The sequence below is a fragment of the Clostridium felsineum DSM 794 genome, assembly GCF_002006355.2.
In the GTDB taxonomy this organism is placed as follows: Bacteria; Bacillota; Clostridia; order Clostridiales; family Clostridiaceae; genus Clostridium_S; species Clostridium_S felsineum.
Genome location: NZ_CP096981.1, coordinates 57,672 through 288,357, shown reverse-complemented (window position 1 = coordinate 288,357; position 230,686 = coordinate 57,672). Strand labels below are relative to the sequence as shown.

220 protein-coding genes, 3 pseudogenes and 2 riboswitches (1 of these 225 running past the window's edge) are annotated in these 230,686 nt (G+C 29.9%); of the genes and pseudogenes, 118 read left to right on the top strand and 105 right to left on the bottom strand.

Annotation, left to right across the window (positions count from 1 at the left end):
- Window positions 1-91: 91 nt before the first annotated feature.
- Complete coding sequence (locus CLFE_RS23920) at window positions 92-2,677, top strand: Ig-like domain-containing protein (RefSeq protein ID WP_077892992.1); 2,586 nt, start codon at window positions 92-94, stop codon at window positions 2,675-2,677.
- Window positions 2,678-3,182: 505 nt separating this feature from the next.
- Window positions 3,183-4,037 (top strand): C1 family peptidase, encoded by an 855-nt coding sequence (locus CLFE_RS23915; RefSeq protein ID WP_077892993.1) that lies wholly within the window; start codon window positions 3,183-3,185, stop codon window positions 4,035-4,037.
- A gap of 129 nt (window positions 4,038-4,166) precedes the next feature.
- Here CLFE_RS23915 and CLFE_RS23910 read toward each other — a convergent pair whose 3' ends face one another.
- The 6 genes from CLFE_RS23910 to CLFE_RS23885 form a co-directional block, all read right to left on the bottom strand.
- The gene (locus CLFE_RS23910; protein ID WP_077834784.1) at window positions 4,167-4,880 is read right to left on the bottom strand and encodes a GntR family transcriptional regulator; all 714 of its coding nucleotides are present in this window, start codon (window positions 4,878-4,880) and stop codon (window positions 4,167-4,169) included.
- Between the two features lie 129 nt (window positions 4,881-5,009).
- Window positions 5,010-6,431: a glycoside hydrolase family 1 protein gene (locus CLFE_RS23905; protein ID WP_077892994.1), complete on the bottom strand. Its 1,422-nt coding sequence runs from the start codon at window positions 6,429-6,431 to the stop codon at window positions 5,010-5,012.
- Window positions 6,432-6,450: 19 nt separating this feature from the next.
- The gene (locus CLFE_RS23900) at window positions 6,451-6,987 is read right to left on the bottom strand and encodes an RDD family protein (RefSeq protein ID WP_077892995.1); all 537 of its coding nucleotides are present in this window, start codon (window positions 6,985-6,987) and stop codon (window positions 6,451-6,453) included.
- Window positions 6,977-7,300 carry a PTS lactose/cellobiose transporter subunit IIA gene (locus CLFE_RS23895; protein ID WP_077834781.1) on the bottom strand — a complete coding sequence of 108 codons (324 nt, stop codon included), beginning with the start codon at window positions 7,298-7,300 and terminating at the stop codon, window positions 6,977-6,979. Before CLFE_RS23895 ends, CLFE_RS23900 begins: the two co-directional genes overlap by 11 nt.
- A 49-nt stretch (window positions 7,301-7,349) precedes the next feature.
- On the bottom strand, window positions 7,350-8,687 hold the full coding sequence (locus CLFE_RS23890; protein WP_077892996.1) for a PTS sugar transporter subunit IIC: 1,338 nt from the start codon (window positions 8,685-8,687) through the stop codon (window positions 7,350-7,352).
- A gap of 137 nt (window positions 8,688-8,824) precedes the next feature.
- Window positions 8,825-9,127 carry a PTS sugar transporter subunit IIB gene (locus CLFE_RS23885; RefSeq protein ID WP_077834779.1) on the bottom strand — a complete coding sequence of 101 codons (303 nt, stop codon included), beginning with the start codon at window positions 9,125-9,127 and terminating at the stop codon, window positions 8,825-8,827.
- A 572-nt stretch (window positions 9,128-9,699) separates the two neighbouring features.
- Between CLFE_RS23885 and CLFE_RS23880 the strand changes: the two genes are divergently transcribed.
- The 4 genes from CLFE_RS23880 to CLFE_RS23865 all read left to right on the top strand — a co-directional run bounded on the left by CLFE_RS23880 (window position 9,700) and on the right by CLFE_RS23865 (window position 14,823).
- A complete protein-coding gene (locus CLFE_RS23880; protein ID WP_250944828.1) occupies window positions 9,700-11,805 on the top strand; it encodes an FN3 associated domain-containing protein in 2,106 nt (701 codons plus the stop codon).
- Window positions 11,806-12,024: 219 nt separating this feature from the next.
- The gene (locus CLFE_RS23875) at window positions 12,025-13,101 is read left to right on the top strand and encodes a BTAD domain-containing putative transcriptional regulator (protein WP_077892998.1); all 1,077 of its coding nucleotides are present in this window, start codon (window positions 12,025-12,027) and stop codon (window positions 13,099-13,101) included.
- 41 nt (window positions 13,102-13,142) lie between these two features.
- On the top strand, window positions 13,143-14,555 hold the full coding sequence (locus tag CLFE_RS23870) for a glycoside hydrolase family 1 protein (RefSeq protein ID WP_077892999.1): 1,413 nt from the start codon (window positions 13,143-13,145) through the stop codon (window positions 14,553-14,555).
- Between the two features lie 82 nt (window positions 14,556-14,637).
- A complete protein-coding gene (locus CLFE_RS23865) occupies window positions 14,638-14,823 on the top strand; it encodes a hypothetical protein (RefSeq protein ID WP_077836170.1) in 186 nt (61 codons plus the stop codon).
- A gap of 51 nt (window positions 14,824-14,874) precedes the next feature.
- Here the strand turns inward: CLFE_RS23865 and CLFE_RS23860 are convergent, their stop codons facing one another.
- A complete protein-coding gene (locus CLFE_RS23860; protein WP_077893000.1) occupies window positions 14,875-15,837 on the bottom strand; it encodes a phosphatase domain-containing putative toxin in 963 nt (320 codons plus the stop codon).
- 190 nt (window positions 15,838-16,027) lie between these two features.
- Here CLFE_RS23860 and CLFE_RS23855 point away from each other — a divergent pair, with 190 nt between their 5' ends.
- Window positions 16,028-16,876 carry a glycerophosphodiester phosphodiesterase gene (locus CLFE_RS23855; protein WP_077893001.1) on the top strand — a complete coding sequence of 283 codons (849 nt, stop codon included), beginning with the start codon at window positions 16,028-16,030 and terminating at the stop codon, window positions 16,874-16,876.
- Between the two features lie 42 nt (window positions 16,877-16,918).
- Here the strand turns inward: CLFE_RS23855 and CLFE_RS23850 are convergent, their stop codons facing one another.
- Complete coding sequence (locus CLFE_RS23850; RefSeq protein WP_077893002.1) at window positions 16,919-17,428, bottom strand: DUF2127 domain-containing protein; 510 nt, start codon at window positions 17,426-17,428, stop codon at window positions 16,919-16,921.
- 310 nt (window positions 17,429-17,738) lie between these two features.
- Here CLFE_RS23850 and CLFE_RS23845 point away from each other — a divergent pair, with 310 nt between their 5' ends.
- Window positions 17,739-17,840 (top strand): putative holin-like toxin, encoded by a 102-nt coding sequence (locus CLFE_RS23845; RefSeq protein WP_077852557.1) that lies wholly within the window; start codon window positions 17,739-17,741, stop codon window positions 17,838-17,840.
- Between the two features lie 181 nt (window positions 17,841-18,021).
- Here CLFE_RS23845 and CLFE_RS23840 read toward each other — a convergent pair whose 3' ends face one another.
- From CLFE_RS23840 to CLFE_RS23800, 9 genes are all read right to left on the bottom strand, one after another.
- Window positions 18,022-19,131 carry a DUF4179 domain-containing protein gene (locus CLFE_RS23840; protein WP_077893003.1) on the bottom strand — a complete coding sequence of 370 codons (1,110 nt, stop codon included), beginning with the start codon at window positions 19,129-19,131 and terminating at the stop codon, window positions 18,022-18,024.
- A complete protein-coding gene (locus tag CLFE_RS23835) occupies window positions 19,128-19,655 on the bottom strand; it encodes a sigma-70 family RNA polymerase sigma factor (RefSeq protein ID WP_077893004.1) in 528 nt (175 codons plus the stop codon). The genes CLFE_RS23840 and CLFE_RS23835 overlap by 4 nt, the downstream gene beginning before the upstream one ends.
- A 436-nt stretch (window positions 19,656-20,091) precedes the next feature.
- The gene (locus CLFE_RS23830; protein WP_077893005.1) at window positions 20,092-21,183 is read right to left on the bottom strand and encodes a GerAB/ArcD/ProY family transporter; all 1,092 of its coding nucleotides are present in this window, start codon (window positions 21,181-21,183) and stop codon (window positions 20,092-20,094) included.
- Window positions 21,184-21,221: 38 nt separating this feature from the next.
- Window positions 21,222-22,313: a GerAB/ArcD/ProY family transporter gene (locus CLFE_RS23825; RefSeq protein ID WP_077893006.1), complete on the bottom strand. Its 1,092-nt coding sequence runs from the start codon at window positions 22,311-22,313 to the stop codon at window positions 21,222-21,224.
- Between the two features lie 15 nt (window positions 22,314-22,328).
- A complete protein-coding gene (locus tag CLFE_RS23820) occupies window positions 22,329-22,547 on the bottom strand; it encodes a hypothetical protein (RefSeq protein ID WP_077893007.1) in 219 nt (72 codons plus the stop codon).
- A 17-nt stretch (window positions 22,548-22,564) separates the two neighbouring features.
- Window positions 22,565-23,746: a Ger(x)C family spore germination protein gene (locus tag CLFE_RS23815; protein ID WP_077893008.1), complete on the bottom strand. Its 1,182-nt coding sequence runs from the start codon at window positions 23,744-23,746 to the stop codon at window positions 22,565-22,567.
- Complete coding sequence (locus tag CLFE_RS23810; protein ID WP_077893009.1) at window positions 23,736-25,361, bottom strand: spore germination protein; 1,626 nt, start codon at window positions 25,359-25,361, stop codon at window positions 23,736-23,738. The genes CLFE_RS23815 and CLFE_RS23810 overlap by 11 nt, the downstream gene beginning before the upstream one ends.
- Window positions 25,362-25,606: 245 nt before the next feature.
- Window positions 25,607-26,692, bottom strand: a complete 1,086-nt coding sequence (locus tag CLFE_RS23805; RefSeq protein ID WP_077893010.1) for a GerAB/ArcD/ProY family transporter — start codon at window positions 26,690-26,692, stop codon at window positions 25,607-25,609.
- 111 nt (window positions 26,693-26,803) lie between these two features.
- Window positions 26,804-27,889, bottom strand: coding sequence for a GerAB/ArcD/ProY family transporter (locus tag CLFE_RS23800; RefSeq protein WP_077893011.1), 1,086 nt, complete (start codon window positions 27,887-27,889; stop codon window positions 26,804-26,806).
- Between the two features lie 316 nt (window positions 27,890-28,205).
- Here CLFE_RS23800 and CLFE_RS23795 point away from each other — a divergent pair, with 316 nt between their 5' ends.
- Complete coding sequence (locus tag CLFE_RS23795; RefSeq protein WP_077893012.1) at window positions 28,206-28,781, top strand: hypothetical protein; 576 nt, start codon at window positions 28,206-28,208, stop codon at window positions 28,779-28,781.
- 111 nt (window positions 28,782-28,892) lie between these two features.
- Window positions 28,893-30,743, top strand: coding sequence for an APC family permease (locus CLFE_RS23790; RefSeq protein ID WP_077893013.1), 1,851 nt, complete (start codon window positions 28,893-28,895; stop codon window positions 30,741-30,743).
- A 14-nt stretch (window positions 30,744-30,757) separates the two neighbouring features.
- Here the strand turns inward: CLFE_RS23790 and CLFE_RS23785 are convergent, their stop codons facing one another.
- Entirely contained in the window at window positions 30,758-31,324 is a 567-nt protein-coding gene (locus tag CLFE_RS23785; RefSeq protein ID WP_077834754.1) for a TetR/AcrR family transcriptional regulator, read from the bottom strand.
- 134 nt (window positions 31,325-31,458) lie between these two features.
- Here CLFE_RS23785 and CLFE_RS23780 point away from each other — a divergent pair, with 134 nt between their 5' ends.
- From CLFE_RS23780 to CLFE_RS23745, 8 genes are all read left to right on the top strand, one after another.
- A complete protein-coding gene (locus CLFE_RS23780; protein ID WP_077834755.1) occupies window positions 31,459-32,655 on the top strand; it encodes a multidrug efflux MFS transporter in 1,197 nt (398 codons plus the stop codon).
- 12 nt (window positions 32,656-32,667) lie between these two features.
- Window positions 32,668-33,234, top strand: a complete 567-nt coding sequence (locus CLFE_RS23775) for a hydrolase (protein ID WP_077893014.1) — start codon at window positions 32,668-32,670, stop codon at window positions 33,232-33,234.
- 17 nt (window positions 33,235-33,251) lie between these two features.
- Window positions 33,252-33,590, top strand: coding sequence for a NifB/NifX family molybdenum-iron cluster-binding protein (locus CLFE_RS23770; protein WP_077893015.1), 339 nt, complete (start codon window positions 33,252-33,254; stop codon window positions 33,588-33,590).
- Window positions 33,591-33,776: 186 nt separating this feature from the next.
- The gene (locus CLFE_RS23765) at window positions 33,777-34,109 is read left to right on the top strand and encodes a bacteriocin immunity protein (RefSeq protein ID WP_077893016.1); all 333 of its coding nucleotides are present in this window, start codon (window positions 33,777-33,779) and stop codon (window positions 34,107-34,109) included.
- Between the two features lie 48 nt (window positions 34,110-34,157).
- Window positions 34,158-34,442, top strand: a complete 285-nt coding sequence (locus CLFE_RS23760; RefSeq protein WP_077834759.1) for an ArsR/SmtB family transcription factor — start codon at window positions 34,158-34,160, stop codon at window positions 34,440-34,442.
- A gap of 148 nt (window positions 34,443-34,590) precedes the next feature.
- Entirely contained in the window at window positions 34,591-34,911 is a 321-nt protein-coding gene (locus tag CLFE_RS23755; protein WP_077834760.1) for a rhodanese-like domain-containing protein, read from the top strand.
- Between the two features lie 11 nt (window positions 34,912-34,922).
- Entirely contained in the window at window positions 34,923-35,279 is a 357-nt protein-coding gene (locus CLFE_RS23750; RefSeq protein ID WP_077834761.1) for a C-GCAxxG-C-C family (seleno)protein, read from the top strand.
- Window positions 35,280-35,299: 20 nt separating this feature from the next.
- Window positions 35,300-35,620, top strand: a complete 321-nt coding sequence (locus CLFE_RS23745) for a rhodanese-like domain-containing protein (protein ID WP_077834762.1) — start codon at window positions 35,300-35,302, stop codon at window positions 35,618-35,620.
- Between the two features lie 57 nt (window positions 35,621-35,677).
- On the opposite strand, the gene CLFE_RS23740 is transcribed toward CLFE_RS23745, so the two are convergent.
- The 3 genes from CLFE_RS23740 to CLFE_RS23730 form a co-directional block, all read right to left on the bottom strand.
- Window positions 35,678-36,400 carry a polymer-forming cytoskeletal protein gene (locus CLFE_RS23740; RefSeq protein WP_077893017.1) on the bottom strand — a complete coding sequence of 241 codons (723 nt, stop codon included), beginning with the start codon at window positions 36,398-36,400 and terminating at the stop codon, window positions 35,678-35,680.
- 17 nt (window positions 36,401-36,417) lie between these two features.
- A complete protein-coding gene (gene cap37, locus CLFE_RS23735; protein ID WP_077893018.1) occupies window positions 36,418-37,047 on the bottom strand; it encodes a transcriptional regulator Cap37 in 630 nt (209 codons plus the stop codon).
- A 133-nt stretch (window positions 37,048-37,180) separates the two neighbouring features.
- Window positions 37,181-38,536, bottom strand: coding sequence for a helix-turn-helix domain-containing protein (locus CLFE_RS23730; protein WP_077893019.1), 1,356 nt, complete (start codon window positions 38,534-38,536; stop codon window positions 37,181-37,183).
- Window positions 38,537-39,145: 609 nt separating this feature from the next.
- On the opposite strand from CLFE_RS23730, the gene CLFE_RS23725 reads away from it, so the two are divergent.
- The gene (locus CLFE_RS23725; protein WP_077852541.1) at window positions 39,146-40,108 is read left to right on the top strand and encodes a flavodoxin family protein; all 963 of its coding nucleotides are present in this window, start codon (window positions 39,146-39,148) and stop codon (window positions 40,106-40,108) included.
- Between the two features lie 35 nt (window positions 40,109-40,143).
- Here CLFE_RS23725 and CLFE_RS23720 read toward each other — a convergent pair whose 3' ends face one another.
- From CLFE_RS23720 to CLFE_RS23710, 3 genes are all read right to left on the bottom strand, one after another.
- Window positions 40,144-41,442 carry a ferredoxin reductase family protein gene (locus CLFE_RS23720; RefSeq protein ID WP_077893020.1) on the bottom strand — a complete coding sequence of 433 codons (1,299 nt, stop codon included), beginning with the start codon at window positions 41,440-41,442 and terminating at the stop codon, window positions 40,144-40,146.
- A gap of 105 nt (window positions 41,443-41,547) precedes the next feature.
- On the bottom strand, window positions 41,548-42,549 hold the full coding sequence (locus CLFE_RS23715; protein WP_077834768.1) for a hypothetical protein: 1,002 nt from the start codon (window positions 42,547-42,549) through the stop codon (window positions 41,548-41,550).
- 78 nt (window positions 42,550-42,627) lie between these two features.
- On the bottom strand, window positions 42,628-43,842 hold the full coding sequence (locus CLFE_RS23710; protein WP_077893021.1) for a macrolide family glycosyltransferase: 1,215 nt from the start codon (window positions 43,840-43,842) through the stop codon (window positions 42,628-42,630).
- Between the two features lie 210 nt (window positions 43,843-44,052).
- Here CLFE_RS23710 and CLFE_RS23705 point away from each other — a divergent pair, with 210 nt between their 5' ends.
- Window positions 44,053-44,607 (top strand): TetR/AcrR family transcriptional regulator, encoded by a 555-nt coding sequence (locus tag CLFE_RS23705; RefSeq protein WP_077834770.1) that lies wholly within the window; start codon window positions 44,053-44,055, stop codon window positions 44,605-44,607.
- 3 nt (window positions 44,608-44,610) lie between these two features.
- Here the strand turns inward: CLFE_RS23705 and CLFE_RS23700 are convergent, their stop codons facing one another.
- Window positions 44,611-45,357 carry an MBL fold metallo-hydrolase gene (locus CLFE_RS23700; protein WP_077893022.1) on the bottom strand — a complete coding sequence of 249 codons (747 nt, stop codon included), beginning with the start codon at window positions 45,355-45,357 and terminating at the stop codon, window positions 44,611-44,613.
- Window positions 45,358-45,570: 213 nt separating this feature from the next.
- Here CLFE_RS23700 and CLFE_RS24350 point away from each other — a divergent pair, with 213 nt between their 5' ends.
- Window positions 45,571-46,716, top strand: a complete 1,146-nt coding sequence (locus tag CLFE_RS24350; RefSeq protein WP_077893023.1) for a methyl-accepting chemotaxis protein — start codon at window positions 45,571-45,573, stop codon at window positions 46,714-46,716.
- A gap of 98 nt (window positions 46,717-46,814) precedes the next feature.
- Here CLFE_RS24350 and CLFE_RS23690 read toward each other — a convergent pair whose 3' ends face one another.
- Window positions 46,815-47,141 (bottom strand): winged helix-turn-helix transcriptional regulator, encoded by a 327-nt coding sequence (locus CLFE_RS23690; RefSeq protein WP_077893024.1) that lies wholly within the window; start codon window positions 47,139-47,141, stop codon window positions 46,815-46,817.
- Window positions 47,142-47,370: 229 nt separating this feature from the next.
- On the opposite strand from CLFE_RS23690, the gene CLFE_RS23685 reads away from it, so the two are divergent.
- Window positions 47,371-48,636: an MFS transporter gene (locus CLFE_RS23685; RefSeq protein WP_077893025.1), complete on the top strand. Its 1,266-nt coding sequence runs from the start codon at window positions 47,371-47,373 to the stop codon at window positions 48,634-48,636.
- Between the two features lie 16 nt (window positions 48,637-48,652).
- Window positions 48,653-50,140: a carboxylesterase/lipase family protein gene (locus CLFE_RS23680; protein ID WP_077893026.1), complete on the top strand. Its 1,488-nt coding sequence runs from the start codon at window positions 48,653-48,655 to the stop codon at window positions 50,138-50,140.
- A 41-nt stretch (window positions 50,141-50,181) separates the two neighbouring features.
- Here the strand turns inward: CLFE_RS23680 and CLFE_RS23675 are convergent, their stop codons facing one another.
- The 7 genes from CLFE_RS23675 to CLFE_RS23645 form a co-directional block, all read right to left on the bottom strand.
- The gene (locus CLFE_RS23675) at window positions 50,182-51,015 is read right to left on the bottom strand and encodes an alpha/beta fold hydrolase (protein WP_077834776.1); all 834 of its coding nucleotides are present in this window, start codon (window positions 51,013-51,015) and stop codon (window positions 50,182-50,184) included.
- A gap of 75 nt (window positions 51,016-51,090) precedes the next feature.
- Entirely contained in the window at window positions 51,091-51,513 is a 423-nt protein-coding gene (locus tag CLFE_RS23670) for a MarR family winged helix-turn-helix transcriptional regulator (RefSeq protein WP_077893027.1), read from the bottom strand.
- 222 nt (window positions 51,514-51,735) lie between these two features.
- Window positions 51,736-52,767 (bottom strand): DUF1648 domain-containing protein, encoded by a 1,032-nt coding sequence (locus CLFE_RS23665; protein WP_169850917.1) that lies wholly within the window; start codon window positions 52,765-52,767, stop codon window positions 51,736-51,738.
- A complete protein-coding gene (locus CLFE_RS23660) occupies window positions 52,757-53,161 on the bottom strand; it encodes a GntR family transcriptional regulator (protein ID WP_169850918.1) in 405 nt (134 codons plus the stop codon). Before CLFE_RS23660 ends, CLFE_RS23665 begins: the two co-directional genes overlap by 11 nt.
- A gap of 132 nt (window positions 53,162-53,293) precedes the next feature.
- The gene (locus tag CLFE_RS23655) at window positions 53,294-53,917 is read right to left on the bottom strand and encodes an ATP-binding cassette domain-containing protein (RefSeq protein WP_169850919.1); all 624 of its coding nucleotides are present in this window, start codon (window positions 53,915-53,917) and stop codon (window positions 53,294-53,296) included.
- A gap of 37 nt (window positions 53,918-53,954) precedes the next feature.
- Complete coding sequence (locus tag CLFE_RS23650) at window positions 53,955-54,179, bottom strand: hypothetical protein (protein ID WP_250944827.1); 225 nt, start codon at window positions 54,177-54,179, stop codon at window positions 53,955-53,957.
- A gap of 21 nt (window positions 54,180-54,200) precedes the next feature.
- Window positions 54,201-54,530 carry an ABC transporter transmembrane domain-containing protein gene (locus CLFE_RS23645; protein ID WP_139356119.1) on the bottom strand — a complete coding sequence of 110 codons (330 nt, stop codon included), beginning with the start codon at window positions 54,528-54,530 and terminating at the stop codon, window positions 54,201-54,203.
- Window positions 54,531-54,894: 364 nt separating this feature from the next.
- Here CLFE_RS23645 and CLFE_RS23640 point away from each other — a divergent pair, with 364 nt between their 5' ends.
- Both CLFE_RS23640 and CLFE_RS23635 read left to right on the top strand, forming a co-directional pair.
- On the top strand, window positions 54,895-55,422 hold the full coding sequence (locus CLFE_RS23640; protein ID WP_077893032.1) for a hypothetical protein: 528 nt from the start codon (window positions 54,895-54,897) through the stop codon (window positions 55,420-55,422).
- Window positions 55,403-56,443 carry a radical SAM protein gene (locus tag CLFE_RS23635; protein ID WP_077893033.1) on the top strand — a complete coding sequence of 347 codons (1,041 nt, stop codon included), beginning with the start codon at window positions 55,403-55,405 and terminating at the stop codon, window positions 56,441-56,443. Before CLFE_RS23640 ends, CLFE_RS23635 begins: the two co-directional genes overlap by 20 nt.
- Before the next feature lie 130 nt (window positions 56,444-56,573).
- Here CLFE_RS23635 and CLFE_RS24525 read toward each other — a convergent pair whose 3' ends face one another.
- The 7 genes from CLFE_RS24525 to CLFE_RS23610 form a co-directional block, all read right to left on the bottom strand.
- The gene (locus CLFE_RS24525) at window positions 56,574-56,678 is read right to left on the bottom strand and encodes an IS3 family transposase (RefSeq protein ID WP_139356121.1); all 105 of its coding nucleotides are present in this window, start codon (window positions 56,676-56,678) and stop codon (window positions 56,574-56,576) included.
- Between the two features lie 151 nt (window positions 56,679-56,829).
- Window positions 56,830-57,195 (bottom strand): DDE-type integrase/transposase/recombinase, encoded by a 366-nt coding sequence (locus CLFE_RS23630; protein WP_250944825.1) that lies wholly within the window; start codon window positions 57,193-57,195, stop codon window positions 56,830-56,832.
- Window positions 57,196-57,258: 63 nt separating this feature from the next.
- Complete coding sequence (locus tag CLFE_RS23625; protein WP_139356124.1) at window positions 57,259-57,447, bottom strand: hypothetical protein; 189 nt, start codon at window positions 57,445-57,447, stop codon at window positions 57,259-57,261.
- 19 nt (window positions 57,448-57,466) lie between these two features.
- Window positions 57,467-57,712, bottom strand: a complete 246-nt coding sequence (locus CLFE_RS24520; protein ID WP_432706072.1) for a helix-turn-helix domain-containing protein — start codon at window positions 57,710-57,712, stop codon at window positions 57,467-57,469.
- 11 nt (window positions 57,713-57,723) lie between these two features.
- Window positions 57,724-58,014 (bottom strand): helix-turn-helix domain-containing protein, encoded by a 291-nt coding sequence (locus CLFE_RS23620; RefSeq protein ID WP_077893034.1) that lies wholly within the window; start codon window positions 58,012-58,014, stop codon window positions 57,724-57,726.
- A gap of 105 nt (window positions 58,015-58,119) precedes the next feature.
- Window positions 58,120-59,076, bottom strand: coding sequence for an endo-1,4-beta-xylanase (locus CLFE_RS23615; RefSeq protein WP_077893035.1), 957 nt, complete (start codon window positions 59,074-59,076; stop codon window positions 58,120-58,122).
- Window positions 59,077-59,097: 21 nt separating this feature from the next.
- Window positions 59,098-59,838, bottom strand: a complete 741-nt coding sequence (locus CLFE_RS23610; RefSeq protein ID WP_077893036.1) for a polysaccharide deacetylase family protein — start codon at window positions 59,836-59,838, stop codon at window positions 59,098-59,100.
- 260 nt (window positions 59,839-60,098) lie between these two features.
- Here CLFE_RS23610 and CLFE_RS23605 point away from each other — a divergent pair, with 260 nt between their 5' ends.
- Both CLFE_RS23605 and CLFE_RS23600 read left to right on the top strand, forming a co-directional pair.
- A complete protein-coding gene (locus CLFE_RS23605; RefSeq protein WP_077893037.1) occupies window positions 60,099-60,992 on the top strand; it encodes a cation diffusion facilitator family transporter in 894 nt (297 codons plus the stop codon).
- Between the two features lie 101 nt (window positions 60,993-61,093).
- Window positions 61,094-61,903: a CPBP family intramembrane glutamic endopeptidase gene (locus tag CLFE_RS23600; protein WP_077893038.1), complete on the top strand. Its 810-nt coding sequence runs from the start codon at window positions 61,094-61,096 to the stop codon at window positions 61,901-61,903.
- A gap of 33 nt (window positions 61,904-61,936) precedes the next feature.
- Here CLFE_RS23600 and CLFE_RS23595 read toward each other — a convergent pair whose 3' ends face one another.
- The gene (locus tag CLFE_RS23595) at window positions 61,937-62,809 is read right to left on the bottom strand and encodes an MBL fold metallo-hydrolase (RefSeq protein WP_077893039.1); all 873 of its coding nucleotides are present in this window, start codon (window positions 62,807-62,809) and stop codon (window positions 61,937-61,939) included.
- 27 nt (window positions 62,810-62,836) lie between these two features.
- A complete protein-coding gene (locus CLFE_RS23590; RefSeq protein ID WP_077893040.1) occupies window positions 62,837-63,934 on the bottom strand; it encodes an alpha/beta hydrolase in 1,098 nt (365 codons plus the stop codon).
- Window positions 63,935-64,322: 388 nt separating this feature from the next.
- Between CLFE_RS23590 and CLFE_RS23585 the strand changes: the two genes are divergently transcribed.
- From CLFE_RS23585 to CLFE_RS23575, 3 genes are all read left to right on the top strand, one after another.
- Window positions 64,323-65,477 carry a right-handed parallel beta-helix repeat-containing protein gene (locus CLFE_RS23585; protein ID WP_077893041.1) on the top strand — a complete coding sequence of 385 codons (1,155 nt, stop codon included), beginning with the start codon at window positions 64,323-64,325 and terminating at the stop codon, window positions 65,475-65,477.
- A gap of 328 nt (window positions 65,478-65,805) precedes the next feature.
- Window positions 65,806-66,942: a right-handed parallel beta-helix repeat-containing protein gene (locus CLFE_RS23580; RefSeq protein ID WP_077893042.1), complete on the top strand. Its 1,137-nt coding sequence runs from the start codon at window positions 65,806-65,808 to the stop codon at window positions 66,940-66,942.
- Between the two features lie 156 nt (window positions 66,943-67,098).
- Window positions 67,099-68,820 (top strand): methyl-accepting chemotaxis protein, encoded by a 1,722-nt coding sequence (locus CLFE_RS23575; protein ID WP_242951587.1) that lies wholly within the window; start codon window positions 67,099-67,101, stop codon window positions 68,818-68,820.
- Window positions 68,821-68,882: 62 nt separating this feature from the next.
- Here CLFE_RS23575 and CLFE_RS23570 read toward each other — a convergent pair whose 3' ends face one another.
- Complete coding sequence (locus CLFE_RS23570; RefSeq protein WP_077893228.1) at window positions 68,883-69,314, bottom strand: EamA family transporter; 432 nt, start codon at window positions 69,312-69,314, stop codon at window positions 68,883-68,885.
- Window positions 69,315-69,330: 16 nt separating this feature from the next.
- Window positions 69,331-69,777 carry a helix-turn-helix domain-containing protein gene (locus tag CLFE_RS23565; RefSeq protein ID WP_077893043.1) on the bottom strand — a complete coding sequence of 149 codons (447 nt, stop codon included), beginning with the start codon at window positions 69,775-69,777 and terminating at the stop codon, window positions 69,331-69,333.
- Window positions 69,778-70,010: 233 nt separating this feature from the next.
- Here CLFE_RS23565 and CLFE_RS23560 point away from each other — a divergent pair, with 233 nt between their 5' ends.
- The 5 genes from CLFE_RS23560 to CLFE_RS23540 all read left to right on the top strand — a co-directional run bounded on the left by CLFE_RS23560 (window position 70,011) and on the right by CLFE_RS23540 (window position 76,748).
- A complete protein-coding gene (locus CLFE_RS23560) occupies window positions 70,011-70,337 on the top strand; it encodes a hypothetical protein (protein WP_077893044.1) in 327 nt (108 codons plus the stop codon).
- 29 nt (window positions 70,338-70,366) lie between these two features.
- Window positions 70,367-71,050, top strand: a complete 684-nt coding sequence (locus tag CLFE_RS23555; protein ID WP_077893045.1) for a phage tail protein — start codon at window positions 70,367-70,369, stop codon at window positions 71,048-71,050.
- Between the two features lie 47 nt (window positions 71,051-71,097).
- Window positions 71,098-74,853, top strand: a complete 3,756-nt coding sequence (locus CLFE_RS23550) for a chitobiase/beta-hexosaminidase C-terminal domain-containing protein (protein ID WP_077893047.1) — start codon at window positions 71,098-71,100, stop codon at window positions 74,851-74,853.
- Window positions 74,854-75,182: 329 nt separating this feature from the next.
- A riboswitch (guanidine-I (ykkC/yxkD leader) is annotated at window positions 75,183-75,276 on the top strand.
- Window positions 75,277-75,332: 56 nt separating this feature from the next.
- The gene (locus tag CLFE_RS23545; RefSeq protein WP_077893048.1) at window positions 75,333-76,040 is read left to right on the top strand and encodes a B3/B4 domain-containing protein; all 708 of its coding nucleotides are present in this window, start codon (window positions 75,333-75,335) and stop codon (window positions 76,038-76,040) included.
- An 18-nt stretch (window positions 76,041-76,058) separates the two neighbouring features.
- Window positions 76,059-76,748 carry a radical SAM protein gene (locus CLFE_RS23540; RefSeq protein ID WP_077893049.1) on the top strand — a complete coding sequence of 230 codons (690 nt, stop codon included), beginning with the start codon at window positions 76,059-76,061 and terminating at the stop codon, window positions 76,746-76,748.
- A 241-nt stretch (window positions 76,749-76,989) separates the two neighbouring features.
- On the opposite strand, the gene CLFE_RS23535 is transcribed toward CLFE_RS23540, so the two are convergent.
- On the bottom strand, window positions 76,990-78,288 hold the full coding sequence (locus CLFE_RS23535; RefSeq protein ID WP_077835699.1) for a hypothetical protein: 1,299 nt from the start codon (window positions 78,286-78,288) through the stop codon (window positions 76,990-76,992).
- A gap of 333 nt (window positions 78,289-78,621) precedes the next feature.
- Between CLFE_RS23535 and CLFE_RS23530 the strand changes: the two genes are divergently transcribed.
- From CLFE_RS23530 to CLFE_RS23515, 4 genes are all read left to right on the top strand, one after another.
- On the top strand, window positions 78,622-79,737 hold the full coding sequence (locus CLFE_RS23530; protein ID WP_077893050.1) for an NAD(P)/FAD-dependent oxidoreductase: 1,116 nt from the start codon (window positions 78,622-78,624) through the stop codon (window positions 79,735-79,737).
- Between the two features lie 538 nt (window positions 79,738-80,275).
- Window positions 80,276-80,485: a hypothetical protein gene (locus CLFE_RS23525; protein WP_139356128.1), complete on the top strand. Its 210-nt coding sequence runs from the start codon at window positions 80,276-80,278 to the stop codon at window positions 80,483-80,485.
- Between the two features lie 180 nt (window positions 80,486-80,665).
- Window positions 80,666-80,995 (top strand): ArsR/SmtB family transcription factor, encoded by a 330-nt coding sequence (locus CLFE_RS23520; protein WP_242950918.1) that lies wholly within the window; start codon window positions 80,666-80,668, stop codon window positions 80,993-80,995.
- 36 nt (window positions 80,996-81,031) lie between these two features.
- Window positions 81,032-82,219 (top strand): iron-containing alcohol dehydrogenase, encoded by a 1,188-nt coding sequence (locus CLFE_RS23515; RefSeq protein ID WP_139356143.1) that lies wholly within the window; start codon window positions 81,032-81,034, stop codon window positions 82,217-82,219.
- Window positions 82,220-82,284: 65 nt separating this feature from the next.
- Here CLFE_RS23515 and pssA read toward each other — a convergent pair whose 3' ends face one another.
- The gene (pssA, locus tag CLFE_RS23510; RefSeq protein ID WP_077893052.1) at window positions 82,285-82,791 is read right to left on the bottom strand and encodes a CDP-diacylglycerol--serine O-phosphatidyltransferase; all 507 of its coding nucleotides are present in this window, start codon (window positions 82,789-82,791) and stop codon (window positions 82,285-82,287) included.
- 161 nt (window positions 82,792-82,952) lie between these two features.
- Between pssA and CLFE_RS23505 the strand changes: the two genes are divergently transcribed.
- Both CLFE_RS23505 and CLFE_RS23500 read left to right on the top strand, forming a co-directional pair.
- A complete protein-coding gene (locus CLFE_RS23505; RefSeq protein WP_077893053.1) occupies window positions 82,953-83,642 on the top strand; it encodes a response regulator transcription factor in 690 nt (229 codons plus the stop codon).
- Window positions 83,635-84,945 (top strand): sensor histidine kinase, encoded by a 1,311-nt coding sequence (locus CLFE_RS23500; RefSeq protein WP_077893054.1) that lies wholly within the window; start codon window positions 83,635-83,637, stop codon window positions 84,943-84,945. Before CLFE_RS23505 ends, CLFE_RS23500 begins: the two co-directional genes overlap by 8 nt.
- Here CLFE_RS23500 and CLFE_RS23495 read toward each other — a convergent pair.
- The 3 genes from CLFE_RS23495 to CLFE_RS23485 form a co-directional block, all read right to left on the bottom strand.
- A complete protein-coding gene (locus CLFE_RS23495) occupies window positions 84,935-85,549 on the bottom strand; it encodes a LysE family translocator (RefSeq protein ID WP_169850920.1) in 615 nt (204 codons plus the stop codon). The genes CLFE_RS23500 and CLFE_RS23495 overlap by 11 nt on opposite strands.
- 79 nt (window positions 85,550-85,628) lie before the next feature.
- The gene (locus CLFE_RS23490; RefSeq protein WP_077893056.1) at window positions 85,629-86,477 is read right to left on the bottom strand and encodes a glycerophosphodiester phosphodiesterase family protein; all 849 of its coding nucleotides are present in this window, start codon (window positions 86,475-86,477) and stop codon (window positions 85,629-85,631) included.
- Between the two features lie 168 nt (window positions 86,478-86,645).
- The gene (locus CLFE_RS23485; protein WP_077893230.1) at window positions 86,646-88,985 is read right to left on the bottom strand and encodes a heavy metal translocating P-type ATPase; all 2,340 of its coding nucleotides are present in this window, start codon (window positions 88,983-88,985) and stop codon (window positions 86,646-86,648) included.
- A gap of 292 nt (window positions 88,986-89,277) precedes the next feature.
- On the opposite strand from CLFE_RS23485, the gene CLFE_RS23480 reads away from it, so the two are divergent.
- Window positions 89,278-90,033: a ZIP family metal transporter gene (locus CLFE_RS23480; protein ID WP_077893057.1), complete on the top strand. Its 756-nt coding sequence runs from the start codon at window positions 89,278-89,280 to the stop codon at window positions 90,031-90,033.
- Window positions 90,034-90,093: 60 nt separating this feature from the next.
- Here the strand turns inward: CLFE_RS23480 and CLFE_RS23475 are convergent, their stop codons facing one another.
- Complete coding sequence (locus tag CLFE_RS23475; RefSeq protein ID WP_207651370.1) at window positions 90,094-90,651, bottom strand: helix-turn-helix domain-containing protein; 558 nt, start codon at window positions 90,649-90,651, stop codon at window positions 90,094-90,096.
- 122 nt (window positions 90,652-90,773) lie between these two features.
- On the opposite strand from CLFE_RS23475, the gene CLFE_RS23470 reads away from it, so the two are divergent.
- Window positions 90,774-91,679 carry an AEC family transporter gene (locus tag CLFE_RS23470; RefSeq protein ID WP_077851281.1) on the top strand — a complete coding sequence of 302 codons (906 nt, stop codon included), beginning with the start codon at window positions 90,774-90,776 and terminating at the stop codon, window positions 91,677-91,679.
- A gap of 5 nt (window positions 91,680-91,684) precedes the next feature.
- On the opposite strand, the gene CLFE_RS23465 is transcribed toward CLFE_RS23470, so the two are convergent.
- From CLFE_RS23465 to CLFE_RS23455, 3 genes are all read right to left on the bottom strand, one after another.
- Window positions 91,685-92,626: an AEC family transporter gene (locus CLFE_RS23465; RefSeq protein WP_077893059.1), complete on the bottom strand. Its 942-nt coding sequence runs from the start codon at window positions 92,624-92,626 to the stop codon at window positions 91,685-91,687.
- A 226-nt stretch (window positions 92,627-92,852) separates the two neighbouring features.
- Window positions 92,853-93,623, bottom strand: a complete 771-nt coding sequence (locus tag CLFE_RS23460) for a glycosyltransferase family 2 protein (protein WP_077893231.1) — start codon at window positions 93,621-93,623, stop codon at window positions 92,853-92,855.
- A 23-nt stretch (window positions 93,624-93,646) separates the two neighbouring features.
- Window positions 93,647-95,197, bottom strand: a complete 1,551-nt coding sequence (locus CLFE_RS23455) for a glycosyltransferase family 2 protein (RefSeq protein ID WP_242951588.1) — start codon at window positions 95,195-95,197, stop codon at window positions 93,647-93,649.
- 133 nt (window positions 95,198-95,330) lie between these two features.
- Between CLFE_RS23455 and CLFE_RS23450 the strand changes: the two genes are divergently transcribed.
- Window positions 95,331-96,278 (top strand): NAD-dependent epimerase/dehydratase family protein, encoded by a 948-nt coding sequence (locus CLFE_RS23450; RefSeq protein WP_077893060.1) that lies wholly within the window; start codon window positions 95,331-95,333, stop codon window positions 96,276-96,278.
- 56 nt (window positions 96,279-96,334) lie between these two features.
- On the opposite strand, the gene CLFE_RS23445 is transcribed toward CLFE_RS23450, so the two are convergent.
- Complete coding sequence (locus CLFE_RS23445) at window positions 96,335-97,666, bottom strand: Vps62-related protein (protein ID WP_077893061.1); 1,332 nt, start codon at window positions 97,664-97,666, stop codon at window positions 96,335-96,337.
- Window positions 97,667-97,856: 190 nt separating this feature from the next.
- Here CLFE_RS23445 and CLFE_RS23440 point away from each other — a divergent pair, with 190 nt between their 5' ends.
- Together CLFE_RS23440 and CLFE_RS23435 are read left to right on the top strand one after the other, a co-directional pair.
- On the top strand, window positions 97,857-99,143 hold the full coding sequence (locus CLFE_RS23440; protein WP_077893062.1) for a lactate racemase domain-containing protein: 1,287 nt from the start codon (window positions 97,857-97,859) through the stop codon (window positions 99,141-99,143).
- A gap of 209 nt (window positions 99,144-99,352) precedes the next feature.
- The gene (locus CLFE_RS23435; protein WP_077893063.1) at window positions 99,353-100,354 is read left to right on the top strand and encodes a sodium:calcium antiporter; all 1,002 of its coding nucleotides are present in this window, start codon (window positions 99,353-99,355) and stop codon (window positions 100,352-100,354) included.
- Between the two features lie 191 nt (window positions 100,355-100,545).
- Here CLFE_RS23435 and CLFE_RS23430 read toward each other — a convergent pair whose 3' ends face one another.
- The 3 genes from CLFE_RS23430 to CLFE_RS23420 form a co-directional block, all read right to left on the bottom strand.
- Complete coding sequence (locus tag CLFE_RS23430; protein WP_077893064.1) at window positions 100,546-101,598, bottom strand: G1 family glutamic endopeptidase; 1,053 nt, start codon at window positions 101,596-101,598, stop codon at window positions 100,546-100,548.
- Window positions 101,599-101,821: 223 nt separating this feature from the next.
- Window positions 101,822-102,250, bottom strand: a complete 429-nt coding sequence (locus tag CLFE_RS23425) for a hypothetical protein (protein ID WP_077893065.1) — start codon at window positions 102,248-102,250, stop codon at window positions 101,822-101,824.
- Window positions 102,251-102,387: 137 nt separating this feature from the next.
- Window positions 102,388-102,963: a TetR/AcrR family transcriptional regulator gene (locus CLFE_RS23420; protein ID WP_077834613.1), complete on the bottom strand. Its 576-nt coding sequence runs from the start codon at window positions 102,961-102,963 to the stop codon at window positions 102,388-102,390.
- A gap of 274 nt (window positions 102,964-103,237) precedes the next feature.
- Here CLFE_RS23420 and CLFE_RS23415 point away from each other — a divergent pair, with 274 nt between their 5' ends.
- Both CLFE_RS23415 and CLFE_RS23410 read left to right on the top strand, forming a co-directional pair.
- Entirely contained in the window at window positions 103,238-106,318 is a 3,081-nt protein-coding gene (locus tag CLFE_RS23415) for an MMPL family transporter (RefSeq protein ID WP_250944823.1), read from the top strand.
- Between the two features lie 522 nt (window positions 106,319-106,840).
- Window positions 106,841-108,337 (top strand): radical SAM/SPASM domain-containing protein, encoded by a 1,497-nt coding sequence (locus CLFE_RS23410; protein WP_077893067.1) that lies wholly within the window; start codon window positions 106,841-106,843, stop codon window positions 108,335-108,337.
- Window positions 108,338-108,366: 29 nt separating this feature from the next.
- Here the strand turns inward: CLFE_RS23410 and CLFE_RS23405 are convergent, their stop codons facing one another.
- The 4 genes from CLFE_RS23405 to CLFE_RS23390 form a co-directional block, all read right to left on the bottom strand.
- Window positions 108,367-109,623 carry an MFS transporter gene (locus CLFE_RS23405; RefSeq protein ID WP_077893068.1) on the bottom strand — a complete coding sequence of 419 codons (1,257 nt, stop codon included), beginning with the start codon at window positions 109,621-109,623 and terminating at the stop codon, window positions 108,367-108,369.
- A gap of 148 nt (window positions 109,624-109,771) precedes the next feature.
- Window positions 109,772-112,576 carry an RICIN domain-containing protein gene (locus tag CLFE_RS23400; protein ID WP_169850921.1) on the bottom strand — a complete coding sequence of 935 codons (2,805 nt, stop codon included), beginning with the start codon at window positions 112,574-112,576 and terminating at the stop codon, window positions 109,772-109,774.
- A gap of 15 nt (window positions 112,577-112,591) precedes the next feature.
- A complete protein-coding gene (locus tag CLFE_RS23395) occupies window positions 112,592-113,659 on the bottom strand; it encodes a hypothetical protein (RefSeq protein WP_077893070.1) in 1,068 nt (355 codons plus the stop codon).
- A 255-nt stretch (window positions 113,660-113,914) separates the two neighbouring features.
- Window positions 113,915-114,262, bottom strand: a complete 348-nt coding sequence (locus tag CLFE_RS23390) for a four-helix bundle copper-binding protein (protein ID WP_077893071.1) — start codon at window positions 114,260-114,262, stop codon at window positions 113,915-113,917.
- 211 nt (window positions 114,263-114,473) lie between these two features.
- On the opposite strand from CLFE_RS23390, the gene CLFE_RS23385 reads away from it, so the two are divergent.
- The 3 genes from CLFE_RS23385 (at window position 114,474) to CLFE_RS23375 (ending at window position 116,189) form a co-directional block, all read left to right on the top strand.
- Entirely contained in the window at window positions 114,474-114,674 is a 201-nt protein-coding gene (locus CLFE_RS23385; RefSeq protein WP_077834620.1) for a hypothetical protein, read from the top strand.
- Window positions 114,671-115,387, top strand: a complete 717-nt coding sequence (locus CLFE_RS23380; protein ID WP_207651371.1) for a protein kinase domain-containing protein — start codon at window positions 114,671-114,673, stop codon at window positions 115,385-115,387. The genes CLFE_RS23385 and CLFE_RS23380 overlap by 4 nt, the downstream gene beginning before the upstream one ends.
- 124 nt (window positions 115,388-115,511) lie before the next feature.
- On the top strand, window positions 115,512-116,189 hold the full coding sequence (locus CLFE_RS23375) for a manganese catalase family protein (RefSeq protein ID WP_077893073.1): 678 nt from the start codon (window positions 115,512-115,514) through the stop codon (window positions 116,187-116,189).
- Between the two features lie 51 nt (window positions 116,190-116,240).
- On the opposite strand, the gene CLFE_RS23370 is transcribed toward CLFE_RS23375, so the two are convergent.
- Window positions 116,241-117,272 (bottom strand): alpha/beta hydrolase, encoded by a 1,032-nt coding sequence (locus CLFE_RS23370; RefSeq protein ID WP_077893074.1) that lies wholly within the window; start codon window positions 117,270-117,272, stop codon window positions 116,241-116,243.
- A 118-nt stretch (window positions 117,273-117,390) separates the two neighbouring features.
- Here CLFE_RS23370 and CLFE_RS23365 point away from each other — a divergent pair, with 118 nt between their 5' ends.
- From CLFE_RS23365 to CLFE_RS23345, 5 genes are all read left to right on the top strand, one after another.
- The gene (locus CLFE_RS23365; protein ID WP_077893075.1) at window positions 117,391-117,672 is read left to right on the top strand and encodes a hypothetical protein; all 282 of its coding nucleotides are present in this window, start codon (window positions 117,391-117,393) and stop codon (window positions 117,670-117,672) included.
- Window positions 117,673-117,887: 215 nt separating this feature from the next.
- Window positions 117,888-118,112 carry a hypothetical protein gene (locus CLFE_RS23360; protein WP_077893076.1) on the top strand — a complete coding sequence of 75 codons (225 nt, stop codon included), beginning with the start codon at window positions 117,888-117,890 and terminating at the stop codon, window positions 118,110-118,112.
- A 109-nt stretch (window positions 118,113-118,221) separates the two neighbouring features.
- Window positions 118,222-118,833, top strand: a complete 612-nt coding sequence (locus tag CLFE_RS23355) for an immunity protein Imm33 domain-containing protein (protein ID WP_077893077.1) — start codon at window positions 118,222-118,224, stop codon at window positions 118,831-118,833.
- A 331-nt stretch (window positions 118,834-119,164) separates the two neighbouring features.
- The gene (locus CLFE_RS23350; RefSeq protein WP_077893078.1) at window positions 119,165-119,665 is read left to right on the top strand and encodes an NUDIX hydrolase; all 501 of its coding nucleotides are present in this window, start codon (window positions 119,165-119,167) and stop codon (window positions 119,663-119,665) included.
- A 93-nt stretch (window positions 119,666-119,758) separates the two neighbouring features.
- The gene (locus CLFE_RS23345; protein WP_077893079.1) at window positions 119,759-120,229 is read left to right on the top strand and encodes a GNAT family N-acetyltransferase; all 471 of its coding nucleotides are present in this window, start codon (window positions 119,759-119,761) and stop codon (window positions 120,227-120,229) included.
- Between the two features lie 76 nt (window positions 120,230-120,305).
- Here CLFE_RS23345 and CLFE_RS23340 read toward each other — a convergent pair whose 3' ends face one another.
- Together CLFE_RS23340 and CLFE_RS23335 are read right to left on the bottom strand one after the other, a co-directional pair.
- Window positions 120,306-121,634, bottom strand: coding sequence for a glycosyl hydrolase family 18 protein (locus CLFE_RS23340; protein WP_077893080.1), 1,329 nt, complete (start codon window positions 121,632-121,634; stop codon window positions 120,306-120,308).
- A 116-nt stretch (window positions 121,635-121,750) separates the two neighbouring features.
- Window positions 121,751-122,638, bottom strand: coding sequence for a fructose bisphosphate aldolase (locus CLFE_RS23335; protein ID WP_077893081.1), 888 nt, complete (start codon window positions 122,636-122,638; stop codon window positions 121,751-121,753).
- Window positions 122,639-122,923: 285 nt separating this feature from the next.
- On the opposite strand from CLFE_RS23335, the gene CLFE_RS23330 reads away from it, so the two are divergent.
- Window positions 122,924-124,180, top strand: a complete 1,257-nt coding sequence (locus CLFE_RS23330; protein ID WP_077893082.1) for a glycosyltransferase family 39 protein — start codon at window positions 122,924-122,926, stop codon at window positions 124,178-124,180.
- 421 nt (window positions 124,181-124,601) lie between these two features.
- A complete protein-coding gene (locus CLFE_RS23325; RefSeq protein WP_077834634.1) occupies window positions 124,602-126,674 on the top strand; it encodes a M6 family metalloprotease domain-containing protein in 2,073 nt (690 codons plus the stop codon).
- A gap of 27 nt (window positions 126,675-126,701) precedes the next feature.
- Here CLFE_RS23325 and CLFE_RS23320 read toward each other — a convergent pair whose 3' ends face one another.
- Both CLFE_RS23320 and CLFE_RS23315 read right to left on the bottom strand, forming a co-directional pair.
- On the bottom strand, window positions 126,702-127,814 hold the full coding sequence (locus CLFE_RS23320) for a 5-methyltetrahydropteroyltriglutamate--homocysteine S-methyltransferase (RefSeq protein ID WP_077893083.1): 1,113 nt from the start codon (window positions 127,812-127,814) through the stop codon (window positions 126,702-126,704).
- 97 nt (window positions 127,815-127,911) lie between these two features.
- A complete protein-coding gene (locus CLFE_RS23315; protein WP_077893084.1) occupies window positions 127,912-128,814 on the bottom strand; it encodes a LysR family transcriptional regulator in 903 nt (300 codons plus the stop codon).
- Between the two features lie 155 nt (window positions 128,815-128,969).
- Here CLFE_RS23315 and CLFE_RS23310 point away from each other — a divergent pair, with 155 nt between their 5' ends.
- The 3 genes from CLFE_RS23310 (at window position 128,970) to CLFE_RS23300 (ending at window position 130,868) form a co-directional block, all read left to right on the top strand.
- Window positions 128,970-129,638: a hypothetical protein gene (locus tag CLFE_RS23310; RefSeq protein ID WP_077893085.1), complete on the top strand. Its 669-nt coding sequence runs from the start codon at window positions 128,970-128,972 to the stop codon at window positions 129,636-129,638.
- Window positions 129,639-129,742: 104 nt separating this feature from the next.
- Window positions 129,743-130,489, top strand: a complete 747-nt coding sequence (locus tag CLFE_RS23305; RefSeq protein WP_077893086.1) for an EFR1 family ferrodoxin — start codon at window positions 129,743-129,745, stop codon at window positions 130,487-130,489.
- Window positions 130,490-130,559: 70 nt separating this feature from the next.
- On the top strand, window positions 130,560-130,868 hold the full coding sequence (locus CLFE_RS23300; protein WP_077834639.1) for a YciI family protein: 309 nt from the start codon (window positions 130,560-130,562) through the stop codon (window positions 130,866-130,868).
- A gap of 74 nt (window positions 130,869-130,942) precedes the next feature.
- Here the strand turns inward: CLFE_RS23300 and CLFE_RS23295 are convergent, their stop codons facing one another.
- Window positions 130,943-131,344 carry a ferritin family protein gene (locus CLFE_RS23295; RefSeq protein ID WP_077893087.1) on the bottom strand — a complete coding sequence of 134 codons (402 nt, stop codon included), beginning with the start codon at window positions 131,342-131,344 and terminating at the stop codon, window positions 130,943-130,945.
- Window positions 131,345-131,459: 115 nt separating this feature from the next.
- Window positions 131,460-131,819, bottom strand: coding sequence for a cytochrome b5 domain-containing protein (locus tag CLFE_RS24415; protein WP_207651372.1), 360 nt, complete (start codon window positions 131,817-131,819; stop codon window positions 131,460-131,462).
- A gap of 131 nt (window positions 131,820-131,950) precedes the next feature.
- On the opposite strand from CLFE_RS24415, the gene CLFE_RS23285 reads away from it, so the two are divergent.
- Entirely contained in the window at window positions 131,951-132,652 is a 702-nt protein-coding gene (locus tag CLFE_RS23285; RefSeq protein ID WP_077893088.1) for a stage II sporulation protein P, read from the top strand.
- Window positions 132,653-132,672: 20 nt separating this feature from the next.
- Here the strand turns inward: CLFE_RS23285 and CLFE_RS23280 are convergent, their stop codons facing one another.
- Window positions 132,673-133,230, bottom strand: coding sequence for a MarR family winged helix-turn-helix transcriptional regulator (locus CLFE_RS23280; RefSeq protein ID WP_077893089.1), 558 nt, complete (start codon window positions 133,228-133,230; stop codon window positions 132,673-132,675).
- A gap of 92 nt (window positions 133,231-133,322) precedes the next feature.
- Window positions 133,323-134,593 (bottom strand): annotated as a pseudogene (locus CLFE_RS23275) (acyl-CoA thioesterase/bile acid-CoA:amino acid N-acyltransferase family protein).
- Between the two features lie 210 nt (window positions 134,594-134,803).
- Between CLFE_RS23275 and CLFE_RS23270 the strand changes: the two are divergent.
- The 8 genes from CLFE_RS23270 (at window position 134,804) to arsA (ending at window position 140,377) form a co-directional block, all read left to right on the top strand.
- Window positions 134,804-135,241, top strand: a complete 438-nt coding sequence (locus CLFE_RS23270) for a MarR family winged helix-turn-helix transcriptional regulator (protein ID WP_077893090.1) — start codon at window positions 134,804-134,806, stop codon at window positions 135,239-135,241.
- A 17-nt stretch (window positions 135,242-135,258) separates the two neighbouring features.
- The gene (locus CLFE_RS23265) at window positions 135,259-135,759 is read left to right on the top strand and encodes a GNAT family N-acetyltransferase (protein ID WP_077893091.1); all 501 of its coding nucleotides are present in this window, start codon (window positions 135,259-135,261) and stop codon (window positions 135,757-135,759) included.
- A gap of 29 nt (window positions 135,760-135,788) precedes the next feature.
- The gene (locus CLFE_RS23260) at window positions 135,789-136,220 is read left to right on the top strand and encodes a C-GCAxxG-C-C family protein (RefSeq protein ID WP_077893092.1); all 432 of its coding nucleotides are present in this window, start codon (window positions 135,789-135,791) and stop codon (window positions 136,218-136,220) included.
- A 142-nt stretch (window positions 136,221-136,362) separates the two neighbouring features.
- Window positions 136,363-136,743 (top strand): ArsR/SmtB family transcription factor, encoded by a 381-nt coding sequence (locus tag CLFE_RS23255; protein WP_242950790.1) that lies wholly within the window; start codon window positions 136,363-136,365, stop codon window positions 136,741-136,743.
- A 12-nt stretch (window positions 136,744-136,755) separates the two neighbouring features.
- Window positions 136,756-137,805, top strand: a complete 1,050-nt coding sequence (gene arsB, locus CLFE_RS23250) for an ACR3 family arsenite efflux transporter (protein ID WP_077832583.1) — start codon at window positions 136,756-136,758, stop codon at window positions 137,803-137,805.
- A 2-nt stretch (window positions 137,806-137,807) separates the two neighbouring features.
- A complete protein-coding gene (locus CLFE_RS23245; RefSeq protein ID WP_077893093.1) occupies window positions 137,808-138,218 on the top strand; it encodes an arsenate reductase ArsC in 411 nt (136 codons plus the stop codon).
- Between the two features lie 12 nt (window positions 138,219-138,230).
- Complete coding sequence (arsD, locus tag CLFE_RS23240; RefSeq protein ID WP_077893094.1) at window positions 138,231-138,611, top strand: arsenite efflux transporter metallochaperone ArsD; 381 nt, start codon at window positions 138,231-138,233, stop codon at window positions 138,609-138,611.
- Window positions 138,612-138,625: 14 nt separating this feature from the next.
- Entirely contained in the window at window positions 138,626-140,377 is a 1,752-nt protein-coding gene (gene arsA / locus CLFE_RS23235) for an arsenical pump-driving ATPase (protein ID WP_077893095.1), read from the top strand.
- Window positions 140,378-140,429: 52 nt separating this feature from the next.
- Here arsA and CLFE_RS23230 read toward each other — a convergent pair whose 3' ends face one another.
- The 6 genes and pseudogenes from CLFE_RS23230 to CLFE_RS23205 all read right to left on the bottom strand — a co-directional run.
- On the bottom strand, window positions 140,430-140,873 hold the full coding sequence (locus tag CLFE_RS23230; RefSeq protein WP_077851090.1) for a GNAT family N-acetyltransferase: 444 nt from the start codon (window positions 140,871-140,873) through the stop codon (window positions 140,430-140,432).
- A gap of 260 nt (window positions 140,874-141,133) precedes the next feature.
- Window positions 141,134-141,781 carry an ABC-2 transporter permease gene (locus CLFE_RS23225; RefSeq protein ID WP_077893096.1) on the bottom strand — a complete coding sequence of 216 codons (648 nt, stop codon included), beginning with the start codon at window positions 141,779-141,781 and terminating at the stop codon, window positions 141,134-141,136.
- The gene (locus tag CLFE_RS23220) at window positions 141,781-142,623 is read right to left on the bottom strand and encodes an ABC transporter ATP-binding protein (protein ID WP_077893097.1); all 843 of its coding nucleotides are present in this window, start codon (window positions 142,621-142,623) and stop codon (window positions 141,781-141,783) included. Before CLFE_RS23220 ends, CLFE_RS23225 begins: the two co-directional genes overlap by 1 nt.
- On the bottom strand, window positions 142,620-142,838 hold the full coding sequence (locus tag CLFE_RS23215) for an AbrB/MazE/SpoVT family DNA-binding domain-containing protein (RefSeq protein ID WP_077893098.1): 219 nt from the start codon (window positions 142,836-142,838) through the stop codon (window positions 142,620-142,622). Before CLFE_RS23215 ends, CLFE_RS23220 begins: the two co-directional genes overlap by 4 nt.
- A 181-nt stretch (window positions 142,839-143,019) precedes the next feature.
- Window positions 143,020-143,484: a pyridoxamine 5'-phosphate oxidase family protein gene (locus tag CLFE_RS23210; RefSeq protein ID WP_077893099.1), complete on the bottom strand. Its 465-nt coding sequence runs from the start codon at window positions 143,482-143,484 to the stop codon at window positions 143,020-143,022.
- Between the two features lie 118 nt (window positions 143,485-143,602).
- A pseudogene (locus tag CLFE_RS23205) lies at window positions 143,603-144,469 on the bottom strand (HAD-IC family P-type ATPase); the annotation flags it as partial.
- Window positions 144,470-144,776: 307 nt separating this feature from the next.
- Between CLFE_RS23205 and CLFE_RS23200 the strand changes: the two are divergent.
- The 8 genes from CLFE_RS23200 (at window position 144,777) to CLFE_RS23165 (ending at window position 149,203) form a co-directional block, all read left to right on the top strand.
- On the top strand, window positions 144,777-145,079 hold the full coding sequence (locus CLFE_RS23200) for a hypothetical protein (protein ID WP_077893100.1): 303 nt from the start codon (window positions 144,777-144,779) through the stop codon (window positions 145,077-145,079).
- A gap of 162 nt (window positions 145,080-145,241) precedes the next feature.
- Window positions 145,242-145,508 carry a hypothetical protein gene (locus CLFE_RS23195; RefSeq protein ID WP_139356130.1) on the top strand — a complete coding sequence of 89 codons (267 nt, stop codon included), beginning with the start codon at window positions 145,242-145,244 and terminating at the stop codon, window positions 145,506-145,508.
- A gap of 164 nt (window positions 145,509-145,672) precedes the next feature.
- Window positions 145,673-146,047 (top strand): hypothetical protein, encoded by a 375-nt coding sequence (locus CLFE_RS23190; RefSeq protein ID WP_077893102.1) that lies wholly within the window; start codon window positions 145,673-145,675, stop codon window positions 146,045-146,047.
- 107 nt (window positions 146,048-146,154) lie between these two features.
- The gene (locus tag CLFE_RS23185; protein WP_077893103.1) at window positions 146,155-146,886 is read left to right on the top strand and encodes a hypothetical protein; all 732 of its coding nucleotides are present in this window, start codon (window positions 146,155-146,157) and stop codon (window positions 146,884-146,886) included.
- Window positions 146,887-147,284: 398 nt separating this feature from the next.
- On the top strand, window positions 147,285-147,482 hold the full coding sequence (locus CLFE_RS23180; RefSeq protein WP_139356132.1) for a hypothetical protein: 198 nt from the start codon (window positions 147,285-147,287) through the stop codon (window positions 147,480-147,482).
- A gap of 39 nt (window positions 147,483-147,521) precedes the next feature.
- On the top strand, window positions 147,522-147,671 hold the full coding sequence (locus CLFE_RS23175; RefSeq protein ID WP_250944834.1) for a hypothetical protein: 150 nt from the start codon (window positions 147,522-147,524) through the stop codon (window positions 147,669-147,671).
- Window positions 147,641-148,390, top strand: a complete 750-nt coding sequence (locus CLFE_RS23170; protein ID WP_077893104.1) for a hypothetical protein — start codon at window positions 147,641-147,643, stop codon at window positions 148,388-148,390. Before CLFE_RS23175 ends, CLFE_RS23170 begins: the two co-directional genes overlap by 31 nt.
- 6 nt (window positions 148,391-148,396) lie before the next feature.
- Entirely contained in the window at window positions 148,397-149,203 is an 807-nt protein-coding gene (locus tag CLFE_RS23165) for a Tn3 family transposase (protein WP_077893105.1), read from the top strand.
- Window positions 149,204-149,301: 98 nt separating this feature from the next.
- On the opposite strand, the gene eamB is transcribed toward CLFE_RS23165, so the two are convergent.
- On the bottom strand, window positions 149,302-149,886 hold the full coding sequence (gene eamB / locus CLFE_RS23160) for a cysteine/O-acetylserine transporter (RefSeq protein WP_077893106.1): 585 nt from the start codon (window positions 149,884-149,886) through the stop codon (window positions 149,302-149,304).
- 40 nt (window positions 149,887-149,926) lie between these two features.
- Window positions 149,927-150,958, bottom strand: coding sequence for an epoxyqueuosine reductase (locus CLFE_RS23155; RefSeq protein WP_077893107.1), 1,032 nt, complete (start codon window positions 150,956-150,958; stop codon window positions 149,927-149,929).
- 124 nt (window positions 150,959-151,082) lie between these two features.
- On the opposite strand from CLFE_RS23155, the gene CLFE_RS23150 reads away from it, so the two are divergent.
- Both CLFE_RS23150 and CLFE_RS24410 read left to right on the top strand, forming a co-directional pair.
- Window positions 151,083-151,973, top strand: a complete 891-nt coding sequence (locus CLFE_RS23150) for a LysR family transcriptional regulator (RefSeq protein ID WP_077893108.1) — start codon at window positions 151,083-151,085, stop codon at window positions 151,971-151,973.
- Window positions 151,974-152,120: 147 nt separating this feature from the next.
- Window positions 152,121-152,579: pseudogene (locus tag CLFE_RS24410) on the top strand (Tn3 family transposase); the annotation flags it as partial.
- 67 nt (window positions 152,580-152,646) lie between these two features.
- On the opposite strand, the gene CLFE_RS24515 reads toward CLFE_RS24410, so the two are convergent.
- From CLFE_RS24515 to CLFE_RS23125, 4 genes are all read right to left on the bottom strand, one after another.
- Window positions 152,647-152,802, bottom strand: coding sequence for a cation-transporting P-type ATPase (locus CLFE_RS24515; protein WP_077893111.1), 156 nt, complete (start codon window positions 152,800-152,802; stop codon window positions 152,647-152,649).
- Between the two features lie 185 nt (window positions 152,803-152,987).
- A riboswitch (M-box (ykoK) riboswitch) is annotated at window positions 152,988-153,175 on the bottom strand.
- A 148-nt stretch (window positions 153,176-153,323) separates the two neighbouring features.
- Window positions 153,324-153,737, bottom strand: coding sequence for a GNAT family N-acetyltransferase (locus CLFE_RS23135; RefSeq protein WP_077893112.1), 414 nt, complete (start codon window positions 153,735-153,737; stop codon window positions 153,324-153,326).
- Window positions 153,738-153,755: 18 nt separating this feature from the next.
- Complete coding sequence (locus CLFE_RS23130) at window positions 153,756-154,130, bottom strand: winged helix-turn-helix transcriptional regulator (RefSeq protein ID WP_077893113.1); 375 nt, start codon at window positions 154,128-154,130, stop codon at window positions 153,756-153,758.
- 5 nt (window positions 154,131-154,135) lie between these two features.
- Window positions 154,136-154,723, bottom strand: a complete 588-nt coding sequence (locus tag CLFE_RS23125) for a LysE family transporter (protein WP_077893114.1) — start codon at window positions 154,721-154,723, stop codon at window positions 154,136-154,138.
- 189 nt (window positions 154,724-154,912) lie between these two features.
- Between CLFE_RS23125 and CLFE_RS23120 the strand changes: the two genes are divergently transcribed.
- Complete coding sequence (locus CLFE_RS23120) at window positions 154,913-155,203, top strand: hypothetical protein (protein ID WP_077853488.1); 291 nt, start codon at window positions 154,913-154,915, stop codon at window positions 155,201-155,203.
- 137 nt (window positions 155,204-155,340) lie between these two features.
- Here the strand turns inward: CLFE_RS23120 and CLFE_RS23115 are convergent, their stop codons facing one another.
- From CLFE_RS23115 to CLFE_RS23105, 3 genes are all read right to left on the bottom strand, one after another.
- Window positions 155,341-156,513 carry a MerR family transcriptional regulator gene (locus tag CLFE_RS23115; protein ID WP_077893115.1) on the bottom strand — a complete coding sequence of 391 codons (1,173 nt, stop codon included), beginning with the start codon at window positions 156,511-156,513 and terminating at the stop codon, window positions 155,341-155,343.
- 228 nt (window positions 156,514-156,741) lie between these two features.
- Window positions 156,742-156,999, bottom strand: a complete 258-nt coding sequence (locus CLFE_RS23110; RefSeq protein WP_077893116.1) for a hypothetical protein — start codon at window positions 156,997-156,999, stop codon at window positions 156,742-156,744.
- Between the two features lie 142 nt (window positions 157,000-157,141).
- Window positions 157,142-158,026, bottom strand: a complete 885-nt coding sequence (locus tag CLFE_RS23105; RefSeq protein WP_077893117.1) for an EamA family transporter — start codon at window positions 158,024-158,026, stop codon at window positions 157,142-157,144.
- A gap of 640 nt (window positions 158,027-158,666) precedes the next feature.
- Between CLFE_RS23105 and adhE the strand changes: the two genes are divergently transcribed.
- From adhE to CLFE_RS23075, 6 genes are all read left to right on the top strand, one after another.
- On the top strand, window positions 158,667-161,243 hold the full coding sequence (gene adhE / locus CLFE_RS23100; RefSeq protein WP_077893118.1) for a bifunctional acetaldehyde-CoA/alcohol dehydrogenase: 2,577 nt from the start codon (window positions 158,667-158,669) through the stop codon (window positions 161,241-161,243).
- Between the two features lie 174 nt (window positions 161,244-161,417).
- On the top strand, window positions 161,418-161,651 hold the full coding sequence (locus CLFE_RS23095) for a hypothetical protein (RefSeq protein WP_077893119.1): 234 nt from the start codon (window positions 161,418-161,420) through the stop codon (window positions 161,649-161,651).
- Between the two features lie 4 nt (window positions 161,652-161,655).
- Window positions 161,656-162,054: a hypothetical protein gene (locus CLFE_RS23090; protein ID WP_077893120.1), complete on the top strand. Its 399-nt coding sequence runs from the start codon at window positions 161,656-161,658 to the stop codon at window positions 162,052-162,054.
- A 179-nt stretch (window positions 162,055-162,233) separates the two neighbouring features.
- Window positions 162,234-163,463 (top strand): Alp7A family actin-like protein, encoded by a 1,230-nt coding sequence (locus CLFE_RS23085; RefSeq protein WP_077893121.1) that lies wholly within the window; start codon window positions 162,234-162,236, stop codon window positions 163,461-163,463.
- Window positions 163,456-163,794 carry a hypothetical protein gene (locus CLFE_RS23080; protein WP_077893122.1) on the top strand — a complete coding sequence of 113 codons (339 nt, stop codon included), beginning with the start codon at window positions 163,456-163,458 and terminating at the stop codon, window positions 163,792-163,794. The genes CLFE_RS23085 and CLFE_RS23080 overlap by 8 nt, the downstream gene beginning before the upstream one ends.
- Before the next feature lie 278 nt (window positions 163,795-164,072).
- The gene (locus tag CLFE_RS23075; RefSeq protein WP_077893123.1) at window positions 164,073-165,458 is read left to right on the top strand and encodes an RICIN domain-containing protein; all 1,386 of its coding nucleotides are present in this window, start codon (window positions 164,073-164,075) and stop codon (window positions 165,456-165,458) included.
- 169 nt (window positions 165,459-165,627) lie between these two features.
- Here the strand turns inward: CLFE_RS23075 and CLFE_RS23070 are convergent, their stop codons facing one another.
- From CLFE_RS23070 to CLFE_RS22980, 19 genes are all read right to left on the bottom strand, one after another.
- The gene (locus CLFE_RS23070) at window positions 165,628-166,395 is read right to left on the bottom strand and encodes a sigma-70 family RNA polymerase sigma factor (protein ID WP_250944830.1); all 768 of its coding nucleotides are present in this window, start codon (window positions 166,393-166,395) and stop codon (window positions 165,628-165,630) included.
- A gap of 97 nt (window positions 166,396-166,492) precedes the next feature.
- Complete coding sequence (locus tag CLFE_RS23065) at window positions 166,493-167,722, bottom strand: hypothetical protein (protein ID WP_077893125.1); 1,230 nt, start codon at window positions 167,720-167,722, stop codon at window positions 166,493-166,495.
- Window positions 167,706-167,954: a hypothetical protein gene (locus tag CLFE_RS23060; protein WP_077893126.1), complete on the bottom strand. Its 249-nt coding sequence runs from the start codon at window positions 167,952-167,954 to the stop codon at window positions 167,706-167,708. Before CLFE_RS23060 ends, CLFE_RS23065 begins: the two co-directional genes overlap by 17 nt.
- A gap of 2 nt (window positions 167,955-167,956) precedes the next feature.
- The gene (locus CLFE_RS23055) at window positions 167,957-169,477 is read right to left on the bottom strand and encodes a hypothetical protein (protein ID WP_077893127.1); all 1,521 of its coding nucleotides are present in this window, start codon (window positions 169,475-169,477) and stop codon (window positions 167,957-167,959) included.
- Window positions 169,467-171,092, bottom strand: a complete 1,626-nt coding sequence (locus CLFE_RS23050) for a hypothetical protein (protein ID WP_077893128.1) — start codon at window positions 171,090-171,092, stop codon at window positions 169,467-169,469. Before CLFE_RS23050 ends, CLFE_RS23055 begins: the two co-directional genes overlap by 11 nt.
- 26 nt (window positions 171,093-171,118) lie before the next feature.
- Window positions 171,119-172,654, bottom strand: a complete 1,536-nt coding sequence (locus CLFE_RS23045) for a hypothetical protein (protein WP_077893129.1) — start codon at window positions 172,652-172,654, stop codon at window positions 171,119-171,121.
- The gene (locus CLFE_RS23040; protein ID WP_077832553.1) at window positions 172,651-172,884 is read right to left on the bottom strand and encodes a hypothetical protein; all 234 of its coding nucleotides are present in this window, start codon (window positions 172,882-172,884) and stop codon (window positions 172,651-172,653) included. The genes CLFE_RS23045 and CLFE_RS23040 overlap by 4 nt, the downstream gene beginning before the upstream one ends.
- A 9-nt stretch (window positions 172,885-172,893) precedes the next feature.
- Window positions 172,894-173,760, bottom strand: coding sequence for a hypothetical protein (locus tag CLFE_RS23035; RefSeq protein WP_077893130.1), 867 nt, complete (start codon window positions 173,758-173,760; stop codon window positions 172,894-172,896).
- Window positions 173,761-173,768: 8 nt separating this feature from the next.
- The gene (locus CLFE_RS23030; RefSeq protein ID WP_077893131.1) at window positions 173,769-174,236 is read right to left on the bottom strand and encodes a hypothetical protein; all 468 of its coding nucleotides are present in this window, start codon (window positions 174,234-174,236) and stop codon (window positions 173,769-173,771) included.
- 9 nt (window positions 174,237-174,245) lie between these two features.
- A complete protein-coding gene (locus tag CLFE_RS23025; RefSeq protein WP_077893132.1) occupies window positions 174,246-175,739 on the bottom strand; it encodes a hypothetical protein in 1,494 nt (497 codons plus the stop codon).
- 23 nt (window positions 175,740-175,762) lie between these two features.
- The gene (locus tag CLFE_RS23020; RefSeq protein ID WP_077893133.1) at window positions 175,763-177,319 is read right to left on the bottom strand and encodes a hypothetical protein; all 1,557 of its coding nucleotides are present in this window, start codon (window positions 177,317-177,319) and stop codon (window positions 175,763-175,765) included.
- Window positions 177,320-177,331: 12 nt separating this feature from the next.
- Complete coding sequence (locus CLFE_RS23015; RefSeq protein WP_077893134.1) at window positions 177,332-180,766, bottom strand: hypothetical protein; 3,435 nt, start codon at window positions 180,764-180,766, stop codon at window positions 177,332-177,334.
- A complete protein-coding gene (locus CLFE_RS23010; protein WP_077893135.1) occupies window positions 180,759-181,880 on the bottom strand; it encodes a hypothetical protein in 1,122 nt (373 codons plus the stop codon). The genes CLFE_RS23015 and CLFE_RS23010 overlap by 8 nt, the downstream gene beginning before the upstream one ends.
- Before the next feature lie 19 nt (window positions 181,881-181,899).
- Complete coding sequence (locus tag CLFE_RS23005; protein ID WP_077893136.1) at window positions 181,900-182,556, bottom strand: hypothetical protein; 657 nt, start codon at window positions 182,554-182,556, stop codon at window positions 181,900-181,902.
- A gap of 112 nt (window positions 182,557-182,668) precedes the next feature.
- On the bottom strand, window positions 182,669-183,484 hold the full coding sequence (locus CLFE_RS23000) for a baseplate J/gp47 family protein (protein WP_077893137.1): 816 nt from the start codon (window positions 183,482-183,484) through the stop codon (window positions 182,669-182,671).
- Entirely contained in the window at window positions 183,481-183,891 is a 411-nt protein-coding gene (locus CLFE_RS22995) for a hypothetical protein (RefSeq protein ID WP_077832544.1), read from the bottom strand. The genes CLFE_RS23000 and CLFE_RS22995 overlap by 4 nt, the downstream gene beginning before the upstream one ends.
- 29 nt (window positions 183,892-183,920) lie before the next feature.
- Window positions 183,921-184,991 carry a transglycosylase SLT domain-containing protein gene (locus tag CLFE_RS22990; RefSeq protein ID WP_077893138.1) on the bottom strand — a complete coding sequence of 357 codons (1,071 nt, stop codon included), beginning with the start codon at window positions 184,989-184,991 and terminating at the stop codon, window positions 183,921-183,923.
- A gap of 106 nt (window positions 184,992-185,097) precedes the next feature.
- On the bottom strand, window positions 185,098-185,523 hold the full coding sequence (locus CLFE_RS22985; protein ID WP_077893139.1) for a hypothetical protein: 426 nt from the start codon (window positions 185,521-185,523) through the stop codon (window positions 185,098-185,100).
- A gap of 360 nt (window positions 185,524-185,883) precedes the next feature.
- The gene (locus tag CLFE_RS22980) at window positions 185,884-186,378 is read right to left on the bottom strand and encodes a hypothetical protein (RefSeq protein ID WP_077832541.1); all 495 of its coding nucleotides are present in this window, start codon (window positions 186,376-186,378) and stop codon (window positions 185,884-185,886) included.
- Window positions 186,379-186,896: 518 nt separating this feature from the next.
- Here CLFE_RS22980 and CLFE_RS22975 point away from each other — a divergent pair.
- The 31 genes from CLFE_RS22975 (at window position 186,897) to CLFE_RS22830 (ending at window position 224,780) form a co-directional block, all read left to right on the top strand.
- The gene (locus CLFE_RS22975) at window positions 186,897-187,106 is read left to right on the top strand and encodes a hypothetical protein (protein WP_077832540.1); all 210 of its coding nucleotides are present in this window, start codon (window positions 186,897-186,899) and stop codon (window positions 187,104-187,106) included.
- Window positions 187,107-187,200: 94 nt separating this feature from the next.
- A complete protein-coding gene (locus tag CLFE_RS22970; protein WP_077893140.1) occupies window positions 187,201-187,581 on the top strand; it encodes a hypothetical protein in 381 nt (126 codons plus the stop codon).
- 3 nt (window positions 187,582-187,584) lie between these two features.
- Window positions 187,585-188,040, top strand: coding sequence for a DUF8551 domain-containing protein (locus CLFE_RS22965; protein ID WP_077832538.1), 456 nt, complete (start codon window positions 187,585-187,587; stop codon window positions 188,038-188,040).
- A gap of 18 nt (window positions 188,041-188,058) precedes the next feature.
- Window positions 188,059-190,602 carry a hypothetical protein gene (locus tag CLFE_RS22960; protein WP_077893141.1) on the top strand — a complete coding sequence of 848 codons (2,544 nt, stop codon included), beginning with the start codon at window positions 188,059-188,061 and terminating at the stop codon, window positions 190,600-190,602.
- Between the two features lie 13 nt (window positions 190,603-190,615).
- Window positions 190,616-191,698 carry an immunoglobulin-like domain-containing protein gene (locus tag CLFE_RS22955; protein ID WP_077893142.1) on the top strand — a complete coding sequence of 361 codons (1,083 nt, stop codon included), beginning with the start codon at window positions 190,616-190,618 and terminating at the stop codon, window positions 191,696-191,698.
- A 26-nt stretch (window positions 191,699-191,724) separates the two neighbouring features.
- Window positions 191,725-195,507, top strand: a complete 3,783-nt coding sequence (locus CLFE_RS22950) for a hypothetical protein (RefSeq protein WP_077893143.1) — start codon at window positions 191,725-191,727, stop codon at window positions 195,505-195,507.
- A gap of 19 nt (window positions 195,508-195,526) precedes the next feature.
- Window positions 195,527-195,970: a hypothetical protein gene (locus CLFE_RS22945; protein ID WP_077893144.1), complete on the top strand. Its 444-nt coding sequence runs from the start codon at window positions 195,527-195,529 to the stop codon at window positions 195,968-195,970.
- A gap of 1 nt (window position 195,971) precedes the next feature.
- Complete coding sequence (locus CLFE_RS22940) at window positions 195,972-197,108, top strand: hypothetical protein (protein WP_077893145.1); 1,137 nt, start codon at window positions 195,972-195,974, stop codon at window positions 197,106-197,108.
- Between the two features lie 11 nt (window positions 197,109-197,119).
- Entirely contained in the window at window positions 197,120-198,403 is a 1,284-nt protein-coding gene (locus CLFE_RS22935) for a hypothetical protein (RefSeq protein ID WP_077893146.1), read from the top strand.
- A gap of 5 nt (window positions 198,404-198,408) precedes the next feature.
- Window positions 198,409-199,410, top strand: coding sequence for a hypothetical protein (locus tag CLFE_RS22930; protein ID WP_077893147.1), 1,002 nt, complete (start codon window positions 198,409-198,411; stop codon window positions 199,408-199,410).
- Between the two features lie 3 nt (window positions 199,411-199,413).
- Window positions 199,414-202,407, top strand: a complete 2,994-nt coding sequence (locus CLFE_RS22925; protein WP_077893148.1) for a hypothetical protein — start codon at window positions 199,414-199,416, stop codon at window positions 202,405-202,407.
- Between the two features lie 12 nt (window positions 202,408-202,419).
- On the top strand, window positions 202,420-202,554 hold the full coding sequence (locus CLFE_RS24345; protein WP_265855759.1) for a hypothetical protein: 135 nt from the start codon (window positions 202,420-202,422) through the stop codon (window positions 202,552-202,554).
- Between the two features lie 9 nt (window positions 202,555-202,563).
- Window positions 202,564-203,520, top strand: a complete 957-nt coding sequence (locus CLFE_RS22920) for a hypothetical protein (protein ID WP_077893149.1) — start codon at window positions 202,564-202,566, stop codon at window positions 203,518-203,520.
- Window positions 203,521-203,538: 18 nt separating this feature from the next.
- The gene (locus tag CLFE_RS22915; RefSeq protein WP_077893150.1) at window positions 203,539-207,636 is read left to right on the top strand and encodes a hypothetical protein; all 4,098 of its coding nucleotides are present in this window, start codon (window positions 203,539-203,541) and stop codon (window positions 207,634-207,636) included.
- Between the two features lie 26 nt (window positions 207,637-207,662).
- Window positions 207,663-211,829 (top strand): hypothetical protein, encoded by a 4,167-nt coding sequence (locus CLFE_RS22910; protein WP_077893151.1) that lies wholly within the window; start codon window positions 207,663-207,665, stop codon window positions 211,827-211,829.
- A 12-nt stretch (window positions 211,830-211,841) separates the two neighbouring features.
- Window positions 211,842-212,912 carry a hypothetical protein gene (locus tag CLFE_RS22905; RefSeq protein WP_077893152.1) on the top strand — a complete coding sequence of 357 codons (1,071 nt, stop codon included), beginning with the start codon at window positions 211,842-211,844 and terminating at the stop codon, window positions 212,910-212,912.
- A 38-nt stretch (window positions 212,913-212,950) separates the two neighbouring features.
- Complete coding sequence (locus CLFE_RS22900) at window positions 212,951-214,570, top strand: hypothetical protein (protein ID WP_077893153.1); 1,620 nt, start codon at window positions 212,951-212,953, stop codon at window positions 214,568-214,570.
- A 15-nt stretch (window positions 214,571-214,585) separates the two neighbouring features.
- On the top strand, window positions 214,586-214,855 hold the full coding sequence (locus CLFE_RS22895; RefSeq protein WP_077893154.1) for a hypothetical protein: 270 nt from the start codon (window positions 214,586-214,588) through the stop codon (window positions 214,853-214,855).
- Between the two features lie 35 nt (window positions 214,856-214,890).
- Complete coding sequence (locus CLFE_RS22890) at window positions 214,891-215,394, top strand: hypothetical protein (RefSeq protein WP_077893155.1); 504 nt, start codon at window positions 214,891-214,893, stop codon at window positions 215,392-215,394.
- Between the two features lie 27 nt (window positions 215,395-215,421).
- A complete protein-coding gene (locus CLFE_RS22885) occupies window positions 215,422-216,327 on the top strand; it encodes a hypothetical protein (RefSeq protein ID WP_077893156.1) in 906 nt (301 codons plus the stop codon).
- 57 nt (window positions 216,328-216,384) lie between these two features.
- The gene (locus CLFE_RS22880; protein ID WP_077893157.1) at window positions 216,385-216,870 is read left to right on the top strand and encodes a hypothetical protein; all 486 of its coding nucleotides are present in this window, start codon (window positions 216,385-216,387) and stop codon (window positions 216,868-216,870) included.
- A gap of 11 nt (window positions 216,871-216,881) precedes the next feature.
- Window positions 216,882-217,679 (top strand): hypothetical protein, encoded by a 798-nt coding sequence (locus CLFE_RS22875; RefSeq protein WP_077893158.1) that lies wholly within the window; start codon window positions 216,882-216,884, stop codon window positions 217,677-217,679.
- Window positions 217,680-217,696: 17 nt separating this feature from the next.
- Window positions 217,697-218,224 (top strand): hypothetical protein, encoded by a 528-nt coding sequence (locus tag CLFE_RS22870; protein WP_077893159.1) that lies wholly within the window; start codon window positions 217,697-217,699, stop codon window positions 218,222-218,224.
- Window positions 218,218-219,726, top strand: coding sequence for a hypothetical protein (locus CLFE_RS22865; RefSeq protein ID WP_077893160.1), 1,509 nt, complete (start codon window positions 218,218-218,220; stop codon window positions 219,724-219,726). The genes CLFE_RS22870 and CLFE_RS22865 overlap by 7 nt, the downstream gene beginning before the upstream one ends.
- A gap of 12 nt (window positions 219,727-219,738) precedes the next feature.
- Window positions 219,739-220,317, top strand: a complete 579-nt coding sequence (locus CLFE_RS22860) for a hypothetical protein (protein WP_077893161.1) — start codon at window positions 219,739-219,741, stop codon at window positions 220,315-220,317.
- Complete coding sequence (locus tag CLFE_RS22855) at window positions 220,317-221,393, top strand: hypothetical protein (RefSeq protein WP_077893162.1); 1,077 nt, start codon at window positions 220,317-220,319, stop codon at window positions 221,391-221,393. The genes CLFE_RS22860 and CLFE_RS22855 overlap by 1 nt, the downstream gene beginning before the upstream one ends.
- Before the next feature lie 10 nt (window positions 221,394-221,403).
- Complete coding sequence (locus tag CLFE_RS22850) at window positions 221,404-221,901, top strand: hypothetical protein (RefSeq protein WP_077832515.1); 498 nt, start codon at window positions 221,404-221,406, stop codon at window positions 221,899-221,901.
- A gap of 429 nt (window positions 221,902-222,330) precedes the next feature.
- Window positions 222,331-222,597 carry a hypothetical protein gene (locus CLFE_RS22845; RefSeq protein ID WP_077832514.1) on the top strand — a complete coding sequence of 89 codons (267 nt, stop codon included), beginning with the start codon at window positions 222,331-222,333 and terminating at the stop codon, window positions 222,595-222,597.
- A gap of 77 nt (window positions 222,598-222,674) precedes the next feature.
- Window positions 222,675-223,133 (top strand): PadR family transcriptional regulator, encoded by a 459-nt coding sequence (locus tag CLFE_RS22840; protein ID WP_077832513.1) that lies wholly within the window; start codon window positions 222,675-222,677, stop codon window positions 223,131-223,133.
- 500 nt (window positions 223,134-223,633) lie between these two features.
- On the top strand, window positions 223,634-224,095 hold the full coding sequence (locus CLFE_RS22835) for a matrixin family metalloprotease (protein WP_077893163.1): 462 nt from the start codon (window positions 223,634-223,636) through the stop codon (window positions 224,093-224,095).
- 7 nt (window positions 224,096-224,102) lie between these two features.
- On the top strand, window positions 224,103-224,780 hold the full coding sequence (locus CLFE_RS22830; protein ID WP_077893164.1) for a hypothetical protein: 678 nt from the start codon (window positions 224,103-224,105) through the stop codon (window positions 224,778-224,780).
- A gap of 266 nt (window positions 224,781-225,046) precedes the next feature.
- Here the strand turns inward: CLFE_RS22830 and CLFE_RS22825 are convergent, their stop codons facing one another.
- On the bottom strand, window positions 225,047-230,686 hold the 3' portion of the coding sequence (locus tag CLFE_RS22825; RefSeq protein ID WP_077893165.1) for a non-ribosomal peptide synthetase. Its footprint extends 4,878 nt past the window's final position; only the last 5,640 of its 10,518 coding nucleotides appear in the window; its start codon lies beyond the right edge, outside the window; the stop codon is at window positions 225,047-225,049.

The window sequence follows — 230,686 nt, the reverse complement described above, 5'->3', positions numbered from 1 at the left end:
TGGGTTAGCCCAATCTTTTTTTGCTTTCTAGTGTACAGTAAACCAGTAAAAAAATCGATATAAAAAGAAATACGTTTCATGGAGGACTAAGATGAAAAGAAAAAATGTAGTATTAATAATTGTCCTTTCCTTTATTTTTACAATGTTCTATTTAAGTAATAATTTTAAAGCAGATACAAATGAAGTAGGAGTTTCCTATGAAGCGCACGTTCAAAATGTAGGTTGGCAAGCTCCTGTTCAGGATGGTTCTGAGGTAGGAACAGATGGACGTGGACTTAGAGTTGAAGCACTGAAAATTAAACTTAATAATGCACCAAATGGAGCGCAAATAAGCTATAGAACGCATGTACAAAATATAGGCTGGCAGGCTTGGACTCAAGATGGAATAGAGGCAGGAACAGATGGACAAGGTCTTAGAATTGAAGCCTTAGAGATAAAGCTTATAAACATGCCAGATTATATAGTACAGTATCAAGCGCATGTACAAAATATAGGCTGGCAAGCTTGGGTACAAGACGGAGCTGAAGCAGGAACAAATGGACAATCTCTTAGAGTTGAAGCTTTGAAAATAAGAATAGTTAAAAAGACATCGGTTCAGTCCATAACCTTAAACAAGACTTCAGATGAATTAAAAGCAGGACAAGTAGATCAGTTAAGTGCTGTATTTAATCCAGTGGATGCTACCAATAAAAATTTAAATTGGACTTCTTCAGATTCTACGGTAGCAGCTGTTGATGCTAATGGCAAAATTACAGCTCTTAAACAAGGAACTGCAACAGTTACAGCAGCATCAATTGATGGGAATAAAACAGCCTCATGTGCTGTTACTGTAGATCCTGGAGATTTGGGTGTAAGCTATAGTGCACACGTACAGAATATAGGTTGGCAAGATTTTGTACAAGATGGAGGCGAGGTAGGAACAGATGGACAGTCTCTTCGAGTTGAAGCTTTAAAAATTAAGCTTTTAAATGCACCAGCTGGAGCTCAAATAACCTATAGAACGCATGTGCAGAATGTAGGCTGGCAACCTTGGGTTTCTGACGGGGTTGAGGCAGGAACAGATGGACGAGGACTTAGAATCGAGGCAATGGAAATTAAGCTTGTAAATATGCCAGATTATACAGTACAGTATCAGGCACATGTGCAGAATGTAGGTTGGCAAGCTTGGACACAAGATGGAGCCGAAGCTGGAACAAATGGCAAAGGACTTAGGGTTGAAGCATTAAGAATAAGGATAGTAAAAAAAGTAGATGTACAATCTATAACCTTAAATAAAGCTTCAAGTAGTTTAAAGGTAGGTGATACAGATAATTTAGTAGCATCAATATTACCTACAAGCGCAACAAATAAAAATATAAAATGGACATCTTCCAATGAATATGTGGCAACTGTAGATTACAGTGGTAAAGTTACAGCTATTTCTGTGGGAAATGCAGTGATTACAGCTACAACTGAAGATGGAAACAAAACAGCTGCGGTATCAGTTTCTGTTGGGACTAATAATTTGAAGGAAGCTCAGGCACTTCAAAGTGCAAATACTATTTTAAGTAGTATAATTAATCCAAATATGACACAGGTTCAAAAGGAACTTGCTATACATGATTATATAGTTGCCAATACTCAGTATGAAACAGCTGTATTTACAACTAATAACGTATCTTATGATATTTATACCGCTTATGGAGCCCTTATTAATCATAGAGCAGTGTGTCAGGGGTATGCGGAAGCTTTTAAAATTATGTGTAATTTAGTAGGAATACCAACAGGTATGATAACAGACTACGCACTTGATCATGCTTGGAATATTGTAAAATTAGATGATGGAAACTATTATCAAGTAGATGCTACCTGGGATGATCCTGTAGCACAAAACAACACATCCTTAGATTTAAATCATAAGTATTTTAATTTATCTGATAAACAAATGCTTGCAGATCATACCATTGATAAAGCAGAGTGGGACGCAGATAATTATCCTAAAGCTAATGTTGATAATAGTGAGTTTTATAGAACAGCTGATGACTCAACAGATTCGAATGTGGTTTATACTAACTATAATAATAAGCTTACAAGTGTAGATTCAAATGGTACCATGAAAACACTTACTACTGATGATGCTACAAGTATTAATTACTACAACGGAGCAGTTTATTATATAAGTGGTAGATCAGCCTATAAGGTAGATACTAATGGTCAAAATAGAGTTCAAATATTGAGTGGAAATATATATAAGATGTATCTATACAATGGAGCTATTTATTATTTAGATCTTAATAATTGGTCTATTAATAAATTAGTTTTAGATGGAAGTTATCAAAATAACACATTAATAGGATATACCTGGAATACTAACTATTTTATAAGTAGTGGAAGTTTATATTATGAGGCCTATGATGATGATTATCTTCATAAGGTTGATTTAAACACATTAATAGATACTAAAATATTAACCGTTACTGACTACTATGTAACTGGCTATAATAATTTTATATACTATAAGGATGCAACAAAGCTTTATAGAACAGATTTAAACGGCTCAAATTCTCTTTTAATTTCAAATAGCATAACAAATAAATTTATAAATATATTTGAAAATTATATATACTATGAGGATAGCAATAGTGTTTGGTATAAAATGAATTTAGACGGAAGTAATTTGGTTAAATTAATGTATTGATATATAAGCTTAGAAAGTTCTAATACCTTTTGACTTTAAAAACATCTTAGAGTTGAACCTATTAAGAAGTGATATTTTAGAAGCCACAAATTAAAAACTTCATTGCAACATATATATGTAGGACTACAAAATTATAAAATAGTTTTGTGGTCCTATATTTTTAATAAAAAAGTAAATGCTAAATTTACTTTTTTATTTGATTTAGCAGTAGTTTTATTTAAGTTATTATTTTAAATAAAAAGAATAGAGTTATGAGAAATAGCTTAAATCAAGGGATTGAATAATGTAAACGCTTTAAGTTTCGTTAAGAAAAGACAAAAAATATAAAAAAATGTAAAATGTTAATTTAATAAGAAAAACCACAAAAATACAAGCAAACTAGTAAAAAAACCGTATTTTTTATGTAAAATAGAAATTGCGTTTATTTATAATTGTAAGTATACTTATTTACATAAAAGTATTGCAATTCTAGAAATGTAAAAAAATAAAAGAGAGGGTGTATTTTATGAAATTTAAAACAATTACTACTAAAGCATTAGTTAGCTCATTTACTATAGGAGCATTATTATTAACAAGTGTGACTTTTGGAGCACATGTTAATGCGCAAACTTTGCATCCATTAGGTCTTAGAACTCGTCATCAAACTATTAAAGGAATGAAGAAGGCTCCAAGAACATTTGCCGCAGTTAGAAAAGCTGCAACATCAGTTGATTTATCAGCTAATTTTCCAACTGTTAAAGATCAAGGTTCATTAGGAAGCTGCGTTACTTTCGCTTCAACTTATGCTAAGAGTTATGAAGAAAACCAAAAAAGAAATTGGGGAGTAAAAACTCTTAACCATTTCTTCAGCCCTTCATACATCTACAGCCAAATACATGCTGATGATTCAGCTGATGGTGGTGGAAGTCAGTTTAGTGATGCTTTCAACCTTCTTGTAGATCAAGGAGATACAACAATAACTGATATGCCATATGATGGTGATGATTATGGTTGGGAAACTCAACCAACATCATTACAAAAAAGACATGCAGCTCAATACAAAGCTACTGATTGGCAACAACTTGATAGTGGAGATTATACAGAAATAAAGGATGAATTAGCTCAAGGAAATCCTGTTGTTATAGGAATAGATGTTTATCCTGATTTTGATAATATCTCACCAAGCAATCCTATATTTGATGTAATATCAGGTAAAGACAGAGGTGGACATGCTCTTTGTGTAGTTGGTTATGATGATAGCAAACAAGCTGTTAAGTTCATCAACTCTTGGGGTACAAACTGGGGTATTAACGGATATGGTTGGATTAGCTATAAAGTACTTCAACAAGAAAATTCAGATGCATATGTTTTACAAGACTAATTTGAATATAAGTTTTTAAAATTAAGGAGATACACTGCATAGGCAGTATATCTCCTTTTTAATAAGAAAAATTAAAACTTAATATTAATACATAGGGTTAAAGTATAATATCAACCCTATGTATTAATATTATACAAGCTCTATAACTATACTATATTCATCAGCAATATAGGTTCCATAAGTTATTTCTACTGGAACACCATCAGAATATCCATACTTAGTCTTTAAAAGCATTGCTTTATCTGAACTAAAACCAAATATTTCTTTATCTTTATCTGTAGATATTTTTGCTGATATTACTTCTTTAGCGGAGGTTATATAAAAGCCCTTCATTTCTAGATATTTGTAGAAAGAGCCTGTAAAATCATCTTTTAGTGATGCTCCAACCTTAGGACTTATATAATTGTGATATATTGTTATTACTTTGCCTTTAGATTCCACTGAACGTTCTAACATTATAACATTATCACCAGTATCAATGTCAAACACTTCTGCTACATTCTCAGGTGCTTTAACGTTGTTTACACTTATAAGGATTTTCGTGGTTTTATTGTATTCATCTTGGAGCTGCTTAAAAGAGGACTGCATTCTTGTAGAAAAACCAGTTCTATCTCTTTTTACGATAGTACCCTTACCCCTTTGTCTAAGTATATACCCATCTGTCATAAGTCTATTAAGAGCTTGTCTTACAGTTATTCTAGAAACGTTAAATTCATCTGCAAAACTCATTTCGGAAGGAAGAGTGCAGCCAATTTCATACTCTCCATCTTCTATTCTAGTTTTTATTATGTTTGCCATTTGACTCCAAAGAGGTTTTGCACCACTACTGAAATCAAGTTTCATTGTTATCACCTCCATCTATATTACTTTAGTATACTTATTATAACTTGTTTACGTTAAACATGCAAAAAGGTTTATTATAAGAGACAATAAGAGGAGTTTTTATTCTTAAAATAAAAACTCCTCGATATACTATTTATATTCCTGATCTATAGTTTTATAATGGAAAGTTTTTTCATTTTCAAGTTTATTAAACCAATAGCCTGATTTTTTAATTCTTCTTTTCCTATTGTTTTTTAAATCAAGTTCTACTAGACCATACCTGTTTTTTAGAGAATTTACAGGTGAAATATTATCTAGCCAATTCCAAACCATATAGCCTTTGCAGTTCGAACCTTCAGCCATTGCTTTTAAAAGCCAAACAAGATGTTCTTTGTAAAAATCTATTCTGTAATCATCTTGTATTACTCCATCTTCATTTTTATATTTTTCTTCACCTTCTACCCCCATGCCGCTTTCGGTTACCATCCATTCGATGTTATTGTATTCATTTTTAATTCTCATAGCTGCATCGTAAAGAGCCTTAGGGTATATTTCCCACCCTCTGTACGGATTTATCTTCTTTCCAGGCATATCATATTCCTCAAAGTATTTAGTTGGATGGAAAGACATGTTTTCAGCAGGTTTAAATCTCTGACCCATAACCCTCATAGGTTGATAGTAGTTAAATCCTAAAATATCTATTGTATTATTTTTTATTATTGCTAAATCTTCTTCTTTATATTCAAACATACAGTTTTCTTTTTTTAGAAGATCTATAAGTTCTTTTGGAAATTGTCCCTTTATACATGGATCCATAAAGCTCTTCCAATAAAAAAGATCAGCTACTTCTTTGGCTTTTTTATCATTTTCATTAAGTTCACTTCTGGAATATATAACAGAAGGGTTTAATATTATACCTATTTTTCCTGTAATATTCATTTCTTTAAAGGCAGCTACAACCTTAGCATTTGCAAGTACCTTTCCGTATATCCACTGCATTGCAAGCTTTGTATCTGTTTTATAAGGGTACCAAAAGCCATCCATAAAGCAAAGTTGAGGAATTACTATAGGTTCATTAAAGGTCCAAAAGTATTTTACTTTCCCGTTATATCTTTCGAAAACCTTTTTTGCATATTTTACATACAAATCTACAATTTTAAGAGAATCATAGCCACCGTATTTATCATAAAGAACCTTAGGAAGCTCCCAGTGTTCAAGGCATATCATTGGCATTATTCCAATATTATTAAGTTTATTTATTACATTATCGTAGAATTGTGCTCCTTTTTCATTAATTGTAGCATTTTCATAATCATCTATAAATCTACTCCAATCTATGGAAATTCTTATAGCTGACAAACCTGTTTTTTTCATTAAATCAATATCCTCGCTCCATTTATTGTAGAAGTCGTCTGCAATAGTAGGACCTATTCCATTATTCCATCTTTCTGGGGCAGCTTTATACATCATATCTACGAAATTATCTCTTCCGTTTTTGTCAGTCCATCCTTCAGCTTGCCAAGCAGATGTAGCTGCACCAAGTATAAAATTTTGTGGTAATTTATATTCCATTATATTTCACTCCTCATATTTATTCTAAAGTTACATGTGTTTTTGCAATTATATCGTGAATAGGTCTTTTATCTATAACTACAAGAATTATGCATATAAAGGCAATTAAGGTTAAAGTATTGGAAATCATATTTGTACTTGTAATATTTATTGCCCTAGAGATTACATAAGCAATTACACCATAAGGATTTAGTATTAATATTTTAATAAAGCCTCTAACAATTAAGTTTAAATTTGTATTTCCAACTATTTTAAGGTGCATTTTTTGTTTGAAATAGCTTTGACCATCAGTTAATATTGGAATTACTATCTCCCATAACAAAATTAAAGCTAGAAAAATTAATATAAATGCTTTAGATTTTATTATTGTGTCAAATTCCATTTTATAGACTGTAAGCTTTACCTTTGATTTTGGAAGATCATACTTTAAGCTAAAGAATATCAACAATATAGCTACATAAGAAACATACCACACTAATAAATCCAATATAGTTGAAAGCGCTCTTTTCAAAAGAAGTGTCTCATCTTTTGGAACTAAAAGAGTATTACTTTTCATTTGATAACCTCTCATACATATCAATCATTAAGGAAACCATATCTCTTATGGTTAAAGCATTCATAAAGTGATCTTGAGCGTGAATTAAAAGTATGGATTTTTCAAAGTTCTCTCCTGACATTTCTTTTTGAAGTAGGCTAGTTTGTGTATCATGAGCCTTTCCTATTTCAATTCCTGCCTGTTTTAATTTTTCTCTTGCTAAATCAACATTACCATTAGTTAATAGCTCCTTAAAGGCCTCTATTGCAAGGGATTTTCCATTACCAGCATTAAGTATTAGTTCCATAGATTGATTAACTATTTTTTCATCCATATTACGATTCCTCCGATTTAATTTGTTTTGGGATTTTAGATTTGAAAAATTATTCAGCCTGAATTTTAGCTGTTTTATTGGCAGCTATAACAAATGGTGCATATATTAAAGTATCAACTATAAGCCATACTACCTGAAGAAGTCCTCCAGCTAGAGAACCTGTGCCAATCAATGCACCGAAAAATAAAGGCATAGTCCAAGGTACTACATATCTGAATACTGGTACAATGCCTAAGGAAATGGCGATAGCACCTATAATTACATTTACGAGTGGAGCTACAATATAAGGGACTAGTATAAGTGGGTTCAATACAATTGGTAAACCAAATGCCATAGGTTCTTGTATATTAAAAAGCATTGATGGACCAGCAACCTTTACAACTGCTTTCCAATCTTCTTTTTTTGAAAAGATAAGTATTGCTATTACTAAGCCCATTACATGCATTAAGCCTGCTTCAAAGAAGCCATTAGTAAAGATGTAATGTGTAGCACCGGTTTGATTAGAAAGTTGTGCAGGAAAATAAACTGAGTTTTGAATCACTGCAGTAACGTTATGTCCATGAATACCAAACCACCAGAAAATCCAAACTAAAAATTGATATGCTATAGCAAAGCCAAAACCTTGAGAGAAGCCCATAAGAGGAGCACCTATAGCAGTATAAATTAAATCGTTTAAAGCAGGTTGATTTATCCAATGAAGTCCAGCAGCAATTAAGGCTACAATAAATAAAATTATTCCTGTAGGTAAAAGTGATTCAAAAGATTGAACAACAGCTGGTGGAACTCCATCAGGCATTTTTATCTTTAGTTTATCGTTTTTAGTAAGTTTAGCAAAGAGAAAAGCAACAAAGGTAGTTACAAGAATTGCTGTTAAAACTGCATTAGAACCAAAGTATTTAATAGCAAAGGCGCTGTCTATAGTTACGCTTTTTTTGTTTATTATAGATTGAACACTTTGAGGAGTTAGTATTAAGTAAGAAACAAGACATAACATTGCAGATAAGAATTTATCGCTTCCCCATATTTTTCCAAGTCTATAACCAAAGGAAATAACTAAAAGTAATGAGAAAACATTAAATGCACCATTTAAAACTAAATTGCACATGTATTGTATACTAGTTAAGGTTGTAACAAAATTTGAAGCATCATAGGCCTTTCCGTTTAATCCTGTTATTTTATGGCCTAAATTCAAACCACTAGGCCCCATTATAGTTCCGTTTGGATCAAGAATAACCCAATTAAAAATTCCAAATAGTGAACCAACTATAATAAAAGGAAGAAGAGTTGAAAAAGCATCTCTCATTGCTAGTAGGTATTTATTACTTGATACTTTATTAGCAATAGGCATCATGATACCTTCTAATTTGTTAATAAATTTGCTATTCATGATTTATACCCCCGTATGGTTTTACTATATATTATAATAATGTTGTAATGTTTGTTTTTTTCGTATAAAATAATAAATGAGTTTTAGGTTTATGCTGAATTCCTTTTATAAAGATAGAGAAGGAGTTCAGTGTTTTTTTATTTTTGTAAAAGGTTTAGAGCTGTAGTTAATACATTTTCACCATTGATCATTCCATAGTCTCTCATAGCAATGACTTCTACCGGACATTTATCTCCAACAGTTTTTTTGATTTCTGGGAGCATGTGTCTAACTTGAGGACCTACAAGTATTACATCAGCTTCCTCCATTTTATCTTGAAGAATTTCTACAGAAAAGGCAGCTATATTTGCGTCTACGTTTCTTTTTGCTGCAGCCTCCTGCATTTTTTTTACAAGTACTGAGGTTGACATTCCTGCGTTACAGAAAAGGTAAATGTTCATAGTGTATCTCCTTTCAATTAAAATGATATTGTTTACATTTATTATTTTATACGACAGTTTATAGCTTGTCAATATAATGTTATAACATTATACCTTTAATATTTTAAAAGGTTAGCATTAGGGTAGGTGAAAGTGTTGAATATTGAACTTTATAAAACACAATAATGTTATAACATTATTATGTTAAGAAATTTGAGTTAATTTTAAATTCTTATTAATGGGGAATATAACACTTGAAAAACATTTGAAAATTACGCTATTTAAATAGTATATAAGGTTATATTGCGAAGTTATATTATTATATCATATAAAATATTAGTATTAATATTAATATATAACCCTAATACTTAATATTAAATTGTGATTTGTATTTATAGATAAAATAGGCTTTTATTAGTTATGTAAGTTTTAATTTATATAACTAGTAAAAGCTTATTTTGTTGAAAAACTGCATGGTAAGGGGAATTATAGAAATATTGTTCAGATTTTGTTCACCACAGGATTGTATAATAATTATATAGAAAGTTATGTTAAAAGAAATTAAATATGATATATGAAAAGAGGCGTGTAGATTGAAACTAAAGAAAATTTTTGATTTTTTTGTCTTAATAGTGGTTATTTTTGCTGCATATGTTTTTATTACGCCTACTAATAGCTATGCAGCCGTTAATCCTTCTGATAAAGTGGCAACTCCATATGTGGATAATAATAAATTAATGATAGAACCCGGAACAATAATACATTTATATTGCAGTACAAGTGGGGCCACTATTTATTATTCTATTGATGGAGAAGAACCACTTTTGAATGGAATTAAGTATAGTGGAGAAGATATTGCTATAAATAAAAGAACTGTTTTAAGAGCTGTAGCTATTAAGGAGGGATGGATCAATAGTAGTATGTTTGATAAGGTTTATGCTATTGATGTTAAAAGTCCAATAATAAGCTTCAATGAAAACAAAATAAGCTTAAACTGCAAAACTGAGGGTGTAAAAATTTACTACACAATAGACGGAACAGAGCCAACAGAAACAGGAGGAAAACTTTACGATGGAAATCCAATTGAGATAAATAGTGGGGTAACAGTAAAAGCAGCAGCCTATGGATATGGTACTGAAAGTAGTACCGTAGAACAAAGTATAAGTAAAACTTTAACTCCAAGTAGTGACAACACTAATGTATCAGTAAAACCAGGAACGATAGTACATTTAAGGGGTGAAGACGGAGCTTTAATTTACTACACCTTAGACGGAAGTAATCCAGATAAAAATAGCATAAGATACGATGACAATAAAGGAATTGAGATAGATAGTAAAACGAATATAAAAGCAGTAGCAGTTAAGGATGGGCAAGTGGACAGTGATATTTTTGTAGAAAGTTATGAGGTTGCAATAGAAAAGCCAGTAATAAGTTTCAGCCAAAACAAAATAAGCTTAAGCTGCAAAACTGAGGGTGTAAAAATTTACTACACAATAGACGGAACAAAGCCAACAGAAACAGGCGGAAAACTTTACGATGGAAATCCAATCCTTATAAATAGTGGGGTAACAGTAAAAGCAGCAGCCTATGGATATGGCACTGAAAGCAGTATCGTAGAGCAAAGCATAAGTAAAACCTTAACTCCAAGTAGTGACAACAGTAATACAGCAGTAAAACCAGGAACGATAGTACATTTAAGGGGTGAAGACGGAGCTTTAATTTACTACACCTTAGACGGAAGTAATCCAGATAGAAACAGTATAAAATACGATGATAGTAAAGGGATTGAGATAAATAGTAAGACAAATATAAAAGCAGTAGCAGTTAAGGAAGGGCAAGTGGACAGTGATATTTTTACAGAAAGTTATGAGGTTGCAATAGAAAAGCCAATAATAAGTTTCAATGAAAACAAAATAAGCTTAAGCTGTAAAACTGAGGGTGTAAAAATTTACTACACAATAGACGGAACAGAGCCAACGGAAACAGGCGGAAAACTTTACGATGGAAATCCAATCCTTATAAATAGTGGGGTAACAGTAAAAGCAGCAGCCTATGGATATGGCACTGAAAGCAGTATCGTAGAGCAAAGCATAAGTAAAACCTTAACTCCAAGTAGTGACAACAGTAATACAGCAGTAAAACCAGGAACGATAGTACATTTAAGGGGGGAAGACGGAGCTTTAATTTACTACACCTTAGACGGAAGTAATCCAGATAGAAACAGTATAAAATACGATGACAATAAAGGAATTGAGATAAATAGTAAGACAAATATAAAAGCAGTAGCAGTTAAGGAAGGGCAAGTGGACAGTGATATTTTTACAGAAAGCTATGAGGTTATTAGAAAAAAAATCATTATAGATAATGATACTAGCAACATAAATATTATTGAAAAAAAAGTATCTAATGAGACCATTAAAGCCTTTAAAGTAGAGAATGTAATGGTATATAAGCCTTCTTTTATTAGCAAAAAGCCAATTAAAAGTTCTAATAAAACATTTCCGTCAGTAGCAAAAAAAATAGAACCTTATGAAAAGGTAATACATAAAACAAGGGTACAAAATAAAAGATTAAGGATAATTCACAAAACAGTAAAGAGTACGAGTAAAAATATGCTTAAGGTTATATTATTAATACTTAGTTTAAGTGTTATTGCTGTAATATTATTATTGCTTAAAATTAAAAAACAAAATAAATAATTTATTATAAAGGATATTTTTTAAATTATATATCTCGAAAAACACTAAATTTTAAGTTTTTTTGAAGATAATTGAAGAAAGAATGTCCTTTTTATTTTTAGAAAGAAAAAAGCAGGTTTTTTATTATGTAAGGAGCATAATAAAGCAGTGCTTTAAATTGTTATATATTGGGACATTTGCTATAATTAATAATATCTAAATGGTAAGGGGATATTAAGAATGATTAGTGCGGTTATACTTGAAGACGAAACTTCAGCTGTAGGTAATTTATATAATATACTTAAAGAAAGCAGCGAAATTAATTTAAAATTAAGATTTAATGATGAGAAAGAAGTATTTTTGATACTTAAGAAATTAAAGGTAGATGTTATATTTGTAAATATGGAAATACAGACAATGGATTTTGCATTTAAAGTACGAAAAGTAAATAGTAAGGTAAAAATAATTTTTCTTACAGACTATACTAAATACTCAGAAGATCCTTCAATAACTTATATAAATAAATCAGTAACACGAGAAAATCTTCAGAAGGTTATAGATGGTTTTAAACTGAAAAATGAAAAGAATAATGATAGCAGGACTTGGGATATAAGAGTTAATTGTTTTGGTAAATTTACTGTGAAAAATAGAGAAGGGATATGTGCTAAATGGAGAACTAAAAAGGCAGAAGAATTATTTGCTTTATTAATAGATCGAAAAGGAAGAGCTGTAAATAGAGATAAAATAATATATATTCTTTGGAAAAATTTTAGCGAAACCAAAGCAGCTGTAAATCTTCATACAACAGTATATAACGTTAAAAAGGCACTCTTAGCAATAGGTGCAAGAGATATTTTAATTTATAATAATGGCTTTTATAGAATTAATGAAAATAAAATAAAATGTGATGCTTGGGATGTAGTTGGAAAAATAAAGAAGGTAAACAAGCAAAGATTTAGTATAGAAGAAATTGGTGAAAGCATAAAAATTATTGAAGAAGGGTATTTTAAAGAAAACTATTTTGATTGGGCAGAAGATAAAAATAAATATTTTGAAACAATGTATTTGAAGCTTATTTTTCTTAGGGCAATGGAATATAAACAAAATAGCTATTTTGAAGAAGCTATTGAACTTTTAAAAAAGGGACTTAAGGTTGATGGTTTAAATGAAAATCTTAATAAGGAGTTAATAAAATTATTTATAATGAGTGGTGAAGAAATTGAAGCTGTAAAGTGCTATAATCATTATAAGAAAGAGCTTAGAAAAGAACTTGGTATAAAAATAAACAGTGAAGTTCAGGAATGGATAAGAAATTAAAATAGTAATATTAGATATTATGTGATAGGGAGGAATTGTAAGTGAGACATAGTAATTTAAAAGGTTTTCCAAAAGATTTTCTTTGGAGTGCATCAACTAGTGCATATCAGGTAGAAGGCGCATGGAATGAAGCTGGTAAAGGAAGGTCAGTGCAAGATGTGAAAACATCTTATCCAGAAGGAACAAGTGATTTTAAGGTAGCCAGTGATCACTATCATCATATGGAAAAAGATATTACTCTTTTAGCAGAAATGGGTCTTAAAGCCTATAGATTTTCGATTGCATGGACCCGAATAATTCCAGATGGTGACGGAGAAATAAATAAAGAGGGTGTGAAGTTTTACCACAAGCTTATTGATGAATGCTTAAAACATAATATAGAACCGATAGTAACCATGTATCACTTTGATTTGCCTTTTGAATTGGAGAAAAAAGGAGGTTGGAGTAGTCGTGCTACTATTGATGCTTTTTTAAAGTTTAGTAAAGTTTTATTTGAGGAATATGGATCAAAGGTAAAGTATTTTTTAACTATTAACGAACAAAATATGATGATTCTTCATGGTTCAGTGATAGGAACTACGGCAGAAGAAAATGACAATAGGTGGAAAATAGCGTATCAACAAAATCATCATATGCTAGTGGCACAAGCAAAGGCTATGGAGTTATGTCATACAATTTGTCCTAATTCTAAAATAGGTCCTGCTCCTAATATATCTTCAGTATATCCAGCTTCTTCAAAGCCAGAGGATTATCTTGCAGCACAAAATTTTACAGCTATAAGAAATTGGCTTTATCTTGATATGGCTGTTTTTGGAAGATATAATGCTACAGCGTGGTCATATTTTGAAGAAATAGATGCAGTACCTAAAATAGAAGAAGGTGACATGGAATCTTTAAAAAATGCAAAACCGGATTTTATAGCCTTCAATTATTACAGTACAGCTACAGTTAAAGCAAATAACTATGATAAAAATGCAAAAGATTTAAGCGGTGATCAGCAGTTAGCACTTGGTGAAGCTGGGGTATTTGAAGGAGCTAAGAACCCTAATCTTGAAAAGACACAATTTGGTTGGGAGATAGATCCCATTGGTTTTAGAATAACTTTAAGAGAAGTTTATGATAGATACCAGCTTCCTATAATAATAACTGAAAATGGACTTGGAGCTTTTGATAAATTAGAAGACGGTACGGTACATGATGCTTATAGAATTGAATATTATAAAAAGCATTTACATGAAATAAAAGAGGCACTTACAGATGGTGTCAAGGTATTTGGATATTCACCTTGGAGTGCAATAGACCTTGTTTCAACTCATCAAGGAGTTACTAAAAGATATGGTTTTATATATGTAAATCGTGATGAATTTGACTTAAAGGACTTAAAAAGATACAAGAAGGATAGCTTTCATTGGTATAAGAAAACAATAGAGGAAAATGGGAGAAACATAGAATAATTTTTTTAAAAGATAGGATTTGTGTACTTAAGATTAAAACAGGTTACTTAAGGTTATACAATATTTTAAGGAGAGAAGTCTTATGAAAAGAAAGTTAAAACTATCTCTAATTTCAAGCTTTGTTTCAACCATTGTTTTTATTATAGTAATGAATATATTTGGAAACATAAAAAGCTTAAGCTCGGCAATTATAGTGGCTATTATTTTTTTTATAGCATTTTTTATTTTTCATTTTATTTTTACGGGAATATTTATTAGAAAGGCTTGATTTTATTATAAAAGAGTAAGCAAAAAATAAAGCTTACTCTTTTTGTTTAAACTAGTTTGAGGTATATCTTTGAAGCCATTGACTAAAGGTGGTTTTAAAGTTATCAGTATTATCATGACAGTAGGTATAAAAATATGTTAAAAGCTTTGATCTTTTTTCTGCATCGGCTTTACCACCAGCATCACTGCCGCTTAATAAATCTTCTCCACCAATTAATTTTTGACGCTTCATAATATCATTAAAGGTAACTTTCTTTGCGTTTAAGAGCATATCATACATTGAGAGAAAGGTTGTTGTTCTACCTTTACCACCGCGGCAATGAAAATGAAGCCAAGTTCCCTTTGGAAGAGTTTCTATGAAATTAACAAATGAATCTACCTGATCATTGGTTGGAATTTTATGATCAGGAACAGTTATTCTTAAATATTGAAGACCTAGAGAATTAGCTAACTCTTTTTCAGTTTGAACTGTTTTTACATCATTAATTTCAGAAATATCACTTACCGATTTCTTTTTAGAAAGTTTATCAAAAGTCACTTTTTTATTTTTAGCTATGGTATTTAATTTATTATTTTCATCTGATATCACCTCATCACTTGTTAGGTTTAGATTAGCATCATCTTTTTTTCCATAATAACTTATGCCAATTCCATTTACAAAGCCATGAGATTCTTGACGCAAATCCACATCGATAATAGGCTTATTTCCAATGGTATTTTTAATTTGAACAAGTTCATTTTTAGAAAAAGCACCACTACCAGAAGCATTTAAATCAGACAATCCTAAAAGATTTACTTCTTTTTTATCATTCAATTTAATAGTATCATTTGTAGTTCTAAATTTTGCTGGTAAAATATTTTTGTTTTCAGCATCAATTACTAATTTTACTTTAGAATATTTTTTGTGGGATTTAACTATTTTATTTTTAGAAGTATTTAAATAATAAGCAAACCCGATGACAATAAGTATACATAAGATAATACCAACATAAATAAATTTATTTTTCTTAAACAAAGTTTTTCCTCCTAATTTATATATAGAATATCAATATTAGCAACAATCTTTATAATACACTAATAATTCGCATAGGAAGTTAATATATGGTTAAATTACAATAAATTTATTCTGAATTAATTGAAGCTTTATAGACAAACTAATGTTAAAATATATTTATAAAATAAAATAAAAAGTGAAGGGATAGTTTATGAAAAAAAGAATTTATAAAAAGTTAATATTAATGACTATAATAATATTTTTTTGCGGATTCCTTTCTTTTAATAGTACTGATTTGAAAGCAGATACCAATAATAATAAAAATGATACAAATATAACTGTAATAGCACACAGGGGAATTTATTTTAATGAACCTGAAAACTCTCTTAAGGCTATTGAAGACTCTATAAAACATAAGGTTGATTATGTTGAAATTGATGTTCAAGAGACAAGTGATGGCGTTGTGGTTTTGATGCATGATAAAAGCCTAAGGAGATTAACTGGAGTAAATAAGACAGTTGATGAATTGAGTTACAGACAAGTTGAAGAATTAAATATATCTAGAAATATTTTCAATAAAAAAGAAATAACTAGAATTCCAACCTTAAATGATGTTATACAAAAATGTAACAACAAAGTTAAATTAATTATAGAAATTAAGCCCTACGGAAATACCGAAGATTTAACAAATAAGGTTGTAGAAATTATAAGACAAAATAATTTTGAAAAGAAGTGTTTAGTACATTCATTAAGTTATAATATTTTATGTAATGTAAAGAGAATAGATCCTGAAATAAGGATAGGCTATATAATGTGTAGACCAGTAAGAGATATATCATTATTTGATGTGGATTTTTATAGTGTTAGAAGCACATGTGCAACAAAAGGATTAGTAAATATAATTCATAGAGAAAACAAGCAGATATTTGTGTGGACGGTAGATAATCAATATGGAATGCAGAGAGTAATAAAGTTGAAGGCAGATGGTATAATAACAGATCGTCCTAGTATTCTTATAAACAAAAGAATCTCTAGTCATTCAAAGGTAAAAAAGCTTTAATTGAACTAACGTATATATTCTATTATATACGTTAGTTTTATTTTAATTTATATTATGCTTCATAACTCTGTACTCTGTTAAAGTTAATATAATCATTATAATGTCAAATGCACTTAAAATTATTAGAGGAATAGAGTATTTAATAGCACATCTATACAGCTGATAAAATATGAACAGCATAAGAAAAAATATAGTGATTGGATAAGCCCAAAGCTTTTTCTTCCAAAGCATTACTACTAAAAATACTTTTAATACACCGTGGAAAATTAAATAGAATACTCCAAAGACTTTGACGTTTAGTGAAAAGTTTGCTGCAAAGGTTATAGCGTAATTTGCAATATAGTCCTTTGGATCTTCTGATAGTTCATGCTGGGTTAATATAGCTATTATTTTATTTAAGCTAATTGGTGTTAAAAATATTAAAAATATGCTGCCTAGTAGTTCTAAAAGTCCATCAGCTCCCTTAATTAATAAACCCAATTTAAAGCCTTTATGGAGCATACTAAATTTCTTTTTTTTAAGAAAAGAATTATTTATATTATTATAGAACATTATAGTTTTCTCCTTGATAGATATAACGCACTAAAATTTTTATATTGTAGAGTTAAAGTGTTTTGGCTAAAGAAGATTAAATGCAGAATTTTTTATGAGTTAGAATGCAATTGAATTTATGCGTTATATATATGGTATTTAGTTAGTATTACACTGTTTCAATATTTATATTACAAATTAAACTATCAATATGTTCATTAATTAAACCATAGCATCATAATGACTTATATGGTATAATTTGTTAGTACAATTGTATAAAGTTGAATGTGGGCTACTGGTATCACCTATCCCTTAAAGGGAGGTGATGCGTATGAGTAATGATGTTTTAGCATTGCTATTTCAAGGCGGATTGTTCTTAATATCACTGCTAACTTTAATAGTGTTACTTATAGAAAAAATCTCAAAAAAATAGTAGCCCCACCGCAATTGGTTGCTACTATTTTTTATTTACTATTAAATAGTGATATCTGTTGCCTAAACAACTGAATTGTACACAAAAGGGTGTTACAGCACCCTTTTGTTATTTTTTGTATTTCTTATTTATATTATATCAAACTTCAAGTAAAATAAACACACATTTCTTAAAATTTAATTTATTTGATATAAACTTTAACTGGAGAAAAATTTACATATGGTATATTTTCGTAATTAAGCTGACTTATAACGAAATATAGTTTTTTGACTTTTTTATAATAACAGCTTTGGAAGGAGACGGTTACTGTTTTATTTTTATAATCATAAGAAAAGTTTGCAGGAGAAAGCTTGTATATATTGCCAATATCATCTTTAAAAAAAGGTAGAGTTTTATAGTTTGTAGTATTAGTTCCTATTCCCCAAGCTTGTGATTTACTGATTTTATTTATACCTAGTTTAATGTTCATATCCATGTGTGTAGGATATATTCTTAGGTAATTTATGATGCAATCTGTATTGTTAGCAGAAAATTTAATGTTATTATATTCCTTTGGCTTTTCACTATTTTTTTGTAGAGTCAAGGGTATATTCCAAGCACCATCTATACTACTAGTGTTATTTTTTATAGTTGAAACCTTTAAGATTATATTTTTAGGAATTCTTTTGTTAGTGTTGTTTAAAGAAATTAATTCCATAGATCCGTAGGTTTCACTTTTTGCTTTAGAATAATTTAGGGAAGTTACTACTGCTTTATAGCCATTATCAGAACTCACAAAAGAAATTTCTTTATTATTTTCTAAAATAGTAGGTTTAATTTTAGATTTGAAGTTTTTACTATCAAAAATCACTTTTCCTTTGGGAGCCTCTAAAGTAAAATTAGATAACAGAAGTTTCTTATTATTGCTTTTTAAGGTATAAAGTATGAAGACATCTTTATTATCACCAATTGTTTTATTAATAGTTAAGGTTATATTTTTATCTGAAGATGATAAATTAACAGAGGGGGAGGTATTTTCTTTTATTTTGGTCATGAGGTTTTTATCATAATGAAAATTAAGAGCTTTTTCTAAGGAGGATAATAGGGGTAAGTTATTTAAGCTGTTGGCAAAAAAGGTGTTAAAATTAATTCCCAATGTAAACAAAATAAATAAGACAGATATGCTGGATAAAAGCTTACTTAAATGAACTAATTTTTTATGTTTCTTTGCTTTTATTATAGCATTATCAATGGTGAAGTCTAGTTTACTTGAAGATGGTATGTTTTCAAAATCTTTTTTATAAGTATTCATATCAAATCCTCCTTTAATTCAATTTTTAGCTTTTTAAGGGCTCTAGAAAGATATACCTTTATAGTGCCTTCAGGTCTCTTTAATACTGTTGAAATTTCCTTTATGGTCATATCTTCAAAGAATTTTAAAATGATTATATTCTTGTAATTTATGTTAAGACAGTCTATAGCTTTATATAAATCTACTCTTTCCGCTATAGTGGAGCAAAATTTTTCATCTACAATTTTAAATTTTTCGTAATCGTCAATATAACGAAGCCTTTTTTTCTTCTTTAAAGTATCCGAAGCAGTATTAATTAAAATTCTCATTATCCAAGTATTAAAAAATTCAGGTTCTTTAAGTTTTTTTATATTTAAATAGGCTTTATAAACCGTATCACTTAAAATATCTAGTGCTTCTTCTTCATTTTTTACGTACAAATAGGCTGTTTTATATAATTTTTCTTTATTAAGCTTTATTAAAGTAGAGAAGGCAGAATCATCACCACTTTGAGCATTTTTTATTGTTTTTTTTAAATCAAGCATTTTTTCACCTCGCATATATAATATAAAGTTTACATTAAATTAGACGGTTAAAATATCAATATAGTTACAAAAAAGTAAAAAGACTAGAGCATATATTGAAAATATACTCTAGTTTTTAACTAATAGCTTATATTGCAATTAATTAAAGTGTTTTTTAAATCACCTGTAGGTTTTTTGATAGTATTTCGCACTATATTTTCTAGATTCTTATCTTTAAAAATAATAGTACTATCATTTTTCAGGAGGTGTTTTGCCATTTTGCATTGGATTCTTGACTTTCATATTGTTTGGGCTGTTTTTCGCAGTCATTTTTTAGCATAATAATTTTTTTAAGTTTTCACTTTGATTTCTCCACTTCCTTTGTTACATATTTTACGGTATGAGGGTATGAGATAAATATGTGTAGAAAGTGTTAAAAAATGTAAAACATATTAAGTTAGTTTGGGGTAGTAGAGTTTTTTACAGAAGCTATAATAAAAGAAATAATAGGAATTATGACTATAAATAATAGAGCGTATATGGGATAAATGTTTAAACCAACATTTGCTTCATCCGAGGAAGAGTCAAATATGGTTATTGATAATATAGAGCTTATTATAGTAACAGGGATTACTAAAGGTTTATAGCTAGTTAATTTAAAGCATTTAGTTATGGAAATTACGGTAGCATAAGTGAAAAAACATATTTTTAAGAAAAGGGTAGCTAGTAAAAATATGGCTGTAAGTATTTCAACCCTACTAAAAACATTTCCAACATTTATGAGGCTTGCAATTTGATAGGCTGGTTGAACTTGTATGTGGCCTATATTCCCTAAAACAAGTGTATTTCTAATTAAAATAAATAGAAGGTATATATATGCTAGAGAAAAACCCATTAAAGCACTTTTTTTTAGTTTTGTTTGGTCATTAAGATTTGGAAAGATCATCATAAATACAAAAACTTCACCAAGAAGAGTACAAATCATAGAATTAGTACCTTGAATAAGCTGACCCCAATTTAACTGAAAAGCAGGGAGGATATTGTAAAAATGTATCTGATCTACAAGAAAAATGGTTACAATTAAAGCCATTAAGAAGGTTAATATTGAAAAAATGCAGGATATCCTTGCAATTACTTCTATTCCTTTTCCTAAAGTATATATACATAAAATGGATAGTGGTATAATAAAAGGAGTAATATTAGAGTTTCTTCCCATGTAAGTTGAGAAGAAATCTCCTACAGATCTATAGTTTGAAGGAATAATAAACCAGAAATAAAATATGTATGATAAAGATATTACGGTACCTAAAAATCTTCCATAAAGCTTGAAAAATATTTCTATTACAGTTTTTTTAGGAAATTTATTATATAGCGATATATAGATAATCAATAAAAAAAATACAATTATAAAACTAGAGAGTGAGACTACCCAAATATCCTGTTTTGTGGATTCAATCATAAAAGCTGTATTAAAGGTAGAAGCTTGAATAAGAGAAACAAAAAGAAACATTAATTGCTTACTAGAAAGCATACTTTTTTCATTAAACATATATATCACTGCCTTTAGTTTATAATTTAATTAAAAAATTAGTTTGAACTAAAATTTTTCTTTACAGAAGCTATAATAAAAGAAATAATAGGAATTATCACTATAAATAAAAGAGCAAATATAGGGTAAGTAGTTAGACCAGCCATAGATTCTTCTGAGGGTGATTTAAACATTGTTATTGATAGTATAGAGCTTAGTATGGTAATAGGAATTACTAAAGGTTTATAGCTAGTTAGTTTAAAACACTGAGCTATAGAAACTACTGCTGCATAGGTAAAAAAACAAATTTTCAAAAAAAGATTAGCTAATAAAAACATAGCTGTAAATATTTCAACCCTGTTCAAGGCTTCACCAATATTTATAAGTCCTGCAATTTGATAAGCGGGTTGAACTTGTATATTACCTATATTTCCTAAAACAAGTACGTTTCTTATTAAAATAAATACAAAGTATAAATAGGCTATACTAAAGCCCAATAAAGCACTTTTTTTTAATTTTGTTTGATCATTAAGGTTTGGAAAGATTAAAAGAAATACGACAATCTCCCCAATAGGAATAGAAACCATAACATTAGTACCCTGAATAAACTGACCCCAATTCAATTGAAAGACTGGAAAAAAGTTGGAAAAATTTATTTTATCCATAACAAGAATAGTTATAAGTAAAGCTGTTAATAAGGTTATTATGGAAAAGATGCAGGATATTTTTACAAGTACTTCTATTCCTTTTCTTAAGGTATATATACATAAAATCGCAGTGGGAATAATAAAAGGGGTAATATCAGAGTTTTGCATCATATAAGTTGAAAAAAAGTCAGCTATAAATCTATAATTTGAAGGGATAATAAACCAAAAATAAAATATATACAAAAATGAAATTATGAAGCCTAAAATATTTCCATACAGCTTAGGAAATATTTCAATTATAGTTTTTCCGGGGAATCTATTACATAATGATACATAAATAGTCAGTAAAAAAAATATGATTATAAAGCCAGATAAAGAAACTATCCAGGTGTCTTGTTTTGTAGTTGTACTTATATATACTACTGTAAAAGTAGAAGCTTGAATAAGAGAAAAAAATAGAAGCATTAATTGTTTACTAGAAATCATACTTTTTTCATTAAACATGGGTATCACTGCCTTTTATTTGTAATTTAAGTGTAGAACATCTTTTACTAAAAAGTTAATTAAAGCTAAAGGATTAGGAACTGGTAAATCAAAAAAGTATAGTATGCCAAAAACTAAAGCTATAAGCATTAAACTTAAAAAAACAATAAGATCCTTGTAGTAAGCATTTTTATATAGAGTTGGTGCTTCATATATTGTTATGACAATACAAACAGCCGAAAATAAAATAACCATAATATTTCCTCACTTTATTATTTAGACATAATAGGCTTACTAATTCTACCATTTCTCCTTAATTTACAATTAACATCTACGTCAACCTTAAGTTCCTTAAAAGTCTTATTCCAATGAGGCTCTATTTCTTTAAAGTATTTAGGATATTTTCTGTAGATGGTATCACCAAAGCCAAATATATCTGAATTTAAATCTTTTGATTTTAAAATAGCAGTTTCTATTTGATTTTTTATAGTTTCTTCTTCTTTTTTTTCAATAATTGTATATGTATCAGGTGTTGCTAAATTTTCAGATGAATTTTGTTCTAGTAAATTACCTTCCTGCTTTACTTTGATTTGCATAGTTATTTTATTATCTTTAAGTTTAGCACTAATCTTTCCTTTTGCTTTTATAGTTTCTATATCAATTGTTCCTTTAGAGTTAGGTAAATTTACAGTTACAATACCGGTTTTTACCTTATTAAGCGCCCAAAGTAGTCCCCTAGTCTCCTGACTATTTAAAGAACCAATCATTTGATCTTTTTTAAAAACTGCAGTTTTAGAAAGACGTAAAGTTGGTTTAGCTTTATTACCATTTGTAGAAATTTCAATTATAGGTATAATAGGAGATGTGGTTTTACTCATAATCCTTTCTGTAAAATCTTTTAAATTAATATTTGGAATATCAGAAACTTCTTTTTGCTCAGCTAATAATTCTGATATATTTCTTCCTTGAGTATCCTCCATGTTTGGCGGCACATTTAGTATATTTTTTACATCTCCTTTAGCAATTAAAAGCCAAACAAGTAAACGGGTTTCTCTAAATCTCATAAAAAAGTCTAAATACTTTGCTATGCCATCTTTAGCAGCACTTTCACCAAATACTATTACTTGATTATGAGAAAAAAATAATTGTCTATCCAATTTACGATTAAAGGTGCTTATAATTCTTCCTAGACTATTACCAGTCTCAGTTAAAATAAGAGTAGATACACTAGAGGAAGGTGTACCTCCACCGCCTGAAGGACTACTTTTGCCGCTTGATAATTTTGCTGTTTCAATACTCATCTCTATGTCATTACAATCCTTTACCTTATCAATTCCAACACAGAGAACTATACCTAATTTATTTAATTCTCTAGAATCTATGCAAGAAGCTAAATTTAAAACAAGCAATATACATGAAATTAATTTGAAAAATTTTTTTGTACTATTTTTCATAATTTTCACCTCCTGAATTTTGCTTAGAAGGTTTTTCTGGTTTATTGCCATTTTTTCTTCTTTTTAAGTTATGCCAACCTATAACTCTTGGTCGTGTTATCATAGACCATAAAGGAAATCTTACAAAGGTATCCTTTAAGTCTCTAGGAGTGACTGGTGCAAATGGGGATAGATAAGGAGCACCAAAGGATCTTAAGGAAACAAGGTGTACTAAAATAGCTAAAATACCAATACCAACTCCATATATACCTAAGAATGCGCCTAAAAAAAGTAATAGTAATCTTAATATAGAAGTAACATCTATATAAGAAGGCACAACGAAACTAGCTATAGCGGTAAGAGCTACAACAACAACCATAATACCACCGACAAGACCAGCAGCTACAGCAGCTTCGCCTATAACTAAGGCACCTACAATGCTGACCGCCTGACCTACGTTACGAGGAAGTCTTACACCTGCTTCTCTTAATATTTCAAAAGCAATCATCATAAGTAGGGCTTCTAAAAAAGCAGGAAAAGGAACTCCTTCGTGACTTGAAGCCATGGTAAATAGTAGAGTAGTTGGAATAAGTTCTTGATGAAAGGTAGATAAAACAACATAGGTTACTGGAGCAAGTATACTAAGTGAAAAAGAAATGAATCTTAAAAGTCTTATAAAGCTAGCATAAAAAGGTCTAGAATAATAATCTTCAGAGCTTTGGAAGCCTTCTAGAAATAGCAAAGGTACAGTAAGAACAAAGGGAGTTCCATCAATTAAAATTGCAATTCTTCCTTCAAGTATTTTTGCAGCAATTATATCTGGTTTTTCAGAGTTACCAACAGTAGGGAAAATAGAGAAAGGCTCATCTTCTATAAATTGTTCAATGTATCCTGATTCTAGTATACTGTCAGTATTTATTCTATTAAGCCGAGTATGTACTTCATCTATGAGTTTTTGGTTTACAACCCCCTTTAAATATACTATACATATATCAGTATCAGTTTGTTTACCAATTCTCATGTTCTCAAAGGTGAGATTTGGATTTTTGATTTTTCGTCTTATCAAAGTCATATTCGTACTTAAGGTTTCACAGAAGGCTTCTCTTGGCCCTCTAACAACAGCATCTGTCTTTGCTTCTTGTATTCCTCTAGATTCCCAGCCCTGAGTTTCTACTATGAGTGCTTTAGTTGATCCATCTAAAAGAAAAATTGTATTTCCAGATAGACAAGAGGCTATTAACTCATTTATGTTATCATTTTCTTTCACATCTCCTACAGATATTAATCTATCCTTCAATATGTCTAAAATTTTGTTTGATATATTGTTTTCTAAAGAGTTTATTTTGTCACTGTACATAAAAGAATTCATAATGGTTTCATTTATAGTCTTTTTTTCAGTCATTCCCTTTAAAAAGATTAAAGCTGCATTAAAGTGCATTTTTGAACCAAATGAAAATTCACGGTAAATTATATCACTGCTTAACCCCATAATGTTTTTAAGTGTATTTATATTTTTTGTAAGATTTGAGGAGAGTTTAAGTTCATTTTTCTCAAAAGTTGGATTAGAATTGTTGTTATTCTTTTTATAGTTTTTATTTTGTAGAAATCTAAATTTTTTATTTAAGTAACTAAACAAAGTTATTTCACCAACCTTTATTTATACTATTTATCCTTTTTAGTATTTAATTTCTTTGAGGCTTTTTTAAATTCTGGATTATCATATTTAACTTTAAAAAGGTAGAGAAAAATTTCATATATTAAAACTAAAAATAAAATTATAGAAAAAGACCAAGTGACTATTACCATTAAAGTGGGGTAAAAACCACGTCCTTTAATGAAAGCTTTAAAAATTTTTATTAAATGAATAAAGGTAAACCACATTTAAAATTCCGCTCTTTTCTTTTTAATAATGTAAATAAGTAACAACATAGGAGGAAAAACACAAGGATACATCACCTGAAAGTATCTCGAATCAAAAGGAAACATCCATTGGTGGTAAGCAAAGCTAGGTTCAAAATAAATTGAAAAAAACAGCATAAATATTCCAGTAGGAATTAATAGCATTTTAGAATTTTTCATATTAAATAATGAACTTATAACTACTGTAATTGAGTTTAAAAATACAGACATCTTAAAAAAACCTCCTATAAAAATAATAATTACACCTATAACATCCAGATGTGTTATTATACCGCCTATATTAATTACTCTTATAGTTTCAAGTAACGGAATGGTGGAGGAAGAAGTATAATTTACACCAAGTACAGCAATATTAAGAATAGTTGATGAACAAAGTAAAAGTCCAGATAAAAGTACTGCTTCAAGTGTAACTTTTCTTACAATTTTTTTATCATTCATATAGTGCCAATAAAGCAAAAATACAGCTATTTCTCCGGAAGGAAACCACATTAATTGGGGCAATGTACCAATTATGGGTTTAAACCCATTAGCAAGTATTGGAGTTATATTTTTTAAGTTGAATTGATGAGATATAGATACAAGTACTATAAGTGAAACCAAAAAAAATATAATTAATGGGAGCACTAACTGAGAAGTACGAGCTAAAACTTCAAAGCCTTTTGAGAGAGTATATACACTAAGGGCTAAGAAGGAAATTAAAATAATCCATAATGAGGCATGTGGCAAAGCTTGAATTATTATTAGTTCTGCGAATTCTCTTAAATTACGACCGCAAACCCATATGTAACTCATTAAATAAAGAGTACAAAGAATAAAGCCTAATTTTTTCCCTAATATAATAAGTATTATTTCTACAAGGTTTTTGGTCGGAAATACACTTTGAAGTTCAGTAATAATCCAGATGGTTACTGTACCAACTAAAAGTGATAATAAAATAGCAATCCAAGCATCTTCCTTGGCTTCAATACCTAATTCAAAAAGTGGAGTGCTTCCAACTTCAAATATAAACATAAGTGCGAAAAATTCTCTTTTACTTAGTTGAATCATAACACATACCTCTTTTACTTATATTACATAAGTGTTTTATAATTATTAAGTAATAAAAATAGATTAACCTATATGAAGAAAATTATTCTAAAGGATATAAAAGTTAAGAAGTTATATCTTAGATCTTTTACTTTTTATAAAATAAATAAGTAAAAGCAGTGTAGGATAAATAGTACAATAAGGTAGACAAAAATATCTTGCATCAAATGGAAATAGCCATTGATGATAAGCATAACTTGGTTCAAAATATATAGAAAAGAACAACATAAATATACCAGATAGTACTAAAGTTAACTTAAAGTTATTTATTTTAAACACTGAATTTACAGTTAAAGCAAGTGAATTTAAGTAAATGCATATTTTGAAAAATCCACCCAAAATAAGAAAAGGTATACCAAGAATATCAATACGGCTTAATACTTCAACCACATTAATAACCCTAAGAGTTTCTACTAAGGGGATTGTTGCAAGGGAGGTGTATTTAACGCCAAGTTCTGATATGGTCACAATAGTTGAGATACAGAGGAGAAAACCGGAGGAAATAAGAGCTTTGAAGGTAGTTATTCTTACGGCTTGCTTATCATTTAAATAATGCCAGTATAATAAGAGAACAAATACTTCACCAAATGGAAACCACATAACTCCAGGTAAGGATTTAAGTATGGGGGTGATGCCGTTACCTAAAATAGGCAATAAATTTTTCATATGTGTATCACTGAAAAAAATAATTATTATAAACATTGAAATTAAAAAAATTATAGTAATTGGAACTATTAACTCAGATAATCGTGATAAGGTTTCAAAGCCTTTAAATAGAGTGTATAAGGTAAGTAATATATATGAAAGTATTATAATCCACAAATGAACATGTGGTAGAGAAATTAGTACTATTAATTCACTAAATTCTCTAAGATTACGACCACATGCCCAAATAAAAACCATAGCATATGATATACAAAGGGGTATACCTATTTTTTTCCCAAGTATAATATTGATTATTTCAATAAGGTTCTTATCAGGAAATATATAAAAAAGCTCTGTTGATATATATGCCATAACTAAACCAATTAATAGCGAAAGGAGGATTACTATCCATGCATCTTGCTCAGCCTCTATACCTAAAGCAAATAGTGGAGTGCTTCCAACTTGGAATATAAAGGTTAAGGTGAAAAGCTGATGTTTAGTTAAACGTACCATAGTATCTACTCCTTTTTTTATTTATATGAAGCTAGATATATTGTAACCTGTTAATTTTAAATTTATTATTTTCAAGTATTAACATAAAATATTTATTATTGTAACAGTATTGTCATATAATAAAAGTACAATATTTAGTGTAGTAATTGTTTTAAATTTTTTAAATATAAATCAGCCCATTATATAGTAGTGTGATGGCTGATTTTTTTTGTATAGTTTTATAAAGTTAACAAGCCTGTTATATTTTTCATATAAATTACGATTATGTATACTAGGAAAATACATAATTAAAGTTTATAGAGAAGAAGGTGAAATTATGGGCATAAATTCTATAAAAAAGGTAGAACCATGTAATAGAGCGTTTAATTCTAAGAAAAAAAACAAATCAAGAGATGAATTCATTAAAAAGCTAAAAAATAGTGTTACTGGGGTAGATGATCATATAGTAATGGAAATAGATAATGAACCCTTTGAAGATAGAGAAGAAGATCTTAAATTGTACAATGCATTAAAAAAGTATGATTTTAATTTTAAGGATCATTCCTTTAGGTGGGCAAAGGAAAATTGTAAGTTAATAGCATTTCCACCTATTACAGTACCAGGTCATTTAAGAGGTAAATTTAAAGATTATATAAATGATTTAGATATAAAAGAAAAGGAAAAAAGAGATGTTGGTTTTTCAATAACCGTCAAGTATGCCTTATATATTAAAGAAAATCCAAAGGATATTATAAAAAGTTATACTGTGAGAGGTATGAAAAATTTAGTTGCTAATTTATTAATATATAATGAAAAGTATAAAAAATTTAATGAAAAGCTTTCTATAATAAAGTATGAGAATACAAAGCTGGTATTAAATAAGCTGCTGAAATATATTAATACTAAGTACTAATTATATATTAACTCTTATAAACTCATTTTTTAACATGATAGTCCAAAAGAGAGTATAAATAAAACTAATTTACAAATAATATTTTTATACTTTAATTTTGGAGGAAGCGTTATGATAGATGAATTCCTAGACATTTTATTAGGGAAACCTTTGGCAAACGAGCAAAGTTCTAATGAGAAGTTTAATATTCCCTTCGGGCTAGCAATAATGGCAAGTGATGCTATTTCATCAGTAGCCTATGCAGCAGAAGAAATTTTAATAGTTTTAATAGCGGTAGTTGGTATTAAGGCATATACTTGGCTTAGTATAACAGCATTAATGATAATTGGTTTGCTTACAATTTTAACTATATCATATTTGCAGATAATAAAGGCTTATCCCCATGGTGGAGGAGCTTATGTAGTTGCAAAAGAAAATATAGGTACCTCAGCAGGACTTGTAGCTGGTGCAGCTCTTTTAATCGATTATATTTTAACAGTAGCAGTTAGTGCAAGTGCAGGTGGGGCAGCTATTTTGTCTGCTTTTCCAGAGTTCATAAGATATAAAGTACCAATAGTTATAATATTTATTATAGTGTTAACTATTTTAAATTTAAGAGGAATAAGTGAATCCTCAAAGATTTTTAGTTTGCCTACATACGTTTTTATAATAAGTATGATTTTTATGATTATTTTGGGTATATTTAAATACGTATTTTTAAAGGAAGCAGCACCTCCAGTAAATGCAGCTGTTTTAAAGCAAACAGGAGACATTACAATTTTACTTATTTTAAGGGCATTTTCACAAGGCTGTTCTGCCTTAACTGGAATAGAGGCTGTAAGTAACTCTGTTCCAAATTTTAAAGAACCAAGTCAAAGAAATGCCAAGATTGTTATGATTTTATTGTCTGTTACAATCTTTTTTATATTTGGAGGCTCAACAATTTTGGCTAATATTTACCGTGCAGTACCCGGGGAGAATGTAACGGTACTTGCACAAATTGCTCAAGGGGTTTTTGGAAAAAGCTTTATGTTTTACTTGATTCAAGTTGTAACTGCTATAATACTTTTAATGGCATGCAATACTGCATTTACTGGTTTTCCTATGCTTATGTTTGTGGTGGCAAATGATGGTTTTGCACCAAGACAATTTACCCACAGAGGAAAAAGGCTTAGTTTATCTATAGGTATTGGTTCTTTATCACTAATTGCAGGACTTTTGGTTATAGTATTTAATGCAAATACACATCATCTTTTGCCACTTTATTCTGTAGGTGTTTTTATGTCATTTACCTTGGCACAAACGGGCATGGTAATTTGTTGGAGAAGAAACAGCAGTGAAAAGAACTGGAGGATAAGGGCCTTAATAAATGGTTTAGGAGCAGTTGTTACAACTATAACCACAGCCATAATAGCATATGAAAAGTTTAAAGAGGGAGCTTGGATAGTAATAGTTTTAATTCCTATTTTAGTATTTATAATGCTTTCAATTAAAAGACATTACAATATTGTAGCTGAGCAGCTGCGGGTACAACTAGAGAATTATAAAGATACCTTTAAAAAGGGAAAGTTCAAACATATCGCAGTAGTACCTATAGCAAGTTTAAATAAAGCATCCTTAGGTGCACTTCAATATGCAAAGGGAATAACAGATGATGTAATTGCATTAAACATATCTATAAATAAAGAACAAATGGAGAAATTAAAGATTGCTTGGCAAGAATTAGATACAGACATAGTTTTGGTAAGTAAATATTCGCAGTATAGGCATGTGGTAACGCCATTATTAGAATATATAGATCAGATTTCTGCTAAGGCCAAGGCAGATGAAAAGATAACAGTAGTACTTCCTCAATTTATAACGCACAAATGGTGGGGAAAGTTACTTCACAATAATACAGGATTTTTTTTAAGAGAGAGTATGCTTGGAAATAAAAACGTAATTGTATCAACCTATCCATATCATTTAGAGGATGATGAGTGAGATTTTAATATTTCTCACTCATTTTTTTGTGAAAGTGACAAAATAAAATCATTTATCATTAAATTAAAGCTATCTTCTAAATCTACTTTGTTTTGAAAGTATCCAAGAGAACTTAAGGAAACAAAACCATGCAGCAGACTTCTTAAAAATCGGCTCTTATGTATTAGGGTTTCTTCGTCTTTTATGTAAAAGGATAAAATTTGAAGAATGAAATTATTAGTTTCTTTAGCTAAATGAGTAACTTTCTCATTTTCTGTACTTTTAGTACTTAAGAAAAGTCTATAGCCTGTTTTATTTTCCATAGCGAAGTTTCTATAAGTATAGGCGAAGGTTTTGACTGCTGTTTCACCACTTTTTCCAACCAAGCACTGCATAAGCTTAAGGTTTAGCGAATTTAAAAGAGATATAGTCATTTCAGATTTAAGTTCAGTAACGTTAGCGAAATGATTATATAAAGAAGGATATTTTATATCTAATTTTTCTGCCAGCTTTTGAAAGGTAACATTATTAAGGCCAATTTCATCAGCTAATGAAAAAGTAACTTGAATGATTTTTTCTTTGGTTAAATTTCGTTTTTTCACTTTTAGCCTCACTCCTTGTAATTCAATAAAAATATCTTAACATTATAAATGAAATTTTACAAACTATAGTCTATAGTTTACAAACTATAAAATGTAGTTTATACTATGATATGTTGAGAAAGAAGGATTAATATATGAAAATGTGGAAAAGAAATTTAATAGTATGCTGGTTTGGAATGTTTATAACAAATATAGGGATGAGCCAAATTGCACCAGTACTGCCACTTTATATAAGGCATCTTGGAGTTCATAATTCTGCTCTTGTTGAAGAGTTTTCAGGAATTGCTTTTGGCATTACTTTTATAATATCGGCTATTTTTTCTCCAATTTGGGGACAAGCTGCTGATAAATTTGGTAGAAAACCTATGCTGCTTAGGGCAAGCCTTGGTATGGGTATTGTTATATTTAGTATGGGTTTCGCATCGAATGTATATGTACTTATAGGCTTAAGGCTTTTACAGGGTGTTATAACAGGCTACAGTACAGCCTGCACTACATTAATAGCCACACAAACAGATAAAGAACACGCAGGGTTTGCATTGGGTACACTTTCAACAGCAAGTATTGCAGGCTCATTACTTGGACCAACTATTGGTGGCTTTATTGAGGAAGTTTTTGGAACACAAAATGTATTTTACATAACGGGGATGCTGCTTATAATTGTATTTATTGCAACTATGATATTTGTAAAGGAAAAATTTGTTCGTTCAAATGAAAAAATTTCTACAACTAAGGAGGTATGGAATAGTGTTCCAGAAAAGAGCTTAACAATAACTGTACTTGTAACGTTTTTTATATTGACCTTAGCCTTATATTCTATAGAACCAATAATGACAGAGTATGTTTCTAAAATATCAACAAATAATAATCATGTTGCATTAATGGCAGGTATTGTATTTTCTGCATCAGGTTTAGCTAATATAATTGCCGCACCTAAATTAGGGAAGATATCTGATAAAATTGGTCCACATAAGGTTATATTAGTGGCACTAATTATTGCAGGTTTAGTATTTATACCTCAAGCTTTTGTTAAGAATCCTTGGCAATTGATGTTTCTTAGATTTTTATTAGGATTAGCATCTGGAGGGTTAACACCATCAGTTAATATATTGGTTAAAAAGATTACACCTAATGCTATAACAGGAAGGATATTTGGTTTTAGTATGTCAGCAGGGTATCTTGGTGTATTTGGGGGTTCAGTTTTAGGTGGTCAAGTGTCAGCACATTTAGGAATTAGGTATGTATTTTTTATTACAAGTGCATTACTTATTGTAAATGCAGTGTGGGTATATTTTAAAGTATATAAAAAGCTTAATTTAAAAAGTATATAAGGAGAGATAATTGTGAAAAATTTAAATATAGAGAAAACAGCTCTTGTAGTTATAGATTTACAGAAGGGAATTGTGGCAGGAGAGCATGAACCTTATACAGGTGAAAAAGTAGTTGAAAATGCAAGTAAGCTAATAGATGCGTTTATAGACAAAGGAGCTTTTGTAGTGCTTGTAAGGGTTTCCTCTGTAGATGGTAATGATATTTTAAAACCAAAGACGGATATAAAAGCTACACAAACTAATTTTGTAGAAGGCTGGGATAGCTATGTACCGGAAATAATGAATAATAAAAAGGTTCATACAATTACTAAAAGACAGTGGGGAGCATTTTTCGGTACTGATTTGGATTTGCAATTAAGGCGCCGAGATATAGAAACCATTGTGCTTTGTGGTATTTCTACAGGTATAGGTGTAGATACTACAGCAAGAGAGGCATTTCAGCTAGGCTATAATCAAATTTTTGTTTACGATGCAATGACTGCAAGATCAAAAGAGGAACATAATTATGTTTGTAAGCATATATTCCCTAGAATAGGAAAGATAAGAAGCTGTGAAGAAGTATTAGGCAAAATTATTTAAGGATTGGAGTAGTTAAAATGAAAATAGCAGTACCTAATAATGGAGATTTAGTAAATCAGCATTTTGGAAAAAGCAAAAGCTTTATTATTGCAACGATAGAAAATAATAAAATTGTAAGTACTGAACAGATCTCGTCAGAGCAATTTGTACATAATCATGAGGGATTAACTTGCCTTTTAACTAAATATAAAACAGATGTGGTTATAATAGGAGGTATAGGCTTAGGAGCATTGGAGTCACTTAAGCAAAATGGGCTTAAGGTAGTAAGAGGTGCTACTGGAAATTATATAAAAGCCATTGAAGAATATATTGATGAAAAGCTTCAGGATAAAAATATAGAATGCAAATATAATTAGGAGCCGATAATTATCTAAAAAAGTTTTAGTTATGAGTTGACCTTTGATTAATATTGAGCTATAATTTTTGTCAAATAAGAAGTTAATAATGGAAAAGTTTATAGAAGTTACTTTAATATTTTGTATTAGTAATGGATTAGAGGATTAGCTTCTATCCTTTATTAATTTATAAGGGGACTGGGTATAATGAAAAATAAAAAAGATGAACAGGTAGCAATTAACTTATTTGATACTTTTAAAAATTTGATTTCAGAAAAGAGTTTACAAGACGATAGATACTTAAGAATCCTAGAAATTTTAAATCGTGCAATTGAACGTGTTGCAAAAGGGAGTCAAACGCCACACTTAGAGGCACGATCAGTATTTCAAAATATTAGTACAATATGTTTTGTAGACAAAATAAAATTAACGTTAGAAGAAGCTGAGGACTTTAAGAAAATAGATAAGTTTTCACACTCAAAAGGAATTTGGGGAGAAATGAATACTTTAAATATTTCAAATATGTGGACTAGTAACTAATCTTAAGTATATACTAGAGAAATATTATGGCATTTTAGGAGGAGTTTCATGATAGATAATGCTAGGGAAATAGCAGAATTATTAAAGGTTTTGTCTAACGAAAATAGATTGATGATAGTTTGTCATCTTATTGATACATCAATGACGGTGTCTGAGCTTCATGAAAAAGTAAATACATTAACCCAATCAGCTTTATCACAGCATTTAGCATTGTTAAAAGCCCATGGAATACTAAAATCAGATAAGAAAGGGCTTTCAATAACTTATTCAATAAAAGATGCTAGAATAACAAAAGTCATTAAGGTTTTAAAAGAAAATTATTGTGATTTATAATGAATTTAAAGTACACAAACAGGGCAAACTGTGAGTGTGCTTTTTTATATATATTATCTAAATGAAAAAAATATTGACATGGGGAAGAAGTGATAGTATATTAGTATATAAGAAAATTCTAATATACTAATGAAAAGGGAGCGATTTTATGTTTTCTATTTTTAAAAAAAATAATTTTACCTCTGTAAGTGTCCATGATTTAGATGATAAGCTTGGAAAAGTAAATTTAATAGATATAAGAGAACCATATGAGTATAAGTCTGGACATATACCAACAGCTAAAAATGTGCCAATGGAGACTATTTTAATTCATCCAGAGAAATATATGAATAAAGATAAGGAATATTATGTAGTTTGTCAGTCAGGTGGAAGAAGCTCAAGAGCATGTAGAGAATTAAGTAATAAAGGATATAAGGTGGTTAATATTTCTGGGGGAACAGGAAGCTACATAAAACCATTATCAAGATAGGAGGCAGCAAGATGAAAAAGGTTGTTCAATTTAAAAGGCAAGGTTATAATTGTGCAGAATCTATTATAAAGACTATAGATGAAGAAAAAGGAATGAATATTCCAGTGTGTATGGCAACACCCTTTGGAAGTGGTATGTCAGTAGGAGGAACCTGTGGAGCTATTACAGGAGCGCTGATGGTAATAGGTGCTGCTAAGGGTAGAAAGTCAGGTGAGGAAGAAATTAGAACGAGAAAATTAAGCAGAGAAATAATAAATCAGATTAAAGAAAAGTATGGAACCACCCAGTGTATAGAATTAAAAAAGAAGGGTGTAACCTGCGACGAAATAATAGAATTTAGTTACGATATTTTAGATAAGAATATATAATGTAATTGGGGGTAGTTTTTATGAGTTCAATTTTGAACAAAAAAAATTTTGAAGCTATAAGTGCCCATGATCTTCAGGATAAATTGGGTAATATTCATATAATAGATGTAAGAGAAAATGAAGAATTTGAAGAAGGGCATATACCAACAGCAAAAAATATACCCATGGATTCTCTTTTAGCAGCTCCAAAAAAATATATCAGTAAAGATGATAAATATTATATAGTTTGTGAGCTTGGAGTAAAAAGTAAAGAGACCTGTGAAAAGCTAAGTAGTGAAGGGTATAATGTAGTGAATATTTATGATGGCTTTGATAATTATGAAGATCCGGTTCAAAGATAGAAATATTAAGGTAAGCTACTAGGCTAAAAATGGTAGCTTACCTTTTAATTATATAGGCTAATCTATCTTCTTTAAAGTGGCTTTACAATTATTTCCACCATTAAGTTCATTTCTATATTCTATAGTTTCGATATCGCAATCAGGTCCTATGGTGATATTATTACCTCTAACTATTTTTGCAGATGTATGCTCAAGATAAATATTATCACCTTCTATTATGCTAACCATTAACTTTGATTGAGAGAAAAAGAGATTCATTAATTCGTGTATAAAATGTCCACTACCTAATTTTACTTTTATATTTTCTCCGCCTATATCCTTTGCACTACATCTCCCATACATTTCTATATCTACATCACCAGCATTCAAAAGACCTCCTATTTTAAAGCTTCCTCGTGCGTGAAAGTGTTCTGCTTCACAGTCCTGATCTATAGAACTTGAACCTGATATTTCAATACTATCGGTGTTAACACTTCCATCTATATGAGTTGAACCGCTAATATTAGTTCTCTTAGCAGAAAGGTTTCCAAGTACATGAGAAGAGCCACTTATAATGAAATCTTCAGTAGCGATATCTCCATAAACTTTAGTTGAGCCGCTAATTTTAAATTCTTTTGTATTGATATTTCCGTTAGCAGTAGAAGAACCAGAACATCTATAGGAGTTACATTCTATATTCCCATCTATTTTAGCAGAACCGCTAATTTTTACATTATCGTATTTTCCTCCACCAATTGTTCCACTTCCGGATATTTTTGCATCAGATAAATTTTGTTCCATTTTAAAAATCTCCTTTATTATAATGATAATTTTGATTTTAAATCTTCTGTGCATTCACCTGCATTAACCTTTAATACTAGTGAAGCTTTTGATTCAATGTAAAGTTCGTTTGGTATTAGCATTAAAAAACACATTGCAACTCCAAGTTTTCTTATTAATACAACATCGCAGTATCTACCATCAAAATTTTTATAGTTTTCTTCTAAAGTATTTAATATGAGAGAGCCTTCCTCAAGGCTTATTAACCCTGAAATTAAGAACTTATCTACTATAGTCATAAAAAGTAATTCATTAAAAGAGAACTTTTCTATTTTAGGGTAAATATTATTATATAAATTCAAGATACTTTGTGAAACAATGTTTTGTTGCAGTACATCTTTTTTTTCCAAAGAAATATTCGAAAGATTAGGTGAAAATATATTTGCAAGCTCATCTAAGGATATATCATCCTTAAAGGTTTTAATTTTCTCTATTCGAGACAAGATTTCTTCTTTAGGAAAAAAGGTTTCTTGACCAGTAAAACTAGATTTTTTTATAAACCATTGTTCTGGTATAAGTTTTTTTCTTTTCCACCTGTAAAGTTGACCATAAGATATACCGGTTATTTCAAGAAGTTCCTTTTTAGAAATTAAGTTAGTTTCCTCCATAAAAATTTCCTCCAGTTGTACGTTTATGTATAAAGTATAACATAACATTGTTACGTTTGCAAGAGGGCAAAAAAATACTCCTTAAACTCTATATATAATTCAAAGAGTATTTTTTATAAATTATAGGAACAAACTATTTGGCAAAGTTTCTCCAAAAATATTTACTAGTAACACTAGTCCTTGTTTGTATGAAATCTTTACTAAAATCGTATATTTCTTTAAGTGATTTTAAATCCTTAATATCAAAGTAAAAGTCTAATAGTTTAAACATGAGTTTAGAGTTCAAATTATTATCTTTAGTGGTAGTTATAAAAAATTCTTTTTTTATAGTTTCGACTTTATTAGGCGCTTTTAACATAGTATAAATGTCTAATAATTCTTCATAAATATCATTTACAAGATAATAAGAGGTATTACGTTTAGCTATATTTAGAGATTTTAGGCCATATACTTCTGCATCCTTTGTATATCCTAACTTTTTTAAAACTTTGCTTATTTCAAGATATGTGGAGGGCAGCAAAGTAGAATTTTCACTTAAATTATTTATATTTTCAAATATAGTATTTAAAATTATTTTTACTGTCTCAAAGTCTAAATTTTCCACGTAAATATCGGCAGAATTAACTAATATAAATAAATATTTTTCATAATCTGTTTTGTCTATTAGGGTAAGAAGCTTATTATATACATCCAAACTTTTTTGATATTCCTTCATCCATTGATAACAAATAGCTTTTTGAATAAGAACCTCATAGTACTTATTCTGATCTATATTTTTTATTATGCCTTCTACTTTATTGAGTCTATTAAGGGCTACGTCATATTTCTCCAATTGGCCATAACATAAAGAACTGTTAAAAAGAAAAATACATTTGTAATCATCATCCATATCTTTAAATTGCTTTAATGCAAATTCACAACAATCTATATCGTCTTGGTATTTTCTCATATAATAGTAGGTCATGGATAATTTTCTTAGTATGTGAATAAAGTTGTCAGTGTATATATTCACATCAATTAAAGCCTTCGCCTTCTCATAATAGAGTGAAGCGTTATAAAAGTCATTTATTCCAGAAAAATAGTCACCAGCAAGTTCGAAGATAGAAATTTTTTTTTCTTTAAAATCCCAAGTAACTAGAAAAGCTTCTATTTCCTTTAACTTATTTATAAAGGTAGGATCCTTATAAACGCTTAAATCTTTTAAATCACTTATGTATTTATTAAGAATCTTTTTTGCTTGGGAACTTTCATCCTCTAATAAATAATCTATATTTTCATCAACCTTAATTTTCTTTTTGTTACAAATTTTCATTAGATTTTTAAGCATTATTTCAGCTGAACTTCTGGTTAAATTTGCTTTATTATGTTCTATTTGACTTATTAAATTTCTGGTTATTTCATTTCCAGCTAAGTCTTCCTGACTTAATCCATATTTGTCTCTTATATTTTTCAGTTTATTAGCTACTGACATTATTTTGTAACTTACCATAAAAAATCTCCTTAGTGTAAAAAAAATTTATTACATTGATTATAGCACTAAAACCGCTAAAGTACTACTATTGCAGTTATAAAAGAGTACAACTTTTTTATATAAAAAATCTTGTAAATATACATAAATCGTCTGATAGGATAAAGGTGTTAAAGAGTTTATAGTCATATAATGTCACATTTAATCCTGTGCATAATTTAGGCAATATTATAGTTATATTGGTTGCTAAATAATTCATTAAAATTGAAAAGAAAATGAGTTGAAATTTTAATAAAAAAATAAAAGTTTACAAATTGTTAAATTGACTATTTAAATTAAAAAGTTATATACTATATTAGATACATGGATGGCCAATGTTTTCCAGTAAAGTATGTAAAAATAGTTTCTGGTACATAAGCTACCGATGCTTTGGTAGGTATATAGTGCTATAGAATCCTAGCATTGTATATATAAAATGTGAAAATTAATAGCTTTTTGATTTTTTTAATAGGCTATGGTTACGGAAAAATATATAGACTGGTCTAAATAAAGTGCGATTTAAAAATTTTGTACTGCATTAGCCGAACATAAAGTATTAAAAAATTTTATACGCTGAAGGGAGAAAAAATCATGAAAGTTTTAGGTATAAGCTGTGGTAGAAAAATGGGTAACAGTGAGGTGCTTTTAAAAGAGGCACTTATGGGAGCTGAAGAGTTAGGTGCTGAGGTAGAATTAGTAAGACTTGGAGATTTAAATTTAAAGCCTTGTACTGGATGTAATGCCTGTGTTGTAAGTATGTTTGAAAAAGGTGGCGCAGGAGAATGTGTAATGAAAAATGATGATTTTTCATTTATTGATGAAAAGATAATGGAATGTGATGGATTAATCGTTTCTTCACCAATATATGAAAAGAGTCCAAGCGGTCAATTAAAAATACTTAATGATAGAATGGGGCCTTCTCATGATACTGCATTTAGAACTATAGCGAAAAAAATCAGAGAAGAAAAAAATATAACCACAGGAAAGGGACCAGATGAAAGATCCTTTAAGAGAAGAACTGCGGCTTTAATAGCTGTTGGAGGCAGTGAATGGGATACGTTAGCTCTTCCAATGATGCATCTTTTTACGCTTTCTATGCAAATTAGTGTTGTAAACAAAATGTTAGTTAATTGGACTGGACTTCCAGGTTCTGTAGCATTTAAGGAAGATGAGCTTAAAAAAGCAAGAGAAGCTGGACGTAATGTTGTAGAAAATCTTAATAGACCAGTTGATGAAGAGACATATGTAGGCGATGAGGGTGTTTGCCCAATGTGTCATTCTAAATTAATTGAAATAAGAGATAAAGATAAAAACTATCCAGCAGTTTGTGGTATTTGTGGAGTAAGAGGAACATTAAATGTAGTAAATGGAAGGGTAAAATTTGAAATAGCAGAGAAGGATAAAGCTCATTCACATGTGCTTATGTCAGGAAAATTTGAGCACGTAGATGAATTAAAGAACGTATCTTTAAAACCTAATCCAAAAGCACAGGAGCTTCCAGGGATGTTAAAGAAGTATAGAGAATACTTAACATATTCAAAGCCAGAAAGATAAGGTTATGGTAAAAAGTGGGGATAATTCCTCACTTTTTATTTAAATTGAAAATGTTCATAATTAAAGCCTTTGATTTTAAAATTGCTCTTTTTAAATTCCTTCTTTAGTTTTTTTCTCATTGGTTTAGGTCCACAAAAATATATGGTGTACTCCTCATTTTTATTTGTAATATATTTATCAAAGTCTTGAATACCTAAAAAACCAGTTTTAGAGCTATTAAACAAATGAACTTTTAAATTAGATTGATTTATAGCTTCAAATTCATCAGTGTAGGCACCTTCACTTTTATTATTGTAAGCATAAAATAAGTCAACGGTGTAATCAGAAGGAATTTGTGACTGAATAAAGCTTCTAAAAGGAGTTATTCCTATACCACCAGCAATCCATATTTGATGTTTCTTGCCGGATTTATAGTCGAACCTTCCGTTAGGGCCAGCCAAAGATAAAATATCACCTGTCTTTAAATTATTATCCTTTAAGATCTTTGTATGATCACCTAAAACTTTTATAGAAAATTGAATTTCATTAGAACTGTAATTACTTATAGTAAAAGGGTGGGACGGAAAAAGCCCACTTTTATTAAGTACTTTAAGAAAAGCAAATTGTCCTGGCTTATAATTCAATTTATTGTGAATTGCAGCAGCAGTAATCTCTAAAGTATCTATAGCAACCTCTCTAAGGTTTGTGATTTTATACTTATGTCTAAAAGCAATAAATTCATATAAGAAGATACTGTATATACCAGAAAGCACTCCTATTAAGTTAAATAAATTCATCCATAAGCTAAAGGTGGTTAAAGCAAAAACAGAATAGCTAGAGGACAAGTAGTAATGAACTACACCAAGAGCATAAGGAATTATTATTATTGTATGAAAGAGCTTCCATTTCTCGTATTCCATTTTATAAAGAATGAGAAAAAGTATTACTAAGGCCGTAAAAAGATACAAGCTTAGGGTTCCCAGCTGTTTTGCAGAAAAAAACATACCACCAGAGGGTCTTCCTTTAGGTTCAAAAGCCATAAAGACAAAGGCTTCTGGTCTGCCATAGCCTCCTTTTAAGGTGAAATTGTGTAACCAAATAAGAACTATGCCTAAGATACTAAGATATTTGTGATATATGTAGGCAGTATCCAGTCCGGCAAAAATAAAATCTACACAGCGATTTCTTGTACTAATGAAGTTTATTATGGCAAAAGCTATTAAAGCTAAAGAACTTATAAGTTCAGAGTATTGCCTTAAAGAAAGAGTAGTTCCAGTTGGCTTTTGAAAAAACCACCACATACAGGTTAAAAGAAAACTTATTAAAACGAAAATCAATCCGCTATATTTTTTCATACCTATTTTTCCTTTCTGCGTATAAGTCTTAAATTAGGTATTTGCAAAAAGGAGACAATTTATGTAGGTAAAAAAATAGCAGCTCACATTATGAACTGCTATTTTTTATATATGCACTATATTGCTAGAGTTTTCAAAAATATTCATTATTTGATTTTCAAATTCTGCCTCGGAGTTTTTTATTATTTTCCTATAATTATTAAAATTCATGCTTTCAGTTGAGAAATTTTGGGTGCAGCTATTTATTTTGTTTAATATAGCAGGGATATTTTCTTCACTGTCTTCAAATTTAAAGGAAGCATCAATAGGAACATCCTCAAAATAATTTGCAGAGCCTCTTTTGTCAGTTATAACACAGCAGCCACAAATGGCAGCTTCTCTTGGAATTCTATCCTTTCCAGGATGATTTCCAAAATCTATATAAACCTTTGCTTTTCTTAATAGAGTAATTACTTCATCTCTAGTCATGTTTATAATAGGCTTCCAGTTTATGGAGTTCCCTGCCTTTATAAGTTTTTCAGTAAATTCCAGTCCCTTTTTAGGGTTATAAACTACAATATTTTCTCTATTTTTAAGGTTAAGGCTGGAGTTTTTTTCAATAAAATCTCTATTTAAATAATCGGATAAATAATATATATTTGTAATACCTTCCTTTTTTAAAGTATCAATAATATATTGACACTGTGCAAGGTGTAGTACATCCTTATCTTTAAAGTCAAAATATTTAAAATCCTGAATAAAAGCTTTAAGTTTGGGATTGTCTCTATTTTTTTCTAAGAGTTCTATTGAAGCATAATAATTATCTATACTTAACCACCATATGGCTTTTCTAATGTTTTTATATTTGTACAAAAACATAGTCATAACTTCGGGGACTATAAGTAGGTTATTTGGATCATCTTCAATTTCAGTAACACAGCTTATATTATATTTTTTATACTCATCGGGTACTGGATCTTCTGTAGTTTCTCCCACATAAAACATATATGCGTTTAATCCTAATTTATTAAGCTTGTATACAAATTGATGCAAGAGTTCAATACCTCCAGTTGTATATTTTGCTATACAAACAACAAAGATTTTTGAATCCCTAAACATTTCTATCATAGAAAGACCCCCCACATATAGGTTATAGTGTAAGTATTTTTTGCACTATATAAATGCATATAATACTTACACTTTATTTTATATATAACTATATTCGGATTTTAAATTTAATATTTCCTCACAAGCTTTTTTATAACCGCCACTTTCTCTAAAGGAATTATTTATTTTTCTTATATTCTCAAGGTAGTTTTGGTCATTCATAACTTTAAATACGGAGTCTCTTAAAAGTTCTGGAGTAAGCTTGTCATTATCAAGGCTAATACAAGCGTTTAGTTCGCTGCATCTTGATGCCATGTAAGGTTGATCTGCACCTAAAGGAATTGCCACAAAAGGAATAGAGTTAAATAATAAATCGTTTGTGCTATTCATTCCTGAATGAGTTACAGCAGCATTAGCATATTTTAAAATTTCCGTTTGAGATATATAATTTCTGATTACAAAGTTTTTTGGTATATCAAATTTTGATAAATCTACCTTATAAGCAGTCATAACTACTACTACATCTTCGTCCTTAAAGGCATTAAAAAATATATCGTATAGAGAGACATCATAATTACTGAAAACTGTTCCTAAAGAGATATAAATTACTTTTTTATTTTTAATTTCAGCATAAGGGAAATCAGATAAATCTTCAGTTCGGTCGTATATAGGAGGACCTATAAATTTAAAGCTGTCATCATAATACTCAGGGTGCTTAATGAAATATTTAGAGGTATATGCAAAGTTTATATCCCCCCTATTAAAGAATAACTCTATAAGATCTGGAAGATTAATATCATATTTTTCTTTTAGTTTATATTTAAGTTCAGTGTGAGATTTAACTGCTGGAGAATTTTTAAGGTCTTCAAGATTTATTCCATTGAGGTTTTTTGGAAGCATTTCCTTTGGGGTAGCAAAAATAGCAAAGGATGAAAATGAAGGTATTTTGAGAATTTGAGCTATCAAATTACCAAAAGGGCAAGCTGCCGCATAACCTATATAATCAAATTGAATGCCTTCTATTTCTTTTAGTACAATTTCTATTGCATTTTCACAAGTGCGAAGGGTTTCCATAAATATTTTTGTTAGAGATTCCAAGGTCATACTTAAATTGGTTTTAGTACGATTCTTTGAATAGTCCATTACTTTGCCGTAATCTTTAAAAGTGGCACCTGTTTTTTCTATTCTTTCTTTAAATTCTTCCGTACAGAAGTAGGTTACTTCTTGTCCATTTTTAACTAATTCACTTATTATGCCTAAACTTGGGTTTACATGTCCATAAGCGGGGATACCCAAAAATAGTATTTTTCCCATATTAATCACGTCCTTTTAAATTTTACATTGATATAATTATACTAGTGGGTTCAAAAAATGTTCATATTTTATATTTTTAGCATTTGTTGCTTTTAAAATATATTTAAATTATAATTTCTTATAAATGAGTATTCAATCATTAAAATTAAAAAAAATGCTTAATAACCAACAAATTATAATAAATATGTTGGTTATTTTGGAGGAAATTCAATGAAGAGTAAAAGAGAAGACAGAAGAATTAAGTATACAAAGAGGGTTATAAAGCAAAGTTTGATTGACCTCTTAAAAAATAGACCGATTGATAAGGTTACTGTTACAGATATATGTAAAACGGCAGATATAAATAGAAGTACTTTTTATACCCATTATTCCAATCCATATAATTTACTTGAATCAATAGAAAATGAATTGTTTGAGAAAGTTAAGAAATCAATAGGAACTAATGAAATAGAAACAACTGTAAATGAAATATTTAATGCCATTGCTAATAATAAGGAGCTTTTTAAGGTGCTGTTTAGTTCACATAAGGACTATAGATTCTTAATTAAATTTTTTGGTACTCTATATAATAATTCAATAGAAACTTTCAAATCATATTTTAATGTTGAATGCGGAATAGATTTAGAGTATTTATATAGATATATAATAACTGGTAGTGCAGCCATAAGTTATACGTGGATTAAAAATGGACTAAAAGAAAGCCCAGATGAAATGGGCTCTCTTGTCAATAAATTAATAAGGCATACTATGGACTTTAAAGAATAATGACTAAAGCTTTATTTCTAAGCCATCATAACCAGCTAAAGTATTGTTAAAAATAGCGTTTGAGGCGAGTGCAGCCTCAATTCTTTCTTCCATAGACGAATATCTATTAGCATCAAAATGCGTCAAAATTAATTTAGTTGCACAAGCTTCTTTTGCGATTTTAGCTGCTAGCTCTGGGTTTAAGTGAATAGAAGCATCAGTGGTTTCTTGTGATTTCATACTACATTCAGAGATTAGTAAATCAGCATTTTTGGCTAGTTTTACGGCATTAAAACAATAACTTGTATCCGTAGAGTAAGTTATAATTTTATCTCCTATTTCAAGTCGTATTCCCAAGGTATAAGAACTGTGAGATAAAGGCAAAAAAGTTACGTTAAAGGGAAAGGGATAAGATAAATTAGGAACTTCAATTATTTCTGTATTAAAAGGAAGCTTTTTTAAAGGAACGGTAAAGGGAGCGTTCATAAAGTTTTTAAGTATTTCTTCTCCTCCCTTTTGTAGCATAATATATAATCCTTTAGAAAAATTATTTAAAAGTAAGGTATGTAAACCTGATATGTGATCAATATGAAAATGACTTAAAAAAAGATATACGGGCTTGTCACAATTAGTGTATTTTTTTAATTTTGAAATACCATTTCCCGCATCTAAAACTATGTAGTAATCATTATGTTCAATTAGTATAGAGGGAGTACTTCCTGTAATTGAATCGAACCATCCATTTGTACCTAAAAGAGTTATTTTTAACATCCCAAAGACCTCCTTAGTGTTATTAACTTAATAAGTATATTATACCAATAATGTAATAGTATACAATATACCTCTTAAAATGAATTAAAAAAACAATAGAAGTCAAACTATAAATAAAAATGTAAAATAAACGATAATATTGTAGAAGAAATAGACTTTTAACATTAGAAGAAATAGATTAAACTAATAGATAACGCAGGAGGAACATTTTAAATGATATCAATACAGGGTATAGAGTATATAAAGAGTATTTGTGAATCACAGGCAGATGAAATACCTGGTGGAGTCATATATTTAATTAGTGATGGTGATACCTTTACTTGGAGAAAGGCATCTAAAAGTTTTAGAGCAGACATATTTAAGATTGGAGAGAAACTAAATCCTAAAAGTGTTACTCTTAGAGCTATACATGAAAATAGAAAATTAACGGAAAATATTCCTCGTTCATTATATGGTGTTAGGCTTAAGGCAGTAGCTGAGCCAATAGTAGATGAAGAAGGAAGGGCTGTAGGAGCATTTTCTATTGCGTTTCCTGTTGAGCATGCAATGATAAAGGCCTTTAAAGATTTTGCACCAGTATTATCTGAGATGTTTTCTGATGGGGTAGTGCTATTTACAACGGATTTAGACAAATTTATATCAGTACAAACTTCTAATAATTTTAAATTGCCATTAGTACCAGGAGAAAAATTTAAGAGTAATACTACACCGGATAAGGTTGTAATGACAAAATCAGCAGTTGCAATTGAGTATGATGCTTCTATTTATGGTACTCCCGTATTTGCTGTATGTCATCCTGTGTTTGAGGAAGGTACAGGAGAGCTTGTAGGAACTTTTGGACTTATGATACCTAAAACTGCAGCAAATATGTTAAAAGATTCTTCAAAAAACCTGGAGGATAGTATAACTGAAATAGTAGCGACTATTGAAGAATTGGCAGCTTCATCAGCAAGTATACATTCGAATGAAAAGGAACTAAATAATACTATTGGAGATATAGCAGAATTATCCTCTGAAATTAATAATGTTACAACATTTATAAAAGAAATAGCAGATCAAACAAAGATGCTTGGATTAAATGCATCCATTGAGGCAGCAAGAGCAGGAGAATTAGGAAAGGGCTTTGGAGTTGTAGCTGCTGAAATAAGAAAATTATCCGAGGAATCAAAAAGTACTGTTCCTAAAATAAAGGAATTGACAGATAAAATAATATCAAAAGTAGATGAGTGTAATGAAAAGAGTAAAAATTCTTTATCATCAAGCAAGGAACAAGCTGCTGCCACGGAAGAAATTACAGCAAGTGTACAAGAAATTAATTCTATGGCAGAGACATTAAATGAGATTGCCAATAAACTGTAATTCTTAAAAATTATATTATATAAAGCTACCTTAAAATTAAATGATTTTGAGGCGGCTTTTTTGTCATTGGCTCCCTAGTGTTAAGGGATTTATAAATTTCAAGCTTGATTAATTTTATCTTTATAACTGTTTCCCCAAGACCACATAGAATCAAGAATTGGTTTAAGACTTTTACCAAGGCTTGTAAGGGAATATTCAACTCTTGGAGGAACTTCAGCATAAGCTTTTCTCAGTACAAGACCATCTTTTTCCATGGCTTTTAGCTGCTGAGTTAAAACCTTTTGGCTTATAGAGCCAATAGATTTTTTTAGTTCACCAAATCTTTTAGTTCCCTCCATAAGATCTCTCAATATTAAAACTTTCCATTTTTCACCGATAAGAAGAAGTGTGGTTTCAACTGGACATGCAGGTAATTCTTTTTGCATAAAAATCATCTCCAATTCAATAGTTACTTTTAGTTATCTACAGTCTATTAGATACTAATAAGGTAATTATATATTATTTATTATAATAAAACAAATACATACGGTGGGAAGCTAAATTAAAATTATAGCAATGGCTTAGGAAAATGATTATTGTGGAGATTGGCTTTATAACCTCAAATTGTAATATATGGTATAATATCATTAATACTTTGTTAGGAGTAAACAGTAGATGAAAAAAAACAAAAATTTAATAAGTTACTTATTAGGCAGACTTATATCACTTCTAGGTAGTGGTATACAAACTGTAGCACTACCACTATATATATTAGATGCAACAGGTTCAGGGACCTTAATGGGAGTATTTTCAGTATTTACTTTTTTACCAGCGATTATAGCTTCTACTTTTTCTGGAATTGTTGGAGATAGAAAAAACAGAAAAAATGTAATGATAGCAATGGACCTTGGACGAGGTATCATGATATGCTTTCTTGCAATGCTTGCAACCTATAAAGTATTTAATATATACATATTATTTATAATGCAAGTATTTATATCTATAATGGATAATATGTTTAATAGCTCTTCAAGTGCTATATTACCAGAGTTAATAGATAAAAATGAATTAATAGAAGCCAATTCTTCAAAGGGAGGACTTGATGCAATTGCTAATATTCTGGGACCAGCTTTAGGGGGCATAATCTATGGAATATGGGGAATAAAAATGGTGTTTTATATAAATGCAGCATCCTTCCTACTTTCTGCCTTAAGTTCTTTGTTTATTAAGTATAAAAAGAAAATGATAAAAAAAGAGAAGATAAATGCAAAAATATTTTTTAAAGAAAATTACGAGGTCATAGAATTTATAAAGGAAAGAAAAGGACTACTTCAATTGTGCAGCCTTGCTATGCTGTCAAACTTTTTCTTAAGTCCTATGTTTGATATAGTTGTACCCTATGCATTAAAAAGAGGAATTCATTTTAGCTCACAGCATTACGGATACATAGTTGCTGCATATACTGTGGGGATTCTTTTAGGTAATTTGGCTATTTCTGCTTATTTTAAAAGGTTTAGCTTAAAGTGGCTTATGAAGTTTGGGTTAATACTTGAAAGTAGTATAGGTATAATTAGTTGCTTGTTCTTTTATCCTCAAATAGTTAGTAGGTTTAATGGTTCGAGTTTTATATTATTTATATCTATAGCAGCAAGTTTTATTATAGAAGGATTTTCAAATGCTTTTGTAAATACACCAATTATGACAAATATGCAAAATTTAGTTCCTGATAAAATGTTATCTAGATTTTTTTCTTTTCTTTATATTTTTACTCAGAGTGCTATACCAATAGGAGCAATTTTATATGGTGTGTTACTTGATAGAATGAAATACTTCTATATTTTAACTTTAGGAAATATTTTGGCTGCGTTAATTGCCATAATATTTTTAACAAAAGCCTGCGATGAAGCTTATGAGGCAAAGGAAAACAGTGTGAATTTTTAATTAAGGAGAGATAAGTATGGGTGTTATTGTAGAAACAAAATATGGTAAAGTAGAAGGCTTTGAAGAAAATGGTATAAATAAATGGTTTGGAGTGCCCTATGCAAAGGCTCCAGTAGGCGAACTTAGATTTAAAAGAGCGGTTGAAAGCACACCTTGGACGGGGATTTGCCAAGCGAAAAAACAAGGAAATATACCCTATCAATTTAATAATTTAGAGATAAAGGATTACGAAAGTGAAGATTGCTTATACATGAATATTTGGGCAAAAGCTGCCGGTAAAAATATGCCAGTGTTTGTCTGGATCTATGGAGGAAGCTATGCTTTTGGTTCTTGTTCTGATCCTACTTATGATGGAACGAATTTTGCAAAGGAAGGCGTAGTTTATGTTGCATTCAATTATAGGTTGGGGGCTTTTGGCTTTTATGATTTTACTATGTATGATAAAAGTTTTCATTCCAACTGTGGTTTATCAGATCAAATAATGGCGCTAAGATGGATAAAAGAGAACATAGAAGCTTTTGGTGGAGATAAAGATAATATTACAATTGCAGGAGAATCAGCTGGTGGAGCAGCTATTATAAATTTACTAGCATCACCAAAGACTAAAGGGTTATTTAATAAAGCTATAGCTGAAAGTCCTTCTGTAGGTTGTGTTCTAAGCCATAATACGGCTAAATTAAATACAGATATATGCCTAGAGAAATTGGGTATAAAAGCAAATGAAGTATATAAGTTAAAAACAATAGAACCTTTAGATATGAAAAAAGGTATTCTCATTGTAAGAGATGAAATTGTAAAGAGATATCCCGGAATGTATGTACAGGGTGTTGTAATTGATGACTTACTGCCGGATTTTCCGTGGAAGCTTATGGAAAAGGGCAGCGCAGAAGGTGTTAAACTTATAATAGGAACTAATCATAACGAAGGGACTTTATTTGTTAATAGTGGTTACTCTATGTTTCCTAAAGGTTTTAAAGATATAGAAGAGATGCTTAGAAATAATGATTATATTGATAAATTACCTGAAATATATAAGTTATATGATAAATTTGAAGGTGAGATGTCTAAGCTTCAAGAAATACTTAAGGATAAAGCTTTTTTAGTAGATTCTATAAAGGTTGCAGAGATTCAGAGTGTAAAAAATGATACTTATATGTATCGCTTTGACTATGTACCTAAAGGAGCAGAAATAGGTGGTTATGGTGCAGCACATGCAATCGAAGTTCCAATAGCTTTAAATACTAAAATAGAAGGTTTTCTTGCAGTTTTTTGGAAAGGCGTACCTGAAAATATTATTGAAAAGCTTAAAAATAATATTAATGGAGCTTGGCTTAATTTCGTGAAAACAGGAAATCCTAATGGTAATCTCCCCGTTGAGTGGAAGAAATATGATTCGAAAAATAGAAGTACTTTTATTTTTGATGAGATAAATAGTATAGAAAATAATCCAGCAAAAGAAGTTTATGATTTTTGGAAGGACATGGAGTTTTACAGAAATTTATAGAAAGTTAAGCTGCAAAGATTATTTTCTCTGCAGCTTTTTGTCTATATAGAACTTAAAAATTTATCAAAGCATGTATAAAATTCTTCTTTATTTGATAGATGAACATTGTGATCCTTATTAGACATTTCAAAAGCTAAATGATTTTTAAGACAAGCTTCCATTCTTTTAAAATCTTCGTTAGGTATACCTTCATGACTACTGGAGCGAACTATCATAGTTAAACATTTTATTCTTGAAAGGATATCCCAAAAATCCAAGCTATTTAAGAAAATACTAGCCATAGCTTTAGAATCAAACATCATTTTATAGCCAGAGGAAGTTTCCATTAGGCTATTCATGAAATAGGTATATTCCAAATCTGAACATGAAGCACTTTTGATAAAGGAAGTAGCTTCGGTTAAAGTAGCAAAGGGTAGTGGCCAATTTCCTGTTAATGGATCTATTAAAGTATTTCTATCTATGGATAGTTTATTTGTAGCATTAAGATTTGTGGGAGATTTATCAAGTATTGCTAGTGCTTTTATATATTCAGGATAGTTTGCCGCTAAGTAGGCAGCAATACCTCCACCCATAGAGTGCCCTACTAAAATTGCAGCTTGAAGCTTTAAGGCTTTTAAAAGTTCAACTATATCTTCAGCCATAATTTTTATAGTGTAAGGTTCCTTTGGTTTACTAGTTAATCCATGGCCTCTTTGATCTGGTGAAATAATCCTATATTTTGTTCCATAATTTTGGATAAAAGCTTGCCAGGTTTCAGCACGCCCATACATACCATGAAGACAAATTATAGCTGTTTTTTCAGTTCTAGTATCAAGGTAGAACATATCAATATTTCTTAGCTTTAAGGTGTTTCTAAAAATCTTTATTTTTTCCATAAGTAAATCTCCTTTTGCTAAATTAGTTTTATATCAAACAATTCGAATAAAATTATATAACAGTCAGGTAACTAATTAAAAATTGTTATAAAGCTTAACTAAAGTTTTTAAAAGCTCTTCACTTTCTTCTTCGTTAATATGTTTATAAGCAGTGGACAGTAAGTTATGGGATATAGCTTCGAATAAGGGCTTTAGCTCTCTGCCTTTTTTAGTTAAGGTCACAAAAACTACTCTATTGTCTTTAAAATCTCTTGTTTTTTCAACATAACCATGCTTTATTAATTTATCGATTAAAGCAGTTACTGTTGATTTATCCTTATTAATTTTTTCTGAAATCTCCTTCATAGTTAATTTTTCGTTTTTCAAAAGGACAAAGAGAATATCTCCATGAGAGGGTGCAAGGTCTTTTATACCGAAGCTTTTCATTTCATTTATAATAAATTTATTTGTTTTTTCAGATATTTTTGAAATTAATGATATTATATCTCCTGTATTCATAATTTAATTATAGTTTTATATCAAACTATTGTCAAGATCAATAATAATTTCCTCTTTTTGTGCATAGGAATATTTGTGTTTAAATGCCATAAAAATATGCGCCCTCCTAAGTGACAAGTTTTTAATTTTTTCACTTGTCTACTTAGAAGGAAGCATATCAAAGCAGTTCATTTTAGTTTTGCAACAGCACCTTTTATCTAGAGTATGAACCAATGATATTTATTAAAATATTATTGGTATTAATAAAATAATTATTATAATCCAAGAATAAGGACTTCCTAAATTCAAAGTATATCCAAATCCTGTTCTCTTAGGGATTAACAACGCTGGATTATTTTTATTAAAATAAATTAAACCTAAAACCCAATTATTTTCATCATACTCTAATGATATGTCCTCTATGTTATATTCTTTAAGAAACTTATTTTCATCTAATACAGATTTCTTTATATATATAAGATAAGTAATTATACAAACTATAAAAAGCAGCCAAACAAGTTCTTTGGGAATTACTATATTTTTATATAATAGTGGTAATTCGCATACAATAAAAACTGAAGTTAAAAATAAAGATAATATGCATAACAATAAGCTATGATATCTTCTGGAGTTTAATTTCATTTTTATATATTTTTCTTTATATTCAATTATAGTAGTTTGAGATTTTTTACTTAATGATAAATTAAATATAAGCAATATAATAATTAATATTAACATTATAAGAGGCTCTTGTGAAACATTCCATAATGTTTTTGGTAAAAATCTGTTAGCAACAAAATTAAGATTCCAGTGTATTGGTATTTTATATGGTAGTTTATCATAATTTTTTAAAAGCAAAATAAACATTCCTAAAATAATGCAAATAGGAAAAGCAAAAAATAACATAGGTACATTGGGAATAACATCGTTAATTAACAATTCAATATTTTTTTTGCTTTCTTTATTTTTAAGTGAATTATTGGCCTGATTTAATAGAAGATTATGAAAAATTCCAAACAGAATTATTAAAATTAAAGTACTTAATAAGAAAAAAATTAATAAAAGTGTTTGATTAATAAAGCTACAGGATATATTAATTAAAGTTAAAATTAATCCAACTACTATATAAATTTTTTTATATAAATTAGCTAATCCAATATTATATAGCAAACTTTTCGAAACCGAAAACACCATATTTTTGCTTGAAAATATAGGCATAAGTGTTTGATAAATTAAAATTACAGTAAATAATATAATTAAATCATTATTCATCATTCCCATTATCTCCTTTAATAAAATTATTATAGGTATAAATTAAAGAGTTGAGTACAATCTGCAAATCTATTTTATATTCATAAGATGTTAGAACTAAATTGTTTATTTCATATTGTAATTTTTGATTAATATAATCTTGAGAATAAATTTGTTTTTTAGATATATTAACAAAACTCCCTTTTTTGGGGTATATATCAATCAACCCCTCATCTCTCAGTTTTTTATAAGTCTTATTAATCGTTAAAACATTTAGCTCTAATTGTTTTGCAAGAGAACGAGCAGATGGCAGTTTTTCACCATCTTTTAGGATACCATTGATTATAAACGAAAGAAACTGATTATAAATTTGAATATAAATAGGTATATTGCTATTAAAATCAATTGATATTAACAATCGAACCACTCCCTTCTGATATATGTGAAGTATATCAGAAGGCAACGGTAATGTCAATTTCAATTTATTAAATACTAAAAATTCTAAGTTACTAAAGTAATGAATCAAACGTATAAATAAAAATAATTTATTTTATGAGTTGGCTATATCCTTAATATCAATTATTTCAGGATCTAAATGATTGATAATTAAATTAGTTTGGTGAGAAACAATTATTAGAGTTTTATCATAATTGTCTCTCAAAAAATTTAATATTGATATAAGTGAATCATTATTTAAATTAGAAAGAGCTTCATCAATCATTAATATACGTTTATTTGATAAAAAGCCACGAATTAGCTTGATTTTTTGAATTTGACCACTGCTTAAAGATTTTGTTGAATTATTAACTTTTGTATTTAAACCATCTGGTAATTTTTTCATGTAATGATATAATTTCATTATTTTTAATAATTCATGTAAATAATCAGAATCATAGTAATCTAAGCTCTTTATTAAGTTATTTTTTATAGTCTCATTAAATAAATAATTACATTGAGGTACATATGCTACTAATTTAGTTATGCTATCCGAATAAAGTATATTACCTTTATAATTTCTATAAAGACCGTAAATTATATTTAAAAGAGTTGTTTTACCACAACCATTATCACCAATAATTAAGTACTTTTTGCCTAATCTAAAATTTATATTTAAATTTTTAAAAATAACATGATTATAAGAATTAAGGCAAGTTATATTATTTAATTTAATCAAAATATATTTGCTATCAATCAAATTTTTTCTAATTTTATTAATTTTTTTTTCTTTTTAACATAAAGTTAATTCTATCTAATGAAATACTCATTTGTTTTAATTGAGGAACTAAATTTATAAGTCTATAAATAGGACTAAATAGTAATGAGGTATATGTAAAATAAGAAATTAAAGTTCCTGCTGTTATTTCAGAAGATTTAACCATTAAACAGCCATAAAATAAAACTATAAAAGGTGTAGTTGTTGCTATTAAAGATATCAAGTTATTAACAAGTGTAGAAAATTAAGTTAATTTTATGTTGCTTCTTTTTAAGTCATCGTTATAATTACAAGAAGTTTTATATTGCTCACTTAATATTCTATATATTTGAATAAAAAATTTTCTAATTACATTTTCAATGACATAATCTTGTAGTCTATCTTTTGAATCCTGTACATTTTTAGAGTAAACTTTTAATTTATTACCAAATTTACATGAAAGTATTATAAACAAAGGGATCATAATTAAAATTATAATTAATAAAGAATTTGAAGTAATTGATAGTATAATATTTTGTATTCCGTAACCTACAATTACACAATATTTGTACCTTACCATTTTCTTGTTCTTCATTATATTCTATTTCTAAAAGAACTGAGAATATAGCACTTCTTAATTTAAATATTTGTTTTTGTACCCAATAAGAACATTTATAACTGATTAAAAGATTTAATATAATTTGAATGATAATTATCAAAATAGTTATATTTATTATAAGTAATAAAATATGGAAATGGAACATTGGATAAAGATACAAAAAAGTTATGAAAATAATAAAAAAAGGTCTTTTTTTGTCAGAAAACAAAAGACCCTTTAAAGTCATCATACATAAATATATCTCAAAATATTGTAAATTTGCATTAATATAGATTATATTCTATAATGTATATTAATGCAAATTTACAATATTTTTAAAAATTTAAAAGGAGTGGTATAAATGTATAGAAATGAAAAGGAAAGAATATTTGGAGAACCAATGAGTTTGGTTGAAAACCACAAAAAAAATCAAAGCGAATTCATTATTAATATCAATAATTACGACAAAAAATTATTGAACAATAAAACACAAAAAAGTAATGAAACAATTCTTGTTAATATTGTGAAAGAAGATTCTATAAAAAAATTTGTAGAATCCAATGATTATGAAGGTTTTTTGGAGTATGTTGGATCAAAATTAAAATTAAATAGGGAGTATTCTGTTGTAGAGAAACCTCATGGTGACGCTAAAACAATCACTAATATTTGGTATGTTTTAGAAGCTGCTGCTGTAGCAATAGTCGGTGCATTACTTGTAATAGATGTAACTGCAAAATCTATTTTCTCAAAAGAAGAAAAAGTAATAGTTGATATTATTAGCGCTGCTAATTTAGCTGGTGGTAAGGAATTTTGTATGGGGGTAGCTAAAGTTATAAAAAAAGAAATTATGAAAAGAGGGACAAGTATAAATGCTGTTGAAGCCTATTAGACCATCAAATATTGCAATTTTAGGTACATTTAAATGCTCAGCAGCTTGTCAAGAGTGTTGTTTTGAATGTAGTCCTAATTTGTCACAGGAATTGTCCTTACATGAAATTAAATCTTTTATAAATCAAGCTACTAAAATTAATACAGTTAAATTCATTGTATGGTCTGGTGGTGAATGTTTTTTACTTGGTAAAAAATTACTTGACGGTATTTCATATGCTTATGAACATAATTTGGTTTCAAGATGTGTAACAAATGGATTTTGGGCGTCATCATTAGATGAGGCGAAATTAATATTAGAACCAATGGCAAAATCAGGATTAAAGGAGCTTAGTTTATCAACTGGTGATGATCATCAACAATTTGTTAAAATTGAAAACATACTAAATGCAACTATTGTAGCACTTAATTTAGGAATAATTGTAGCTATTGCTATTGAAACCACCAAAAATTCTAAGTTCAAAAAAGAAGACTTAGTAAATCATCAATTATATAAAAAATATATTAAGGATAAGGATATTGAAAAAAATCTTAAAATTATAAGTACTATATGGATGTCTTTTCATACTGATAGAACTTTTAAATACGAGGATATTCTTAATGTTGAAAAAGAATATAGTGGATGTGATAGTCTTTTTGATTCAATTGTATTGACACCGGATAAATCTATTGCTAGCTGCTGTGGATTAACATTAGAACATATTCCTGAAATGCATATTGGAGAACTTAATGAAAATAATGTTAATGAATTGTACGAAAAACAGTTTTTGGATTTTATAAAGATATGGATATATGTTGATGGTGCTGCAAAAATATTAACCAAAGTAAAACAATGGAATACAAATATTGAATATCCAAAATTCGTTCATGTTTGTCAGTCCTGTGCTTATTTATATCATAATACAGAAGTTATGAATACAATAAAAAATAATTTTCAAAAAATAATTGAAGAAGTATTAGAAAAATATGAGTCAAAAAGAGTTTTGAGGGAATCTTTACAAGAATTACAAGTATCTCGCTAATAATTCTGAAATACAGTCAAAAAGAGAGTGTAACAAAATGTGAACTGCTTCCCGTCAAGTAGACAGTTAAAAAAATAAAATCTTTTTACATTCTCCATTTTCGTCAGTAGGTATATCCTGCTGGCTGTTTTTATGATGCATGTAAATACATATTATGTTTCTCAATTGGTGTTAATACACCAAGATTTCTTTGTAGTCGTTTATTGTTGTAATACTCAATATATTCTTCGATCATTTTTACTACCGATTTCTATAGTAATGTTCTTTTTTAAGTATGCCTCAGAAGCCTTCCATTGGACCATTGTCAATGCATTTTGATACTCTTGACATACTATGGGTCATTCCTGCAGCTTCTAATTTAGTATGGAAAACTCGGCTTGTATATTTCATCTATCACTATGAAAGAGTGGGTGTGCATCTTGAGTTGACTTAATAGCAGCATCAAATGTTTCAAAGACTAATGCATTATTATTTGAATCACGAACAATATAGGAAACGATTCTCCTATCATACAAATCCAAGATGGCACTTAGATATACCTTTCTTTTTTCTGCCCCAATGTAATACTTAAATTCAGTTACATCAGTAAGCTGCTTTTTATTCGGTGCATAGGCAGTAAATTCGCGGTTTAGTAGATTTTTAGCTATGTATTGTGGATTTGCTGCTTGCCTAGTACAACCATTGTTTGCATATTTGATTGTTGATTTTATATTTAGATTATGACATATGCGTAAAACATGTTTATCATTCACTTTAATATAATGATATTGTTCTAAGTCATCTCGTATTATTCTATATCCTTTATCAGGGCTTTCTTAATGAATATTTTCAATTTCATCAGCAATTAGGCGGTTTATACTCTCGTTTTTGGTAATTTCTCTATGCAACCATTTATAATAAGCTCCTCGTGATACTTCCACAAGTTTACAAAGTGCAACAATCGAATAACCATGTTCTTGATTTTCTTCTTTAATTGCCTGATAAATGTATTGGTGTCGTACCAAGCTTAGTCCCGCCTTGTCTCTATTTCCTCGAGTTTTTTAAGAAAGAAACCTCCATTTGAGAACGTTCTTTCTCAGCCATTAAAATCTTATTTTCAGCACGCAGCTTTTCTAATTCGCTCATTTCATTTTCGGATTTTCTTTTTCCACGGTTATTGTTTAAAGTTTCCACGCTACCCTTTTCATATTTAACAGTATAGTTCCGTACTTGTTGATAGGATACCTGATACTGCTTTGCAGTATAAGAATAATTATTATCATGTGAAATACAATACTTTATTATTTTCTGAGTTGAGTTTCTGACCGTATTTTATATTTTATCAGTAGTTCAGGAGCTGTATACTTTCCATTGAGATAATCATTGACAGCTGACTGTTTTAATACTGAAGAATATCTAATTGCTTTACTATTTGTTCTTAACCCTCCAAATCCAAAAGCATTATATAGACGAATCCAACCCTTTAGTGCTCCATATATACAACATAATTCTTTAAATCCATAATTGTTATTAAGATATTCAATAATAATTTTCTCTTTTTGTGCATAGGAATATTTGTGTTTAAATGCCATAAAAATATGCTCCCTCCTAAGTGACAAGTTTTTAATTTTTTCACTTGTCTACCTAGAAGGAAGCATATCAAAACTAAAAATTAGTTTTTGCAACAGCTCCTATGATTAACGATTAGCTAAATAAGATTTTAACCATTTAAGCGCAGGACGTTCAGAACCATCTGAATTAACTAAATAAGTACCATCCTTCCAAGTTTGTCCTTGAATATATCCCCATAAGGTTATGCCTTTTACATTAGGGTTTTCATATAAAACAGGGAATTTTTGCTGGTATCTAGCCAGTTGAGTAGCATCATCACCAGTAATATCAAGCTCTGATACGTATATTGGTAGTCCAGTTTTTGATAAGATATTTAAAACTGTATTCATAGTATTTACAGAAACATTGTCCATATTGAATTGATGACACTGTATGCCTATTCCGTCTATTAAACCTTTGCTCTTAAGCAGGTTTATGATTTTAACGTAATTATTAGCTGCGTTAGGATCACTAATTATGCCATATTCATTAATTAAAAGCTTTGAATTTGGGAAAGCTTTTCTTGCCTGCTGATAGGACCATACAATCCAATCGTAGCCAGTTGAGCCATCTCCACCAAGAGCATTTTTATAAGCAGGTTGAGTGTGTAGTGGTTCATTTACAACATCAACAAAAGCTGAACCTGAATACCTTTGACCTGCGGCTGTAATCCACTTTGAAACTTCTGTTTTTTGGTCTTGTGGTGAAAGATTTGACATCCAACTAGGCTGTTGACTTCCCCATACTAAATTATGAAATTTAAAGGGCATATTATTGCTTTTTGCATAATTATAAATAAGATCAGCATTTGACCAGTTGTAATTACCACGGCTGTATTCAATTGAACCCCATTTAGTTGCATTTTCTGGTGTAACTTGATTCCAGTAAGTACCAAAATTAGATGGAATACTTCCTGCTATTATATTTCCTACGAATTTGCTGTGAGACATTGCTGCCTTAGCAGTTCCCACACCTGAAATTGAAATGGCAAGTCCTAATGCCAAGACTCCTGTACATATTTTGGCTAATTTTGATTTTAACATAGTATCACTCCTTTAAATTTTTTAGTGTCCTATTGAAACTTTGCTTTTGAAGGTATCAAAGCTATCACCATTTAAAATGCATATACGAGGTAAACCATATTTATTGTCCGAATCAGTACTTAAGGTATTTGATACAGAAAAACCAGCTTTGTAACCTAAATTTTTAAGAATTGAAACAGTAGCTGCATCATATGTTCCATAAGGATAAGCACAATAAACTGGAGCTTTTTTAGTTATAGCTTGAATTTTTGCAGTTGCATCATTGATAGCTGAAAATTTTTGATTATAGTTTAAAGTAGTTAAATCTAAATGGTGAGTAGTATGATTTTCTATGTCTATGCCATTGTTAAATACAGTTCTAATTTCATTACTAGTTAAATGCCAGCTTGTATCAATAAAATCTGTAATGACAAATTCAGTTGCTTTCATGTTGTATTGTCTTAAAACAGGGTATACATTTGTGTAAAAATCTTCTGTACAATCGTCAAAAGTAAGTAAAATCGGTTTATTTGGCATTGGAATCGTTTTATTTAAAATGTTGTAATATTGGTCGATAGATAGTGTAGTGTAACCATTGGCATTTAAGTAAGCCATATCTTTTTTGAATTCTGTAAGATTATATTGATATAGATTTGATGGATCAGGATTTGTAGAAACTACATGATATAGCAGCACTGGAACCTTTACATTTGTTGCTGCCTTTGCTGCACATGGGATAGATAAAAGTAGACAAGTAAGAGCCATAAGTAAAAATTTTTTCATAAAAATCTCCTCCTTAAAATACATAAAAAGTAAAAAAATATATTTACATATAGTATAACATTAATTTCAATATTTTACCATAATGTTTGCATTTAAAAATAATTAAAATGATTATACTAACTATATATAAATGTATATTGTTATCAATTGATAATTAGATACGATTATGATTATAGGTTGATTTCAAGTTGATATGCATGGTATATTTATATATAATTTGTTTATCAAGTGATAATATAATTTTATAAATGGAGGATTGTATGGATAATAAAGTTTCAATAGCACGGCTTTCTATAATATCTAATTTTGTACTTATAGTATTAAAGTTATTAGTTGGTTTTTTTACAGGGTCTGTTAGTATAATTTCAGAGGCTGTTCATTCTATAACAGATTTGGCAGCTTCTATCATTACTTTTTTTTCAGTGAAAATATCTGGAAAACCAGCAGATGAAGAACATCCTTATGGGCATGGGAAAATTGAAAATATATCGGGTGTAATAGAAGCCCTTCTTATTTTTATTGCTTCAGCACTGATAATTTATAAGGCAGTTTTAAAGATAATTGAGCCATCAGAGGTTGAGTCTGTGGGCATTGGATTTTTAGTGATGATTGTATCTTCAATAGTTAATATGGTAGTATCTAAAAAATTATATAAAGTTGCAGAGAAGGAGGATTCTATAGCCTTAAAGGCGGATGCACTTCATCTTAAAGCTGATGTTTATACTGCATTAGGTGTGGCAATTGGTTTACTACTTATATGGATTACGAAAATTTACTTCTTAGATCCTATATTTGCAATTATAGTTGCGGTATTTATTCTACGTGAGGCATTTCACATATTAAGAGAAGCTTTTAATCCTTTAATGGATACAAAACTATCCAATGAGGAGATCAATATAATTAAGTCAGCTATAAGTAAGCATGGAAACTTATTTTGTGATTTGGAAAAATTAAAAACGAGAAAATCAGGTGCTACTAGATATGTAGATTTAACTATAGTATTTCCAGGGGATATATCTTTAAAGGAGGCTCATGGTATCTGTGATATTTTAGAGGAAGAAATAACAAAATCACTAAAGAGAACAGAAGTTATGATACATTCAGAAGCTTGCGGGAAGAGCTGTAATGGTTGTAAGAATTCAGAGAGAAGATAAATTGTAAATTTTATGATTTTATTTTTCTCTTGTGCATTTATTAATATTAATGGTATAGTTATTGAATAAAATATAACACTAATATATTAAAGGAGAATTCTATGAAGTCAAATGAAGAAACTAATTTTTTACAAAGAAGGTTTCAAATATTACTATCTATATTAATAGCTGCTGCATTTCTATTTGTACTAAGAGGTGGACGTTTAATTTATATATTTAAAGCAAGACCTTCTGATTATGATGCAATTCTTATGTCAGATTCATTAGGAATTATATTCGCAATAATTGTTATGTTTTTACTAAGAAAGATAAATGTGCTTAGAGAAAAAAAGGATGGAATATTAAAGGGACTTTTCGTTGGAGGCTTTTTAACCTTCATATGTTTTTTTTCTTTGCTTGCAACGCTCACTACAGTTCAGGAAAAAAAACTTTTACCTATTTCAAGTATTATAGTTTTTACTCTATCCATGATAGCAGTAGGAATGGCTGAAGAGTTCATTTTCAGAGGAATTATACTTAATCTTTTAGTTGATAAATTCGGTAAAACTACAAAGGGCATTTGGGCTGCAGTTATTGTATCTAGCGTGATTTTTGGTTGTGCACATATAAGTAATGTACTTTCTGGTGTTCATCTTAAAGCTGCATTTATACAAGCAATGGGTACTATAGCAGTAGGAGCACTGCTTGCAGCAATCTATTTGAGGACAAGGAATATTTGGGTAGTTATTTTTCTGCATGCGTTTATGGATTTTAGTTCCTTAATAGGTGCTGGATTTTTTGGAGTTAGTTCTTTTACAGGCCAAGTAAATCAGTATGGATATATTAAACTTGTAAGTGTTGCTATCTATTTTATTCCAGTATTTATTTTGCTTAGAGGAAGTAAGATGAAGGAAATAATTGAAAATGTATAGTTAAAAGCGGTCAGTTTATGACCGCTTTTATGTTTATATAATTGTTTTTTTGTAACGAAGAGAAAGGGGAAAGTCACCTTCCCATTGTAAACTGTCCTTTAAGATTTTTGCACTCATTTCTAAACATATAGGAACTGCAAGGTTTGGATATATTTTTTTAATTCTTTCTATTAAATCCGTTGAGTCTTTGGCAGCTTTAAGCTCTTTTATAAAGTCTTTTATATATTTACGTGAAAAGTCAATACAGTTTGGATTTATAGGTTTATTATTTGGAGCATGTCCTGGAATAATAACTTTAGGATTTAAAGCTTCAAGTTTATCTAAGTTATCTAACCATTCTTGCCTTTCTTGTGGTGTTCTAGCGTCTGCAATCCACAAATATGCGTCTGAAAATACCAAATCACCAGCAACTAAGGTTCTTGTGGAAGGAATCCATAGGCAAGTTAAATTTTCGCTATCGCCTCTCATTATACCGAGAATTTCAATTTTAATACCATCTACAGAAAGATAAGATTCTTCTATACGTTCAATATTTACAGCAGTTTTACAACCGTTAGTACCTAATAGTTCAGTATTCCAATACTCAATTTTATGGCTAAAAGCTGAATTTGCTTCGTCAGCAGTTTCTTTATAAGCAATAACGCGGGCATTTGGAAAGGCTTCCTTTAATACTCCGAGTCCAAAATAGTGATCAGGATGAAGATGGCTTATAAAGATTTGTTTTAATTCTCTGCCAGTTTCAAGTATTTCAGCAACCAAACGATGAGCATTGGAGCAAGTAAATTGAGCATCAAATAAAAGAGCTTCAGTTGGCCCGTAAATTATAGTTGATGATACACCAAAACCACCATGCTTGTCTGAACTTATAAATACTTTTGTTTTTAATTCTTCATTCAATTTACTCATGTCTCCTTTTATAAAAAATACAATATTTTATTTAGTTAATTGTGTGGTTATCCATTTTATAGCAGCAGTATTTATATCTTCAACCTGGCTTCCATGTGGGTCCTTAGAGTAGGTCATGAAAATATTTTTAACTCCAGCATGAGTAAGTGCTAAACTTAAATTTAAGCTTTCTTTAATTGGTACTAAGGTATCGCTGCCGCCATGTGCAATAAACATTGGTGGATTAGTAGAATTCACATGATTTATAGGACTGCCTAGTTCTGCTAATTTTACTTTTGACCAATAAGGTGAACTTGTATCATTTTTGTCACGAATAGCTCGAAGTACGCCTATTCCTTGATCCGCGCCTGTAAAACCAAGAAGTTTAGCTTCAGCAGCATCTGGAGCATCATGAGTTTTTGCTGCATCAGCAGGAGATTGGATAGCAGAATCCATTTCAGGAGCCATATTAAGAAGGTTTGTTGGTCCAAAGTAATCGATAGCTGCCATTAATTTGCTTGAATAATTAGTATTTCCACCAACATCACCTTCAAGATCTTTTTCATCTCCAGTAGTTGCAGCTAAGGCAGCTAAATGTCCACCAGCAGATTCACCGCAAATTGCTATTTTATTTGGATCAATTCCATATTTTTTAGCGTTTGCACGTAAGTATCTAATACTACCTTTTACATCGTATATTTGAGCAGGGAAAACAGCTTCTGAACTTAAGCGATAGTCTACAGATACAAAGGTTATTCCGTTTTTAGTGACTCTTTTAAAAACATCATATCCAGAAGGACCCTTATGCATAGGAATTTTGTTGTTTCTAGACGTCTTTGCAGCTAGCTTAGTGTTGACATTTTCATTACATCTGTAATCTCCCATTGCCCAAGCACCACCATGTACGTATACAAGAACAGGTGTTGCTTTCTTTGTTTTCTTAGTAGGTTTAAAGATATTCATTTTTAGTTTTTTTGTTTTTCCATCATCATTTTTTACAGTAGCGAAAACTACATCCTTATAAGTCGGAGAAGTAGAAGCAGCTTCTACCTTTTGATTTTGCATACATGTACCTAAAGGAAAAGATAGGGTAAAACACATAGTTGATACTAGTAAAATAGTTTTCAATTTTGATTTTTTTTTCATTGACGTACCTCCAAATAAATTTAAGTTTGTTTAGTAATAATGTGGCTTTTAAGTAATATATGAGTGATTTTTTTATGTATATTAAAACATGTAATAAACTACATATTTTGATATAAGTATCATCATATACTTGCAAAATAAAAATGTCAATAAAAAATGTGTAAAGTAAATATTAAATATTACTTATAATTGTTTCAAGACTCTTTTTTTAAGGGGCTATAGCACATATTGTTAATATTTTAATAAAAATTAAATAAAAAAGTTTACAATTTTTTATTGACTATGTTAACCTTAACAGCTATAATATTTAATATAAAGGCCAATTTTACAACTTTTAATGTTAACGTTAACAATAACATTAGATTTTTTAGTGAAGGAGTTTTTAATTATGAAAAAAGTAGTATGTTTAGTAGCTTCTGCGATGATTGCAATTTCTTTAGCTTCTGCTGGACAATTAACAGGTAAGGTGCAAGCAGCTAGTGTGCCACAAACAATACAGGTTGCAAGTACCGGTACAGGCGATGATTCAGCTGTTTTAGCAGCAGCAATAGCTAAAGCTCAACCAGGTGATACAATTTCTCTTACTAGTAAGGCTTATCAATTTAAATCACCTATTTTATTAAACAAAGATGGTGCAGTAGGAAATACTATAAAATTAAAATCGGCTACAACAGATAAGGTTAAACTTGATTTCTCTGCTGAAAAAGACGGTGACAGCTCTTATGGAATTAACATAAAGAATGCGTATTGGGAATTAGAAAATATTGAAGTTTACAGTGCTGGTGATAATGGTATCATAATGAAAGGTGCAGCATCTAACCACAATACTATTACAAATTGTGTAGTAGACAACAATAACGATGCAGGTCTTCAAATCACAGGTGGAGCACATGACAATACAGTTCAAGGCAGTGAATCTTTTGATAACTATGATATTGGAACAAAGGGTTCAAATGCGGATGGTTTTGCATGTAAGCTTCAAGCTGGAGCAGGCAATAAATTTATAAACTGTAATTCTCATGACAACTCAGATGATGGATGGGATTTACTTGGAACTGATGAGACAGTTACATTAATTAATTGTACAGCTACAAAAAATGGATATTATCATGGAGATCCAAATAGTACACTTAATAACGCAGGCATGAATGGTGATGGTATTAAACTTGGAGGAAATCAAAAACCACCAAAAGGAACACATAGATCACTAGGTTCACATGATGTAGAAGGTTGCAAATCTTATGATAATAAGGCAGCAGGTTTTTCACAAAACAATAGTGCTGCGAACCTTTATCTTAAAGATTGTGATGCAGACAGAAATGGTGCAGATAATGTACTTAATGCTAATCAAAAGACTACTAAGTCAAACTTTAATTTCCCTTTTAATCCTAACAATGGAAATGTATTTACTTTTGAAAATTGTACAACAACAGGAAAATGCACTATATACTCTGGAGCAAAGGTTATAGGTGGTAATGTATATGCTACTGCACCTAATAATCCACTTCCTCCAGTATCAGCTAAAAGTAAAGGGAAAAAATAGGACATAAGATTTTAATATAGGGTTTCTAAATATAAAGCTAATTTAATTTTGTTATTTAAGTGATGGCTAGTACTTTTAGGCAAATTAAAGTATGTTTAAATAGTAGAAACCCTATAACTCTAAGCCGTAGTGAAATTATGACATTAAAGGATAGAATATATACTTGTAATATACTAATATAAATATATTTTGTAATTATAGGAATATTTTTTATCAAAAATTATTTACTTTTGTTGAAAAATAGGTTATTATTAGGGAAGTAACCAGTTGTTACATCACCAAATGATAACGTTAACAAAAGAATATTTATAAAAAGGAGTTTTTAATTATGAAAAAAGTAGTATGTTTAGTAGCCTCAGCTGCACTTTCACTTTCATTATCCTCACTTCCTCAATTAGCAGGTAGTGTACAAGCAGCAAGTACACCACAAACAATTCAGGTTGCAAGTACAGGAGCTGCTGATGATTCAGCGGTATTAAAGTCAGCAATAGCTAAAGCTCAACCAGGAGATACTATATTACTTACTAGTGGGGCTTATAAATTTAAATCACCGATTTTATTAAATAAAGATGGTGCTGTAGGAAAAACTATAAAATTACAAGGCTCAGGCAAAACAAGAGTTAGACTTGATTTTTCTGCTGAACCAGATGGAGATAGTTCTTACGGAATTAATGTACAAAATGCATATTGGGAACTTACTAATTTAGATGTTTATAGCGCTGGTGATAACGGTATCATAATGAAAGGGGCTGCAGCTAACCATAATACTGTTACTAATTGTGCAACAGAAAACAATAATGATGCTGGACTTCAAATTACAGCTGGAGCACATGATAACACAGTTCAAAATAGTGATTCCTTTAACAATTATGATATTGGAACAAAAGGTTCAAATGCGGATGGTTTTGCATGTAAGCTTCAAGCTGGAGCAGGAAACAAATTTATAAGCTGTAATTCATACGGAAATGCAGATGATGGATGGGACTTACTTGGAACCGATGAATCAGTTACAATAACTAATTGTACAGCTACAAAAAATGGATTTTATCATGGAGATCCTAAAAATGCTCTTAACAATGCAGGCATGAATGGTGATGGAATTAAACTTGGAGGAAATCAAAAACCGCCAAAGGGAACACATAGGTCATTAGGTGCACATGTTGTAACAGGCTGTAAATCTTATGATAATAAGGCAGCAGGTTTTTCTCAAAACAACAGTGCAGCAAACTTATATTTAGAAAATTGTGATGCAGATAGAAATGGAGCAGATAATATTCTTAATGCTAATCAAAAAACTACTAAGTCTAATTTTAACTTCCCATACAATCCAGGAAATGGACATGTGTTTACATTTAAAAACTGTACAACTAAGGGAAAATGTACTATATACTCTGCGGCAAAGGTTATAGGTGGTAATGTATATGCAACAGCTCCTAATACACCACTTCCTGATATAAATAACTAATTTGTAATTCATTAACTTAAATATAAAAGAAAGGCACTGCTTAAGCAGTGTCTTTCTTTTTAGTTATTGGTAATTTATAATGTCGAAATATCTATAAATATTATTTGATTAATACCGATTAAATAAGTACTTAAATTTATTTAGGAGGAGATAGTTGTGATAGGAAAATTTAAAAATGTTAAGATTTTTAAAAATTTAAAGGTTAGTCATAGTATAATAGTACTCTTTATTTTATCAGTACTTTCTACTGTCTCTATTTGTTCAATAGGATTTATCAAATTAAAAAGTTTAAATGAGAATATGAAAACGATGTCAAACGTACAATTACAAGGTATGTACAGAGTAGGTGAAACATATGGTGCTATTGGAGCTCTCCGTAATAATTTAACAAAGCTTACAGATAGAAAATTTGACATTAAGTATGTAAATGACATAAACGCATTAACAAGCACCATAAACAAAAATATAAATGAAGAAATAGCTACAATCAAAGATTCAGAAGGAAATAAAAAAGCAAAGGATTTAAAAAACAAATTTACTGAATATTCTTATTTTATTGACGACTTAAAAAAGATGAGAGTTGTTGGTCAAATTCCAACTCAAGCATTTATTGATGCTAATACTAAAGCTGGTACTAAGCTTCAAAAGGCTATAGAGGAACTTTCTAGTTATCATAGAAATGAAGCTAAACTTTTACTTTCACAATCAGATAGGGCTTTTAAGAATGCTTCTATTATGCTTTTTATAATAACTATTATTTTAGTATTAATAGGTTCGACTTTATCACTTATAATATTGGTTTTGATAAAATCCTTTATCAAGGATTTTACAGTAGCAATAAATGAAGTAGCAGACGGAAATTTTTCTATTGAAGTAAATAAGGATGGAAATAATGAATTTTCAACTCTAAGCAAATTATTAGATAGGACAATTGATTCAATGTCTATGCTTATGAATGAAATAAGTAATAAGTCAAAAGAAATAAATGATCAAGTGGTATCATTATCGGCAGTATCAGAAGAAATGTCTGCAACATCTCAAGAAGTAAGTAATGCAATTATGGAGGTATCTAATGGTTCTGTTAAACAAGCAGATGAGCTTGTTGATATGAGTAATTCATTTAATAATTTTGGGAAGGAAATTGATAACATTAAAAAAATTGTAAATGATGTAAATGGTACAGCAAAGGAAGTTACCTCAAAGGCTAATGTTAGTAATGACCAATTAAAAAATTTAGTTTCATCTGTTCAAAGAATGAATGGTTCCTTTGAAGTTGTTATAGAGAAAATTAATAAACTTGTATTAAGCGTAGATCAAATAAATACTATAACTTCTTTAATTAATAGTATAGCAGATCAAACTAATTTACTTGCTCTTAATGCCGCTATTGAAGCATCTAGAGCTGGAGAAGCAGGTAAAGGATTTGCAGTTGTTGCTGATGAAATAAGAAAATTAGCAGAGCAAAGTAAAAATTCATCTACGAAGATATCAATTTTGGCGGATGATATAAAGGATGAAACCAATGGAGTACTATCTACAACACAAGAAGTAAGTGGAACTTTGAATTCACAAGTTACAGTTATTGATAATTCAATTGTATCTTTTAAAGATATTATGGATGCTATTGAAAAAATAATACCTCAAATAAACAAAGTAAATGGAGCTATGGATAATGTTATTAGGCAGAAAGGTTCTATCATAGAAAGAATAGAGGATGCATCGGCTGTTGCAGAAGAAAACTCAGCTTCGTCAGAAGAAATAAATGCATCTACAGAACAAATGACAAGTTCATCCATTGAAGTAGCAAATTCAGCTGAAAGGTTGTCTGAAAATGCCAATATGATGGTAGAAGCAATAAAACAATTTAAATTAAAATAAGGCATAAAATCATATAGAAATCCTATATATTAATATTTTAGGATTTTTATATGATTTTAAAATTAACTCAAAGCAACAATTATAGAACCAATTGCTATAATTGCTACTCCTATGACATTGAGTTTGCTTATTTTTTCTCCAAGCAAGGTTACGGATAATACAGTAGCAAGTACAACACTTAGTTTATCTATTGGGGCAACCTTTGCTACGGTTCCATATTTTAAGGCGAGAAAATAAAATAGCCAGGAAAGTGCACCAGCTATGCCACTTAATATAATAAATAAAAAGATTTTTCTATCAGAAATTATTGCTGGAATTTTAGTTAAATTACATTGAAAAGCAATTACTAGTACAAGGAATATGGCCATAATTATAGATCTTACAGCGGTGGCGGTATTAGCATCAGCAGATTTAAGACCTATTTTTCCAAAGATAGCAACTAAAGCAGCAGTTACAGCTGATAGTAAAGCGAAGATAAGCCATAAGTTATTCATAAAAATACACCTCTTGTTATTTTTTTGTGTTTCGTTCAAGTTTACATTCCTCCCGCTGATTCCAAAATATTTTAAATTCAAGTTTTTCAATTTCCCTTTGTTGTTTATAGCTTATTCTTAAATTAGCAGTATCAGGTAATATAATGTCTTCATTTAAGTCTGGTAATACATTTGTAATATTTCCGTCCTTTAAAAGCATGGATAGGTCATTAACTATGGAGTCAATTAAGTCTTTAGAATGTCCAGCTTTATCTTTACTAATCTGATATAGTTCATTTTTATTAATGTAATCGCAAGAATCACCTTTTGCAAGCCAATCGATTAAAGCTTGTTTACTAAATCTCCATTCTCTGCCGATTTTCCTAGCAGGAATATGTTCTTCCCTTAGAAGTTTGATTAAAGTCTTTTCACTAACTCCTAAAAACTCAACAGCTTGTGTAATGTTTAGTATATTTGATTCCATTATTTCAGCTCCTTAAAATAAAAAATATTATATATTATGTAAATATAGTAGCATGTGGAAAATAAAAAAACAAGATTTAGGAGAATATAATATGAATATAAAAGTATTTGATATGAAAATAAAAGAAATTAATGCTGTAATAATTATTTGTTCAGATAATGTTCAGAACGTAAATATATACTAAAAAGACTAATATGGCAATATTTATTAATAAGAATAGGGTGGTGATATTTGTGAAAAACATCTCGTTAATGCCAATAACTTCAGTAGATAAAAGTTTTATATTTAAAATATTTAAGAAAAGTAGAGAATATTTAAATTTAAGTGAGGATATGCTTTTAAGGCAATTTAAGCTTGAAGAAAATCAGCTTATAGAAAATAATCCAAAGGCTCAGTTTAATATAATATTTTTTGAAAATATGCCTGTAGGTAGGATGTACATAAAATGTGATAAAGAGTATCACATTTTAGAATTAGGAATTTTAAAGTCTTATAGAAATCTTGGTTTTCAAATGATTAAAAACGAGGGTATTTTATTTAAAATGCAATATACAGGTTAAAATTTTAAAAATGAAAGGATGCTTTTATTATGGATATTTATATTGGTACAATTCTTCCTTGGGCAGGATATTACGAACCGCAGGGTTTTTTGTTTTGTAATGGACAAATACTTCAAATTAGTCAGTACAATGCTTTATACGCAGTCATTGGAAATTATTATGGTGGTAGTTCTGGGCAACAAACTTTTGCACTTCCTGATCTCAGAGGATGTTTTCCTATTGGTGCAGGACAGGATAAACTTAAAAACACTTGGACAATAGGTCAAACTGCAGCTAAATCAACTAAAGTAGTGCTTCAGCAGCAAAATCTGCCAGCGCATACTCACAATATTTCTAATTCAATAGTGGACAATGGAACTTCTATGAACTTAAATTTAAACATTGCAATTCCAGTAAATACAAGTGCTGGTACAGACGATAACCCGGGACCAGATCCTATTACACAAAATAAGAAGATACTTGCAGCAAGTAAAATGAAAACAACCGCCGCAGCAATTGCTACATATTCTCAAGGTTCTCCTACATCTGGTGCAACACTTCAGCCATTTTCAGTACAGCAAAATGTGAATTTACCTACTCCAAATATAAATGTAAATTCAACCGCAGCACAAGTGGGAGGCAATGTACCTTTAGATGTAACACCACCGTTTACTTGTATTAATTTTATAATAGCTTTTGAAGGTTTGTTTCCTCCAAGAAATAATCAAGCTTAAAGGTAAATATAATAACATGTGTTGTAAATTGGAAAGGGGGTGACAAATTGAAGAGATATTTTAAAAAAGTAATATTTGTAGGTTTGATTTGGATTATATTTGCTATGGTTTGTGTGGGCAAGACTTATGCTATAGCTCCTAATATTATTGATTTTAATGCGCATAGTACTATGAATTCAGATAACGAAGTAAATCTTGGAAAAGTACTTCACGATGGTTCATTTAATTCTTTTAATATAAATGATATAGATTTAGATATTTTTAATGCGAATAATGAAAGTGACTCTGTTAAGGATGCAGTTGGAAGTTTTGTTTACTCAGAACAATATTTAAGTAATCCTAATGATCAACAAAGTAGTATATGCTTTGGTTATCCTAAAGATACAGGAACAATGTTAGATAGTACTATAATTCCACCTAAATATGAAATTATACAGAGTGAATATGGACAGGAATTTAGTATTAAAAGTATTAATTTGCAAGATATATCAATGTATAACGGTGCTACTGTAAATAATATTTATTTTAGAGCTTATGATGGAGATTATTTAGTTGGAACTCAGATTATACCTGAGGATGGCACTTATGCTAATAGTGTAAAGGTTGATATGTCAAATCTTTCAAATAAGGATATTTTTAATCACATAACAAAATTAGTAATATATAGTGATGCTTCAGATGGATCAAATTATATAGGCTTTAATAATATACAAATTGCTGATCCAACTGTGAATTCTACTTTAGAACCAAGTGGTGTTTTAGATGGTATGAAAAACACAATAAGTTACAAGGTAGAAGCTGGCGAGGCTATTTATTACACTACTGATGGTACAACTCCTACTACAGACAGTACTTTATATACAGGAACATTTTCTATAAAAAGTGATGCTACTTTAAAATCAATTGCAGTTAAAAATGGAATTAGGAGTTCTATTAAGGTTCAGTCTTTTGAAAAAGCTGTGCAGCCTACAGTAAGTCAGGATGAAGGAAGCGTTAGTAAGGGAACTAAGATAAAATTACAGACATCTGAGGCTGACGGGATTATTTATTATACTACAAATGGAGATGATCCAGCGGTTAGTGGAATTGAATATGATAAAAACAGTGATGGTATTGAAATAGATTCTACAACTACAATTAAAGCAATCTCTAGAGTTGCTGGAAAATTTCAAAGTGATCCTATCAGTAAGACCTACAGCATTAAAAAAGCAGATGAACCTACAGTAAATGTACCAGCAGGCGAAATTTTTAAGAACACAGTTATAGATTTTTCAGCTCCTAGTGGTTACTCTATATATTATACAATAGATGGAACAACACCAACAAAGGATAGTATTTCTTATAACAATTCTGGAATTGAAATTTATGATGATATTATAATAAAAGCAATAGCAGTTAAAGACGGTGAGGAAGCTAGTGATGTATTAGTTTTAAATTACACCGTAAAAAAAGCGGCAAGCCCAGTTTCAGATACACCGGAAGGTACTGTAGACAAAGAGAAAATAGTGCATTTAAATTCTTCAACCTCTGGGCATATATACTATACAATAGACGAAACAGATCCAAGGTATTCAAGTACAAAATATACTTATGACGATAAGGTAGGTATTAAAATAGATAAGCCATCTGTAAAAATTGAGGCTTATTCTCAATGTGATAATACGAAAGATAGTGATGTAGTCCAATTTAACTACAAGGTACAAACAACAAGTACTCCAACTTTAAGTCAGGTAAGTGGAGATGTTTTGCTTGGAACAAAAGTTAGTATTACAGGAGATGTGGGGGATACATTTATTTATACTACGGATGGATCAGATCCAACAGAAGGTAATGGAACTGTATATAGTGAACCAATTACCATTAATAAAGATACAATTTTAAAAGTAGCAGCAGTAAATCCTGGTAAGTTTAACAGCAGCATAGTTACAGCTAGCTATACAATAGAGAAGGCAAAAGCTCCAACAGCTAATATTCCATCTGAAAAAGTAGATAAAAATACAATAATAAAGTTATCCTCAACACCATCAGCCACTATATATTATACCTTGGATGGAACAGAGCCTTTAAAGTCTAGCACAGCCCTTGTTTATAATGATGCTGCAGGTATTAAGATAGATCAGAAAAACGTTGAAATTAAAACGGCGGCTGTAGGAACAGGAATGCTTGAAAGTGAAGTTACAACGTACGATTATTCTGTAGATTCTTGTAATACACCTAGTATAAATATATCAGATGATTATGTAACCTCGGGAGCACAGGTTACGCTTACAGCAGATACAGGCGATACAATTATCTATACCTTAGACGGAACAGATCCAACAGAGACAAATGGATATTATTATACTGCACCTATAATTATAAATAATAAGACCACAATAAAGGCAATTGCAGTTAGTAAAAATAAATTATCCAGTAGTATTATAGCGAAGGATTATAAAATACGTTTAGAGAATCCTAGTGCGGTTGTTAATGAAAATAAAATAACAATAAATGAAGCGTCAGAAAATGCCATAATTTATTATACAACGGATGGGTCAGAGCCTACCACTTTGAGTAATGTATACGATAGTAGTAAAGGAATTGTAGTCAGTGATAGAATAACATTAAAGTTTTTTGCTGTAAATTCTGATGGAGAAAGTAGTGTTATTACAAAAGTCTTTGATAAGGTTAAAACTCCTTATGTAGATGGAAATATAAGTGAAGTTGAACCAGGTGGCAAAATATATATTGTAGGTGAAGAAGGTGCAGATATTTACTATACTACAAATGGAACTATTCCAGATAAAGGAGCTAATTTATATGATTCTAAGAAAGGGATAGATATATCCTCGACTACTAAAATACAAGCAATAGCATATAAAGCTGGTGAAATTCAGAGTGAGGTTTTTTCGGAATTCTGTAGTGTAAAAATAGAACAGCCTGTTGTAACTATTAATAATAATAAAATAGTTTTAAACGATTCCACTTCAGGAACTCAGATTTACTATACCACAGATGGAAGTACTCCAACTACAGCTAGCAATATATACGAAGATACTGGAATTTCAATAAAAGGAGATATCACACTAAAAGCAATAGCTGTAGGTTATGGCACAGAAAGTGAAGTTGTTACTAAAGTTTTTTCAACCCCGAAAGAGCCTATAGTAGATGTTTTAGGAAGTAAATTGACTTCAAAGCGAGTAATACATTTATTTTCGGCTCCAGGTAGAAAAATTTATTATACAGCTAATGGTGATACACCTACTATGTTTAGCATGCTATATGATGATTCAAAGGGAATTTTAGTAGATAAATCCATGATTATAAAAGCAATAGCAGTTTCAGACGACATGTTAACTAGTGAGGTTCTTACATTACAGTATATACTTGATATATCAAATTCAGATATAGTATCAAGTGAAAAAGTTCAACCTAAAGAAGAAATTACACCAGGTATTGAAACAACGTTTTATACTGAACCTATTGACAGTGGTAATGAAGATAATAATGAAATGGTCAATAATAATTTTAGTAGTGAAGGAGATTTAAATTATAATTTAGCTGAAGTTGATACAGAAAATAGTGAAAATTCTCCGGTAGCAGATGAAGGTAATGATCAAAAGAATACGGATTCATCTGCTTCTGCAAATAAAGCTAGGAATAATAAAGAAGAGTATAAGAAAAAAGAATCCTCTAAAAAAAGCAGTATAAAAAAAGAGAGCAAAAATAGTTTTGCCTTGCCAGGGATTATAGCTATTGTAGTAGTTTTAGGGGGATTTTTTATAATTCTCTTTAAGAGAAGAAAAAAGGATGAAGAAGAGTAAATAAATTAAAGAGTAATGGGAATATCTCATTACTCTTTCTACATATATATTAAATTATTAATAATTAGTAGGGAGTTTATCCTCAATGATATTATAGTGGACGATGAAATTTTAGATGGAAATAATTATTAACCCTAATGCATAATATTAGAATTAATACTGAGGTTAATATTAGGGTTAAATATCAATATCATTTAGTGATATTAGCTTAGAAAAATTAAAATAATGCAGTAAAAAGAGCAGGTGGAAACTACTAAGAAGTATTATATAAATAGTTGATTTAGGATTAATATTGTGCTAAAATTGGTCTATAATTTTAAACTTGAATAATTAGAGTTTTCTAGGGTTCCGCAGTACTGCTGGCAGGTCCGAGAGAAAACCCACAGTTTACTGTGTACACGGAAGGATAAAAGCCTGGGAGATATTTAAATAATATTTCCTAGGCTTTTTTATTTTTTATATATTGAGGAGGGCTTTTGATGAAAAAGTTTGTAATTGAGGATAGTTTTTGGAATATATTTCCTAGAGCAAGAATTGGAGTTGTTGTTTGCAGAGATATAGACAACACTATAAAAGCTGAAGAGAAGTATGAAAAAATGCTTTTTGAAGCAGAAAAGGAAGCTTTAAAATATTTAGGGAATGAAGAATTTAGTAAAAATGAAGTAATAAAAGTATGGAGAGAAGCTTTTAAGAAATTTAAAACAAAGAAAGGCGCAAGATCATCTATTGAAGCATTATTAAAGAGAGCTTACAATGGAAATCATATAAGAAGTATTAATCCTTTAGTTGATATATACAATTCCATTTCTCTAAGGTACGCTTTGCCTTGTGGTGGTGAGGATACTGATACATTTTCTAAAGATATAAGATTGACAAAAGCAGTTGGAGATGAGAATTTTATTACCTTAGGAACAGATAAAAGTGAACCTCCCAATGAAGGTGAAATAGTATATAGAGATGATAAAGGAGCTATTTGTAGATGCTTAAATTGGCGTGAAGCAGTAAGAACCATGCTCACAGAAGGAACAGAGAATGCTTTTTTATGTATGGAATTAATTGATGAAAACAGAGTAAAACAATTTGAAATGGCTTTAGAGGATTTATCAAATTTGGTACAGAGTAATTTAGGAGGAACGTGTAAAGTTTCAATTCTCGATGTTAACAATAAAGAAGTAATTATAGAGTAATTTTAGGAGGATAAGTGTGTGGGTAATTTTAGTTATAAAGATGTTTATATTGAAGAAGGAAAAAGGGTACTAGAGATTAATATACTTAAAGAAAAGTACTGCAACTTTGACTGTATATTTTGTGCTATTGGAAGATCAAAAAATAAGGTGGATACTCAAAGATCCTTTGATAATATAGATGGTTCATTGATTGAACTAGGAAAAACTATGGAAAGTACAAAGGCGGAATTAGTTTTTATTAACTCAAAGGGAGAAGCTTTAGTAAATGATAGGATTGGAGATATTGTTGATTTTATAAAAGGCAAGGGGGCAGCTGTGAGATTACTTTCCAATGGATATATATTAGGTAGGGATGAATATAGAAAAATTGCGAATAAATGTGATGAAATTGTTGGAGAGATAAAATTAATTACAGAAGAAGCCTTCCAAAAAGTACAAAGGCCTATTGAAGGATATACCTTAGAAAAATACATTTCCAATATGGCAGCTTTTAATAAACAATACGAAGGGAAATTTATATTTGAAATTACTATAATTAAAGGGTATAACGATGATGAAGAATCAATAAATAAGATAAAGAAGGTTATCAGAAAAATATCACCTGACAAAATAATTATAGCAAGAATGGAGGATGAAAGATTTAAGAAAAAGCTTGGCATAAGCGACGAAAGATTTGAGGAGATTTCAAAGCTCCTATTAAATAATTAATACATAGTGTTTTTAAAAGAAAAAGTACTTACTACAAATAAAATGCAGTAAGTACTTTTTTTGTAAGTTAAGATAACGTTATCAAACCGTAAGATAACACCAAGAAGCTTTTACCAAGGAAAAGCTGGTGAATATGATAAAAGATCTGCAGCGTTAAATTTTACTGTAAAGAATAAAACTCCTAGAAATAATACTAAAAACATCATTTTCGTTTTTTTTGTAAACATAATAACCACTCCCATTAATTAAATTTATGACTATAAGAATACACATCTTCTATAGAGTGTAAATCTTGTAATTTTGCATAACAATATACTAGTTTTACTAAGATTTTTGGATTCATTTTATTTTCTTGAGCGGAAAGTATAAAAAATTCATTTTTCATTTCTGTAATTTTTTCAGCATTTCCATCTTCAAAGTATATATCGATTAATTCAAGAATTATATCGCTTATCAAAAATTGGTGTGTGTATTTTTTTGCGATTTCTAGTGATTGAAGACAGTATTTTTCTGCATTTGTAGAATCCTTTAACCATTTGTACTGCTTTCCCATATCAAAATATATAGTAGAAAGATGCTTTGAAGTACTTGATATTTTATTCACGTTAGTTCTTATAATGTTAAGGTATTCTTCAACTTTTTTAGCATCATTTAATTTTTGATATGTTTCAGACATATTTATTAAAACTAATATACGCTGCTCACTAACATCATCATTTAAAAGTTCTAAAAGCTTACTATTTATTTCAAGGCTTTTTTTATAGTCTCCTAAACAATGAAAGCAAATAGCTTTTTGTAAAAGTATATCACAATATTTGCTTTTATTTGTATCCTTTAACATTGGTTCGATTTTTGTGAAATTTTCAATAGCTCTTTCATAGTCTTTTAATTCTGTATAGCATAAAGCACTATTGAATAAGAAAATACAGCGATATTCATCACTTATATCTGTAAACCAATTTAATACAAATTCGCAGCACTTCACATTTTGATTAAAGTTGCCCATGTAAAAGTAAACCATTGATAATTTTCTGAAAAGACCAATAGAGTCTTTGCTGTACATATCTATCAGAGCTCTAGCTTTTTCATAGTATAAAGAGCTTTTATAATAATCACTTATGCTGACAAAGTAATCTCCAGCTAACTCAAAGATATATGTTTTTTTATCATTTAAGTTCCATTTTATTAGGAAATTTTCTATTTCTGCTAATTTGTTATTGAAACTATCATCTTTATAAACACTTAAAACTTTAAGCTCCTCTATGTATTTTTCAAGGATTTTATTTGCCTGAGACTGTTCGTCCTCCAGTAGATATTCGATATTTTCATCAATTTCTATATTTTTTTCTGAGCAAATTTCTTTTAAGTTTTTGAACATTATTTCAGCAGCGTGCTTTGTAAGCCTTGCTTTGCCATGCTCAATTTGACTTATGAGGTTTCTTGTGATTTCGTTTCCTGCAAGATCGTCTTGGTTTAGTCTATATTTTCGTCTTAAATTTTTAAGTTTGGTTCCTACTGATATTATCTCATAAGTACTCATGTTCAAACTCTCCTTAGTGTAAGTAATTTCCTTTACTAAATTATAACATAAAACAGAATTAATGTTAAGTAAAATAATAATTTTCATTTAATAAAATTTTTAAAAGTTATAGACGTGTCTTTAGTAGGCGTATGTAACTTTTATATTATATATTAGGGTTAGTATTAGGGTTAAATACTAGTATATGGGGTGTTAGTAAAAGATATCACCACAAGCTATTTTACTATACATTGGGATTTTCTAGTTAAGAATAAGATTTTTATAAATATATTTAATTATAGTCGTATAAAAAGCTTGTAAAGATAAAAACTACATGATATGGAGGTGTTTTATGTGGAAGTTGCTATTATGGGCGCAGGAATGTCTGGTCTATCTTGTGCTATAACATTAGAAAGGCATGGAATTAAACCAACTATTTTCGAAAAGCGAAATCGTGTGGGAGATAGATTTGTTAATGGAGAAGCTACCTTTAGCATATTAAATAGACCTATTAAAGATGATTTACAGTACCTTAAAGAAAATTATGATATAAAATTAACTCCTACAGATATGATTAGAAAGCTAGTTTTTCATTCTAAAAATGAAATTGGAAGCATTGATGGACCTATAGGTTATGTTAATATTAGGGGTCGACATGAAAATTCTTATGAATGTCAATTAGAAGAACAATTAGAAGCTGAAATAAACTTTAATTCTACTTATGAGTATGAACAATTATGTAAGGAATTTGAATGTGTAGTCTTAGCAACAGGAGATGGAGCTTATGCTACTAAACTAGGTAATTATAGATGCGACCTTACCACTACTATAAAAGGGGTTACGGTTGAAGGCGAATTTCTTACGAATATTACTCATGTCTGGTTTAATTATGATGTAATACCCAAAGGCTACGCTTGGCTAATACCTTTTACAGAAAAAGAAGCTAATTTGGTTATCGCTTATCCTGATTATCCAAACAATATAAAGTTAGATATAAATACTGTATGGGAAACCTTTTATAGTATAGCTTGCAAGGATTTAGATCAAAATTTTAGAATAACTGATAAATTTGAGATTACAAATTATATGATGGGAATATGTGATAGGCCAATAATTGATAATACATATTTCGTTGGAAATTGCTTTGGTACAATTTCACCTGGGCTTGGCTTTGGGCAATTTGCATCAGTATTAACAGGTGTTTATTCAGCCTATGATTTATGTAATTTAGGTAAATATGATGAGTTTGTAAAACCTTTATTTGAGAACTACAACAATTCAATTGTTTTGAGAAGACTTTTAGAGAACTTAAATAATGATAATATAGATCTAATAGTCAGAAATTTGGATAACAAATTGATGGATAGATTAATTAATGAAATAGCAAGTAATAAAAGCCATCTTGAGATACTTAAAGCCTTAACGCCAACCATGAAACTTTGGAACAATTATAAGAAGTCAAAAGTTTAATATGGACTTTTGGTAATCTTTTTTTATAGTGATTTCTTATTTGATATTTAGATAGCTCAAATAAGAAATCTTTTTTTGAATAATAGTTATCCTTTTGTCTATGTATGAATTTTTTATTTCCCACATTTTCGTCTTAAATTTATCGTATAAGTACTCATGCACAAACGCTTATTAATGTAAACAATGCATTTTACTAAATTAAAGCATAATAGTTAATTAATGCTAAATGAAATTTTTAAAAGCATTAAGTGTGATTATTAAAAGTATATACATAACCTTAATATTGTATATCAGGGTTAAATATTAATATTTAGATTGGTACTAAAAAATCTCACTACTAGCTATTTTACTAGGTGGTGAGATTTTTTAATTGAGAATTAGATTGTATAAATACTATGTTAGATTTAGTTATTATTATTTTCAAATATATCCTATATAATCAATAAACTTGAAAAATATGAATAATGTGTTATGATATAAATGATATCGGAAAGGGATGTTTTGAATGAAAAAAATTAAAATATTATCATTAATTTCATTGGCATTAGTTGTACAAGCATTGCCTAATACTCAATTTAAGGCGGCATATGTACACTCAGCAAATGCAACAGTAACAAGTGTAGCTGGAGATTTTGATGGAGATAGAAAAACTGATTTATTGGAGAAGACGAGTGATGGCAGAGTTTTAATAGACTATGCAAAAAACGGCTTTGGTTCATGGGATCAGATTTATAATAGATACTTATAAATAAAAGATTTATAGGATATAAATTTTAAATAAGGATAGGAATAAGATATAATTCCTATCCTTATTTAAAATGTTTAATAATTGAAATGAAGTTTTTATATTAGGAAATATTGACAATAAAAAAATGCTGAGGTAGTATATGTTTATAAGATTAAACTAATAAACATAAGGAGATTTGATATGGCTTTAAATAAAGAATCAAATTTAGAGATTATGTCTGTATTTAAAGAATGTCTTCCTATATTTTCTGTATTAAATGATGAAAACAGACAGAAAATCATACTTATATTATCAGAATTTCCTGAAGGTATAATTGTAAATGATATAACAGGAAGACTTAACTTATCTAGACCAGCAGTGTCACATCATCTTAAAGTTTTAAAAGGAGCAGGAATAGTTGACAATGTAAACAAGGGCGTAGAAAGTTATTATTTTTTAACTCTTAAAAGGGCAGTAGAAAATTTAAAAAAGTTAACAAGCTCCATTGAAAAAAAATGCACGTTAAGGTGATTTTGTATGTAGAGAAAGGGGATTTTCAGAGTGGAAATTAAAAATATGTATTACCGCACTAATCAATTTATATTTAGTAAGGCTCAAAAGCTGCTTCCTTGGCGTATGCCAAAGCTTATATCTGGTGAGGGTAGTCTGCTAAAGCTTCCGGAGCAGGTGAAAAAGGATGGACTTAAAAAGGTTATGATAGTTACTAGCGCTGGCTTTATTAAACGTGGAAGCTTAAAAGAATTGTTTAGTACAATGGAAAAGGAAGGAATACTTTATTTTATATATAGTAATGTACAGCCAGATCCAACTATTGAATGTATTGAAGATGCAGTTAAAGCATATAAAAGAGAAAATTGTGAAGGAATAATAGCCGTAGGTGGAGGTTCTGTTATGGACTGTGCTAAGGTTGTTGGTGCCAGAATAGTAAGGCCAAATAAAAGTGTAAGTGACATGGCTGGACTTTTAAAAATTAGAAAGAAATTGCCTCCTCTTTATACTGTACCAACTACGGCAGGTACAGGCTCAGAAACTACAGTAGCAGCAGTTGTAACAGATAGCAAGGATCATAGAAAATATGCAGTGGCTGATTTGTGCTTAATGCCAGAATATGCAGTGCTTGATCCAGTGTTAACGGTAGCACTTCCTAAACATATGACTGCAATAACAGGTATGGATGCCCTTACACATGCAGTAGAAGCTTATATTAATAAGTATGGTTCTAAGGAATCTAAAGAGTATGCTCTTCGTGCTGTAAAAATGATATTAGAAAACCTTACAAAGGCATATGATGATGGAAGTAATTTAAAGGTTCGTGATGAAATGTTAAAAGCTTCTTATTATGCTGGAGTGGCTTTTACTAGAGCGTATGTGGGTTATGTTCATGCAATTGCTCATGCTATAGGAGGACTTTATAAAGTAGCTCATGGTATGGCAAATTCTGTTATATTACCTGTTGTGCTTGAAGCTTATGGCACTGCTATTTATAAGGAATTGTCAGAGCTTGGTGAGGCTGTTAATATTACTGGAGGAACAGAAAAAGAAAAAGCCCAAAATTTTATTCTTAAAATTAGAGAAATCAATAAACACATGGAAATACCTGAAACCTTAAATGTTGTAAAAAAGAAAGATATTCCGGAGATTATAAGTAGAGCCATAAAAGAAGCAAATCCAGCTTACCCTGTGCCAGTTATATGGGATAAAGAGGATTTTAAAAAGGTTATAGAACGTTTATAAATTAAGTAAAAGCCTTCTTGTTTTAAATTGCAAGTAAGGCTTTTACTTTTATATGTGATATGCAGTTATATTTTTTTGAATTTAAACTCCGAAATCATAAGATACGCAAAAATAAGTGTTAAGATATTTGAAAGAATAAAAGAAGCATGATTACTAGGTACAGCTAAGGTAAATAAGGTAATAACTAAACCTGAAATTGTTATTGGAATTCCATTAAAAACTCCATTAAACTTACTCAAATTATATTTTGCCAATCTATAACTTCCACTTATTATATATATAAGAGAAATACAAATACCAATTGTACTAATATACTGATATTTAGTAAATATTAATAAAGCAGGAGCTATGCCAAAGGAAATTAAATCTGATAGCGAATCCAATTCTTTTCCAAGTTCACTAGAGGCATTTAACAATCTAGCAACTTTACCATCGTATCTATCTATTATAGCTGCTATAATTACTAATGCAGCAGCCACAAAATAATTTTTATGGAAGGTTTCAACTATTGAGATAATCCCTAAGGATAAATTAATAAAGGTAAGCAAGTTGGGTATGTAGACTTTTAACATGTAAGCACTCCTCTAATTAGTTCTTTATGATAGTTAATATTGTATTGGTTACATCTTAAGATTTTTCTATTGTAAATCTTAATAAATCTTAAGTAAGCTGAAAGCATATAGATTTTGGTTATATTGCATTATATACTAATAGTGAAATGGAGGAAGGATATATGCAGAATATTTTGATAGCTGATGATAATAAAGAGATAAGAGAAATAGTATGTGTGCTATTAAACAGTGAAGGTTATAACGTAATAGAAGCAGTGGACGGTGAAGATGCTGTAATTAAAGTGGATGATACTATAGATTTGATTATACTTGATGTAATGATGCCTATAAAATCCGGTTTTAAGGCATGTGTGGAAATTCGAGAAAAAACAAAAGCACCTATTTTACTCTTAACGGCTAAAACACAGGATTCAGATAAATACATAGGCTTTTCTTCTGGCTGTGATGATTATTTATCAAAACCATTTTCTTATACAGAACTTGTATCAAGAGTTAAAGCACTTTTAAGAAGGTACTACGTATATAAAGGAAAAGAGACAGTTTCCTTTAGTGAGGATATTAATATAGATGGATTAATAATAAAAACAACTTCCAATGAGGTATTAGTGGATGATAAAGAAATTGTACTTACAGAAACTGAATATAAAATATTGCTTTTGATGGCACATAACCCTAAAAAGGTATTTTCGGCACAGAATTTATATGAAAGTGTATGGGAAGAACCTTATTTTTATTCTTGTAATAATACCATTATGGTGCACATAAGAAATTTAAGACGTAAGCTAGAAAAAAATCCTCAAGAGCCTAAATATATAAAAACAGTTTGGGGAAAGGGGTATAGGATTGAATAGAAAACATTTATGTAGCAGGTTGGAGATAAAGTTGATTATTAGTATAATATTTTCACTTGTAGTAGCTTTAAGTATATTCGTTTTGCTAGAGAATATAGGTGATAATATACTTGATAATTATTTTGATAAAAATTATTTTGTAGAGAATCAAAAAAAGAAAACCTTAACCGATTTTAAAGAATATATATCAGAAAATCACATTAAGATAGGTGATACAAAAAAGATAAGTCAATGGGCTAATAAAAAGAAATACGTAAATTTATATATATATAAAGACAATAAATTAATTTATGACCATAACATGGACGATGTAGATGAGTACACTCCTTCACAAAGTCCAGTGGTTGTTTTAGACAAGGAACTTTATAATATTAAATTTAGTGATGAAGTGGGGAAAGTTTATTTAGAATGTTTTTTTCAGTATAAATATTATTCAATTACTAGTTTAATTAATGTTACTGTTTCATTCTTATGTTTTGTTGTAATTATGGTGTTTTTCATAAGAAGAAAGACAAGGTACATAAAAAAACTTGAAAGGGAATTGAAAATATTAGAGGGTGGTAATTTAGATTATGAGATTACCATTAAAGGAAATGACGAGCTTTTTTCTTTAGCACAAGGCATTAACGAAATGAGAAAATCCTTTGTTGAAAAATTAGAGAGTGAAGAAAAGGCAAGGTTAGCTAACACAGAGTTAATAACGGCAATGTCACATGATTTGAGAACTCCGCTTACAGCTTTAGTGGGATATTTGGATATTATAGAATATAAAAAATATAAGACTGAGGAAAATCTAAAGCAGTATATTCACAATAGTAGAGAAAAAGCATACCAAATTAAGTGTCTTTCTGATAAGTTATTTGAATACTTTATAGTTTTTAATACTGCTGATGATAATATAGAGCTGGAAAGCTTTAATGGAAATGAACTTTTAGATCAGCTTCTAAGTGAACAGATTTTTATACTAGAAGATGCTGGCTTTAATTTTAAATTTAAGGCTTGCAATGAACCTTTCAAGTTAAGAGTGAATTTAATTTCTATACGTAGAGTTTTTGATAATATTTTTTCTAATATATCAAAATACGCAGATAAATCAGAGTCTATTAAAGTTCTATATTATATAGAGGCTAGCAAACTATTTATTTGTATTGAAAACAAAATAAATAGCAATTTAAAAGGTGTAAATAGCACAGGTATAGGACTAAAAACCTGCAAGAAGATTATTAAGCAGCATAATGGAAAGGTTATAAGTAAAAGTGTGGAGAATATTTTTTTAGTTAAGATTAGTTTACCTATAACTTGAAGCTGCTAATAACAAAGACTATACCAAAGCCCATAATTAGTATGCCTACAGCTTTGTTTATAATAGAAATCTTATGAGAAGTCATACTTTTGTTGAATTTTTTAGTGGACATAATTATCATAATAATCCATAAAAGGCTGCCACAAAAAACTCCTAAGATTAAAGTGAGTTTTGAAAATATAGTATTAAGGTGTTTAGTGCCGAAGCTAGTAAATATAAAAATAGTTGAAAATATTGCTGTTGGGTTTGCTAATGCAATTATAAAGGTAGATAGAAATGATTTTAAAAGGGTTTTACCATTTGAAATTTTTGTGCTAGCTTCCTTTTTGGATAAAATGAATTTGACTCCAAACATTAATAGCAGTATGCCGCCAAATAGCTTAAAGGAGTGCCTATGTAGATTGAAAAATTTGTAGACAAAAGTAATGCCTGTACTGCCTACTAATACGTAAACTGAATCTACAAGGCAGGAGCCTAAGCCTGCGGCGAAACCAAAGGAAACCCCTCTTGTAAGTGCTAGTTTTAAACATATAGCACCAATTGGACCCAGCGGCATTCCAATTATTAAGCCTGTAATGAGTCCTTTAAAAAATATGTGTAACATTAACTTCACTCCCCGATAAATTAAGAACATATTATTGTGAAATTTAAAAAATATACTATAAATAGCTTTTAAAATATTGTTATATAAATTCCTTATCTGGTTTTTTGAGAGTATCTTTTAGTAAATCAGGAGTATCAGTTATAATACCATCTACATGGAGACTAGAAGCTTTTATCATAGCTTTTTTATTATCTAAAGTCCAAACAAAAATTTGTTTTTTAGATTTATGAAGAATTTTCACTAATCTAGGACTGAGTAAGTTTTTTCTTACGCTAAAAAAATTCACGTTCATATAAGATATATTTGTAAAAGGAGAACTTAATATGTAACCTGTTGATATATTAGGATCTAATTTTCTTACCTTTTCTAAAATACTATAATCGCAAGAATGAATCATAGAGCCCTTGGTTATATGATTTTTTTCCATGATTATAACTACTTTTTTAAGCAAGTCGTCAGTATTACCATAGGGTTTAATCTCTATTATTAAATTTAATTTTCCCCTGGATTGATTTATAGCCTGTTGCAAGGTTGGAATTTTTTCTGTTGTAGATCTGAAAAAATGACGACGCAAGTTTAAGCTTTTAAGTTTTTTATAGGTTAATTCATCTACATTTTTATTTAAACCAGTAAGTCTTCTTAAATTCTTATCATGCATTAATACAACTACGCCATCCTTAGTTTCTTGAACATCAATTTCAGCATAGTCAACCTTGTAATTAATACAGTCCTTTATGCCTAATATAGAATTTTCAGGTTCATTAAAATAGTTTGCTCTATGTGCAATTATCTTTGTAGCATGTACATTTGAAGTTAAATAAATATTATTATAAGAGGTGTTTTCATGGGAACAAATCTTATTGTATAAAGAAAGCAAAACAATTATTGATATAATTACAGATATAAATTTAAATTTTTTAGAGAACATCTTGTACCACCTTTTGCATTAAATAATTTCATTAATAATATTTTAATGCATATATCTTAAAATAATCTTACGTCAAATCTTAAAATATCTTAAGATTTGACGTAAGGCTATTTATGATAAATAAAATAGAACTCCATTTTTAAAATAGAGTTCTATCTTTAACTTATTTTATTCACTTTTCATAGCCCGCATGGAGTTTAACACAGCAATTAGGGTTACTCCAACATCACCAAATACTGCTTCCCACATAGTTCCTACACCGATAGCTACAAGAACTAATAATACAGCTTTTATAGCTAGTGCAAAGATTATATTTTGCATAACAATGCTTCTTGTTCTCTTAGCTATTTTTATAGCAGAAGCAATTTTTGAAGGTTCATCAGTCATTATAACTACATCAGCAGCTTCAATTGCAGCATCAGAGCCTACACCGCCCATGGCTATACCAATGTCTGCACGGGCTAAAACAGGAGCATCATTTATTCCATCACCCACAAAGACTAATTTGCCTTTTTTTGATTTTTCCTTGAATAGACGTTCTATTTCATAAACCTTTTGATCTGGAAGTAATTCAGCGTGAACTTCGTCCAAATCTAACATTTGTGACACTTTATTTCCAACAGCCTTATTGTCACCTGTTAGCATTACTGTTTTCTTAATTCCAAGACTTTTTAATTTTTTTATTGCATCCTTTGAATCTTCTTTAATCTCATCAGAGATAACTATATATCCAGCATATTTATTTTCCACAGCCACATGAACTACACTGCCAATAGTATCTACATTATTGTAGGCTACATTTTCTTTTGTCATGAGCTTTGAGTTACCTACTAAAACTTTTTTGCCATTTAAGCTTACTTTAATACCGTAACCGGATATTTCTTCATAATCTGAAACCATATTCTTAGATACTTCTTTTCCGTACGCATTTAATATAGAAGTAGCTATTGGATGATTAGAATAACTTTCTGCAAAAGCTGCATAGGTTAAAAGTTCATCATTTTTAATATTATTTTCTGGCTTAATTTCAGTAACCTTAAATACTCCACGTGTTAGGGTACCTGTTTTATCAAATACTACTATATCAACATTATTCAAGGCTTCAAGATAATTACCGCCCTTAACAAGTATTCCTTTTTTTGAAGCTCCACCTATTCCGCCAAAGAAGCCGAGAGGAATAGATACTACTAATGCACAAGGACAAGAGACTACCAAGAAGGATAGTGCTCTATAAATCCATATTGAGAAGCTATCTCCTGTAACAAGAGGTGGTATAACAGATAAAGCGAGAGCACCAAAAACAACAACAGGAGTATAGTATTTAGCAAATTTTGTTATGAAGTTTTCTGTAGGAGCTTTTTTATTGCTTGCATTTTGAACTAAATTGAGAATCTTTGAAATAGTTGATTGTCCAAAGCTTTTTTCTACTTCTATGGTAAGTAGCCCATTTTTATTAATAACTCCGCTTAAAATGCTAGAACCTTCTTCTATTTTTCTTGGTACTGCTTCTCCTGTTAAAGCGGAAGTATCTATCATTGAAGTTCCTTCGATTACCTTTCCATCTAGGGGAACTTTTTCACCAGGCTTTACTACAATAATATCTCCTATAGATACTTTTTCAGGTGATACTTTTTTTAGCTCACTGTTTATTTTTAAGTTAGCAAAGTCAGGTCTTATATCCATAAGTGAGGTTATAGATTTCCTTGAGCGATTTACAGCTATTCCTTGAAGTATTTCACCTACCTGATAAAATAGCATAACTGCTGCAGCTTCAGGATATTGATGAATAGCAAAGGCGCCTATTGTTGCAATACTCATAAGAAAATTTTCATCGAAGACTTCACCGCGTTTAATGTTTTTAAGAGATTTTAATACTACCTCATAACCCACAATGACATAACTTATTATATATAGTGCTAATTTTATATAATCTGAAAAATTTATGAGACCTGCTAGTGCAAAAATGGCTGCACCAATGCCAAACCTTATTATTTCTTTTTTAGTATTTTCACCATGTGTATGATTATGGACATGAATATCTTCTTTTATTTCAGTAATAGTAACATCTGGCTCTAATTTTTTTATTATATCAGTAACTTTAGCTACTAATGCTGATACATTATTTGTTTTATCAATTTCAATAGTAAGGGTTTTTGTTACAAAGTTTACATTAGCATAACTTATGCCATTAGTTTCATTTAATTTGTTTTCTATTTTAGCAGCGCAATTAGCACAGTCAAGACCTTCTATTGAGAATTCTTTTTTTGTATTTTTGCTGCTAGTTTTTTCTGATATTGTAACATCAGGTTCTATTTTTTTTATCAAAGCAGTAGCTTCGGATATTACATTATGAGTACTGCTTGCATTGTTTATTTCAAGAGTTAAAGTTTTTGTGACAAAATTCACATTAGCATGACCTATATCCTTAACTTTGTTTAATCTATTTTCTATTTTAGCAGCACAATTAGCACAATCTAGCCCTTCAATTGAAAACTCTTTTTTTATCATATTATTACTATCATTATTTGATTTAGTAGACTTTTTTATAGGTTTTACATGATCTTTGCTGGGGTTTTTAATTATCTTTTCCACTCAAATACCTCCCTTTAGTGTTTGAATAAGTTTATCCGTAGATTTATATTTTTCAATTTTATATTTTTATTCAAACATATGAACATATGAATACTTGTTCATATGTTCATTATATGCCCGAAGAAGCCAATGTGTCAATAAATATTTTAGTCTTATTTAGAGATTTATATAATACATATTATATAAATCGATTATAAAAGGAGTTAACATGGAAAGTTTTTTTCTTTTAGAAGGAATTATAGGAGCATTAGGATTACTTACTGGGGCTATTGGCATATTTATGGGAATATTCTTTTCTTTTTTAATTAAGAAAAGTGGTAACAGGTCTAAAGGTACTATTATTGGCTTTGTAGGAGGGTTGATGCTTGCTATAGTATGTTTTGATTTACTTCCAGAAGCTTTTGAAATAGGATCTATTTATATATCCATAATAGGAATTTTACTTGGACTTACTTTGTCAGTATTTTTAGACGGAACCCTAGCTCATAATAGTAAACTAAGTACTAAGGATAATAAAACTAGATTTCTCAAGGCAGCTATTTTGATGGCAATAGGTATTGGAATACATAATATACCTAGTGGAGTTGCTTTAGGTTCTTTACTTGCAACTAACACTGTAAAAGGTCTTCATTTAGGTGTGGCTTTAATAATTCATGGAATACCTGAAGGGCTTGCAATTGGAATTTTTCTTAGAGAAGGAAACGTGAAAACAATTTTAACTATAATAATAGCTATGCTTACTTCAATTCCTATGGGACTAGGTTCAGCACTTGGAGGAGTGGTGAGTAAAATATCTGAGGGGATGGTATGTATGAGTCTTACCTTTGCGGCGGGCATGATACTATACATAATATATAGAGAAACCCTTCCAAGTGCAAGGGATACCTGGAAGGGAAGGCTGTCAACTATAGGCAATGTATTAGGAATGGTAGCTGGTATGCTCATAGTAGCATGTACCCATTAGAATTATTTGCACTTGTGGAAGTATGAATTCACAGGTGTTAAATTATGTAAAATATTAAAATTAAGGGTGTCTGTAAACTATTAGGTTTGCTTTAGTAAGTACATCACCTAAGTTATAATAAGTATGTGGTTTATCAGCCTTGAATCTAATAGAATTATCTTTTTTTACTGTATATTTTTTATCATTATCTATTTCTATAGTAATTTCACCTTGAAATACGGTTATAAATTCTTCGGTACCTTCTATATGACCATCAGTACTTAAAGATCCTCCTTTTTCAAATTCTAAGGTATAAAGTTCGAAATCTCTCCCATCTTCGTAAGGGAAAAAAGGATATAATCTATATTTCCCATTGTCCTCCAATAGAGGGGAAATACTACTTTTATCCATGAGTATAGTGTCAGTTTTTGCTGTGGTTATAAGAGTAGTAATTTGAATTTTTAAGCCATATGCAATTTTGCTTAGTGTGGTAATAGTTGGATTTGACTCGCCTCTTTCAATTTGACCAAGCATGCTTTTACTTATACCCGTTAATTCTGATAACTTATCTAAGCTTAATTTTTTCTCTTTACGAATTTTTTTTAGGTTGTTTGCAACTAATAAATTTAGATCCTCCAAAAAAATCCCCTCTCTTTGTGCGGTATATTGTACAAAATGTACGTTATATACTATAATATATTTATGAAAGTATTATAACATATTAAATAATAAGGTCAATATTATATAGGGAGGAAAGTATTTTGAATACGAACATTATAAATCAAATAATTATATTAACACTGATGATGATAGTAGGAGTTGTTTTACGAAAAAGAAAAATAATTACCGATGAAGTGAATAAGGGAATCTCAAATATTCTAATGAGTCTTACTCTGCCATGTATGATAATTTATTCCTTTAATTTTGATTTTTCAATGGACATGTTAAAGAAGGCTATTATGATATTTTTTTATTCTGTAGGAATACATATCTTTCTTATAATTTTAAGTGAGCCTCTATATTTTAAGTTTGGCAAGTCAAAGAAAAATGTATTTAAATTTGCAACTATATTTTCAAATTGTGGATTTGTAGGTTTTCCCATAGTTCAAGGTATATTTGGAAATATTGGAGTGTTCTATACAGCAGTTTTTACAATTCCCTTTAATATTTTTATGTTTACTTATGGAATTATGCTTTTTACAGGAGAAAGTAATTTAAAAAGCATAAAAAAAAGCCTATTAAATCCACCACTTATCTGCACTCTTATAGGTGTTATAATATTTCTTTTTTCAATTAAACTTCCAATACCATTACTTAAAACCTTGGGCAGTATAGGTAATATGACAACTCCAATTTCTATGTTTATAGTGGGGTCTATGCTTGCAGATGTTAAATTAAAAGAAGTATTTAAAGGACTAGATGTTTATTATTTGAATCTTATAAAGCTTATAGTTGCACCAATTTTAGTTTATTTTATATTAAAGTTATTAGGTTGTGATAAAACTCTTTTGTATATATGTGTGGTTATGGTAGCAATGCCAACAGCTAGTTTAATAGGGGTGTTTGCAGAGAGGTACAATGGTGACAAAACTTCTGCTTCAAAATGTGCTTTTTTAACTACTATTCTTTCTGTAGTTACTATACCCATTATTATGTCTTTAATCTAGAGCACTTAAAATAGTGCACATAAAATAGGTATAGTAATAATTGAAAATAAAGTTGAGGTAAAAATAATGGTAGATGCAAAAACAGCATCACAACCATATTTATCAGCAAGTATGGCAGTGGTAGTTCCAGCAGGCATTCCAGTTAGAAGTGTAGCCACACCGGTAATAAGAGGATCTATTTTTAAAAGCTTTAATACAAAAAAAATAAGCAAAGGAAAGGCTAGCAGACGAATAAAAGTAAAATAAAAGGTTGCTTTATCAAAAAGCTGGTTTATTTTACACTCTGCTAAAATACATCCAATCACAATCATAGAGATTGGAATTGTACACTGGCTCATAAAAGCAATACTTTTGTTAATAAATTTTGGTAAGGGAATATTAAAAACCATAATAGCAAGTCCCAAAAATACAGCTACAATACATGGGTGAAGCATCAAATTTTTAATTGTTTTCTTTGTGAAAATAGGCTGAACCGTGCCATTTTCATCAACCTTTCTGCCAGTAAACTCGGCTAAACCAGAAGTCCACATAGTAATACGTATAGGTATTTGAAAAATGGAAGCGTAGAGTACTCCAATGGAATTATAAACATTATTTATAACAGGAAGTCCAATAAAGCTGGAGTTAGAACATATAAGTCCATATTTCATCACAGGCTTCATTTTATCTGAAAAGCGAAAAAATAGTACTCGTCCTAAAACAATAGAGAGAACCTGGATAATCAGTGAAATTACAAGGGAAATAAGAGAATTAGCCATTAAATTATGTGTGAGTTTTCCCTGAAAGGATTCAATAATATTGCAGGGAAGTATAAAATAAATTAATAAATCCGATAGACTTTTTTGTGCTGAAGCACTTACAATTTTAATTTTCTTTGCAATAATGCCAATTAAAATTAAAACAAACATAGCAAACTGCAAGTTTAGCATCTGTAAAAACAATTTCATTATAGAACTCCTTAGAAAATAGTTTATATTAAAATAGGAAAAGCTTACTTTCCTAAGAATTTTTGAATTTATATAGTATAAAAGAAAAAACTATAATTAAGGATATACCTTGATATTTTATATGTCAAATTTATAATCAGTATGATTTATAAAAAGCTTCATTTCAAAGATTATCTTTGAAATGAAGCTTTTTTATAAATATCATAACTCCTATTTCTCTAGAATTTTATATGGATACTAAGGAATGGTAACTACCGGTAGTAGTAATATATTTACTTTTAGATATTAAATCAGAGTTATTAATTTTCCAGCTGTGATTTTGAATATCTATATGTCTATTGTATACATAGTTAAATATATCACCAGAATAGATTCTAAAGCCTAAGGAATTGCACTTACGTAGAAGATCTAAATCTTCACCATTATTTAAATTATGAAATTTAACCTTTTTAAATATATATTTTTTCATTACAAAGGTTGCACCAGCTATGGCTTTAGCATATTGATTGTCATGATCAGAATGCCAAAGATTTAAAAATTTGTTTTTTTCAAAATATATAAAGTGTGAAGACTTTCCTACTATATCAGCATTTGTATAATTAAAAATATTCATAGCGTCTTCAATATAGTTTTTTCCGTAATAATCGTCATCATCTAATTTGGCAACATAATTATAATTTGAATGTTCTATTCCAAAATTAAGGCTTTCTCCAAGAGAAGTATTTTTACCTAATTTATATATTTTTATATTTGGTATGCCAGAAAAATAGCGCTTATACATTTCTATATTTAATAAATCAGAGTTTAAAATAATTATAAATTCTACTTTAGGATAGCTGCATCTTGTGAAATTTTTTCTTATATTCTTCATGAAATCAGGTTTATTGGTAGGAGTTATTATAGTTATTCCTGGCTTAAAGTGAGATGAAAAAGTTTTTCTAATAGTCAAAGTTTGAAGTTTTTTTTGATAATATAATTCATCTAAATGCAAATTCATTTTACACCTCTTACTTGTATTTTTTATTTTGGAATAATACTTTCTATATATTTCCAACCACCCTCATCTATTTTAAATATAGGCTCGTATTTATCACCCCAACGTTTTAGTACGTATCTATCTTCCCATTCAATTATATAATTATAAGCTTCTAGATTGTTAGTACTGTTAGAGTTATGTCTTCTATGGACATAAAGGGTCTCATCAATCCAATAGAAATTATAATATTCTGCTAAACGCAAAAGTATTAATCTGTCTTCCATGTGACGACCTTCATATGGAACATCTGTGGGCCAGCCACCAACTTTTTTTAAAGCGTTTGTACGATAGCAGCGAGGACATAAAGTAGTATTGGAGGCCAAAAAATCATACTTATCTTTAAAAAATCGTCCTTTACGTTTACGAATACTAAACTCTTTTTTTTCATCATAAGCCCGTTTTAAATCTTCAGAATTTGTATTTACGATTATAAAATTACCACTAACAACTGCAACGTCTTCTGGCTGAGTGCTAAAAGTATTTAATAATTTTTCTAAAGTATCTGGGAAAAGCCAATCATCACTATCTAATTGAACACAGTAGGGTGTTGTTATTAGTTCTAGTGCTGCATTTTGAGCTTTAGATTGGCCCATATTATTAGGATTTTTGATCAATGTAATTCTAGGATCTTCAAGTAAATCTTTAACTGTTTCTAAGCTGTTATCTGTAGAGCAGTCATCTACTAAAATTAGTCGCCAGTTTTGATGGGTCTGCCAAAAGATACTTTTTAGAGCTGTTCTTAAAAATTTGCCTGGATTAAATGAGGGCATAAAAATTGTAAGTTCACTATTTCTTTTCTTTATATTTTTAATCTTTTCTGAATTTATTTTGTTGTAAAAAGTAGCTACTTTTTTTTCATGATCAAAATTATCACCATCTATTAAAATATCTAAAGCGTGCCCAAAATCAATGGCAATCTTGCCGGTTTTTTCAGCAATATCAGGACACATTATTGTAGCTGGAACACCTGCTGAAACTAAAGCAATATCAAAATCATCTATATTAGAAATCTTATCTATAGTATTTGATATCTCGCTGAAGCCTTCATGGCCCATAGTAGTCACTACATCAATTCCTAAAGCTTTAAATTTTTCTGCGCCTTCTCTTGCTCGCCTTCCTATAATAATAATTTTTAGGGGTTTTAGTAAATCGAAGAATTTTTTTGATTTAATCATTTCTTGGGCAATCCAAGCACTACATACAGAAGGTAAGTGTAAATTGTAATAAGCTATAACTTTATCAAATAACTCTTTATTATAAGAGATATGTCCCTCTGATCCAACTAAAGTAGCCTTTTTTAAAGCATTAAGTAACTTTAGTGAAATGTCATCGCTTAAATCTGTTATACCAGCATATTTATAATAATAACCAAAATAAATGCTATTTCTGTGCTTAGGAAAAATTTTATGAGCTACTACATGCATTTCTCCATGTCCAAAACGTACAAGAGAATAAGGCGATTTTTTTTCTATGGAAGACTTTATTTGTTTTAAAATTTCATCTAGCTGTAGGTAATTATCATAATATTCATTCATTTAAGAGCCTCCTGATTAATTTTAAACTTACTCTGCAACAGATAACTTCAAATTTCATATAATTTAATATATGCTAAATAACTTTAGTGTTTGTATTTAATAACAAAATGAAGAATAAGGAGATTTAATTAAAATGCATTATTTAATTACAGGTGGTGCAGGATTTATTGGAACTAATTTAACACTTAGATTATTAGAAAAAGGTCATAAGGTTACTGTCTTGGATAACTTTTCATCAACTTCAAAGGATAGGCTTAAAAATACTAAAGCAGAAGTTATAGAAGGTAGTGTTTTAGATAAAGCTTTAGTCTTTTCTTTGGTAAAGGAATGTGATTATGTAATTCATCTGGCGGCTGTAGTTGGTGTAAGACTTGCCATGTTAAAAGGAATAGATTGCTTAAGAGTTAGCTACTTAGGAACAGAAAATGTACTTGAGGCAGCATATAAATATAACAAAGAAATTTTTGCGGCTTCATCTTCAGCTATTTATGGAAAGATAAAAAGTAGTCTGGTAAATGAAAAAGATGATTATGTTTTAGGTTCAAGTAAGAAGCCAAGTTGGCTTTATTCAGTAGCAAAGCTCACAGAGGAACACTTAACGCTTGCCTACAATCGTGAACTAGGAGTAAAGGTTAAAATAGGACGTTTTTTTAATGTTATTGGTCCTTATCAGGTTGGCAATTTTGGTATGGTAGTACCTACATTTATTAATAGGGCTTTAAAAGACGAACCTTTAAAAGTTTATGGTGATGGTCAGCAAACTCGCACCTTTGGATATATAGAAGACGTTTTAAATGGATTAGAATTAGTTTTAGAAAAAGGTAAAATAGGTGAAGTCTACAATATTGGAGGTACTGAAGAAATAACCATTTTACAGTTAGCAAATAAAATTAAGCTGCTAACTAATTCAAATTCTGTTATTGAACTAGTGCCATATAAAAAAGCCTTTGATGACAATTTTGAAGAGACACTTCAACGTGTACCTGATATAAGTAAGTTAAGAAAGTTAGGATATAGTCCTAGTTATACCTTAGATACAGCAATAAGAAATACTATAAATTATCAAAAATACTTGAATTAATGTATGTTTTTTACCTACTTATACCTTAGAAAAGTATAAATAGGTATTTGTATATTTTAATAATTAATTTTATATTTAATTCCATTTGGGCCGTTAAGGTCTTTTTTATTGTAAGGAATAAAACTCCATATAAGATTATTCAGTATTTTTCCGCCATAAGGAAGGGTGGAGATTTTATCTAATAACTCCAAATCCTTTTCATTTAAATCGTAAGCGCTTCCCCATCGGCCATTGAATTTTAACCATTTAGGTTCTTTTACCTCCATACTTCTAATATTAGTAGTAATAATATTAGACGAAAGAGAAGTATCCCATCTTATGCCTTGAGAAGTATTGTTATTATATAATTCAAACAGAACTTTATCTTTTGAGGTTTTTAGTAAGCCTAATTCTTCTGAGGTATATTTAGCTGAAGTTCCACCGATTTCGTTGTAAAAAGTATGAGATTTAAGTGCGGAATAAATAACTACATGATTATTTTCATAGGCTAATTGTTCAGGTTTAAATTGTTTAGTTTTTCCATATTGATTTAAATCTATATGTTCTATTGCAGCCGTATTAGTATTTATTACAATAGTTATATATTGCCAAACACCTTCATTTTCTCCTATTTTAAGAATTGAGGCATCATTAAATTTAACGTTAAGCATACCATCATTATAACCATAAAGAATGAAATAGTTTATTTCTAAGTGTAGACCGTTGTGTCTATTATTTAAAGAAACATAGCATTTTGAATTTGAAATATCTCCATATTTTATATTTGAATCTGTGAGTTTTAAGTAGATATTTTTTTCTAATAATTTATCAGGTAAAACTTCTGTTTCTGATAATAGGTCGGTTCCATTAGCTACTATTTCACCTTTTTCATTTATAATGCTAGAACCATTTAAAAAAGCTTCAACGTTAACTGGAAAATATTCTTCATTTGGATTAAAGTAAATTATAGGAGCATATGTTTTTACCATTTCTTTTAGTTCATCCGGATTTGAGTTAAGCTCAATGATTTCGAAGGTTGCACAAGGATCTATATTATCCCTATTGGAAGTGAGCATACCATGTCCGCGATTTTCAGCACATACAAATTTTCCATTACAAGCTTTTAAGGCTATTTTGTTTTCTTTAAGATCAATAATTTCAAAGGTTTCCCAAGAACCAATAGTATTTCTTAGGGAGGTAAGTACACCATAACCACAATTTTTAGTACATACAAAATTACCACTGCAAGTTTTTAAGGCTATCTTATTTTCTTTAAGATTAATAACTTCAAAGGTTTCCCAAAGATCAATATTAACTCTATTTGAAATAATTACTCCATGCCCACCATCTTCAGCGCATACAAAGTTACCACTGCAAGTTTTTAAAGCTATTAAATGTGTAGTGTTCATAATAAATATCCTCCAAATTTTAAATGATAAATAATAATATAATATGCTTGTAGTTTTTATTTAGTCATAAGAATACATTGCCAAAATGTCAAATAAGTAAAAAAATGATTATAGAATTTATACTTATGTGTAAAAATTATATTTAATATGATAAAATTGTATATATGTTTTATTAAAAGGGGGCTAAACAATGGACAAAAAAATGAAGTATGGAGATTTAAAATTAGAAATTGATGTAGATGAAAAAAACGTAATAGGGGTAATAAAAAGTAACAAATTTGGAACTACAAAATCTGAAGAAGAAGTTATTAAAGATGCTATAGAAAATCCTATAGATAGTGCTAGATTGAAGGAATTAGTACATGAGGGTGAGACTGTTTGTATAGTTGTACCAGATGTGACAAGGGCATGGCAGAGAACAGATAAGTATCTTCCGAAACTTGTAGAAGAAATAAATGCTGGTGGTGTCAAAGATGAGGATATAATATTTCTATCAGCTACAGGTACTCATAGAAGCCAAACAGAAGAAGAGCATGAAAAGATTTTGGGAAAAGAGCTTTCAAAAAGGTTCAAAATAATTGATCATGATTGTCTTGATAAAAATAACTTAGTATATTTGGGAAAAACCACTTATGGTACACCTGTTTCAATAAATAAAATAGCATTAGATTGTGATCATATAGTTATAACTGGAGGAATAGTATATCATTTTTTAGTAGGCTTTAGCGGAGGAAAGAAGACCATACTTCCAGGAATAGCTTCATATGAATCAGTAATGGCAAATCACGCTATGTCCTTAAGCAAAAATTTTGGTGGTGGAACTTATGAAACCGTACGCTGTGGAAATATAGAGAATAATCCAATACATATAGATATGTTAGAGGCAGCAAGCTTTGTAAAACCTGATTTTATGTTTAATGTAGTGGTAGACAAGGATGGTGCTATTGTAGGTGCAGTAGCTGGAAATTACATATCTGCACATGCTAAGGGAAGAAAAATGATAGATGAAAAGGATGGAGTTAATATATCTAGAAAATCTGATATTACTATTGCGTCAGCTGGAGGCTATCCAAAAGATATTAACTTATACCAATCTATAAAAATAATGATAAATGCCAGAGAAGCTACTAAAGACAATGGAACAATTGTAATTTTAGCTGAATGTAGAGATGGACTTGGTGGAGACGCTGAGATGCAGTCTATGTTTTTAAACTTTGATACTTCAGAGGAAAGGGAAAGAGATCTTAGAGAAAAGTATAGTATTTCTAAGTATGCTGGCTATTATTTTTGTGAAGGTGCAGATAAATTTAATGTAATTTTAGTTTCTTCTTTAGACCATAAATTAGTTAAAAGAACAAATATAAAGCTTGTTAAAACCATAGAGGAGGCGTTAGAGTTAGTTTATAAAACAAATTCCAAGGATGCTACAATTACCCTTATGCCTGAGGCAGCTAATACGCTTCCTAAACTAATTTGATAATTATTGACATATTAAAAGAGTTTTAGTATACTACTTAAGTAAAATTAAAGTTATTTAGCTTCAAAAGGGAGTAGTTTGATAGATATTGTCAACATAGTGGTTTGAAAAACCTGGCAATATCCGCTAAAAATGCGAAACGAGACTTTTGGTGTATTTTATGTACACTGAAGGTCTTTTTTATTTTTTTGTTTAAGGAGAGAAAGAGTATGATATTAACAATTTTAATTATGCTGTTTTCAGCGCTTTTGATTTACTTTAGCTGTGAATTCTTTGTAAACGGGATTGAATGGGTGGGTAAAGCTTTTAAAATTTCTCAAAGTGCTGTAGGTTCAGTTTTAGCTGCCTTTGGTACAGCACTTCCTGAAAGTATTGTAACCTTTATAGCTGTAGTCTTTGGAACTAACTTAAAGCAGAAGGACATAGGTATAGGTGCTGCATTAGGCGGACCACTTGTATTAAGTACAATTGCATATGCTGTTGTTGGTATAGGAATATTTGTCTTTTGCAATAAAAGAAAATTTGGTGAGTGTATTAAGTGTGATGGTAAAAAGTTAGCAAGGGATCAAGCTTGGTTTATGTGGATTTTTGTATTTAAAATTGCACTAGGACTTATAGCTTTTACGGTAAAGCCGTTGCTTGGAATCTTATTTTTAATAGCCTATGGTATTTATTTCTATAGGGAAATGAGTGCTGATAATAATGAAATTGCTGAGGATTTGGAGCCATTAAAAATTAGTCCTAAAAATGTACAACCTAAGAAGTTATTGATTTTAACTCAAACAATAGGGGCACTTATTCTTATTTTTATAGGCTCTCAACTGTTTGTAAATAATTTAGGTACACTTAGTATTTCACTTGGAATGGCCCCTCATATGGTTTCTCTATTATTGAGTCCCGTAGCAACAGAATTACCGGAAACCTTAAATGCAATTATATGGGTAAGGCAAGGAAAAGAGAAGTTGGCTCTTTCTAACATTAGTGGTTCTATGATGATACAGGCTACTGTTCCCAGTTCTTTAGGAATTATGTTTACACCTTGGTTGCTTGATAAATACCTTATTATTTCAGCTATTGTAACCTTTGTAGCAATTTTTTCATTATGGGTATGTTTAAAAAGAAACCGTTTATCGGATAAAAGATTAGCCTTTAATGGCATATTCTATATTGTTTTTATTATAGCAATAATCGGTGAAAAGGCTTTAATATAGCTAAATATGTACATATATGATTTGATTATGGAATATCAAACTAGAAAGAGCTTGTTAAATCTTGGTGTTAGTGTAGTTGAATATTTTTTATTAAAAATACACTACAAGTATTAGTAAGTAAGCTAATATTTGTAGTGCGTTTCAGTTAGGTTATTATTATGGTTATACATAGATAAGTTGATGTTTTTAAATTAATAAGTATTTATCATAAATCCACCAAGTTTGCTGGTAATACTGGATGGGACAGCTTCTGTATAATTGCCTGATTGTAAATTTATTGTATCGTAATTAAGTAATGGTAGATAAGAACTATCACCTTTTCCAGTTGATTCATTATAATTATAATATGCCATATTTCCTACAAAGTTTATGCTTGGCCAATTACCATGATATTGAGAGCCAGTAGCTTCACATACGAAGTCTGCGCTTGAACCATCATAATATGTACCGTCAAAATTTACACTTCCATATTGTGATGTTGTATCATTTTCAAAGTAAGCAGTTGATTGATGGGTGGTTGGAGAATATTTTACATTTACAAATACCTCATCTCCTGGTTTTATTGGAATACCTGATGCATATGATACATTTTCTGGAAAATCCTCAATCCAAAATTCATATTGTGTAGTTCCACCATATGTAGTACCAGAATAAGGACTTCCTGTAGCATTTAAATCAGCCCCCGCTTGTACAATAGAATAGCTACCATTATAGCCACCTATACCTGTCCAAATTGCTGGGTCATCATTGGTACTGCCATTGTATTGAGGTATAAAAAACTCAGTACAAGATTGATAAAATTTAGTATTATTATTACTTGAACCTTGGCACACGTATCCAGTCCAATTAGGGCTTTGAGATGTTCCATGAGTTGTATTTGAATTCTTAATTTTTAGTGAAACGTGTTTTTTAGCATGACGCATAGCATTTTCCCACTGAGCTAATTGTTTTTTATCTGTAGGTCTTGAAGGAAAGCCATATTTATCTAATTCAGTATCAGTAGCTGTTAAAGGGTTAAATGTGCTAGGTGGTGTATTTTTTGTATTAGGGTAGGTTTTAGTATATTGTTTAGTAGTTATTATTGGATTTGTTTTAAGCTTTTTTGTATTAAAAATAACAGGACCTTTATTTTTTAGGCTTGGACCATTTGTAGAATTTATTATTTGCTTGGCAAAAGTTGTTGATGATGCCAACATAGCAAATATGATTGAAGACATAATTACTTTAAAATGTTTGTTTATCAATGATAAACGCCTCCTAATTAGTTACATTTTTAATATATTATAGTTCTTAATAAATAATATGTCAATAAATTACAAAAACTAATACTTATAATTTTAGCTTTTATAATATTTATATAATATGTTTTGTAATTGGATGTAATAAAATAAAGTATCTAAACTACATCAAGTGTAGAGTTTAGATACTTTGTAATGTATATATTTTAAGTACTATACCAGAAATATATTAATGATCTTGTGTTATATTTATAAAAAGGCTATATGAGCCCCATTGTCTTCTGGCTGGGTCGATAGCAAAGCTCTTAACTGCTAAATCACAGGAATCACCTTGATTTAAGTGCTTTCTTATAAGAAAATTTTTACCCTGACCACTACTAACGTCAATATAGGTTTGTTTAGTTGTTAAGTCGTTAAGTATTCCCTTACTCCCAAAGGATGCAGCTGTAGTGAAGGTATATGTTCCTGATACTGGAGCAGTGAAATCATAGTTGTCTGTGTCATTTCTTTCTAATACTGCACTTACTGTGTAAGTATCATTCTGCCATCCTGATAAGTCTATTTGCCTTGTTGCAGCACTGGCTGATGCGTATGGAGCAATTATTGCTGATACAGCAATTAATCCACCTAAAACCAAACTTGTTAATCTTTTTTTCATTTTTTATCTTCCAATTGTAAGTTTTGTGATATTATTTACTTTATCTATAATATTACATTAGAGGAAACAAAGTGTAAACTGTTTTTTTAAAATATAAGTTTTATAACAAAAATTGTAAAATGGTAGTATGAAAAACTCTAAAAAAATGGTTCAGAAGCACAAGAGATAATGTCACTCACTTCTTGTGAGAGTTCATCAAAGGAATACTCAAGATCACCGTTAAACCACACTTGAAATATATTAAGAATTCCACCTGCAAAGAAATTTACACGTATACGAAAGGTAGGTGTTTTTTTTATGCTATCGGGAACAGCACTATCGAATTCCATGTAATTAACAAATATGGTTTTTAGCTCTTCAAGGAATTGTTCAGCCCCATTGGCATTTATTAGAGTTTTATAAAATTCAAAGTCATCTTCAAGCCATTTTGACACTTTCAAAAGAATAGGCTTGGGATTTTGAAAAAAACATTTAGAATTAAATTCACCTAAAAATTCTAACATTTTTTCAATTATTTCATTTCCGATTTGGTCAGAAACTGCCTGTACATCTTGATAATGTGCATAAAAGGTTCCACGATTAATGTCTGCACGTTTAACTATATCAGTAACGGTTATTTTCCCTAAATCCTTTTCCTTTATTAAATCAGCGAAAGCTGCGCGTATTAGCTTTCTTGAACGTATTGCACTTTTATATTCTGCTTTTTTATTCATAAAATCTCCTTAAATATATATTAAAATCGAACAAAAATACTTTAATTTATATAATTTTAAACATAACTTTAAAAATTGATTATTGTTTATAGCATTCAAAATTATTATAATACATGTATAATCAAAGTTCAACACATGTATTATTTTAACTTAAGTTATAATTTTGATGAAAATAATGTTTTTGAAGGGATTGATGAAGTTGAATAAATTGATTAATAAAAGTTATTTATCAATTATTTTTTGGGCCATTGTGATCACAATCATTTTATTCACTATGCCAGACATGGGTAGGCTTGTAAGGGATAAAGGACAGATAACTATTGGTAAGGAATATTCATATTCAGTTGCACAGAACATACTCAACAAGTTAGATGATGTTAAGGGCAATGACAAAGTTCTAGATGTAATAATGGTATATCACAGCGATAAGAAACTTACGGACAGTGCTTTAAATGAAATAAAAGGAAAGGTAACCAAATTAGAAGAGAATAAAAATAAATACAACGTAAAAACAGTGCTCAATGTATTTACAAATAAGGATATTGAAGATCAGGTGATTTCTAAGGATAAAACCACATTGCTTGTACCTATAAGTGTAAAACAAAAGGGACGTACAACAGAAGCTATTAGAAATGAAATCACAAAGGTTATGAAAACGGATAAAGTAGAAAGCTATTCTACAGGTTCGGATTTTATAACAGAGGATTTTTCAAAAACTATAGAAGCTGGGGTTAAAAAAACAGAGTTAATAACTATTTTTTTAATTGTAGCTATACTAATTGTAGTTTTTAAATCACCGGTAACTCCCTTTGCTACACTTGCAACAGTTGGTTTAAGTTATTTAACCTCTTTAGGTATTGTATTACAGCTAGTTGATAAATTCAATTTTTCTATATCGAATTTTACAAATGTATTTTTAGTAATTGTTTTATTTGGAATAGGAACAGATTACACTATGCTGCTTTTGACAAGGTTTAAAGAGGAGCTTAATAATGGACTTGATAAAAATTCTGCTATAATCTCAACTTACAAGACGGCAGGGAAAACCGTAATTTTAAGTTCACTTACAATACTTATTGGTTTTACTTGTCTTATGGCTTCGCAATTTAAGATATATCAGTCAGCATCAGCCGTGGCAGTTGGTGTGGCAGTTTTAATAGTTATGATTTTTACATTTTTACCAACACTTATGAAGTTGTTTGGAAGACATCTTTTTTGGTCGCCTTTTAAATCAGCTGGACATTCTAATAGTAAGATATGGGAAAAAGCAGCTACCGTTTCAACCAGATATCCATATTTAGCTTTGATTCTTGTACTAGCAGTATGTGGTTTGAGTTATTTTTACACATCAAGTCTTTCTTATAACAATTTGAAGGAAATAGCTTCAGATTATCCATCTGTAAAAGGCTTTAATATTGTATCAGAGCATTTTGGTGTTGGAAAAGCACTACCTGTAAATATAGCTATAGAAAATAACTACAGGTTAGATAATCAGTATACTTTATCTGAAATAGACGGAATTACAGAAGCAATTAAATCGGTTAAAGGAGTTAAGGAAGTATGTAGTGTAACCCAGCCTAAAGGAGAAAAGATAAAGGATTTATATGTTAAAGATCAGGCTTCTTCTTTAAATAGTGGATTAAAAGATGCAAATGGTGGTGTTAATAAAATAAATAATGGTTTAGGAGATGCTGCCTCTAAGTTAAAAGGAGCGAAGGTAGATACATCATCACTTGAAAAGCTTCAAAAGGGTGCAAGTGATTTGACATCAAATATGGACTTAATAAATAAAGCTACTAATGAACTAAAGAATGGTATGAATAGTGGAGCTGAAGGCTCAAAGGATTTATCTAGTGGTATTCAAACTCTTGATGATTCTATAGGAAAGCTTCAAAGCTCTGTTAATGATTTGCAAAATGCATATGCAGCTATAGGCAAAGGATATAATCAAGTCGGAGCAGGGTTAGAGGGTCTCCTTCCACAGGTTAAAACTTTCCAAGCTGCATTTGGCAATGTTGTTTATATGCAAAATCAGCTTGCAGTAAAATATCCTGAACTAAAGTCAGATTCAACCTTTCTTACTATGCAGGGAACTTCCCTTCAATTAAACTCAAAATTACAAGATATGGTTGATGCTATTACAAAATTAAAGGCAGGCTTAGATGAAGCTAATGGTTCTTTAGAAAAGGCTAACAATGGACTTAGCCAAGCGCAAAAGGGTATTGCAGCTATGAAATCAGGTTCAAGTACCTTAAGAGCAGGAAGCTTGACTATGGCAGATAAATTAGCTCAGGCAGCAGATGGTCAAAATAAGATAGCTAATGCAATGGTACAATTAGATGCAGGTTCTAAACAGCTTCAGGATGGTCAAAATCAACTTATAAATGGAATAAGTGGAATTTCCGATAAGACAAAACAATTGACAGATGGACTTTCAACAGCACAAAAAGGTTTAACAGATATTTCAACAGGTTTAAATGATGCAAATTCGTATATTGATAAATTACAAAAGTCTAAGAGCTCAGAAACCTTCTTTATTCCTCAGGACAAAATTAATAGCTCAGACTTTAGTAAATCAATGGATATGTATATGTCAAAGAATAGAAAAATAACAGAAATAAATGTTACTTTAAGTATAGATCCATATTCACAAGATGCTATGAAAATAACGGATAAAATAAATAGTGTAGTTGCAGCCAAAATGAAAACTTCAACCTTAAAGAACTCTAAGTGGGGAATATCTGGAATATCACAGATGAATAATGATCTTAAAACTATGTCTCAAAAGGACTTTAATAAGTCAAGTATAATCATGATTTGTGGTATATTTATTGTTCTTTTAATTGTTACAAGAGATTCGTGGATGTCTGTATTTATAATGGCTTCTTTGGTAGTATCCTATTATATTGCTATTTCAATATCAGGTTTACTATTTAATAATGTTTTAGGAAAAGGAGAATTAAGCTGGAATGTACCATTTTTCTCGTTTATTATGATTATTTCACTGGGAGTAGATTACAGCATATTTCTTGTAATGAGATATAGAGAAAATTCTGATTTGACATTAACGGAAGCTATAGTGAGTGCTGCTAAAAGCGTGGGTGGAGTTATTTCTTCAGCAGGAATTATTTTATCTGGAACCTTTGCAGCTATGTACCCTTCAGGCGTTCCTACATTAATGGAATTATCATTGACAGTTATACTGGGAATTATACTACTTTGCACAGTATTTTTACCAATATTTATACCTGCTATGATTTCTATAAAGTCAAGTATAATGAAAAGATTTAGTAAGGAAAAGGATGATATGGAGTCGGACATAGATTCTAATCGAAAGGTAAGTAATTTTAATTAGAAGCTAATACAGATGTGTTTTATATGCAGTAAAAACTAAAACGGGAAATAGGTTGATAAAATTGTGATGTTTAACGATTTTATTAATTTATTTCCTATTTTAGTTTTAAGCTTTATATTTATTATTTACATTTAATGATAACGGGTCCTCTCATACGTGAGTTTTCTTCTGCTGCCTCTAAAGCAATTATTTCCTCACAAGATATGTTTAAATTTTTAATTTCATTTTCTATCATTTCATTCTCCTCCTTATTTTTACAATTGAGTAAAAAATTAAATTTTATACATTTATTTTATTTGATATTGTAGCAAAAGTAAAATGCTGAAAATAAGCTTTTGCATTAATATTATAATAATAAATTTGGATTTTATTTAAAGAACTACCAATTTTAAAAGATATCTCTTGATATATTATCAAATCAGGTTTTTGGCAATTTGTAAATTGACTTGAAAAAATTGTTGTGATAATATATAAAAAATGTAATAAAATTCAATAAAATTTCAGTCATAAGGGGTAGATTACATGATTAATTATAATAATACATTCTATGAGGTTAATGATGGCATTGTATTTAATAAAATTGATGAGAGAATATTAGTTTATAAAAACAAATTTTATGAATTAAAAGGTGATAACCTTGAAATATTTAAATTACTAATATCAAGAGGTAAATTTAATTTAGAGGATAGATTTAAAAGGAAATTTTTAATACTCTATAAAATAGGTTTAATAAAAGAATGTACTTATGGAATCAAAGAGCTAATAATCTCTAAAGATACAAATATATTTAAATATGAAAATAAGTTTTACATAGTAAATTTTAAATATGGAAACATAAATGAATTAAGTGAAAATGATTATAAAAAATTAAAAGCTAAAGACTTAAGTTTATCAGAGAGTAGTATAACAGATTTATTAATTAAAAATTACTTGCAATACAAAACAAATAAGGAATCCATTAATAATAAGGAAATTAAAGATAAACGTGTTTATATAATTTTTTCATATAACTGCAATATGCAGTGTGTATATTGTTTTGAAAGTCATGTGAATAAAAATCATATAAGCCAAGATACTTTCAATAAGATTTTGAATTTAGTAAAGGATATAGATAGTCGGTATAATCAAACTATTGTTCTATATGGGGGGGAGCCACTCTTAGATGAAAACTATAATTGTATTCAGGCTTTATTTAATAATGAGTTAAAGAGAACTAAGTTTGATATTATAACTAATGGTACAAATATTGATAGATACAAGGAATTATTTTTGGAATTTAGAGAAAAAATTAATGATTTCATAATTACTTTAGATGGTACAGAAGATATACATAATAAAAGAAGAAGGTTTGGTTCAAATTCCTTTACAATTATTATAAAAAATATTGAAACATTAATTAAGAATAATTTTACCGTTAAAATCAGGATAAATTTAGATGATAAAAATATATCTTGCCAAGCAGATTTAATAAAATATTTAAATGAAATTTTCAGGGAAAATACGCAAAAGTTAGTTATAGAATATCACAGAGTTGAAGAAAAGAAGAATCCACTTTATGAACCAATAAGTTTTAAAAAGTTGTATGAATTAGCAAAGAACAATAAGAGTAGTAATATTTTAGTTCTTTATAATGATGAAATTATAAATAGATTTATAAATCCTAGTTTTTATTGTAAAAATGAATATTACAGTGATAACTACTGTGATTATTATAATAATATAGTAATAGACTTCAATGGAAGCATATACCACTGTAATGAAGCAATGGGAAATAAAGATATGATTATTGAACATATAGACAGGTTTAAGCTTGATAGTTTATATGAAAATAAAACTAATGATTTAACAGAAAAATGTAAGTGGTGCAGATATTTTGTAATATGCAAAGGAAATTGTTTTATGGAAAACAAAATAAAAAAAGATTTAATAAATAGGCCTGTTTGCAGAAGAAAACAATATGATGATTTAATAAATTTTATAATTGAAAATAATAGTGTTAAGGGTATAGGTAATATTTGAAGTGAGTAAATTACAACAGTAGTACTAGCTTATTTTGTAATAATTTCAGCTTCATATGCTTCATCACAAGCTTTTATTAAAAATATTAATGAAATTATAGCTATAATTAAGCTTATAGCAATTAGCAAATCATAGTATTTGATTTTATCAAGAGTAAAGCCAAGGATAAAAGAACCTATGGGTATAGCTACTTGAGTTAATAAGCCAAATATTGAGAAAAATCTAGAACGTAGGTCATTAGAAACTAATTTTTGAAGATTTGTTGAAATAGGAGTATTTAAAATAGCATTAAAAAATCCAATTAACATATAAGATATGCACATAACTATAAATAAATAGATTATTGAACCTTTAAAAAAAAGTGTTATTATAGGTAAAAAAAGTAGACACATAACAATTGTTATAAAGCTTTCGAAAATTAGTCCAATCTTCATAAGAAGCTTTAATCTGAATTTTTTTAAATAAAGAGAAATTGCCACATTTCCCAAAAGGAGCCCTACTGTAAAGAAACATGTAATATATCCGTATTGTTGAGAACTAAAATGTATTCCTTTTTTTAGTGCATAAGGCATAATTAAATCAAATAATGGAACAAGTAAAAAGTTAGACAGCATAGCAAAAAGTGACAGCTGAAATAATCCTTTCTTTCTAAATAAAAATTTTAGGACTTCTGAGATTTCTCTTAAAAATATTTTTGTACTTAATTTTTCTTTTTTAACTAAATTACTTTTATAGATTATAAAATAAGATAATATGGCAGAAAGCATAAATGAAACACTATTGATGTAAAATATTATTTTTATTCCAAATAATCCATAAAGAACTCCACCTAGTGCAGGTCCTATAATTGTAGCCACTGCATCAAAGCCTTCTTTAAGGGAATTTGCTTGTAATAACACAGTATTGTCTATAAGTTCGGGCATTAATCCTATTGAAGATCCACTGAAGGTTTCGTCCATTATAGATAAAAATATTTGCATGATGAACAGTATGTATATATTAAAATAATTAATTGTGGCAAGTAAAGCTAGAATAAATATTAGCATTCCTCTGGCTAAGTCCATAGCTATCATTACATATTTCCTATTTTTTCTATCTCCAATAATTCCTGATAAGACAGCTGTAAAAATTGCTGGTAAGATTGTCAATACAGAAAAAATACCCATTGCAGTACCTGAGCCTGTTAAATCTAATATAAAAAGTGGTACAGCTATTGTTTGAATTCCTGTGCCTATTAAGGAAATGAATCGTGCTAATACATATAATTGTATATTTCTATTATTCATAATATAGTGTCCTTTTTGTAATTTTAAAATAAATATTATTATATATTATACCATTTTTGTATTATTAAGTAAATTGTGACAAAACCACTATTTTAAAGTTTTATTATAGTGGTTTTGTTTTTTAAATCTTAGATATTTACTTGTACTACTAATTTATTTTTTGAAAAATCCATTTCTGATTTGCTTCTCCATTGTAATTATATTGAATTATACTAGCTCCTTCAGCAGTACTATGTCCATTTACGTCAAAGCCTTTAGTACCGCCTGAAGATTTAGTCAAAATTCCAAAGGTGCCATCCTTGTTGTCTTTAAGCTGGAATTCTTCATAGGGTACAAAGCTAGAAGCACTGTTCCATATTTGAAGCTGCACACCATTGTCATTTGAAGCGCCAGGTACATCGATCACTTTTCCGTCAATGCCAGCCTGTGATATAAGCTTTACGCAGCCATTATCCGCTTGTATAACCTGCCATATTGAATTTGATGAATCAACATTTCCTGTTTGAACAATTTTACTTCCACAAGTATTATTGGGTACACTTAAATACTTACCACTATTAACATTTTTAATCCTGTAGTAGGAACCCATGCTAATTGCTGAAGTATCACTGGTTTGAGTGCTTTTATATTTAACATTGTCACCAGCAAGTTCATCTAAATACATTTCAAGATTAGTATATCCGTCAGCTGAAAGATTAAGTTTATTTGCGTCCGATGGATCATTTGGATTTAAACCATGTTTAATTTCCCACTCATCACTCATGCCATCATGATCTGAGTCAACTGGAGCATTTCCTCCTTTAAGCTTTGGATAACCACCTACATCATCTTGAGAATCAATAATTCCTTTTAAATGATCCACGCTTCCGGTGTAAGTATAGGTTCCTTTTTTAACTTCATTAATGTATCTGGTGTCAAGATAATCTCTCTTAGGCTTTGTTGCACCAGCATTGTTAAGCACTGTTTCATAAGCCGCATCAGCACTTTCTATTGTAACATAGGATAGAAAGAAAGGTACATTACTTCTAACCTGACTAACAGTTGAATAAGCTGAACCTGCTTTAGTCCAATTGTCAGTATTAGGATCTAATATAGTTTTTCCATCAATGGTTACCATTTTATTGCCAGAAAGATAAGCCATTTGCATGTCACCTGTATGAAGCTGATCTCCATCAATAGAGAAGAAATTCATATTATTGCTTACAGGTCCTTGTTTATAGTAATTGCCTACAAAATTAACTCTGCGTGCACCACCATCCGTTGTACGATCCTTGTAATTGTAAACTACATTGTTTGTAATATCTAGGTAACCTCCATAGTGCTTACCATCCTGCTCAAAGCCTCCTGCAAGTGACCAGTTTCTGCCTGTACAGTTTGTAAGTAAATTGTGATGAAAGCTTCCTATATTACCGCTAATAGAACCTGCAAAAGAGTGTCTTTGAGTTCCAGTGTGATTTGGATCTGAGTCATTATAATGCTTTGAATTATTTAAGGCTTCTGCAATAATATTGTTTTGAAAACTTATATTATGTGCACCTCTAGAACTTGTACCTTCATCAATGGACCAGGATATAGAGCAGTGATCTATAATACTATTATTTGAACCAGCCATGCCCATTCCATCCATAGCTTGACCGCACACATCACCAACTCTAAGTCTTACATCCCTTATAATAACGTCATCGGCGGATGCTAGACCAAAAGCGTATTGAGTTAAGGTAATACCATCACCTGGAGCTGTTTGTCCTGCAACGTAAACATCTCCACCGTCTGCTGGAACTGCAAGCCTGCTTTTTAAAGCAATAACTCCTCCAACTCGAAATATTATTGTTCTAGGTCCTTTTTGATTTTCTATAGCATCACGAAGACTTCCAGAGCCTGAATCATTTAGATTTGTAACCTCAATAACACGTCCGCCACGTCCACCTCTTGCAAAGCGTCCATAACCTTCAGCACTTGGGAAGGCTAAATGTACAGTTCTAAAGGACATCACAGCACCCTTTGTAACAGTTCCATTTTTATCTCTTTCATCAATACGCCAATAGTAAGTATTCATAGGTGAAAGTTCAGAGGCTAAATAGCTTGTACCTTTTTGATTACCCTTAAAAAGTGAAGAATTAGTATTAGCATTATTTACAGAATTAAAGTCAGTACCTAAATATACATCATGACTTACAGCACCTTGGCCAGCCATCCAAGATAGTGTATTTCCTTGAAGATGTTCATCGCCATCTTGAGGCTTTGGTTTTGATATACCTTGAAATGGGTTTGCTCCGTCAATTTCAAAGGCATTCAATACAGCATTGTTGTAATTACCGTTATTATCTGGTTTTATAAGTACAGTAACAGTTTTTCCCACAGCTGCATTAAAGGAAACATATGCCTTACCAGCAGCATCGTCATCTGTAACTCTGGTAGGTCCTTTTATACCACTTGCCTTAAGGTTTCCATCAACATATAGAGACATGCTTCCGGCTTTTACATCATCATAAAAGCTGTGCCAGGTAGTTAGAGTATGATTACCGGCTGGGAGACCTGATATTTCAAGCTTTATTACTCCTCCTAAGGTGGCATTAGAAGTTACACCATCAAGAGTAAGGGTTGGACTATTTAAGGAAGATTGGATAAGGCCTTTGCACCAACCGGATTGTATACCATTTCCTGTATTTCCTCCATTACTTAATTTAAAGGTAACACCATTATAGGTTTGAGAGGCAGAAGTACCACTATTAACCACCCAATTATTCCACCCTTTAGTAAACATGTCAGTACGTCCAGAGGTAAAGGGTGCAAGGTCTACTCTAATTCTTTTGTCATTATTAGAAACTTTATTCAAAGTAGCTGCATAAACTGAGTTAGCTTTAGATACATTATTTCTTAAGCTAAAGGTAGAAGAAGCTGTAACTACCATAGATAATACTAGAATACTACTTAATATTTTTTTCTTTCTCATAAAAAATTCCTCCATTTATTTTCCGAGAGATTTTAGTTTACCTATAACGCTTAAATCTTCGCTGTCTCGATTTAAGGAATCACCAGCTTCATTTAAAACTGTATTATAAGCCTGAGCTGGATCTTGAAGTGTAATAGGAACTATAGGGCTAACATATGGAGAAGCTTGAACAGTAGCCTGTGCTTTTGAAATATCGTTATTAGTAATCAATCTTCCGTTTAAAACACCATCCTTATTACTATCAAAATAGTTATTTGAGTTATATATATGGTCAGAGGATGTACATTCACCTATAAAGGTGCTGCTTGATTTATTCCCGCTTATAAAATAGTTACTCAGTAGATCTTGATAGTGATCTTCAGAGGAATGACCTCCTACGAAACCGCATACCTCCCAATTATAGATAATGTTGTTTGCAAATTGAAGATTTGATTTTGCTTTTGGATTTCTAGTTCTATTATCTGCCCATAAACAATGGTGGATAGATAGATTGTCGCATTCTTGGAGAATAGCACCTGAATATTGAGAATGTATTCCATCTGCTATGATTGAATATTGAATTGTAACATCAGAGCTATTTTCCATATGGAGATTGTCCCATTTACCAAACTCAATAGATACATGATCTACCATAATGTTTTTGGCATTGTCAATATACAAAGAGCATTTTTGTTCGCCACCAGTAACTCCTTCACGAAAGCGAATATATCTTATAACATCATTTTGAGCTTTATTAAAGGAAGAAGATTCACCAGTAACGGTTATACCTTCTTTAGGAGCTGTTTGACCATTAATTATAAGGTTACTCTTAAAAGCTAATTCTGATTTAAGATTGATAGTACCAGCAACATCAAAAACAATAGTACGATTTGGTTCACTGACAGCATCTCTAAGAGAACCTTTACCAGAATCGTTTATATTAGTAACGTGGTATGTAGTTGTTGTAAGGTTTGTACCTGCTAAGGCACCACAGCCTTCTGCACCTTTAAAAAGTGGAAGAGTTCTAGCATTCATTGTTACAGCACTAATAGGTGATGCCAATATAGCAGCACAGGATAGAACTGTAATGATTTTTTTTAACATATTACAACCTCCTAAATCAACATATAATGTAATGTTATATATAAATTGTACTATGTAAAGTATATTATTTACAATATTATTGGACTCTATATTTTCAAATTTAAGCTCAATATTAATAGGCTTATGTATCTCATTGACCAATAAGCAAAGATAATCTTTAGTTTTTAAAATAAATGTGCATTTTATTAGTACAAAAAAGGCAATTACCATTAAATACAAATTGGTAATTGCCTTAGTAAAATGATTAAATTTTTACTAGAAGCCAGATATAGATGCACATTCGCTTGCACAGGTACGACATACATCAGCACATTTTTGGCAGTGATCATCTTGGAACATGCTGCATTCCTTTGCACATTGGTCACAAGCAACTTGGCAAAGTTTACAGTGATCTTTTGCAAATTGACTATTCATAGACATTCCTGCCATAGACATCTCACACATTCTTGCACATTCTATAAGAAGTTTTAGACAGCTTCTTCTTCTATCGATGTCTGGTTCATTTAGACAAGCTTCAAAACATTCATAACAAGCTTGAGAACATTTTACGCATGCATCTATGCACTTTTGATATTGATTTGTTACTTCGGTAACTACACCCATTGTGTAAGCCTTCTTTCTTAGAATAAATATTTTTACAAGTTATAATGTGTGATAAAAACAAAATTTTTATGCCAAATATTATACTTATGTTAGAATAGGCAAATAAATGGACTAGTAGAGCTAACATTAAACAATGAAGAATAAAGGAGTATTATAATGTAAATAATAAATATAAAAAATCTAAAGGATAAGTTGAAAAGAGGTGCATTAAATGGGCTGGTTTTCAAGATCATCAAATAAAAATCATAATAATAACCATAGGGGAAGTAAATATTATAAAAGGGAGAGTTTTTTATCACGCTTATTTGGAGTATTAGGTTCACATTCTAGTTCAGGTCATAATTCACATAAAAATCATTATTCTGATGAAAGACATCATAAAAGAAAAAAATATAAGAGTTCGTGGTCATGATACCATTTTTTAAAAAAAAAATATATAGATTAGGGGATTCTATGGGTGGATATAGAATTGTAAAATTAATAGGTGAAGGTAAATTTGGTATTTGCTACTTAGTTACTTTAAATGAAAAGCAATACATTTTAAAGAAGATAAAAGCTAAAGCCATTAAAAAAAGCGGTAATAAAGTCATCTTTGAGGAAGAGATTCTTTCATCTATTAATCATCCATTAATTCCTAAAATAGTTGATATAATAAAAGATGATAAAGTGTATGCTTATATCTTAGAATATAAAGAAGGAAAAACCCTAGAGGATATGTTATTTGGATGTAATCACATATTTACCTCAGACGAAATTTATAGAATAGGAATTAAGCTTATAAATATAATGAAATATTTACATGAAAGAGGTATTGTTCATAGAGATATACGGTTACCAAATGTAATCATTAATAAAGATGAGGTTTATCTTATTGATTTTGGGCTTGCTAGATGGATAAATAATAAAAAGTATAGTGTTTCAGTTGACTTTTCATATTTGGGGCATCTACTTATTTATTTAATCTATTCTTCCTTCAAAAAAAATAATAAGAAGTCAGTTCCCTGGTATGACGAACTTGACTTGTCCATAGAGGAGCGTAATTTTTTAAAAAAATTAATAGGTTTGAATGATGAGTATACAAATATTTATGAGGTAGAAAAGGATTTTTTGAAAATTAAAACATAAAGTTTTAGTAACTAATTTTTATACTAGTTCCTTATATTGTATAGCTAATGTTAACTTAAATACCAAAGTATAAATATAAAATTAGAGTAAAAACTAAATTTATAATACTTTTGGAGGTGATTTAATGTTTAAACATGAAAAACAGTTTTTAAATAATTTTCAGGTAAAGGTTGAAGGACCAAACCCACAATATGCTGTTCTTATGCAGGAGCAATTAGGCGGAGGGAATGGTGAATTAAAGGCAGCACTTCAATATTTATCACAAAGTTTTAGAGTTAAGGATCAAACAATAAAAGATTTATTTTTAGATATAGGAACTGAGGAACTTAGTCACATGGAAATAGTAGCTGAAACTATTAATTTATTAAATGGTCATAATGTAAATCACGAAGCTGTTGGAGTTGGAGAGATTGAAACTCATGTACTAGCAGGTTTAACACCAGCTTTGGTAAATTCTTCTGGAGCACCCTGGACAGGAAACTATGTAACTGTTACAGGTGATATTGTAGCAGATATACTTTCCAATATAGCATCAGAGCAGAGAGCTAAAGTTGTATATGAGTACTTATATCGTCAAATAGATGATAAGGAAGTAAAAAATACTATAGATTTCTTGTTAAATCGTGAGGAAGCTCATAATGCTTTATTTAGAGAGGCGTTAAATAAGGTTAAGGATACAGCTTCTAATAAAGATTTTGGTGTAACAGATGATTCTAAGTTATATTTTGATTTATCAACACCAGGTAGATATTTTGAAAATCCTAATCCAACGGAGCCAAGTTTCTCCAATCCAAGAAGATAAATATTAATGAAAAAGCTGATGCACAACAATTGCGCACAGCTTTTTTATATTTTATTTATGAAATTCTTTTTGCAAATATAAAGCAACCTCATCTAAGGCTTTATCAGCTTTTTTTGTAATCCTATCCATTGTAATGAATCCATGTGGAACACCAGTATATTGGCTAAGCTTAACTTTAACTCCTGCATTTTTAAGTTTTTCTCCATAGGCATTTCCTTCATCTCTAAGGGGATCGACTTGAGCTGTTACTATAAGGGTATCAGGCAGCCTTGTGAAATCTTCAGCTAAAAGAGGAGATGCGTAAGAATTTTTTCTATCTTCTTTTTTAGGGACATATAAGGATACATACCTTTCCATATCTTTTATTGGAATATTGATGTTTTTGGAAAAGTAAGACCAGGACTTGCTATTTAGTTTAAATATATTTGTGGAAGGATATATAAGTACTTCACAGACTATAGGAGGACCATTTTTATCCCTTGACATTAAAGAAACGGCAGCGGATAAATTTCCACCAGAACTAGCTCCAACAACAGCTATACGTTTTTCATCACCATTTATACTTTTTGCATTTTTATAAGTCCACTGAAGTACATCATATACATCTGTAAGGCCACTAGGGAAAGGATTTTCTGGGGCAAGACGGTAATTTACAGATATAACGATTGCATTTGTGTTTCGGGATAGTTTTCTACAAACGTTATCTTCTGTATCAAGATTGCCTGCAGCCCAAGAACCAGAATGTGAGTATATGACTATAGGTATATTACTAGCATTTCCAGGAGTGTATATACGTACAGGTACCTTATTTGAGTTGGTAACTATAGTGAAGTTTTTGATATTAGAAAAAGGAATGGATGGCTTAGACCACCTAGTAGTCTCTGTATCCAAGGTTTTTCTTACTTCTTTTATAGATTTGTTATCTATTGAATTAGGTTTAAGTATACTATTTATGTTTAACCTTAATGAAATATATGTATCAAGTCCTTTACTAGTTGATTTAATGAAGACAATAATAATAAAAAAAGCTATCAGTACAATAATACTTGAAAAGATTAAAACCTTCCTTATGTTTTTTTTCAATTTGAGAGCCTCCTTAGGTAGCTACTTTTTTATGAATCTTTAAGTTTAAAGCTTATATAAGTAGTCTTTACGTATTTTAATTTGGTATACTGAAAAATAGTTAAAAGATACTTCAAAAATGGACTCATTTATAAAAGAATTGAGAAAAGGAATAGACAAAACAGAAGCAGTTAAAAATGATATAAAAAGAGAGCAGAGAAGATTAAATAATGGATCAAGTTCAGATATAATTAAGGCAGTTCAAGGTGATGTAACCAAAATTTTTAATTCTTCAAAAAGTATTTTAGGTATAATGGTTAGAATGTCAATAAATCTGAACACTGCAAAAACGGAATTTATAAATGCAGACAAAAATATCTTTGATTTAAAAGCACTTAAGCGTAAAGGAATTTATAGGTGAAACGAGGATTCAAAAGAAAATACAGGAAAAGCAAATTTATTGCCAAATGCTAAACTGGAGAAGGATATACTAAGATGGGTGCTTGAAGAAGCTATTAAAAGTAAAGGTGAAAGTGATTTAAGATTAATGGGAAAAATAATGAATCAATTAACCCAATAACAAAATCAGAATATAACAATCTTAGAAAGAAGACACCAAATAGTAAAATTAGAAAAATGGTAAATGCAGAAGGATTAAAAGTAGATCCTGTTTATGGATATGAGACAAATGTTCTTGAAGCTGATCATATTGTATCTATGAAGGAAATTATTAATATGCCTGGTTTTTCCCAATTATCAAAAAGTCAACAAATAGAAATACTAAACTTAAAGGATAATTTTGTAGGACTAGGTAAGTCAACCAACGCATCAAAATGTGCGAAAATTGGACTGATTGGATAGGTCATTCTAAATTAGGTGAAGTTCCAAGTGATGTAAGAAGTAATATGTTAAAGTTGGAAGGTTTGGCTAGAATTGCATTGCAAAAAGCGATTGAAGAGAGGTTAAGGAAATGATAACTATAAAAAGAAATATTAATGGAAAACTATTTAAGGTAACTGTAGAAGAATACTTAAAAGAGCAGGCACAAGCGTTTCTTGATGTAATTGCTAATATTGAATCTAGCAAAATAAAAGATAAATTTAAAATTCAAATAGGATGGAGTATATTTACAATTGTGGAGGATAGTGATGGATTTAATATAGTTTCGCCTGATTATAGCAAAAATCTATTTCATGAAAGTACGAATGATCTAACTATACCTTTATGGATACAGCTAGAGCAGGGAATTTTGTTAAATAAATTGAGGTTAGATGGAGAACAGATTTCATTTCAAGACAAGGTAGTGTGTACTAAGGAAGTACTATCAATGGATAGTATTTATATGGAAAGAGCTAGTGAGCGCGAGAAGGGAGATTCAGGATGGTATATAGGACCTGTTGATGAATCAATTACTAATGATAAATTAGAAGCATACTATGCATATCAATTATTAAAGATTAGACCAGCAATAATAAAAACACTAGCATTACCAAGCGGTTATATGGCTGTATTTGAGAAAGATGAATTAAAAGCAGTACTTAATGAGAAGGATATTGATTTATTAAAAAAGTATAATGAGTAATAGAATGTATCTTTTGTAAGGAATATAAAAGAGAGATTCCAACGCAAATAAAATTAATATATGATCTTAACAAGAATAGCCTAAAATCAGAATATAAATACGATTTAATATATTCTACTGATTCAATTAAAACGGCAGATGATATAGCTGTAGAATGGTTTGAGAGCATTAAAATGGAAAACAATAAATAAAGATTATTATCCAATAGAGTTAACATTTCAAAATAAGAAATGTTTACTTTTAAAATTAGTGATTTAAAAGTTTTTTGTACAAAAATATCAATAGCAATTAAAAATAAGTGAATGCAAATTATATTACTTTGGGGGTAAAAATGAGTGAATTATGGGATTTGTATGATGAATGTAGAAAACCGCTAAATAAAACACATATAAGGGGTGTACCTCTTTTAAAAGGTGAGTATCATGTAGTCGTTAATATTTGGACTATAAACAGAGATGGTAAAATACTTATAGATAAAAGACATCCTGATAAAAAATTTGGAGGTCTTTGGGAGTGTACAGGCGGTTCGGTTACTATAGGTGAAGATAGTATAACCGGTGCGTTAAGAGAATTAGAAGAAGAAGTTGGTATTAAGGTAACTCCCAAGGAACTTATTTTAATACATAGTATTCGTTTAGCGGACAGGTTTGTGGATACATATATTGTTAACAAGGATGTGGATATAGATAGTTTAGTATTACAAGAGGAAGAAGTAACTGAAGCAAGATTTGTTACTCTAAATGAATTAGATGAATTATGTTTAAACAATAAGATAATTATAAAGGAACGTTACAAAATGTATCATGATAAAATTGCATTATATACCAGATAAGAATTACCTTTCTTTAATAATTGTTTATTATCAAAACTGTTCTTAAATATAGCTAAAATTATAAAATTATCAGTACTTAGGAGGATTGTGATTATGAAAGACGTATTGATTCGTTATGCTGTAGTAGAAGATTATGAAAATGCCCAGGAGATCATGCAACAAGTTCAAGCTTTGCATGTGAAGTGGAGACCTGATATATACAAACAAACTTTTACAGTTTTGCCTCATGAAGAATATAAAAGAGCTGTTGATCAAAATACTATTATTGTAGCAGAGAGTAATGAAAAAGTAGTTGGAATGCTTTCATATATTTGCAGACATGTTGAAAGTGATAAACAGGTTACCAGAGATATTATATTTATTGATTGTATGGCAGTAGATAAAGAAAACAGAGGGAACGGTATTGGACATAAGTTAATTGAATTTGTCAAAAATATTGTTAAGGAAAAATCTTTTGATGGACTTGAGCTTCAGGTAAATGCGAAAAATACAGATGCAAGGAAAATGTATGAAAAGTATGGTTTTGTGGAGAAATCAATAAATATGGAATACCTATTGCAATAAAAACACCATAATGAACTATTGACCTAAAAACCATCCCCAAAATTTAAATAAATTTTTGGGATGGCTGTATTTAAAACTATCTATTAAACTTAGTTTTTATAGTTGACCAGTAATCTGTATTTTCAAGACCAAGTCTCCAAATTGCAATACCTGATAAATTATAGTTATTTACCAAATCTAACTTGTAGCCAACGCTTGTACCATTTTCAAACCAAGCTGAGTGTGCAATTCCAGTTGAATCTGTATAATTAAAGTAAGGTGTCTTACTTGTTGCATCCCATAGTACAGCAGCTCCATTTGTTGAAGCTAGATTATACATACCATTTATGCCATAAGCTTTTGTACTAGTTGAATACCAATCATATCCATAAGCCGCAGTTCCAAGAAGAAGCTTTGAACTTGGGATTACAGTAACAGCATATTTAACTACATTCTCTACCCAGCCAATTGAAGCTACTGGACCAGGAGTTCCACCTGGATAGTGCTCGTCATAAGTCATTAAAACTATTTGATCAGCATATTTAGAAAGACTTGCATAGTCAAAAGCACCACTCCATCCATCTGTTTGGTTATCATAGGTTTTTGCTGGAACAGACATAGTTACTGTATAACCTAGAGGTTTAAGAGTATTGTATAATTCACTCATAAATGTTGTTAAATAGCTTCTATCGTAGTAATAAACGCCTTCAATATCAACATTTATTCCCTTGTAACCGTTTGTTTTTATAATATTTAACATGTTATTTATAAGAGCTTGTCTATTTGTAGCACTTTCTAAAACAGCTTTGGATATATTTTTATCGAAGTTATTTTGAATCATTGCTAAGGAGTTAATTCCATTGTTATTAGCATAGGTTAATTGATTTGTAGGAACAAGTCCTGTAACATTTCCTGCTGCATCTGTCTGGTAAGATTGAGTAGCTATTTCATCAATGGTAGATGTATTAGTTGCCATTGAGTTATACGAAGAAGTATCTCCTGAATAATAATAAGTAGTAAATCCAAGTATAAGCTTCTTAGAAGTTGTTACAGGTGCTTGAGCAGTTGTTAGGTTTATATGTGTTGATGCTGCGGAGGTACCATAGGAATTATAGGCTGTAACATAATACCAATATTTAGTACCAGCAGTCAGTCCTGTATTGTTGTAGCTTGTACTTGATAGTGTTGCTATTAATGCATAATTTGAATCATTTGGGGTAGCCCTATAAAGCTTGTAGCCTGTCGCATTTGAAACTGCAGACCAACTTAAAGCAGCAGAGCTAGTTGTTATGTTAGAAGCTGTTAAATTAGTTGGGGCTATAGGAGCAGTACCAGATACCCTTGGTTTAGCCAATACCATAGTGTTACTAAGAATCAAAGTAAGTATTAATACTAAAACTGCACTTATTTTTTGATATTGTCTCATAAATTCTATCCTCCTTGATTTAGTTTATATAAGATTATCGACAAAATAAGTGCTAAATTTACAAGTAATATATAGTAATAAAAAATACGCATCAAGGTGTGATACGCATTTTTTATTTATTTTATTGATGCTTTATAAATTTCCTTAATTGAGTCACCTAAGGTTTTATTAAATTCTTCTTCACTTTGATTCATACTTAAGTCTTCGGATAAGGCACGAGAAAAGCTAGCAATTAAACCAGAGTTACGAGATAATTTAGCATTTGCCTGTTCTCTACTATAACCTCCAGATAAAGCTACTACCCTTACAATATGAGGATCTTTCATTAAATCACTATAAAAATTATCTTCAGTTGGTATTGAGATTTTAAGCATTATTTTTGTTTCATCATCAAGCGTGTTTAAGTGCTTTAGTATTTCATCCTTTAAAATATTTTCTGCTCTTTCTTTATAACCACTATTAATATCAATCTCTGGCTCAAGGATTGGAACTAAGCCCTTTGATGCGATTTTTATGCCAATTTCAAATTGCTGGTCTACAATCGTTTTTATTCCTTCAAGATTTGGCTCTTTAATAAATGAACGCATTTTTGTTCCAAATATATTTTTTTCTAGGGCAGCATCTAAAATATTATCTAAATTGTCTATAGGCTTCATAAGCTGCACACCATTTTGAGTCGCAGCTAAGCCTTTATCGATTTTTAGAAAAGGTACTATGTTTTTCTCTTCCCAGAGATAATCAGCTGTATATTTTCCATCAATAGTACGCTGCATTGTGTTTTCAAATAAAATAGCACCTAAAATATAATCTGAATTGAAGGGCGGACTTTTTATAATACGTGTTCTCATTTCATGAACTAAATTGAACATTTCCTCCTCGTTAGAGTAGCTATTTTCTTTAATTCCATACTGAAGTAATGCTTTTGGAGTACTGCCGCCGCTTTGGTCTAGTGCGGCAATAAAGCCATCACCTTTATTCATGCGAGTCAATTGAATTTTATTCATTAATTTTTATCTCCTTTTTATTGCACTTTAATTAATAGTATAAACAATGCTTAAATATTTATTAAAGGAATTATAGTAGAGTACATTTTTGTAATGATTGATGTAGGGTAGATAATTGGACTTAGAACTAATAATAAAACTTTATTATTAATATAAAAGGCAGTATTAAATAATATCTTTGGTAATTTGAGAATTTTAGCGAAAAAGTAATTTGATATAATTTACCATTTATGAAATAATTGGTTTTAGAATACATGAAACTTACAGTCAGGAGAAGAGAATATTATGAAGAAAAAGTATTATATGTATGTAGGGATGCTAGGAATATTATTAAGTTTAATATGGGTTATATTAGTGAAAACTCAGCCTTATTCTGATTTTCAGTATTATAATGAACTTGCAAAACAAATAGCAAATGGTGGTGTATGGGGAAATACATACACGTCAGTAGGATATTCTATATTATTAGGATTTGTGTATAAAATTTTTGGAGGTAACTTAATTGTAGCCAAGCTTTTTAATATAGTTCTAACAGTCTTGAATTACTTTATATTATATAAGGTGCTAAATAAGGTCAATATAAATGAAAAAAAGAGGAAAATAATTTATACAATATTTGTTGTTTTCCCTAACAATATTTTTTACAACAGTATTACTGGAACAGAAATTATATTTACTACAGTACTTCTTTTAATAACTCTAATATACTTTAGTGATATTAAATATAAGTATATTATGCTTGGTATTCTTACAGCAGCAAGTGCGATGATAAAGCCATTTTTTATTTTATTTTTCTTTGCAGTATTTATATTAGAATTAGTAATGAAGAAGAGACTTTTAAATGCATTAAAGCATGGTATTTTAATATTAGTTATAAGCATGATATGTCTTGCACCGTGGATTTATAGAAATACGAAGCTTATGGGTCAGCTTACATTTATCTCTAACAATAGTGGTATTGTGCTTTATATAAATAATAATTCACAAAATCATTATGGATTATGGATGGATGCTAATAATGTTGAAAATTCAATTGTAAAAAAGAAAAGCTATATAAAAGCAAATGAAACACAAAAAAATAAAATGTTAAGTACTGCTGCGAAAAAATGGATAATATCGCATCCTAAACAGTTTATAGTGTTAGGTTTTAAAAGAATACTCAATACCTATTTTAGTTGTAGTGACATAAGTTATAGTTTGTATGGTGCTGGTTTAAGTACTAATATTCAATTAATCTTAGGGATTTTGGCAAATGATATTAAAATTATAGTGTTTGCTTTGGCGGTTATTTCAATAATTATTTGCAGCATAAAAACAATATATAATTTAATTGCTAAAAACAGTCTAAAAGCATATGATATTTATGGTTTGATTTTATTCTATATGTTTACCAGTGTATATTTTGTAACAGAGGGTCAGCCGCGTTATTCTTTTCCCCTAATATTTATAGCAATTTATTTTTTCTGTAATGCTTTAGAAAGCGCTATTTTATTTATAAAAAGCAATAGGGGAAGAAAGCTAGCTGATAAAAAAAGCTTTTAGATAATTCATTATGAAATAGATTATACAAATTAGTATGAGGGGTATAGTTAATATTTATTAGCTATACCCCTCATTAAATGTATGTAAAAAATTAGGACGTATTTTAAAAAGTAGAAATATTTATTAGTGAGATCCCTTGAAAATACTATATTTAAGTAAAGTTTTTACATTTATGTATTTTATAATATTACGCAGAATTCCAATTTATTGAGTAATATGACATATTTAATAGAAATTTGTAATTATGAAGAGATATTATAAGTATACAGCTTTATCGAAAATTGTAATTTTTAAAACTTACATGGTATACTGTTTTTACACTTATTTCTGATGTGTAAGTACTTACAAGTTACAATATGTTAAGCTAGCCATTGACATATTGCGTTTGTAATTCTTTTTTGTCTTATAAGGGGGATTTTAAATGTCGAAAATAATTAAATATCTAACATCCGCAGTGGTGATAGCAGTAACTTATAGTGTTCTTAGTACAGGAGTTCTAGCAGCTCCAGTTCACAACCAAAAACATGAATTAAGACAACCAGATGGAAACAAGGTACAAGTTTTGGTTACAGGTGACGAATATTATGAACAGATAGAAAGCTTAGACGGATATACTCTTTGCCGTGACAAAAATGGTTGGATTTGCTATGCAAAATTAAATGCAGACAAAACTGATTATGTTTCAACTGGAGCAGTGTATAAAAATAATAATACACTAGGTGATATGAAAATTGCAGTTAAACCTGATAATTCAGGAATTAAGGGTAAGCTTCAAAAGCATTTAAAAATAACAAAGGCTGCAATGGAAAGCAAGGCTAATAAGGTAAGAGAAAAACTTCATGGAATGGAATATAGCCCTAAAGCAGCAACGGAAAATAAGTCTAGTATCAATGCATTATTGGAGTCTAAAATAAAGGCATCTAATTTAACCAATGTAAATGGACTAGCTGTATTAGTTGATTTTTCAGATCAGCAAAGTGCTATATCGAAAGCAGATATAAATAATTTCTTTAATGGAGTAAATTATACAGGCTATGGTAATAATGGTTCTATAAGAGATTTCTATTATGATGTATCTGGAGGAAAGCTTACTTATACAAATAATGTAATTGGTTTTTATAGAGCAAAGCATCCTAAATCTTATTATGATGATATCAATGAAGCTACAGGAAGCTATGCTAAGTCAGATGAGCTAGCAAATGAGGTTTTTGATTGGCTTAAAGCTTCAGGTATTGATATGTCTAAGATAACTACAGATTCAAATGGTTATGCCAAAGCTGTTAACATTCTTTATGCAGGTACAGCTGATGCAGGTTGGGCAAAGGGTTTATGGCCACATCAATCTTGGTACGAGGGTCAAGACAGTATAAACGGTGTTAAAATACAAAAATATGAAATGTCGGACATAGGAAATGACTTATCTATTTATACAATTTGTCATGAAAGTGGACATATGATTTATGGGTATCCAGACCTTTACGATTATGATGGAGATTCTGAGGGTACTGGAGGCTACAGCCTAATGAGCGGAGCTGATGACGAAAAAAATCCTATTCCACCAGATCCATATTGCAGAAATGTTATGTCTGGTTGGAATACTCCAATAAGCATGAATACTTATCCAAGCGGAACTAAATTTGATGCACAAACAAATGGAACTGGAAATCAATACTGTTATAAATGGTCAGGAAGTAATCCTAAAGAATATTACTTGATAGAAAATATTCAAAAAACAGGTAGATACGCTAGTGCTCCAGATGCAGGCTTAGCTGTTTGGCATGTAGATGAAAATGGAGATAATTCTAAAAATGCTATGACAGCAGCTAATCACTATTTAGTATCACTTGAACAAGCTGATGGAAGATTTGATTTAGAGAAAAATGTAAATGGTGGAGACAGTGAAGATTTATTCAGAGCAGGTTATAGAGATTCCTTTGGGGATACAACTCTTCCAAACTCTAAATGGTGGAATGGATCAGCTTCAGGTTTAAATATTTCAGGAATTAGCAGTTTAGGAAATGATATGACTTTTGTACAAGGTGGTACAGTTATAGATAATCCATATAAAAATATAGCACCACAAGCTACAGCTTCAAGCTCTTACGTATCTGATTGGGAAAGCATAAGTGCTTTAAATGATGGAAAAGAGCCAACAAGCTCAAATGATAGAAGTGCTGCTGTTTATGGAAATTGGCCAAAAACAGGTACGCAGTGGGTACAATATCAATTTAATAAGCAATTTACCATATCAAGCACTGATGTTTATTGGTTTAAGGATGGACAAGGTATAGATGTACCAGCTTCATATCAAGTATTATATTGGGATGGTAGTGCATGGCAGTATGTACAAAATGCAAAAGGTTTAGGCACAGAAATTAATAAATATAACACTACTACATTTACACCAGTAACAACAAATGCTATTGCAATACAAATGACATCAAAGGGCAGTTCTTCTACAGGAATACTTGAGTGGAAGGTATTCGGTAAATAATTAAGGAGTGTGAAAATAGGGATTTTCCTATTTCCACACTTCTTTTGCTATTTCTATAACTAATTTAATTTTAGCCCACTGATCTTCTTCTGTAAGTTTATTTCCTTCTTCTGTAGATGCAAAACCACATTGAGGACTAAGACATAAGCGCTCTAAAGGAATGTATTTTGCAGCTTCATTAATTCTTTTTATAAGAGCTTCTTTATTTTCAAGCTCTTTTGCTTTTGTGGTTATAAGACCCAAAACAACCTTTTTATCAGAACTTACATATTTTAAAGGTTCAAAACCGCCTGAACGTTCATCGTCAAATTCTAAATAAAAGGCATTTACATTTTCTTTTGCGAATAAATCCTTTGCTACTCTGTTGTAACCTCCAGTGCAAGCCCAAGTAGAATGAAAATTTCCACGACAAATGTGAGTGTTAATTACTAAATCCTCTGGCTTTTCTTCAATTACAAGATTGTTGATTCTAATTAATTTTTCAATGTTTTCTTGAAGGCCTTTTTCATCTGTTCCCAAAATAAAACAAGCATTAGGATCAACACACACTCCAAAGGTACAATCATCAAATTGAATGTTTCTGCAGCCTACGTCATATAAATCCTTTATTACTTTTGTATAGGCTTTTGCAATATCCTTAATTAATTCTTCTTCATCAGTATAAATAGCCTTTGTGCCTTTAATATTATCTGGTGTAATCATTTGAAATAAGAATTGTGCAGGTGCAGGTATAGTCTGACGTGCTACAGTATTTTCATCCTCAAATTGTTTTACAAATTTAAAGTGCTCTACAAATGGATGGTTTTCTATAGACACCTTACCAGTAAGAAAAGTATCGTCAATTAGTGCAGGTTCGCCATTAAAGGGTATACCTTTTTCTGTTTTTGAATGACCTACACCATTAAATGCCCACATAAAATCAAGATGCCAAGAGCTTCTTCTAAATTCACCATCAGTTATAGTTTTTAGTCCAGCCTTTTTTTGTTTCTCAATTAAAGTTATAATTGCAAGGTCTTCAACGGTTTTCAATTCTTCTTTTGTAATTTTTCCAGCTTTATATTCACTTCTTGCTTTTTTTAAAGCACTAGGTCTTAAAAAACTTCCTACAATATCATACCTAAAAGGTGCGTTAACTTTCATAATATCTATCTCCCATCATCTTTATTCTAAATTCATAATAACAGAAAATCGGCATTATAGTTAAAGCTAAAGAACTATAACTCGCTATAGCTTAAAACTATATCAAAATTGCTTTATGTAAAGCATCAATATAAATCTTCGCTAGGTTACTAAGGGATATGCTTTTATGTGAAATAAAGCCCACAGTTATTGCTTCATCAGCAGCTAAAGGCACAGCTATAATGTCATCTCCATTTAAATCAGAGCTTAAAATTCCTGTTGAAATAGTATACCCATTTAGACCAATTAAGAGGTTAAAAAGTGTAGCTCTATCGCTGACTCTAATGGTTTTTTTATGTGAAAGGGTGCTTAGTATTTCTTCAGAAAAGTGGAAGGAATTATATTCTCCTTGTTCAAAGCATAGATAAGGATAGTCTTCTAAATCCTGAATAGCAACCTCACTTTTCTTTGAAAGAGGATTACTTTTGCTAATAAAAACATGTGGTTTTGCCACAAATAACTTAGTAAATTTCAGATTACTTTCCTTAAATAGTTTGTTTAAAATTTTCGAATTAAATTCATTTAAATATAAAATTCCTATTTCACTTCTAAGATTTTTTACATCATCAATAATTTCATAAGTTTTTGTTTCTCTTAAACTAAATTCATATTCATCATTTCCATATTCTTTTATCAAATCAACAAAGGCATTTACAGAAAAAGCATAATGCTGAGTGGATACAGAAAAATGCTGCGGCCAAGGTTTTTTATTAAAGTATTTTTTTTCTAATAGTTCTGCTTGTTCTACTACTTGCCGAGCATAGCCTAAAAATTCGGCTCCGGCAGTTGTAACGCTAACTCCACGATTTGTTCTCTCAAAAATGCTTATATTTAATTCACGTTCTAGTTCTTTAATAGCATTAGAAAGACTAGGTTGAGTAATAAAAAGTTTATTTGCTGCAATATTAATTGAACCACAATTTGAAATTTTAATTGCATATTTTAATTGTTGTAATGTCATTTTTCCGCCACCTTTATAAAAAAATTCTTTAAACCAATAATACTATACTAATATAAAATTGGAAGAACTTATAGTTTAATGTTGTAATATTATACAAGGAATACATTATATTAAATATGGATGTGTATTTCAGAAATAAAATAGGAGATAGTATTATGGAAAAAAGCAACAAAAATAATTTAGTTCAGCGTTTGGGTTTTTGGTCTTCAACCTTTGCTACTATTTTTTCTTTAATGTTTTTAGTAGCAACCTTAATTCCTTTAGATCTAGATTGGAAGGGTATATCTCAATACAAACTAGATTATACTTCTGTACCAATATTTATATTCACAGTTCCATGCTTATTATTGGCGCTTTCGTTTCTTATCTTAGTTATTAGTCTATATTATAAAACTAAAAACAGGAATCATTTTTTATGTTTTTTAGCCTTAATTTTTACAGTAATATGTGTTGGACAAATCACAATGAATTGTTATTTACAGATGAGTTCTATTCGATTATCTATAGAAAATGGTGACGTTAATGGATTTACAGCTTTTGCCTTTGGGAATCCAGATTCATTATTTTGGTCTATTGAAATTTTAGGCTATACTTTCCTTAATATTGCACTTTTGTTTTTAGCACCTGTATTTAATGGAAGCAAGACTAAGTTAGTCATAAAGTGGATTTTCATTGTCAATGGTATTTTAGGTATTATAGCATTTTTTCAAGGTATACTAAAAATTTCATCTATGCCTATAGAGTTTGTGCTTTTTGGTATAAGCTTTCCCATTGCAACAGCTTTAATTGCATGCTTATTTAAAAATAATTGTATTTCTCAGTAAATAAAAAATTATGTAAAATTTATTTGTTTTTTAACATGAATTTTTTTTATACTTATATGTAATCAGTTTGTGAAATAATGAAGGAATAGGAAAGGTAGATTTTAATGATTTTATATTTTACAGGGACAGGAAATAGCGCTTATATTGCTAAACAGATATCAAAGTCTATAGGAGATAGGCTTATTTCAATAAACGAAAAAATTAAAGGAAATGATGTATCAGAAATAAATGTAGATGATAGGCTGATTTTTGTGGTGCCAACTTACGCATGGAGGATTCCAAGAATAGTAGAAGAATGGATTGATAAAACAAAATTTAAAGGTGACGTAAATACCTATTTTGTTATGAATTGTGGTGTAAGTATTGGAAACGCTGAGAAAGATATAAAACAACTATGTAAAAGAAAAGAATTAAGGTATATGGGGTTAACTAGCATTGTTATGCCAGAAAATTATATTGCCATGTATGATGCACCCAAGGAAGCTGTTGCAAGGCAGATCATTGAAAATGCAAATCCTGTAATTAATAAGGCTGCAAGTATTATTAAAGAAGGAAATTCATTTCCCAAAGTGAAGAGTAACCTTGTTGGTGGCTTGAACAGTTTTCTTGTAAATACATTATTTTATTCATTTTTTGTAAAAGCACATAAATTTACAGCAGATAATAAATGTGTGGGTTGTGGAGTATGTGTAAAGGAATGTCCCCTTAATAATATACAGCTGAAGGAAAAAAAGCCTGTCTGGGGAAATAAGTGTACTCACTGTATGGCATGTATTTGCAAATGTCCTACAAGTGCTATTGAGTATGGTAAAAGCAGTGTTGGTAAGGTTCGTTATCAATGTCCGATGTAGAAAGCTTAGTATATTATGGGCTATTATATAAAATACTATAAAGAGTATTTATATAATGGAGGGAAGTAAAGTGAAATATTTTATTGTGGAAGGTGTAATGAAAAATCAAGCTGCTATGAATGATGATATTCTGAGAAAACATGTAGAATATTCTTCTAAAAATGCAGTGGAGATTGGATTAACTCTGGTTTCAGGAGTTAAAGGAGATAATAGTGGAGGCATATCCATTATGAAAGGGGGATCACTCCAAAAAATAGAAGCCTATTTAGCTAATGATCCTCTTAAAACTTCTGGGATACAAGAATATCATGTTATAGAAATTTTACCGCATTATATTAATCCTGGAGCTGATGAATGGTTTAAGGATAATAATTTATAAAGATAGAATAGTTCTGTAAAAAGTAAAAAAACTATGCTTTTAATTTTAGCATAGATTTTTTACTTTTAAATAATTTATTTTTTCAATATGTCTATCAGATGTTTTAATTTCTCACCATGTCTTGCTTCATCTTTTGCAATGGATGTAATTACTTGTGAAACATCAGTTCCAATTGCTTGAAGTTTCTCTGAAAATTCATTAAGGTTTGATTCAGCAGCAACTTCAACCGGTTGTATTTTCATAATAGTTTCAAAGATATCTTGGGAAACCTTATTATTTAATACTGAATATATTGCAGCATGTTTAAGCTCATCTGTTGCTATTTCCATTAAGGTATCTGCTACTTCTGTAAGACCTTTACTTCTTGCTATATAAGACATGGAGGCATACAAAACTGCTCCTTGTGCTTCACCTGTCTTTTTTTGTTCGATTTCGTTTTCAAACTCAGTTCCTTTTGTAGCTCCATTAATACTCATAAAAAACCTCCATTTAAAAAGATAGTATTTATTGACAAACTAAGGTTATCATAATATTAAGCTTTTTTATATACACCACCATTATAGTGGCAATAATATTTTTTATAAGGTTAGATTATTTTAACTTACCAACTATAGGGAGATTCTTTAAAACATCTGTTCCGTGAGGAGAACGCTCTATTTCTTTAGTTAAATCTTTTCCAGCAGTTATTCCCTCCTGGTGTTCTCCATTATTCCATTTATTTGCATGCGTTACATCATACACAATACCACCTATAGCAACATAAGCCGGGTTCCCATTTTTTCCATTGTATTTTTTAAGTTCATCGACGGTGAAGGTTTTAGTTGTATTTTCTGCTGTACTTTTAGTGGTAGTATTATTATTTTTTGTAGTGCTGCTATTTGAAGAACAACCACATAGTAACACGCACATTAATGCTAGAAATACGCAAATATATTTAAAAGCTTTTTTCATGTAAAGCACCCCTTATTATAAAATTTAAAGTTAGTGTTTCTTATAAAGGCATATTTATTCTAGGTATAAGCATAAATTTTATATAAAAACTATTGATTAGAAAATAATGAAAAGCAAAGAAGGGATAAAACATGAAAAAAATTTATAAAAGAATACTTACTGGAGGTACTACACTAGCATTAATTACAGGTATTATGTATTTAGGAATAGGGGCTAATAAAATAAATTCTAATTTAAATAGTACTATAGTAAGTAAGTCTATATACGGAAATAGGAAGGCTTTAAAGAGGAGTTTGCCCAATATAGTAATTTACAGTTCGGAGTCAGGAGAAGATTATCCAAGTGGTAAAAGAGTAACTGATATAGGTAAACTGCTTAATATTAAACTTAAGAAAAAGGGGTTAAAAAGTACTTTTATAAACAATCCAATAATCACAAAAAAAGTTATGCTATCCTATTCTGATTACTCAAAAACCTATGAAAATACACGTAATTTGATAAAACAGAACATAAAAAATTATAACAAGTGTATTTTATTGGACATATATCGTGATAAAGGAGTGTCCAAAAACAATACTGAAATATCGCTGGTAACAAACACGCCTAATTATACAAAAAATAGAAAGTTTGCTGAAGCATTAATAACACAGTTAGATAAATTAAAAAGGCCAACAAATATATGCCCTTTTGTTTTGGATGAAACAAAATTTAATCAAGATTTATCAGATAAAAGCATGATGCTTGGAGTTGGTAATATTAAATCTAGTGATAGTGAACTAAATAAACTTGTGGATTTAATAAGTACAGCCTTTAAAAATTTAAATTATAAATAAAGGGTATATCAGTGTACCCTTTATTTTTGCTCGTTTCTTCTCTTGGAGAATTGCTCCAAAGCTTCTTCAACATCAATATTCACATCTGAATTTGGAAGGTCTACAGCTTCTTCAAAACCATCCATATCATTTCCGTCAAAACGATATAATTTTATAAGCAGTTTCCACAAAATTTCAATTTCTTCTTTAGTAAAATCCTTAAACATATCTGCCATGAAATTAACACTGCCACTGGAGCCGCATTTAATCATAGCTTCCATGCCTAAATCAGTTACAACCACGTTTACAGCTCTTTTATCCTTTTTATTAGGAACTATAGCTATAAAGGCTTTTTTCTCAAGACTTTTAATTATTTGAGATAAATTTTGCTTTGTGGTGCCTAGTTTTTTAGAAATATTAATAAGTGTAGTTTCGTCTTCTTTCAAATGAAGAACTGCTAGCATTGTGATGTACTGCCTAGAGGTCAAAGGTTCAAAATATTTATCACCTACCATTTGAAGTTTGTTTGAAACAGAAACAAGGCTTGCATAAGCCTGCTGCATAATATGTAATAAATAAAGTTCTTTATTATAATCCATGTTAAAAATCTCCCTAATAAAATTAAAATATAATCTATAGACAATGTATTGTCTATAGATTATATAACTTTACTTAGGAAATATCAATAATGCTATTTAAGAAATTCAATTGTTCGTCTCCAGGATTTGTATTGGCCTTCAGCATTACCTTCTATAGTTCCACCTGAAGAGAATACTCCTCCCATCATGTTCATGGATAAAGTTTCACTTATAGGAATAATGTATGGTACAGGCATAGGATGACCCATTTTATCAAAGGTAAGCAATTCTACCTTATGTTTATAATTATTCTTTTTTAGATTCTTAACTATCTCTGTGCAGCCTTCATAGCTATTCCAAATATTATCCTCTTTTCCCGTAATCATAAGTATATCAGCATTAGAGTTTTCTACTTTTATTCTTGCATCTTCCTTGTTTAATGCCTTTTCAATACTTTTTTTATAGGTACTAGCGAAGCCAAAAGAAATACCTTTTTTTACAGCTTTCTTTTGTTCTTCAAAGAAAATATTATTATCAACTTCTATATAGGGAATGGACTGGTCTTTATAACTCCAGGACGAAACATTATTTCCGTTCATCATCCCATCAAGAGCTTGAAAACAGTAAGCATGAGGCTCTACTGCAACAACTTTTTTAATTTCTTTGTATCTTGAAGCAAGAAGTAGTGCTAATTCTCCACCTTTTGAGGTGCCATGTAAAAATATTTCTTTAGAGTTTAGGATTTCATTATTTTGAAGCCATTTAAATATTCCTTCAAAATACTCAAGTGGAACTTTTTCTAATTTATCTGGTAGTCCTTCTGCTTCAAAATAGGGTACTACAAGAATATTAAAGCCATAGGAGGCAAGAGGACCTGCTAAAAGCGATAGAGCTTCTGAATCACCACTAGAACCTCCCAGCATTAAAACTGTTTTTTAGCTTTTCCTTTAAAAAATAGCTTACCTGCAAAATCTTTTTCATTTATATTTTTTACAATAACATCTTCTGTTTTAAATAATCTTTTTAAAATGATTGTTTCTTTTTCACCTGAAGCTTCAAAGGTCATATTCATAACCATAGGCTTTTCAATGGATATATTTTCTGCAATGTTTTTACATTGGGTTTTAGATTTTCTTAATGAGTAAATTAAGCCCATGCTGTCAGCATTTTCATAGGTGCCATCTATTGGCTTTGCTAAAGCTAAGTCAACTTCTCCTTTTTCAGTAGAAAGGAATACACCATAAGAGGAATATTCTTCACCTAAGCACCAAGGCAGCTCAGTTTTAAGAGTGATTTTTAATTTACTATTTGGTTTTAGCTTTAAAATTTTAATTTGTATTCTTTGAGTTATAAGGTCTTCTTTATTAGATATTTCTATTTCCATAGGGCTATTCTCCTTAATCATAATTTATTTTGACAATATATTGACTATATTAGTATAACAATACCTTGATACTTAGTCAATATATTGTCTTTATTTTAAAATGGAATAAATTTAAAAATCATGTTATTTATAAGAGTTTAATTACAGAAGAATCACAAAATAGTTGTAAGTGACAACTGTTTTGTGATACAATTAATCACAGGTGATTTTATGAAAAAAGAAAAAAGCAATCAATTGAGGGAACTAATTAGAATATTAATAAGAGATCTTGGTGTTTTGGAAAAGTCTGATTCAAGCTGCTCAGGGGTTACTATATCACAATGTCATGCTATTGTAGAGATTGGCAGAAATGAAGAACTATCCCTAAATGAACTTGCTAGGATTTTAAATTTAGATAAGAGTACAATGAGCAGAACCATAAATAAATTAGTCAAAGAAGAACTGGTAATTAGAGAAGCTCATCCTGAGGATAGGCGATACATAGTCATAAGACTTACTGACAAAGGTAGTGATTTATTTAAAAACATAGAAAAAAACATGACTAACTACTATGAAGATATATTTACAGCTATTGAAGAAAGCAAAAGAGAACAAATATTAGATAGTTTAAAGATACTTATTGAAGCATTACATAAAAATAAGTGTTGAAAGAAGGAGTGATTAAAATGGATTATAATATTAGGGAAATGAAAGCTGAAGATTGGGAGGCTGTTGCTAAAATATATGCTGAAGGAATTGATACAGGAAAAGCTACCTTTCAATCAGAGCTTCCAAACTTCGAAGAATGGGACAAGGGACATATGAAGAACTGTAGAATAGTAGCTTGTGATGGAGAAAATATATTAGGATGGGCGGCACTTAGTCCTACTTCTAGCAGATGTGTTTACAAAGGTGTTGCGGAAGTTAGCATATACATAGGAGAAGCTTATAGGGGGAAGGGAGTAGGAAAAAATATATTAAACACTTTAGTAAAATTATCAGAAGAAAATGGACTTTGGACTTTACAATCAGGGATCATAAAAGAAAATACTTCAAGTATAGCACTTCATAGACGCTGTGGTTTTAGGAACATAGGAATAAGAGAGAAGATTGCAAAAATGCCTAATGGTACATGGCATGATACAATTTTAATGGAGTACAGAAGTGATATTAATGGGATAGACTAAATATCATTTAAAGATGGGTGGTGGTTATTATGGGAAAAGCAGAAAATGCTATTGTTGAGTTTAAAAGAGGTTTGTATTGTTCGCAATGTGTTTTAGCAGCTTTCAGTGATGAGTTAGGTCTAAGTAAGGAATTAGCATTAAAAATTTCTTCTGGCTTTGGTGGTGGAATGTGTGAAGGCGATATTTGTGGAGCAGTAACTGGAGCAGTAATGGCTTTAGGACTTAAGTACGGAAACAGTGTGGCAGATAATAAAGAGGCAAAAGAAAAAGTGTATGAAGTTACAAGAACATTTTGTAAAGAATTTAAGAAAATTAATGGTTCCATAATATGTAGAGAACTGCTTGGTATTGATCTTACTCAGCAAGAAAATAAGGCTATAGCAAGAGAAAAAGGATTATTTAAGGAAAAATGTCCTAAGTATGTTGGAGATTCAGTTAATATATTGGAGAAGTTTTTATAATGAAAATAATATTAAAAAGATGTAAGCTTCTAGTTTACATCTTTTGTTTTAAAAAATTATAAGGTTTTATTAGAAATACTTGCAAAGATGGTTCGGATGTCATATGATTATAATTGAATATGTTCATATAAGGAGTGATACTTTGGAATTAATACAAGTGATGAAAGCATTATCAGATGAAACACGCATGAGAATATTAAACTTACTTCAAAAGGGTGAGATGTGTGTATGTGAATTAGAAGTTGTGCTTAATATAAGTCAATCTAACGCTTCACGCCATTTAACAAAGCTTACAACTGCTAAAATTGTTGATTTTCATAAGGTAAATAAATATGTATATTACAAAATAAATAAAGATATTATAGATTTATTTCCATTTGTAGATGAAATCATAAAAAAACATGCAGTTAATTTAGAGCAGTGTAAAAAAGATTTACAAAGACTAGAAAAATACAAAGAAAGCGGGCTTGGTTGTGATGACTTAAAGGAAGGAAAGGTATGCTTTAATAATTCTAAAGACTAGGAGGAAACTAAAATGAGTAAAACATCAAAATTATTTTGGCTAGATCGTTATTTAACAATATGGATTTTTTTGAGCATGGCAGTTGGAATACTTTTAGGTTGGGCTGTGCCTGGGGTAGCTACTACTTTATCTAAATTATCTGTAGGAGCAACCTCTATACCTATGGCCATAGGGCTTATAGTTATGCTGTATCCACCACTGGCAAAGGTCAATTATAAAGAAATTCATAAGGTTTTTAAAAATCCTAAAATTTTAGGCTTGTCCCTTCTACAAAATTGGATTATAGGTCCAATCTTAATGTTTATAATAGCAATTGTTTTCTTAAAATCATATCCTGCCTTTATGACAGGTCTTATACTAATAGGTCTTGCAAGATGTATTGCTATGGTTATTGTATGGAACAGTTTAGCTGATGGAGATACAGAATATGCAGCTGCACTTGTGGCCTTTAACTCGATTTTTCAGATTATTTTTTATTCAGTATACTGCTATATATTTATAACTGTACTTCCAACAATATTTGGATTAACCGGATATAAAGTTGATATTTCTATGGGTAAGGTAGCTAGTTCCGTGGCAATATATCTTGGAATTCCATTTTTATTAGGACTGCTTACAAGGTTAATTTTGGAGCCTAAGATGGGAACGGAATGGTATACTAAAAAATTTGTACCTAAAATAAGTCCTCTTGCACTTATTGCCTTACTTTTTACTATAGTAATTATGTTTACTTATAAAGGTAAATATATAGTAGAGCTTCCTATGGATGTTATAAGAATTGCAGTTCCACTTTTAGTGTATTTTATAATAATGTTTTCTGTATCTTTTTTTATAAGCTACAAAAGCAAAGTAGATTACAAAAGAACAGTAACCTTGTCCTTTACTGCTGCTAGCAATAACTTTGAGCTTGCAATAGCTGTTGCAGTTGCAGTATTTGGAATAGAATCAAAGGAAGCTTTTACAGCAGTTATAGGTCCACTGGTTGAAGTACCGGTTATGATAGCACTTGTAAATGTAGCTCTTAAACTTCAGAAAAAATATTTTAGTAGTGGAGGGAAGTAACTATGAAACCTAAGGTAGCATTTATATGTGTTCACAATTCTTGCAGGTCCCAAATGGCAGAAGCTTTAGCTAAATTATTTGCAGCCGACACCTTTGAGGCGTATTCTGCGGGAACTGAATTAAAGGATACAATAAACCAGGATGCAGTAAGAATTATAAAGGATTTGTATGGAGTTGATATGAATAAGGAGCATAAATCAAAGCTTATAAAAGATATTCCAGAGGTTCAAATAGCAATAAAAATGGGTTGTAACGTAGTTTGTCCTTTTTTGCCAGCAAAGCATATAGAAGACTGGGGGTTAGAGGATCCTACAGGGAAAGATGACCAGGAATTTATAAAAACAGCAAAAACTATCGAGGAAAAGGTTAAAGCTTTGGCTAAAAGAATAAAAAATAATGAAATTAAATTATAGGAGGAAATTAAAATGAGTAAAATAGAAATTTTTGATCCAGCTATGTGTTGTTCAACAGGAGTTTGCGGACCAAGTATAAATAAAGAACTTTTGAGGGTTGCAACAGTTATAAATAACATGATTAAAAAAGGTTTTAATATAACAAGACATAATCTTTCAAGTGAACCGCAGGCTTTTATAGATAATAAGAAAATCAATGAGTATCTAAACTCAGAAGGCGCTGAGGTGCTTCCAATAACACTTGTTGATGGTGAGGTTAAAAAGCTTAAAGAGTATCCAACCAATGAGGAATTTGCTAATTGGTTAGGAGTAGCAAAGGAAGATTTATCCCATATAACTATAAAGAAACCTGGAAAAGGTTGTGGCACCAGTGGTAAAAAAGGCAGCTGCTAGAAAGAAGGCTTACAATGAATAAAATATTTAATTTAAAGGATATAAATCTAACAAAATATTTATTTTTTACTGGAAAAGGTGGAGTTGGAAAGACTTCAACCGCAGCAGCAACGGCAGTTACTCTTGCAGATAACGGAAAAAAGGTACTTCTAATCAGTACTGATCCTGCTTCTAATCTTCAAGATATATTTAATACTTCTCTTAGTAATAAGGGTACTTCTATAAATAATGTTCCTGGACTTGTGGTAATAAATCTTAATCCAGAACAAGCGGCTAAAGATTATAGAGAAGCTGTTTTAGCGCCCTACATTGGAAAGCTTCCTGAAGCTGTAATAAATAATATGTCAGAACAGCTTTCAGGTTCATGTACTGTTGAAATAGCAGCTTTTAATGAATTTTCAACCTTTATAACAGATGAAGCTATAAAAGAAAGCTATGACCATATTATATTTGATACAGCGCCTACAGGACATACTTTAAGGATGCTTCAATTACCTTCAGCCTGGAGTAATTTCATAAGTGAGAGTAATCATGGTGCCTCATGTTTAGGCCCATTGGCAGGCTTAGAAGATAAAAAAGAAATGTATAAAAATGCCGTTGAAGCTTTATCAGATTCTAGAACTACAACTTTAATATTAGTTGCAAAGCCAGAATATTCACCACTTAAAGAAGCTGAAAGGGCCTCCCTTGAATTAAAGAGCATAGGAATTAACAATCAAATATTAGTTATTAACGGAATTCTTTATAAAAATAACGATGAGGATGAAATATCAAATAGTTTATATGAAAAACAGCAAGAGGCTCTTAAGTATATTCCTGAAGATTTAAGAAAACTTGAAGTCTATAATATACCTTTAAGATCCTATAACGTTACAGGTATAGAGAATATAAGGTTACTCTTAAAAAAAGATTTTAAAGAACACAATGACATGAGTCTTAAGGTAAAAGATTTAAAGAGAGTTAAGGATCTTATTGATGATTTGTATTTAAGTAAAAAGAAAGTGATTTTTACTATGGGAAAGGGTGGTGTTGGCAAAACTACTTTAGCTGCAGCTATAGCACTAGGGCTTTCAGAAAAGGGAGCTAAGGTTCATTTGGCTACAACTGATCCAGCAGCTCATTTAAGGTTTGTTATTAGTGAAGAAAACAATATAACCTTAAGTAGAATAGACGAAAAAAGAGAACTAGAAAAATATAAGGAAGAAGTACTAGAAAAAGCTAGAGAAGCTATGGAAGAAAGCGATATAGCTTATATAGAAGAAGATTTACGTTCGCCATGCACGCAAGAAATTGCAGTGTTTAGAGCCTTTGCAGATATAGTAGCTAGAGCAGAAGATGAGGTAGTAGTTATAGATACTGCACCTACGGGACATACCTTACTACTTTTAGATTCAACTGAAAGCTATAATAGGGAAATTTCAAGGTCTGAAGGAGACATTCCTAAATCAGTTATTAAACTTCTTCCAAGACTAAAGAATGAAAATGAAACAGAGGTTATAATAGTAACTCTTCCAGAAGCAACTCCTGTATATGAAGCTGAAAGACTTAGGAAGGATTTAAAAAGGGCTGGAATTAATAATAAATGGTGGATAGTTAATTCAAGTTTACTTTCAACAAATACCAAGAGTGATTTTCTAAGGACAAAAGCTAAAAGCGAAATTCAATGGATAAATAAAGTGAATAAAATTTCTTCTGGCAATTTTGTTGTCACTGCCTGGTACAGTGGTGAACTTAAAGGAGATAATCTTAAAAGGTTGATACAGTAAAAAAAATGCTAGCCACTATAGAGCATATAAAATTTAATATAGTGGCTAGCATTTACTTTTTGTATAACATGTCTATATGGGGAATATCATCTTCTGGATACTTCTCTGAAACCGCTTTAAAGCCAAGGCTACTATAAAAATCAAGTAAATATGCTTGTGCTTGAATTTTTATAGTGTCCTCCATTAAATCTAGTTCTATAAACTCAATAGCTTTTAATAGCATTTCTTTTGCAATTCCTTTACCACGATACTCTTTTTTTACAGCTACTCTTCCTATTGATATTTCATCGTAGGAAATTCCCTTTTCTAAAATTCTTAAGTATGCAATTATTTCTCCATTTTCTTCATAAAATAAATGATATGACTTTAAATCTTTATTATCACAATCAAGATATGAACATTTCTGTTCTACAATGAATATCTTATTTCTTAAGGCTAGGATTTTGTATAATTCCTCCACGCTTAATTGATTAAATTTTTTAATTCTCAAATTCATAAATAACCTCCAGCTAAATAAAATATTAGATTTTAATATTATAAATGAATTTCTTAATGAATACAAAAGCACTGAAGGGTATTTCTGTCCTAATGGAATATCCTTCAGTGCTTTTGTACATTCTTATCCCAAGACAAGCTTTTATTATTTATTATTCAAATTTTTTAATGCAGAAGCTGTTGTATTTATAAGGTTATTTAATTCATTGTCAGTAGATTGTACATTACCAAGTTCAAGTATAATACTTTTATTGGATAAATCTATAAATCCAATGCATCAAAGGATCTAACTGATTTTTTGTAGCTCATAAAGGTTAGTAAGGTATAAATTATTATCCCAATAATCAATACAATTAATTTATAATTCAAATATTGCGGATCTTTTGTATCAAGATAATCTCGTACAAATGGAATTACGTGGGTGCAGGCTTCTGCGATTATAATGTAGGCGAAAATAGCGGTACTTCCCTTAAGAAAAGCCTTTCCTACATTATTTACATTTCTATAATAAGTAATAAAGAAAATATAATTAAATAATCCAAATAGTATAAAGGAAAGTCCAAACAAGGCAATATTGGCATCCATACCAACCTGATTGCCTGGAAGTGGCATGCTTTGGCGAATTATTGCAAAAGGTACTGCTATAATAAGTTGTGCTAACTCAAGAAGAATAACAAAAGCAAATCTTGAGGTAACGATTGATTTTTTAGTAATAGGAAGGGTTAAGCTATAAAAAACATCATTATTCTCTCTACCATTTAGGCAGGTAAAAAATATAGCTAGACTTGTATAAAAAAAAGTTACATAGTAAGGATAATTAGGGATGATTAACATTAATGAGAAGGATAGAAATATAACAGCCGTAGGGTGCATAGAAAGAAATATTTCTTTTTTCAAAAGATTTTTCATCATTTTTCCTCCTTTTCGATATGAACCATAATTGTTTCTAAATCAGCATTTGTACAATTGATACCTGTATAAGAAGCGTCAATTGATTTTATAAGGGCTGTAAAACCAGTCTTGCTCTTTTTACAGCCTATTAATTTTGATTTCAAATTCTCAGTTAATTGATTTTCTGTAAGCTGAAGAACCTTATAGTTATTTACAAAGGATTGGATATTTGAATCAGCTAAAATACTACCGTTTTTTATATAAATAATGTTATCCGCACATTTATCTAAATCCGAAGTGATGTGGGTTGAAAATAGAATTGTAATTCCTTTATCACAAAGTTCCATTAATACATCCAGTAAATCATCTCTTGAAACCGGATCAAGTCCACTTGTAGGTTCGTCTAAGATAAGCAGTTCTGCATTATGAGATAGGGCAAGGGTTAAAGCATATTTTACCTTCATACCAGCTGATAGTTCAGAAGGTGTTTTATTTTCATCTAACTTAAACATATTCATATATTTTACATATGCTGACTCATCCCATCTAGCATAAAAGGCCTTAGTAATATCAGTAATTGTTTTGATTTTCTTTTTTGAGTAATAGTCGATTCCACCTGAAACAAAACCTACACGTTGTTTTACTTCAAATTCACTTTTAGCAAAATTTCTATTAAAAAATAAAATTTCACCACTGTTAGGATGAACAAAATTAAATAGTGCTTTTAAGGTTGTAGATTTACCAGCACCATTTCTGCCTATGAAGCCTGTTATTTTTCCTTTTTCAAGGGAGAAAGATATATTTTTTAATTCAAAGGTAGGATACTTTTTACAAAGATTTTTTACTTCAAGCACACTCATTTTTCGTTATCCTCGCTTTCACCAAAAATAGTATCAGCCAATTTAGTGAACATTTCTTTTGGTGGAATGGCTATACCATTATTTTTATCAGCAAGAACTATAAGTGTGTCACCTGGTTTTATGCCAAAAATATCTCTAGCTTCCTTTGGTATAACAAACTGTCCTTTTTCACCGATCTTTACGGTCCATGCATATTTATCCTTTGGCTGTTTCATTTTATTTCCTTCTTTCTATAATATCTAGTACAATATATTTAACAAGCTAATTTGTATGAAAAGTATGATTTGTATAACTAAAGTATACTACTTATTTTAAATAAATCAATATTTAAGTAAAAAAATTCAAAATAATATTAAATAAAAAGAGACGCATCGTTAAGATGCGTCTCTAACAATATTAACTTCTTTTTTTACCAGAAATATGATTAATGTCTATTTTAAATACTTTAGTTCTCTGGCCAGCTTTTTCAATATATATTTTCCCTTTTTCTATGTATTCTTTTGAGTACTTTTTTAGAATCTCTAATAGTACTGAAGTTTTTTCATCATCAAAAATTTCTTTTGCTTTTCCCAATATAATTACACTCTCATAATTTGTAGTAAATTCATCTGGTACTACAGAGGTTTCACCAACTACACAAAAGGATACTTTATCGCTGATTTTTATATTGTCTAATTTATGACCGTCTAAAGCTGAGTGAAAATATATTGAATCATTCATATAGATATAACTCAAGGGTACACCATAAGGATAACCATTTTCACTTATAGTTGATAAAATACCATACTCATTGTTTTTTAAAATTTCAATAATATCATCATTTCTTAACTCTCTGTCTTTTCTTCTCATTTCTCTAAACAAAATAATCACCGCCCCAAAGATAAATTTATTTTTTAATAATCAACAAGTTTGTTACATTACAATATAGATTTAACCAAATTGTAAAGAAGATATTTCTATAATTGTATCATAATTATCATCATTCGGCGTACTTTCTTATGTACCAGCTCTTTATCGCCTGAGTTAAAATTATATAGAATAATAATGTAATTACTAATAAAGGATAGTATAATAATGGTAGTTTAACAAAACCAAAGGCAGACCCAAGTGGAGAGTTAACTAAGAGTGTTCCAAACCCAACAATTATAACAGAAGTTATCATAAGAGGCTTACTTGCTGTACTTTGTATAAAAGGTATTTTATTTGTTCGTATTACATGAATTATAACGGTTTGCGTAAATAGCGATTCTAAAAACCACCCGGTCTGAAATAATGCTGAATTACTCCAGGCGTGGAATATAAATAACATAATAAAATAAGTAGTGTAATCAAATATTGAACTAATTGGTCCTATACATATAATAAATTTTTTTATTTCCTTAAGTGACCACTTTCTTGGTTTTTCAATCCATTTCTCATCAACTGAGTCTGTAGGTATTGTGGTTTGTGATATATCATAAAGTAAGTTATTTGTAAGCAATTGTATTGGAAGCATAGGTAAAAATGGTACAAATATACTTGCTCCAATCACACTAAACATATTTCCGAAGTTTGAACTTGCAGTCATTTTAATATATTTTATAATGTTTCCAAATACTCTTCTTCCCTCAAGAACACCTTCTTCAAGGACTAAAAGGCTGTTTTCAAGAAGAATTACATCCGAAGTTTCTTTTGCGATATCTACTGCTGTATCAACAGAAATACCAACATCTGCTGCTTTTAAAGCAGGTGCATCATTAATTCCATCACCCATGAAGCCTACTACATGATTTTTACTTTGTAAAGCTTTTATAATTCTTTCCTTATGAAGTGGAGAAAGCTTAGCAAATACCGTTGTACTTTCTGCCGCAGCTCTAGAAGAGTTAGATGCAGACATTCCAAAAATCAAGCAATCTTTTAATGGCTATGTTGATACAGCAATGAATATGATGTCTGCTAAGGAAATGGCTAATATATATTATTTGGATTATATAAGAGAGGTTTTAAATAATAAAAAATAGTATTATACTGGACTTCTTTGTGAAATGGCTGGTATTAAAAATATAACCAATATTGAAAATATATGAAGAGCTCTTAACATGGTTCTTTTTTATATTCAAAAAGGAGTTTACCTTTTATTACAGAATATTGTATTGAAGGGCGAGTGATAGTACATGAATAAAGATGAAATACTCTTTTTGATGAAGTTTGGCAAAAAGGATAATCTTGAGAAATTACAGAAGGGTAATTTTTATACTAAAAATTTAAAATATTATATAGAATGTGAAAGGCAAGGTGGACAGGGAGATGAAAATGAGGCAGCATTAATATTAAACAAAACCAAAATAGAAGCAAGAAATCCTGATACCAATGAAATAATTTTTGTAAGTGATTCCAGTAAAGTAACTTTCACAAAAGATAATGATAAATATGTTCCAGTATTTTGTATGGGATATAGTGATAGTAGTGATTTGTAAAACATCAGAGAAGAAAATGGAATTATAACAGCACAGCTTAAATTTTCAAAAGACAAAGGGAACTATTTAAAAAAGGAATTTGGAGAGTATGTTTTAATTATATCCCCAGTTGATTTTGGTAATAGAATAATAAACAAGCTAAATGATAAAACAAAAATTGTAATGAGAAAAGTCAAATATGAAGATTTATCTATTAATGATGAAGAAAGAATGAAAAATTTTGCTAATGATACTGATGATAGGTTCTTTGTAAAAGATAATTTATTTGAGACTCAAAAGGAATATAGAATTGCTTTTATAGATCTACAAGTTAATGATAGTTTTGAAAATAATATAGGTAGCATACAAGAATTTTCACATTTATTAATTGTTGATGATTTAGTAAATAGCGGTATTGGAATAAAATATGAGTCTATAAAATCAGAGTAGATTAATAATAATTTCAAACTATTTAAAGTTTACAGAGAAGTGGTAAGAAGAATATAGTGAGTTCCACACAATGAGAAGTGTGTGGAACTTATAAAAAACTTAATCTACGTTGAAGGAAATTATCTTTCATTATAGAATTATTGTATTGAAAGGTGAGTGATAATATGGATTGGAAAGAAGAATATGCTTTAAAAAAGAGAACTGTTAAATTTGATTTTTTAGAGATAGAGAAATATATCAAAGAAGAAATAGATGATATAAATAAACTAATTAAATCGTATATCAATAAAGAAGGTACCTTTTATTATAGTGCTAGGAGTATAAAATCAGACGATCAAACTATCGATATTAAGTATAAAGAAGATAGTTATATATCATTTGAACAAAGTGAAAAACAATTTTGTATTTACTTAGACGGATACAAATATGCTACATCACGAAGCATAAACAATGTAAAGCAAACCGGAAATGATTATTATTATATAAATAGGCAACTTATTGACAATATATTCAAATATTTTCTTTATGATGAAAAATAGTTATAATAATGCAATACCAAGAACTCTTAACAGGGTTCTTTTTTATATTCAAAAAAGGATTTTACCTTTTATTACAGAATATTGTATTGAAAGGCGAGTGATAGTACATGAAGAAGGATGAAATACTCTTTTTGATGAAATTTGGTAAAAAAGATAATCTTGAGAAATTACAGAAGGGTAATTTTTATACTAAAAATTTAAAATATTATATAGAATGTGAAAGGCAAGGTGGACAGGGCGATGAAAATGAGGCGGCATTAATATTAAACAAAACCAAAATAGAAGCAAGAAATCCTGATACCAATGAAATAATTTTTGTAAGTGATTCAAGTAAAGTAACTTTTAGAAAAGATAATGATAAATATGTTCCAGTATTTTGTATGAGGTATAGCGATAGTACTGATTTGCAAAATATCAGGGAAGAAAATGGAATTATAACAGCACAGCTTAAATTTTCAAAAGACAAAGGAGACTATTTAAAAAAGGAATTTGGAGAGTATGTTTTAATTATATCTCCAGTTGATTTTTGGAATAGAATAATAGAGAAGATGCAGGAGCAAACAAAAATTGTAATGAGAAAAGTTAAATATGAAGATTTATCTATTAATGACGCAGAAAGAATGAAAAATTTTGCTAATGATACTGACGATAGATTTTTTGTAAAAGATAATTTATTTGAGACTCAAAAAGAATATAGAATTGCTTTTACAGATATACAAGTTAATGATAGTTTTGAAAAAAATATAGGCAGTATACAGCAATTTACACATTTATTAAACGTTGATGATTTAGTAAATAAAGGTATGGGAATAAAATATAAGTCTATAAAAGCAGATTAGATTAATAAGAAATATTAAAATAGAAAATTTATTTGTGCATGTACAGCTTATGGATCAGTTGTAAGAAGAACAAAGTGAGTTTAACATAATAGAAATTGTGTGGAATTGAACGCAAAACTATAAAGCCTTAAAAATCAAGGCTTCAATACGGTTAACATATAGTTCTGAGTAGTTTATTTGAAAATAGGTTACACATATTGATGATATAAATTAGTATGTGTAATTACTGTAATAATATATTTAAAGTTTATGATAATTTTTTAAGCCTCCTAAAATCAATTTTAAGGGGAGGGTTTCTTTTTTGTATAAACTTATCAACATAATAGTAAATGCTATTATGAGGTCAGAATGAGGTAATGCAGCTACTACATCATAAAAATAATGTATATAGAAATTAAATGATAATAATTGCAGAAATACTATATGGGGTACCGCCAACATTGTCGGAAATGTTGGCGGTACCCCTATTTGTACAATCAACTACAGCTGTAGATGACTTAGTAAAAATGTTTATTAAAAAAATGATGAATATTAATAGAAAAGCTAAACAAGAACTTGAAAAATCCCAACTTGAAAGTATAAAAAAGTCAGACTAGTTAATATCTAAACTCAAGGATATTGTTATAGCTTATAAGATGAATAAAAATCCTAATCAAAGATTAGCTGCTATTGACACAATAATAGGTGCTGATGCTGAAAATGTTTTAAATAATTGTGAAACACAGCAACATTATCAAATAATAATTTTCCTTTTATGTGGAGGTTTTATAAATCTCATAGGCTAGCTTTTATTAACATACTAAAGACAATAAAAATTTATTCGACTACTCAAAATACATCTTTAGAGAAGTCAATTAATTTTATTGTAAATAATAAAATCACAAATAAAGATTTCATAGATACAATAAAGATTATAAATAAAGATAAGGAAACTGAACAACGTATAGAGCTTTTAGATATTACATGGATACCCGATTCATGGTGGAAGTTTGTTACCAGACAAAATAAAAAATCATCTTGTATAGAAAAGATTAATAGAAGACATTTTGAATTATGTTTATTTTCTCAAATTATGATTGACTTAAAGTCTGGAGATTTATATGTGGAAGGAAGTAGTAATTTCTCTGATTATCGTAATCAGTTAATTAGCTGGGAAGAATATAATAATTCTATTGACTTGTATAGTGAACAAGTTGGACTTCCTTTAAAAAGTGATGAATTTATAAACCATACAAAAAATTGGTTGCAATCTGAAATTAATGAAACAGATAAATCCTTTCCAACGAATCAATACCTCGAAATTAAAAATGGAGAGCCAATTTTACATAAATTAAAGAAGAAAAAAGAACCAAGTAAATTGAAATTTTTAGAAACATATATTGCTGATCACTTAGCCTCTAAAAATATATTAGATATGCTTGCTGACACAGAATATTGGTTGAATTGGACTAGATTTTTTAGGTCTGCTTCAGGATGTGAATGGAAATTAGAAAATGCTATTTAAAGGTATTTGACTACAACCTTTTGCTATGGATGCAACCTAGGACCAACTCAAACTGCAAGTTCTCTTGACAACTTAAATCGTAAACAAGTAGCGTGGATTAATCAAAGACATATTGATGAAGATAAACTAAATTCAGCTATTAAATCAGTTGTAAATTCATATAATTGGTTTACACTTCCTAAGTATTGGGGAACTGGCAATAGAGTTGCTGCTGATGGCACAAAGTGGGATATATATGAAGAAAATCTTTTATCTGAGTATCATATCCGATATGGTGGTTATGGTGGAATTGGCTATTATCATGTTTCAGATACATATATAACATTATTTGGTCATTTTATTCCATGTGGTGTATGGGAAGCAGTATACATACTTGATGGCCTTTTAAAAAATGAATCAGATATTAGACCTGACACTATTCATGCTGATACCCAAGGTCAAAATTCTCCTGTATTTGCATTTTCATATCTTCTTGGTATTAATCTTATGCCTCGTATTAGAAATTGGAAGGATTTAAAATTTTACAACCCAGATTCAACTAAAATTTATAAACATATAAATGATTTGTTTTCTGATACTATAAATTGGGAACTTATAAAAACATTTTTACCTGATATGCTAAGAGTTATTCTTTCAATAAAAGCTGGTAAAATCACCGCATCTGCAATTTTACGTAGACTTAGTAATTACGGGTACAGCCGACATACATGTAAAAACCGGCCACATGATGGATATTACTTCCATAGTTTGACCGGTTCTTGTTTTGTTAATCATTCAGTATATGTAAATCAGGGTTGCTGCTACGTGATATAAGAAAAATGTGCATTAAATCACTCATACATTATACTTATTTTATTCATTCAGACAAATTAGAATTTGTCTTTTTAACATTATAACATAAATTTTAAATCTTATATTATTAAGGTAATTGCAGAATAAACTAAAAGCAATGCCATTATTATATTAATACTATTGCTATAATTTTTAAATACTCTCTGAAATACTGAACCAAAGATAGCCCAAATAAACGTTCCAACACATCCGATTGATGTGATTATTAATGTAAACCCTCCCATTGAAAAGGGAGAACTGTAATAAGGTGTAATAAATGTAGAAATAGCTGTTATACCGTATAAAATAATTTTCACATTTAAAAATTGTAGAAAAAAACCTGTCAAAAAACTGTTTGCTTTTTCTTCATTTTCAGCACCTTCTTGCGGTTTGCTTTTTAGAATATTCCATGCTAGCCATAAAATATATGCTGCGCCCACATATTTCATAGCAGGTCTTATTGTTGGAATTATATTAACAAGCATTACACTAAAAAGACTGCACAATGTCATTACGGAAAGAAAACCAAAAAAGATGCCTTGAATTAATCTCATACTTCTTTTTAATCCATACTTACTGGTATTTGACATTGCTAAAATATTATTTGGACCTGGTGTAATTGCAGTTAAAAGTGTATAAGTCATAAATGCCACTAAATTGTTCATAGAAATCTTTCTCCTAAAATATATATTAAAAGCAAAATATCTATAGCAGATTCAGCTTTTGAATTGCCCACTCTGCCATTTTTCTTACCTTTGCATTACTATCGTTACAAGCGTCCAAAATATATTCTCTATACTGTTGCTTATAATCATTTACCATTGCGTTAATTGCATTAGTTTTCCATTTCCAAACATCTGTCTTTTGAATATACCAAAACTTATGTTGCATTACATTCTCTAAAAATGTGTAGTCCATTTTCAGTATTTTTTCTAATGATATTTGTTCACCTAATTCTCGCAAAAAAGGAAACTGTTCTGTTTCTTTCCAACGATTTTTATTCATAGGACAAACATCTTGGCAAACATCGCACCCATAAACCCAATCTCCTATTTGCTCCTTGTATTTTTCATTAGGCATATCCCATCCTTCCCATGTAGTAAGACAGGATATACAAGATGAGCGATTCATAGTATAAGGCTCAGATAAAGAAGATGTTGGACATGATTTAATGCATATATTACAGTATTCAGAACATTTCTTCAGTGTTGGTATTTCGATTGATTCTAACTCCTTGTCAATTAACCATGCTTCTAAATATACCCATGAACCCGATTCCGTATAAAAAAAATTATTTTTACGCACTAATCCAATTCCAGCTTTCAATGCTGCAAATCGTAATGCAGTAATACCAAATTTCCTGTCAGTAGCAGTTTTTATTCCTATATCTTGCATATGTTTTTCAAATTTCAAACTATCTTGAAAACTTTCAGAATTCTCGTCTGTTCTACTATCTACCAAATAGTATTTAGCTATCATGCCTTTTAAGTGTTCAGGAATATAGTATTTTCCATATTGCCTTGCACAAATAACGATTGATTTTGCCCATGGATAAGTATCTTCTGGGTGAGCAAAAGAATAAAAATCTTCATAATATGGCTTTACTTCTGGAATGCGCTCAATTCGTTCATTAAGTTTTTCCTCATAACCTAACATATCAGATATCTTAATAATACCGCACTTTTCATAGCCCATATGAAGTGCTGCACTTTTTATTTGTTCTGCTAATGAATTCATTTCTTCAACACTCCTTTCACTTATACTATCAAAGAACTATATATTTGTAAAATTGATATATCCGAATTGACAATTCGATTTTTTTAATATATCATAACTTAATATGAAGATTGGAGTGAAATTAATGGATATTAGGCATTTTAAAACCTTTAAAAGTATTATAGAAGAAGGTAGTTTTTCAAATGCAGCAATGAAATTAGGATATACTCAATCCACAGTCACCTCACAAATTCAACAATTAGAACAAGAACTCTCAATCAAGCTATTTGAAAAAATTGGTCGCAACATGGTCTTAACAACTTCAGGTAAAGAATTAATACCTTATGCAAACGAATTACTTGATACAGTAAAAAAAATTGAGAGTATTGGTAAATTTGGCGATAAGATTACAGGAGAATTGAAAATTGCAGTTGCAGAATCACTGATGTCTTATAAATTACAAAATGTGTTGAGCTTGTTTAAAGAAAAAGCTCCTAATGTAAAACTTTCTATCATTTCACTCAATTGCCTTGACATAAAAAATATCTTATCGAAGGGTGAAGCAGACCTCGGTTTAATGTACGATGTGGGAAGTAAAAATGATAGTTTGATTACTGTTAAACTAGCTGATTTCACTTTAACTTTAATATGTTCACCTCGATTAGAACAAAATAAATTTGATTTTTGCACACCAAATCAAGAAATAAATACAAGTCTTATTATTAATGAGGATGAATCCATTAATCGAAAAATACTTGAAAATTATTTTCGTGTTAACAATATACTCTTAGATAACACAATTGAACTTTGGAGCATTGAAGCAATAAAAAAATGTGTTGCAAGTAATTTAGGAATTTCTTTCTTGCCTCGTTTTACAGTAGAAGAAGAACTGAAAAATGGGAAATTAAAAGAACTTGAGGCAGGTTGCTCTGATACCAAAATCACAGCAATATACGCTTATCATAAGAACAAGTGGATTAGTCCTGCAATGTCATTATTTATACAGATACTGAGGGAGAATTTTGAAAGCAAATAGATTCAAAGTTATTAATAAATAATCTTTACTTCGCATTTTCTCACAGATACGACTTACTGATTAGCAATATTATACCATTAAATACTGTTTTTATAAACTTATAAACTCTACAAAAACAAGGTTTATATGAAAACTGTCACAATGAAGTATAGTCATAAAAACAAGCTCTATCAAGCATTTAGAGAACTAGGCAGAGTAATTCGAACCATTTTTCTTTTGGAATATATTTCCGATATTGAAATGCGTCAACAGATTACATCAACCACGAATAAAATGGAATAATATAATGGGTTTTCTAAATATTTCTCATTCGGTGGTGAAGTCATTATTTCCGAAAATGATCCTGATGAACAAGAAAAAAGAATTAAATATAATAATCTTGTATCCAATGCAGTAATACTTCAAAATGTTGTGGACATGACGTATATATTAAAAGAACTATCAGCTAATGGAGTAGAGTTTACCAAGTCAGATGTAGCAGCGCTTAGTCCATATCTTACTAGACACATAAAACGATTTGGTGATTATGTGATTGACTTGAAAAATATACCAAAGGAAATAGATATGACTATTTCCATACCTATGAAACAAGAAAAGGTCATATAATGGATATTACTTCCATCATGTGGCCGGTTTTTACATGTATGTCGGCTGTACCCGTAGGAGGTCTTTTTTACACGAATCGTTGCCGTACCCCATTTAAACCGTATTTTTGTAATCTAGTTACAGCTTCTTCTTCACTTATTCCGTTTAATGAGGTATTGAATTTTTTGAAAATTAATTCGATATAGGGTGAATTAATATTACTAATAAGGTTTTTTAGTTCCATAACAATGGCCTCCCTTAGTCATTGTTATTTAAAGGGTAGTTACCTTTAATAACAATTAACATTTTATTTTTAGATATATTATTTTCAGGATCATCGTCCATAGGTAACCACCTCCTATTTTTAAAATAAAAAAATCCCTCCATCACAAAGAATGAAGAGATTTATGCTCGACACAAAAAAACATCTATTTTCTCCATTCGTTTAGTTTTAGCACTACACAGCTTTGAACATAGCCATTCATAAAAATATGAAGGCCGTCAGCTACATTAAATAAAGCCTTAATTCGGCAGTACTTGCTGACCCATTGGCGTCTCTCGACATTTTTGGGCAGTAGCGTATATCTATGTAGTAACCTCACCTAACAAAGAGTATTAAATTTTTAAACTTGCTTTATTATAATATACGTAAATATGTATTAATGTCAACCTTTTTTGAATTTAGCAAATAAAAATACTATGTAGAATCACGTCATATTTTACAAACTGTTGCAATAATATCATATAATTAGCAATTTAAATTACTTAGTATTTATCATTAAAATTGCAAAGCTGCATTGCCACTCCATCTGTCATAATTTTAAAGCCAAATTTCTCATAGAAAGCTGCATTTTTACTTTCTTCTGGCATAATTTCAATATATAAATAATTCTTATATTTTTCTTTAATCATTTCAATCATTGTTCCAGCAATTCTTTGACCTTGATAAGCTGGATTCACTAAAACGTAATGCATATATGCTACCATTTCACTATCATCTAACACACGCACAAGCCCTACTAGTTTATTTTCATCCCAAGCGGTTAAAACCGTAGAAGAATTCTTTAATGCTTTATACAACCTACTGGGATATTGACCAGATACCCAGCCAACAGATAAAAATAATTGCTGTACCTCATCTTGTGTGAACTTTTTTTCATAAGTGTAGTTAATCATTATTATAAATACCTCCCTTGATTATTTATAGTCACATTTTTTACATTGTGCCATTGTATGTTCATTATCTTCTTTATGATAAGCCCCAGACCAGCTGCAAATACTCTGTAAAATAGGAATTACAGAAATACCTTTATCCGTAAGGCAGTACTCTACACGTGGTGGAATCTCATCAAAAGACTTTCTATTAACAATGTCATCTGCAATTAATTCCTTAAGAGTAGATGCCAAAACAGCATCTGTTATGTTTGTCATTTCTTTTCTGATTTCACTATATCGTAAAGTACCTTTTTCAGATAAAACACATATAATTCGAGATTTCCACTTTCCACCGAAAATTTCAAGTCCGTATTCAAGAGGACAACGAATATCCGATGCTATTTTATGTTGATACATTAAATTTACCCCCTTATAATATCCCAAGCGCAATACAGTAAAAATAAACTTAATATAAAATTAATAAGTTTATGATGTTTTTTGTAAAGAGTTTGTATTTTAAGCCCAAGGAATGCCCAGGTTAAACAAGCTATACTTCCAATACCAACAACTCCTACACCTGCAAAAAGTAAACCGGGTAAGGTACTGATATATGGAATAAAATAAATCATTAACAAGGTCATAATATAAAAATATATTTTTACATTTACAAATTGAAGTGAAAAGCCTTCTCTAAAGGATGCTTTCCCTTCATTGTCAGCATTTAAAGGCTTACTTTTAAAAATTTGTATTGCCAGCCAAACCATATATATGCCTCCAACATATTTTAACACATCAAGTACAGGGGTAAGAAAAGAATTCAAGCCGTATACTGCTAAAGTGCAAATAATCTGTACACAGACATATCCTGCGCAAATTCCCCAAATTAGTCTTTTCCCTTTTCGCCAGCCAAATTGAGTCGTGGTATTTAGAGCTAGAATGTTTCCAGGACCCGGCGTGAAAGAACAAATCACCATATATCCTAGCATCATAAAAAAAGCTGATATAGACATTTTTACCTCCTATATTTAGAACAGTATACATTATATAATATAGACGCTACAATATATTAACAAGTAACTATGAAATTTATTAGTAACTCATAAATTTACGGATATATTTTTATTTTGGAGCACTAGAAATATAATTATAACTGGCTCCACAAATAAAAGGAGTTACATAATAAAATTGGAGGGAAAATTATGAAAGTAAATGCCTATTTAGAAATTACAATGAAAATTGAGGAAGCTAATCGCGAGGCTGCCGCTAAGGTTTATACGGATTATCGTGGACCTTTTTTAAGAACAATTGAAGGAGCTTTAACTAAAGAGCTTTTGATTCGTGAAGAAGATGTTCAAGTACTTCATGGCTTCGATAGTGTAGAGCATGCAAAGGCATATCTATCCAGTGAAATGTTCCAAAATGATGTGTTTGTTGGACTTAAACCTTTATGGAGTGCTGATCCAAGCGTAAAAATTTATATTGTAGCATAATTCAAATATATTTTGCTTCGTTAAACCAAATATAATTAAAACAAAAGGTAATTTCAAATCTATAAATCTGAAATTACCTTTTATCTTACCATAAATTTATGTACCTGTTTCATTTTTAAAATAAAACAAGTGTATGATTAAGTTAATCTATTCTCACAATAAATTTTTAAAGCTTTTCCCATATATTTAGATGCATTTTTCCCATATTTCATATCATTTGCTTTTATCATAGTAGTATTTGTTAAATAGAGCTCTGAGGTATACTCCCAATAATTTTCACCTACGCATATATTAAAGGTTTCATGCTCTTTTTGTGTTTCCTCAACTATTTTTTTTACTATTTCTTGAATTTCCTTTGAAGCAGGGTCTTTACTTAAGTCTGCTGTAAGCTTCTCATTTAATGTTTTTAATTCAGGCTGTTTTGAGCCTAAACAGTTTTTCAAGGCTTTACCTATAAATTTAGAAGCACCCTTACCGTACTTTTCATCAACTTTATTTATCCAATCTGGAAATAATAAAAAAAGCTGAATCATGCTGTACCAATGGTCGTCACCATAGTCCATTTTAAAAAGTCTGTAATCTTCTTTAACTATTTTAGTTATTTCTTCAGCAAGTTGATTAATTTTCTTTGATGTAGGATTTTTACTTAAGTCAGCTGTAAGTTTTTTATATAGTTCTTTTAATTTAGGGTGACTGTCTTCAAGAAAAGCCTTTTTAAAATTAGCAAACTCTTCTGATAAACTAAATACTTCACTATTAAAATTTTTCTTCATACCCTCAACATATTTTTCAATGCTGCCATACTGCTTTATAGCCATTGTAGCAATTTTATCAACTGTACCTTCCTTAGTTTTTAAATTTTCAATAAAGTCATTATATTTATCTATGCTGCCAAAACCACTTATTATTTCTTTTAGGTGTTCTTTTTTTAGCTCCTCTAGAGCATTAAAATACTTTGTCATATCAAATTTTTCAAAACTCATTGTCTTTTCCCCTTTTAAGATTTTATTTACAAGCTCTATTAAATCATTTAATCTATCTCGCTTTAAAGTAAGTAGTTTTTGTTGATTTATTAGTGCCTGTTTTTTATCAAAGTTGGGAGTACTTATAATTTCTTTTATTTCTTTTAATGACAAATCTAGCTCTTTGAAAAATAAAATTTGCTGCAGCATTAAAAGAGCTTCAGTGTCATAAAGTCTGTAACCTTTATCTGTTAATTTGCTTGGTTTTAAAAGATCGATTTTATCGTAATAATGTAACATCCGCACACTTATGCCTGTTAAATCTGAAACTTCTTTTATTGTTCTCATTTTTTACCTCCAACTTTGATTTTAGACTTTTTATAATAAGCTTTTGCCGACAATGAGCTTTACTATATTTTTTATATTACACTATGACACTGTGTTATGGTCAATACTTTTTATGAATAATAATATAGAAATAACATTTTTTATCAATAAAATGACCACTAAATATTAAACTTATTTGTTTAATATTTAGTGGTCATTTAAAAAATATACTTCATTCCTTTATAAAAATTATAAGCTATATTCAACAATAATTACTACGTGGAGATTGTTATGAACAGGAGTAATATTTAGAATGGTACAAGGACCTTTCTCAACACGATATTCTTTAGTTTGGCCAGGTCTTAAATCAAAAACCTCAATAACACCACGAGAAGTTGTAATTGTATAATTAGCAACTAATTGGGTATTTGAATTTGATATAGTTATAGTTTGAGGAAATGCAGTAATTTTAACACTCTCATTGCTGTTTAATGGTAAGCGAACCATAAAATTAACCTCCATAACTGCTATAAATTAACGTACTATTACAGTGTATGATTTTTAAAGAAATTTGTGAAAGCTGTACTCTATAAAAATTCATTACTATATATTATGGTTGTATTACTTATTAAACAGTGTAAATTTATAATTAAGCTTCAACAGCCTTTCTTTCATAAACCACATTACCCACTATAATTCCAATCAATATAAGTAGTACTCCAAACCACTGAGATGGATTTACATACTCTGACAAAACGATTGAAGACATTATAGTAGCAACCGGAAGCTCAGAGGCAGGTAGTATAGTTCCTAGTGAAGGTTCAACCTTTGGCATTCCAATAGAAAATAAAATCGGTGGAAAAACCACTCCAAAGATTCCTAATATGAGTCCATATGGAATCAGCCCACGTAATATATGAAAATGGAATAAAAAGCTTGGTGGAAACAATAAAAATATAACTACTAAAGCACTTGTTGAAAGCAGCGCACTTTTTAATACTGGTGGAGTATCCTTCTCAACTGAACTGCTAAAAAATATAAAGGTTGTGTAGGATAAAGCCGCAAGTATTCCAAAGATTGTTCCTTCAAGTGAAAAAGTGTAATTCTTTTGTACAAATATATTTGCAGCTAAAAAAGAGCCTATCAACAAAATAATTATAGATACTAGCTTTTGTTTTCCAGGTTTTTTCTTATTGAATATCCAATCAAATAAAGCACCAATCCAAACAAATTGAAATAAGAAAATTATTGCCAGTGAAGCATTGAGGGTTTTAAGAGAATGATAATAAAATATACCTGTTAGTCCAAACGGAATTCCACACATCATAATCTTTAAAATTTGTTTTAAATTTAATTTCTTCTTTTTTGTAAATAAAACGGCACTCCAAATAAGTATAGTTCCTAAAAAATACTGGCTGCCTGTTACCTCTGATGGTGAGAAGCCTACCGAATAAGCAAGCTTTACAAAGGTCGATAATATTCCATAGCAACAACCTCCTAAAAAAACAAGTAATGCATAATGCCAATTTTTCAAAATTATTGCCCCTTTCAATTAAACGTAAAAAACCACACAACTATCAAAACTGATAATTGTGTGGCGAAAATAGATTTCTCTAGAAAAGTCCACATCTAAATGTGATTTTATTATTTAATTCTAGTATAGTATAAAAGCTATAATATAAGTTGTCAAGTAGTTCACTTCTTACAATATAAAATTCAATACTATGATTATTCTAGATGAATTTAATGTTTAATCATAAAAAAGAAATTAAAATATAGTTAGCAATTATATTTTTAATTTTTTGCGTACTATTATTTAATCTTTCATAAACTTGAGCATACAATTGCTAGGACTAGCTAATCTGCCTTGAAACTGGTCTATTGGTCAGACCAATTTCAAAAGGCATTGTTAAATGTTTGACAATATAAAATTGGTGTCATATACTATGATTGTAAATAAAAATGAGCTATATAACTATATAGTTTTTCAATAAAAACGCGTAAATCATTGATATATCAATATTTTATTGTATTTATAATATCAAAATATAATAAAACTATAAGTCACAATTTATAAAATACTAGAGTTTATTATGGAAAACATTTAGTTTTCTGTATAGTAGTTTGTTAAATATCAAACTACTATAAAAATTTTATAAAAGAGGTGTATATTAATGAAAGTTACAAATTCAAAGGAGCTAAAACAAAAATTAGATCAATTAAGAGAAGCTCAAAAAAAATTCGCAGAATATACCCAAGAACAAGTAGATGAAATTTTCAAACAATGTGCTATAGCTGCTGCCAAGGAGAGAATAACTTTATCAAAATTAGCAGTAGAAGAAACAGGAATCGGTCTTGTGGAAGATAAAATTATAAAAAATCATTTTGCAGCAGAATATATATATAACAAATATAAAAACGAAAAAACCTGTGGAGTAATAGAACATGATGAGGGTTTAGGTATATCAAAAGTTGCAGAACCTATTGGAGTTGTAGCTGCTATAATTCCTACTACCAATCCAACATCTACAACAATTTTCAAATCACTGATTTCTTTAAAAACAAGAAATGCAATTTTGTTTTCACCTCATCCACGTGCAAAAAAATCAACTATTACTGCTGCAAAATTAATTTTAGATGCAGCTGTTAAAGCAGGAGCACCTAAAGATATAATAGGGTGGATAGATGAACCCTCAATAGGACTTTCCCAAGAATTAATGAATGAAGCTGATATAGTTTTAGCAACAGGGGGACCTTCAATGGTTAAGGCTGCCTATTCATCAGGTAAACCTGCAATTGGTGTTGGAGCTGGAAATACTCCGGCAATAATCGATGAAAGTGCAGATATAAATATGGCGGTAAGCTCTATACTTTTATCAAAAACCTATGATAATGGTGTAATATGTGCTTCTGAACAATCAGTATTAGTTCCAAGTTCAATATATAAAAATGTTAAAGAAGAATTTGTAAAGCGAGGAGCCCATATACTCAACAAAAATGAGTTAGCAAAAGTAAAAGAAGTTATGTTTAAGGATGGAAATATTAATGCTGGCATAGTTGGAAAATCAGCGTATGTAATTGCTAAAATGGCCGGAATTGAAGTGCCACAAGCTACAAAGGTTTTAATAGGAGAAGTTCAATCTGTGGAAAGAGAGGAATTATTTTCACACGAAAAATTATCACCAGTTTTAGCCTTGTATAATGTTAAGGATTTTGATGAAGCTCTAAAAAAAGCAGAAAGACTTGCATATTTAGGTGGAAATGGTCATACTTCTTCTTTGTATATAGATGCTGAAAACAATAAAGAAAAGGTTGAAAAGTTTGGACTCGCAATGAAAACCTCAAGAACGTTTATTAATATGCCTTCTTCACAAGGGGCAAGTGGAGATTTTTATAATTTCGCTATAGCACCTTCATTTACATTGGGATGTGGTACCTGGGGCGGAAATTCTATATCAGAAAATGTAACACCTAGACATTTATTAAATATTAAAAGTGTTGCTGAAAGAAGGGAGAATATGCTTTGGTTCAAAGTACCTCAAAAAATATATTTTAAATATGGTTGTCTTTCATTTGCATTAAAAGAATTAAAGGATATGAATAGAAAAAGAGCATTCATAGTAACTGATAAAGATCTTTTTAAACTTGGATATGTTAATAAAATCACAAAGGTTTTAGATGAAATAGATATTAAATACGACATATTTTCAGATATAAAATCAGATCCAAGTATTAGCTCCGCAAAGGCTGGTGCAAAACAAATGCTTAGCTTTGAACCAGATGTTATAATATCTATCGGCGGTGGATCTGCAATGGATGCAGCAAAGATAATGCACTTATTATATGAATACCCAGAAGCAGAAATTGAAAATTTAGCTATAAGATTTTTAGATATAAGAAAAAGAATATGTGATTTTCCTAAATTGGGAAAAAAGGCAGTTTCAGTAGCAATACCTACAACTGCTGGTACTGGATCTGAGGTAACACCTTTTGCAGTTATAACTGATGATAAAACGGGAATGAAATATCCTTTAACTTCTTATGAATTAACACCTAATATGGCAATAATCGATACTGAACTGATGATGAACATGCCTAAAGGTTTAACTGCGGCAACAGGAATAGATGCTTTAGTTCATGCCATAGAAGCCTACGTCTCAACTATGGCAACTGACTATACTGATGCATTAGCCTTAAGAGCTATAAAAATGATATTTAAATATTTACCTATAGCTTATAAAAATGGAAAAACAGATGTTGAGGCTAGAGAAAAAATGGCACATGCATCTAATATAGCAGGAACTGCTTTTGCCAATGCCTTTTTGGGTATATGTCATTCCATGGCTCATAAACTTGGAGCAATGCATCATGTTGCTCACGGAGTTGCATGCGGTGTACTAATTGAAGAAGTTATTAAATATAATGCAACAGATTGTCCAACAAAGCAAGCGGCATTTCCTCAATATAAATATCCTAATGCAAAGAAAAAGTATGCTGAAATTGCAGAATATTTAAATTTAAAAGGTAGTAATGATGATGAAAAAATTGCTTCATTAATAAAGGCTATTACAGACTTAAAGAAAGAAATAAATCTTCCTAAGAATATAAGTGAAATTGGAATTGATAAAAAAGCGTTCTTTCTTACATTAGATAAAATGTCTGAACTTGCCTATGATGATCAGTGTACAGCAGCAAACCCTAGATACCCACTTATAAGTGAACTTAAAGATATATATACAAAAGCTTTCTAGAAAAAAACACCAGATTTGTGTAAGCAAATCTGGTGTTTTCTTCTATACATATTTTACTGGTAGTTAGTGAAGCAAAATTAATAAATGATATAATTAATTTAAAATTATAATGTTTTACCACTCAAATATAAAATGATGTGAAATTATTTTTTATAGCATGGAGGCACTTATTAAATGAAAATACTATTTATTATTTTAGGTTTTATTTTTGTTGCTGTTGTAGTACCAATTTCAGCACTGGCTAATTTCAGATATAATGAAAAGCATAATTTTCAATGCACAAAATGTTTTCATGTGTTTGACATTGGTGGAAATGCACTTAATTCTTTTAGCACTTTTACTAAATTATATGTGAAATGCCCTAATTGTAGAAGGTACGTACCTGTAAAAACCGTAAGAAAAGAGTGATATTTTGAAAAAAGCTTTTGTTATAGCTGTATGTATAATACTATCTACATTTTTAGTATTGCATATTTCACGAATAAGTAAAAACAACCAAATAGGAAATATAATCGGAACAAAAAATGAAAGTAGTAGTTGGCCATATGAAAAAATGATAACGTATCAAAAAAATAACTATGTTGTTACGTCTGAAAAAATTACTAGCACTGGACACTTGCTTGGACAAATCGAACATTTTTCAAATGATGAAAGAGATTCTAATTCTGATAATTTTTCTAATTTTTATAGTGTTGGAACTAAATTATATACTATTCGAAATTTTAATGTAAAAGATGCTATTGCTGTAGAGATAACTAAAGGTATTTTTATGAAAGCTAGAAATATAGAACAAAAAAATAATGGCCGTTAATAATGCAGTCATTATTTTTTGTTTTATTTATTAAAATTCTTAAGTTTAGTATTTAGAGGCTTAAGTGTACTTAAGTATCACTTAATTTTACAAACCTCTTTGTTTTTGATAGATTTTATGATAAAATATAACTAAAGTTTATTTAAGTAACACTTAATTTAATATAAGGGAGTTTGTTTATGAATATAGAAAGATTTAATGCAGATTTTGGAAATAGCACTGGAAACTTTTTAATAGATGGATATTACTTTGAAATTCCAACAAACATAGTTGAAATTTCTTCAAAAAAAGCAGAAGGTATGTTTGTTTCTCCAATAACAGAGAAAAATGAACTACTAGATAGACTTATGATTTCTAATGGTGAAAAAGAAAATGAGAAATTTTATCTTGTAGGAGAATTTGCCCAAGGTCACGAAATTAAAACTCAAGTTAATCAAATGAATGATAAATTAACAAGTATTATTCCTTATGCCAATTTTCTTGGAGCTGTTGCCTACTATGCTATCTTGAAAAATTCTACAGATGATAAAAAAATAGATGTTGAAATAGATAATATGAAAATGATGCTGCCTATTTGGCTTCTAAAAAAAGCATCTAAATTTAGTGTAGCCCAAAATGAAATGGCAACACGCTTTTTAGGTGAGCATACAGTAAAAGTACTCACTATGGGTATGGAAAGAGTTATCAATATTACAGTTAAACATTCTGTATGTAAAATTGAAAGCGAAGTTGCGCGTTATGCTATAAAATATAAAATGCTTCAGGAAGATAACTCGATAAAAATAGTACATAGAGATGATATAGTTGATAAGTTTACTAACTGTGAAACTATTCTTTCTGATATTGGAGGAGGTTCCATTGATTGCGTAAAGCTTGGAGATTCTCTTACACCGCCTAAAGAAAGAAATAGCTTTAAGGTTATTGATATTGAACCTTTCTTAGGCTTTCTTGAAACCTTTAGAAAAGAAAAAGTTTTACAATACTTCTCTAGCATTAAGCAAATAGAAAAGTTTTTAATAAATAATTATAAAAAGCAAAAATATATTCTGGATGATCCAAACAGCGGAAAAAGCTATGATTTTACTTCTGAATTTACAGAAATGCTTCAAGATTATGCTGATAAGCTAGTGCCAATAATATTTGATACCTTTAAAGAAACTGATAGACTTCTAAAGTTTGTTTATTTTGGAGGAGAAGCGCCAGTATTAAAGCCTTATATAAAGAAAACTCTGTTAAAGTTTGTTACAGAAAAAGTGGCAGAAGAAAACCATATATTCCTTGATGATTTACTCTCAGATGATGCTTCTGAAGTATTTAAACCTACTTCTAGAACTATTAATCTAACAGCCTTAGAGCTTTTATCACTTTCAGAAATATCTACAAATAAAACTAGTGAAAAAAATGAATAATGATAAAAGAAAACCACGTATGGTATTAAATGCCGAAGCAATGCCAAAGGAAATATATGATTTACTAAATGAAAAGGCCAAATCTAGAAGGCTTACACCGTATATTATTGAACTAGTAAAAAAAGATTTAAGCAACAGAGAAATCGTAGCTAAGTTAGATATGGTATCAAACAATATTGATTTAATATTATCAAAACTAAATAATGTTCATTTTGTGCAGAATGCTTCTCACAAAGAAAATGAAAAACTAAAAGAGGGGAATGTTATGTCCTTTGATGAGGTTCATGGAGGTATTTCTCTAGAAGATTTAAATGATCAATGGGATTTTTAAACTTCAAATACAATGTTTTATATATAATTTTTAATTTGTAATATTATTTTTTTACTTATATTCTTCTGTTCTCACTATGTCATAATAGCTACTATAAAAGTTGATATGTACTAACATTACATGGTTTAAATAAGAATTTTAGCCATTATAATTTAGTGCATATCAACATGTTTTTTTTGTTGTTAAAAATTTTTTTTACGTAAATATATTGTTTTACAAAAAGTATTATGGTATGATTTTTATGTATCATATAACTATTTGTAAAAGAGGTAATATTTATGTTAAAGCGAAAACTAATATTAGGTTTAGCTACCACTATCTTGTTTACACAAACTATTACAATGACTAATTTTACAGCGTTAGCATCATCAACATCTAATGTAAACGTTGCAGGATATAAATCAACAAAATCCGCTAGTAATCCAGTAGTGGCTTCACTTCCAACTATGCCACCAGCAGGGTATGACAAGGGTGGTCAATATCCAGCTGGTAGGGTTCAAGATGTATATTACTACTCACCAGTAACTAAGAGTACAAGAAAGATGGTAGTATATACACCTCCAGGATATAATTCAACAACAAAATATCCTGTAATATATGCAATTCACGGTGTAAATTCATGGCCATCAACTATATTCGACAGTTGGTGTGTAGGTGCTAGTACTTTAGCTGATAATCTTATTGGTGAGGGAAAAATCCAACCAGTTATTATAGTAGCTATGGACAATAATAATGTTGATTCTCATCAAGAATTATTTAATGCTGTTATGCCTTACGCAGAATCTCATTATCCAATTATTGCTGATGCTGATCATCGTGGACTTTATGGCTATTCTATGGGTGGTGGAGTAACCTTTGCTGAAGGACTTGGACATTTGGATACCTTCCATCATATTTGTCCATCTTCTGCAACACCCTTCAATCACCCTTCAGATGCAAATATGTTCCCAAATAACGGAGCTGAGGCAAAACAGAAGCTTAAAACCTTACTTCTTTCATGTGGAACTTCAGATTGGGATGGCTTCTATCCTCCAAATTTAGCTACACATAATTACTGCGTTGCTCATGGCATTCCTCATTATTGGTTGTCAGTTCAAGGTGGCGGCCATGATGGCAGTGTATGGAGACCTGCTATGTGGAATTTCCTTCAGTTAGCATTCCCAGCAAATCAATCTCCTAATAATAATGGTGGAAATAATACTACTATGGGAAGTACTGTAACCTTAAAGGATGGCTGGTATTACATTAAAAATGTCAATGCTCAAAAATATCTTCAAGTTGCAGATAATATAGGAAAAGCAGGACAAAATGTTGAGCTTCGTACAGGCTCAAAAGCTAATGGTCAAAAGTGGTATTTAACAAATGTAGGAGATGGTTATGTAACATTAAAAAGTGCATTAGGTGACTATATGCTTGATATATCTTATGGTGAAAATAAAGATGGCACAAAGATTCAAATCTATAATGCATATGCAGGTGATGCTCAAAGAGTTTCTATTAAAGCTTCATCAACAAATGGTGCATATGCTATTGCAACTAAGAGTAGTGATCAAACTAAGGTATTAGATGATTCTAATGCTAGTACTGCTGATGGTACAAATGTATGTCAGTGGTCTTATAATGGAAACAATAATCAGTTGTGGACATTTGAAGCTGCAAATTAGTGATGATGTAATTATGTATCAAAAGTTAGGTAAACCTTATTAAATAAAAAACATACAGGAATGAGCCCTTTAGGTGAAATATCATACACTAAATGGCTCATTCTTATACATATATATTAACGTTGATGAAAATCTAATTTTTCATTCATGTCGCATTTGACACACTTACTTATAAATTAAAATGAAGCTTATCAGATAACTTACGCTTTGCGCTTAATCTTTTTCTATTTATAGTTGCTCTGCATACTCCATATTTTGTAGCTATCGCATTATCTGTTTCCTTTCCTATGTAATGAGCTTTAATTATTACTCTTTCAAAAGGAGTTAGGCAGCTAAAGATTTCATTGCAAGTAATACCATTTACCCAATTGCTATCAATAGATTCCAAATCAAAAGGGGATAAATTTTTATTACCAGTCTTTGATAAAGCTTTTTCTAAAGAAAGTTTATAATTAATTTCAATAATAGAATTCTCAAAGGCATCATAATAGTTATCATTTTTGTACATATTTTCTACAAACTCATCGTTATTAATTCTTGAAATAGGGTCTTTTATGAGTACTTTTAAAGAGCGATAAGCCTCGTAGTGAAAGCATTTATCTACATAATTATGAAAACTTGGTCTACTATAATCCTTATACTTTTTAGCCATAGATAAAAGTGTTACTATAAGCTCATTTTTTAGTTCCTCCTGACTATATTGAGAAAACATTTTTTGAATTTTATTTACGGTATAATCCATTTGTTCTTTAAATTCAGTTTTTGTCTTTGAGTCTATTAGACCTTTTTTTGCGTATAAAGATATAAATCTTTTTAAGGAATAATCATTGGTTTTGTAATTTCCGTAGGTAATGCAATTTACATAGCTTAATAAAAAGTTCTCAAAGGCTTCTATTATACTGTTTGCAGAATTTTCTTTTCCTTTCTGGTATTCCAATACATATTGATGCAATTTTTTATAATCGTTAATAGTATAATGTGACATGGCGTTACATTCCTTTCCTTAGAAACAAACATCCTTAATATCTCAAGTTTTATAAAACAGAGTATTTAATAGCTATTCTATTTACATCAGGGACTATATCCCCATTGTATAACTTACTTTTGATAAGTATTTGCTTAGTAGGAATTGTACATGGCAGCTTATCATTAATTATATGAGAAATATTATTATCATCTACATAGTACAAACTGGTTTCAAATTGATTATTATTAACTTCATTACAATTATTTAATACCAAATTAATATCATTTAACTGTATTGAACCTGTTTCTCCTGAAAAGTCAGCCTTAGAATAAAATATAGAGTAGTCATCAGTATATTTACAATTTAAAACTTCTATATTCTTGGCTCCAATATAAAAAATCCTACCTCCATTTTCTGAATCCACATAGTGTTTTTGCTTAAAGGATATTCTAATTTTAGTGGCATTAAGTTCTTTAAAATTAAACTTTACACTTGGAACTTCATTTAAAGCATTTGTATCATAAGAATCACCAAACACAGTGCTGCACTGAAGATTTAAATCTCTGTTGTAGTTTTGGAAGGCAGGTAATGTAACAAAATCTCCATCTAAGCTGTATTCTACATTTGTAATATCTACAGAACCACTAGGATAGGGTTTAATTATTATAGTATTTAGAGTAGGTAAAATCATAGTGCTATAAGGAAGTGTTATGGTCATTGTACAATTAACCTCACTTACAGAATTGTCTGTTATAACTTTTCTAATCCAATATGAATTACTTTCCTTTTTAAAGGCATTAATTACACTGTTATCAAAAATACTTTTATTATCAGCTATTGGATATACTTCTACCTTAAGGCTTTCAGGTACTATTGATGTTTTAAAATTATCATCATAAATATTAATCTTTGAAGTACTAGAATTCATATTCAAGGTTATATCCATATTTTCTAAATCTATAAATGCAGGAGAAGAGCTCTCTTCAATGTAGCAGTCATCTGGATATAGATTTAAAGTTTTAATCTTATCTGTGCTACTTAAATTAAGGTATTTATCAGTTATTACTGCCAGTTTATTTTCCATATCCTTTAACCTTAATATGAGATACTTATTTTCTATATTAATTATGTCCTTGGTTTCATTTAAGATTTTTTCTAGGTTATTAGCTCTATTAAAAAGATAATATATATCGCTAACAGCTTCATTTTGAAGATCATTAATCTGAGCGCTGTCTGTTACTGTTCTATAGCCTATATTTTTTTTCTTTATTGAAGGAAGCTTATTTAAAGGTTCCATATTTCATTACCTCCATTAAATTTGATATACTGTTTTTAAATTTTTGAAGTTCGTTTATATTATTAGTAAAAGCTAATGTTTGCATTTCTGAAGCACTATTCTCAAGTTTATTGAAGGCTTCATATAAAGTGTTTATGTTGATCACAAGTTCATTAACATTTTCAGTTTGTTTAATACTTTCTATAGGTCCTCTATACCTATTATTTCTTCTAAAACCTATTGGATATATCATATTTATACTCCTATAATTCTGTAATTTAATATTTCTGGGGATACACTTTTGTCTGAACTTTTAAGGGAAGCTTTAACCCTAAAACTTAAATAGATACCCTCATCCTTTAAATTAAGTTTATTTAACTTATTAGTATCAATTACTTTATAATTCAAAGTATATTTAATACCGCTGTACTTTTTTGGATCTATAGAAACTACAATATTATTGTTTTCATCTACAGAAAAGTAATTTTGGTTTTTAGTATAATTTTTGTTAAGTAAATCATAATAACTTACTCTTTTCATTGGAGGTTCAGCGTAAGTTTTAAGAGAGTACTCTTTAAAGTTTAGGTTATGCTTTATGCCAGCGCTTTCGCTGCAATAATCCATGGATAAATAAATTAAAATTTGAAGTGTATTTTTACCTTTCTTTAATGGTAGATCTCTTGTTTTTAATTCAGTATTATTTAATAAAATCATTGTTTGAAGATAGGTCTTATTATTAGTATCTGTAAGTTCAAGGACTACATTTTCTAGCTTTAAGTCTTTATCACAGTAAATTTCCTTAGTCATTACATAATAAACGCCTTTTTTTATAGTAATATCAAGAGCTGCGTCATCTAAATAGGAGGTTGTACTTATTTTATTTTTATCATAATCACTAATTGAGAGAAGGTAGTTTTCTTTATTAATATCAATTTCATCTAGACGCCACATTTCATTGCCTAAAGTTAATTTTATAGAGTTTAAGTTTAAGTTATCCTTAATGCCACATAACTTATAAAGTACAACTTTATTTGAAGCTATTTCCTCACCAAAGTCTAAGCTATCCTTATTTAGTAAAGTGCTTACACTATTTAAATTTCCAGTATTAAAAGGTACACTAGGTATTATTTCCTGCCAATCAACAGGAGTAGTGTTATTATCAATACCTATATAGTAGTGAAGCTCTGTGTTTGGTAAGCTTGAATCTGTAGGCTGAAAAATCAAGGTATCTACTAAAAAATTGAAATCTATAGGTTTGCTTACATATATATTTTCAGTTTCAAAATTATCTATTTGTACCGTGCCTTTAATCAAGTCAACAAAAGCATTAGTAGAAGGAATATTTCTTTTTATATCTCCCACAAAATCTATATTATAAAAGTTGTCAAAGACCTGACAAAAGCTGTCGCAAGATTTATTGAGTTTTATTGAATCCTGAAGATTATAAAATTCTAATATAGTTTTTTCTGTAGCTTTTTTAACTACAGTACTTTCATTAAGGTAATATTCATTAAGACTATCTTCTGGTTTTGCTTTAAAAAGTACATTTAAATCCTCACCTAAACTACTAAACATATAGTTATAGGTCTTAGAATTAGAAATATCATGAGGTTTATCTTTTATTGGAGTAAAGTAGGGCGCCCCTAAGCACTTATCACTATAAAACTCTTTAATATATTGGTTTACTTTAGCTGAGGTTGGAGTAATGCCTTTTTTTATAAGTTTTTTAACTATCTCCATTTTCTTTAATTTGAATTGAAGTTCACTAATATTCAATTGAATCACCTCTAGTCAAAATATCTAAATTATATGAATAAACTATAGGTGTCATTGAAGCTTTATCTACTGGCCTTGCTAAAACTATTTTTAAGTTTATTGAGGTTGCTTCATAAGGTTTTTCAAGGTAAAGGGTATTAATTTTTCTTTCATCCTCAGTTATTGAGCTGTTTAGTTCTATTGAAAAGTTACCCTCAGAGGCTCTATGCTTTGGAAAAATTTCAATCCAGTCATTATCACCATTAAAGCATACAAAGTAACTAATATATTTTCCTTTATCAAAAGCTTCAGGTATAAACTCTTGTGAATCTAAGATTATAGCTTTAACTCCCTGTTTAACCTGAAAGGTTTTTGAAATGTATGTGCCACTTTCTCTAAAGCTATAATTTAAAAGAGCTACATTTTTTATTCCTATTAGGTATCTTTTTGCATCAATAATTTCTGTACTGCACCTTGCACTTAAAGTATATTTAGGTTCATAAAACAGCTTCTTTTTTATAGTTTCATTATCTAAATATGTTATTTTGCAGTTTGCTTCATTAAAGTTTTTAGGACCCGTATACTTTTTTAACTCATTATCATATTTCATGCCTAGGTTTTCTATTGAAGGATTTGTTCCGTTTATTCTATGGCAATTCAAGGTATTTTCAGCTTCAAATATAGATGAATCACCAGCATCAGTGAAATAAAAATGTCCAATTTTTCCATCATAGCTTGAAATCTGCTGTAACTCAACTATTACAAATGCTACCAGCTGTGGTTTAAATATAAGCAGCATATTTTCAGAAAAAGGCCTATTTACTGGTATGTCCTGAAGGGTATTTAAACCATCAGATATTATAAATTTCTTTATACTCGCAGAATTAAAGTCGCTATTTAAAGGGACATAAGGTGCTAAGCTTAAGCAATTGAAAAATTTTGGCTCCTCTAAGCTTATTTTAAAGGTAAGCTTTAAACAATTATCCTTAGCATTAAAAGGTACTTTTTCCTTGTATTCAAAGCCTAAGTTATGGCATTTATCTATAATAGCTTTATCAATATTAAACATTTCATATTCAAAATAGGTATCGTCTCTATCGTCAAGAATATTGTTTAGATCCATATTTAAATTGCTTTCACCTAAAAAGTGTATAGCATCATTTTCAGTATTAACCATATGAGTATTTCCAGGAAAGCCATTACTTGAAGGTAATATCTCTATTTTGCTATCTTTTATGTCCTCACTTTCTAAATTCATGTTTAGTGTAAGCATTCCACTGTTTATATACGCATCTGTAAATTCACCTTCTGTATAGTCCTTATTTAAAAAGTAGTCAGCAAATAAAATTTCACTACAGCTTATATTTCCTTCTACCTTACCTTGTAAATCTTTTAGTTTTAAATCTATATATTTTAAACTACTTCTCATTTCATTTCTTTCATTCTCACTTTTTTTAAATAGCTTTTCTAGGTTATAGTAAGTTTTTGTAAAACTATTAATAATACGCTGCAGGTCATCATATGCCTCTTTTACCATACTATTATAATCTTTTGCTATAGGCGTACTTTTAGCTGGTCTAAACTTAAAAGAGGGCTTATTATAAAGATTTTTTATACAATCATTTTTTTTAGTCATGTTAGCCTCCTAATCTGTAATAGAATTTATGCATTATATTTAGTAATTAAATAATCGATTTTATTGAGTTTAGGAGTTATAAAATCATACTTATAGCTATTTCTCCTAATAATAGCTTTAAGCCTTAGAAAATCAATATTCTTATCTTCTAAACAAATTGTTTTAGAAGCTTTACTAGGACTATAATTCACAGTATATTTTTTAGCAGCATCAAATTCATGTATATATATCCCAGAAACTTGTCCACTATTGTCCGATAGTAAAAGTTCATAATCACTTTCTCTATTCATAGGTACACCATCTATTGAAACCTCATATATTTCATCTGCCTCAAATCTAAGTAATAGGATATTTTTATTTTCCTCATCTACTTTAAGTAGTTCACAAAGGATTATATCTTTATTTATTGGAAGTATAGGCAGCCAATCCGTATAAATTGGATTTTCCTCGTATGTAAGGTAATATTCTATATCCGTTAATACTTTACCGTTTTCTAGTTCTGGATGTATTTCATCAGTATAAATACTCAAGTTTTCAATATTATGTGGAAGTTCTATAGGCTTTGATACATATATACCGCTTTCATCAAACTGATTATAGTTTATAGAAATATTAGAAAAACCGTAGCTGTATTGAAGTAGCTTAGGTGCTGCTGCATTTTTTGTATAATTAATTTGATTTATTAAAATATAAACCTTCTTAACCCTTATATCTTTAAATTTATAAACTAAGGTATCAAATAATATTTTATTTCTTAAAGTCTCCTCCTCGTTATCCTTATATACTAATTCCTTCAATTCTTCATTAGGATCATCACTTAAGGTATAGCTTATTTTGAGAAGTTCAAAGGGATATTCACTAAAGGGCGTTAATACTATTTCATTTATTATAGTTTCTTTGTCATAGTTTATTTCTAGTTCGCATATGGCTCCATAGGTTAATTCATAGTTTTCTAAAGCTAGTGCAGTCTTATTTACTTTTATAGGCTGGTCACTAAATACACTTTCTGACCAATAATTTTCCTTTGAAGTATCTAGCACATTGTTTAAGCTACCGTTTGAAGGTATTTTATCACTAAGATGTCTTTTTATACTAAGCTGTGCCAAAGCTCTTCCACTATCATCTATCAAGGTATTTTTGCTTTGTAAATAGGGGAGAGTTATAGCTTTTTCATAAGCATCAAAAGTTGATTTACAGTTTAAGGCGGTAATTGAAGGCAAACTATTTCTATAAAAATTCATATCATCCTCAAAACTATTAGTATCATAAAATCCTTGATGATAATGAATAGGATTTGAAAGCCCATTAATAGTTGCTTTTAGCGATGAAATTTTATTATTAATATAATTTATATTATTTTTTATGTGTTTAAGCTCTGCTGTATTTAAAACTATATGATTATGGAAGGTTTCATTTATTAAATTAGTGAATTTAAAGGTTTTAGCTATATCTCTGTAAAACTCACCCATGGTCTTGGTTAAAGCAGTAATGTCAGTAATTCCACTTTGAAATCTTAGTTTAGTCATAAGTTCTTTTTTTTCTAGTAAAGAATCTATATTCATGACTTATCAGCTTCCCCCTTTGTTTTCAGCTCTTCTTCTATTAGTTCCTTAAGAGTTGGAACTATATCCTTCTTCATTCGATTTACAGCCTCATTTATAATAGCTTCCCTTGAAGAAGTTATATCCATTTTTGCACTATCAAAGTATCTATTTATAACTCTTATAAGATAAGTTTCTATTCTATCAGGATGCTTTGTATAAAGATTTTTTGTATTTTCTTCTATCCTCATGACTGCTCCTTACTCAAAAAATTTATATTTGATTTCATTATTTACAGCTTCATTATTTACAGATGAGCTTAAAACGCTTAATAACACTGTTTTAGTTTCGTTATTACTATCTACATAAGCTCCATAGTTTAATAAATCCGTATTAGTAAAGCCTTCTTCAGTACTTGTGGTTTCTACCTTTGTAAGGTTACCCGTTAAGGAATCATAGGTTAAATTAGTTATATCCGTTGGAGTAGTAACCTTAACTAGTTTATCCTTTTGGGCTCTATCACGCGTAAGAACTGTAAGTCCTGTATTTACTTCATCAAAGCGCCTAAGGTCCGGATTGATAAAGCCATACTGTGCTTCAATAGCAGCATCAAAAAACATTACAGATAAACCATATATCTTAGGGGATTCCCCCATAGAATTTTTAGTAAGTACACATTTTATAGTAAAGCTAGTTATGTCTGAAGCTAGATGCAAGGGTTCACTAATATTTTCCTTAATAGGGAAGACTCTAGCTTTTTCATCTAAAATGAAGTATTTAATACTGGAACCTACAGGTACATAGCAATCTGCTACTAAATAAAAATCATTTAAAGGTACATTGTCACCAAAAGCACTTGTTACCTTTATTGTGTAAAGTTCACCAGTTATAGCTTCAGAGTTAACCAAAAAGGTTTTTGTAAATTTATCATAATCAATAAACTTAGAAATTGATAAATCTACATAGTCACTATTCTTATCCTTACTAGTAAACATTGAATTTACAAAAAGATTATTATTAAAAGTAAAAAATATTTTGTCAGAATAATTTATATCATTTAACTGATTTTCTTCATTGGTTCTAGTGTATTTGGTGTATATTTTATTATTTACAGTTTGATAATTCATGGTATCACCTACAATAAAATATTATGATCGCCCATATTATGAGTGAAATTAATAATTGGTTCAATATAATAAACAAATTTGTTAGGATTATTTACTACATACTGTATTTCATCCTTGTAATAACTAACTTCTATTAGATCCTTGTCAGTAACATTATTTAAAAGTATTGTTAATGTATTTAAATTATAAGAATAATTGTATTGAACATTAGTTAGCTCAATGTTATTTACATATACCTTTACAGGACAATCAAAGCTGTAATAAATATCCTTTGGCATAACATAAGTAGAATTCTTTTGATAATTAAGGATAGTTCTATGAAGTACTGGACTTGCATTATTGGGATTCTTTATAGTGTCCAGTACATGTGTGTTCCCAATTGTATCCTTAAGTAAAAGCTTATATCCTAGTACATTTAAATCGTCCATCCTCTTAAAGGTTAATAGATTCTCTTTTTTTAAATTAAAGGTTAACATAACTGCCTCCTATAAACTTACAAGTACTGAAATAGGGTTTGATTGTCTTCCATAACTGTCAAACAGATAAAAAGTATAATTGTATTTTTCATTTGAGTTGCAATTTATGTTGTCTATTTCCATAGTAGAAAAGTCACAAAAATCACTCATAACTATTGTGGAAGCATCTGAACTAACTACATTGTAAGGACAGCCTCCATGCTGATTTTCTACGTAATACAATCCATTTTTTCTTAAGTAGGTTTTTATAATTTCGCTGCCAACATCGCCTATTTTTGAGGGAACAGTAGGAGCATTGTCCTTAGTTGCAGTTCTTTTTATTACAATAAGCTTTTCTATAGGAATTATTTCATATTCACTTTCATAAATAGCAGGGCTTTCCTCTGAAACATCCTTATTCATAACAGTCATAAGTTCATATGCCTTGCATTTTCTTGAATCGTAAATATGTTCATACCATACATTTGGAAACTTAATTACTAGTACATTGTCGGAATTGACATAATTACTATTCACTATAATATCTCCAGCCTTGAAAATAGGAATATCATCTGAAACTATAGCACCAAAATTTTTAAAATTATCTGTTCCTGGCTTACCTAATTCAATTAAACTAGCATTCCCTAAACCCGTGAGCATATCTGTCCAATTCCCTTTTAAATCCTTAAAGGAATAATCTGTTGATAACCTAAGCGTATAATTTATATCACTAGCAGCTTGATTTAAGCTTTCAATTATTACCTCTGATGGGTTTGATACATTTAGATCATGGTCTATGGCAATTACCGTATAGTAATAAAATAGTCCAGAAAAATCATCATCAATTTGTAATTTTAAATAGGGTACCTTTAAAGAAGTTTCATCCGTATAAAAATCCTTAGTTATTGTGAATTTGGGAGCATTTAAACCATGTGCATTAGGTCCTAAATAAACAATACCAGGAAGAGTATCCTTAGAAGTGTAATCTTCTACCTCTATGACCTCAATATAATAATCGCAGGTTACATTATAATAATCTGAAGCTAGCTTATTAGTTATATATATACTTTCATCCTCCATAGTTATAATGTTCTCTATATCTGCTGGAGTAGAGTAGGTAGTACTGGTTTTATCCTTATTAGTTACTATAGCTTGTTTTATTGCTCCTGAACTGTCAAAGCTTAAGTCAATAGTTATTTTTTCATAATTAGTGAACTCCTCAGGATTATTAAAGTTTATTGAAATAGTAGTAGGTAAAGCTGATTTTTCATCTTTAACAGCTGTGTGCTTTAAAAGGTACCTTATCATATTATTTTCAGCAGAACAGGAGGTATCTAAAATCAGAGTATCCTCCACTCTAACATTGCTTATCTCAGCTAAACTTTCATCTACTACAATTACGGGTTCTATCTCTTGTAGGCCTTCTAAGCCGCTATATACATCTTCTTTTTTTATGCTTCTATACACATAGTATTTCAGTTTTTTATCTTTACTTGTCTTTATACTTAATTTAATTTTATTCATAGAAATAGCTCCTTTAACTAAAATTACTCTTTTACCAGTGCAGAAAAAGCATAAGGCACAAAATCTAATTTATTTTCATATGAAAAATCTACTTTGAGGCTGCTTTGAGGTAGTTCTTCTTTGCTATAAGTTTTTACATATTCTATTATTGGTGAAACACCAAAGGCTATCCATTTGTGAACAACAGCTTCTACTTCATCCGTTGTAAAACTTCCTCCAAACTCCTTGAGCAGCCTTCTGTCAAGTCTTATTATGATTACAGCATTTTCCATATACGGTCTTCCATCATAATAACCTATGTCCCAATAGTAATCAGCTTCAGGTTCAAGCTTTTTCCTTAAAGCCTCATCTATTTCACATATAAGTCCGCCGCCTTTAGTTCTGCTATCCATTAATACAGTGCTTCTAAAATAAGAAGTTTGTCTAAAAGATATACTACCTATAGTAATATCATCAGTTTCATCTGCAGCGCTTATACCTATTTTATGGTAGAAGGAGTTATCCTTTTTTTGAAAGAAGTATATTTCCTTATTAATCAAGGTGTATACAGGTTTTCTTGTATATGAAGCTGAACTATTATCCGTATAACTATGGTACATGTTAGGATTTAAATCTAAATCTATAAAATTTCCAATAGCATCATAAAAGCCTCTATAAGTAATGCTTTTTTCTCCAAATTGTATTATTGGGTACCAATTTTCTAAAACTTTTGTCTCTTCTGGTGCCTTTAACCTTATTTCATTTGCATCAGTTTCTTTGTCTTCAGATATATTACCTGAATATAGAGCAATAGCTGAATACTCATTAGTCGAGTGCGTAAGAACACCCTTATAGTGTGCAGTTACATTATATTTAAGCGGTAAACTTATTAGCTTTTTACTTTCCATAGAAAGCACAGCACTATATCTTTGAGTAAGCTTATATTTTACAGAAGTTACGGATTTTAAATTATTGTTTGAATCTGGCTTCATATCAGTGGCAAACATGTTCTCAACCTGCATTTCACCATTTTTATAAAGGACACCCTTAAAACCGTTTTTATTGTAGCTAATGTTATCAGGAAAAGTATACATATTTGAATCACTTAAAATTACCTGTTCTTCATTACACTGCTTGTATACTAAAATTGAACGACTAATATTCTGAGTTTCTGTAGTGTTAATTTCAGCCTCCATTAAATATTGAGTTCCTGAATATATTCCATCTACTATATTTGTTTCTAGATTTCCTTCCACTTTATTTAAGGTTATAGTGCTTTCCTTAATCTCTTTTTCTTCAGTTTTATTGAAGCTCCACTCTATAAATTTTCTTTTCAATTGTCCTGAGTAGTCTGAAGCATTGTAATAAATACTTTTAGGCAAACTGTCCATATCACCTAATAATATGCCTCTTTTAGTAAGCCATTTTTGAGCTGGTTTACTAGAATTTTTAACAGAATCGGATATTATAAAATTTGTTTCCTTTGAAGGCCTATTGTAGTAGTAAGCTAAATTAACTGCATTAGCAGGTACTGTTTTTCCAATTCTAATTGTATTTACATTCCTAACATAATCCTCATGAAGTTTTGTAGGTAATACCATCCTTTGCACCTCCTATTCATTTATTATATCTACGGTTTTTGTTGAACCATTTGCTGCAGTTACACTAATGCTATCTGTACAGCTTGTACTTGATGAAGTATATCTTATACAGATAACACCGTTCATATCAGTCACTGCAGTATTCTCACTTAGCTTTCCATACTTGCAGCTCATTGTAAAGCTACAAGAAGGAGCAGGATTGTTGTACACATCTTTTGCAAAAATATAAACACTGCAATTATCCTTTCCATCTGCCTTTAAAGTTTTAGGATTAATGTATATATTAAAATCCTTAAGGTCAAAGCTATCATAAGAAATGTATATAAAACCATTACTTTCTAAATTGTATATTGGATTTAAACTTAAATTATCTGCTGTTTTTTTTCTGTCCGCCACGCTTGTTTCATACATTATTCTTCCTTTTTCAATAGGGCTGTCTGTATTAGTTTCAATGGTTATTTTTTTATTATCAATGTCGTAATTGACACAAAATGAGTTCTTTAACATGTAACTTACAAAAACACTTACACCTTCAATTATTAAAGAATTGAATTCTAAAATGTTGTTGTATAGGTTATAGTTAGCTTTATCACAAATTTCATTATTAATTTTAACAACTAAAGTTTTAGGATCTATGTTTATAAAGGCTAATCTAAAATTCTTTTGCGATTTAGATATAAAGGTTTCAGTATTAGTTAGAATAGCTGTGTTATTTTCATCATAAAAAGGTGAGTGCCTTAATGAACCTAATACCTCGTCTTCAACTATTATTGGAGCGAACTGCTTAGGTAATATATTATATAAGGTGCATTTTCCACTCATAAAATTAAAATACTTATTCTCTGATAAAGCATCATTAGGGGCTAAGACCTCACTCGCATCAAAGCTTGAATAAAGAAAATATTCATCATTGTTTATATAGTAATATCCATTATTAATTCTAGGTCTTAAATATGAAGTAACTCCTTGAATAGCTTTTACCGTTACTTTAACCGTACCTTCACTTTTTTCATCAAAGTTTACTTCATCTTCATAAAAAAGTGCTAAGTTCATGTTATCCGATGAAATATTAAGAATATATTTATCATACTTTTGTCCTGCTTTTAAGGTTGGTTTACTTATCTTAAATTGAAATTCCTTCTCAAATGTATCAACTAATTCGAGAGCAGCTTCAGTAACATTTCCTAAAAGTTCAATAGTTTCATCATTTTCATCATAGGTTGAGCCTGATGAAAAAGTCACTTCATCTCCATTTACAATTCCCAAATTATTATTATCACTATTTGAAAATTTAGCTAAAATTATGGCATCGGCTTTAGAAACCTCCGTTATTTCAATGCAATATTTAACCTTAGCTTCATCAATGTACTTTGGTACTGGAAATTCAGGCATAGTTACAGTTAAATCATTTTTTTCTCCCTTGTTTACAGTACCAGTCAAATAGTGTAAAAGGGGAAAAGTACTCTCCCAAGTATTAGTTACATCAACTAAGTTTGCAAATAGCCCTACACAAAAATCTTTAGAGCCTCTATAGCTTATCTGTTGTCCTACAGTTACATTTTTATTTAAGCCTAAATCCACATTTCCTGAAGTAGCTAAAATCTCCGGTACAAAAATATATTCTCCTTGCCCAATATTTATAGCTAATGCTGCTTTAATTGCTGCGTAGGGACTATCCTTAGTAAATTTATAGGATAACTTATCAGAAGTAATTTCACTCATGCTACTTAAAACCATATGACATGAACTTATAATATCCTCTGTTCCAGTTTTATCAAGACTATCTACTACAATATCTTTTTCTATATCCTGAATTAAAATATCTGTTACTATAGATTTATCACCGGCATCTAGATACTGAGAGGCATCTACTATATTAACTAAATTATTTAAAGGAATATCAGATTTTTTAAGAGTAGTTTTTTGTCCTTCAAAATATGATATTTCACTCTCAATATACTGCTCTAAATCATATAAGCAGCCTTCCGAAAAACCATAAGCATAAACTAAACTATTCTTATCTAAACCATTTTCAGCTGAAGCCGCAGAAGTTTTTAAGGTACCTCTTATTCCTGCTCCAAAATCTCTGGCTGCTGAAGAATTCCATCTATTGTCTATTTCATCAAAAGGGTAGTCATTCTCAATTTGAAAATCAAATACTTCATATGGAATATTAGATTTGGTGCTTTCAGACGTAATTTCAGTGTCATTATTTATACTCGGAGTAACTAGTTCAATTAGTGTTTTAGAGCTAACAGTCTGAGCCTTTGAAAAGGGTATATAGTCACATACTGCAAAGCTTTTACCATTTTCATCTACTTTCAGAGAAGCCTCAGATAAAAACGTAAATTCATAACTATCTGACATTACATTTTTAATGTGTGGAGTGAGCTTTGAAGTAGTAACTGTTTTTCCATCTTTATCAGTACTTGTAGTAGTTTCTATAGAGTAAAATAGAACCTTACAGGCTACTCTGTAGTTTGCTTTTATTGGTTTTAAGCCATACTTATAGATCCTATAGTTAATATGCTCTACAGGGTATGCATGAAGAATCAAATCTATATCTCCATTTTGTTCTTGACTATTGTATTCAGCTTTAGCGTGTATTTTATACTTAAAATCAATAGCATCATACACAGTTTTCTTTTTATAATTTACACCAGATATATTAATATTCATTGAAAACTTTTCATGAAAATCGTAGGGTTCTTTTGATACAAATAAATCTTCTTCGTCGCCTGTACCTGAATGAAAAGCTGTAATTCTAGTATTTTCAGTATTAACTAATGTTTTATCAAAGGTTTCATTCCTTTTTTCATTGTAATTTTTTAAATTTAGATTAGGCTTTCTTTCATTTGTCGTAATTGACACATTTGCACTAGGCTTAGAAGACCCACTAGCATCATAGCTGACAAGTTTTCTTGTATAAGTTGTACTGGGTGAAAGCTTAGTTTCTATATAGTGATCAACATTAATAGGAACTTCAGCTATTACTTTATCCTTATCATCCAATAAATAGTGTGCATAAACACTGGAACTTTCAAAGGACCACACTATAGTTTCTGTATCTAATGCTTTTCCTTTTAAAATAGGCTCTTCAATTGCTACTACTTTAGGAGGAATATAAGCTTTAATTATAGGTGATAGTGTAAATTCACTGTCCTTATAAGGATTTTCAAAGAATACCTGGACACCCTCAGTATTAGAAATTACTTCATAAGAATCTACCTCGATGTCATTAATGGTTAAATTAGTTTCTTTAAGGTAAGATTCTACTTTATCCTTTAATATATCTAATATATATCCATTTTGGAGCTCCTGGAAGCTTCCATAGAGCTTATCCTCTGGTAAATCTAAGTTCTTTGTAAAAGTATCCATTAAATCTTCATAAGCGCTGCTTTTTTTAATTAGTAGTGTAACCTTCACGGTATATTTAATTTCAAACATTAATATCAAGCTCTCCTTTTACAAGAGTCTTACCTGCAAAACCCTCTATACTTCCATCGCATAAAGTCGGAATGCATCCAAGACCACCTACATTTTTGTCTGATATATCAAAATAAGCTTCATCCCATCTAAATTCATCCCACATAATAGGGCAGCTGGTTTCAATTAAATTCACATAATACTTTAATAAATCCGTTGAAGAATTATCACTATTAAATAATTCATTTTGCATTTTGTAATCGCTCTTATTATGTATTGAGTGCATCTCAATTCCAGACACATAAGATACGGTTTTCTGTGTACCTTTATTACTATCTATTCCAGGAATTAAAACAGTATTTTCATCTGTAATATAAACCTGATTTTCATTATACTTAATTCCGTCTACTTTAATACTGCTTAAATTAACCATAGGATCTTCTATAATAAGATCTACCCCAGCATCTTGCCATATAATTTCCTTTCTCATATTAAGTTCTCTTGCAATAGCATTCATGAGTCCTTCTTTATTTGAGCCTGCTGGGTTTTTGAATACATCTAATATACGCATTTTATATTCTGCATTAGTTTCACCATATAACCTAGGACAATCCAGTAGAAGTCCAAATTCATCAAAAAAATTCCATACTTTATAAATTGATAGGGGAAGGGTGTAACTTTTATCTGTGCACAGTACTTGTATAAATCCAGCTTCATTAGACTTTAATGCATCATAATTATGTTTTACATATAATATATTTTTACTATCATCTATAAAATAAAGGTTATTTTCATATAACTCTGGATAAGAAAGGTCATTGGAATTGATTTCAAAAAATTTTCCTATAAAGTCAACCTTAGCCAGTACAGTATCCTTTGAGCGAACACAAGTAACATTATTAGAATTTACATTATAGGGCAAAACTGTTTTGTATACTATATTGGTAAAGCTCATATCTGCCGTATCTATTCTAGTTTGTTTATAAGCGTAATCTAGTATATCAAAAACTTCTTGAAGTTCTATGCCAAACACCTCTAAGAATTTAGCTCCAATAGCCTTTTCAGGATGTTTCCTTATTTCAAACCAATAGGGGAGAGCACTAATTATTTTTTGGGTGTAATCTTTAATTTCCATTTAGGTATAATCACCTCCATTAAATTTTTATGTTTTTAAAAATAAATCCTCTCAAATCACCGTTAATGTTATTTAAAGTTCTTGCAGCATCATTTAAAATATCAACGGATGTTCCTAAATATAAGTCCAGTATAACAGCTGCTTTAATTTTTTCAGTCTTATAAAATGGAGAATTGCATACAGACATTATTTGCTCCTGAAGAAAATTAATCTTATATTGATTCCAAAGATCAAATTTACGCATCACAATATCAAGTACATTTTGCTCCTCTTTTGTATACAAGGAATTGTCCTTATAATAATTATGATGATGTTCTATAATTTTATTTAAGACTTCCATATGAGTGTTATATAATTCAGTAGAGTCAAGTAATTCATTTTTGTCTATTCTTTTTGATATCTCACTTAATTCTATTTGAAAAACATTTATCAAATTATAGATTATATCCTTAAAAACAGCTTCCTTACCTTTATTTGTAAGTGTAAAGGTAGTTTGTATATTACTTTTTATCATATCTGATCTAACAAAAAAGGGATGCTCGCTTAAAGGTAAATCTATAGCTTTTACACACTCTTGTTTTTTTTTAATCCTTTCCTTTATATAAAATGCAATGATACTTATAGTACCTGTTATTATAGCTGTTAGTATCGTACCCATTATTGATGTTGATTCCATTTTATATTCTCCTAGCCATACTAATTTTAAAGTAAATCTGTTATTTGCTCTTCACAAAATTCTGAGAAACATAGAGATTTTACAAAACCAAATAGTGATCTACTAATTAAAATTATATAATTGAAATTGCGTCTGAATTTGAAGCTACTACAAATAGTTCATTCCATTGGCATTTTTTATCTTTAAGTTGTTCTTTATTATCATTTATTTTAAACTCTTCACATTTACACTCTAATATATCTTCACTTGAAGTCATAATTTTATTTATAATTTCTTTAATCCTTAAGTTTTCCCCAACTCTTCTTGTTCTTAAATATGTGTTTAAATTCTCCTTAACAGCTTCTTTTATGTTTTTAACGTATGAGCCTTCTGTATCTTTCATAATTAATTTTATTTTCAAAGAAATTTCCTTTAATATTGGAGTTGAAACATCAAACTTTATGCCATAGGCGGCAGTTTCCTGAAGCTTAAATCTTGCTTCTTCAAGTACATTTTTATCTTCTCTAGAAGCATCTGTAATTATAACTACACTGAAAGATCCCATCCCATAACAACAATTTTTTAAAATCACATCGTCTATACCATCAATGCTTAGAAGCGTAAGCCTAATAGCTGTTTCATTTGCACTAGCAGTATTCAATATTTGCTTGGATATTCTGTCCCTATAGTCATCATCTGCTTCCTTTTCCTGTCTTGTACAATTTAAAAGCAATCCAATAGAATCTAAAAACTCATCTGAAGCCGTTGAAAGAAAATTGTTAACATGATTTAATCTTAAGCAGTCATAAAAGTCTGCTATATTTTTATTTACTACATCAATTAAAAGTTTTGCTACTGTTCCCGGAGAATTAGAAAAACCTAAATTTCTAAGATTCTCATCTGCTTCTTTGGTTAAATCTTCAAAAGACTTATCAAATAGTAGTATCATAATTTACCCCCAATTTTAATCCCCATACCTTTAATAAGGTCAATATTTAAAATAATAAAGTTTGAGGATTTTTCGTCTTGATTTTTTAGGTATATATTCATCTCATAACCCATAAATACTTTATTTATCATTTCAATATAAATATCATGAGAAGCATACAATGAATCAAAGGTAAGAATTTTAACTATTTTATTTTTTATAAGCCTTAAAGTATTTTTACTTCTTGGCATACCTACTACATCTTCAATATTTGCACCTACAGCGTAGCTAAACCAATCATTTTTAATTGATTTAAGTCTACATAATGCTCTTTGAAATTTTAAAGCATCCGTATCCACAGTACACAATTCATTATTTATAGAATTCAAGATAAAATCTCCATATTCTGTTATCGCTAAGTCAAACATTTGAATCTCCTTTTGAAAAATATATTAAATTACTGCTGCTTCAGTAAAAACCTTAAGTAAGAACCTTTTCTCTTTTTAAGCTTTTCTAATCTTTCTCGTGTGCACTTAATAATTCTATTGCTACATTCTTTATTAGCCTCATTTAAAGCTAAATTTTCATTATAGGTAATAACTTTCTCTTCTTTATCCTTTAACTCATTATAGTATTGTAAAACCTTTTCTCTATAATTAATAGTTTCTTTAATGTTAAGGAAATCTTGATTATATACATTATTTGCACCACAATTATAGGCTGAAATGGCTTTATACAAATTACCATTAAAATTTTTCATTTGGGCTTTTAATTCACTAGTTCCTGCCATAATATTACTTAATGGATCATACATGTCTATTTCATCATATCCATGCTCAAGTGCAGTGTTAGGCAAAACCTGCATCAAACCTATAGCCCCAGCTGAAGAAACTTCATTACAATTTCCGTTAGATTCTTGAATTATTACAGACTTTATTAAATTAGGATCTACCTTGTACTTATTTGAAGCTAGTTTAATATAAGCATCCCATCTATCCACGCTTTTTAAGCCAGTACTGATTAAACAATTAGCTTCTTCTATCTTCTTATATTCATTAGATATGCTTGTATCTGCTGCTCTAATTCTTCCAAAATGATTAAAGGAATTATCTATAATACTTATAGAAACTTTCTTATGATTTAAAAATTCTACAATTTCATCATTTCCTAAATAAATATATATGTTTTGAGATAAATTATTAAAAACTAAATCTCCTGGCATTAATTCATCTTTACTTATAGGCACACATTTTTTCGTATATAATTCATAGAAATTATAATTTTCATCATCTTTAAATAGTCCTATTTCTTTTAGAAAGTAGCAGATAAAGTCTGAAGAATAAAAATTTTTCTTTCCCATACACTCTCTAGTAATTGAAGGTAACTGCTTAGCTTTGCACATGCTTATTAAGCTTTGCGAAACATTATAGGTGAGCATATTAACATCACCTCCAAATCTAGTTTTACCAACTGCATTATCTATGAAGCTTCTTATATTTTTAGCTTCAAATCCTTCTAATAAACTCATTTATTTTTCACCTCCTCTATCTTTAGGAGTATATTATTATATTTTTATTTCTTACTATAGAATATTATCTGCTATTAATACCATTTGTAACTTTAGTTCAAATATTTTAATATTGGTTTTTTATTTTTTTTAATCGTGTTCTAACACAAGATTTTGAAATTCCTAATCTATTGGCCATTTGAGATAAACTTAACAGACCTTTGTTGGAAATGATGAAGTCAGTTATTTCTCTGTTTCTAACGGTTATATTTACATTGTAATTTTTACCCTTTCTCGGTAGCACATTAAACTTTATAGCCTTATTAATAAAATAGTGTATTGGTCCCTTATAATTTGGATAATACTTACACATCTGTGGATAGCTCATGTGTGTGTAGTTTAGAAGTATAAATGTTACTTGCTCTAAATTTAAGGACCCACTATAATTCATATATTGTAAAACAGATGCCACTGTTTCTGCATCAAAAACATCCGATAGGGATTGTACAGTATCTGATATAGCTTTAATAGTAACCTTGTTAATTGAAATCATAGCTTATGCACCTCTCTGCCTTTTATGAATTTAATTTTGTTGTCGTAATTGACACATTTGACTTACTAAAGACATATTAAATATCCATAACTGGTTGAATTAATAAATAAAGAACTGCATACTTTTCATAACGTATAGTTTTAATCCAAATTATGTGTCGTATTTGACACAGCAATTTAATCCTTTACTGGGAAATATAGTATCGTTGGATAAATTATATCACCTTATGTATTCCATTTGCAATACAAATGTACCCTTCATGGTTTATCATTTTATCGCATTATTTACGTTTATAAACTTGTTGATAACCTATTGTCAGTTATCAACAAGAATTTATAAGTTATATAGTTAAATTATCACCTACTTTTCATCCTTATTATTTTCTTTATCATCTAATTCCTCTCTATTAACGCAATCTCCTAGGGCTTCTCTCCAAAATACATAATCAATTAAAGATCCTGATAATATCATAAGTCTTCTAAGAGAAAAGTTTTCCATATCTTCTGAAGGTATAGCTTGCATAACTTTTTCTGATATTAATTTATGTGTTATGGCTAGCTCATTTTGAAAATCTTCATAAGAATCACATAAACCTTCTCCTAAATAGTTAATGCATTTGGCTAAAGCTTGAAATCCATGTTTAATATTAAATTCAGTGTTCTCATCACTAATTAACTCCGACAGTTCTGAAAGTGTTTTATCTACAAAATCCTTTGTTATTAAATCATTGTCCTTTGTTATTTTTATTGCTTTCTGTATTGTAGGATCTTTTTGTAATAATTCTTCAATATCGTTTATTGTTGAATTTGGTTTTTTAGAGTTATTTTCTGTAATCGAGGTATTTTTATTAATCAAAATTCAGTCCTCCTGGTATTAAATATTATGTTAATTATTGCAATAATTTTTAAAAAAATCCGTATTATCAAATACAAGACAATTATAATAAAAAAAATCAGAACATTCAATAAATATAAGCCTTTTAGCGGACTTTTAATTGCAAAGCACACAACAATTATTCCTCAAAGTACTTGTATTATTGGATAAATCATATGTAATAAAATGTAAAATATAATTGTAAAGTGCGCTCAAAAAATACATACTTTTTGTCGTATAATATTTTATCTATAATCTTAGAAAGTTCTAATGCTTTAAAATATTCTGGAGTAGAACCTGTTAATCCTTGATATTTTAGAATACATTAGGTAATAACTTTTTTGAGAGTGTATATCTTATCTTTAAAATATAAATATGTAAGTTACAATCTCCTCTAACTGAGAGTATATATTTTTTATGAAAGCAGCTTAAACGTACAGGGTGGTATTGAAAAACTAAAACCACATTTGCTATATCTATATATAACGGGGGAATCAATTATGGCTGTTAAAAGAGCAAGAGAGAAGAAAAACAAATTAAAAGAACTTTATGCAAAATCTATTAAGATTAAATGCTGCTATTGCACTATCAATGATAGTTGTAAATATAGAAAATCAAAAGAAGAATCTGAAAACATGGGAATTACAACGTATTGTAGTTTGACACCAAACAGGCCTAAAAACGCTAAGAAAAATAAGTATATTAAATAATGTCAATTACGACATACATATTGAAAAAAGTAGGAGGCTAAAATATGCACTAAAAATAACAAATTCATTTTTGAATAATTAGAGGGAGGAAAAAATGATAAATTTAAATGATGTTAAACTTCAAAACAGCGCTTCCCAAAATATCACAATTACTGGTGGTGATGCTTTAAACACATCATCTACATCAAGCTCTAATGAAGAATATGAAGTATTAGAAATGTTTCCCGCACCAAACTCATCAATGATTGATACAAAACTAAAAATTATTTATTTAAAGGTTAATGGACTCATTAATGCTGATGATATAGATTTAGATAAATTCAGTGTAGAAGGTATGTTATCAGACAAAAGTGAAACCAATAATGTACCAGAGGTAAAACCCCATGGGGAACTAAAAGGTGAATGGAAACTTATAACTGATTCTACCCAAAATGTAAGCTATATAGTTTTTGTACCTGTGGACTTAGGAGGTTAAAAAATGGCTTTTGAGGTTAACTACAATGCTGGTGGAACTATTGATGAAGTAGGTAGTATAAAGAAAATAGATGCAATAGGTAAAATAGTAGGTTTTCCGCAGTTCACACAGCCCTACAATACCATGGTTAAATTAGATGTGCCTGCTATTTTAGGTGACTATGTGGCTGAATATGATACACCAAATTATGAAGTTGAAATTATGAGTATCACTGTTACTTGCTCTGGTTATGGAGAGCTGGATAACTATGATATAGATGTTAATGGACAAAAATGGTTCGACAAATGGTACTGCAGCGAAGTTAAAGAAGGGTTATTTATTGGCACATCGACATTTGTATATAGAGCTCCACCAAATAGTAAAATGATACTCACCTTTCACAATGATAGTGGCAGTTCTAAAACACTGTGGTTTGGTATAAGGATGCTTGTTAATAAAGCTACCACCACAACAACTTAATTCAAGGAGGCTAATTTTATGGCTAAAGATTTATGGAGATATTATGAAGGTACAAGCTCCGCAGCTAGTTTCATAAATGACGTTGCTAAGGTTCTTTGTACTGGAGTAAAAACTCAACCTATCAAGGATTCCAATGGAAATGTACTTAAGGATGCAGAAGTTATTCAAGAAAAAAACTGGGATATAGTTTTCCCAAAAGCTAACAAAGATAAGCTTGATGTAATGGACTGGTCTAGTCTTACTCCTAAGGAGTTTTCAGCAAAAATAAACAATCAATTAGAGCAGGTTTCAGACACAATTATCTTAAAAACTAAAACAACTCCAAAGGATTTATCTACCGTATCTAATGTAGATGATCTAAATCTTGAAGATGATTTATCTGTTAAAAGCACTGAAATGTATGTAGAACTTTATAAGCCTGCTTATCTTGCTGATAGTGAAGTCTACAATCCAGAGTGTGAGAGACAGGGAGTAGAACCTTATTGTATTACTAAAGATATATATAAAGAGTATGCATCAAAATATGGTTCTGTAGAAATAAACCTAAAGGATCAATTTAACGGCGTAAATGGTTTAACTCTTGGAACTAATGATGACGTATATTCTGGTTCAAAACAATTTACTACTAATAATCAAGATGTAAATAAAAGCAATTGTCAAGCTCTATTAAATAGAGTAAACACAATCTTTGGTGTAAGTCTATTAATTAGTGGAGGAGAAATGGACATCCCTGCCAGTTCCTTCTCTAAATTAAGAGGTACTGATCTTGAAGGTATTCTTACAAGTGTAACCGGTATACCAACTGATCAATTTAGCAAATATACAAAGCTTGCAATTAGAACAAACAATTGGGAAGCAGGCCCTTATTATGATAGATATATATGTTATGAAGTTGTTTTTGCCTTTCATGATGTATATGAGACTTATGTAATTCCTAAAGGTTGGAACATAGAATTACCAGAAAAAGAAGCTGTAGATGTTAGCAGTATAGTATTTAAAGTAGGAACAACTAAAAAAGTTTATGGTAAAGATTGGGCATTCGATGTAGCAACTTCAACCTTTAATGTTGTAACAGCTATAAGCGGTCCTACAAGATCTCTTGGTGATCCTGTTATAACTTACCAGTATACAAAAGCAAGTACTGATATTTCTGGTAGAAAGCTTATACACAATAATAATTATATCTATATAAGAATGTTTGATATCATAAATGATGATTTAACTGGTCCAATTCCAGATAAAATTGATGACAAAACAGGTTCAGTATTGTATGTAAATTCTCATACTTCTCAATGGTCAAAGCTTGCTTGGTATCAAGATTTTGAAGAAGTAATGATTGATAGCTTAGATTCTGATTCCACTGAAGATGATGTAACAGATGGAGTTATAAATCTTCCAATAGAGGAACCAGGCTTAACTTCAGATACTAGAATAAGATTTTGGATTAACACCAATAACGATAGAGCTCTTTTTGTAGTAATGGGAAATCCTTCACTGGACTTCAGTAAAAATAGACACTTAATAAGTGCAGCCTATATAGGTCAAATAGAATCCTTTGAAAATTCAATAAATGATACTGCTGGAAACTTTGCTCTATTCACATCTTCTTCAACAACTCCATGTGATACAAAAACAGTATTAAAAAGAACAACTTTAAGTGATTCAAAATTAATAGGTTTGGGACCTCTTACTGCTTTTACAGGTATTACCCTTGAATCCGGAAAATACTTTGACACTATGGGATCATTTTCAATTGAGTTATCAAAAGACGGAAGTAAAACCACAACTATTCTAAAAAAAGGAGAATCCTTTACAATAAGCTTTAGTAGTGATAAAACTTCTGCAGATGTAACACTTTTAACAACTCCTAATGATGGAGAAAACGTAGTTCTAAAATATGATTATTATATTGAGAAATACAGCTATATTCAAGGTATCGTAAGGGATGGTTTCGGAAATATAATAGAAACTGTTTATCCTGATAAATGGGGCAAAAATACAGCTACTGGTGTTACTGATATAAGTATGTTCTTTACTAGATCAAAGGCTTATTTCCAAAAACACAGCTTAATGTTTACTACAACAGAAGAATTTATGAGTAAATCTTTATATGGTAAATCTTCTTACACTGATGAATATTATGCTGATAGACTTAAAATTACCCATGGAAATGATGGTCCAAGAGGAATGCTTTACGATTGCTTAGCTATAGATACAAGTTCTCTATATGCTTTTGATGAACTTATAGTAAATAGAGATTTTGGTAAAGATACTACAAAACCAGAAGAAACTTATATATTCTTCCCTGTAACAGCACCATTCTCACCATTCTCAACTTCACCAAATGCCAACTATGGTTTTGCCATAAAGAAACAAGTAAAATATCCAGCACCAACAACTGATGACGCCGCAGTGGATGCAGCTCTTGACAATTTAAGTACTCAAGTAGGAAGTTTACTGGAATTAACAGATGATGTAGCTCTTCCAGATACAGAAGCAAATGATGTTAAGATTACTTGGTCTAGTGATACTACAACTGTAGTTGAAATTCAAACTGTATAAGGAGGAAAAAAACATGATAAAAGCTCATATAATCAGACCAGATTATGGAAAAAATGATGGTGCAGCAACTCTTACTGCTACTCTAACTAAAGGTTCAGTAACAAAAACAATCACCTTTAAAGCTACTGTAAAACAACAAGGAAAGACAGATAATCAAAGTGTAACCGATGATTTCAATTGGCTAACGATTGCTGGTTCAGATGCCGGCATTACATCTAATATACTACTACCTGCAGCTGGTCCAAATGGTTCTACTATTGCATGGAAGACTTCTAATGCAGATGTTATCAATATAGATGGTGGGGTAAAAAGACCTGATAATGGGGCTGATAAAGCCTCAGTCACATTATCTGCTACCATAAGTAAAGGAACTGTAACTCAAAACAAAGATATAGTTGTAACAGTACTCCCTTGGACAGATAAAGAAGAAGTTGAATTAGCGATAAATGCAATAACTTGGGATAGTATTAGAAACCAAAATACTGTTGAAGATGAAATAACCACTGATCTTAATCTTTATACAACCGGTGATAGAAAAACTACTATAGTTTGGAACCCAACTTACCCTTCAGTCATAGATGCAACAGGTAAAGTAACTAGACCTACCTATGAGGAAGGTGACTGTACCTTATCAATACCTGCTACTGTATCAAAAGGAAAAGTTGCAGAACATATCCAAAACTTCTTAGGATTAAAGGTTCTTAAACTACAAATCACCAATAAAGAAGCTGTTAGCAAAGCAAAAGCTATAGTTGATGGTACAATGATCAAAGGAACAAATGCAGATTTAAAGGATATGAAGGATAATGTAGTTTTACCAATGAACTTAGATCCATACATGTATCCAGATTTAAAATCAATAACACTCCAATGGAAGCTTGTTAGATCACTTACAGATGCAACAGAGGACACAACAAATAGTGCAGCTAAAATTGTGACAGATAGTCAGGGTGTACAAACACTTAATATAACAAGACCTTCCTCTGGAAGCCAGAATGGAAATGCGTTCCTAGAAGTTAACATAGCATCTGTAACAGCACAAGGAGATATAGCTACTGATTACACTATATTCCCATTAATTATAATAGCTTCATAATAATGTGATTAAATAGAGGTGCAAAAATGATAGAATTAAACTTGAATTATACTAATGAATTCGATAAAACACTCATATTTCAATATGATGAGGCATTTGATGCCAATACTGGAGTAACTTTAGAGTATACTGACAGTTTTCTCCTTGATACTGGAGTATTTAATTCAGGTATATTTTTCTCACTAAAGCCTTCTAAACCCTTAAGGCAGGACTATTCATATACACAAGTTATATATAATGATTTAAAACCTACAAAAGTACCAAGTGGCCTTTCCTTTGCACCTCTTAAGCATATAAACTCTTATGATGAAGATACACATAAAAGCCTTATCAGAAAAAACGTTGATAATAAGTATTATAAAGGAGTTTATGGCTATTTATATAATAAAATAAACTATGCTTCACTAAACAATTCAATCCCTTATTTTCATAGACAAAATTCTTATAAATCTTTAAAAAATCTGTTTATCGAAGCAGAAAAGTTTTATAGAAATTACAAGGCAGTTAAATTAGATAATAGCTATCTTTTACCTACAAAGAAAAACCGTAATGATCTAAGTAATTTATATAACAAAGCGTATATAGCACTTAAAGTTCCAAGTAGAAATATATCACTTTTTAATTATGCTTTTATAAAGAAAGAATTTAATATGGAGATACTACAAAACTGTTTTCTAAAAAAGAAGTATAGAAATTTTATAGAGAATAGCTGGATTTGGACAAATAATCAGCATAAAAACAAGGTAAGAAGTTCTAAATTAGCTTTTATAGAAAAAAAAGACCTTTTTAAAAATTCTCATATTAATGAGTATTTTACCTCCCTTATACCCAAAAAAAATCTCCTGAATATTGATAAGTATTTTACTCCACTTAGTACTGCGAACATACTATCAGCTATAAACACATTTAACACTATTAATAAAAATACTGAAGACTCCAAAATAAACACTATAAACTTTGCATTGCCTTCTGTATCTGAAATAAAAATATATAACACTATAAAAAGCATGGGATATGTTTATAATAAATTAGATCTGCTAGGACATCTAAATTTGTATAAAAATAAAGCTAAAGGAAGCTTTAAAGATAACACCTTTTTGTACAAAAATCGTTTTAATTTAATGTACGTTGATGGTACTTCGCTGTGGAAGGAAAAGTCCAAAGCTGAATACACTAATGGACACCTATTAGGAGAGTATAAAAGGACTATTTTTTATGACAAGTTTATACTTCAATGTAAAACCTATGAGAATAAAATTGTGATAAACAAAAGCTCAAAGCTTAAGATTAATTCACCAAATATATACTATTTCAATGGAAACTTTGTAAACAAGATGGAAAAGCAATCTAAAAGCAGTTTTATGGGCCTTGAAGCTTTTTTCCTTAATAAGACTTTTACTAATAATGCATTTATAAATATTGACAAAGCTTTATTTTTAGAATACAAACAAATACGCTATAAAAGAGAGAACTTCCAATGGTTAGCAAAAAAATATGAGAAACTCAAAACTTTATCTTATAACTTCATGTACAAGTTTAATAAAGATTTAGATTATGAAAATACAACCTTCTTCAGTATTAGAAACTTAGATATTATGAAGGATAGTGCTCTAGATATTTATAGACATCTAGTTTCTGAAAAATATTCTCAAACCAATATCCTATATAAAACAGTATTGTTGTCAAAAGCTATCAAAACTATGCTTCCAAACAAATATATTAGACTTAACATAAACCATATAGATATTTTTTCTCCTAAAAAATTCATAGCTTTAAATAGTGGTGTTAATAACACATACATTCTAAAGGATAAATTGTATGCTAAAGATTTAGAAAAAACAATAATGGATAATGCTATAAATTCAAATTTTAGACTTAAAAAAGAAAAGCTTCATGGAAAAGAAGTATTAGATTATGCAGGCTTTAATATAAAAGATCTTTATATAGCTCCATTAAAATCTAATAGGTTTATATCTCCAAGAACATTAGAATTAGAAAAAAATGTTGATTTCATGAGATACTTCAATTTTACATCCATGAATAATAAGACAATAGACCTTAAACCAATTGATAATTTTATAGCAAAACGAACCAATAGAACAGCTTTGTTAAGGACAATTTTCATAAGCGATATAGTTAACAATGTAACTTTAAATACTCCTCTTATTGCCATAGATTCAATAAATGCAAATATTAAGATTTCTGATGTTATGACTTCTTTAAATGCAATAGTAATTAATGCAAACTATGAAAACAAGGCTACTTGGGTTTCTGATATTGTTAAAACCTCTAGCATAGATAATACAAAAATATCAGTAAACATATTTGATAATATGGGTGTATTTAAAGATAAGGTTTTAGTGAATTCTATAGTCAAAAACTCTGAGTACAAAAATACACCTACCTTTATAGCAGATAGTATTAAATATGCTAATTTAAACAAGCAAAAAATACTTTCTAGCATGAAAAATGAAGTGTTCTTAGCTAACGATAAAATAACTTTTAACACAAAGCTTTTATTAAATATTTATAATGAACAAATCTCCTCAGTTAAAATAATGGATTCTTCAAGCTTTTTTAAAGAATTTAACACTTTAAAAAAGAGCAAAGCTGAAAGCTTTATTAATAATAATGTTTACCTCATAGACAAAGCTATGCTTGATAACTTTATCTCATCTAACAAGGAATTAAACTTAAATAAAAAAGCACGAAGAATTCTTCTTGGTAAAAATATAAAAGCTAAAACCAATGAAATAATGCCACCATTAGACTTAACAGCAGGAGGAATAGATGAACTTCTATTACCTCAAACTGATTTTAATTATGCTATATTTAAAGATGCTTTACTAGATCCCATTACCAAAAAGCCTATAAACCCCGTCAAAGAGATTGATGATAAAACCTTTATAGCAAAAAGACCTGTAAACCATCCTATTCCAGAGTTTTTTGATATAGGAAAAGAATATATTGAAGTAAATGTAAATCTTTTAAGACAGCTTATAGAAACCTTTTATAGCCTATGGAAAGCTAATATGTTTGAATTTGGAGCAATAGACATGAGGCAGGCCGTAACTAAAATGCTTGGATATCTTAATGACTATATAAACTACAATATTCCAGAACCCTTAATTCCAGCAGCTAAAAGAGTATTAAGATTGATAAGGTGGTATGGAGAAGTATCTGTATTAAAAAATGCTCAGTATAAAATTCATATTGTTTATGATCCTCTAAAAAGTGATCTTAATAAAGGCTCCTGTAATATTCCAAATACAATGAACAATATGTTTGTTAATTCAACTATGTATAGTATTCAAAATACTGATATTACTTCAAATGCATGGATTGAATTTAATCTTGATAATCCAGTATCAACTAACTTTACTTTTAATTTATATATGACAAGTGGAACTTTAGGAATATACATTAATGACCAGCTTATTAATACCGTAGAGACATCAAGGTCTGTAGAATTTCCATTAGACGTTGGTAAAAATACTGTTAAATTAATGTTTAATAATAATAATAATGGTTCTATTAATTTAGCTAACCTTTGTGTGGAGGATTATGTATATTCCGACATTGTAACAGAATACGAGCCTTACATGGGCAGTGGTAATAAAGTTTTAGATGAGCTTACTAAAAGGGTGGCTGTCTATGCGGATGTATATAGTAAAAATGCTAACTTTGTGCAGGCTACCATAAACGGAAATCTTGCCGTAGCAGAGCTTGTAGATAAATTAAGTGAATATTTTAAACTGCATCATGAAAAGAAAAACAAGGGTAAAAGATTAACAATAAAAAAATCATAGAGAGAGGAAAGTGATTTTAATGGCAACAGTTGAATATATAGTATTTTATAAATATGTTCATCCAACAATAAAAAAACCAGTAACAAATTTAACCTCAAGTGTTTATGACACAGATACAAGATTCCTTAAAGCTTTTGATTCTTTAACAAATATAGCAGGAAATAAGGACATCTTAGATGCTGAATCTAGCAGCAATGCTAAATATGATATGCTTTTTGTATATGACGGTATTATGGAAATAAATGAAGCACTTAAACCAGCCTTACCTGTAAATAATACCTCACCAGCTATTTACAGTGAAAAATTCGAAAGATGTAAAGGAGAAGCCTGGTTTATAGCTTCTTATCATGCATCTCTTCAAGCAGCTCTTAACGCTGCAGAGCCCCTAGTCCTTGCGTTAGGTAAAGAAAATGTTAAAGTAATGAAAAACGCTCCTTTAGATGTATTAGTAGAATTAGGATAATATGGCAGTTATAAATAAAACTGTATCAGGTTTTATCTATGAAGAAGACTTTGGTCAAGTAAATTTGCTTTGGGATGTTCATCCTAATGCAAATAGAATACAATTTTCAAATTATTCTGTCGGGTTGTTACATGGTGATGAACGTGTCATGATGACAATTCCGACACCTTCTGATGATTTTGTATTCCAAGCAACTATTGAGCATCCTACAACTACATTATCAGATGTGGGAGGAATTGTAGTACTATCAACTACTGATGATCAAATAGAGTGCCAAAGCTATTATGATGCTTTTAGCACTCTTCCTCAAAACTATAGCTATATAAAAGTAGTTAAAGAAACGAAAAAGGAAGTAAATAATGGAATAATTAATGAAATTCAAGTCTTTAACTTCTATGCTTCTCAAAATGGTACTACATGGTATCTAGTGGGTTCTTCTGAATTACCTAATGCCAATAGAATAGGTTTCTTCTTAGATGGTCCTAATACGTTATGGTCAAACAATTTTATAATCAAAAATGTAGCTATATACAAATCCAATATAGTTACCTTCAACTCATTACCTAGCGCTTTTGCTATTAGCATTAAAGATTCAAAGAAAGTAGAATATGCGACAAATCTTCAAACCTCTAAAGATGAGAGTAATTTTTATATAGATTTAACTAATGCAGTTTTGCCACTGAGAAATGTAACCTTATGTGTATATGATAAAGATGGAAATACATTAGTTGAAGCTGACAATCTAGAACTGTATGGTGGCGATATGTTCGATTGTGAAACCAAAGTTTCCTTTTTTATAAATAATAATCAAGTTGATCCTTTAAGTATAGTTGATATAGGAAGATTAACCTCTAGCGATAACGAGTACACCATAACCATTGTTAATGATGAAACTACTACCATGACAGGTAAAAAGCTAAAGGTAGTTATGTATTCAAATTATTATCGTGGTGGCAAGTTTGCTTCTATAGCAATTAAAAACACCGATACAAAGAGCATGGTATTTGGTGAAGAAATTACTCTTCCTGATATACTCCCTCATGATGGTGTTGACATTGTTATTAAAGTAATTAAGGATACTGACAATGCTGGACCTTATTTTTCAAATCAATATAGATTCAAAATATTATTTCAATAGGAGCTGATAAAATGGCTATTAAAGTAATTAGAAAAGGTAATGTAAGAGTTAATAACGACCATAATCTTCTTTTTAATAGAGGCCTTGCTAATCAGCATCCTATTGAATCCATTGTAAATTTAAAGGATGAACTGGCTAGCAAATATGTTAAACCAAACGCAGGTATCCCCAAAACAGACTTGGACTTTCTTGTAGTTACACAAGATGATTTGCATGAAAGCGAGAATCAAATAAATGGAAAAATAGTTATTATAGATGACAATATACTGGGAGCGCAAAAGGACATTCAGGGTATTAAAGATTTAATTTCTCAATATTTCAAAAATGGTACTAATGGCACACTTGATAATGCAACAATAGACTTTACATACAGACAAGGGTTTAGAGAAGAATATGTAAGTGAGAATAAAGATATAGATTTTTATCTTACAAATACGTTTATTGCTGACAATAAGCATCTTAAGGTTTATAGGGATGGTACTTTATTAATACCCGATATAGATTATATAGAGATTTCAAATAATCATATTCAAATGTCGTATCCACTAGAAGCTAATATATTTTTAAGCTTTATATGTGAAAATTTAGCTACAGTATTTTCACCAATTCATGAAGAAATCATAAGTATTGAAAATCAAAAGGATTTCACTCTAAAAAATCAATACACATTAGGAGATAATTCTCTATCTATATACGTACATGGTTTAAGACTTGAATGCAATACTGATTATAAGGAAGTTTCAAATTCTCAAATCACTTTATTAAAAGATCCTTACGCCGCTGGAACAAAGCTTATATTTAGACAGGAATTAGTTGAAAGCTCTGGACAAATTTTATATCATGAAAAAGATTATTCTCAAAAGACCTTCAAGCTTCAATATACAGCTTTAAAGGATCAAAGCCAATTTACACTTTCCGAGGCTTACATCCCAGGGGCCAATATGCTTATGGTTACTGTACAAGGATTATTAATGTGGCTAGGCAATGATTTTGATTATATGGAAGTTGACTCTAATCATATTCAATTTAACTATCCTTTAGAGGAAGGAGATAAGGTTGTAGTAACTTGTACATCAGCCTTATTCAATTGGAGTGAGAAATTTGTAACTGTAGAAAATCAAACACTATTTAATTTTTCTAACACCTTTTGTGTTGGAAAAGATGACTTAATCGTTTATGAAAATGGTATTCAACTTATAGTAGATGATGATTACTTAGAGCTGAGCAATAACGCAATACAATTGGTAGAAGCACCTCCAACTGGTTCTAAGTTAACAATATATAAAAGGAGGTAAAAATTTTGAGTAAAACACAAATTGGTGGAAATAGAATTGCAGATCAATCTATAGAAGCAAGGCATTTAAAAGCAGGTCTTGGCATTCCTGAAACTCAGCTAAAACTTAATTTTCCAACTCATAATCATGAAAATAAATCTGTTCTGGATATAATTATAAACACATCTCCCACTTTAGTAAAACAAATGGATTTAAAAGATGTAATGCTGGCAATTCTTCAAATTTCAGATGCTAGGCAAGAGGGTTTAACACTTAAAGATACTTTAGCACTTAAGGCGAATGAAAGTGACTTAAGCACAGTTGTAAGTGAAATAAAAGATGCAAGAGGAAATAGAGCTTCCTTAAGTGAAGCAATAAGTTCAGTGTTATCCTCAGTAGATACAAAAATATCAGAACATGCTGGAGCGATCTCACATAAACAGTTAGATGAAATTTATGCTGAAGTAATTAATGCAAGAGGAGACCATCTTAATTTAAATGATAGATTAGACAGTATGCAAGCTTCAATTAATAATTCTTCTTCAAGTACAGGTACCGGTGGAAATGTTAACCTACAAGCGTTAACCCCCTGGAATGCTTTAATAACCTTAACAGAAGGCGAAACTTCAGTTACAGTTCCCAACCCTTATGAAGTAGGCGGAAATTCTCTTCAGGTCTTTGATGGACCTATTCTTTTGGTTCCAGGAAGTGATAAAGATTACGTTGAAGCTTCAAATACTTCAATAACTCTAAACTATAATCCTGAAGCTGGAAGTACCTTAAGGCTTGTAGGTTCAAATTCCGGAAGTTTATTTCAGTGGGTTTATAGAATAAAAAGTGAAGAAGGTCAAACAGCTATTAATCTTCAGGCTTCTTATAAAACCAATAATGATGAGCTCATGGTTTATGAGGATGGTCTACTGCTGCAAAGTACACTGGACTATGTAGAAACACATGAAAATCAAATAACTATGAATTATCCTCTTTTAGAAAATAGTATTATCACAATATGTAAAAGGAGGTTTTAAAATATGTCAATTTCTCAAATTAAAGGATATAGAATTGCAAATGGTCAAATAACACCTGATCATTTAAGCTCTGATTTTAAATTAAAAGAAAATCAATTAAACTTAAATTATCCTACTCACGATAATTCAGGTGATTTAACTGTAGAAGAAAAGAACACCTTAACAGCTATGGGCAATGCTGATAAGCTTCACTATCATTTAGGTGGCGGCGGTGGAGTACAAGGCATTTACACCAATGAAGAAAGAGATGTTCAATTACTAAAATTAAGTATGCTTGTAAATTCAACTAAATACGGCATGGATAAGTCTGTAAAAGACATGTTTAAGGACGATTCTTCAATCTATTACGGAGTAAGAACAGCAATCGCACCTAATTTGGTATTACATAACGCTGATGCCGAATATCCTGGTGTTCTTAATCCAAATTCAGACTACAGCTATGCTTTAGTTTATAAAACACTTTACGGCAAAACAAATGTAATAAATGCTTCCTCCATAACTACAGGAGGTGGAACTGTAAATGCTGTTACCATTGAAGCAGCTGATGTACCTCCCTCAAATTTAGGCTTAGAAATCTATAGATGTGATGGAAATGTAGAAAAGGTAATCGTCGATAATGAAAATTTAAATGAATGGGACAATCCATTTAATTTACCCATTAATTTAGACAGTTCAAGAAAAACTAGCGGACTATCCAGCACAAAAATTTCATTAAAAGGTTTTGGTAGTGGAAGCTCTGCTCAATATGTATCTACTAATCTAGCTCTTAATGTTGGAAAAACTGTACTTTCAACTAGTACTCAATTAAACACGGTAATTACAAAAAATCCACCTATTAACTACTATATTCAAATTAACAATAGGGGAAATTCTAACAGAATAGATTTAATTTGGGACAAAAATCCAGCAAATATACCTTTGGATTATGAGCTTTACTACACTACTGAATACGTAGGGTCTACCACAGAAGTTAGCGTTGACTGGTATCCCTTTAACAAATTAACTAAAATGAAAAACATGTACAACGTTCCCTTATCCGTATCTACAGATGGTACTATAAGTGATGATTTCTCTTCTATAACAGGTAACTCTAAATTCTCAAATATATTTTTATTTGAAACTATTCAAAATATAACTGCAATAAAAATAGTTGTAAATAAAGTGCCTCAAAGCTGTAATCTAATAGATTTAAGATTATGGACAGAAGAAAACTCCAGCATGAAATTTATTACACATGATTTTAAATCAGGACAAAACTTTTCCAATTACAGCACTCTAAAAATTGATATAAAATCTAATGGTAATCACAGTAATATAGGCTTAAATCTATTGGACGATCAAAACACTGTTACAAACCCCGTTGTAGAGTATAATGCTGGAACAGCATCGAATATTATCCCTAGTCTTCCAAGTTTTACAGGCTACACTGTCAGAATGAGAGTTGGAGACTACACTACAAGAAATAGATTTGGTTATGATAGAATACGCTTTAACATAAGGCCCTTAGCAAACCAATATTTAAGAATAGAGAACTGCTTTATTACACTAGACACTAGAGGTCACGCTCATGACATTAGCTTAGCCGATTCAGATTCTCCTCAAGTTGTAATACCTATAACTTTTAACAATGGTCTTAATTACTATGATGGCATACCTACAGGTCCTATATGGTGTGATTGGGCATATGCACCTTTCCCAAATCAAAATATAGGTGCCTATATTGTAACCTTCTCAGTAGTAACAGGCTCTCTATTATATATAGGATATAGTTATGCAGAAACTTACTATACTGCACAAGGACAAGGTATGGAGGCGGTTGGAAAATGGAATGGTACTGTTCCTTCAACAATAAATCCTCTTTACGACTATTCTTATATAGAGCAGCTTCAGATTGGCAAAAGTAATGACACAAGTCTAGTTTTAGATAATTTTGGTCAGACTGCTCTTGAAAGATGGCACAGACATTATGTACCTATGCCAGGAGGAACTTCAGCTCAAGATGTAAAAAAATTAATAGTTAGCTTTAATAATCTTGTAACAGATCAAGATGTACTTATGGACAATATAGCCTTAAGTCGTGCAAATGATGTTGTAACAGAAACAAGCACAACTATAGCAGCATCAAAAGGCTGTTTAAATCCGGCAAATGTAAAAAATACTGATAATTCCTGCTTTCAATCGGATTTACCACCAACCTTAAGTGTACCTAAAATTATAATGTTTGATTTCGGAAACCCAATAGCAATAAATAAGTTATTAATGTATGGTGGAACTTTAGACAACACTCCATCAAATTATGCAATTCAAGCGGCTATAAATAATAACGCAAACGTGGATGATGCATATAGTAGTCCTAACTGGCTCACTATAAAAAGTATATCTATTGGCGATGATGGAATTCCTATAGAATTTACTGGCACTATTTCTAATGGAATAATATATAATCAAAACACCTGGGATACTCACGTATGTCACAAATTTGATCCAGTTACCACACCAAGATTAAGAATTGTTATTTTTCAAACTATAAATGCTGGAGTTGTTAAAATTTCCAATATTAGAATATTTACTGCTGAAGATTTAGGTGACTTTAAAAAGATAATTGATGTATCTAAACCTATAACTGACCATCAATTATTTGTAGATGATGGTAAACCATACACCGATGTTTCACCTCAAGCTTTTAATACAACTGGCAGCTTTAATATATATTATGATTCAATAAATTGTTTGATAAAGCTAATTGATACTTCTCAAAATGGAACACTTTATCTAAATGAAATCTCTCTTAGCTTATTTGTCACTATTGTTTTATCAGCACAAACCGTTGGAAATGTATCCTTTTATGGAAGTATCGATGGAGGCAGCAATTTTGAACCTATTATAGCAGACACTATGCATACCTTCTTAAAACAATCTAAAAGCTTAATATTAAAAGCGGTTTTTGCTTCAAGTGATGCTGCCTTAAGTGCACTGGCATTTCTATATACTTTGTAGGGAGGGATATTTATGGCATTTGAATTTGAAAATATGGATAGTCTATCCGTTATTTTAAAAAAACAAAATGAACAGCTAAAAAAAAGAGTGGAGGATTTAGAAAATAAGCTTGAAGCCAAAGAAAAATCTTCTCAAAAGGATAAGTAGGTGAAATAAATGGCACTTACCACAAATAAATTAGCATATATCAAAGCTTCAAGCGATAGCTATAGCGATTTAGGACAAGAACTACAAAAAATGCATGAAACCGATGATGAAAACACCAATGGTATAAATGATATAAAAAATACTATAGCTTCCATAAAGGATGAAGCAGATAAAGCTTCAAATGATTCAAATAAAATAGCAACAGAAGTAACTACCGCAAGAGGATCTTACGACAATCTTAATGCTAGATTGTCGGATATGTCTTGCTACAATATTTTAAATGACTTTGAAAAAATAAGTACAAAAAAAACCTATGAAATTGATGAGGCTGGAAACATTTTAAAGGAACACGTAAGAGGCCAGCTTAATTATGATACGATTTTTACCTATGATGAAAATAAAAATATAGTAAAGGAAGAATTATTTGATTCTAATACTAAGGAGAGCATTGGAAGTAAAACCTACAGCTATGATGAAGGTGGTAATATAAGCAAAATTGATTCAGAAAATGCGGATATAGTTACTGTACTAACAGATTCCCTGGCTCTAAAGGATATAAGCAATAGATTATCCAAAATAGAAGCTATAGATTTTATAAAAACAGCAGAAGTTCTAAATAGCAGTGTTGCTGCTACTTTAGTAAAAAACACAGCAGAGTTACTGGCTAGAGTTGAAAATCTCGAAACTTATCTTCCAAATAGTAATTCAGAGCTTATAGAGATTCCAGATATTTTAAACAGGCTAACTAAGCTAGAAACTAAACTAGACACTTCCAGTGTATTATATACTTTTACAGTAAAAGCCTCAGTTACAACTTATGATATTCCCTCTAACGTAACGGATAAAACTCCAATATATCTGGAAGGTGTACTTCTTAATTGTGGCGAAGACTACACAATTAAGAATAATCAAATCAATTTTATACTTCCTTTAATAGACGATTTTGAAGTAACTTGCAAGTATTAATAAAGTAGGTGAGATTTTTTGCAAAACAAATTGTATTCTACCCTTGAAAAACTTTATAGCGAAATTGTACTAGCTAAAAGAACAAGTTCTACTCTTGATAGTGAAATAGATAATAGATTAAACTCTTTTCCTGAAATAGTTTCAGCTAGAGATGGTTTTAGCTCCCTTAAAAACAGATTAGAAAACCTTCAAAACGAAGTTATCTCTAATAAATTAGATGATGCAGATGTAGATAATAAAATATCCTCTCTTAAAAAAGAATTATTAGATAAAATGCCTAGTATTCCTAAAGTTGCTGTAATAGAGGATTCTTCTAAAGATATTCTAGTATCCTTAGACACTAAAACAGCAACAAAGGAAGATATTTTAACTATAGAGCCCACTAGCAATGCAATACTTTATAACGGGAACTCTAATTATGTTGCAAAAGCCTATGTTAGTGCTGCAAATTTAAATACTGCTTTAAAATCAGTTAGCTATGATAACGATAGCTGTGTTTCGTATGATAAAAACTTACAATTATTAAAAGATGGAAGCTTACTTTCAATGGTGGAACCTGACCTATATGAGCTTCCTCTAAATACTGCTTTAATAAGCAGTAATGATTTTTACGATGCAGCCATTGTAGGAAATCTATTAAATATAGTTACAGACTATAATTCCTTTAAGGATAACTATAATAACCACTTAATAAACTGCTTTAATGAAAGAGCTTGGAATATAAACAGGGAGTATGTAACCATTACTTTTTCATTTTATGAACCAATTTCTCTGTGTAAATTTCATTTGGACAGTGCTGTAAGTGGAACTATGTCTAAGGTTACTGTGCAAAGCTCCATGGATGGTATAACCTGGATAGATATTTATACTGGACCTTCAACAAAAATGGAATTTACTCTCCCAAACTCAACCTTAGTTAAAAATTTAAAGTTTACTATAGATGCTCATGATGGTATTTCAAGTAGAACTATAACCTTAAATAGCCTTAAGCTATACTCTGAAAAATATAATACAGCTTCTAACTTAATTAGCATGCTTCAGCCTATAATTTTAGATGAGGATTTTGACAAAATAAATATAGAAACTAAAAGTAGTACTGAAAATAGTAAGTTTAATCTCACTAAATATGCCATAACAAACATTAACGAAAACAAAAATCACTTTACTTATATACCAAAAAACTATACCTTAATACCTTCAGATTTTTACTCCTCAAAGGGTTATAGAGTTGTAACTGACAGTATTGAAAATCACTATAAATTTGATACCTCAAGTAGTTTGTATATAACTACTGAAAACTATGACAAATCACCTTCCCCAAGCATTAATGGAACTCTTGGAACTTCCACTATTACAAAGGAAGGCTCCTACAGCACCTCTAACTCCTGGCTGCCCTACGGCAATATAATTTACAAAGCCTCTATAATATATAATGGTGCAACTTATGAAATACCTATATCTATGGATAATATAGATAATACAATTTACGTAACTTTAGGAAACCTTTCTCTAACCCTCAAAATTAGATTACTAAAGAGCAGTGTACTAAAAGTAGATATTAATTTAGATGGTGAAAATATAAAGGTTGATTCTTTAAAGGTTGATTTATTTGGGGCTTACAATCTAAATAATGGAAATACCTATTGGGACACTATTTTCTCTACTATGGACAATTCTACCAACAATGAAATTATTAGAGGTATACCAATAGATTTACTTAATGTAAATGTTGATTACAATTTAGCACATACTATAACTGCTTACTCAAAAGACTATGAGTACTATACTGGAAATATATCTGAAAATGGAGCTTGTGCAATTATTCCTCATGACAATTACAGCGGTCAAAGCGTTGTATCAAAAACTCTATTAACTAATGTATACAATACTACATATGAAAAAATGAATATAAGTCTTCCAGCAACTATTTACCTAGGCTGTGATGGCACTAAAGATCTAGCTTCCACTATAGATAAAGATATAGTTAATGTTGAAAGAAACACATCAAAACCTGTTTATACCTTTGATGAAGAGTTTACATCAAAAGTATATATAGGAACCTCAAATACACTGTCAGCTATTCTTCCTTCTCAATCTGCTTTAAGCATAGATAGTATAGGTTATGCTATTTCCTTTGATAACTACAATTATTATGTATTTAATCCAGAAACTTCAGATTTGACTATATACACAAATAAAGGTATGAGCATAAATGCCTTACAAAAGGTTAATGATTCAGTTATAGCTAAAATAAGAAATGATAGTCAATGGATCTATATAAAAATTAAAATAACTGATGTTAATGCTAGTGTGCAAAACATTACTCTTAATTTTGATAAGTCCTCTTTTATTAGAATTGACAGCACAGATATTCTAGATAAAGGAATGCCTAAAAGAGTAATTGAAGCCATAAGTCCAGAAGATTTAGTAAGTCAATTGTTCAGCGTATCCCCAGTATTTTTAATAGCAACCTGCACCAAAAGCATATATCCTTGTTATAGATATGAATTAGAAGGTTTTGATATATACAATTACATGGATATACACTGGCAGGAAATAGACAATGTTAATGTGGTGGAATATTTACTAGGTGACAATTCACTAATGTATAAAAACAACTCAAAGGATACTAAGCTAATAAAAGTTGTTAGAACCTTAATAGAAAATCAATCTGCTGTGGTAGACGTCAGAAATGAAACCAAAGAAGCTTTAGCTGTAATTGAAAACAATGAGGCTATAGCTAAGGAGGACATGACAAAACTTAAACAGTCTATAGACTTGATGCATGATACTTTTTTAAACTCTGGTACAGTTCCAGGTGAACTTCCTGATGTAGTACTGCCCTCCATTAGAGAAGTAGAACTTCCAATGCTTCACAGCGGCGACACTTATTTAATCAAGGATATATATAACCTTCGTAATGTACAGGTTTGGGAAGAGCTTACTTCTTTTGTAGGTTATACAGATACCTTAACCTTTAATAAAGCAATGTGCCAAAATTACACCACAAACCTAATAGACGTTAAGGATGGTGGTGCTGTACTTTCGCAGGATTACGACAGGGACAATCCATACATGTGCCCAGAAGCGCCTATTTCTTATAGCTCAGACCCTAAAGGACCTTACGTTTATAGAATGTTTGATTTAAGCTGCTCAGTAGCTCCTAGTGGTAATTCCATGGAGGCTTTTATAGAAGATAGCGGGCAAACAGGTGATTCTTATGATTGGTATTATGGTTGGTACCATAATGATAAATGGTCTATTAATTCAGGAACTGTTACAATCTGGGATTTACCAGGGGAAAATACAAGGTGGGTAGACGTAATCTTTGATTTTAGAGAACCTGTTTATATAAATTACTTAAACAACCTTTACTTTGGACAATGGATACAAGGAGGTAATACCCCAACTATTCGTTTAGGGAATCAAATCACCACCTTTTATCACTCCCTTAATGGCAAGGAATACACTGAGGTTGGTCATTACTATGGAGATAACAGAAATCTAGGTGTTGTATTTAACGTAGAGCTTCGTTACTTGAAAATAAGATTAGAGCTTCCTTATAGCGTGAATAAGGGCGCTGGACGAGTTGCCTTTGCTGGTGTTGACCTGTACTTTTCACCAGTACACTACATTCACAACACAGAAGCCTATATATTTAACACCGTTCCAATAAATACCACCTCTTGGCTTAACTTTAAAGGCTTCAATATAGACAGATTTATAGATCACAATCCCTGTGAAATGAAATTTTTACTCTCTGATGATGAAAACCACAATGTTTGGAAAGCCTGGAATGGTTCAAATTGGCAAAACCATGGTGAAATCTCTCTGTCTTCCGCTATGTCAATTGAAACGCTTTTAGCTTTAACCAAAGATCAACTAAATTTATTAACCAAAGGAAGCTTGTACGTTTGTGCCATAATGAAAACCACAGACATATGGAAAACACCAGTTTTAAGCTCCATAGAAATATTACACGATGATTTAACAGAACCTTATTATAGACTTCTTCAGCCTTATGATATGGACTTAAATTACTCTAGTATTCACCACACTCTTACTGCCATAAACACAACAGGAGGAGACTTAAAGACTAAACTTGTTATTTCATAAAATATTCATAAAGGCAGGTGGAACAATTGAAAAACAAATTATATTTAACCCTTTCTAATCTTTTTGAAGAAATTAAAACAGCTAGGCGTAAAAGTACTTCTTTAGATGATGAAATAGATAATAGAATAAAAGAAGCTCCTGAAGTTACTAGTGCTAGAGAGGGCTTTCCTTCTTTAAATGATAGACTCTCAAATATTCAAAATAACGTAGTAAAAAACAGCTTATATGCAAATGGAGTAGATGATAAGTTAAACAGTTTAAGAACTGAGTTAATAAATAAAATTCCTAAAAATAATACCGGTGTTATAGAAGATGTTAATAAAGATATTTTAGTTTCTTTAGACAATAAGGTCTCTCACAAGGAAGATTTAATTAGCTTAACGCCAAACTCCACTGTTACTTTACCCAATGATGGTTTATACACTATTTCTAAGGCTTATATGTCTGCCACAAGCTTTGAAACAGCCTTAAAAACTATAAGCTTCAACAGCGATACAGATGTAGATTATGACAAAGCCTTTTGCAATTTAAGAAATGGTACAATCTACGCCAATGGTTTTTCTGAGCTTTATGAGCTTCCACTAAACTCTGCAATAACTATGAATAATGATACCTATGACTGCTGTATAATTGGAAATTTATGTACAGCAGCTACAGACTACTTTTCGTCTATAGTTAACCCTGATAAATCAATAAACTATACAAACCATTTAATAAATTCTCTAAACGGAAATACTTGGAATATAGCTAGAGGTTATGTAACAGTTATGTTTAGTTTCACCGAAATTATTCCCATATGTGAAGCCATATTTGATTTTACAACTAACAGCAGCTATGCTAACTTTCAAATTGATACTTCAGAGGACGGAAGCACTTGGGATAATATTTACAACGTAAACATAACAACTGGTGAGCAAAAACTAGACTTTAAACCACCTTCCAATGCTGCTATAAAAAGCATACGTTTTATTATAAATGCCTATGATGGAGTAAGTAATAGAAGCATTTCTATAAGCAATATAAAACTATTCTCTCTTAAATACAATCAACCTTCTAAAATAGTTGCCTCTCGTAATCAGTTTATACTTGATCTAGATAATACAAAGCTTATGATAAAAGCTAAAAGCAGTTCAGATACTAATAAATTAATAGTTCAAAAATATGCCTTAGCTAATATGCTTGGTGATGGTTCTAAGCCTTTGTATACTTATATTCCAAAAACTTATAATCTTTTATCTCAGGACTTTTATGATTCCAAAGGCTATAGATGTGTTCAAGATAGTCTTCAAAGCTATGGTGCTGTAAATAAATTATCCAATACTTATTTATACTCAAGATTGTATGAAAAGTCACCTATTAATGCTCCTAATGGACAATTGGGTAATATAACAATGACTAAGAATGGAAGCTCCTATTCAAATTATAATGCTTGGCTTCCTTATACAAATATAGCTTATAAAATTTTTATAACATTGAAGGGTGAAAATTATGAAATACCTCTTAGTTTAGACAATATAAACAATATAATTCCAGTCACACTTGGAGGCTCGGAGCTTAATATACAAATTAGAGTAATAGACAGTAGGGCTATAAAAGTTTTTGTAACACCAGTTAATGGTGAAATAATTAAAGTTGATGCTGTAAATGTTGTTATGTATAGTCTTTATAGTTTAGGAATTAGCTCCTATTATGACGGTGTATTTTCAAGCGTTAGTTTTGGCTTAAATAGTTCTTCTATAAAAGGCTATCCAATTAACATCCTTCATTTTAATAATACCTTTTCACTTGGTCACCATAGATTAATATGGAGTGGGTACTACTGGGCATACTGGTATTGGGATTCTTCACCATACAATTCCACTGAAAATGGAGCAGTATGTGCTGTAATCCCTCAGGATATTTACAGTGGCACTGAAACTACTAGTAATAATTATACAGATCCAGTAAGCACTTCAACCTACTCAAAAATAGGCTGTAATCTTCCTGTAAACATATATATAGGCTGTGATGGTATAGGTGCTCTTCAACCTATAATGGAAGCTGATTGTTATTCTGTGCAGGCTAATAATCTTAAACCTATATATTCTTTTGATGAAGAATATACTTCTAAAACTTATATAGGCAAAAACTCTAAAATAGCTTCTATACTACCTAACCAAGCTGCTGCCTCCATTGATGATATAGAGTATTCAATTTCCTTTGATGGTTATAATTATTATTATATAAATTCAAATTTAAATTGGCTTTTGTATACAAATAAAGGCATGACCTCAGATGCTTTAAGTAAGCTAAATGACTCCAACTTTGAAAGTATACGCGCTGGAAGTGAATGGCTTTATATAAAAGTAAAATTAATAACTCCTAATGCCAGTGTGCAAAATATAACTGTTAATTTTGACAATGATTACTTCGAAGTCATAGCTGATGATGAAATTTTATCTAAAGGCATGACCAAAAGATGCCTTGAAAGTATTAATCCAACCAGCTTAACAAATAAATTTTTAACTATATCTCCACTGCTATTTATTTATTATGAAGCCTACAGCCTTTATCCTACCTTTCAATTTCAATTAAGTGGTTATGATATTGATAACTACCTAGATATTAGATGGCAGGAAATAGATAATGTTAATGTAGCGGAATATTTACTGGGTGATAATGGTTTACTATATAAAAACAATTCAACTACTGAAACTAAGTATATTAAGGTTATAAGAAATATAATTCAAAATCAAACAGCCATTATAGATGCACGAGATGAAACTAAAGATAATATTAACACTATAAAGCTTTCCCAAGAGGTTTTAAGTGATAGTGTAGATGCTCTTAAACAATCTGTAACCTTAATGCATGATACCTTTCTTCAAAAGGGCACCGTTCCAAGCGAGCTTCCAAGTGAAGTTCTTCCAGCCCTTCAGGTTATAGAAGTGCCAACCTTAAAGCCTAACGAATACTATGTAATTGAAAATGTACCAAGCTTTAGGGGCGTTCAACTTTGGGATGAAATAACCTCTTATATTCCTTATAGTGATGTTATTAATTATAACAATAAAACTATCCAAGAATTTACCTATTCCGGAATTAGTTTTGATGAAACAGAGGCATGTTTAAGCACGGATTATGATAAAGATAACGCTTATATATGTCCTGAAAATGTTTTAAATAATGCAGGTGCTCTAGGTCCTGTGTCCTATCCGATGTTTGATGTGACAGCTTCTGTTGCCCCAACCTCAGGAGATATTAATGAAATGCTTGAAAATGGAGGTACCTTTAGTTTTAGTTATTCTTATGGATGGTGGTGGGGTAATAAATATATACGGGCTGGTGGATATACTGTATATTGGGATTTACCTGGTGAAGCTACCCGATGGGTAGATGTAATCTTTGACTTTAAAAAGAATGTATGGATTAATTATCTTACAAATTTAGAATTTAGTTTATATGATGCAAATCATGGAGTACCATCAACCGTACAATATAATGAAAGTATACAATCTCTAAGCTATCAAATAACCACTTTTTCATTTTCTGAAGATGGTAAGGAATACACTGATATAGCTAAATATTCAGGAACTGAAGCAGGCACAATAAATTTCAATACAGAATTAAGGTATATAAGAATAAGAATGGAGGTTCCCTATAGTTACAATAGAGGCTGCGGTACAGTTACCTTTACTGGCATGGACATTTATTTCTCCCCAGTACATTACATTCATAACACTGAAGCCTATATATATAATAGTGTACCTATAGATTCAAGTAAGTGGTTGGATTTCACAAGCATAAAGGTAGATAGATTCATCGATCATGATCCTTGTGAAATGCGTTTTCTTTTATCAGAGGATGCTAATCAGCTGCAGTGGAAGTATTGGGACGGAACAACCTGGCAAATTGTTAATCATGTAAGTTTAGCACAAAGCATGTCAATTGAGACACTACTAGCTCTAACAAATAATGAACTTAATCAATTAAAAAAAGGTTCTTTATCTATAGCTGCCATTATGAAAACCACAGATATATGGAAAACACCAATATTACGATCAGTTGAATTTATTCACAGCAATGAAACTAAACAGTATTACACCCTTTCAAATCCTTATACTATTGACATAAAATATTCTGATTTAGACAAAACCGTCACTATTACCAATACCACAAATAGTGTAAGGAAAATAAAAATAGTTTTACTATAGGAGAGAAAGATTATGAGAAAATTATCTATACCTTATACCAAGGACAACAAATTATTGGATTTATTAACCTTAGAGGAGCTTCAATATGCTGGTGAAATATTTATGCCACTTCCTTACGATATAATGCCAAGTGGTAGGTCTTATTCAAAGGCTGAACTTGATGAATATAAAACTATTTTTGACATACAAATAAAAAAAGCTAAAGAATTAGATTTAAAGATTAATATACTGGGGAGTAAGCCCATTTTAGATTTAGATACAGGAATGTCCACAATTCTACGCACCGTTAGAGAGCTTGAAAGAATAAAACCCTTGGGTGCTGATAAGGTTACTATATCAAATTTAACCTTTTTAAAACTTCAAGGTGAATATATAAAAAGCTTAGGCTATGAAATAGAATTATCTGTAGTAAGCAACATAGATTCTGTTGAAAAAATAGATCAACTAATGTATGTACATCCATATATAGATTCCATATGCCTTTACAATAACTTTTTAAATGAAGGCGATGCTTTAAATTACATTAGAACTAAATATAATAAGCTAAAACTAAAGATTTTAGTAAACCATTTATGTATGTACAACTGCGCTGCTCATGTAGAACACCATGATATTCAATGTAATATTATGGTAGATAAAATGGACACCTCCAACATTAACGAATGGAGACTATTTAGCAATCAAAGACAAGTTATGCCAAGCTCTAAGCTGTGCAATTTTGCCATGGAAAATAGAAAGATAAATGTTTTAAGGGAGACTTCCTTTTTAAGGCCTGAAGACTTAGGCCTTTATGATAATTTTATAGATTTGTATAAAATATCTGGAAGAGAGCACCCAGCAGATGAAATTCTGAAATGGATAAAAATCTATGGAGAAAGAAAATACTCAGGAAATTTACTTGATATTGTAGATGTGCCCTTCAATCCAACTTACGGCCTTGATAATGAAAAATTTCCAGAAGCTTATGCTAGTACAAAGTTTAACTGCTCTCATAAATGCTACAAATGTGGCTACTGCGACAAGATAATTGAAGATGTTAAAATTAAGGCTTCAGAAGCAATTATTCCGCCCACAGGAGTTTAACAAAACTCTTTTATATAAATTTAAATAAAGGTGATTTTATGGATATTATAAGTATGCAAATAGCTAATAGGCTACAGAAAAAAATGAAGGAAGAATATGGAGGAATGTATGAGGTTTTCACAGCTACAGAGGGACAAACTACCTTCACAAGCAAAGAAAGCTTTATGAAAGAAGGACATACTCTTAAAGTATTTGTTGATGGTGCTTTAGCCATAGATGATGAAGATTATTCAAAAAAAGATGCTAATACAATAGTTTTTACTAAGGGTCTTCAAGCCGGTAATATTGTATTACTAACAACAGAAGTAGTTGGAGTTCCTAAATTTGAAAATCCAAGCTATGATGATACTACTTTAAAAAACCTTATAGCTACCAAAGCCGATGAAGCCTCCCTAAAAACTGTGGCTGACGAAGTAACTTTAGCTAGAGGCGATAGTGCCTCTCTATCTGATAAGCTCGTATCCATTACTTCTTCAATTCCAAAGGCTTATGATGATACTTCTTTAAAAAATCAAGTCCAAGGCATTATAACCGCTTTAGATGACAATAAAGATGGCAGCATAACTGATACTATCGCAAATTTAAAAGCTCAGTGGGAAGCTGCAGATGGCGATTTGAAAAAACTTGTAGATAATAAGGCAGAAGAAGCTGATCTTACTAAATTATCAAGTGCTGTTGATGGCATAAAAACTTCCGTAGCTTCTAAAGCTGATGCTACATCATTAAAGTCAGTAGCTGATGAAGTCACTGCTGCTAGAGGTTCAAGTGCTTCTTTAGCTGAAAGAATTAATTCTATAAGTACTGGTTCAGGCTCAGGCTATGATGACACTGCTTTAAAAAATCTTATAGCTGCAAAAGCAGATGAGGCTGACTTTACTAAATTATCAAGCACTGTTAGCGATATAAAAACTTCTGTAGCTTCTAAAGCTGATGAAGCTTCATTAAAATCAGTTACTGATGAAATAACTGCTGCTAGAGGTGAAAGTACTTCTTTATCTAATAAGCTCGTATCTATTACTGCTTCAATCCCAAAGGCTTATGATGATACTTCTTTAAAAAATCAAGTTCAAGGCATTATAACTGCTTTAGATGATAATAAGGATGGCAGCATAACTGATACTATAGGTAACTTAAAAGCTCAGTGGGAAGCTGCAGATGGTGATTTAAAAAAGCTTATAACTAACAAAGCTGAAGAAGCTGATCTTACTAAATTATCAAGTACCGTTGATGATATAAAAACTTCTGTAGCTTCTAAAGCTGATGAGTCTTCATTAAAATCAGTCACTGATGAAGTAACCTTAGCTAGAGGAGATAGTGCTTCTCTAGCTGATAAGCTTTCTTCTATCACCAAATCCATTCCAAGTAGTTCTGAAATTTCAGGTATACAAGATCAAATTAAAAATGTAACCTCCGCTCTAGATATTAATGGTGATGGTAATATAGCTGATAATCTTAAAAACTTAAAAGCTCAATGTGATTCAGAAAAAACGCTTATAGATGCTAAAGCTGACAAAAGTGACCTTAATACTCTAAGCACTACAGTGGCCTCTCTTCAAGGTAAAAAACTTGATGAATTTGTAATAACAGATACCGCAACTCAAAAGAACTACAAACTAACAGTTACTAATGGAGCCTTATCCTTAGTAGAAATAAAATAATGGAGGTAAAGTAAAATGAGAATAGTAGATAGATTAAAAGAGTTAGAACTTTTAACGGGTAATAAAGAGTGTAATTATGAAGTATCATATGTTTATGATGATAAGCAAAGAATTTCAGAAGAAAAAATTACTGGTGACATAGTTAAAGACACCATCTTTACCTACGATAGCCAAGATAATATTTCAACAGAAGTAGTGACCTTAAATGGTAAAACCCTTACTAAAAACTATGTATATGATCAAGCTACAAATAATTTAACCTCTGTAAAAATTACTGTAAGTTAGTTACAAAATATTTAAAGAAAGGGTATATAAAATATATGGGTAAACAATTACTCCAATTAAATCAGATAGCAGGAATTCATAGAGATACTCTTTACAATGAAATTGTTGATGTAATAGAAAAATCTACTGGTTATAAAGATCCAGTTAACTTGATAGGTGATTTACCTACTGCTAATAATGCAGATGGAGATATCCGTCTTGTAATTTCACAGGATTTATACTATATGTGGGATATATCTGCTAATACTTGGTCCATTAATAGAAATATAAGTGTTGAAGAAAAAATAATAAAAATTCCTATACAAAATGATAACCAAAACTTATTTAAACTTCCTCTTTCACTTGGAATATTAGAAGGTATAGCTAGTATAAATTCAATTGATGTAGTAGTTAATGGAAGTACTCAAACAAAAGATGTCGATTACGACATTATCTATGATACCACTTCAAAAACAATAACCTTAAACTGGCTTTCAAAAGATTTTTCTCTTGAAGTAACCGATGCTTTAGAACTGTTAGCTGATATATTAATAAATTAAATTTATTATCCTTAAGGAGGAAATAATATGGCTTTAATTAAAAGTAAACAAATCGAATCTTTAGAGGCTAAAAAAGTCACTCAAACCACAGATCTTCAATTCGTTTCACAGACTGAAAAAGATAGTTTTGCTGATAAGTACACAAAGAGTGAAGTTGACAGCAAATTAAAAGATACAAATGACTCTCTTCAAAAACAAATAACTGAAAATAATACTACTGTAGTAACACAAATTACAAATGTAGAAACTGAATTAAAGAACGATGTAACAGTAATAAATACTACAACTGCTGATTTACAAGTACAAATTAAAACTAATGCTGATGCTGCTTCAAAACAAATATCAGACTTAGATGCTAAATTAGAAGCTGATGTAACTGCAATAAATAAAACCACTGATAACCTTCAAAGCCAAATCACTACTAATAACACTAACCTTTCAAATCAAATTACTGCAGTTAATACCTCCCTTCAAAATCAAATCACATCAGCAATTCAAGGTTTATCTTGGAAATCACCAGTTGATACCTTTGCCGATATAGCAAAGGTTTATCCAAAGCCAGAAGAAGGTTGGGTTGTAACTGTAGATGATACTAATAAAATCTATAGATATGATGCTCCAACTAACACTTGGGTAGAGTTTCCTATACAATTACCAACAACTTATTTAAATACTATTAATATAATACCTTCTGTTAATGGTCAAACTTCCATAGATACTGGAATTAGAAATGATAATACAGGTGTCTACAAAACTGGTCATAACAACATAGTTCTCAAAGTAAATGGCTGTGCTCAGGTTTGTGGTAAAGATAAAGATTACACAGCAGATTTTGTAAACAACTCACTTGTAATAACTTGGAACAACTTAAACTTCATACTTGAAACTTCTGACGAATTAGACGTAACATATACTCACTTTGAAATAGTTTAATAAATTAGTATCAGCAGAGAATTAACTTCTCTGCTGATACATAAAGAGAGGTGTGTAATGGGAAGAATCAAAGACAAACAAATAGAAAACATAAGTGCAGACAAAATAATTAATCTAAATGATAAAAATTTTGTGTCTGATAAGACTCTAAACATTATAAATAACTTTAGTATAAATGAGAATGGAATACTAGTATATAATGGCAGTGCTATTGGCGGTGTTCCCATACTTAGAGAAATACATCGCAGCTTTACTCTATCACCGTTAGAAACAAAATATGTAGCCCTCCCTGTTGGTTTTTCTAAATATGACCTAAGAACTCTTTTATTGAGCAGTACGGGACCCGTAACAATAGATATTTATGACAATTGTGTTAACGGTTTTTTAGTTTACAGCAGCTGTGCTTGTATGTATAAATACGACGTTATTAACATTCCCTGCGAGGATAAAAGTGGTAAAAATAATGTGAATCTTGTTATTTCAAATGATAATATATTTCTAACCTGTGTTTCTATAAATATTAAAATAACAAGTTTAGCATAGAGGTGAATTTAATGGATGAAAAATATATTATTTATGACAATTTTATTGCTGATGATGGTCAAACTACATTTACTGTATCAAAGCCCTATGTAAGTGGAGCAATTTTAGTTTATTTAAACGGTTTACTTACAACTAATGGTGCTAATGGAGACTATACTTCACAGGATGATACACATATAAAATTTAATTATCCACTTGCTAAAAACGATAAAATTGCCATTGTGTCTTTAATACCTCTTGATGGGGTTCCGATAAAGATTATCTCAACTAAAGATATGGATCCTAATTCAATATACGAAAAGTATGGCTCAATTGCCAAGTTACAAAATAATAATGAGTATACTGTATCCATAAAAATAAAAGGCAAAAATTATGAGTGGAAATTCACATCAGCCTACAATCCATCTTATACAACAGTAAAAAAAATAAGAATGGATACAGGAGATTTATTAACTAATGATGACGAAACAATAAACTATTTAATATATCTTAACAGTAAGGAAATCGACATGCTATACAAAGTTTACAGCAAAAATTCTCAAGCCTCAAATGATATAGTAACACCTTCAGTTATCATTCAGTGGAAGGAAGCCTGGGTTCGATATAAGACTGATTTAGACCTTTTAAATTCTACATATATTTCCTTAAATAATATTACTAGCGGAGTGACACAAAAAATTGGAGATATAGAAATATCTAAAAAAAGTGAATCACCTTTACTAACAGAGCTTCAAGAAAGATTTATGCTTCTTTTTAACCGATATGACGACTTTATCAAAAATGTGAATTCAGCGGTAGCTAAGTCCTAAAAGAAAGGATGGCTAAAATGTTTTTAACTCCATTTAATTTAAGAAATGAATTTAGAAATTTACAACATGATTTTGGTGAGGATATTTTATATATTAAAATAAATGATTGTATAAAATGTTCCTGCTTTAATGAATTTTACAAGGTTGGTGATCCAGATTGCTTAAAATGTCTAGGTACTGGATTTAATATAACTATTGAAAAAATTAAAGTTATAAATTACAACTCTATGAAAAATACAGTTCAGCACTCTAAAGTAGGTGAAATATATTCTCCTATATACACTTTGTATTTTGATCATACCAAAAATCCTGAAATTAAAGATAGAATTTGTCTATCAGAATTTAGTGAAAATCAGATTAATATTAAAGCTGTTTGTGAAATAACAGGTACAAATGCTGAGAAAGGTAGCCTAGGTAGGAATGAATTTTATACGGTTCAAGCTAAAACTCGCCCTGAGCTTTTAACTCAAACACAAAACTTTTTTAATAACCTGTCTTCTGATAATAAAGAATTAATTATAAAAGGAAATGAAGTGTCATGCTAGATAATAAGAGAGATTTTAAAATTAATGATAGAGATTTATTTTCTTCAAATATTTACATTATAGGCTCCTCAGAATTAGGTCCAACTAATGTACCAACACCTATAAACAGTGAAAAAAAGCTTTATAGTACTTTTGGTCAATCTGGTAACCTTGTAGCTGCCTATAAAAAAATTAAGGAAAGTTCTTTAGCTAGTAATATTATTCTGGTAAAAACTACTGGTACTCATGCTGAAGCTAAAATAAAGGTTAATTCCTTAGACAATGGTTTAATACTAAAAGCAAAAGCTTCCTCTAAAATATACAACAATATAAAGATTTCAATAGATACTGAGGGTTTAACCTTTGAATTTCCGTCAGAGCTTGGTGGAAAAAGCAGACGCTATACCTTTAGCGATTATCCTATATTTGATTTACTAGAAAAGGCCATAAATTCTGATACAGAAAATAATTTAAATTACGTTTATGCAAAACTTAATGTGTATCCTGGTAATTTAACAATGGATTCAATGAATGTAAGTGAGCTTTATATGTATGGTGGAGATGATGGACTAAACATCTCTAAGAATGATCTCTACAACTGTTTAGGAACTACCTACAAGCTTTTAGAAGGCGAAAAAGTTGACTTAATAGTTCCACTAGAGGCCTTTATGGATGATATATCCCCAAAAAATTTTGGAAATGATCAAACTCAGTACAATTCTATTTTCTATAAGGACAGTAGGGACTATCTAAACCTAAAACTTAATGACGGCAATAATGCCACTTTTTATGAGCAGCTATTAAATTATTGCTTGAAGCAGATGAACCTAGGTTTTACCACTCATGGAATAATGGGCTACAATAATATTTCTGAATTTGAAGCTTTTGATGAAGACAGCTATATATCCAGCGTTTTAAGCTTAAGCCTAAAAATAAATAGATTAAATCTAAGCCTTAAACCTTATTGGTTTTTAATTTCAGTCGTGGCCGGTGATTTAAAATTTAGTAATAAAGAAATATCAAATGGTTACCTTACATACGCTGGTACCGTTGCTAATTCATGCCTTCGTTCAAATATAACTAATAAAACCATAGATAAAAACCTTTCTTTATATAATGAGTTTAGTGATAACAACAAAGCTATTCTTTCAGATATGGGAATAGTGGTATTTAAATATAATGTATTAAAAAACGCCTGTGTAATAATGAATTCTGTTACTACCTCAGATAAAATAAATAACCTACACCTTTTGTATAATGTAAGAATATTTGAATTGACATACTCTCATATAAAAAAACTTTTAGATAGTTATGTAGGTAAAAATATTAAAAATTTAGTTAAAAATAATGCTTTAATTGATAGAATTTCTAAAACCCTAAGCTTACTAGTTAATAAAAATATTCTAAGTGAATTTAAAATTAAAGTAGATCCAATTAGTGAAGAAGAATTAAAAATATATATAAATTTAAAGACAGACTATACCTTAAAGCCATTAACAATTATAGGAAGTATGAAATGTTAAGAGGGTGATTTTGTGAACTCCATTGATAACTTAGATTCAATTTTTGAAATATTAAATAAAATACTTACTGAAAATTTAAATTGTGATTTTAAAAGTGCTGCTGCAGAATTAAATAATAGTGAAAATCTAAAAAATTTAAAGCTGCCCTGCATTACATATAATATAAAATCCAGAAAAGCGTCAACTAAATCTAGCTTAAAGGATATTACTAAAGAAATTGTAGATGGCAAAGAAACAGGTTTTGCCCTTAAAGTATATAGTCAGTGGTTTAATTGTATCGTGGAATTTAATATATTTGGAAGAACAAGCCAGGAGACTATAAAATTGACTGAAAAATTTGAGACACTTATAGATGCCTACTCTTCTGACTTAAAGTACCAAGGAATAAAAGACATATCTTTTTTAGCTGAATACAACTGTGAAGATAAAAAGGATTATACTGTAGATATCCCCAAAAAGTGTCTTGATTATTATATTGGCTTTGAACGACTTGAAAGCTTTAGAATTAATACTTTTAAAAATTTATACTCCTATGCTATTCCTTTAAATAACACTAAAATTCTAAATACAAGTAGTAAGGGGGAATCTTAATGCCTTCAACTTTAAATAGCAGTCTGCTTATAATAGGTACTTCTCTATCTGGCCCTTTTTTAGAGCCTACACCTGTTACCAAAGCTACTGCTGAAAAAATTTTTGGCAGCTGCATAGATTCAAATGGTATTAGAAACACTACAAGCTTAATACCTGCCTTTAATCAAGCCTTAGACCTTGGCTGCAAGGATATTAGACTAATGAGAATAGATGCTTCACCTTCAAATAAAGATGGGCAATTCAAAGCCCTTTCAGCTGCCTACAGTGCACTTCAAAATTATGTGGTTGATCTAGTAGTTCCAACAGATGTATATGCAAATGATGTGCTTACAGATGGAAGCCAAAACTTTGCTCTTCAGCTGGCAGCCTTTTGTTCTAGCCTTTCAACTAAGAACAATATAACTCTTGGATTTATACCTGTTAAACCACCTATAGATACAGGAGTTTTAGGACTTCAAGCTTATGTAGATGATTTATGTAAATACAACAATAATTACTCTCTAAATGGCAATGACATAGGTCAATTTATAAGTGTAGTGGCAGGACCAGAGCCTATTCATTATATGCCTTCAATAGGAAACTATTTAGGAAATTCTGCTGTAGCCTACGCTGCTTTTAGTTCAAATTTTAATGCTTATCTTGAAAATAAAAGCTTAAATGGTGTAAAAGATTTAGCTTTTAAATTTTCTCTTGATGAATTAGCTTCCATAAGAACAAACAATATTGTAGCTTTCAAAAAAACTGGCAGCTTAATTTGTTTAAATAACCCTATAACAGCTGCTGCTAAAGGCTCTGTTTATCAAAACTTAACCTCCATATTAATTTTAAAAGAAGTTGTTTCAAGAATTTCAAAAATAATTACTCCTTTTATAGGAGAAGGAATTCTTGCCTATGAAAAAACAGCTGTAGCCTTTACTGTAGCTAAAGAATTAAAAGCTTTAAAAATGGAAAATTTCATTACCGACTACGCATATTCAATAAAAATAAATGAAACAAGCGAGCTTAATGTAGAAATTACTATAGTTCCTATTAAGGATACCAATGAAATTACTGCATTAATAAGCTTAGTACCTTAAGGAGGCTTCTATGAACAATGAAATTTCAGATTTTTATAAAAGTTTTTCCGCTAGTGATGCTCTAGCCTTTATAATGTTTCCTAAGGCAGCTCCTGTACTTTTAGGAAGTTTAAACAATATAAATTACTCTATAAAAAAAGATAAATCAATTTCGGTTACAATTGATTTTCAGCTTGTTAATAAGCATTGGGAAAGTAACCTAACAAAACAAATTCCTTGGCTTGAAGCTTGCTATGAACTTGAAGGTGATAAGCTCCCTCTATTTGATATTATGATTCTAAATTCCTTAGAAGATGATAGTGCTTCTAAAATATTTATATATGGAGCAAAGATATCAGGTGAAACTAATAGTATTAAAAGTAATCATCTATCTACAGAAGGTACTCTTAGGTTTATGGCTAAGGATATAGATACATTTTTAGATAAAGACATCACTACAAAGGACTTAGAGCACAATAATTGCATAATAAGAGAATGCTCTACTGAAATGTATTTCGATGATATTTAATTTTTGTAAAATTATTCCATGGTTCTCTAAAAAAATAAATATAATATCTTATAAAGGGTATGTTATATATTAATTTAATATGTAGCATACCTTTTATTATAGAATTTCATAAATAAATCGATAAATATACTGTTAAAAATTATATCATTTACTATAAATATAGTATATAATTATTAGAGAAATTACTGAAAATTCGCAACTAAAATTCAATTTAAACTAAGCCTTTAAATATATACGTTGTAATAAGGTTCCTACCTCACGGCTTATAAAATATCACTGCTTATTGGGTTCACCTTTAGGATGTTTTAAAAGTAAGAAGGTATTGAAACTTTCACAACTTATCTATTCAAAAATAAAGAAAAATTAAAGAAAGGAGTAATATTATAAAACTCAAAAGGCATATAGCACAGGGTTTTACAATGTTTTAATATGGTAAATAAAAAAATAGAAGAATGTTTAAAGAAAATTAAAATTAATGAATTATTACAAATGGACATAACTGAATTTTCCTCTTTCTTAGTAAGTGAACTAGGAATTTTTAGTTGTGAAAAAGATTTTAAAATTTTTATCATCGATTATATAACAAAAGCTTTATATAATGACAATGTAGATTTTCCTATAACTTATTATGATAAAAATAAAGAATCTTTAAAAAATAAATATATCGATACTAAATTAAGATCCTTTAAGTCTTGACTTTTATAATTATGCATAAGTTTATTTAACTGTGTCAATTGCAACATATACTTATTATTTTAGGAGGTTTATATATTATGGTGGATTCTAACTCTAAAAATAACGCCTTAAATCTAATAGGTTCCTTTGAAATAAAAAAAACAAGTTCTAAAAGAGCCTATAAAGGTGAATATAATAGGATGTTTCCAGCAAAAATGTCAAGCTCAAATTTCTTAAGTCTATATACTTTATTTTTATTAAGTAATAAATCAGAACCTATATATGGCAAACAGATATTACAAGAAATACAAGATACTATAGACATTGATGTTTGGAAACCTTCACATGGAACATTGTATCCCCTATTAAATGATATGGAAAAGAATAACTTAATTGAAGTTGTAAAAGAAACACCCTCTAAAAAATATTATACAATTACTAAATTAGGGAAAAAAGAATTGGACTTAAGATTGGATGAATTTAAAGATATGCTTATTCAATCTAGCAATTTCTTTAATAAAGTCATAAGTAAAATGTACAACAACTTAAATAAATAAACCCACAAAAAAAGAATTATTAGGATGGCAAAATAGCCAATAATAGGGGGGCTTGAACCCTCTTATTTTAAATATGAATCTAAAACTTCTACTCTAGTATATCCTAAAATTTCAGTCAACTCCTTTTCGGCTTGTTCATCTTTGATAACTTCCTGAAACAGTTCCAAACAATAAAAAGCAAAAAGAAAAAGAAGAAATAAAAATAATATTAATCTACATGTTGTTTGCAACCTATATAAATCTATATAAGTTAATTTTATACATTATTTATTAATTAGTACAAAAATGATATAATATTCATCGCATTATAAAAGGGGGTAATTAAAATTAAACATCTAAAAAAAGTTACATATTCTATTATTGCTTTTGCATTTATATTTACAACTTTAGTTTATTCAAATAAAACTTATGCTTATAACGTTTTTAAATATGTGAGAACAGGTCAAATTAGTCTAATATTCTGTTCTTATTATAATAATGATGCTAAGCAATACTCCAACATGATAAATAACGGAATTAATGCTTGGAATAGTGTTTTTTCAAGTACTCACGTAAATTTTCAAGGAGGATCTTCTGGTAAGTCAGCAACAATACTTTTTGCAGCCGATGACTTTACTGACAAAGAAACTTCAGGTGGTGCTTTAGCCTTTACAGCTAGTTTTGCATACAATGACAGTACAAAAACATATGAACAAGTAAATCCTAATAATTCTAATTGGTCTTTAAATGTTATAGACATAAACAAAAGAACAATAGGTGATTTAAATGTATTTAATGCACAAGGAACTATAGCTCATGAAATAGGACATACTTTGGGATTAAATGAAAATAATACGAACCCTAATAGCATTATGTGTCAAGAAAAATATAGACGTAACGTTAATGTTCCTAGTTCTGATGATATTGCAGGAATACGATATTTATATCCTTATATAACATTAAAAAAACAGAAAGGAAGGTAACTAGAAAATGAAAAAAGCAAAATTTATAATACCTGCTACAATTTTATTGTTTTCTGCAATAAGTATTGTTTCTTATATGCATGTGAATAATGCAAGTAAGATAAATATTAAAATAAAAAATACTACATCTCATATAGCTAAAAGTAAAATAAAAAATATTAATATGGATGCTGATGTGTCAGGTCCTATATATAATGATATAGACACAATAATAAAAAATTCAGACATAATAGTTCAAGGAACCGTATTAAACGCAAGCTATTTTGATGAAGGATTTAGAACTTATACTAAAACAAAAATAAAAGTATTAAAATCCTACAATAAAAATATTAATAATGGTGATATTTTAACTTTTTTTGAATTAGGTGGAATAACCACTCAACAAAAGGCTATAGCTCAATTACGAAAAATCAAACCAGAAATAAAAGAAAATAACGATACCACACCAATAAAACGTTCAATTTATAATATAGATACTATGACAAAAAAACAACAGGTTATGTTGTTTGCAAAAGCAATAAATTCAAATAATGAAAAGGCATATATCCCACTAGGATTTTTTGAAGGAAGATTTTTTATAAATAAAGATAAAACTATAGAAAGACCCGAAAACAATATTGCAGGTATCATTGATATAAAATTTACTCAAAATGAAATAGATCAAAAACTTAATACTTTAAAATAATTAGTGTTAACATATTAACTCCACACAATTAATATTGTGTGAAACTATAAATTATTCAAAATATTGTATTGCAGCTAAGAATAATAGAAAACATATTCAACTGCTCATCCTTGACAGACATTTTTTATGAATTGAAAAAAAAGTACTGCTTGAATTAAGAAAATTTATAAGATTACTTAATTCAAGCAGTACTTTTACTTTATAACATTTACAATTCTTGTACGAGTGTGGTCCAATTTTATGTATGTACCACTGCACAATAAAATTTATATAAACTTAACCCTTTCACAGTAGCTAAGCATTTTTTTTATCTCTTCATAATCTAAAATACTCCACCTGAAGCCCATTTTTTCTAAAATAGCATTTGTTCTATCACTTACTATTATAAACTGGGTTGAATTATTATTTTCCATTAACCCTAAATGAACCATAACATCTTGAGCATAACCCTTCAAGTTTTCATCTTCACTTTTAGAAGAACTATACTTTATAAACTCGTCAATGTCTTTAAGTTCTATGTCATTATATTTAACTCTTAAGTACTTAACCAATTCCTTAGGATTTATTTTATTAGGATTTTCTATATGAAATATACAGTTATTTAAGCTTTGTTTATTAAAAAGAAGCACAACTGCTTTAGACAATTCATCTACATAAGAAAAATCAAAATTCATTTCTTCTGTAAATGGAACACATTTAAGCTTAATAAAGGCTCTAATAATTCTATAGAACGCACTTTCTACTATATTTTCTTGGAATAGCCCCGTTTCATGATTAAACATTACATTTCCAAGCCTAAATATTTTAGTATTTAATCCTTTCTCTCCTGCTTCCTTAACTAATTCTTCGGCTTCTAATTTTGAACGGACATATACATTATCACATTGTTGATTAACATCCAAAGCATCTTCTGAAAACATAACTAAAGTCTTATCTTTTATACTACCACTACCAACACTAAGTGTAGATATTTGATTAAAATCCTTTCTTAAAGTTTTCCTTGCAAAAGCTAACAAATTTTTAGTACCCAAAACATTTGTACTATAGAAAGCTTCATATCTCCCATAATGTTTTACATTAGCAGCAGAATTGATTATACAATCAACCTTTGAAGCTAAGCTTTCATAGGTTTTATCTTCCAAACCTAAATTGCCCTTTGATATATCTCCTTTTAAAATCTTTATTCTATTTTTGTTATTAAGATAAAACTCCTTTCCAAAATAAAAGCTAGTTTTTTCTATAATTCTTTCCTCAGCCTTTTTTGTACTGTCACCTCTTAATAAAAGATATATATTACTTTTTGAGCTGCAAATAAGTTCCTTTAAAAGATTAACACCAACATATCCTGTAGCCCCTGTAAGTAGAATGTTTTTATAACCTGTCTCTTTGTTTAAATTCAATTTGTTATAATTTTCAATGTTTGCCTTATATTCATTATAAGCCTTAGCTATATTATTCTCTTTTCTATTTATTTCTGCTGCAACTTCTCCTTTAACCTCTTTCATATATAGAGCTTTAATTTTAATGTTCCTAGCTAAAGCTTGTATAGTTGGATATTTAAATATGTCATTTATATCAACAATAAATTCTTTCTTTAGGGCTGAAACTACTGAAATTGCCTTTAATGAATTCCCTCCAACTTCAAAAAAGTTTAAATCAGTGCTTATATTTTTTACACCTAATACATTACTCCATACCCCTGAAACTTTTTCCTCAATAGTATTTTTAGGTTTTGTATATTCACTTTTTAACTTAGATAATTCAAGGTTCATTAGTGCCTTTCTATCCACTTTTCCATTTGCACTCATAGGCATCTCTTTAAGCTCTATTATATATGGGGGAATCATATATACTGGAATTTCATCTCGCAAAAATATTTTTATTTCTTTTGATGATATATTCTCTCTTTTTACAACGTAAGCACATAAATATTTATTACCTTCCTTGTCTTTCCTATCCACTACAACGGCCTCTTTTATTTTTTCACACTTTAGCAATTTTGCTTCAATTTCTTGAAGTTCTATTCTAAAGCCATTAATCTTCACTTGGTAATCAATTCTACCTAAAAAATCCAAGTTGCCATCTTCTAGCCATCTCGCAAGATCTCCTGTTTTATATATAATTTCTCCCTTTACATAAGGGTTTTCTATAAACTTTTTCTTTGTTAGATCCTGACGATTTAAATATCCTCTTGAAATTCCAGCACCTCCTACACAAAGTTCTCCTGGAACTCCTACCGGAAGAAGGTTGTTATTCTCATCCATTACATAGGCTGTTGAATTACTTATAGGTTTTCCTATAGGGACAGGTCCCTCAGCTAAAGCTTCTTTAACCTCATATGCCGTTGAAATTACTGAGTTTTCAGTTGGTCCATAAGTATTTATAAGCTTTAAATTTTTATAGGCCTTTGTTATTTTAGTTGCATATATTTTAGAAAGTACGTCTCCTCCCACCAATAAGCACTTAAGTTTTTTAAATACCTCTATATTACTTTCACTATACTGATTAAAAAGTGGCGTTGGCATTAACATTATTGTTATTTTATTTTTCTCAATATAATTTTCTAATGAATTACTGTTAAGTATTAAATTCTTATCCTCCAAATGAAAAGAAAGGCCATTTAATAGTGCAATCCAAATTTGAAATACCGATGCATCAAAGGACAAAGAGCCTGATTGAAGTACTCTATCTTCTTCTTTAATTTCTATATAATCTGGATTATTTACAAGCTTAACTAAACTTCTATTTTTAACACATACTCCCTTAGGATTTCCTGTTGACCCTGAGGTATAAATTACATAGGCTAAATCCTTTGGTGTATTTATATTTTTAAGATTTTCGCTGCTTTCCTTAAGTATCTCTTTGTTCCTTAAGTTTACTAATTCAATATTATCTAAATGAAGTTTCTCCTTTTGATTTTCTTTAAGTAAAAGTAATTTGCTGCAACTATCTTTAAGCATATAATTTATTCTTGTACTTGGATAAGTATCATCTATTGGAAGGTACGCAGCTCCACTTTTTATAATAGCTAACATACTTATTATTGCATCAATACTTCTATCACATAGTATTGGTACAATATCCTCTTTCTTTGTACCCTTTTTTATAAGAAATCTTGCAAGTTTATTTGCTCTTTCATTTAATTCTCCGTAGGTTAAGCTCTTCCCATTGGATACAAGTGCTGTTTTATTCTTCCACTTTTTAGCTGTCTTTTCAAACAATTCCTTTACGGTTTCGCCTTTTTTATATGATCTTTTGGTGTTATTAAATTTATTTATTATTAAATTCTTTTCTTCCTCTGATAAAACATCAACTTCCTCAATAGACTTATCTAGGTTATTTAAAAACTTATTTAAAAGATTAATGTAATGCCCTATAAACCTTTCTATGGTACTCCTTTTATATAAGGAGGTCTGATATTCTACTTGCCCTAATATTCTATCCTTGCCTTCATTAAGTATCATGGAAATAGGAAATTTTGCTTTTTTGCTTTTTAGTTTATACTTTTCTACTTGTGTATTTTCTAAAGTTAAATTTTCAATGCCTATATCCTGAAAAGAAAATATAACATTAAAAAGAGACCCTTTATCTATTTTCAATTGTTCAAACAAATTTTTAAGATCATAATTTTGATTTTCAAAAGCTTTTATGGAATTTTCCTTTACTTTAATTAAAAATTCTTTAAAGCTCATATGTGTTTCTAGTTTGCTTCTTAAAGGTAAAGTATTAACAAACATACCTATTGTATCTTTAACGTCTTCATTGGTTCTTCCTGAACCCGGAGTTCCTATTACTATATCTCTTTCATTTGTGTATTTATATAAAAGTACATTAAACACTGCTATATAAAACATGAATTTTGTCACACCTAAATCTATTGTAGTCTTGTTTACTCTTCTAATTAAAGCTCTATCTATTTCAAAATCTATAGAAGCTCCATTAAAACTATTATAATCTGACTTCTTATATTCTACAGGCATATTAAGATTAGGAATTTCTCCTTGAAACCTATGAAGCCAATACCTTTCTTCCTTCTTAAGCTTGCCATTTTTATATAAGTTATTTTGCCAATTTGAAAAATCCTTATATTGAATTTTTACTTTACTAAGCTGAACACCATTATATAATGCCGATAGTTCATTTATTATTATTTTTATAGAAATACCGTCAGAAACTATATGATGTACATCTATTATTAAAATTGATGCATCTATAAATTCAATTATGCTGGCACCAATAAGTGGAGCTTTACTTAAATCAAAGGGAGTTATATACTTCTCTGATTGAAATTTATCTTTACAAAACTTACTGTTAATTTTTGAATAATGAACCCTAAATTCTACTTTTGAATGTACCTTTTGAGTGATTTTTCCATCAATTATGCAAAAACTTGTCCTTAAAGCTTCATGCCTATCTATAAGCTTACATATTGCTTTTTCAAAACGCTCTTTATTAAAATCTCCCCTAATTAAATATGCAATAGGTATATTATAATTTGTACTATTTAAATTTCTTTGATTTATTGCGTACATTCTTTTTTGAACCGCTGATGCTTCATAGTATTCTCGCTTTTCTGCTTTCTTAAGTTCACTAGTTACTTCACTCTTGGTTTTGAATTTTAAAAATTCAGCTAACTCCTCTATTGAAGGATTATCAAATACGTCCATAACAGCTATTTTGAGCTTAAGCTTCTTATGAATTTTAGAAACTAGGTTTATTGCCTTTAATGAATTTCCTCCCAGTTCAAAAAAATTATCATCAATAGATATTTCCTTTTTAATAAAGATTTCACACCAAATACTGTGAAGCTTCTTTTCTAACTCATATCTTGGTTTTATAATTTCCTTACTTGTCTCTAATAAGTCTACATTAGGAAGGGCCTTTCTATCTACTTTTCCGTTTGCATTTTTAGGAAGACTGTAAAGCTCTACTATATATGAAGGAATCATATATGCTGGAAGTTCCTTTTTAAGGAATGTTTTTATTTCCTTTGGTGATATTTTTTCTCTTTCTACAACATATGCACATAAATACTTGTTTCCAGTCTTATCTTTTTTATCTACTACAACTGCTTCCTTTATTTTTTCACATTTTAATAGCTTTGCTTCTATTTCTTGAAGCTCTATTCTAAAACCATTAATCTTTACTTGATAATCGATTCTGCCTAAGAAATCCAAGTTGCCATCCTCTAGCCATCTTGCAAGATCTCCTGTTTTATATATAATTTCTCCCTTTACATAAGGGTTTTCTATAAACTTTTTCTTTGTTAAGTCCTTACGGTTTAAATATCCACTTGAAATTCCAGCACCTCCTACACATAATTCTCCTGGAACTCCTACTGGTAGAAGGTTATCATTATCGTCCATTATATATGCAGTTGAATTGCTTATAGGTTTTCCTATAGGGACTTCTCCTTCAGCTAAATTTTCTTTCACTTCATATGCTGTTGAAATTACTGTATTTTCAGTTGGTCCATAAATATTTATCAGCTTCAAATTTTTATAAGCCCTTGTTATTTTACTTACATATCTTTTGCAAAGCACATCTCCCCCCACCAATAAATAATTAAGTTTCCTAAAGACTTTTATATTGCTCTCACTATACTGATTAAAAAGTGGCGTTGGCATTAACATTATTGTTATTTTATTTTGCTCAATATAATTCTCTAATGCACTACCGTTAAGTATTAAATTCTTATCCTCCAAATGGAAGGAAAGGCCATTTAATAGTGCAATCCAAATTTGAAATACCGATGCATCAAAGGATAAAGATCCTGACTGAAGTACTCTGTCTTCTTCTTTAATTTCTACATAATCTGGATTATTTACAAGCTTAACTAAATTCCTATTTTCAACACATACTCCCTTAGGATTTCCTGTTGACCCTGAGGTATAAATTACATATGA

Bases quoted from the DNA above. Each gene is read 5' to 3' on its own strand.
- CLFE_RS23920 (WP_077892992.1), top strand. From the start codon at position 92: ATGAAAAGAAAAAATGTAGTATTAATAATTGTCCTTTCCTTTATTTTT.
- CLFE_RS23915 (WP_077892993.1), top strand. From the start codon at position 3,183: ATGAAATTTAAAACAATTACTACTAAAGCATTAGTTAGCTCATTTACT.
- CLFE_RS23910 (WP_077834784.1), bottom strand. From the start codon at position 4,880: ATGAAACTTGATTTCAGTAGTGGTGCAAAACCTCTTTGGAGTCAAATG.
- CLFE_RS23905 (WP_077892994.1), bottom strand. From the start codon at position 6,431: ATGGAATATAAATTACCACAAAATTTTATACTTGGTGCAGCTACATCT.
- CLFE_RS23900 (WP_077892995.1), bottom strand. From the start codon at position 6,987: ATGAAAAGTAATACTCTTTTAGTTCCAAAAGATGAGACACTTCTTTTG.
- CLFE_RS23895 (WP_077834781.1), bottom strand. From the start codon at position 7,300: ATGGATGAAAAAATAGTTAATCAATCTATGGAACTAATACTTAATGCT.
- CLFE_RS23890 (WP_077892996.1), bottom strand. From the start codon at position 8,687: ATGAATAGCAAATTTATTAACAAATTAGAAGGTATCATGATGCCTATT.
- CLFE_RS23885 (WP_077834779.1), bottom strand. From the start codon at position 9,127: ATGAACATTTACCTTTTCTGTAACGCAGGAATGTCAACCTCAGTACTT.
- CLFE_RS23875 (WP_077892998.1), top strand. From the start codon at position 12,025: ATGATTAGTGCGGTTATACTTGAAGACGAAACTTCAGCTGTAGGTAAT.
- CLFE_RS23865 (WP_077836170.1), top strand. From the start codon at position 14,638: ATGAAAAGAAAGTTAAAACTATCTCTAATTTCAAGCTTTGTTTCAACC.
- CLFE_RS23855 (WP_077893001.1), top strand. From the start codon at position 16,028: ATGAAAAAAAGAATTTATAAAAAGTTAATATTAATGACTATAATAATA.
- CLFE_RS23850 (WP_077893002.1), bottom strand. From the start codon at position 17,428: ATGTTCTATAATAATATAAATAATTCTTTTCTTAAAAAAAAGAAATTT.
- CLFE_RS23845 (WP_077852557.1), top strand. From the start codon at position 17,739: ATGAGTAATGATGTTTTAGCATTGCTATTTCAAGGCGGATTGTTCTTA.
- CLFE_RS23840 (WP_077893003.1), bottom strand. From the start codon at position 19,131: ATGAATACTTATAAAAAAGATTTTGAAAACATACCATCTTCAAGTAAA.
- CLFE_RS23835 (WP_077893004.1), bottom strand. From the start codon at position 19,655: ATGCTTGATTTAAAAAAAACAATAAAAAATGCTCAAAGTGGTGATGAT.
- CLFE_RS23830 (WP_077893005.1), bottom strand. From the start codon at position 21,183: ATGTTTAATGAAAAAAGTATGCTTTCTAGTAAGCAATTAATGTTTCTT.
- CLFE_RS23825 (WP_077893006.1), bottom strand. From the start codon at position 22,313: ATGTTTAATGAAAAAAGTATGATTTCTAGTAAACAATTAATGCTTCTA.
- CLFE_RS23820 (WP_077893007.1), bottom strand. From the start codon at position 22,547: ATGGTTATTTTATTTTCGGCTGTTTGTATTGTCATAACAATATATGAA.
- CLFE_RS23815 (WP_077893008.1), bottom strand. From the start codon at position 23,746: ATGAAAAATAGTACAAAAAAATTTTTCAAATTAATTTCATGTATATTG.
- CLFE_RS23805 (WP_077893010.1), bottom strand. From the start codon at position 26,692: ATGATTCAACTAAGTAAAAGAGAATTTTTCGCACTTATGTTTATATTT.
- CLFE_RS23800 (WP_077893011.1), bottom strand. From the start codon at position 27,889: ATGGTACGTTTAACTAAACATCAGCTTTTCACCTTAACCTTTATATTC.
- CLFE_RS23795 (WP_077893012.1), top strand. From the start codon at position 28,206: ATGGGCATAAATTCTATAAAAAAGGTAGAACCATGTAATAGAGCGTTT.
- CLFE_RS23790 (WP_077893013.1), top strand. From the start codon at position 28,893: ATGATAGATGAATTCCTAGACATTTTATTAGGGAAACCTTTGGCAAAC.
- CLFE_RS23780 (WP_077834755.1), top strand. From the start codon at position 31,459: ATGAAAATGTGGAAAAGAAATTTAATAGTATGCTGGTTTGGAATGTTT.
- CLFE_RS23770 (WP_077893015.1), top strand. From the start codon at position 33,252: ATGAAAATAGCAGTACCTAATAATGGAGATTTAGTAAATCAGCATTTT.
- CLFE_RS23765 (WP_077893016.1), top strand. From the start codon at position 33,777: ATGAAAAATAAAAAAGATGAACAGGTAGCAATTAACTTATTTGATACT.
- CLFE_RS23760 (WP_077834759.1), top strand. From the start codon at position 34,158: ATGATAGATAATGCTAGGGAAATAGCAGAATTATTAAAGGTTTTGTCT.
- CLFE_RS23755 (WP_077834760.1), top strand. From the start codon at position 34,591: ATGTTTTCTATTTTTAAAAAAAATAATTTTACCTCTGTAAGTGTCCAT.
- CLFE_RS23750 (WP_077834761.1), top strand. From the start codon at position 34,923: ATGAAAAAGGTTGTTCAATTTAAAAGGCAAGGTTATAATTGTGCAGAA.
- CLFE_RS23745 (WP_077834762.1), top strand. From the start codon at position 35,300: ATGAGTTCAATTTTGAACAAAAAAAATTTTGAAGCTATAAGTGCCCAT.
- CLFE_RS23740 (WP_077893017.1), bottom strand. From the start codon at position 36,400: ATGGAACAAAATTTATCTGATGCAAAAATATCCGGAAGTGGAACAATT.
- cap37 (WP_077893018.1), bottom strand. From the start codon at position 37,047: ATGGAGGAAACTAACTTAATTTCTAAAAAGGAACTTCTTGAAATAACC.
- CLFE_RS23730 (WP_077893019.1), bottom strand. From the start codon at position 38,536: ATGGTAAGTTACAAAATAATGTCAGTAGCTAATAAACTGAAAAATATA.
- CLFE_RS23725 (WP_077852541.1), top strand. From the start codon at position 39,146: ATGAAAGTTTTAGGTATAAGCTGTGGTAGAAAAATGGGTAACAGTGAG.
- CLFE_RS23720 (WP_077893020.1), bottom strand. From the start codon at position 41,442: ATGAAAAAATATAGCGGATTGATTTTCGTTTTAATAAGTTTTCTTTTA.
- CLFE_RS23715 (WP_077834768.1), bottom strand. From the start codon at position 42,549: ATGATAGAAATGTTTAGGGATTCAAAAATCTTTGTTGTTTGTATAGCA.
- CLFE_RS23710 (WP_077893021.1), bottom strand. From the start codon at position 43,842: ATGGGAAAAATACTATTTTTGGGTATCCCCGCTTATGGACATGTAAAC.
- CLFE_RS23705 (WP_077834770.1), top strand. From the start codon at position 44,053: ATGAAGAGTAAAAGAGAAGACAGAAGAATTAAGTATACAAAGAGGGTT.
- CLFE_RS23700 (WP_077893022.1), bottom strand. From the start codon at position 45,357: ATGTTAAAAATAACTCTTTTAGGTACAAATGGATGGTTCGATTCAATT.
- CLFE_RS24350 (WP_077893023.1), top strand. From the start codon at position 45,571: ATGATATCAATACAGGGTATAGAGTATATAAAGAGTATTTGTGAATCA.
- CLFE_RS23690 (WP_077893024.1), bottom strand. From the start codon at position 47,141: ATGCAAAAAGAATTACCTGCATGTCCAGTTGAAACCACACTTCTTCTT.
- CLFE_RS23685 (WP_077893025.1), top strand. From the start codon at position 47,371: ATGAAAAAAAACAAAAATTTAATAAGTTACTTATTAGGCAGACTTATA.
- CLFE_RS23680 (WP_077893026.1), top strand. From the start codon at position 48,653: ATGGGTGTTATTGTAGAAACAAAATATGGTAAAGTAGAAGGCTTTGAA.
- CLFE_RS23675 (WP_077834776.1), bottom strand. From the start codon at position 51,015: ATGGAAAAAATAAAGATTTTTAGAAACACCTTAAAGCTAAGAAATATT.
- CLFE_RS23670 (WP_077893027.1), bottom strand. From the start codon at position 51,513: ATGAATACAGGAGATATAATATCATTAATTTCAAAAATATCTGAAAAA.
- CLFE_RS23665 (WP_169850917.1), bottom strand. From the start codon at position 52,767: ATGATGAATAATGATTTAATTATATTATTTACTGTAATTTTAATTTAT.
- CLFE_RS23645 (WP_139356119.1), bottom strand. From the start codon at position 54,530: ATGAAGAACAAGAAAATGGTAAGGTACAAATATTGTGTAATTGTAGGT.
- CLFE_RS23640 (WP_077893032.1), top strand. From the start codon at position 54,895: ATGTATAGAAATGAAAAGGAAAGAATATTTGGAGAACCAATGAGTTTG.
- CLFE_RS23635 (WP_077893033.1), top strand. From the start codon at position 55,403: ATGCTGTTGAAGCCTATTAGACCATCAAATATTGCAATTTTAGGTACA.
- CLFE_RS24525 (WP_139356121.1), bottom strand. From the start codon at position 56,678: ATGATCGAAGAATATATTGAGTATTACAACAATAAACGACTACAAAGA.
- CLFE_RS23620 (WP_077893034.1), bottom strand. From the start codon at position 58,014: ATGGCATTTAAACACAAATATTCCTATGCACAAAAAGAGAAAATTATT.
- CLFE_RS23615 (WP_077893035.1), bottom strand. From the start codon at position 59,076: ATGTTAAAATCAAAATTAGCCAAAATATGTACAGGAGTCTTGGCATTA.
- CLFE_RS23610 (WP_077893036.1), bottom strand. From the start codon at position 59,838: ATGAAAAAATTTTTACTTATGGCTCTTACTTGTCTACTTTTATCTATC.
- CLFE_RS23605 (WP_077893037.1), top strand. From the start codon at position 60,099: ATGGATAATAAAGTTTCAATAGCACGGCTTTCTATAATATCTAATTTT.
- CLFE_RS23600 (WP_077893038.1), top strand. From the start codon at position 61,094: ATGAAGTCAAATGAAGAAACTAATTTTTTACAAAGAAGGTTTCAAATA.
- CLFE_RS23595 (WP_077893039.1), bottom strand. From the start codon at position 62,809: ATGAGTAAATTGAATGAAGAATTAAAAACAAAAGTATTTATAAGTTCA.
- CLFE_RS23590 (WP_077893040.1), bottom strand. From the start codon at position 63,934: ATGAAAAAAAAATCAAAATTGAAAACTATTTTACTAGTATCAACTATG.
- CLFE_RS23585 (WP_077893041.1), top strand. From the start codon at position 64,323: ATGAAAAAAGTAGTATGTTTAGTAGCTTCTGCGATGATTGCAATTTCT.
- CLFE_RS23580 (WP_077893042.1), top strand. From the start codon at position 65,806: ATGAAAAAAGTAGTATGTTTAGTAGCCTCAGCTGCACTTTCACTTTCA.
- CLFE_RS23570 (WP_077893228.1), bottom strand. From the start codon at position 69,314: ATGAATAACTTATGGCTTATCTTCGCTTTACTATCAGCTGTAACTGCT.
- CLFE_RS23565 (WP_077893043.1), bottom strand. From the start codon at position 69,777: ATGGAATCAAATATACTAAACATTACACAAGCTGTTGAGTTTTTAGGA.
- CLFE_RS23555 (WP_077893045.1), top strand. From the start codon at position 70,367: ATGGATATTTATATTGGTACAATTCTTCCTTGGGCAGGATATTACGAA.
- CLFE_RS23545 (WP_077893048.1), top strand. From the start codon at position 75,333: ATGAAAAAGTTTGTAATTGAGGATAGTTTTTGGAATATATTTCCTAGA.
- CLFE_RS23535 (WP_077835699.1), bottom strand. From the start codon at position 78,288: ATGAGTACTTATGAGATAATATCAGTAGGAACCAAACTTAAAAATTTA.
- CLFE_RS23520 (WP_242950918.1), top strand. From the start codon at position 80,666: ATGGCTTTAAATAAAGAATCAAATTTAGAGATTATGTCTGTATTTAAA.
- pssA (WP_077893052.1), bottom strand. From the start codon at position 82,791: ATGTTAAAAGTCTACATACCCAACTTGCTTACCTTTATTAATTTATCC.
- CLFE_RS23505 (WP_077893053.1), top strand. From the start codon at position 82,953: ATGCAGAATATTTTGATAGCTGATGATAATAAAGAGATAAGAGAAATA.
- CLFE_RS23495 (WP_169850920.1), bottom strand. From the start codon at position 85,549: ATGTTACACATATTTTTTAAAGGACTCATTACAGGCTTAATAATTGGA.
- CLFE_RS23490 (WP_077893056.1), bottom strand. From the start codon at position 86,477: ATGTTCTCTAAAAAATTTAAATTTATATCTGTAATTATATCAATAATT.
- CLFE_RS23485 (WP_077893230.1), bottom strand. From the start codon at position 88,985: ATGATAAAAAAAGAGTTTTCAATTGAAGGGCTAGATTGTGCTAATTGT.
- CLFE_RS23480 (WP_077893057.1), top strand. From the start codon at position 89,278: ATGGAAAGTTTTTTTCTTTTAGAAGGAATTATAGGAGCATTAGGATTA.
- CLFE_RS23465 (WP_077893059.1), bottom strand. From the start codon at position 92,626: ATGAAATTGTTTTTACAGATGCTAAACTTGCAGTTTGCTATGTTTGTT.
- CLFE_RS23460 (WP_077893231.1), bottom strand. From the start codon at position 93,623: ATGAATTTGCATTTAGATGAATTATATTATCAAAAAAAACTTCAAACT.
- CLFE_RS23455 (WP_242951588.1), bottom strand. From the start codon at position 95,197: ATGAATGAATATTATGATAATTACCTACAGCTAGATGAAATTTTAAAA.
- CLFE_RS23450 (WP_077893060.1), top strand. From the start codon at position 95,331: ATGCATTATTTAATTACAGGTGGTGCAGGATTTATTGGAACTAATTTA.
- CLFE_RS23445 (WP_077893061.1), bottom strand. From the start codon at position 97,666: ATGAACACTACACATTTAATAGCTTTAAAAACTTGCAGTGGTAACTTT.
- CLFE_RS23440 (WP_077893062.1), top strand. From the start codon at position 97,857: ATGGACAAAAAAATGAAGTATGGAGATTTAAAATTAGAAATTGATGTA.
- CLFE_RS23435 (WP_077893063.1), top strand. From the start codon at position 99,353: ATGATATTAACAATTTTAATTATGCTGTTTTCAGCGCTTTTGATTTAC.
- CLFE_RS23425 (WP_077893065.1), bottom strand. From the start codon at position 102,250: ATGAAAAAAAGATTAACAAGTTTGGTTTTAGGTGGATTAATTGCTGTA.
- CLFE_RS23420 (WP_077834613.1), bottom strand. From the start codon at position 102,963: ATGAATAAAAAAGCAGAATATAAAAGTGCAATACGTTCAAGAAAGCTA.
- CLFE_RS23415 (WP_250944823.1), top strand. From the start codon at position 103,238: ATGCCAGACATGGGTAGGCTTGTAAGGGATAAAGGACAGATAACTATT.
- CLFE_RS23410 (WP_077893067.1), top strand. From the start codon at position 106,841: ATGATTAATTATAATAATACATTCTATGAGGTTAATGATGGCATTGTA.
- CLFE_RS23405 (WP_077893068.1), bottom strand. From the start codon at position 109,623: ATGAATAATAGAAATATACAATTATATGTATTAGCACGATTCATTTCC.
- CLFE_RS23400 (WP_169850921.1), bottom strand. From the start codon at position 112,576: ATGAGAAAGAAAAAAATATTAAGTAGTATTCTAGTATTATCTATGGTA.
- CLFE_RS23395 (WP_077893070.1), bottom strand. From the start codon at position 113,659: ATGTTAAAAAAAATCATTACAGTTCTATCCTGTGCTGCTATATTGGCA.
- CLFE_RS23390 (WP_077893071.1), bottom strand. From the start codon at position 114,262: ATGGGTGTAGTTACCGAAGTAACAAATCAATATCAAAAGTGCATAGAT.
- CLFE_RS23385 (WP_077834620.1), top strand. From the start codon at position 114,474: ATGGGCTGGTTTTCAAGATCATCAAATAAAAATCATAATAATAACCAT.
- CLFE_RS23380 (WP_207651371.1), top strand. From the start codon at position 114,671: ATGATACCATTTTTTAAAAAAAAAATATATAGATTAGGGGATTCTATG.
- CLFE_RS23375 (WP_077893073.1), top strand. From the start codon at position 115,512: ATGTTTAAACATGAAAAACAGTTTTTAAATAATTTTCAGGTAAAGGTT.
- CLFE_RS23365 (WP_077893075.1), top strand. From the start codon at position 117,391: ATGGACTCATTTATAAAAGAATTGAGAAAAGGAATAGACAAAACAGAA.
- CLFE_RS23360 (WP_077893076.1), top strand. From the start codon at position 117,888: ATGGTAAATGCAGAAGGATTAAAAGTAGATCCTGTTTATGGATATGAG.
- CLFE_RS23355 (WP_077893077.1), top strand. From the start codon at position 118,222: ATGATAACTATAAAAAGAAATATTAATGGAAAACTATTTAAGGTAACT.
- CLFE_RS23350 (WP_077893078.1), top strand. From the start codon at position 119,165: ATGAGTGAATTATGGGATTTGTATGATGAATGTAGAAAACCGCTAAAT.
- CLFE_RS23345 (WP_077893079.1), top strand. From the start codon at position 119,759: ATGAAAGACGTATTGATTCGTTATGCTGTAGTAGAAGATTATGAAAAT.
- CLFE_RS23340 (WP_077893080.1), bottom strand. From the start codon at position 121,634: ATGAGACAATATCAAAAAATAAGTGCAGTTTTAGTATTAATACTTACT.
- CLFE_RS23335 (WP_077893081.1), bottom strand. From the start codon at position 122,638: ATGAATAAAATTCAATTGACTCGCATGAATAAAGGTGATGGCTTTATT.
- CLFE_RS23330 (WP_077893082.1), top strand. From the start codon at position 122,924: ATGAAGAAAAAGTATTATATGTATGTAGGGATGCTAGGAATATTATTA.
- CLFE_RS23325 (WP_077834634.1), top strand. From the start codon at position 124,602: ATGTCGAAAATAATTAAATATCTAACATCCGCAGTGGTGATAGCAGTA.
- CLFE_RS23320 (WP_077893083.1), bottom strand. From the start codon at position 127,814: ATGAAAGTTAACGCACCTTTTAGGTATGATATTGTAGGAAGTTTTTTA.
- CLFE_RS23315 (WP_077893084.1), bottom strand. From the start codon at position 128,814: ATGACATTACAACAATTAAAATATGCAATTAAAATTTCAAATTGTGGT.
- CLFE_RS23310 (WP_077893085.1), top strand. From the start codon at position 128,970: ATGGAAAAAAGCAACAAAAATAATTTAGTTCAGCGTTTGGGTTTTTGG.
- CLFE_RS23305 (WP_077893086.1), top strand. From the start codon at position 129,743: ATGATTTTATATTTTACAGGGACAGGAAATAGCGCTTATATTGCTAAA.
- CLFE_RS23295 (WP_077893087.1), bottom strand. From the start codon at position 131,344: ATGAGTATTAATGGAGCTACAAAAGGAACTGAGTTTGAAAACGAAATC.
- CLFE_RS24415 (WP_207651372.1), bottom strand. From the start codon at position 131,819: ATGAAAAAAGCTTTTAAATATATTTGCGTATTTCTAGCATTAATGTGC.
- CLFE_RS23285 (WP_077893088.1), top strand. From the start codon at position 131,951: ATGAAAAAAATTTATAAAAGAATACTTACTGGAGGTACTACACTAGCA.
- CLFE_RS23280 (WP_077893089.1), bottom strand. From the start codon at position 133,230: ATGGATTATAATAAAGAACTTTATTTATTACATATTATGCAGCAGGCT.
- CLFE_RS23270 (WP_077893090.1), top strand. From the start codon at position 134,804: ATGAAAAAAGAAAAAAGCAATCAATTGAGGGAACTAATTAGAATATTA.
- CLFE_RS23265 (WP_077893091.1), top strand. From the start codon at position 135,259: ATGGATTATAATATTAGGGAAATGAAAGCTGAAGATTGGGAGGCTGTT.
- CLFE_RS23260 (WP_077893092.1), top strand. From the start codon at position 135,789: ATGGGAAAAGCAGAAAATGCTATTGTTGAGTTTAAAAGAGGTTTGTAT.
- arsB (WP_077832583.1), top strand. From the start codon at position 136,756: ATGAGTAAAACATCAAAATTATTTTGGCTAGATCGTTATTTAACAATA.
- CLFE_RS23245 (WP_077893093.1), top strand. From the start codon at position 137,808: ATGAAACCTAAGGTAGCATTTATATGTGTTCACAATTCTTGCAGGTCC.
- arsD (WP_077893094.1), top strand. From the start codon at position 138,231: ATGAGTAAAATAGAAATTTTTGATCCAGCTATGTGTTGTTCAACAGGA.
- arsA (WP_077893095.1), top strand. From the start codon at position 138,626: ATGAATAAAATATTTAATTTAAAGGATATAAATCTAACAAAATATTTA.
- CLFE_RS23230 (WP_077851090.1), bottom strand. From the start codon at position 140,873: ATGAATTTGAGAATTAAAAAATTTAATCAATTAAGCGTGGAGGAATTA.
- CLFE_RS23225 (WP_077893096.1), bottom strand. From the start codon at position 141,781: ATGAAAAATCTTTTGAAAAAAGAAATATTTCTTTCTATGCACCCTACG.
- CLFE_RS23220 (WP_077893097.1), bottom strand. From the start codon at position 142,623: ATGAGTGTGCTTGAAGTAAAAAATCTTTGTAAAAAGTATCCTACCTTT.
- CLFE_RS23215 (WP_077893098.1), bottom strand. From the start codon at position 142,838: ATGAAACAGCCAAAGGATAAATATGCATGGACCGTAAAGATCGGTGAA.
- CLFE_RS23200 (WP_077893100.1), top strand. From the start codon at position 144,777: ATGAATAAAGATGAAATACTCTTTTTGATGAAGTTTGGCAAAAAGGAT.
- CLFE_RS23195 (WP_139356130.1), top strand. From the start codon at position 145,242: ATGAGAAAAGTCAAATATGAAGATTTATCTATTAATGATGAAGAAAGA.
- CLFE_RS23190 (WP_077893102.1), top strand. From the start codon at position 145,673: ATGGATTGGAAAGAAGAATATGCTTTAAAAAAGAGAACTGTTAAATTT.
- CLFE_RS23185 (WP_077893103.1), top strand. From the start codon at position 146,155: ATGAAGAAGGATGAAATACTCTTTTTGATGAAATTTGGTAAAAAAGAT.
- CLFE_RS23180 (WP_139356132.1), top strand. From the start codon at position 147,285: ATGATAATAATTGCAGAAATACTATATGGGGTACCGCCAACATTGTCG.
- CLFE_RS23175 (WP_250944834.1), top strand. From the start codon at position 147,522: ATGAATAAAAATCCTAATCAAAGATTAGCTGCTATTGACACAATAATA.
- CLFE_RS23170 (WP_077893104.1), top strand. From the start codon at position 147,641: ATGTGGAGGTTTTATAAATCTCATAGGCTAGCTTTTATTAACATACTA.
- eamB (WP_077893106.1), bottom strand. From the start codon at position 149,886: ATGAACAATTTAGTGGCATTTATGACTTATACACTTTTAACTGCAATT.
- CLFE_RS23155 (WP_077893107.1), bottom strand. From the start codon at position 150,958: ATGAATTCATTAGCAGAACAAATAAAAAGTGCAGCACTTCATATGGGC.
- CLFE_RS23150 (WP_077893108.1), top strand. From the start codon at position 151,083: ATGGATATTAGGCATTTTAAAACCTTTAAAAGTATTATAGAAGAAGGT.
- CLFE_RS24515 (WP_077893111.1), bottom strand. From the start codon at position 152,802: ATGGAACTAAAAAACCTTATTAGTAATATTAATTCACCCTATATCGAA.
- CLFE_RS23130 (WP_077893113.1), bottom strand. From the start codon at position 154,130: ATGTATCAACATAAAATAGCATCGGATATTCGTTGTCCTCTTGAATAC.
- CLFE_RS23125 (WP_077893114.1), bottom strand. From the start codon at position 154,723: ATGTCTATATCAGCTTTTTTTATGATGCTAGGATATATGGTGATTTGT.
- CLFE_RS23120 (WP_077853488.1), top strand. From the start codon at position 154,913: ATGAAAGTAAATGCCTATTTAGAAATTACAATGAAAATTGAGGAAGCT.
- CLFE_RS23115 (WP_077893115.1), bottom strand. From the start codon at position 156,513: ATGAGAACAATAAAAGAAGTTTCAGATTTAACAGGCATAAGTGTGCGG.
- CLFE_RS23110 (WP_077893116.1), bottom strand. From the start codon at position 156,999: ATGGTTCGCTTACCATTAAACAGCAATGAGAGTGTTAAAATTACTGCA.
- adhE (WP_077893118.1), top strand. From the start codon at position 158,667: ATGAAAGTTACAAATTCAAAGGAGCTAAAACAAAAATTAGATCAATTA.
- CLFE_RS23095 (WP_077893119.1), top strand. From the start codon at position 161,418: ATGAAAATACTATTTATTATTTTAGGTTTTATTTTTGTTGCTGTTGTA.
- CLFE_RS23085 (WP_077893121.1), top strand. From the start codon at position 162,234: ATGAATATAGAAAGATTTAATGCAGATTTTGGAAATAGCACTGGAAAC.
- CLFE_RS23080 (WP_077893122.1), top strand. From the start codon at position 163,456: ATGAATAATGATAAAAGAAAACCACGTATGGTATTAAATGCCGAAGCA.
- CLFE_RS23075 (WP_077893123.1), top strand. From the start codon at position 164,073: ATGTTAAAGCGAAAACTAATATTAGGTTTAGCTACCACTATCTTGTTT.
- CLFE_RS23065 (WP_077893125.1), bottom strand. From the start codon at position 167,722: ATGGAACCTTTAAATAAGCTTCCTTCAATAAAGAAAAAAAATATAGGC.
- CLFE_RS23060 (WP_077893126.1), bottom strand. From the start codon at position 167,954: ATGATATATCCAATAGGTTTTAGAAGAAATAATAGGTATAGAGGACCT.
- CLFE_RS23050 (WP_077893128.1), bottom strand. From the start codon at position 171,092: ATGACTAAAAAAAATGATTGTATAAAAAATCTTTATAATAAGCCCTCT.
- CLFE_RS23045 (WP_077893129.1), bottom strand. From the start codon at position 172,654: ATGAATATAGATTCTTTACTAGAAAAAAAAGAACTTATGACTAAACTA.
- CLFE_RS23040 (WP_077832553.1), bottom strand. From the start codon at position 172,884: ATGAGGATAGAAGAAAATACAAAAAATCTTTATACAAAGCATCCTGAT.
- CLFE_RS23035 (WP_077893130.1), bottom strand. From the start codon at position 173,760: ATGAATTATCAAACTGTAAATAATAAAATATACACCAAATACACTAGA.
- CLFE_RS23030 (WP_077893131.1), bottom strand. From the start codon at position 174,236: ATGTTAACCTTTAATTTAAAAAAAGAGAATCTATTAACCTTTAAGAGG.
- CLFE_RS23025 (WP_077893132.1), bottom strand. From the start codon at position 175,739: ATGAATAAAATTAAATTAAGTATAAAGACAAGTAAAGATAAAAAACTG.
- CLFE_RS23020 (WP_077893133.1), bottom strand. From the start codon at position 177,319: ATGGTATTACCTACAAAACTTCATGAGGATTATGTTAGGAATGTAAAT.
- CLFE_RS23015 (WP_077893134.1), bottom strand. From the start codon at position 180,766: ATGTTTGAAATTAAATATACCGTGAAGGTTACACTACTAATTAAAAAA.
- CLFE_RS23010 (WP_077893135.1), bottom strand. From the start codon at position 181,880: ATGGAAATTAAAGATTACACCCAAAAAATAATTAGTGCTCTCCCCTAT.
- CLFE_RS23005 (WP_077893136.1), bottom strand. From the start codon at position 182,556: ATGGAATCAACATCAATAATGGGTACGATACTAACAGCTATAATAACA.
- CLFE_RS23000 (WP_077893137.1), bottom strand. From the start codon at position 183,484: ATGATACTACTATTTGATAAGTCTTTTGAAGATTTAACCAAAGAAGCA.
- CLFE_RS22995 (WP_077832544.1), bottom strand. From the start codon at position 183,891: ATGTTTGACTTAGCGATAACAGAATATGGAGATTTTATCTTGAATTCT.
- CLFE_RS22990 (WP_077893138.1), bottom strand. From the start codon at position 184,991: ATGAGTTTATTAGAAGGATTTGAAGCTAAAAATATAAGAAGCTTCATA.
- CLFE_RS22985 (WP_077893139.1), bottom strand. From the start codon at position 185,523: ATGATTTCAATTAACAAGGTTACTATTAAAGCTATATCAGATACTGTA.
- CLFE_RS22975 (WP_077832540.1), top strand. From the start codon at position 186,897: ATGGCTGTTAAAAGAGCAAGAGAGAAGAAAAACAAATTAAAAGAACTT.
- CLFE_RS22970 (WP_077893140.1), top strand. From the start codon at position 187,201: ATGATAAATTTAAATGATGTTAAACTTCAAAACAGCGCTTCCCAAAAT.
- CLFE_RS22965 (WP_077832538.1), top strand. From the start codon at position 187,585: ATGGCTTTTGAGGTTAACTACAATGCTGGTGGAACTATTGATGAAGTA.
- CLFE_RS22960 (WP_077893141.1), top strand. From the start codon at position 188,059: ATGGCTAAAGATTTATGGAGATATTATGAAGGTACAAGCTCCGCAGCT.
- CLFE_RS22955 (WP_077893142.1), top strand. From the start codon at position 190,616: ATGATAAAAGCTCATATAATCAGACCAGATTATGGAAAAAATGATGGT.
- CLFE_RS22950 (WP_077893143.1), top strand. From the start codon at position 191,725: ATGATAGAATTAAACTTGAATTATACTAATGAATTCGATAAAACACTC.
- CLFE_RS22945 (WP_077893144.1), top strand. From the start codon at position 195,527: ATGGCAACAGTTGAATATATAGTATTTTATAAATATGTTCATCCAACA.
- CLFE_RS22940 (WP_077893145.1), top strand. From the start codon at position 195,972: ATGGCAGTTATAAATAAAACTGTATCAGGTTTTATCTATGAAGAAGAC.
- CLFE_RS22935 (WP_077893146.1), top strand. From the start codon at position 197,120: ATGGCTATTAAAGTAATTAGAAAAGGTAATGTAAGAGTTAATAACGAC.
- CLFE_RS22925 (WP_077893148.1), top strand. From the start codon at position 199,414: ATGTCAATTTCTCAAATTAAAGGATATAGAATTGCAAATGGTCAAATA.
- CLFE_RS24345 (WP_265855759.1), top strand. From the start codon at position 202,420: ATGGCATTTGAATTTGAAAATATGGATAGTCTATCCGTTATTTTAAAA.
- CLFE_RS22920 (WP_077893149.1), top strand. From the start codon at position 202,564: ATGGCACTTACCACAAATAAATTAGCATATATCAAAGCTTCAAGCGAT.
- CLFE_RS22905 (WP_077893152.1), top strand. From the start codon at position 211,842: ATGAGAAAATTATCTATACCTTATACCAAGGACAACAAATTATTGGAT.
- CLFE_RS22900 (WP_077893153.1), top strand. From the start codon at position 212,951: ATGGATATTATAAGTATGCAAATAGCTAATAGGCTACAGAAAAAAATG.
- CLFE_RS22895 (WP_077893154.1), top strand. From the start codon at position 214,586: ATGAGAATAGTAGATAGATTAAAAGAGTTAGAACTTTTAACGGGTAAT.
- CLFE_RS22890 (WP_077893155.1), top strand. From the start codon at position 214,891: ATGGGTAAACAATTACTCCAATTAAATCAGATAGCAGGAATTCATAGA.
- CLFE_RS22885 (WP_077893156.1), top strand. From the start codon at position 215,422: ATGGCTTTAATTAAAAGTAAACAAATCGAATCTTTAGAGGCTAAAAAA.
- CLFE_RS22880 (WP_077893157.1), top strand. From the start codon at position 216,385: ATGGGAAGAATCAAAGACAAACAAATAGAAAACATAAGTGCAGACAAA.
- CLFE_RS22875 (WP_077893158.1), top strand. From the start codon at position 216,882: ATGGATGAAAAATATATTATTTATGACAATTTTATTGCTGATGATGGT.
- CLFE_RS22870 (WP_077893159.1), top strand. From the start codon at position 217,697: ATGTTTTTAACTCCATTTAATTTAAGAAATGAATTTAGAAATTTACAA.
- CLFE_RS22865 (WP_077893160.1), top strand. From the start codon at position 218,218: ATGCTAGATAATAAGAGAGATTTTAAAATTAATGATAGAGATTTATTT.
- CLFE_RS22855 (WP_077893162.1), top strand. From the start codon at position 220,317: ATGCCTTCAACTTTAAATAGCAGTCTGCTTATAATAGGTACTTCTCTA.
- CLFE_RS22850 (WP_077832515.1), top strand. From the start codon at position 221,404: ATGAACAATGAAATTTCAGATTTTTATAAAAGTTTTTCCGCTAGTGAT.
- CLFE_RS22845 (WP_077832514.1), top strand. From the start codon at position 222,331: ATGGTAAATAAAAAAATAGAAGAATGTTTAAAGAAAATTAAAATTAAT.
- CLFE_RS22840 (WP_077832513.1), top strand. From the start codon at position 222,675: ATGGTGGATTCTAACTCTAAAAATAACGCCTTAAATCTAATAGGTTCC.
- CLFE_RS22835 (WP_077893163.1), top strand. From the start codon at position 223,634: ATGATAAATAACGGAATTAATGCTTGGAATAGTGTTTTTTCAAGTACT.
- CLFE_RS22830 (WP_077893164.1), top strand. From the start codon at position 224,103: ATGAAAAAAGCAAAATTTATAATACCTGCTACAATTTTATTGTTTTCT.